At 73.1% G+C, this 230,686-nt stretch carries 105 protein-coding genes and 1 pseudogene (2 of these 106 running past the window's edge); 45 read left to right on the forward strand and 61 right to left on the reverse strand.

Features of this window, described 5'->3' with window-relative positions:
• Positions 1-433, reverse strand: partial view of a DUF5134 domain-containing protein gene (locus OG570_RS43365; RefSeq protein ID WP_326954524.1) — the 5' portion only. Its footprint begins 224 nt before the window's first position; only the first 433 of its 657 coding nucleotides appear in the window; the start codon lies at positions 431-433; its stop codon lies beyond the left edge, outside the window.
• A gap of 139 nt (positions 434-572) precedes the next feature.
• Here OG570_RS43365 and OG570_RS43370 point away from each other — a divergent pair, with 139 nt between their 5' ends.
• Positions 573-1,409 carry an SAM-dependent methyltransferase gene (locus OG570_RS43370; protein ID WP_326954525.1) on the forward strand — a complete coding sequence of 279 codons (837 nt, stop codon included), beginning with the start codon at positions 573-575 and terminating at the stop codon, positions 1,407-1,409.
• A gap of 4 nt (positions 1,410-1,413) precedes the next feature.
• Here the strand turns inward: OG570_RS43370 and OG570_RS43375 are convergent, their stop codons facing one another.
• Positions 1,414-2,127 (reverse strand): GNAT family N-acetyltransferase, encoded by a 714-nt coding sequence (locus tag OG570_RS43375; RefSeq protein WP_326954526.1) that lies wholly within the window; start codon positions 2,125-2,127, stop codon positions 1,414-1,416.
• Positions 2,128-2,229: 102 nt separating this feature from the next.
• On the opposite strand from OG570_RS43375, the gene OG570_RS43380 reads away from it, so the two are divergent.
• The 4 genes from OG570_RS43380 to OG570_RS43395 all read left to right on the forward strand — a co-directional run bounded on the left by OG570_RS43380 (position 2,230) and on the right by OG570_RS43395 (position 4,426).
• Positions 2,230-2,391, forward strand: a complete 162-nt coding sequence (locus tag OG570_RS43380; protein WP_326948083.1) for a hypothetical protein — start codon at positions 2,230-2,232, stop codon at positions 2,389-2,391.
• A 67-nt stretch (positions 2,392-2,458) separates the two neighbouring features.
• Positions 2,459-3,757 carry a pentapeptide repeat-containing protein gene (locus OG570_RS43385; RefSeq protein ID WP_326954527.1) on the forward strand — a complete coding sequence of 433 codons (1,299 nt, stop codon included), beginning with the start codon at positions 2,459-2,461 and terminating at the stop codon, positions 3,755-3,757.
• 87 nt (positions 3,758-3,844) lie between these two features.
• Positions 3,845-4,072, forward strand: coding sequence for a hypothetical protein (locus OG570_RS43390; protein WP_326954528.1), 228 nt, complete (start codon positions 3,845-3,847; stop codon positions 4,070-4,072).
• 171 nt (positions 4,073-4,243) lie between these two features.
• On the forward strand, positions 4,244-4,426 hold the full coding sequence (locus OG570_RS43395) for a helix-turn-helix domain-containing protein (RefSeq protein WP_326954529.1): 183 nt from the start codon (positions 4,244-4,246) through the stop codon (positions 4,424-4,426).
• Positions 4,427-4,486: 60 nt separating this feature from the next.
• Here the strand turns inward: OG570_RS43395 and OG570_RS43400 are convergent, their stop codons facing one another.
• The 4 genes from OG570_RS43400 to OG570_RS43415 all read right to left on the reverse strand — a co-directional run bounded on the left by OG570_RS43400 (position 4,487) and on the right by OG570_RS43415 (position 9,000).
• A complete protein-coding gene (locus tag OG570_RS43400; RefSeq protein ID WP_326954530.1) occupies positions 4,487-5,494 on the reverse strand; it encodes a right-handed parallel beta-helix repeat-containing protein in 1,008 nt (335 codons plus the stop codon).
• Positions 5,495-5,515: 21 nt separating this feature from the next.
• Positions 5,516-7,447: a hypothetical protein gene (locus tag OG570_RS43405; protein WP_326954531.1), complete on the reverse strand. Its 1,932-nt coding sequence runs from the start codon at positions 7,445-7,447 to the stop codon at positions 5,516-5,518.
• A 331-nt stretch (positions 7,448-7,778) separates the two neighbouring features.
• Positions 7,779-8,012, reverse strand: coding sequence for a hypothetical protein (locus OG570_RS43410; RefSeq protein ID WP_326954532.1), 234 nt, complete (start codon positions 8,010-8,012; stop codon positions 7,779-7,781).
• A 193-nt stretch (positions 8,013-8,205) separates the two neighbouring features.
• Positions 8,206-9,000 carry a SigB/SigF/SigG family RNA polymerase sigma factor gene (locus tag OG570_RS43415; RefSeq protein WP_326951488.1) on the reverse strand — a complete coding sequence of 265 codons (795 nt, stop codon included), beginning with the start codon at positions 8,998-9,000 and terminating at the stop codon, positions 8,206-8,208.
• A gap of 320 nt (positions 9,001-9,320) precedes the next feature.
• Between OG570_RS43415 and OG570_RS43420 the strand changes: the two genes are divergently transcribed.
• Both OG570_RS43420 and OG570_RS43425 read left to right on the forward strand, forming a co-directional pair.
• Positions 9,321-10,052 (forward strand): GAF and ANTAR domain-containing protein, encoded by a 732-nt coding sequence (locus OG570_RS43420; protein ID WP_326948080.1) that lies wholly within the window; start codon positions 9,321-9,323, stop codon positions 10,050-10,052.
• A gap of 106 nt (positions 10,053-10,158) precedes the next feature.
• Positions 10,159-10,626, forward strand: a complete 468-nt coding sequence (locus tag OG570_RS43425; RefSeq protein ID WP_326954533.1) for a hypothetical protein — start codon at positions 10,159-10,161, stop codon at positions 10,624-10,626.
• A 22-nt stretch (positions 10,627-10,648) separates the two neighbouring features.
• On the opposite strand, the gene OG570_RS43430 is transcribed toward OG570_RS43425, so the two are convergent.
• Entirely contained in the window at positions 10,649-11,302 is a 654-nt protein-coding gene (locus OG570_RS43430) for a VCBS repeat-containing protein (protein ID WP_326954534.1), read from the reverse strand.
• Positions 11,303-11,432: 130 nt separating this feature from the next.
• Positions 11,433-12,011, reverse strand: a complete 579-nt coding sequence (locus OG570_RS43435) for a TetR/AcrR family transcriptional regulator (protein ID WP_326948077.1) — start codon at positions 12,009-12,011, stop codon at positions 11,433-11,435.
• An 84-nt stretch (positions 12,012-12,095) separates the two neighbouring features.
• On the opposite strand from OG570_RS43435, the gene OG570_RS43440 reads away from it, so the two are divergent.
• Positions 12,096-12,977 (forward strand): SDR family oxidoreductase, encoded by an 882-nt coding sequence (locus OG570_RS43440; RefSeq protein WP_326954535.1) that lies wholly within the window; start codon positions 12,096-12,098, stop codon positions 12,975-12,977.
• 61 nt (positions 12,978-13,038) lie between these two features.
• Positions 13,039-13,953: an aminoglycoside phosphotransferase family protein gene (locus tag OG570_RS43445; protein WP_326954536.1), complete on the forward strand. Its 915-nt coding sequence runs from the start codon at positions 13,039-13,041 to the stop codon at positions 13,951-13,953.
• On the opposite strand, the gene OG570_RS43450 is transcribed toward OG570_RS43445, so the two are convergent.
• The 7 genes from OG570_RS43450 to OG570_RS43480 all read right to left on the reverse strand — a co-directional run bounded on the left by OG570_RS43450 (position 13,950) and on the right by OG570_RS43480 (position 20,887).
• Positions 13,950-14,780 carry an SAM-dependent methyltransferase gene (locus OG570_RS43450; protein WP_326954537.1) on the reverse strand — a complete coding sequence of 277 codons (831 nt, stop codon included), beginning with the start codon at positions 14,778-14,780 and terminating at the stop codon, positions 13,950-13,952. The genes OG570_RS43445 and OG570_RS43450 overlap by 4 nt on opposite strands.
• A gap of 188 nt (positions 14,781-14,968) precedes the next feature.
• The gene (locus OG570_RS43455; protein ID WP_326954538.1) at positions 14,969-16,123 is read right to left on the reverse strand and encodes a 4-hydroxybenzoate 3-monooxygenase; all 1,155 of its coding nucleotides are present in this window, start codon (positions 16,121-16,123) and stop codon (positions 14,969-14,971) included.
• A 73-nt stretch (positions 16,124-16,196) separates the two neighbouring features.
• Positions 16,197-16,982: a helix-turn-helix domain-containing protein gene (locus OG570_RS43460; protein ID WP_326954539.1), complete on the reverse strand. Its 786-nt coding sequence runs from the start codon at positions 16,980-16,982 to the stop codon at positions 16,197-16,199.
• Between the two features lie 26 nt (positions 16,983-17,008).
• On the reverse strand, positions 17,009-17,152 hold the full coding sequence (locus tag OG570_RS43465) for a M15 family metallopeptidase (RefSeq protein ID WP_326954540.1): 144 nt from the start codon (positions 17,150-17,152) through the stop codon (positions 17,009-17,011).
• Positions 17,153-17,387: 235 nt separating this feature from the next.
• Positions 17,388-17,648, reverse strand: coding sequence for a hypothetical protein (locus OG570_RS43470; protein ID WP_326948070.1), 261 nt, complete (start codon positions 17,646-17,648; stop codon positions 17,388-17,390).
• A gap of 187 nt (positions 17,649-17,835) precedes the next feature.
• On the reverse strand, positions 17,836-18,012 hold the full coding sequence (locus tag OG570_RS43475; protein ID WP_326948069.1) for a hypothetical protein: 177 nt from the start codon (positions 18,010-18,012) through the stop codon (positions 17,836-17,838).
• Between the two features lie 61 nt (positions 18,013-18,073).
• The gene (locus OG570_RS43480; protein WP_326954541.1) at positions 18,074-20,887 is read right to left on the reverse strand and encodes a glycoside hydrolase family 2 protein; all 2,814 of its coding nucleotides are present in this window, start codon (positions 20,885-20,887) and stop codon (positions 18,074-18,076) included.
• A 172-nt stretch (positions 20,888-21,059) separates the two neighbouring features.
• Here OG570_RS43480 and OG570_RS43485 point away from each other — a divergent pair, with 172 nt between their 5' ends.
• From OG570_RS43485 to OG570_RS43495, 3 genes are all read left to right on the forward strand, one after another.
• Positions 21,060-23,138 (forward strand): PQQ-dependent sugar dehydrogenase, encoded by a 2,079-nt coding sequence (locus OG570_RS43485; protein WP_326954542.1) that lies wholly within the window; start codon positions 21,060-21,062, stop codon positions 23,136-23,138.
• A gap of 73 nt (positions 23,139-23,211) precedes the next feature.
• Positions 23,212-24,426 carry a cytochrome P450 gene (locus OG570_RS43490; RefSeq protein WP_326954543.1) on the forward strand — a complete coding sequence of 405 codons (1,215 nt, stop codon included), beginning with the start codon at positions 23,212-23,214 and terminating at the stop codon, positions 24,424-24,426.
• A gap of 37 nt (positions 24,427-24,463) precedes the next feature.
• Complete coding sequence (locus OG570_RS43495; protein ID WP_326954544.1) at positions 24,464-24,841, forward strand: hypothetical protein; 378 nt, start codon at positions 24,464-24,466, stop codon at positions 24,839-24,841.
• Positions 24,842-24,949: 108 nt separating this feature from the next.
• Here OG570_RS43495 and OG570_RS43500 read toward each other — a convergent pair whose 3' ends face one another.
• The 5 genes from OG570_RS43500 to OG570_RS43520 form a co-directional block, all read right to left on the reverse strand.
• The gene (locus tag OG570_RS43500; RefSeq protein ID WP_326954545.1) at positions 24,950-26,209 is read right to left on the reverse strand and encodes a cytochrome P450; all 1,260 of its coding nucleotides are present in this window, start codon (positions 26,207-26,209) and stop codon (positions 24,950-24,952) included.
• A complete protein-coding gene (locus tag OG570_RS43505) occupies positions 26,206-26,814 on the reverse strand; it encodes a GTP-binding protein (protein ID WP_442788231.1) in 609 nt (202 codons plus the stop codon). Before OG570_RS43505 ends, OG570_RS43500 begins: the two co-directional genes overlap by 4 nt.
• A complete protein-coding gene (locus tag OG570_RS43510) occupies positions 26,795-27,154 on the reverse strand; it encodes a DUF742 domain-containing protein (protein ID WP_326948061.1) in 360 nt (119 codons plus the stop codon). Before OG570_RS43510 ends, OG570_RS43505 begins: the two co-directional genes overlap by 20 nt.
• A complete protein-coding gene (locus OG570_RS43515) occupies positions 27,151-27,570 on the reverse strand; it encodes a roadblock/LC7 domain-containing protein (protein WP_247049526.1) in 420 nt (139 codons plus the stop codon). Before OG570_RS43515 ends, OG570_RS43510 begins: the two co-directional genes overlap by 4 nt.
• Before the next feature lie 75 nt (positions 27,571-27,645).
• Entirely contained in the window at positions 27,646-29,007 is a 1,362-nt protein-coding gene (locus OG570_RS43520; RefSeq protein WP_326954546.1) for a sensor histidine kinase, read from the reverse strand.
• A 391-nt stretch (positions 29,008-29,398) separates the two neighbouring features.
• On the opposite strand from OG570_RS43520, the gene OG570_RS43525 reads away from it, so the two are divergent.
• The 3 genes from OG570_RS43525 to OG570_RS43535 all read left to right on the forward strand — a co-directional run bounded on the left by OG570_RS43525 (position 29,399) and on the right by OG570_RS43535 (position 34,115).
• Positions 29,399-30,535 carry an FAD-dependent oxidoreductase gene (locus tag OG570_RS43525; protein WP_326954547.1) on the forward strand — a complete coding sequence of 379 codons (1,137 nt, stop codon included), beginning with the start codon at positions 29,399-29,401 and terminating at the stop codon, positions 30,533-30,535.
• Between the two features lie 254 nt (positions 30,536-30,789).
• A complete protein-coding gene (locus OG570_RS43530) occupies positions 30,790-33,897 on the forward strand; it encodes a BTAD domain-containing putative transcriptional regulator (RefSeq protein ID WP_326954548.1) in 3,108 nt (1,035 codons plus the stop codon).
• A gap of 65 nt (positions 33,898-33,962) precedes the next feature.
• Positions 33,963-34,115, forward strand: coding sequence for a hypothetical protein (locus OG570_RS43535; RefSeq protein ID WP_326954549.1), 153 nt, complete (start codon positions 33,963-33,965; stop codon positions 34,113-34,115).
• A 12-nt stretch (positions 34,116-34,127) separates the two neighbouring features.
• Here OG570_RS43535 and OG570_RS43540 read toward each other — a convergent pair whose 3' ends face one another.
• From OG570_RS43540 to OG570_RS43600, 13 genes are all read right to left on the reverse strand, one after another.
• Entirely contained in the window at positions 34,128-35,174 is a 1,047-nt protein-coding gene (locus OG570_RS43540; RefSeq protein ID WP_326948055.1) for a radical SAM protein, read from the reverse strand.
• Positions 35,175-35,239: 65 nt separating this feature from the next.
• Entirely contained in the window at positions 35,240-35,773 is a 534-nt protein-coding gene (locus OG570_RS43545; protein ID WP_326954550.1) for a flavin reductase family protein, read from the reverse strand.
• Positions 35,774-35,824: 51 nt separating this feature from the next.
• Positions 35,825-37,180 carry an FAD-binding oxidoreductase gene (locus OG570_RS43550; RefSeq protein WP_326954551.1) on the reverse strand — a complete coding sequence of 452 codons (1,356 nt, stop codon included), beginning with the start codon at positions 37,178-37,180 and terminating at the stop codon, positions 35,825-35,827.
• Positions 37,177-37,527: a hypothetical protein gene (locus OG570_RS43555; protein ID WP_326954552.1), complete on the reverse strand. Its 351-nt coding sequence runs from the start codon at positions 37,525-37,527 to the stop codon at positions 37,177-37,179. Before OG570_RS43555 ends, OG570_RS43550 begins: the two co-directional genes overlap by 4 nt.
• The gene (locus tag OG570_RS43560) at positions 37,524-38,825 is read right to left on the reverse strand and encodes an ATP-grasp domain-containing protein (protein ID WP_326954553.1); all 1,302 of its coding nucleotides are present in this window, start codon (positions 38,823-38,825) and stop codon (positions 37,524-37,526) included. The genes OG570_RS43555 and OG570_RS43560 overlap by 4 nt, the downstream gene beginning before the upstream one ends.
• Positions 38,826-38,883: 58 nt before the next feature.
• The gene (locus OG570_RS43565) at positions 38,884-40,215 is read right to left on the reverse strand and encodes an NAD(P)/FAD-dependent oxidoreductase (protein WP_326954554.1); all 1,332 of its coding nucleotides are present in this window, start codon (positions 40,213-40,215) and stop codon (positions 38,884-38,886) included.
• Positions 40,212-41,759, reverse strand: a complete 1,548-nt coding sequence (locus tag OG570_RS43570) for a class I tRNA ligase family protein (RefSeq protein ID WP_326954555.1) — start codon at positions 41,757-41,759, stop codon at positions 40,212-40,214. The genes OG570_RS43565 and OG570_RS43570 overlap by 4 nt, the downstream gene beginning before the upstream one ends.
• A complete protein-coding gene (locus OG570_RS43575; RefSeq protein WP_326948049.1) occupies positions 41,756-42,127 on the reverse strand; it encodes a cupin domain-containing protein in 372 nt (123 codons plus the stop codon). The genes OG570_RS43570 and OG570_RS43575 overlap by 4 nt, the downstream gene beginning before the upstream one ends.
• The gene (locus OG570_RS43580; RefSeq protein WP_326948048.1) at positions 42,124-43,470 is read right to left on the reverse strand and encodes a SidA/IucD/PvdA family monooxygenase; all 1,347 of its coding nucleotides are present in this window, start codon (positions 43,468-43,470) and stop codon (positions 42,124-42,126) included. The genes OG570_RS43575 and OG570_RS43580 overlap by 4 nt, the downstream gene beginning before the upstream one ends.
• 60 nt (positions 43,471-43,530) lie before the next feature.
• Entirely contained in the window at positions 43,531-45,201 is a 1,671-nt protein-coding gene (locus OG570_RS43585) for a peptide ABC transporter substrate-binding protein (protein ID WP_326954556.1), read from the reverse strand.
• Between the two features lie 47 nt (positions 45,202-45,248).
• Complete coding sequence (locus tag OG570_RS43590) at positions 45,249-46,460, reverse strand: acyl-CoA dehydrogenase family protein (RefSeq protein WP_326948046.1); 1,212 nt, start codon at positions 46,458-46,460, stop codon at positions 45,249-45,251.
• A gap of 209 nt (positions 46,461-46,669) precedes the next feature.
• Complete coding sequence (locus OG570_RS43595; protein ID WP_326954557.1) at positions 46,670-47,500, reverse strand: isocitrate lyase/PEP mutase family protein; 831 nt, start codon at positions 47,498-47,500, stop codon at positions 46,670-46,672.
• A 107-nt stretch (positions 47,501-47,607) separates the two neighbouring features.
• Complete coding sequence (locus tag OG570_RS43600; protein ID WP_326954558.1) at positions 47,608-48,990, reverse strand: AlkA N-terminal domain-containing protein; 1,383 nt, start codon at positions 48,988-48,990, stop codon at positions 47,608-47,610.
• 192 nt (positions 48,991-49,182) lie between these two features.
• On the opposite strand from OG570_RS43600, the gene OG570_RS43605 reads away from it, so the two are divergent.
• From OG570_RS43605 to OG570_RS43635, 7 genes are all read left to right on the forward strand, one after another.
• Positions 49,183-49,467, forward strand: a complete 285-nt coding sequence (locus OG570_RS43605) for a putative quinol monooxygenase (protein ID WP_247049498.1) — start codon at positions 49,183-49,185, stop codon at positions 49,465-49,467.
• A 242-nt stretch (positions 49,468-49,709) separates the two neighbouring features.
• Entirely contained in the window at positions 49,710-50,939 is a 1,230-nt protein-coding gene (locus OG570_RS43610; RefSeq protein WP_326954559.1) for an MFS transporter, read from the forward strand.
• Between the two features lie 204 nt (positions 50,940-51,143).
• The gene (locus OG570_RS43615; protein ID WP_326954560.1) at positions 51,144-52,472 is read left to right on the forward strand and encodes a helix-turn-helix domain-containing protein; all 1,329 of its coding nucleotides are present in this window, start codon (positions 51,144-51,146) and stop codon (positions 52,470-52,472) included.
• A gap of 494 nt (positions 52,473-52,966) precedes the next feature.
• Entirely contained in the window at positions 52,967-53,449 is a 483-nt protein-coding gene (locus OG570_RS43620; protein WP_326948043.1) for a hypothetical protein, read from the forward strand.
• Between the two features lie 196 nt (positions 53,450-53,645).
• Positions 53,646-53,786 carry a hypothetical protein gene (locus tag OG570_RS43625; protein ID WP_247049491.1) on the forward strand — a complete coding sequence of 47 codons (141 nt, stop codon included), beginning with the start codon at positions 53,646-53,648 and terminating at the stop codon, positions 53,784-53,786.
• A gap of 161 nt (positions 53,787-53,947) precedes the next feature.
• Positions 53,948-54,799: a dimethylarginine dimethylaminohydrolase family protein gene (locus tag OG570_RS43630; protein ID WP_326948042.1), complete on the forward strand. Its 852-nt coding sequence runs from the start codon at positions 53,948-53,950 to the stop codon at positions 54,797-54,799.
• Positions 54,800-55,044: 245 nt separating this feature from the next.
• Positions 55,045-56,418, forward strand: a complete 1,374-nt coding sequence (locus OG570_RS43635) for an endo-1,4-beta-xylanase (protein WP_326954561.1) — start codon at positions 55,045-55,047, stop codon at positions 56,416-56,418.
• Between the two features lie 67 nt (positions 56,419-56,485).
• Here OG570_RS43635 and OG570_RS43640 read toward each other — a convergent pair whose 3' ends face one another.
• The 5 genes from OG570_RS43640 to OG570_RS43660 all read right to left on the reverse strand — a co-directional run bounded on the left by OG570_RS43640 (position 56,486) and on the right by OG570_RS43660 (position 64,760).
• Positions 56,486-57,334, reverse strand: a complete 849-nt coding sequence (locus tag OG570_RS43640; RefSeq protein WP_326954562.1) for an SCO6745 family protein — start codon at positions 57,332-57,334, stop codon at positions 56,486-56,488.
• A 66-nt stretch (positions 57,335-57,400) separates the two neighbouring features.
• Complete coding sequence (locus tag OG570_RS43645; RefSeq protein ID WP_326954563.1) at positions 57,401-57,964, reverse strand: GNAT family N-acetyltransferase; 564 nt, start codon at positions 57,962-57,964, stop codon at positions 57,401-57,403.
• Between the two features lie 44 nt (positions 57,965-58,008).
• Entirely contained in the window at positions 58,009-58,740 is a 732-nt protein-coding gene (locus OG570_RS43650) for an SWIM zinc finger family protein (RefSeq protein WP_326954564.1), read from the reverse strand.
• A complete protein-coding gene (locus OG570_RS43655) occupies positions 58,733-61,753 on the reverse strand; it encodes a DEAD/DEAH box helicase (protein WP_326954565.1) in 3,021 nt (1,006 codons plus the stop codon). The genes OG570_RS43650 and OG570_RS43655 overlap by 8 nt, the downstream gene beginning before the upstream one ends.
• A gap of 67 nt (positions 61,754-61,820) precedes the next feature.
• Complete coding sequence (locus OG570_RS43660; protein WP_442788354.1) at positions 61,821-64,760, reverse strand: BTAD domain-containing putative transcriptional regulator; 2,940 nt, start codon at positions 64,758-64,760, stop codon at positions 61,821-61,823.
• On the opposite strand from OG570_RS43660, the gene OG570_RS43665 reads away from it, so the two are divergent.
• A complete protein-coding gene (locus OG570_RS43665) occupies positions 64,657-64,887 on the forward strand; it encodes a hypothetical protein (protein WP_326960381.1) in 231 nt (76 codons plus the stop codon). The genes OG570_RS43660 and OG570_RS43665 overlap by 104 nt on opposite strands.
• 108 nt (positions 64,888-64,995) lie before the next feature.
• A complete protein-coding gene (locus OG570_RS43670; RefSeq protein WP_326954566.1) occupies positions 64,996-65,964 on the forward strand; it encodes an ArsR/SmtB family transcription factor in 969 nt (322 codons plus the stop codon).
• 365 nt (positions 65,965-66,329) lie between these two features.
• On the opposite strand, the gene OG570_RS43675 is transcribed toward OG570_RS43670, so the two are convergent.
• From OG570_RS43675 to OG570_RS43710, 8 genes are read right to left on the reverse strand one after another with little or no spacing between them, the layout of a single operon-like run.
• Entirely contained in the window at positions 66,330-67,670 is a 1,341-nt protein-coding gene (locus OG570_RS43675) for a KamA family radical SAM protein (RefSeq protein WP_326954567.1), read from the reverse strand.
• Positions 67,667-68,737 carry a MupA/Atu3671 family FMN-dependent luciferase-like monooxygenase gene (locus OG570_RS43680; RefSeq protein ID WP_326954568.1) on the reverse strand — a complete coding sequence of 357 codons (1,071 nt, stop codon included), beginning with the start codon at positions 68,735-68,737 and terminating at the stop codon, positions 67,667-67,669. Before OG570_RS43680 ends, OG570_RS43675 begins: the two co-directional genes overlap by 4 nt.
• Positions 68,738-68,761: 24 nt before the next feature.
• Positions 68,762-70,066: an MFS transporter gene (locus OG570_RS43685; RefSeq protein ID WP_326954569.1), complete on the reverse strand. Its 1,305-nt coding sequence runs from the start codon at positions 70,064-70,066 to the stop codon at positions 68,762-68,764.
• A complete protein-coding gene (locus OG570_RS43690) occupies positions 70,063-77,121 on the reverse strand; it encodes a non-ribosomal peptide synthetase (protein ID WP_326954570.1) in 7,059 nt (2,352 codons plus the stop codon). Before OG570_RS43690 ends, OG570_RS43685 begins: the two co-directional genes overlap by 4 nt.
• On the reverse strand, positions 77,121-87,947 hold the full coding sequence (locus OG570_RS43695) for a non-ribosomal peptide synthetase (RefSeq protein WP_326954571.1): 10,827 nt from the start codon (positions 87,945-87,947) through the stop codon (positions 77,121-77,123). The genes OG570_RS43690 and OG570_RS43695 overlap by 1 nt, the downstream gene beginning before the upstream one ends.
• A 25-nt stretch (positions 87,948-87,972) precedes the next feature.
• Complete coding sequence (locus tag OG570_RS43700; protein WP_326954572.1) at positions 87,973-88,920, reverse strand: threonine ammonia-lyase; 948 nt, start codon at positions 88,918-88,920, stop codon at positions 87,973-87,975.
• Between the two features lie 26 nt (positions 88,921-88,946).
• A complete protein-coding gene (locus OG570_RS43705) occupies positions 88,947-89,171 on the reverse strand; it encodes an MbtH family protein (protein WP_326948025.1) in 225 nt (74 codons plus the stop codon).
• A gap of 36 nt (positions 89,172-89,207) precedes the next feature.
• Complete coding sequence (locus OG570_RS43710; RefSeq protein WP_326954573.1) at positions 89,208-90,494, reverse strand: M20 family metallo-hydrolase; 1,287 nt, start codon at positions 90,492-90,494, stop codon at positions 89,208-89,210.
• Between the two features lie 264 nt (positions 90,495-90,758).
• Between OG570_RS43710 and OG570_RS43715 the strand changes: the two genes are divergently transcribed.
• From OG570_RS43715 to OG570_RS43735, 5 genes are all read left to right on the forward strand, one after another.
• Positions 90,759-91,052 carry a phosphopantetheine-binding protein gene (locus OG570_RS43715; protein WP_326954574.1) on the forward strand — a complete coding sequence of 98 codons (294 nt, stop codon included), beginning with the start codon at positions 90,759-90,761 and terminating at the stop codon, positions 91,050-91,052.
• Positions 91,049-92,326 carry a hypothetical protein gene (locus tag OG570_RS43720; RefSeq protein WP_326954575.1) on the forward strand — a complete coding sequence of 426 codons (1,278 nt, stop codon included), beginning with the start codon at positions 91,049-91,051 and terminating at the stop codon, positions 92,324-92,326. The genes OG570_RS43715 and OG570_RS43720 overlap by 4 nt, the downstream gene beginning before the upstream one ends.
• 34 nt (positions 92,327-92,360) lie before the next feature.
• Entirely contained in the window at positions 92,361-93,077 is a 717-nt protein-coding gene (locus tag OG570_RS43725) for a thioesterase II family protein (RefSeq protein WP_326954576.1), read from the forward strand.
• Positions 93,074-93,898 (forward strand): SDR family oxidoreductase, encoded by an 825-nt coding sequence (locus tag OG570_RS43730; RefSeq protein ID WP_326948020.1) that lies wholly within the window; start codon positions 93,074-93,076, stop codon positions 93,896-93,898. Before OG570_RS43725 ends, OG570_RS43730 begins: the two co-directional genes overlap by 4 nt.
• Positions 93,899-94,024: 126 nt before the next feature.
• A complete protein-coding gene (locus OG570_RS43735) occupies positions 94,025-96,703 on the forward strand; it encodes an amino acid adenylation domain-containing protein (RefSeq protein WP_326954577.1) in 2,679 nt (892 codons plus the stop codon).
• A gap of 162 nt (positions 96,704-96,865) precedes the next feature.
• Here the strand turns inward: OG570_RS43735 and OG570_RS43740 are convergent, their stop codons facing one another.
• Entirely contained in the window at positions 96,866-98,068 is a 1,203-nt protein-coding gene (locus tag OG570_RS43740) for a glycosyltransferase (RefSeq protein ID WP_326954578.1), read from the reverse strand.
• 178 nt (positions 98,069-98,246) lie between these two features.
• Between OG570_RS43740 and OG570_RS43745 the strand changes: the two genes are divergently transcribed.
• The 11 genes and pseudogenes from OG570_RS43745 (at position 98,247) to OG570_RS43795 (ending at position 108,581) form a co-directional block, all read left to right on the forward strand.
• Positions 98,247-98,951, forward strand: a complete 705-nt coding sequence (locus tag OG570_RS43745; RefSeq protein ID WP_326954579.1) for a hypothetical protein — start codon at positions 98,247-98,249, stop codon at positions 98,949-98,951.
• A 291-nt stretch (positions 98,952-99,242) separates the two neighbouring features.
• Positions 99,243-99,581, forward strand: coding sequence for a hypothetical protein (locus OG570_RS43750; protein WP_326954580.1), 339 nt, complete (start codon positions 99,243-99,245; stop codon positions 99,579-99,581).
• Between the two features lie 23 nt (positions 99,582-99,604).
• Positions 99,605-99,973, forward strand: a pseudogene (locus tag OG570_RS43755) (helix-turn-helix domain-containing protein); the annotation flags it as partial.
• Between the two features lie 337 nt (positions 99,974-100,310).
• Positions 100,311-101,087 (forward strand): hypothetical protein, encoded by a 777-nt coding sequence (locus OG570_RS43760; protein WP_326960324.1) that lies wholly within the window; start codon positions 100,311-100,313, stop codon positions 101,085-101,087.
• 253 nt (positions 101,088-101,340) lie between these two features.
• Positions 101,341-102,102 carry a 3-oxoacyl-ACP reductase FabG gene (gene fabG, locus OG570_RS43765; RefSeq protein WP_247049388.1) on the forward strand — a complete coding sequence of 254 codons (762 nt, stop codon included), beginning with the start codon at positions 101,341-101,343 and terminating at the stop codon, positions 102,100-102,102.
• A 5-nt stretch (positions 102,103-102,107) separates the two neighbouring features.
• Positions 102,108-102,560 (forward strand): MaoC family dehydratase, encoded by a 453-nt coding sequence (locus OG570_RS43770; protein WP_326954581.1) that lies wholly within the window; start codon positions 102,108-102,110, stop codon positions 102,558-102,560.
• Between the two features lie 113 nt (positions 102,561-102,673).
• Positions 102,674-103,696 (forward strand): phosphotransferase family protein, encoded by a 1,023-nt coding sequence (locus OG570_RS43775; protein WP_326948012.1) that lies wholly within the window; start codon positions 102,674-102,676, stop codon positions 103,694-103,696.
• On the forward strand, positions 103,696-104,919 hold the full coding sequence (locus OG570_RS43780; RefSeq protein WP_326948011.1) for an acyl-CoA dehydrogenase family protein: 1,224 nt from the start codon (positions 103,696-103,698) through the stop codon (positions 104,917-104,919). Before OG570_RS43775 ends, OG570_RS43780 begins: the two co-directional genes overlap by 1 nt.
• Positions 104,916-106,100: an acyl-CoA dehydrogenase family protein gene (locus OG570_RS43785; protein ID WP_326954582.1), complete on the forward strand. Its 1,185-nt coding sequence runs from the start codon at positions 104,916-104,918 to the stop codon at positions 106,098-106,100. Before OG570_RS43780 ends, OG570_RS43785 begins: the two co-directional genes overlap by 4 nt.
• Positions 106,097-107,200 (forward strand): acyl-CoA dehydrogenase family protein, encoded by a 1,104-nt coding sequence (locus OG570_RS43790; RefSeq protein WP_326954583.1) that lies wholly within the window; start codon positions 106,097-106,099, stop codon positions 107,198-107,200. The genes OG570_RS43785 and OG570_RS43790 overlap by 4 nt, the downstream gene beginning before the upstream one ends.
• Positions 107,201-107,693: 493 nt before the next feature.
• Positions 107,694-108,581, forward strand: coding sequence for an alpha/beta fold hydrolase (locus tag OG570_RS43795; RefSeq protein WP_326954584.1), 888 nt, complete (start codon positions 107,694-107,696; stop codon positions 108,579-108,581).
• 113 nt (positions 108,582-108,694) lie between these two features.
• On the opposite strand, the gene OG570_RS43800 is transcribed toward OG570_RS43795, so the two are convergent.
• From OG570_RS43800 to OG570_RS43810, 3 genes are read right to left on the reverse strand one after another with little or no spacing between them, the layout of a single operon-like run.
• Positions 108,695-109,318: a TetR/AcrR family transcriptional regulator gene (locus tag OG570_RS43800; protein ID WP_326948006.1), complete on the reverse strand. Its 624-nt coding sequence runs from the start codon at positions 109,316-109,318 to the stop codon at positions 108,695-108,697.
• A gap of 43 nt (positions 109,319-109,361) precedes the next feature.
• Positions 109,362-110,321, reverse strand: coding sequence for a phosphotriesterase family protein (locus tag OG570_RS43805; RefSeq protein WP_326954585.1), 960 nt, complete (start codon positions 110,319-110,321; stop codon positions 109,362-109,364).
• Between the two features lie 2 nt (positions 110,322-110,323).
• The gene (locus OG570_RS43810) at positions 110,324-111,964 is read right to left on the reverse strand and encodes an AMP-binding protein (protein WP_326954586.1); all 1,641 of its coding nucleotides are present in this window, start codon (positions 111,962-111,964) and stop codon (positions 110,324-110,326) included.
• 264 nt (positions 111,965-112,228) lie between these two features.
• On the opposite strand from OG570_RS43810, the gene OG570_RS43815 reads away from it, so the two are divergent.
• Positions 112,229-113,014, forward strand: coding sequence for a hypothetical protein (locus tag OG570_RS43815; protein WP_326954588.1), 786 nt, complete (start codon positions 112,229-112,231; stop codon positions 113,012-113,014).
• A 264-nt stretch (positions 113,015-113,278) separates the two neighbouring features.
• On the opposite strand, the gene OG570_RS43825 is transcribed toward OG570_RS43815, so the two are convergent.
• Positions 113,279-114,040, reverse strand: coding sequence for a thioesterase II family protein (locus OG570_RS43825; protein WP_326948002.1), 762 nt, complete (start codon positions 114,038-114,040; stop codon positions 113,279-113,281).
• A 227-nt stretch (positions 114,041-114,267) separates the two neighbouring features.
• Between OG570_RS43825 and OG570_RS43830 the strand changes: the two genes are divergently transcribed.
• From OG570_RS43830 to OG570_RS43840, 3 genes are read left to right on the forward strand one after another with little or no spacing between them, the layout of a single operon-like run.
• The gene (locus tag OG570_RS43830) at positions 114,268-115,857 is read left to right on the forward strand and encodes an acyl-CoA carboxylase subunit beta (protein ID WP_326954589.1); all 1,590 of its coding nucleotides are present in this window, start codon (positions 114,268-114,270) and stop codon (positions 115,855-115,857) included.
• Positions 115,854-116,045, forward strand: a complete 192-nt coding sequence (locus OG570_RS43835) for a hypothetical protein (protein WP_326954590.1) — start codon at positions 115,854-115,856, stop codon at positions 116,043-116,045. The genes OG570_RS43830 and OG570_RS43835 overlap by 4 nt, the downstream gene beginning before the upstream one ends.
• A gap of 9 nt (positions 116,046-116,054) precedes the next feature.
• On the forward strand, positions 116,055-116,597 hold the full coding sequence (locus OG570_RS43840; protein WP_326954591.1) for a DUF1707 SHOCT-like domain-containing protein: 543 nt from the start codon (positions 116,055-116,057) through the stop codon (positions 116,595-116,597).
• A 61-nt stretch (positions 116,598-116,658) separates the two neighbouring features.
• Here the strand turns inward: OG570_RS43840 and OG570_RS43845 are convergent, their stop codons facing one another.
• Positions 116,659-118,623, reverse strand: coding sequence for a hypothetical protein (locus OG570_RS43845; RefSeq protein ID WP_326954592.1), 1,965 nt, complete (start codon positions 118,621-118,623; stop codon positions 116,659-116,661).
• On the reverse strand, positions 118,608-119,381 hold the full coding sequence (locus OG570_RS43850) for an ABC transporter ATP-binding protein (protein ID WP_247049358.1): 774 nt from the start codon (positions 119,379-119,381) through the stop codon (positions 118,608-118,610). Before OG570_RS43850 ends, OG570_RS43845 begins: the two co-directional genes overlap by 16 nt.
• A gap of 250 nt (positions 119,382-119,631) precedes the next feature.
• Between OG570_RS43850 and OG570_RS43855 the strand changes: the two genes are divergently transcribed.
• Positions 119,632-120,867 (forward strand): cytochrome P450, encoded by a 1,236-nt coding sequence (locus OG570_RS43855; RefSeq protein WP_326954593.1) that lies wholly within the window; start codon positions 119,632-119,634, stop codon positions 120,865-120,867.
• Between the two features lie 246 nt (positions 120,868-121,113).
• On the opposite strand, the gene OG570_RS43860 is transcribed toward OG570_RS43855, so the two are convergent.
• The 8 genes from OG570_RS43860 to OG570_RS43895 all read right to left on the reverse strand — a co-directional run.
• On the reverse strand, positions 121,114-124,242 hold the full coding sequence (locus tag OG570_RS43860) for a non-ribosomal peptide synthetase (RefSeq protein WP_326954594.1): 3,129 nt from the start codon (positions 124,240-124,242) through the stop codon (positions 121,114-121,116).
• A gap of 11 nt (positions 124,243-124,253) precedes the next feature.
• Entirely contained in the window at positions 124,254-125,036 is a 783-nt protein-coding gene (locus OG570_RS43865) for a hypothetical protein (protein WP_326947995.1), read from the reverse strand.
• 109 nt (positions 125,037-125,145) lie between these two features.
• The gene (locus OG570_RS43870; protein WP_442788355.1) at positions 125,146-139,932 is read right to left on the reverse strand and encodes a type I polyketide synthase; all 14,787 of its coding nucleotides are present in this window, start codon (positions 139,930-139,932) and stop codon (positions 125,146-125,148) included.
• A gap of 382 nt (positions 139,933-140,314) precedes the next feature.
• Positions 140,315-150,613 carry an SDR family NAD(P)-dependent oxidoreductase gene (locus OG570_RS43875; RefSeq protein WP_326960325.1) on the reverse strand — a complete coding sequence of 3,433 codons (10,299 nt, stop codon included), beginning with the start codon at positions 150,611-150,613 and terminating at the stop codon, positions 140,315-140,317.
• A 16-nt stretch (positions 150,614-150,629) separates the two neighbouring features.
• Positions 150,630-166,022 carry a type I polyketide synthase gene (locus OG570_RS43880; protein ID WP_326954596.1) on the reverse strand — a complete coding sequence of 5,131 codons (15,393 nt, stop codon included), beginning with the start codon at positions 166,020-166,022 and terminating at the stop codon, positions 150,630-150,632.
• 42 nt (positions 166,023-166,064) lie between these two features.
• Positions 166,065-189,074, reverse strand: a complete 23,010-nt coding sequence (locus tag OG570_RS43885; RefSeq protein WP_326954597.1) for a type I polyketide synthase — start codon at positions 189,072-189,074, stop codon at positions 166,065-166,067.
• 48 nt (positions 189,075-189,122) lie between these two features.
• The gene (locus OG570_RS43890; RefSeq protein WP_326954598.1) at positions 189,123-205,229 is read right to left on the reverse strand and encodes an SDR family NAD(P)-dependent oxidoreductase; all 16,107 of its coding nucleotides are present in this window, start codon (positions 205,227-205,229) and stop codon (positions 189,123-189,125) included.
• 301 nt (positions 205,230-205,530) lie between these two features.
• Positions 205,531-230,686 carry the 3' portion of a type I polyketide synthase gene (locus OG570_RS43895; protein WP_326954599.1) on the reverse strand. Its footprint extends 22,139 nt past the window's final position, so the window shows 25,156 of its 47,295 coding nt (coding positions 22,140-47,295); the start codon falls outside the window, past its right edge; the stop codon is at positions 205,531-205,533.

Below are 230,686 nucleotides of genomic sequence, written 5' to 3' on the forward strand. Positions count from 1 at the left end.
CGGGCATGGTGGCCATCTCGTGCATCCCCGCCATGTCCATCCCGGCCATGTCGGACATGTCGTGGGCGGCGGGAATGCCGAACATCGGCGGCAGTTCGGGCATCGCGACGACCATGTACAGCATCGCCGCGCCGCCGACGACGTGGTGCAGCTCCCCCGCCGGGGCCCGCCGGCGCAGGATGCGCGCGGTGAACCACACCGTGACGCCGCCGAACAACGCGATCCACACCGGCGCGGGCAGCGGGTCCATCGCCGGCACGACCGTGACGGCCATCCCCGCGCACAGCACGAGGTGCGACGCGTGGGCCGGGCCGTCACCCCACCCGGCGGCGGGCCCGTCGCGGCGGGAGAGCACCCACCGCCCGGCGTAGTACGCGGCGAGCAGGAGGAACACGACGCCGAGCGCCAGCCGCAGCGCGAACGAGGCTGTCATCGCACCACCTTTCGAGGAGGATCCGCGCATAGGTCGGACGGCGGTGGCGAAAAGTTCCCGGCGGCCCGGCGTCACCCCGGCCCACCCGGATGGTTACGGTGGGTGGGAGTTTCTCCCCGCGGACAGGAGGCGCCCGGAAATGCCGTCGGACGATGCCGGTTCCCTGAACACCCCGGTCGGCGTCGACCCGGACCGGGCCAGCGTCGCGCGGGTCTACAACTACCTGCTCGGCGGCAAGGACAACTACGAGATCGACCGCAAGACCGCCGACCAGCTGGCGGCGTCGATGCCGGACGTCGTCGAGGTGGCCCGCGAGAACCGGCTGTTCCTCATCCGGGCGATCCGGTTCCTGGCCCACCAGACCGGGATCTCGCAGTTCCTCGACTGCGGCTCCGGGCTGCCGACCGCGGAGAACGTCCACCAGGTCGCGCAGCGGTTCGACCGGCTGTCCAAGGTCGTCTACGTCGACAACGACCCGGTGGTCACCGCACACGGCCGGGCGCTGCTCGAGGACAACGAGCTGACCCGCTACGTCGAAGGCGACATCTTCGACCCGCGCAGCATCCTGGACCACGAGGTCGTGCGCGCTCACCTGGACTGGACTCAGCCGATCGTGTTGTCGCAGGTCGCCACCCTGCACCACCACAAGGGCGACCGCCACGCGCCGGCCGACGTTATGCGCGAGTACATCGACGCCCTGCCCTCGGGGTCGCACGTGCTCATCTCGCACCTGCTCGACCCGCAGGAACCGGCGGACAGCGACGCGGCGCGCCAGCTGTCGGACGTCGTGGCCCGCGGCTCGTTGGGCGGCGCGACCTGGCGCACCCACGAGGAGATCGCCGAGCTGTTCGACGGCCTGGAGCTGATCGACCCGGGCATCGTGCCGCTCTACCAGTGGTGGCCCGACGGCCCGCGCATCAAGCCGGTCACGGTCGCGCACCGCATCATCGCCGGCGGTCTCGCCCGCAAGCCGTGACCGATCAGGGTTTCGTCCAGGCCGAACGCCGGTAGCGGCGGAACCCCGCCCGGCCGAGGTTGGCGGCGCTGACCGACCCGGCACGCGCCGTCGCGACGGCCAGCACACAGCCCGCGTCGGCCGCTGCCCGCAGCCGGTGCCGCAGCAACCGCGGCTGGGCGCCCCGCCCCCGGTGTGCCGGCAGGGTGGCCGCACCCCCGAGCACCGCGACGTCACCGTGCACGGTCATCCCCGCGGCGGCGATCGGCGTCCCGCCCTCGACCAGCAGAAACCGCCGCATCGCCGGCACCCGGTGCTCGGCGGCGACGAACGCGGCGACCACACCGGTGACCTCGTACCCGGCGAGCAGAACGTCGACGACGTCGTCGCCTTCGGTGACTCCCGGGTCGGCTCCGGGCGGCTCCCCGAGCCGTCGCACGGCCAGGAGGCGGTCCTCCGCCCGCACCAGCCCTTCGGGCACCTCGTCACCGGTCGTGAGCACGGTGGGGTCCCAGCCGGGCTCGGCCAGCAGCCCGTCGAGCGCGGGCAGCGTCTCCGGCGTGACTCCGGAGACCGTCGACAGGAACCCCAGGGCGGGGTCGGTGGCCAGCACGGCCAGCAGCCCACCGTGCTCCCACACCCGGAACCGCCCGGGCAGTCCGGCCGCGGTCGCCGCCGCGCAGGCCAGCCCCATCCGGCGGTGCAGCGCCCGCTCCGCGTCCCCCACCTCGCTCGACACGCCCCCAGCATGCCCCGCCGACCAGGTGATCGTTTGACCCGGCCCACCCGTGGGCAGTGATCACCCGGGGACGGTGGCACGCGGAAAGCCGGTGGTGAACAGGTGGACAACCCAAAGCGAGCCGACACGGCCGCCGAGCCGGCAGACGCGGCCACGAGCGCCGAAGCGGAGTCCGACGAACTGGCGGACGCCCTGGCCGACCTGCACCAGCGGATCACACGCCACGAACACGCGGTGAACACCCACCTCAACCGGCCCCGCTGACCGCCCGCGCCGGTTCTCCCCCGAATGCACCTCGACTCCGCGCCGACTCCCGCGCGAGAGTCAGGCAGTGAGCACCCCGCCGCCGAGCGAAGGACCGCCGACCGCTGATCCAGGCGGAACCGGCACACCGCCCCCACTCGGCGATCGCCTGGGCAAGGTCCTCACGACCCGCGCCATCGCGATGGCCGGGCTGCTCCTGGTCATCATCGCTTTCGGCACGCTCTGGCTGCTGCTGGCGTTGTTCGGCGGCGGCACCTCCGCCGACCAAGCGCGGCTGGAAGTCTTCCGGGCGACGAGCAACGTGGTACTCGGCGCCGGAGGTGCCGTGGCCCTTCTCCTGGCCGCGCGCCGCCAGCGGCTGGCCGAGCTGGAACTGCGCCGCAAGGAGCAGGAGCTCGCCCAGCGGGAACGCACCCAGGATCACGTCGAGCGAGTGGCCGCGGACAGCCGGGCGCACCAGGTGCGTCTCGCCGAAGACGCGAGCCTGGACGCGATCGAACGCCGGATCACCGAGCTGTACACCAAGGCGGCGGACCAGCTGGGCTCCACCACGGCGGCGGTTCGCCTTGCGGGTCTCTACGCGCTGGAAAGGCTGGCGCAGAACACCCCCACACAGCGTCAGACCATCGTGAACCTCCTCTGCGCCTACCTGCGGATGCCCTACACGCTGCCCTCTGTTCGCACGCTGCCGCCGTGGTCGTCCCTGAGCATCACCGAGACCCGTCCGGATGCGGCCGAAGCACCGCGGCGGCGCGACGACGGCTCTGATCACGCCAGCACACAAGAACTCGAGGTCCGGGGAACAGCACAACGCATCCTCGCCGATCACCTGTATCCCGGCGACGACCCGCACGAAGTGCGTTCGGAGTACTGGCCGGACATCAAGCTCAACTTGACCGGCGCACTCCTCTGCCACTTCGACCTGCGAGCGTGCCGCATCGGCAATGTCCGGTTCGGTGGTGCGCGATTCGCCGGCTGGACCCGGTTCGAAAACGTCCGCTTCGACGGCCACAGCATCTTCGGTGGCGCGACGTTCGAAAGATCGGCCAACTTCAAAGGCGCCCGCTTCCAAGAGGTGGCGTTGTTCCGGGGAGTTCGGTTCCACAGCAGCGCGGCGTTCGAAAACGCCCGCTTCCACGGCGGCGCTTTGTTCGGCGGGGAGCGCACGATCGACGGTGTAGCGCATCTCGACGGCGCCGTTTTCCACGGCTCGGCATCCTTCGCCGGAGCCGAGTTCGCCGGAGACGTGGACCTCGCCCATGCGCGCGTGAGCGGCGAAAACCACGATCACGTCTGGCCCGACGGATGGAAGCTTTCACCGGATGGCGACGCTCCGGTCGAGCGAACACTCGTCTTTGCCCGCTGACCGCCCCTCGCGACAGGCTTCGGAAACCGAGCCGACAGGGCCTTCGTCGACGCTGCTGGGTCCGGGTGGACGGATCCAGGGAGCGTCGTGCTGGGACCAAGTGAATTCACGCTGACCACGCACGGCTTCCCCCTCGGCGTCACGCTGGACCTCACCGACCGCGCCGCCCGGGGGCGGGCCGAAGACTCGCTGGTGGTGCTGCCCGCGCCGCTCCCGGTGGTCACCCGGGACGGTGCCTCGGCGCTGGTCACCGGCTCCGCCATGGCCGCCGGTGCCCGCCGGGTCGCGACGGTGCTCGTCACCGCCCGACTATGACCGCCGAGCGGCTTCGTCACTTCGGGCGGACCGGGATCGACGGGCTCGTGAGCGCCGGCGACCTCGGCCGGGAGCTGGGGGTGGCGATCGTCGCGGTGTGTGCGGGGCGGCGGTGGGTCAGTCCGGCCTTCGGCGGCCTGCTGTCCGGTGGCGACCCGGCGCTGACCCGGCGTGAACGCCAGGGTTCTCGGCCACATCGCCGACGGCCTCTCCAACTCCGAGTTCGCCGACGACCTGCTCGTCAGCGTCCGCACGGTCAAGCACCACGTGTCGAACCTGCTGGTGAAACTGGGTGCGAAGGACCGGGCCCACGCCGTGGCCCTCGCGTTGCGCTCGGCCGCGGCCAGCGGCTGACGCCGGCGGCACCGCCGTTCTCCTCCGGTGCACAACCCGGAGGAGAACGGCGACGATCCGTCAGGTTCCCGGGGTCACCGGGGTCTTCGACACCCCCTTGCCGCCCGTGGACGTGTTCGACGCGCCGATCACGTTCGGCTTCTTCTGCGAGACGCAGTCACTCTGGTTCGTCGCGTTGATGCCGTAGCCCGACGCGTTCGTCAGCGTGAACGTGTTCTTGCTGAACGTGGTGCCGCAGCCCGCGTTCTCCCAGACGTTGTGCACCTGGAAGCCGTCCAGGTACGGGTGGGTCACCTTGTTGCCGGTGATCGTGTACTTGTCACCCTTGACGTCGATCGTGGAGTCGCCGGAGTTCTGGTTCTTCTCCCCCGTGCCGTCCAGGGTGTTGCCGGAGATCAGGCCGTCGTGGGTGCCCTCCTTGATGTCGATGCCCTCGGCCGCGACGCCCGGGCCGATCTTGTTGTCCAGCACCTGGATGTAGTTGCCCGCGTCGGGGCTCTCGCCGCCGCCGGTGCCGTAGCACTCCCAGTTGCTGTTCGCCGAACCCAGGTAGACGCCCTCGCCGTAGCCGGGCTCTTCCTTGCCGGTGTTGTAGACGGTCGAATTCTTGATCACGCCGTACGCGCTGCTCTTGCGGAAGTGCACACCCTCGTAGCCGATGTCGTGCACGCTCACGCCGTCGATGGTGACGTGGGTCGCGCCGTCGAGGACGATGCCCTTCTTCGAGTTCGTGACCGAGATTCCCTTGATGTTCCAGTAACTCGCGCCCTGCAGCCACAGGCCGTAGCCGGTCCGGCCGGACGGGCAGTCGGTGTCACCGGGGTTGAACAGCGGGTCGTGCAGCACGGCCTTCGCGCTGCCCGTCAGGGTGATCGGCGCCGACGCCGTGCCCGGCTTCGTCGCCACGAACGCGCCGCTGTAGTCGCCGTCCGCCAGCGCGATCGTGTCGCCCGGCTTGGCCGCGGACAGCGCCGCGGACAGCTGGGTCGCGGTGGTGACGGTGATGGTCGTCGCCGCGGGGTGCACGAGCTGCCCGACCAGGCTCAGCGCCGCCAGTGTCTTGATCATCGGATGGTCCTTTCCGGACGGTCAGCTCACCGGGATGCTCTTGAGGAACAAGGACTTCGCGGTGCTCGTCTTCGTGTCGTCGACACCGTGCCCGTTCGTGTAGTCCCGCTGCTCGTTGTGCGCCCAGTCCACGATCGGCTGGCCGCCGGCGTCGAGGTGGTGGAACTTGGTGCCGTCCCAGCCGAACTGGTAGATCTTGGTGTGGTCGGCGTAGTACGGCGTGTACGCCGCGCCCGCGGTGATCTGCTTGGTCATCGTGTTGTTGAAGAAGACGTTGCGCGGGCCCGACGAACCGGACCACTTGACCGCCTTCTGCCCGGTCGACCAGTAGATCGGGAACCAGCTCGAGTCGTCCGGCGCGTCACCGCCCTCGTCACCGCAGTGCGCGGTGCAGTTGCCCGAGCGGTGGGCGTAGGACACCCGGCTGGTGTTGTTCTCGAACAGGTTGTTGCGCTCGTAGCCGCCGTGGATGTTGAAGTCCGAGTCGATGTCGTTGCCGATCACGACGTTGCCCGAGGCCGACCACTGGAAGGTGAAGTGCCGCAGGTCGCGGGTGGTGTTGCCGGCGTAGAGCGAGTCCCAGACGCGGGAGCCGCGGAAGTAGCCGTTGCCGCCCTTGCCCTTGTTCCACGAGCCGTCGAGCTCGTTGTTCACGATCTGGAGGTTCTTGGCCTCTTCCGTCACGATCGGGTGCGACCCGGTCATCGTCGAGTGGATGCCGGTGACCCAGGAGTCGGCCGCCCACTTGAACACGATGCCCTGCATGGCCAGCGACGGCGCCAGGTTGCCGTAGTTGTCCTTGGCCTGCGCCTCGGTGATGCCGGCCGGGGCCGACTGACCGAAGGTGAAGTTCTCGAAGCCGACGCCGACGATCGGGTCCGGGATCGGCGACGCCTTGGAGGCGTAGACACTGCCGTCGATGGCCGCCGAACCGTCCGAAGTGGAGTCGACCGGCATGTCGTACTCGAGCGGCTTGTCGATGGACACGGTGTGGTTCTTGGTGTCGATCGCGGTGATGGTGAACCACTGCTGGCGCATGTGGAGGTTCTCCAGCGGCCACGTCGTCGGGTAGGCGTTCATCGACTTGTAGAAGTTGATCGAGTTCGCGGCCCGCATGTTGATGAAGCCGCCGACCTTCATGTTCGTGGTCTTGGCGCTGGTGGCCAGGTAGACGGTCTTGTCACCGGCCCGCGCCGCGAAGCCCTTGTCACCCGGCTTCTCCCGCAGCTTCGCGCCCGCCTTCCAGTGCACGTTGACCGTGCCCTCGAAGATGTCCTTGCGGTTGGCCGGCGCGGCCTTGTACTCGCTGGCGTAGCTCGGGTCGACGCCCCGCGACTGCACGCGGAAGAGGCCGCGGCCCGGCCACAGCCAGCCGCCGGAGCCGTCTTCGTAGCCCATGTTGCCCTGGTCCCACTGGTCCCCGTCCGGCGTGAGGACGTCGTACTCGGTGTTCTTGTCCGGGGTGTAGACGAACTTCGTCTGGTCCGTGCCGGCGCCGCGCAGGATCAGGTAGCCGGCGTCGACGTGGATCTCGTGCGTGACGTTCAGCGTGCCGGCCGGGAAGGTGATCAGGCTCAGCTTGTCGTAGCTCGCCGAGGGCGTGCACGACGTGTGGATCTTGTCGATGGCGGCCTGGATGCCGGCGGTGTCGTCGACGCCGTCGTCCGGCTTGACCTGGTACGTCGAAGCGAGCTGGGCCGCGGTGATCTTGCAGCTCGCGCTGGGGTTGACGGCGCTGGCGCCGGGCAGGTTCCGGCCGCCGCGGTAGCCGGCCTTGCTCCAGTCGTACAGCCCGGCCACGGGGGCCGCCCGGTTGCCGGCCGAGGTGTCCAGGGTGGTGAGCGCGCCGGGGCCGGGCGGGACCGCGGTGGCGATCGACGGCGACACCGCGTTGACGCCGGCCGCGATGAACGCGGCGGCGGCGATGCCCGCGACTATTTTCTTGCGTGACAAAGGAACCCTCCGATCGAATGATGCACGGGACAGGGCACGGGGCCCTCGTGGAGACGCGGAACTCAGGCGGTGACGGGAATCCCGCGCGCCGGCCTCCTGGGGAACGCCGGCGGGACGGCGGGAACCGCCTCCGGGGACGTCGGGTACGCGGCAGACGACGAGGCTGCCGGCCGGGCGGTGACCGCCGGGCCGATCGCTGGTCTGGGCAAGGCTCCTCCGTAGCTGACTGGTTCTCACCAGGACTGCATGAAGGCGGCGTTGCCCCGAACCGTACAGCGTCGGGTCACGCTAGTAAAGATACTTTCCTAACAAAGGGTGTCCTGCCGGCCACTCAGTGCAAGCCGACCTTCGCTTCCACCAGAGCATTCCCGACGAGCGCCCGGTCGCCGTCCCGCACGGTGCGGCTCAGCTCGACGTGGCGGGAATCGACAGCGAGCGAGGGAGGTGCCGAGCGGCCGGCCTGGTTCGCCCCGTGGGCGGCCGGCGCGGCCCGCGACACCACCCCGGACGTGCTCGCCGTCGCGCTGCAGTACGCCGACGGCGCGCCCCCGCCGCGGGATCCCACCGGGCTCCGCGTCTCCGGCGACGCCACGTTCGGCGAGGGCGCCGACTCGAGGGGTTACCTGGCGCTTCCCCGACGGCGTCGGCGGCGGGACCCGGCCCGCGGGTGTCCCGGGTCGGCAACCTTCGGCGACACGTCGTTCCTCGAGGGCACGGGCGGGTACGCACCGGCGTGCCGGACCGCGACCCTTGTGACCCTAACCTTCGAGCTGGTCGCGCAGCTGGTGCAACGTCTTGGCCAGCAAGCGCGAAACCTGCATCTGGGACACGCCCACGCGGGCGGCGATCTGCGACTGCGACAGGCCTTCGAAGAAGCGCATCCGGACGATCGCCTGCTCCCGCGCCGGCAGCTTCTTCAGCAGCGGGACGAGCGTATGGTGGTCCTCGACGAACCCGATGCCGGCGTCCGGCTCGCCCATCACCTCGGCCAGGGAGCTGCTGCCCTCGCCGTTGTTGAGCGGCTGGTCCAGTGACGACGTCTCGTAGCAGTTCGCCGCGAGGAGGCCGTCGCGGACGGTCTCGACGTCGATGCCCAGGTGACCGGCGAGCTCGCTGGGCGTCGGGGCCCGGCCCAGGTGCTGGGCGAGCTCCGTGGTGCCGCGGGACAGCCGGCCTTGCAGCTCCTGCAGGCCGCGCGGGACGCGCAGCGCCCAGCCGGTGTCGCGGAAGTGCCGGCGGACCTCGCCCATGACGGTCGGGACCGCGAAGGACAGGAAGTCCGCTCCGTGCGTGGGATCGAACCGGTCGACCGCTTTCATCACCCCGAGCCGGGCCACCTGGACCAGGTCGTCGCGGGGCTGGCCCCGGCCGCTGAACCGGGTCGCGATGTGGTCGGCGAGCGGGAGGAACTCGATGATCAGCCGCTCGCGCAGCCGCGCCCGGCCGGCGTGGCCCTCGGGCAGGGCCGCGAGCTCGGCGAACAGCGGCGCGCAGTGGGAGTAGTCGTCCCGCTTGCGCTCGCGGGACCGCGGGTGGTCGTGCGTGGCCGGCACCGGGACGGCGACGTCCTGCTCGGTGCGGCCCGCGACCGGCGTGACGGTCGTCAAGGCGATCTCCTGTTCGTCGGGCTGCTGATACCCCCGCCACGGCGGGGCAAACCTCGTTCCGCGGTGACGGACGTCATCGTGACACTGCGGTTACGAACCGTCTCCGCCGGTAGGCCATTTGGTCCACAGTGGACGGCCAACCCACGGTCCGGCGCACCCCGCGCGCCGACCCGCTAGGATCCTTGCTGATCCGTTGAAACCACAGCGGTTGTGGTGGCGGCCGCGACTCGGCCCCACGTACGCAGCAGTGGCGAACGGAGACCGGAATGGCGGACACGGAACTCACCGGCCAGCTCGACGAACTGGCCGCGTCGGCCTCGGCCCTCACCCGCGCGCTCGAATCCGCAGACGGCGAGCAGAGCGTCCTCGACACCATCGTCACCGAAGCGGTCAACGCGTTCCCCGACGCCGACATGGCCAGCATCACCGCCATCCACCACGGCGAACCGGAGACCGCCGCGCATTCGGACCAGCGCGCCGTGGACATCGACCGGCACCAGTACGAAGCCGGCGACGGCCCGTGCCTGCAGGCCGCCGAGACCGGGCACGTCGTGCGCGTGTCGCTGTCCACGGCGACGCGGGAATGGCCGGAGTTCACCAAGCACGCCACCGCACTCGGCGTCGGCAGCTACCTCGCCGCGCCGCTGCGCGTCGACGAGACGCTCGACGGCGCGCTGAACCTCTTCGGCTTCGGCGACCACGGCTTCGCCGAAGCCGAATCGCACATGCTCAGCGTCTACACCACGCTCGTCGCGTTCGGGCTGCGTACCGTCCGCCGCTACCGCGTGGCCTTGACGGAGTGCGAGAACCTCACCACCGCCATGCGATCGCGCGCGGTGATCGAACAGGCCAAGGGCATGCTGATGGCGATCCACCGCATCGACGCCGACGACGCCATGCGGCGGCTCGTGCGCCAGTCGCAGCAGACCAACGTCAAACTGCGCGACGTCGCACACCGGTTCGTCACCACGGTTTCGGACAAGGACATCCGGGCCTGACGCCTCTCGTACCCGGGTATGAGGAAGCCGGCCCGCTTCTCGTGCCCCGGTACGGACTTCCGCTTCCCGCACAGCGGCGGCCCGGCGGCCTGCCTACTTTCGGCTCATGGACATCCGAACGGACCACCCCACTCCCCCGGGCACGCTGGTCGCCGCGTTCTTCGGCTACCTCGTGTCGACGATCTCCGCGCTGGTCGGCGCCGGGCTGCTGCTCGGCTACCGGGACGAGCTGGCGCAGGCGCTGCGCACCGCGAGCGCCGGCTCGTCCTCGGCGCACCTGACCGAAGACCAGATCCAGCGGTCGGCGACCTTCGGGCAGGCGGCGGGGATCGGGGTGCTGGTCGTGCTCGCCGCGCTGTACCTGTTCCTGAGCTTCCGGCTCAAAGCCGGCCGGAACTGGGCCCGCATCGTGCTGACGATCGTCACACTGCTGCAGGTCGCGTCCCTGGTGGCGACGTCGGGCACCGCGGTGAACTACGTCAGCACCGCGGTGTCGGTGCTCGCCCTGGTGTTGTCGTACCTCCCGGCGTCCAGCACCTACATCGCGCGCGTGAAGCACGCCCGCGCCGGGTGACACCTCCCGACGTCGCCGCGGCTCAGGCGCAGCTACCGGAATCCGTGGCGAGCACCGGGTCCTTCGCGGGACGAGCGCTGAACGGCGTCTTCTCGTAGACGCTCAGCGCGCCGTCGCGCAGCGTGTAGACGGTGCGGGTGCCCGAGTACGTCATCTGATCCACCGGGCGGCTGACGTCGTCGTTCTCGGCGGCGACGGTCGTGAACGCGCGGCCGCCCTCCAGGGGCGTGCACTGGTAGCCGAGGTGCGCGGCGACGCCGCCGCCTTCGGCGACCGAGAACGGCTTGTCGTCGGCGCCGACGACCTGGCTCAGGTTGCGGCCGTCGTAGTGCAGCACGGAGTAGAACGTCGTGTTGGCGCCGACGGACTGCGTGACGACCAGTTCGGCCCGGCCGTCACCGTTGAGGTCGGTCACCCGCGGCGCCTCGATGCCGAACTGGCTGTCGGCCGGCAGGTGGATCGACGTGTACGTCCCGTTCACCGTGGCCGAGATCAGCTGGTCGCTGTCGCCGGTCAGCTGCGCGGTGACGGTCTCGATCTCCCCGTTGCCGTCCAGGTCGGCGACGGTGGTGACCGGGGCCGGGCCCGCGGCCATGGCCGGCGCGGCGGCGGCGAAACCCAGCGCCGCGGCGAGGCCGGCGACGGTGGCGGTGCGGACGAGTCCGGTGCGGTTCATGAGATCTCCCTCCGTCTTCCGGTGATCTTTTCACCGAAAGTGCTCTCATGAAGGAAGACGGTCACGGCACCATCGCGTGCACCGCGGGTGCGATGTGCCACACGAACGCAACCTCGGCCCTAAGGCCAGGTCAGCCCAGGGACGCGCTCGCCGCACGCAGCTCGTCCAGGGCGGCCAGGACGCGCGGCGCGAACTCGCCCGCGGTCTCGCGGTCGGCGTCGGACCACTCGGCGTAGGCCCGCTTGAAGGCGAGCACGCCCAGCTCGGCCGCGAGGTGGGCGATCGGGTCGGGCACCCCGCGGGCGACGAGCGCCGCCGTCATGGCGGCCGCGAGACCGACGCTCTTGAGGGCGTCCCGCTCCTGCAGCTCGGCGCTGGCGGCGACGGCCGCCTTCAGCCGGGGGCCGAGCTCGCGGTTCATCGGGCCCATCGTGCTCGCCGCGCGTTCGAGGCCGGCCGCGACCGCTTCGAGCGGTGTGGCCCCCGGCGGCGCCTCGGTGATCCCCTCGGCCAGCAGTCGGCTCAAGGCCTCCTGCCCGGCCACGAGCAGGTCGCGCTTGTCCGGGAAGTAGCGGAAGAAGGTGCTTCTCGTGACCCCGGCCTGCTCGGCGATCTGCGCGACCGTGGTGGCGTCGTACCCCTGCTCGGTGAAGAGGTCGACGGCAGCCAGGACGAGCCGTTCACGCGCCCCCGGTTCCCATCGTGCCATGGGGCGATCATAGGTGATGGGACTAGTGTCGCATCACTCTGGTAGCGTGATGAGACACTAGTCCCATCACTTTCTGGAGATCCCATGCATGTCTTTGTCACCGGCGGCACCGGGCTGGTCGGCTCCGCCGTCGTCGCGGAGCTGCTCGGCCACGGCCACACCGTGTCGGTGCTCGCCCGCTCCGACGCGTCCGCACTGGTCGCGGAGAAGGCCGGCGCCGAGGCGGTGCGGGGCAGCATCGCCGACCTGGACGTCCTCCGCGCCGGGGCCGAGCGGGCCGGCGGGGTGATCCACCTGGCGTTCAGCAACGACTTCAGCAGCGCCGAGGCCGTCGCGCGGTCGGTCGCCGAGGAGAGCGCCGCCATCGCGGCCCTGGGCGAGGCGCTCGTCGGCAGCGACCGCCCGTTCGTCACGGTCTCGGGGACGCCGTGGGTGTCCGGCCGCCTCTCCACCGAGGCCGACCCGGCGCCGACCGACGGGCCGGTCGGCGGCCGCGGCCGTGCCGTCACGGCCGCCCTGGAGCTGGCCTCGCGCGGGGTCCGCAGCTCGGCCGTGCGGCTGCCGCGCACCGTCCACAACGAGGGTGACGGCGGTTTCGCCGGCCTGCTGACCCGGATCGCGCGGCAGACCGGCGTGTCCGGCTACCCCGGCGACGGCGCCCAGCGCTGGCCGGCGGTGCACGCCCTCGACGCGGCCGTCCTGTTCCGGCTGGCCCTGGAGCAGGCCCCGGCCGGGACCGCCTGGCACGCCGTCGCCGACGAGGGCGACGCGGTGCGCGACATCGCCGCGGTCATCGGCCGGCGCCTGGGCCTGCCGGTCGAATCGGTGGCCGAGGAGACGTTCGGCCCGCTGGGCCCGATCTTCGCGGCCGACCAGCCCTCGTCGAGCGTCCACACCCGGGAAGCGCTCGGCTGGGAGCCGAAGCACCCGAGCCTGCTCGAGGACCTGGAGAACATCCAGGCCTGACTGGACCGGCAGCGGGATAATTCGGTCCCGCTGCCGGTACCTCACAGATCATGATGACCGGGTGAGCACCACACCCACGCTCGGTCCCGTGCCCCAGCGCCTGACCGTCGACGCCGACCAGGTCCGCCGGCTCGTCGCCGAGCAGTTCCCGCGGTGGGCCGGCCTCCCGGTCCGGCCCGTGGCGGACGGCGGCTGGGACAACCGGACCTTCCACCTCGGCGACACGATGTCGGTGCGGCTGCCCAGCGCGGCCGAGTACGCCTTGGCGGTCGCCAAGGAACAGCGCTGGCTGCCGGTGCTCGCGCCGCGGCTGCCGCTGCCCGTCCCCGTCCCGCTGACGGAAGGCCGTCCCGGCGCGGGCTATCCGTTCCCGTGGTCGATATACCCGTGGCTCGAGGGCGAGCCCGCGAGCGCGGACCGGATCGCCGACCCCGTCGGGTTCGCGGCCGATCTCGCCGATTTCCTGGTGGCGCTGCGGAGCATCGACACCACGGACGCGCCACGGCCGGGCAAGCACAACTGGTTCCGCGGCGGCACCCTGCGCACGTATGACGAGTCGGCCCGGCGCGCGCTCACGAAGCTGGCCGGCCACGTCGACGTCGACCTGGCCGGCGAGATCTGGCAGACCGCGCTGGCCGCGCACTGGGACGGCGCGGAGAGCTGGTTCCACGGCGACGTCGCCCCGGGGAATCTCTTGCTAGAGAACGGAAAGCTGGCGGCGGTCATCGACTTCGGCACCTGCGGCGCCGGCGACCCGGCCTGCGACGTGGCCATCGCGTGGACCCTCCTGACCGCCGACGGCCGCCGGTCGTTCCGCGAGCGGCTGTCCGTCGACGACGCCGAGTGGGCACGCGGCCGCGGCTGGGCGCTGTGGAAGACGCTCGTCACGTGCGCCCAGACCTGGGGCCGCGATGACCACGAAGCCGTGAACGCACGGCGTGTTCTGGACGAGATCTTCGCCGAGTACCAGTGTTAAGACCGCTTCATCCCCACACCGCCGATGGCAAGCCGTTGTGCCGGGCGGGGGGCGCGTAGTGCTGGGCCGTCGGGCCACCAGTCTTGCAGGCGTACCAAGCCCGGGTCGAGCAGGTCGAATCCGGTGAACAGGCGCTCTACGCCCGTTTCGGTGCGGCAGCGGACCGGCCGGTGGCAGCGGGACTCCCACGTGCGCTCGATCGCGTGCGGGGTGACGCCGGCGCCGGTGGGTTCTGCCCAGCAGCTCAGCGCCAGCACCGATCCCGGCGGCAGCAGTGCTCGGTAGCCGGCCAGGGCCGCGACCAGGCGGGCGTCGTCCGGTTCGTGCTGGACGCCCGTGGTCAGCAGTACGGCTACCGGGCGGGTGAGGTCGAACGCCGTGCTGACCGTCTCGTGGCCCAGCAGGTGCCACGGCTCCAGGTGGTCGGCGCGCACCACCGCGGTGTTGTCGTTGTCGTCGAGCAGCGCGCGTTCGTAGCTGAGCACGAGGCTGTCGGTGTCGGTGTAGATCACCTTCGCGTCGGGGTTCTCCCGCTGCGCGGTCTGGTGCGTGTTGTCCTGCGCGGTCGGCAATCCCGCGGCCAGGTCCAGGAACTGGTCGACGCCGCGGGTGGCGAGGTGGCGGACGACCCGCACGTGCCACGCCCGGGCCGCGCGCAGCAGGTCGGTGAAACCCGGCGCGGCCTCGTCCAGGTCGCGCAACGCGGCGCGATCGGTGGCGTAGTTGTCGTGGCCGCGCAGGGCCGCGTCACGAATGCGGGCCGGCGACGCGACGTCCTGGTCCCACCAATGATCCGACCACACATCCGGGTCGACTGCGAGAGTCACGCCACCTCCGGATCGGGACCACATTCACCTGGGCTGGCAGTTTAACCACTTTGGTAACTCCTGTGACCACATCGGGGGCTACACGAAAGAATGGTCCGTAGCAGGCGGTGAACCACTGGCTGTGGGTCACCGCCCGTCGATCGGCCGGGCGATGCGGCCGTTCAGGTAACGCGGCCGGCCACAGCCGGTCACCGCACCGGCTCCACCATGCTTTCCAGGTTCTCGCGGGCGATCCGCTTGCGGAACTCCCCCTCGTAGGACGCGTCGCCGGAATCGTGCATCGTCTCGGTCATCCGGACCGCGGCTGCCTGCCGCGCCCACGTGTGACTCAGGCAAGTTTCGGAATAGCGGTCGAGCAGGCTCGGATCGTCCTTTTCGATCTGCTGCACGACGGCGCGGGCGAGCACCTCGGCGTCGTGGAGGGCCAGGCTCATCCCTTCCGCGCTCATCGGGGAAATGAGGTGCGCGGCGTCGCCCAGGAGGTAGAGCCGGCCGTAGCGCATGGGGCTGAACACCACCCCGCGCAGCGGGACGACCTGCTTGCTCGTGATCGGCCCGCGGACCGCCACGGGCTCCCCGAACCGGGTGCCCAGTTCGGTCCAGACGCGCTCGTCCGGCCAGTCGCCGGCGGTGTCGGTGAGCGGGCACTGCAGGTAGACGCGGCTCGCGCGCGGGCCGCGGGTGATCCGCGCGGCGAAACCGCGGGAGTGCACCGCGAGCACGGCCGGCGGATCCGCCGGCACCTCGGTCAGCACCGTCAGCCAGGCGTAGCCGAACTCGTGGGTGTGGCAGGTGAGGACGTCGGCGGGCACGGCCGTCCTGCTGACGCCGTGGTAGCCGTCGGCCCCGGCGACGACGTCGCAGCCGAGCACCTTCGCCGCACCCGACGCGTCCCGGTAACGCACCCGGGGCGACTCGGTGCCGATGCCTTCCAGCGCAACGTCTTCCGCCTCGAAGCGCAGGTCGCCGCCGTCGCGCAGGAACACCCTGATGAGGTTCCGGACGAGGACCTGCTGGGGGCAGAACGCGCCGTCGGCTTCGTCGTCGTCGAGGTCCATCTTCCACCAGCGCGTTTCGCCGTCGATCAGCAGCGGCATCCCCGCGTCGGACGATTCGTGACTGGTGCTGCCCTCGACGACCTCGTCCAGTCCCCACTCCCGCAGCACGCGCACCCCCTGCGCGTCGAGGGACCCGGCCCGCTGCCGGTGCTCGACGTGCTCGCGGCTGTGCTTCTCCAGGATCACGCAGCCGATTCCGCTGCGCAGCAGGAAGTTCCCGAGGGCGAGCCCGGCGACTCCGCCGCCCACGATCACCACGGTGGTGTGCTCTTCGGTGTTGGTCATGGCACCACCGTGGCCCCGGACGCGCGGGCCGACCACCGGTATCCGGTCAGCCGATGCCGGAAACCCGCCAACCTCAGGCGCCGTGCTCCTGGAGGCCGGCCTGGTAGCGGCCGGGCGTCTGGCCGACGACGGCGGTGAACGCCTCGATGAACGTCGAGGGGTTGGACCAGCCGCACGCGATCGCGGTGTCGGTGACGGACTGCCCGCCGGTGAGGTGGGCCAGGGCGTGGTGGATGCGCAGGATGGTGCGCCAGCGGTGGAACCCCATGCCGAGGTCGGCGTGGAACAGCCGGCTGAGCGTGCGCTCGCTCGCCCCCGCGGCGCGGCCCAGCTCGGCCAGCGTCGCGATCCGGCCGGGATCGGCGCGCAGGAGATCGGTGACGACGCGCAGCCGGTCGTCGCGCGGTTCGGGCAGGTGCAGGGACTGCTCAGGCGGCTCGCCGAGCTCGTCGAGCACCACCGCGCGCAGCCGCTTCTCGGCCTCGGGCGTCCGCCCGTCCGGGCCGGTCAGCGCCAGGAGGACTTCCCGCAGCAGCGGGCTCACGGCGAACACGCTGGGGTGCGCCACGAGCCCGCCGCACTCCGCGGCCGGGATGGCGACGAGCCGGGCGTCGGTCCGCCCGTAGAAGCGGTGGGAGTGCGCGAACCCGGGCGGCGTCCACGTCACCCGGCTGGCCGGCGCCACCCACGTCCCCCGCTCGGTCGTGGTGGCCAGCGCACCGGCGGCCGCGTACACGAGCTGGCCGTCAGGGTGGGAGTGCGCGTCGAGGTGGTAGCCGTGCGGGAGCCAGCCACCACCTCGTGGTGTCGGCTCTCCCGGCTTCGCGGGCGGCTTCGAGGGTTGGCGGGTTTCCGGCATCGGACGTCAGTTTACCGCTGGTCGGTTCAGGTAGTGGTCGGGCCGTAGGGGGCGTGCGCGGTCTCCGTCGCCAGTGCCCAGTACCGGTCGCCGTAGGACCAGTGCCACCACTCGCTCGGGTAGTTCACGAAGCCGCCCGCCGACATCGCCCCGATCAGCAGCGGCGGCACGCTCTACACCTGGAACGGCCTCGGCATGAACAAGTTCGCCAAGGCGGTCGTCCACGGCGCCGGCTGGTCCCCGTACTTCTGACCCGGTGGGCCGTGAAGGCCTCCTTCCCGGCCGTAAGAGCCGGGAACGAGGCCTTCACGGCTTTCAGGGGTGACGTCCTCGCCGGGTGCCACATTTCGGGGGGGATCTGTCACTGGGAATCGCGCCCGGGGGCATTTCCGGCGCGATTCTTCCTCATCGGGGGTCGAGTTCGTCCGTCAACGCGGCGTCGACCTTCGCCGCGGCTCGACGTAGCGTCCGGTGGGCCGCGGCCAGCAATGCGACGGCGGCCAGTGCCGCGACCATCGCCCAGGCGCTGCCGTCGTCGTCGGCCGGGACCACCGCGAACGTGACCAGGGAAAGCAGCAGCCAGCGATTCCGGTCGCCCGCCCGGATCCGCGGCCGGCGGGGAGCGTGGTCGCGCGCGATCGACTGCGCCTGCCCAGGTACACCCATCGATTCTCGGCCTCCCGTCGGCGATCCACGCGCGCCTTGACGTCACGGATCGCAGTCGTCTGACCCCCGAACAGTCGATCTGCCCGACAAGAGAGTTACAGATTTTTCTGTTTTTGACTCAGCGCAATCATCGATTCAGTCGAATGAGTGAAGAAACCGTCTTGTTCTCCCTGAGTCAAAAACTTTTTCACTTTTCGCCGGGCTCTTCCTCGTCCGGCGGGGCGAGCCCGCGGTCGAGCGGGTGGGTCGAGGTGATCTCGGGCTCCACCGAGGGCGGCGCGAGCCCGCGGTCCAAGGTCCGCTCTTCGGTCTGGTTCTCGTCTTCGGCGGGCAGCCGCCCGCGGTCTTCGCCATCGTTCGTCATGGCGGCGGAGTACCCGAATTCCGGCGCGTTATCCGGCGACCACCCCTCGGACCTGCGGCGATCACGCGTCGAAGCGGAAGTACACCGTCCGGTGGTAGTCGCCGGCGCCCGCGTTCGGGCGGCTCTCCGGGCCCAGCGAGGCGACGCCGTGGAACTTGTTGCCGATCGGCGCGATGCCGTCGAGCAGGGAGAGGTTGCCGGCCGGGTAGGTGACGACCGCGTTCTGCGGGTCGGGTCCCACCGCCGGGGTGAACAACCGCAGGAACAGGCCCTCGTCCGCGGCGACCACCGTGACCGCGCCTTCGGTGGTGTCGAGCACCGCCCAGCAGGTCCGGGCGTGGTAGCCCTTGAACTCCGGGTAGCCGAACCCGCTCGACCCGGTCGCCGTGTTGTTGTACGGCTTGCTCCAGACGTCGGGCTGCACACCCCGCAGCCGGTTCTTGTAGACGCGGTAGGGCCCGTCGCCGAGCCAGGTGAGGCCCCGGACGTTCGCCTCCGGGTAGTCGAAGTTCACGCCGAGGTGGTCGTGGTCGCCGGTGGCGCGGTAGCGGTACTCCAGCCGCAGCCAGCCGTTGGCGTCCAGGCGCCACCGCACCGACGTCAGGTCGCCGGTGTAGTCCGCTTGGGCGACCCAGCCGGTGCCGTCGCGGAAGTGGCTGAACGCGGTCAGCGCGGCCGTCCCGCCGGCCGGGGCGGGACCGTTGCCGAGCGACACCGGCGCGCTGCCGCGGCGCACGCCGGTGAGCCGGCCGCTGGATTTGCTGACGGTGACCCGGGTGGCGCCGGCGACGAGCGTGACGTCGGTGGCGGTCTCGGCCGCGGTGACACTGCCGGTGGTCGCCGGCTTGACCAGGCGCGCGGCGAAGTCCGGCGCCTTGCGGATCCGCCACGTCCAGCCGGCGACGTCCCGGCCGGTCGCGTCGGTCACGCTCAGCCGCAGCGCGTCGGCGCCGGTCCAGTCGGCGGGCAGGCCGAGCGTCACCGCGCCGGTGGCGCCCGGGGCGACGTCCGGCGCGCCGGCCTGGCCCTGGGCGAGCACCTGGTGGCCGGGGCCCGCGCCGGGCGCGGGGAACACGAGCAGCTGCCAGCCGAACCGGCACGTCCGGAGGTTCGTGAAGTCGTACCGGTTGACGAGCTTCACGGTCTTGTCGAACGACGCCGGGAAGACCGTGTCGTAGTAGGCCGGGCTGGCCAGCTGGACCGGCGACCAGATGTCCTTGATCGTGAAGAAGCTGCCTTCCTTCTCGCGGTACGGGCCGAGGATGCCGTCGGGGGCCCGGCTGCCGTTGGTGTCGAGGGCGCCGCCGCGGTCGTCGCGCACGACGCTTTCGTCGACGAGCGCCCAGATGAACCCACCCGCCGAGCGCTGGGCGCCGCCCATGAGCTTCCAGTAGTCGTTCAGCCCGGCGCCGGCGCCACCGTCGTAGAGCCCGTGCAGGAACTCGGTCGGCATGAAGACCGTGGTGCCGGCGGCCTTGGTCGCGGTGCTGCTGTAGGTCTGGTAGTGGCTGGTGTCGACGCCGCCGAACGTCGTCCACGGGTGCAGCACCGCGCGCCGCTGCGGGTCGTACTGGCCGAAGTCGTCGTCCAGCGCGGTGTTCCAGCCACCCTCGTTCCCGTTGTCCCAGAACAGGATCGACGGGTGGTTGACGTCGCGCCGCACCAGGGCCGCGACCAGCGGCGCGCCGACGCCCTCGTCGTAGTGGTGCTGCCAGCCGGTCAGCTCGTCCAGGACGTAGAGCCCGAGTTCGTCGCAGAGGTCGAGGAAGTACGCGTCCGGCGGGTAGTGCGACATCCGGACGGCGTTCATGTTCATGTCCTTCATCAGCCCGATGTCCAGCCGGGCGAGCCGGGGACTCGACGCGCGGCCGGACGTCGGCCAGAAGGTGTGCCGGTTCGCTCCTTTGAGGACGATCCGCTTCCCGTTGACGTAAACGCCGTCGCCGGTGCGGACCTCGATCGTGCGGAACCCGAAGCGCTCGACGGTGCTGTGCAAAGCCACGCCGGCGGAGCTCGCGAGCGTCAGCTCGACCTGGTGCAGGTTCGGCGTCTCGGCCGTCCACAGGGCCGGCTGGGCCGCGGTGGTGGTCAGCGTCGCGCCGGTCGCGCCGCTCGCCACGGCAACCGAAAACGCGCCGCCGACGGCCGTGCCGTCGAGCCGGCGCAGCTGGCCCGACACCCGGCCCGCCGCGCTCACCCCGGCGAGCGTGACCTGGGCGGTGAAAGTCCCGTCGGCGCGGGCGTCGATCGCGACGCGGTCGATCCGCGCGGCCGGGTAGGCCTCCAGCGACACCGGCCGGAAGAGCCCGCCGAAGTTCCAGAAGTCGCCGCGGCGCTCGGCGTCGTTCACGGAGTTGTCGGCCGACTCCTTGCTGACGGTCACCTCGAGCAGGTTCGCCGCACCGAGCCGCAGCAGGGCCGTCACGTCGTAGCGGAAGCGGTAGAAGCCGCCTTGGTGCACCGGTCCCGCCGAGACGCCGTTGACCCGCACGTCGGCGTCGGTCATGGCGGCCTCGAACACCAGGAAGATCCGGCGCCCGGCCCAGGACGCCGGCGGCGTGAACGAGTGCCGGTAGTTGCCCTTCTCCGCCGGGACGAGGTCCCCGCCGTAGTGGTAGCTGCCGAAGCCGTGGCACTCCCAGTTGGACGGCGTCGGGATCGTGGCCTGCTCCCCCGCGCGCCGGCCGGCCGTGACCTGGAAGTCCCAGTCGACGGTGTGGTCGGCGTCGCTGCCGGTGAGCAGCATCGTCTCGGTCACCGGGCCCGCGAGCGCCGCGCCGGTTCCGGCCGCCGACGCGGCCCCGGACGTCGGCAGTCCCGCGGCGGCCACACCGGCCGCGCTGATCGCCAGTGCGCGGCGTCGGGTGAGTTCCACCAGGCCTCCCGAAGTCCGATCTGATATATGACACACCGTACAACGGCAATCACCGACGGAGCGGACAAGCAGCCGGACAAGTCTTGACGTCCGGTCGCGGGCCCACGACAGTGGTGCGGCACTCCGCACCCTCCCCGCGGTCTCCGGCCGATCCCCCGTGAAAGGTAGGAGAATGTTCTCCTCGAACGTCCGCAGGCGACTGCGCCTCGGTGTCCTGACCGCGGTGATCGCCGCCGCCGCGGTGGTCGCGCCCACCGCCACCACCGCTACCGCCGCCACCGGCTCGACCGTGGTCGGCGTGGCCTCCGGGCGCTGCCTCGACGTCGTCGGCAACAGCACCGCGGCGAAGACGCGCGTCAACATCTACGACTGCAACGGGCAGGCCAACCAGGGCTGGACGTTCACCTCGGCGGGCGAGCTGCGGGTGTACGACGGCACGATGTGCCTCGACGTCGCCGGCGCGAGCACCACCTCCCCGGCCGACGCGCAGATCTACACCTGCAACGGCGGCGCCAACCAGAAGTGGCGGATCGGCACCGACGGCACGATCACCGGCGTGCAGTCGGGCCTCTGCCTGGACGTCACCGCGGCGGGCACGGCCAACAGCACCCTGGTCGGGCTGTGGACCTGCAACAACGGCGGCAACCAGAAGTGGCGGACGTCGCTGGCCGCCGACACCCAGCCGCCGGGCGTGCCGGGCAACCCCCGGGTGAGCGACCTGGTCTGCGACGCCGTGACGTTCTCATGGAACGCGGCCACCGACAACGTGGGCGTCGCGTTCTACGACGTCTACCACGACGGCCAGCTGATGAAGTCGGTGAGCGGGAGCACCCTGTCAACCAGCCTCACCGTCGTCGGCGGCGTGACCTGGGGCCTGTACGTGAACGCCCGCGACGCCGCGGGCAACGTCTCGCAGGCCAGCACCACCGTGCCGATCACCCCGCCGCAGTGCCAGCCGGACACCCAGGCGCCGAGCGCGCCCACCAAGCTGACCGGTTCCGCGGCCGGCACGACGGTGACCCTGAACTGGACCGCGGCCACCGACAACATCGGCGTCCGGGCCTACGACGTCTACCGCGGCGGCGCCAAGGTCGGCACCGTCACCGGGACCGCCACCGCGCCGCCCGCGACCACCTTCGTCGACAGCGGGCTGGCGGCGAACACGAGCTACTCCTACTACGTCGTCGCGCGGGACGCCCAGGCGAACGTGTCGGCGCCCAGCGCGTCCACCTCCGTCACGACCGGCGCGGCCTGCGGTGCCTCCGTGTGCACGGTGACGCAGATCGCCACCGACACCGACATCCCGTGGGGCCTGGTGACGCTGCCGGACGGCACCATCCTCTACACCCGGCGCGACGCCCACGACATCGTCCACCTGAACGCCGCCACCGGGGCCAAGACCACCGTGGGCACGGTCCCCGGCGTCGACAACACCGACGGCGAAGGCGGCCTGCTCGGCCTGGCCGTCGCGACCACGTTCGCCAGTGACCACTGGCTCTACATCATGCACACGTCGCCGTCCGACAACCGGATCGTGCGGATCAAGCTGGAGAACGACAAGCTCACCACCAGTTCGGAGCAGGTCCTGCTCAGCGGGTTGCTGCGCAACAAGTTCCACAACGGCGGCCGGCTGCGCTTCGGCCCCGACGGCAAGCTCTACGCCAGCACCGGCGACGCCCAGAACGGCGACAACGCGCAGAACAAGACCAGCCTCAACGGCAAGGTCCTGCGCTTCAACCCGGACGGCAGCGTGCCCTCGGACAACCCGTTCGGCAACCAGGTGTGGAGCTACGGCCACCGCAACCCGCAGGGGCTCGCGTTCGACTCCCAGGGCCGGTTGTGGGAGCAGGAGTTCGGCAACGCGATCATGGACGAGACCAACCTGATCACCAAGGGCGGCAACTACGGCTGGCCGGCGTGCGAGGGCACCTCCGGGACGTGCGGCACCGCGGGCTTCATCGCCCCGAAGCGCACGTACCCGACGGCGGACGGCTCCTGCTCCGGCATCGCCATCGTCCGCGACGTGATCTACGTCGCGTGCGAACGCGGGACCCGGATGTACCGCGAGGTGATCAGCGGCAGCGACCTGACGAACGTCCAGGCGTACTTCAACGGGACCTACGGGCGGTTGCGCACGGTCGAACCCGCGCCCGGCGGCGGCCTGTGGCTGACGACCACGAACAACGGCGACAAGGACAGTATTCCCGACAACAGCGACGAGAAGATCTTCCACGTCGTTTTGGGTGAATAGCCCCACCCGAACTCTTTCGCAATGGCAACTATCCCCGATAACCTGCTGACCGACCGTCGAGAAAAGGAGCCTCGTGACTTCAGCAGGGCACGCGCCGGACCTTCTGTCTCCGGAGTTCGCCGCCGATCCGTACGCCGCCTACGACGTCATGCTCGAGCATTCGCCGGTGATCTGGCACGAGGGAATGCGGAGTTACGTCATTTCGCGCTTCGAGGACGTGTCGCGCGCCTTCAAGGAAGGCGTGTTCACCACCGAGAACTACGGCTGGCAGCTGGAACCCGTGCACGGCCGGACCATCCTGCAGATGAGCGGCCGGGAGCACTCGATCCGGCGAGCCCTGGTGGCGCCGGCGTTCCGGGGCAACGAGCTGGAGCAGAAGTTCCGCCCGGTGATCGAACGCAACTCGACGCAGCTCATCGACGTCTTCCGCGGCCGCGGCTCGGCCGACATCGTGACGGACTACGCGCGGCACTTCCCGATCAACGTGATCGTCGACATGCTGGGTCTGGACCAGAGCGACCACGCCCGGTTCCAGCGGTGGTACAGCGCGATCATCGCCTTCCTCGGCAACCTCAGCCAGGACGAGGCCGTCACCGCGGCCGGCCTCCAGACCCACGACGAGCTCGCCGCGTACATGATCCCGATCATCCGCGACCGCCGCGAAAACCCCGGTGACGACCTGCTTTCCGCGCTCTGCGCCACGGAAGTCGACGGCACCACGATGAGCGACGAGGACATCAAGGCGTTCTGCAGCCTGCTGCTGGCCGCCGGCGGCGAGACCACGGACAAGGCGATCGCCAGCCTGTTCCGCAACCTCCTGGAGCACCCGGACCAGCTCGACGCCGTGCGCGCGGACCGCGACCTGATCCCGAAGGCGTTCGCCGAAACCCTGCGCCACACCCCGCCGGTGCACATGATCATGCGGCAGCCCGCGGAAGACGTCGAGATCGGCGGCGAGAAGATCCCGGCCGGCAGCACGGTGACCTGCCTGATCGGCGCCGCCAACCGCGACCCGCGCCGCTTCGCGAACCCGGGCGCGTTCGACATCTTCCGCACGGACCTGCCGACCGAGACAGCGTTTTCCGCGGCGGCGAGCCACCTGTCGTTCGCACTGGGCCGGCACTTCTGCGTGGGTGCGCTGCTGGCGAAGACGGAGATCGAGGTGGGCGTCAATCAGCTGCTGGACGCGATGCCGGACGTCCGGCTCGCCGAGGGCGCGGAACCGGCCGAGCGCGGCGTCTTCACCCGGGGACCGGCGTCGGTGCCGGTGGTCTTCACGCCGGCGTAAGGCGCCGGCGGGATCGCGGGCCGGTTAGCCTGCGGTGGTGACCGTTCCCGACCGCGAGCAGGTGACGCGCACCTGGACCGAGCTGATCTCCGGCGCCGTCACCAGGGCCGCCGCACACGCCTGGGCCGTGCGGTGGGTGGAGGACGAGCCGGAGCGCGTCACCGATCCGATGACCGGAAGCGCGCTCCTGCACCTGCACGGCTTCGACCAGGCCTGCACCGCCGACGGCCTGGTCGGGCCCGGCGCGAGCACCGACTGGCTGCACAGCGAAGCGGACATCGCGGCCGCCTTCACCCGCTGGCAGACGGCCACCGCCGAGTACGACCGCGACCCGGCCGGATACCGAGCCAAGGCCCGGGAACGCGCGCTCGAACTGCTGCGCGAGGAACGCGCCGGCGGCGGCCAGGCGAGCTAGCCCGCCGCCGCCCTCCGGCCCCCGTTGTCCGTGAAGGCATCCTTACCGGCCATAAGAGCCGGTAAGGAGGCCTTCACGGACATGCGAGCGGGAGCGCCGAGGTCACGGTCACCACGTCGCCGGGCCGGCGACGTGGACCGGGGTGAAGACCACCGGCAGGCTCTCCAGGCCGCGCATCCACACCGATGGCCGCCACACCAGGTTCTCCGCCGGGACGGCCAGTTCCAGGTCCGGGAGGCGGTCCAGCAGCACCTCGACCGTCGTGCGGGCGATGACCTCGGCCACTTCCGGTGCGGGGTAAGGACATCCGTGCTCGCCGTGGCCGAAGGACATGTGCGCGTGGTTGCCCAGTGCGCCCGCCGCCGCGTCCGGACGGGCGTGCGGGTCGGCGTTGCCCGCCGCCAGGCCGAGGACCACCAGGTCACCCTGGCGGACGCGGACGCCGCTCAGCACCGTGTCGCGCGTGGCGAAGCGGCCGATGAAGTTCTGCGTGGGCGTGTCGTGCCACAGGACCTCGTTGAGGGCCTGGCCGACACTCCCCCGGCCGCCCGACAGCGTCATCGCGAAGCGGCTGTCGGTCAGCATCAGCCGGATCGTGTTGCCGATCCAGTTGGCCGTCGGCTGCTGGGCCGCGGCCGTCACCACCAGCAGGTCCTGGACGACCTCGTCGTCGGTCAGGTTCGCCGGGTCCTGCATCATGGCCGTGGGCACGTCCGCGCCCGGCTGCTGGTGCTTGACCGCCACCAGCCGCGCCATCGCCTCCTGGACCCGGCCGTACGCGGGCAGCGCCTCGGGGCCGACGTCCAGCGACAGGGCGACGTCCCGCACCAGCGCGGGGGCCTCCGAGTCGGGCATGCCGTACATCTTCGCGATCGCCAGCAGCGGCGCCTGCTGGGCGAACCGGGCGATCAGGTCGGCTTCGCCGGAACCCGCGAACTCGTCGATCAGCCGGTCCGCGATGCGCTCGCAGTGGGCGCTGAGGTCGAACTGGTCGACCGCCGACAACGCGTCGCCGATCGCGCCCGCCCGCCGCCGGTGTTCCGCGGCCTCGGTGAACATCACCGACGGGTTGTGCATCACGTACGGCAGCAGCGGCCAGTCGTCGGGGACGTTGCCCCACTGGTTCCAGCGGCGGCTGTCGCGGGCGAACAGCTGCGAGTCCTGGCACACCTGGTGGATCTCGCGGTAGCCGGTCAGCAGCCAGGCCGGGATGTCGCCGTCGAGCAGGACCGGGACGACACCGCCGTACTGGCGCCGGATCCGGGCGTAGAGCGCGGCGGGATCCTTCTGGAACTCGGGCCCGTACAACCGGACGCGGTCCGCCGCGGGGATCGTGTCCGCCGGGGTGCTGGTCTGGAAACCGGTCACGATGTGCCCTCCCGGACTGTGGACAGGGTGTAGAGGTGGTCGACGAGCGAGATCAGCACCTGCTTGGCCGAGTCCCGGTCGCGGGCGTCGCAGTCGACGAGCGGCACCTCGTCGGGCAGGTCGAGCGCGGCGCGGACGTCGTCGAGGCTGTGCTTCGGCGGCCCGAAGTTGTTGCGCGCCACGATGAACGGCGTCCCGTGGTGTTCCAGCCGGTCGATCGCGTACCAGGACTCGGCCAGCCGGCGGGCGTCCACCAGGACGACGGCGCCGAGGGTGCCGGCGAAGAGGCTGTCCCAGAGGAACCAGAACCGTTCCTGCCCCGGCGCGCCGAACAGGTAGAGCACCAGCTGCTCGTCGAGGCTGATCCGGCCGAAGTCGAACGCCACCGTGGTCGTCGTCTTGGCCTGCACCCCGCGGGTGTGGTCGACGCCGATCCCGGCCTGCGTCATCGTCTCTTCGGTGCTCAGCGGCCGGATCTCGCTGACCGACCGGACCATGGTCGTCTTCCCGACGCCGAAGCCGCCGACGATGACGATCTTCAGGCCGTCGGTCGCGGTGTCGGCCAGGGGCAGCCGTTCGTCTTGTTCAGAGATTGCGGAGTCCAACGAGCACCTTCTTGAGGAATTCCGAGTCGGAGGTCCGTCCCGCGGCCTGGGCCGACGACGGATGTCGGGCGGACACCTTGCCCATGGCCAGCAGGTCCGCGAGCAGAATCTTGATCACACTCACCGGTAGCGCCAGATCGGACGACAGCTCGACGACGGACGTCGGCTTCGCCGCGATCTCGAGGATCCTGACGTGCTCGGACTGCATGCCCGCCGACGGCTGCGACTCCCGGACGATCAACGTGACGAGATCGAGGTCGATGTCGTCCGCGCTGCTGCGTCCGCCCGTGACCGTGTAGAGCCGGTCCGGGTCCTCCCCGTCGAGCGCCGAGCGCGTCACGAAGCCGGGTGGTCAGCCGCCGTGAAGCGCGGCGGGGCGGTGAAGACCGAGCCGATCTGTTCCACCAGCTCGTCCATGTTGTGGCCGATCAGGCCCACGTCGGCGTCCTCCGTGGCGATCACGGCCAGGTGCGAGCCGACACCCGCCTCCACGATGAAGAGGATCCCGCCGTGGAACTCGGTCATCGAGTTCCGCACGCCGCCGGTGCCGTCGCCGAACTCGACCGACGCGCCGTGCGCCAGCGCCTGGACGCCGGCCGCGATCGCGGCCAGCTGGTCGGCGCGGTCGACGGTGAGGCCCTGGGTGTGGCAGAGCTTCAGGCCGTCACGGGACAACACGAGCGCGTGACACGCGCCGGCCGTGTTGCCGACGAGGTTCTCGAGGAGCCATTCGAGGCTCTTGTCCGAATCAGTCATCGAATCCGGGGACCGGGCTGGCGGGTCCCCTCGCTCCAATCTGGCGGGGTGTGGGTGTTCGGGGGGAGCGACGGGTCACGCGTCTTCGCCGGTGTCCGCCGGGGTGGCGGCGTGGCGCGACGGCGCGGCACTGCCGCTGCGCCGCTGCTGGAAGGCACCGAACCGGGAACCGGTGTCCCGCTCGGCCCGGGCGGTGCTCGGCGTGGGCGACGGCGGCCGGCGCGACGCGGCGGTCAGCGTCTGCCCGCGCGAGCGCCGCGGCAGCTCGGACGGCTCGGCCAGGTCGCCGGTGATCTCGTGGCTCGTGTCGTCGGCGGGCCCGGGCCACGCGACGGCGGCGGAATCGTCGGCCTCCGGCACCGTTTCCGGCCGGGGCTGCGTGATCAGCTGCGTCGGAATGCGCATGACAACACCGATCCCCCCACGCGAAGACGGCCGGAAGAAGACGTGCAGCTGGTGCTTGCGGGCCAGGCAGCCCACGACCGCCAGGCCGAGGCGCGTGCCCGACATCGAGGTCAGGTCGAGCGGCTGGTCGAGCGACACCGCGCGCTCGGCGCGGACGAGGGCCTGCGCCTTCATCCCGAGGCCGCCGTCTTCGATGGTGATGACCGCGCCGTTGTGCAGATCTTCGACATAAACGTGCACTTCTTCGGACGGCGCCGAGAACTTCGTCGCGTTGTCCATGAGTTCGGCGAGCGCGTGCATGACGTCTTCCGCGGCGTAACCGACGACGGCCACCCCGCTCGCGGAATGCACCCGGACCCGCTGATAAGCGCCGATGCGGCCGAGGGCGCCGCGCAGGATGCTCTCCATCCGGATCGGTTTCGTCCAGCGGCGGCCCGAGCGCGCGCCGGTGAGCACGGCGATGCTGTCGGCCAGCCGGCCCGCCTGCGCCGTGCTGTGGTCCACTTTCAGGAGGTCGCCGAGCATCGCGTCGGACGACCGGTTCTCCATCTCCCGCAGGTCCCCGAGGGTGCTGGTCGCCAGCGCCTGCAGCCGGCCCGCGGCGTTCGCGCAGGCGGCGGTCGCGGCCGCGCGCCGGCGTTCCCCGACGGCGATCTCGTCGACCACCAGCCGCAGGACGCGCTGGTGGAGTTCGTCGGCCGGGCGCGGGACCTCGGCGAGCACGCTGTCCGCGGGCGCGCCGCCGCGCAGCCGCCGGACCGCGTCGGGCACCGTCTGCTCCAGCAGCCGGGCCAGTTCACCGTCGCTGTAACGGACGAACTCGCGGGCCTGCTGGGCCTCGTCGAGCGCGGTCCGCGTCTGCCCCGTCGCGTGCGCGACCTGATCGGTGCGGCGCAGCGCGAAGAACACCGCGACGCACGCGACGATCCCGGTGAACGCGCCCGCGATGGCGATGACAATCCCCTGACCACCGGAAACCGACAGGGATATCCACGTCCAGATCGCCGCGGCGACGACCGCGGTGACGACCACCCCGATTACGGCCCGGCCGACTGACTCGCGTTCTTCCCGATGCTGTGCGGGCGGTCGTTCCGACATCGCTCCACTTCCTCGAGTCCGATTGGTGCCCGAACAGTACTCGGTTTGCCGACCGAGATCACGGGTCGGTTTCGGTGCGCCTACAACGGCGGCGACACTAACGCCGCCGTCGCGGGCCGGGCAGCGCGGGTCCCCGATTTTCCGGGCGATCCCCGGCCCTTACTCGAATTCCGCCGGATCCGCAAGGCTCGCGGCAGCCAATGCGTATCGGCGACATCTCCGGGAAAGGCGTGTCGGTGTCATGTCGACGTCATGTCGGGGCCGTGTCGGCGGGGTCACACACGCTCGGTGGCAATTCGCACCACCCTCACCGAAGGAGCACCCCATGCGCACTCCCGTCACGATCGTCGGCGCCGGACTCGGCGGCCTCATCCTGGCCCGGCTCCTGTCCCGGCACGGGATCCCGGTCACGGTCCACGAAGCGGAGGCGTCACCGACGGCCCGCGCCCAAGGCGGAATGCTCGACATCCACGACCACAACGGACAGCGCGCTCTCCGGGCGGCCGGCCTGATCGACGATTTCCGCGCCATCGTCCTGCCGGGCCGGGAAGCGATGCGGGTCGTCGAGACGGACGGGACCGTGCTGTACGACAAGGCCGACGACGGCACCGGCGGCAGTCCCGAAGCGCAGCGCGCCGCGTTGCGGCAGCTGCTGCTCGATTCGCTCCCGGCGGGCACCGTCCGGTGGGGGCACCGGGTCGACGGCGTGCGCGCCCTCGGCGAAGGCCGTCACGAAATCACCTTCGCCGACGGCACCACCGACGTGACGGACCTGCTCGTCGGCGCGGACGGCGCGTGGTCGCGGGTCCGGCCGCTGCTCACCGACGTCACGCCCGAATACGCCGGGAACGCGTCGATCGAGACTTTCCTGTTCGACGCCGACAACCGGCACCCCGGGGTCGCGAAAGCCGTCGGCGACGGGGCGTTGATGGTGTTCGACAAGAGCGCGAGCGGGAAGGTTTTCCTCGTGCACCGGGAAAGCGACGGGAACCTGCACGCTTACCTGTGGCTAGCCCGGTCGCTGGACTGGTTCGGCGAAATAGACTTCGCCGATCCCGCGGCGGCGACCGCGCGCATCGCGCGGGAAGTCGACGGCTGGGCCCCGGAACTGGCCGCGGTGATCACCGAAAGCGACACCGCCCCGGTCTACCGCCGCCACTACACGCTGCCGGTCGAGCACCGCTGGGCCCGGGTACCGGGAGTGACACTGCTCGGCGACGCCGCCCACCTGCAGCCCCCGAACGGCGAAGGCGCCAACCTGGCCCTCCAGGACGGCGCCGAACTGGGCGCGGCCATCGCCGCACACCACGGCGACATCGAGGCCGCACTGGCCGAGTACGAGGAGGCACTGTTCCCACGCAGCGCCGCATCGGCGGCCCAGGGCGTGGCGGACAACGCGATCCTGCTGGGCGACAACGCGGCCCTGAACCTGATCAACCTGGCGGAGAGGTTCGCCGAGTAGTCACCCGGGGTTCCGCGCGCGGCGGGGTGGGTGCTGCGCCGGGATGCGACGCGGATGCGCGGATCACGACACTCGGCCGCGCGACAGCGGACAGTCGCCGCGCGGCGCGGGAAGACCCGGCGAACCCGCAGCCCGGCCCGCGCGCGGCAGGTTAGGTGCTGCGCCGGGCGGGCACGGCTTCCGCTGACCGGCCGCGCGGACTCGGCGAGCCCGCGGCTCGGGCCCGCGCGCGGCGAATGGGTGATGATGGTGGCGTGCGGATCACGACTCTCGGCCCCCTGGCGGTGGACGGCCGGCCGGTGCGGGGTGATCGGCTGGCGGCCGTGATCCGGGAGCTGCTCGATGCCCGGGGCCGCACCGTTTCCACCACCGCGCTGGTCGACGCGGTCTGGCAGGGCGCACCTCCCGAGGACGCCACCGGTGCGGTGCAGGCCCTGGTCGGCCGGGTGCGGCGGCTCGGCGTGCCGGTGCGCACCGGGCCCGGCGGGTACCGGATCCCGGTCGATGAGGTGCAGCTCGACGCCGTCGCCGTCCGCGCGCTCGCCGATCGTGGCCGGCAGGCGCTGGCCGAAGGCGACGCGGGGCGCGCGCGGGACTGCGCCGACGAGGCGCGGGCGTTGTTCCCGGAAGTTCCGGAGCCGACCCGGCTCTTCGGCGACGTCGTGACGCTGCGGGCGGAAGCCGCCTTGGCCGGCGGCGGGCCGGTCGACGAGGCGGACCTGCGGCGACTGGTCGCCCGCGTCCCGCCCGACGAGCCGGCCGCCGCGCTGCTCGTGCGGGTCCTCGCGGCCCAGGGTCGCGACGCCGAAGCCTTCGACGTGGTCGAGCGGGTGCGCGGCGAACTCGTCGAGCGGTACGGCGCCGACCTGTCACCCGTGCTCGCCGACGCGCACCTGGCTCTGCTGCGCGGGCAGCTGACGGCGCGGCCGCACCGGGCCGGTGGGCTGCCGGCCGCCTGGCGCCGGGCGATGACGCCGTTGGTCGGGCGCGAGCCGGATCTCGTCGCCGTCAGACAGGCGCTGCTGGCGGCGCCGGTGGTGACCGTCGTCGCCACCGGCGGGGCCGGGAAGACCCGGCTGGCCGCCGAGATCGCCCGCTCCGCCGAGCCCGTGCGGGTGGTCGAGCTGGCCGGCCTGCGCTCGCCCGCCGAGGTGCTGCCCGCCGTGCTCGCGGTGCTGGGCGGCCCGGACACCCTGGCCCCGGACCGCCGTCCGCTCGGGCCCGACGAGCGGCTGCGGGCTCTCGGCGCCGGGCTCGACGGGCTGCTCGTGCTCGACAACTGCGAGCACGTCCTCGACGCCGTCGCGCACGTCGTGGCCGAGCTGCTGGCCGTGGCGCCGCCCGGGTTCGGCGTGCTCGCCACCAGCCGGGCGCCGCTGGGCCTGCTCGGCGAGGTCGTCCACCGGCTGCCGGCGCTGCCCGACGACGAGGCGCTCGCCCTGCTCGAAGCCCGCGTGCGGGCCGGCGGCGCGACGCCGGCCTGGCCGCGGGACCGGGCGCTGGCCCTCGCGCACCGGCTCGACAACCTGCCCCTGGCGCTCGAACTGGCCGCCGCCCGGCTGCGGTCCATGCCGCTCGACGACGTCCTGGCCGGGCTCGGCGACCGGTTCGCGCTGCTCGACGACGCCGTGCGCGGGCTGCCCGAACGGCACGCCGGCCTGGGGGCGCTGGTCGGCTGGAGCCGTGAGCTGCTCGAGCCCGGCGAGCGGGAGCTGCTGGAACGGCTGGCCGTCATCCCGGCGCCGTTCACCGCGGACCTCGCCGAGGCCGTCGCGGGCCCCGGCGCCCGCCGGGGGCTGGCGATCCTGGTCGAGCAGTCGCTGCTGCGGCTGGAGGACGACCGCTACCGGATGCTGGAGACGGTCCGCGAACACGGCGAGGCCCGCCTCGACGCGACCGGGCGCGCGGAGGCGATGGCCGGGCTGGTCGGCTGGGCCGGGCGGCGGGCCGTGTCGCTGGGGCCCGACTTCGTCGGTCCCGCCCAGATCGAGGCCCTGGACGCCTGCGCGGCCGACCAGGACAACTTCGTCGCCGCTCTGCGGTGGGCGTGGGACCACGACGACGAACCGGCCGCGGTCGACGTCGCCACGGCCCTGTTCCAGCTGTGGACGGTGCGCGGCCGGCACCTCGAAGCCAGCGCTTGGGCGCGCAGGCTGCTGCACCTCGACGACCCCGCCGCGCGGGCGCGGTCGGCGATCACGCGCGGCCGGGCCACTGCGCGTCCGCTGCCGCACGCCGACCGGCTCGCGTGGCTGTGCGTGCTGATCGGCGTCAACGCGGGCAACACCGGGCCGGTCCGCCTCACCGTGCTGGCCCGCCGCGCGCTGCGCACGCTGTTCGCGGAGCGCCCCGGCGACGTCTCACCGCGCACGGCCGCGCTGGCGGCGGCGATGCCCGGGCTGGAGCAGGCGGTCCCCGACAAGAGCCTGGCCGACGCCGCGATCCTCGTCGCGCACCCGGACCCGTACGTCCAGGGGATGGGTCACTTCATCCGGGCGGTCCTGGTCGAGGACGCCGGCACCCGGCGGTCCGGTGACGCCGAGCTGGCCTACCGCCGGTTCGAGGCGATCGGCGACCACTGGGGCATGGGGATGGCCGCCCACGCCGCCGGGCACACGACCGGGTCCGACGAGTGGCTGCGGCGCAGCGAGCGGCACCTGGCGCTGGTCGGCGCGGCCCAGGACGCCCGGTCGACGCGGGTGCTGCTCGACACGCAGCTGGCGCTGGCCGGCGACGCCGAGGCCGAGCGCCAGCTGCGGGAGACCGCCGGTTCGACTGGCCTCGACGTCCACCAGGCGCGGCTCGGCCTGGCCCAGCTGGCCTGGCGCCGCGGCCGGCCCGAGGAGGCCACGGCCCACGCGGACGCGCTGCTGCGGGCCGGCCCGCCGGCCGTCTTCCGGATCGCGGTCGCCGTCCTCCACGTGTGGCTCGGCGCCGGCGCCCGGGCCGCCGACACGCTGCGTGCCGTGCGCCCCGAAGTCCTGACCGCCCACGACCGCCCGCTGCTGGGCGCCTGGGCGATGGGCGGCGCCGAACTGGCCGCCACGACGACGCCGCGCAAGTCCGTGAATGCCACATCGAGGGACGTAGTGTCCGTGAATGTGGCATTCACGGACTTCCGGGGTGAGGCCGCGATCGCGCGTGAGCTGTGGGCCTTGGGCACCCGGGTGGGCGCGAACGCCAGCCAGTTCGCTCCGCAAGGCCGTGGCGAACGCCTCGCGACGGCGCTGGGCGACCGGGAAAGCCGCGAGCGGTTGCTGGCCGACGCCGGCGGGCTCACGGGAACCGCGCTGTACGGCCGCATCAGGGCGTTGATGGACGAGTTGCTCGCCGAGACCGCGCGAATCGAGAGGAACGCATGACCGCCCGGGGCCCCAGCCAGTCCGGGGCGCGGGGGTCGAGGTCGGCGTAGGAGGCGTCACCGAAGATGACGAACGGGGAGTGGTCGACCGGAATGGTGGCGGTGCGCACCTCGGCGGGGCTCCGCGCCGGGCGGCCGGCCGCCCGGAACATCGCCGAGGACGGCGATCCCGATGTCTTCCACGAGACCTGGCTGGTTCAGATCTGGCCGCACGCCTGAACAGCCGGCACCTCAGAAGAGGGACTGCTGCGCCGGTTCCTCCTCCGGTTGGCCCCGGCGGCCGTTGAGGGCGAACTTGTCCTCGATCGTCTCGTCCGGGTCCGGGAAGCCGTACTTCGCGATCAGCGGGCGGATCCGGGCCCCGATCTCGTGCCGGTAGGACGTCTCCGAACCGGACGAGTACAACCGCGTGTACTCCGAGACCAGTTCCGGGTGCGCGCCGCGCAGCCACGTGAAGAACACTTCCTTCACCGCGGACGACAGGTAAAGCGGGTGGTACAGCACGCTCGTCGCGCCCGCTTCGGACACCGCGGACACCAGTTCTTCCAGCTGCTCCGGCGAATCCGTGAGGTGCGGGAGGATCGGCGACAGGAACACCGTGCACTCGAGGCCCGCGTCGCGGATGGCGCGGACCGTCGCCAGGCGCGCCGTCGTGGTCGCCGTGCCGAACTCCACCGACTGCTGCAACTGTTCGTCCAGGATCGACAGCGAGACGCCCAGGTGCACCGTCGTCGCGCGGCTCGCCTTGGCCAGGAGGTCCAAGTCGCGGCGGATCATCGTGCCCTTGGTCAGGATCGAGAACGGGACGCGGTGGCCCGTCAGCGCGTCGATGATCCCGGGCATCAGCGCGTAGCGGCCCTCGGCGCGCTGGTAGACGTCGGTGTTGGTGCCGAAAGCCACGCGCGGCGGGAGTTTCCGCTTGCGGGCCAGCTCGCCCCGCAGCACCTCGACGATGTTCGTCTTGACGATGATCTCGTTGTCGAAGTCACCGGCGACGTCCAGCCCGAGCCGCGTGTGCGTGGGACGCGCGAAGCAGTACTGGCACGCGTGCGTGCAGCCGCGGTACGGGTTCATCGTGTACTCGCCCGGCAGCATGCGCGCGTCCGCCGGCACGTGGTTCAACGCGCTCTTCGCGAGCACCTCGTGGAACGTCACGCCCCGGAACTCCGGGGTCCGGACACTGCGCACGAACCCGGTCAGCCGGGCCAGGCCCGGCAGCGTCCCCGCGTCGACGCGGTCGGTGCGCTGGCCGTTCCAGCGCATCGAATCTTCGTTCACCGTCTCAGGTCTCCTCTTGCCGGGCGCTCAGCATGCCCGACCGCGCCGAGCCGGGCCAGGGCGCCTCACCCCACCGCCTCACCCCACTGGCCCGGCCCGGAGACCTGCCGCGGATCGGTGACGGAGTGGTAGGTGCCGTGCACGAACACGAGCGCGGGCGCCTGCCGGTCGTGGCCGGTGGCCAGGACTTCCCCGACGACGAGCGTGTGGTCGCCGAGGTCGATCGGCTGCCGCAGCGCGCACTCCAGCCAGCTCGCGCCGTCGAGCACGAGCGCCCCGGTCCGTTCCCCCGGAGTCGCTTCGAGAACCGCAATTTCGGAGACCCGCGAGGACCGCGGGCCGGCGAGGCGCCCGGCCAGCTCCCGCGCGCTCGCGGGCAGGATCGACACGACCCAGCGGCCGGTGTCGAGCAGGTCGGCGAGGAACACCGACTCCTTGCGGAAGGACAGGGAGATCAACGGCGGGTCGAGGGAGATCGAGCCCAGTGAGTTGACGGTGACGGCGTCGTGACGACGGCCGCCGGGGGTGTCGCGGTAGGTGGTGGCGACGCATACGCCGGTGGCGAAGGTGCGCATCACGCCACGCAGGTCGGGGGACATTCGGCTGCTCCCGGGGTACGGGCCGGCCCGCCGGAGCGGGCCGGCCGGTGGTCAGACTCCTTGCGGGGACCGGAAGAACCGGTCGGGGTCGTACCGCTGCTTGACCTCGGCGAGCCGGGCGGCGTTCGGCCCGTAGTAGGCGCCGCGCCAGTCCTCGAGGTCCGGGTCGGTGAAGTTGACGTAGGACGCGTCCGGCGCGAACTCCCCCGCCTCGGCGTGCAGGGCGTGGAGCCAGTCCAGGTTCGCCTGGACGACGCCCGGCGCGTCGTCCTCGGCCCACGACGTGTCGAGGCTGAGCAGGAACCGGGTGTCCCGGTGCGGGAACGCGGTGTCCCCCACCGGGACGCGGCCGATCGCGCCGCCCCACGCGAACAGCGCGGCGCCCGCGCCGTCGGGGTTGCCGCTGCCCGGCCACTTGTCGACGGCCCGGACGAGCGCCTCGACGCCGTCGTCGCCGATCGCGTGCGGGGTGCACCGGGTCCGGGCCGCGAACGCCCCGCCCTCGCTGGCGTGGTGCAGGTACGTCGCGGCTTCCCAGAAGTCCCGGTCCTCGATGTCGGCGCGGTCGGGGGCCGCGACGGCGAAGACGGGCGCCAGCAGCTCGCGCAGTTCCGCCGCCGGACCGAGGTGGTGGCCCACCACGGAGACGACGCCGTCGCCGCCCGACGACCGGGCGATGCCGATCCGCGCCGAGAACGCCTCGGGCGCGGCCAGCATGATCTCCTGCATCGTGGCCAGCACCTCGACCGCGTGCGGCCACGACCAGAGCAGCAGGCAGGTCGAGCCGGCCGGGGCCGGGCGCGCCTGGAACGTGAAGCTCGTGTTGACGCCGAAGTTGCCGCCCCCGCCGCCGCGGCAGGCCCAGAACAGGTCCGGGTTTTCGGTTTCCGACGCCGTGACGACCGTGCCGTCGGCGAGGACGACGTCGGTCGAGACCAGCGCGTCGCAGGTGATGCCGTGCGCGCGGGAGATCGTCGTGACGCCGCCGCCGAGGGTCAGGCCGCCGATGCCGACGGTGTCGGAGTTGCCGAGCGGGAAGGTCAGGTCCCACGGCCGCAGCCCGGCGTAGAGCGCCTTCATCTGCGTCCCGCCGCCAACGGTGACCCGCCCGGTGCCGCGGTCGACGCGGATCCCGGACAGCCGCCGCAGGTCGAGCACCAGCCCGGTGTTCGCGGAGAAGCCGGCGTAGCTGTGGCCGCCGCCGCGGGCCACCAGCGGGACTTCCGCCGTCCGGGCCCAATCGATCGCGCGGGCGACGTCGCCCGTGTGGGCGGCCGAGAGCACCGCCGCGGGGCGGGTGGCGGCGAACCGCCGGTTCACCGGCGCCGTGGCTTCACCGAAGCCGCGGTCGCCGGGGAGCCGGAGTTCGCCGTCCACCAGGCCGCGCAGGGTGTCCCACGCGGTCATCGCGCCGCTCCCGCGAGCTCGGCCGCGAGGACCTCCTCGAGGTAGGACACGCCCTTGGCGGCGTTGTCCCCGTGGCGCTCCCAGACTTCCCGCAGCACCAGGTGGCCGCCGTGCCACTGCGGGGTGTTGACGCTGTTGCCGGCGATGACCTCGCCGGTCACCAGGACCATCGTGTAGGCCAGCCGCAGCACGCCGGTCGGGCCGCAGACGCCGGTGACGGTGCCGCGCCGGACGTGGCCGCCCTCGAACGTGGCCCAGACCAGGTCGCCGTGCTGGTGGTACTCGGCGTACGTGCCGTCACCGCCGCCCAGCGCGCGGAACCGGCGGCCGTGGTAGTCGACGCTCATTCGTCCACGTCCAGGAGTCCGGCCGGCATCGCCAGCGTGGTGCCGACGGGCGGGGGCTCGATGTCCTCGGAACCCACCTCGACGAGCGAGGCCGCGTGCGCGAGCCGCTGCTCGCACGTGTCGCGGTCGGGTGCCTGGCACACGACGAACGAGTGGCGGGCGATGTAGCCGCCCGGCGGCAGCCGCAGCGTGGTGCCCGGCTCCGCCATCGGGGACGCGGTGACCAGCCCGGGTGCCTGGGCCGGCACGGAGATCGAGTGCAGGACGCAGTCGTGGTCCGGGTAGCCGAACCGGATGCCGGCGACGCCCTCACGGCTGTGCGAGACGTCCGGGCGCTGCCCGGTGGCGACGTCGAACAGCACGCTGCCCGGGTCGATGCCGGTCGCGGTCTTGCCGAGGAACGGGATGAGGTCGCCGCCGAGCCGGCCGTTGACCTCGATGATCACCGGGCCGGAGCGGGTCAGGCGGACCTCGGTGTGGGTGATCCCGTTCTCGATGCCGAGCACGTGGTGGGCCTTGGCCAGCACGCCCAGCAGTTCCTCGTCCTTCAGCAGCGGGTCGGCGGAGTCGACGACGTGGCCGGTCTCCTCGAAGAACGGCGGCATGCCGGTGCTCTTGCGGGCGATGAACATCGGCAGGTACTCGCCCTTGTGGACGGCGCCGTCGATGCTGATCTCCGGGCCGTCGGCGTAGCCCTCGATGATCGCGCCGCCGCGGTAGGGCTCGTCGCCGACGAGGCTGGCCTCGTGGGCGACGCGGTAGGCGGCGTCGAACTCGGCGTCGTCCCGGGCGAGGGAGACGCCCATGCTGGCGCCGAGCGCCCGCGGCTTGACGACCACCGGGAAGCCGATGCGGGCGACCGCCGCGCGGGCGTCGTCGAGGTCGGCGGCCAGGTGGAAGCCGGGCTGCGGCAGGCCGGCGGCGGTGAGCCGGACGCGGCAGCTGTGCTTGTCGCGGCAGCCGTGCACGCCGGGGATGCTCAGGCCCGGCACGCCGAACTCGGCCGCCAGCTCGGCCGCGGGCATGACCAGCGGCTCGTCCCAGCAGAGCACACCGGCGATCGTGTACTCGGTCGCCAGCTTGCGGGCGGTTTCGGCGAGCAGCGCGTGGTCGAAGACGTTGACGACGGTGATGTCGTCGAAGTACTCGTGCTGCCAGGTCGGGTTGAGGTTGTTGATCAGCACCAGCCGCAGCCCGTTTTCACGGGCCCGGTCGGACACGCTGCGGACGAGGTATTCGCGGTAGAGCTTGAGCCCGCTGCCGATGACGAGCAGCGCACCCGGGGCGGTCGAGGTCATGGAAGACGTTCCTCCGGTCGGAAAGTGTGCAGGGGAAAGGTGGTTGAGGCGACGGCGATCAGGCGAGCGTGCCGACGGCGGTGGCCTGGCCGGCCAGCTGCGCGACGACGGCGTCCGCGGCCAGCGGGGCCGTGCGGAAGCCGTCACCGCCGCTGGCCGGACGGGCCCACACCGCGGGCCCGACCTGGACGAAGCCGGTGTTGCCGTCGGCGGCCGTGGCGTAGTGGCAGTGCTTGACCCGCACCACGTCGTATCCGTCCACATCGGACACGACGCCGGCGGCGAGCACCCGCGCAGCCCAGCCCGCGTCGTCGTCGGGCCCGGACAGGGTGGTCACCTCGCGCCGCACGGCGTCGGTGCTCACCTTGAGCAGGGTGCCCGCCACCGAGGGCAGCAGCCACGCCCGCCCGTCGGTGCCGATCCCGCCCACCGTGGGCGTCGCCGCCCACGCGTGGGCGAGCGCGGCGGGCGGGCGCAGGTACACCATCGTCTGGCGGTGCAACGCCACCGGCCGGTCGACCAGCGCCCCGGTCCACGGGCCGGCGGCGACGAGCACGACGTCACCGGTCACCGTGGTGCCGTCGGCGAGCCGGACGCGGGCGCGGTCCGGGTCGATGCCGACGGCTTCCCGGCCGGGCCGCAGCTCGGCGTCGGGGTGGTGGCGCAGCCAGCGCGCCGCCGCGTGCAGCATCCGATCGGCCAGCAGCGTCCCGGCGTGCGGTTCGAGCACCGCGCCGCTGCCCCGCGGGAACCCGACGAGCGGGTACGCCGACGGGTGCACGATCCGGATCGGCACCCCCGCGGCCGACGCCGTGGCGACCGCCGCGGGCACCTGGCCGGGGGGCAGGGCCTGGAGGACCCCGACCCGCCGGTAGAGGCCGGCACCCGGCAGGTGGTCGCACAGCAGCGCGTCCAGCTCGCGCCAGTGGCGGTGCAGCTCCGCCGCCTGGCGCGTGGCGGCCGTGTCGCCGACGACGAGGGCCCGCAGCGCCCGGTGCTGGTCGAACGACGTGGCGCCCGGGTGCGGCACCGGGCCGCGCTCGAGCAGCACCACGCGGTGCCCGTCCAGGACGCACCGGATCGCGGTGAGCAGCCCGGAGATGCCGCCGCCGACCACCACGACCCGCAGGCCGCCGCGCCGGGAGCCACCGGTCCACGCCCAGTCGCCGCCCGGCGTGGCCGCGGCCACGCCGGGCCGGCCGGCGGAGTTCGCCGTCCGGTCCGCACCGGCCAGGACGACCTCCGCGACGTCCGGCACCACACCGGTCGCCGCCGGGCTTTCGCCCAGCAGTACCGCCGTGCCGCCGTTCCGGCCACCGCCGGTCACCGCCGGGCTCTCGCCCAGGACGACCGCGCTGCTCAGCCCACCCTGCCGGGTGCCGGCGCTCATCGCCCGGCCTCCGCCGGGCGCAGGCGGGGCAGGGCGGCCGGCGTGAACGAGTCCACGTCGGCCGGGGCCGCCCCGGCGTCCTCGCCGAGGACCGCCGCCGCCAGGTCGACCAGGATCGGCGCGGCGGCGCGCAGCAGCCGGTCGACCTCGAAGCAGAAGTCACCGGCGTCGGCGCCGGTCACCTCCCGGCGGTCGAGCCGGGCCAGCTGGTCGGTGATCGTCTCCGCCGCCCGGTTCAGGCTGAACCCGGCCAGCTCGTACGACGCCGCGAAGCGCTCGGCCATCCGGGCCGCGCCGCGGCGCGAGCGTTCCGACACCACCAGCGGACCGAGGCCGATCCACCGGTTCACCTTGTCGGCGACGCGGTTCCAGGGTTCGACCAGCCGGGTGCCGGTGACCCGCGCGAGCGCGTCCCGGCTGAAGCTGGTGCGCTGGTGCTCGGGGCTGGTCGCGGCCAGGTGGAACCGGATCAGGTCCCGCGGCACCTCGGCGGCCAGCTCCCGGCTCCACACCACGTGCCCGCGGCTGGTGGAGAACTTCCGGTGGTCCAGCTCGTAGAACTCGTTGGTGAGGTAGCGCGTCGGCAGGTCGTACTGGCCGTCGAAGGCCAGCAGCATCGCCGGGCCGGCGATCGCGAACGGGTAGATGTTGTCGAACCCGAGGAAGTACACGATCTCCGAGCCGGCCCCGGCGAGCCACAGCGCGTCCTCGGTGCCGGCCGCGACGCCCCGCTGCTCGGCCGCGAGCGCCGAGCAGTGCATGCTCCACGCCATCGGCTCGGCGTTGGGGTTGACGACCTGCCCCGCGACCTCCGGGAAGGGCACCTTGATGCCCCAGGAGATCGGGTAGGTCACCGGGAAGTCCGGCAGCGGCCGCGACAGCATCTGCGCCATCGCCTGCGCCATGTGCGGCCGCATCCCGGCGGCGTTCGCCGCGAAGTGCGCCCGCAGCTGTTCGCGGTAGCGCTCGACCGGCAGCACGAGGACGTCGGCCTCGCGCAGCACCACGGGGTCCTCGGGGTCCAAAGTGGACCGGACGCCGAGGAGCTCGCCCGCCGCCACCAGGGCCCCGCAGCTCTCGCAGAGCCCCGCGCAGCTTTCGGCGAGGCACTCCGGGCAGCCGCCGGCCGCGAAGCCGTCCAGCAGGAACTCGCCGGTCCGCTCGGAGTACGGGAACTTCATCGTGCGCAGTTCCAGCTTGCCCGCCGAGTGGAGCCGGCCGACGAAGTCGACGACCCACTTGGTGAACCGGTCGTCGTCGCCGGTGTAGCCGTCGACGCCGATGCCCAGCGCGGCCAGGCTGGCCTCGATCTGCGCGGCCGAGGTGGCCACCAGCTCCGCCGGGGTGACGCCGCGGTGGTGCGCGGTCGTCACGACGAACGTCGAGGTGTCCTGGAAACCGGTGCCCAGCAGGACTTCCCGGCCCTGGGCCCGGGCGTAGCGGGTGTGCACGTCCGCGGCCAGGAACGGGCCGGCGATGTGGCCGAGGTGCAGGTCCCCGTTCGCCGTCGGCGCCGGGGAGATGACCACGGTCCGCGTGTTCACGACACGCTCGCTTCGTGGCGGGCCGCGAACTGGGCCGTCATCTCGGCGTCCCACCAGACGCCGTAGTACTCGAAGTCCGCGTCGCCCTCGTTGGTGACGCAGTGGGTCGAGCCGGGCGGCAGCCGGACGATGTCGCCGGCGGTGAACGGGTGCGGCTCGCCGTCGACGATCAGGGTGGCCGCGCCGTGGACGGCGATGAAGATCTCGTACTCGTGGTGGGCGTGCGGGGTGGAGGTGGTGCCGGGGCGCAGGACGCACCAGGCGCCTTCGAACGGCGCGTTGAGCTCCGGCCAGGGCAGCAGCCGCTGCGAGTCGAGCCCGTACGCGCGCTCCAGGTGCTCGCGGTCGAGCCTGCGGACGTCGATCATGCCGCCACCACCACGGACTCGCCGGAGGTGCGGCGGCCACCGTCGGGACCCGTGCCCGTTTCGCGGCGGTCGACGATGTCACGGACGATGTCGGCCGAGCGCTGGGCGAGCACGCTGATCAGCGAGTCGGAGATGCCGTGCGTGGCCTCGTTGACGCCCTGCAGGTACAGCGCGCCGTGGGCCTCCCGACCGAGCTCGGCGCGGTACTGCCGGTTGACCGAGACGGTGTCCAGGCCGATCGAGTCGGCCAGGCCGCGGACCATCGCGGGCATCCGCGAGTCGAAGCCGGTGCCCAGGAACACCGCGTCGCAGCGGATCTGCTCGATGCCGCCGTGCTTGAGGTCGCGGACGTCGAGCACGACCTCTTCGCCGCCGCCCTCGACCTCCGCCGCGCGAGCCCCGACGACCTCGCTGAGCGCGCGGATCGTGGAGACCGGCAGGCCCTGCATCTTCTGCCGGTAGATCATCGTGTACAGCTCTTCGAGGAACGGCGCCGCGAGGCCGGCGTAGTTGGTCAGGTGCATCTCCTCCAGCACCCGCGCCCGCGCCTCGTCGGTCATCGTGAAGAACTCGTCCACGAAGGACGGGAAGAACAGCTCGTTGACGAACTTGCTGGTCTGGTAGTCCTTGAGGCCGATCGCGCGGACGAGCATCGTCGGGGACGAGCCCTTCGCGTGCTCGTGCAGGGCCATGAACATCTCGGCCGCGCTCTGCGCCCCGCCGACCACGACCGGCCGCAGCGGCTTGCCCGGGCGGGCTTGCGCCACCGTGTCGGCGACGCGGGTGCTGTACTCGGTGCTGTGCACGACCCGCTCGGCCGGCAGCCCGCGGAAGACCTCCGGGACGTGGGCGTCGCGGCCGCCGCCGACGATCAGGTCGCGGCAGAGGACCGTGTCGCCGTCGGACAGCGGGACGGTGAAGCCGAGCACCGCGCCCGACTCGGAGTGGATCGGCAGGATCCGCTCGGCGCGGGCGTTGTAGCGCACCCGGACGCGCTCGAGCGAGTCGGCGACCCACTGCAGATACGCCGAGACCTGCCAGCGGAACGGGTTGAAGGTGCCGAGGTTGACGAACTCGTCGAGCTCACCGCGCTCGTGCATGAAGTTGAGGAACGAGAACCGGCTGCGCGGGTTGCGCAGGGTGACCAGGTCCTTCACGTAGGACACCTGGCTGCGGGCCCACGGCAGCATCAGGTTGCGCTGCCACTTCACGTCTTCGTGCTGCTCCAGGATCATGGCGCCGCCGGCCAGATCGGACCGGCCGCACTCCTCGATGGCCACGGCCAGCGCGAGGTTCGCCGGGCCGGCCCCGATCATCAGGACATCCACCTCGTGGACGGTCATAACGTGCCTGCTTTCCATCTCGGGGTGCGGCGCGCCGGGTCCCGGCGCGCCGCACGGGGACTACTTGCTGACGGTCACGCTGAAGAGGTCGAGCTCGCGGAACTGGGTGGGCTGGACGTCGTGCAGCCGGGTCGACCAGGCCGCGGTGCCGGACTGCCACCAGATCGGGATGGTCGGCATGTCCTGCAGGACCAGCTTTTCGGCCTGCTGGTACAGCGCCTGGCCCTGCTGCTGCGACGGCGCGGCGTCGGCTTCCTTGAGCAGCTCGTCGACCTTCGGGTTCGAGTACTGCCCGACGTTCGAGGCGGCACCGGTGCGGAACAGCGGGTTGAGGAAGTTCTCGATCGACGGGTAGTCCGCGACCCACGCCGAGCGGTAGATGCCGGTGACGCTGCGGTCGTTCAGCTTCGAGCGGAAGTCGCCGAGGGTGGTCTGCGGGGTGAACTTGCAGGCGCGGCCCAGCGAGGCCTGGATCTGCTTGCAGATGACCTCCATCCACTCCTGGTTGCCGGAGTCGATGTTGGACGTCAGCTCGATGTCACCCTGGAACCCGGAGGCGTCGAACAGCTGCTTGGCCTTCTGCGGCTCGTAGGTGCACAGCTCGCCGCACTGGTTGTCGAGGTGGCCCTGGACGTTCGGGGCGACCAGGCCGTCGGCCGGGGTGCGGCCGCCGTTGAAGACCTGCTGGATCATCGACTTCCGGTCGATCGCCATGGAGATCGCCTGGCGGAACTGCGGGTTGTCGTAGCGCTTGTCGAACAGCGGGAACGCGATGGCCTGGTAGCCGAGGTAGGTGTAGGTCTTGCGCCGGTTCTCGGGCAGGTCCTTCTTGATCTTGCCGCCCTGGGTGGAGGTCCACGGCGTGAACGACAGGAAGTCGAGCTTGTTGGCCAGGACGTCGGCGTAGGCCTTGTCGAGGTCGGTGTAGAAGCGGAAGTCGATGCCGCCGATGTTCACCTTCTGAGTGCCGGCGAAGCCGTCGAACCGCTTGACGACGAGGTCCTTGCCCGGCGTGTACGACTCGAACTTGAACGGCCCATCACCGATCGGGTGAGCTTCGAAACCCTTGCGGTCGGCGAAGAAGCTCGCGGGCAGCGGGAAGAACGCCGCGTAGCCGAGCTGGACGCCGAACTCCGAGAACGGCGCGTCGAGGGCGACGGTGAACGTGCTGTCGTCGACCAGCTTCAGGCCCGAGAGCTCCTTGCTCGCCGGCAGGGTGGCCGGCTGCTTGCCGTCCGCGGTGGCGTTGTTGACCTGCGCGAAGCCCTGGACGTGGGAGAAGTAGCTGGCGCCCGCCATCAGGTTCGGCGAATAGGCGGTGTAGTTCCACGCGTCGACGAAGCTCTTCGCGGTGACGGGGGTGCCGTCGTGGAACGTCCAGCCGGACTTGAGCTTGATCGTCCAGGTCTTCGAGTCGGTCGTGCTGATCGAGTCGGCCACGGCGTTGTGCGGGGCGGCCGTCTTGGCGTCGTACTCGATGAGGCCGCGGAACAGCGTGCCCAGCACGCTGATCCCGCCGACCTCGGTGGTGTTGCCGGGCACCAGCGGGGCGGCCGGCTCGGTCTCGCTGTAGCTGACGACCGCGTCGCGGTCGATGTTCGCGGCGGCGGCCGCGGGGGCCGCGGCTCCGTCGGGGGTGCTGGCGGCGGTCGTGCCGCCCGGGGTGCTGCACGCGGAGAGCGTGACAGCCAGTGCGGCGGCCGCGCACACGGCGACCTTGAGCTTGCGCATCGGTTTCTTCCTTAGGTGGAGGGCGGATCGGGGTGGTTCGGGGTGGGTCAGCGCCGGCTGGAGGTGATCCCGAGGGCCAGCGGGAACGCGGGCCGGCCACCGAGCAGGTGGGCGCCGGCGGTCTGCAGGATCCGGTCCTGCGCCACGATGTGCTGGCACATCGTGGTGGTGTCGCGCAGCCAGCGGTCCAGCGGCGAGGGCCGGTAGATCGCGCTCGTCTGCACCAGGTCGTAGAGCCGGGTGACGATCGAGCGGGCGGTGCGGAACGCGTGCCGCCGCGACAGCGGGAGCGCGGCGCGCTCGGACGGCGTGAGGTCGTCCAGGGTGCCGCCCGCGGACAGGACTTCGTGCTGGCGGCGAAGGGCGCCGTAGACGCCTTCGCGAGTGGCGTTGAAGTCGGCTTCGCAGTCGGCCAGGGTGACCTGCGTGCGGTAGTCCTCCGCGCGGCCGGCGGCGACGGAGAGGTCACGGGCGTGGTCCAGCGCGGCGCGGGCGACACCGAGCGCGACGCCCGGCATGTTCCGCATGTGCACCTCGGGCTGGGCCAGCGGGCCCGTCCCGCTGCGGACGTCCGAGAAGACCAGCGTGTGCTCGGCGGGCACGAACACGTCGGTGATCGTGTAGTCGCAGCTGCCGCTGCCCGCGAGACCGGTGGTGTGCCAGGTGTCGAGCACCTCGACGTCGGACTTCGGCACCATGAGCAGGATCGAGTCGTGCGGGGCCCCGTCGGCGCCGGGCTCGGGTGCGCCGTCGCGGTAGAGGAAGGCGCCCGAGACGACCCAGTCGGCGTGGGTGACGCCGCTGCCGAACTGCCAGCGGCCGGTGAGGCGGTAACCGCCGGGGACGATCTCCGCGCGGCCGTTGGGGAACAGCAGGCCCGCGGTCGCCACGTCCGGGCTGGGGAACATCTCGTCGGCGACGGCGCGGTCGAGGAAGGACGCGTAGAGACCGGTGTCGGACCCGATCATCGCGCACCACCCGGCGCCGGCGTCACCGTAGGCGATGGCCTCGATCACCTCGGTCTGCTCGGCCGAGGTCAGCTCGGGGCCGCCGCGGTCCTTGGCGAACCCCATCCGGAAGACTCCGGTGGCGCGCAGCAGTTCCACGACGTCGGCGGGCAGCCGCCGGGCCCGCTCGATCTCCTCGGCGCGCTCCCGGAGCACCGGCGCCAGTGCCTGGGCACGGGCGAGGACCTCCGCGGCGGTATCGGGCGGCCTGACGTCACCTTCGGGCACGGACAGCGGCTCGACAACGGTCATCTCATCACTTCCTCGGGGCTCCAACTGCAGGTCGCGGACTCGGTCCGGCCGCGTTGGAAGTGATTCAAGGCTTCCGTTTAATTGATGGAAACCATTGGCCACCAAGGAAAATCAATACCGTGTGATTTGAGGTAGACGAGTGGGTAACGACGGCGGGCCGCGAGGGGACCCGCAGGTCCCGTCGCGGCCCGCCGGCCGGTCGGCTGAGCTCAGCCGGTGACGGCGCTGTTCACGGCGCCGAAGTCGAGGCCGCCCTCGAGCGCGCGGTAGGTGCCGTGCCCGAGCAGCTCGACCGCGGCGTTGCGGGCGACGGCGTAGGCCGCCTGGGCGATCGCGGTGCCGACGCTGATCCGGCGGACGCCGACGGCTTCCAGCTCCGCGACGCTCGGGGCGCCCGGCCACACCATCACGTTGACCGGCAGCGGGCTCTCCTTGACCAGGAGGCCGAGGGTCTCCAGGTCGATCAGGCCCGGCACGAACAGGCTGTCGGCGCCGGCCGCGGCGTAGGCGCCCGCCCGGGTCAGGACGTCGTCGAGGCGTCCCTCGGCTTCGCCGATGCCGAAGAGGTAGACGTCGGTGCGGATGTTGATCCACAGCTCGGGCAGCCCGGCCGCGGTCGCCGCGTCGCGGGCCGCGCGGACCCGGCCGACCTGGGCGGGGACGTCGAACAGCGGCCCGCCGGGCGCGGTCGAGTCCTCCAGGTTGATCCCGACGGCGCCGGCCTCGACGATCGCGGCGACGGTCGCGGCGACGTCGTCGTCGGACGGGCCGTAGCCGCCTTCGATGTCGGCCGTCACCGGGACGTCGACGACCTGCACGATCCGGGCGACCAGGGCGGCCATCTCGGCGCGCGTCAGGCCGTGCCCGTCCGGGCGGCCCGCCGACCAGGCGACCCCGCCGCTGGTGGTGGCGATCGCCGGGGCCCCTGCCTGCGCGATGAGGGCCGCGCTGGCGGCGTCCCAGGCGTTCGGCAGCACCAGCGTGCGGTCGTGGTGCAGGGCACGCAGTGTTTCGGCGAGCCCTCGCTGGACGCTGTCCATGGACATTCTCCTCGTTCCTTCGGTTACTTCGGTGGGTCTGCCGCGGCTCTCGTGAGTGGTTAGGGCGGTTAGAACCGCCCTGACCACTCACGACCGGCCGCGGTGGGTCAGGCCGCCAGCGTGGGGACGCCGGCGGCGATCAGGTGGGTCGCGGCGAACGCGCGCCACGGGTGCCAGGCCTTCGCCAGGCCCTCGCTGTCGTCGAGGATGTCGTTCGCCAGCAGCGTCGTGCAGAGCGTCCGGTCGGCGGCGGGGAACGCGTCGGCGTAGCCCAGCCGCAGCGCGATCTGGTGGGCGGCGCACTCCCCCACCCCCGGCACGGCCGTCAGCGCGGCGGTGAAGTCGGCCAGGCTCGTGCCGCCGTCGAGCAGGGTCTCGTCGGCGGCGACCGCGGCGGCGAACCCGCGCACCGTCTTGGCGGTGGCCGCGGGCAGCACGCCCGCCAGGTCCGCGTGCGCGAGCGTCTCGGCCGAGGGGAAGAGGTGGGTCAGCCCGTCCTCCAGTCCGGGGACCGCGGTGCCGGCCGCCTCGACCAGCGCGGCCAGCTGCCGCCGGACCAGCGGCCGGGCGCTGCGCCGGCTCAGCACCGCCTCCACCCCGATCTCGAAGAACCCCCAGGCCCCGGGGACGCGGAGGCCGGGACGCGCGCGCAGCAGCGGGGCCAGCACCGGGTCGTCGCGCAGCGCGGCCTCGGCCGGGGCGGTGTCGGCGTCGACGCCGAACATCCGCCCGACGCGGTCGACGACGTGGATGATGCCCTCCCAGAACGGCATGTGCGCGATCAGCAGCAGGTGGTCGTCACCGCCGCGGCGCACCTCGACGACGCCCGCCTCGCCGTCGATGCTGATCGTGCGCCGGTAGACGCCGTCGAGCACCGACTCGACGCCCGGGACCGCGCGCTCGCCGAGGAACGTGCTCAGCGCCTCCCAGTGCAGGGGCGGCGCGAACGGCAGCCGCATGGCCAGGCCGCCGTCCGCGGCGAGCCGGTCGGCGCGCCGGCGCCGGTTGCGCAGCTCGACCGGGGACGCGCGGAAGACCAGCTTCATGTCCCGGTTGAACTGGCGGAGGCTGCCGAACCCGGAGGCGAAGGCCACGTCGGCGACCGTCAGGTCGGAGTCGTCGAGCAGGCGGCGGGCGAAGTGCGCCCGCCGGGAGCGGGCGAGCTGGTCGGGCGTCACACCGAGGTGGTCGTGGAAGAGCCGGCGCAGGTGCCGCGGGGACACCGCCAGGCGCTCGCCCAGCGCCGCCTCCGTCCCGGTGTCCAGCGCGCCGGCGATGATCAGCTGGACCGCGCGGCAGACGAGCTCCGGTGCTTCGGCCCCGACCGGGCCTGCCACCCGGTAGGGGCGGCAGCGCAGGCACGCGCGGAACCCCGCGGCCTCGGCCTCGGCCGCCAGCTCGAACGTCTTCACGTTCTCCGCGAGCGGCTTCGCGCCGCAGCCCGGGCGGCAGTAGATGCCGGTGGTGACCACGGCCGAAAAAGTCGTCATGACACAGGTCTAAGGGATGCGCGGGCGCGAAGCTAGCCACATCCGGACATGCCGCACGGAGGCGTATCCGGGCCGCGGAGATCGTGTCCGGATCTGACCAGACTCGGCCGCTCGCGCCCGGCAGAGTCTTCCTCAACGGCGGCGCGCCGGACGCGCACCGCACTAGAGAGAGGCTCTCCGATGCTGGCGAAGGTGTTCCCCATCCCCCTCAAGCCGGGCAAGCAGGACGAAGCGGAGAAGCTCGTGCACGAGTTCGCGCCGCTGGGTCCCGGGCAGGAGGACGGCACCCTGTCCTTCCGCGTCTACCGCGACCCCGCCAAGCCGGACTACCTGCTGTTCGTCGAACACTTCGCGGACCAGGCCGCCTACGACGCCCACACCGGGTCGGCCGCCTACCAGAAGCTGATCGCCGGCCAGTTCGCCGACCTGATCCTGGAATTCGTCGAAATCGATCACGAGCAGATCGTCGGGCTCTGATTTTCCCGCACCGGCCGGATGCAGCAATCGCTGCGTCCGGCCGGACGCTTGTGCGGTGAATTGCGCGACCGAAGGGTCACGCTCCGAATTCCTCGCACCGCGGATCGCCCCCGAGTTGATTTTCCGGAGGAGACAACTCTGCCGGTCAACTCGCCCGGCGGCTGGAATGTGTACGCCGCTCCTCGGCCCGAGGCCGATTCCGGTGCGGCGCACCCGTTCGCAAGCCACCAGGAGGCTCCACCGTGACCCCGATCACCGACAAACCCACCGGCGTGCTGGCCGTCCTGCGCCGGACTCCGACGCCGGTGCGGTACCTGCTCGGCGGCGTGCTCGTCAACCAGCTCGGCGCGTTCGTCCAGACGTTCATGGTGCTGTACCTGGTTTTCCGCGGCTTCTCCGCGGGCCAGGCCGGCCTCGCCATCGCCGCGTACAGCATCGGTTCGGTCCTCGGCGGGCTGGCCGGCGGGGAGCTGGTGCACCGCATCGGCCCGCGCGCCACCATCTTCGCCGCGATGCTCGGCTCGGCCGTGGTCCTCGCCGTCGTCCCCCTGTTCGCCAGTCCCGGGATGTTCGTGGCGCTGCTCGTCGCGCTGCTGCTCGCCGGCCTCGCGACCCAGAGCTACCGGCCCGCGGCGGCGGTCCTGCTGAGCGAGCTGATGCCCGCAGACGATCGGGTGATGGGCTTCTCGATGATGCGCACCGCCCTCAACCTCGGCGCGTCGCTCAGCCCGCTGATCGCCGCCGGGCTGATCCTGCTGGACTGGAACCTGCTGCTGTGGTTCGACTCGGCCACCGCGGTGCTCTACGCGTTCCTGGCGATCCGGCTGCTGCCCGACCACCGCGTCGAGCGCGAGGCACCGACCGAGCGGGCCGATACCGGCACCCGGGCGGCGTACGCGACTTTGCTGCGGGACGGGCGTTTCTGGTTCTTCCTGGCGTCGGTGCTGATCGGCTCGATCGTCTACGTCCAGTACACCGTCGCCCTGCCGCTCAAGATCAACTCCGAAGGCCACCCGACGTGGCTCTACAGCGTCGTGCTCGTGACCGCGTCGGCCGTGCTCATCCTGTGCGAGCTGAAGATCACGTCGTTCGTCACGCGCTGGCCGGGGCGCGTCGCCGCCACGGCCGGCACCGCGCTGATGGGACTCGGGGTCGCCGGCTTCGGCATCAGCGGCGGCTCGGCCGTCGCGCTGATCGTGTGTACGGTGGTGTTCGTCTTCGGCATCATGATCAACGGCCCGACCATGTTCGCCTACCCCTCGTCCTTCCCGTCGGCCGTCAAGGCGCGCTACATCAGCGCCCACCAAGCGACTTTCGGTCTCGGGATGGCACTCGGTCCGCTGTTCGGCGTCGCCACGTGGGTCGCGCTGGGCAACGGGGTCTGGTGGCTGTGCGGCGCGCTCGGCCTGGTGGCGGCGCTGTGCGCCCTGCTCGGCATGACCGCTCCCCGCGCACGCGTCGCCGTAGCCTGACCACACAGCAGCGCCCCGGCCGCCCGCACCGCGCGGGCGGCCGTCGAGCGTTCGCACAATTCACGCGATGGATGTAAAAGATCACCGGAATTCGCCGGAAAATCAGGCACACATTACACGAACGGGCCAACGACACCGCCATGCAGCGGAAGAGATACCAGCCGCCGTCAGCGACGCTGAGTGAGTAAGGGGAAGGGGATTCACATGGGCAGACCGGAAAAGCCCGTCAACACGTCCGGCGGCGTCGCCACCCAGTTCGCTCGGGAATTGCGCGAACTGCGAGCACGGGCCGGAAATCCGACATACCGGGAAATGGCGCGGTCGGCGATGTTCTCGTCGTCCGTGCTCTCGAGCGCGGCGAGCGGCAACAGGATGCCGTCGCTGCAGGTGACCCTCGCGTTCGTCGCCGCGTGCGGCGGCGACGACGAGGCGTGGCGGCGGCACTGGCACGTCGCCACCGGTGGCTATACGCAGCCCTCGATCGGGGGGCGCACCAGAAGACCGGCACTGTTCCAGCGGCGCGGCGGGGTTCCGTCGCACCCGGCTCAACTACCCCAGCGGCCGCGGGGGTTCACCGGCCGCACGACCGAGCTGGCGTGGCTGCGCTCACCCGGGGACACGCCCATGGTGATCAGCGGCCCGGCCGGGGTCGGCAAGAGCGATCTCGCGCTGTACTACGCCCATTCGGTCGCGGCGGACCTGCCCGACGGGCAGCTCTACGCCGACCTCGGCGGCCTGCGCCACGGCCTGGCCGGCGCGCCGGCCGCGCCGGAGGCCGGCGACATCCTCGACGGCTTCCTGCGGGCCCTCGGCGTCGAGGACCTCTCCGGCAGCTTCGACCACCGCGCCGGGGTCTACCGCACGCTCCTGGCCGATCGCCGGCTCCTGGTGCTGCTGGACAACGTGCAGGACGAGCAGCAGGTGCGCCCGCTGCTCGCCGAGACCACCACGAGCACCACGCTGCTGGTCAGCCGCAAGCGGCTGCTGGGCCTGCGCGACGTCGACCGGTTGCAGCTGACCCCGTTGTCACGCGGCGACTCGATCGCGATGATCACCGCCGCGCTGCCGCACCTCGCCGTCACCGCCGGGCAGGACTGCGCACGGCTCGCCGAGCTGTGCGGGGACCTGCCGCTCGCGCTCGACCTGGCCATCCGCAAGATCGCCTCGCGGCCGCACCTGACCCTGCGCCGCGTCGTCGAAGAGTGGCGCCTGAACGACAACACCGTCGACTGGCTGAGTGTCGGGGACCTGTCCATGCGGTACTCCCTGGAGTCCGCCTACCGCACGCTCAGCCCGCCCGCACGGGAACTGCTGCACCAGCTCGCCCGGACCCCGGCCGGCACGCCGGGGTCCCTGCCTCCGGGCGAAGACGAGCTGGCCGAGGAAATCGCCGACGCCGGTCTGCTCTCCCACGCCGACCCGTACCTCGACGGCCGTGGGCTGCCGCAGCCCATGCGCGCCTTCGTGCTCAGCACGATCGAGCAGCCGCACGGCCACGAATACCGGGCCATGGCGGGGCCCGTGTCCGCCTGACGCGCCACCGGACGGCCCGGCAACGACGCACGCCGTCCCGTGACGCATCATTTCGCCGCGATTCCGGGGCGGCCATCCGGGTGCTGTCAATCGCACCCTCACGTCGGCATTCGCCGTACCTGTACCACTTTGTCCCCTCCCGCGCGTCCTCGGGAAGAGCCGATTGATTGTCCTTTCCGGACAACGCTCCCAGCCAAGTCCGCCATGGCCTGTAATCAGCAGGGAACCGGCGTGCATTCCGCACGCCGACGCCGGCAGGACCTCGTACCCGGCCCCCGCCCCTTCACGGCCTCGCCGGCCGTTTTCCGGAAGGACAGGACATGCTCGACAACGGCATCCCCGTAAGGATTCCGGAGCCCGACGGGGCCGGCCGGGCCGCCGAGCGCCACCGCCCGGCCGGCACCCCGATCCGCCCGCGTCTCGCGCCGGCGGAAGAGCTGCCGCCCAGGGTGGTGCAGCCGACCGATTTCCGACACTACAGGCCCTATCTCGCGATGGCTGCTTCGATCATGCTGCTCGTCGCCGCGATCTGGGTTTCCTCGGTGGCGCACCCGAACGCGGCGTGGCACACCATCGCGTTGTTCGCCCACCTCGCCTCCCTCGTCCTGGGTCTCGGCGCGGTGCTGGTGGCCGACTACTTCTTCGCGTTGTGGGTGCTCGGCCGCTCGACGTTCGCCGAAGCCGTCCGCAGCACCTCCCGGCTGCACCTGTTGGTGTGGGCCGGGTTGACGGGCCTGGTCGGCAGCGGCGCGCTGCTCGAACCGAACCTGCACGCGGCCGCCACGGTGGTGAAACTGGCGCTGGTGGCCGTGCTCACCGTCAACGGCGTCCAGGTCATGGAGCTGGGCAAGCGGATGGCCGTCGTGGCCGGTCCCGTCCCCCGGCGCCTGCTCGTGCGCGGCGGCCTCACCACGGCGATCTCGCAGCTGTGCTGGTGGGGGGCCGTCGTGATCGGGTTCCTGAACGCCAACCGCTGATTCCCCCGCCGTTCCCGCGCCCGGCGCGGTTAATCGACCAAGATCGGGAACCTCCACGTGCTTTCACCCATTGTCGCCGCCGGAGCGGCGAAGCTGTCCGGATCTGGCCAGACCTCCGGCCACGCTCCCGGGCAATCTGATGACCCCGGGCCGGAGATCGGAAACCCGGCCGGGGAAAGAATCGAATGGAGATGTGATGATCACCAAACTGGTGCGCGCGGTGTCCTCGGCGATGCGGCCGGCGACCTCGGCCACGACGATCGCCCAGCGCCTCGACGCGGCTCGGGCGCAGCACCTCATGACGATCGAGCTGTTCCGCCTCCGCGGCCTGGGCTGACCCGGGCCGCTCGATTCGCCGGGCCCCACCGGCCGCCTTCGGACGTCCACCGTCGTACGTCCGGACGCGGCGAACCCGCGGTACAGCACCGATCCGGCCGGGCGCCCCCACTCGAGGGCGCCCCGCCAGCCCGTACCGCCCGCCCGACGAAACGAGTGACCATGACCAGCACCGTCCCGCGTGTCTCCCCGGCCACCACCGAGGAAGCCCCGGTCTCCCACCGCAGGTTGCTGATGTGCGCCGCGGACTACTTCCGGATCGACTACGAGATCAACCCGTATATGCACGTCGGCGTCCAGCCCGACGTCGCGGCCGCGGTCGCCGAGCACGACCGCATCGTCGCCGCGCACCTGGCCGCCGGCCGCAAGGTGGAGTTCGTCGACGCCGACCCCGGCTGCCCCGACATGACCTACACGGCCAACGCGGCGGTCGTCCGCGGCGACCGCGCGGTGCTGGCCACGCTCCCGCCGGAGCGGGCCGCGGAAACACCGCACCACCGGGCCTGGCTGGAGGAAAACGGCTTCGACGTCGCGGAGACGCCGTACGCGTTCAGCGGCCAGGGTGACGCGCTGGCCTGCGGCGACCTGCTGCTCAGCGCCCACGGCCAGCGCACGGACTTCCGCGCGCTCGACACGCTGTCGCGGCACCTCGGCTACGAGGTCGTCGCCCTCCGGACCACGAGCCCGCAGTGGTACGACCTGGACCTGGCGGTCGCGGTGATCCACCCCGGCCGCGTGCTGGCGTACAACCCGCAGGCGCTGGACGCGCCGAGCCTGCGCACGCTGCGCGGGCTCGGCATGGACCTGATCGAGGTGGCTCCGGACGAGGCGGCGGCGTTCGCGCTGAACCTGATCAGCGACGGCCGCACGGTGACCATGACCAGCGGCGCGCCCCGCCTGGCCGCGGACCTGCGGTCCCTGGGCCTGGCGGTGGTGCAGCTGGACACCACCGAGCTGCGCAAGGGCGGCGGCGGCATCCGCTGCACGGCCCTGACGCTGGACAACCCGGCCTGACGCCCCGTGCCTGGCGAGCCTCGCGCTCGCCAGGCACGCCGTCGCCGCTCGCGCGGGTGCCCCGAAACTCGACCGAAACTCTTTGCCCGGCCTCGGCGCCGCGTGCTCTCCTGATCGCGGACAGTGAACATCGTCGATTTTCGTCCAGGTCACCGACGACTTGGTTCCCAGGCCCGGAAAACGCCGGCGGGGACTCGACCCCGAGGTGGACAGCTCCTGGGCGGGAGCCCGGAAGGAGATCTCGGATGGCGGGAAGTTCGTCAGGCCTGCGCGGCAACCGGTGGTGGCGGTCCTCGGTCGGCCGGGTAGTGGCCGGAGTCACCACCGTGACCGCCGTGGCCGCCGTCCTCGTGGCCGCTCCGGGCGCCGACGCCGCGGCCAGCACGCTGGGCGCCGCGGCCGCGCAGTCCGGCCGGTACTTCGGCACGGCGATCGCCGCCGGCAAGCTGAGCAACTCGGCCTACACCACGCTCGCGGCACGCGAGTTCAACATGGTCACGCCCGAGAACGAGATGAAGCCGGACGCGACCGAGCCGAACCAGAACCAGTTCAACTTCTCGTCGGGCGACCAGATCTACAACTGGGCGATCAGCCACGGCGCCCAGGTCCGCGGCCACACCCTGGCCTGGCACGCCCAGCAGCCGGGCTGGATGCAGAACATGGGCGGCAGCTCGCTGCGCAGCGCGATGATCAACCACATCCAGAAGGTGATGGCCCACTACCAAGGGAAACTCGCGTACTGGGATGTCGTCAACGAGGCCTTCAACGAAGACGGCAGCCGCCGGTCGTCGAACCTGCAGAGCACCGGCAACGACTGGATCGAGGTCGCGTTCAAGACCGCCCGCGCGGCCGACCCGTCGACCAAGCTCTGCTACAACGACTACAACATCGACAACTGGAGCTACGGCAAGACCCAGGGTGTCTACAACATGGTGCGGGACTTCAAGTCCCGCGGCGTGCCGATCGACTGCGTCGGCCTGCAGGCCCACTTCACCGGCGGCAGCTCGGTTCCCGGCAACCTCCAGACGACGATCTCCAGCTTCGCGGCACTCGGCGTCGACGTGGCGCTGACGGAGGTCGACGTCACGAACGCGTCGACGTCGCAGTACGCGGCGCTGACCCAGGCGTGTGTGAACGTCGCGCGCTGCGTCGGCATCACCGTGTGGGGCGTGCGTGACAGCGACTCGTGGCGCTCCGGCGAGAGCCCGCTCCTGTTCGACGGCAACGGCAACAAGAAGTCCGCCTACAACTCGGTGCTGAACGTCCTCAACTCCGGAGGCACGACCACCACGCCGACGACGACCCCGACGGGCACCACCACACCGACCACCCCGACCACGACCCCGGGCGGCGGCAGCTGCAGCGCTTCGCTGTCGGCCGGCCAGTCCTGGAGCGACCGGTACAACCTCAACGTCTCGGTCAGCGGCGCCAGTTCGTGGACGGTGACCATGACCGTGCCGAGCCCCGCGAAGATCATCGCCACCTGGAACGTCAACGCCACCTGGCCGAGCAGTCAGGTCATGACCGCGACACCCAACGGCAGCGGCAACAACTTCGGGGTGACCATCCAGCACAACGGGAACTGGAACTGGCCGAGCGTCAGCTGCAGCACCTCCTGAGGGGGTGGTGGGTGACTCGTCCGCGAAGACAGGACTTCGCGGACGAGTCATCCACGCAGCGGCTCGGCTACTGCCTCGCGAGCGCCCACGGCATGAGCTTTTCGGCGAGTGCCCGGCTGAACGGGCTCACCAGTGCCTGCAGTTCGGCGCAGGCGGGCTCGCCGATGTGGGCGTAGGGCAAGACGCTGTTCTCGTCGGTCGCCTTCTCGATCTCCGCTCGGCGGGCGGCGCCGCCGGGGGTGAACGTCAGGTCGGCGTCGTCGGTGAGCCAGTCGCGCTCGCGGAGGCCGGTGACGGCCCGGTTCCAGTCGTCCTCGGACCAGCCCCGCGACGTGCGCAGGGTCTCGGCGGGGACGGCGCCCGACGCGGCGTGGGTGATGAGGGCTTCGACGCCGCGCAGGCCGGCCGTCAGCAGGGCGGCCACGTGCGCGTCGCCGCGGTACTCGCGGAGCAGGGTCTGCGCGTGCCACAGGACCAGGTGGGGCTCGGTGGGCCACGGCAACGCCGCGTGGGCGGCGAAGAGCGGGCGGCCGGTGACGTCGCCGGTGACCGTCTCGGCGGCCTCGCGCAGGAGAACGGCGGCCCGGCGCATCTCGGGTGAGCCGATCGCGTCGCCCAGGACGCCGCGCAGGGCCCGGTCGGCCGCGGCGTAACGGGCGGCGAGGACCGCGGCCGGCTCGCTGGCGGACCAGGCGGTGCTGATCGACGCCGTGACGAGGGCCGGGTTGAAGTTGAAGAAGGTCGCGACCACGACCGGCGCCGGGACCGCGCCGAACGCCGCCGACCGCGACGCGAAGTAGCCGGCGCGGCCGGTGATGCCGAGCTCCGCGTACGCGGCAGCGGCTTCCGGCGCGAAGTAGATCATCCCGTGGTAAGGCTCCAGGAATCGCCAGGTCCGGCGCGCCGTTTCGATCACCGCGCCAACATACCACCCGGTCGGTACGGCGCCGGTCTTCCTGCTCCCGAGCCCGGGAGCAGGCGGCTACGGCCGCAGCCGCTTGCGCATGATCGGCCGGCTCGGGAACGTCCGGCCGATCTCGGTGAACCCCGCCCGGGTGAACATGGCGACCGTGCCGGTGAACACCGCGGAGGGCGACGGGACCGCCGCCAGCGCGGCGACGTCGACCGGGTGTCCGTCCACAACGGACCCCCCGTGCTCCCGCGCCCACTCGACCGCGGCGCCCAGCAAGGAAACGCCGGCACCGTGACCCCGGTGCCCGCGCCGGACGACAAAGCACGTGACCCACCACGCCGCCGGATCGTCCTCGAGCAGCCGGCGCACCGCACGGTTCCCCGTCACGCCCGGCAGCAGGGCACGCGGCTGCACCCGGGTCCAGCCCACCGGTTCGTCGTCGACGTACCCGACGAGCCCCACCGGCACCGCGGCGGTGTCGACCTCGCGACGCAGCGCGGCGCGGTTGTCCGGCTGGTCGTGCCGCCGGAACCGCTGGCACCAGCAGCTGTCGCCCCGGCCGGCCCGGCCCGCGAACACCCGCTCCAGGTCCGGCCACGAGGCCGGATCCAGGGGCTGCGACCGGAACGTCATGCCGGACAGTGTCGCAGCCGGACCGTCGTCACCGCCTGCCGAAGCTAAGCGCCTGGGTCTTCCGCGAGTGCCCGGTACGCCGGCCGGAGCAGTTCGGTGACGTCGTCGCCGCCCGCCGTGATCGTGAACGGCGGGGCCTGGTCCAGGAGCGCGTCGACCGGCGTACGCGGTCCGTGCAGCGGTGCCGCGGCGGCCAGGCCCGGGGCCTGGCCGCTCGCGAAGAAGGTGTCCATGACCTCGGTCAGGGCCGGTGACCGGTCGTCGGGGTCGAGCGGTTCAGCGGAGATGAGCCGGTTCTTCAGCTCCTCCAGCAGCGTTTCGCGGTTCCGGCCGCGCAGGGCGAGGACGGTGAACGGGTCGTCGGCGACCCGGGCCACGAGCGCGGCGAACACGGCGTTCAGGTGGCCGCACGGCACTTCGGCGTCCGGGCAGGTGCAGTCCAGCGACACCTCCCGCGCCGACGACGGGAACAGCGGCAGCCGGACCGCTGTGAAGATCTGCTCGACGTCGCGGGGCAGCTCGCCGCTGAGCAGCAGGACGGTGGCCGACGCCTTCGCGGCGAGGGCGTGGGTGATGGCCGCCCAGTCCGCCTTCCCGAACGCCGTCAGCCCGATCCGCACCTGGTACGCGCGGCCGTCCCGCACCTCGGCCTCGACGCGCCCGGCGCCGACCTCCAGGGACACGACGCGGCCCCGGCCGGGTGCGGGCAGGAGGACGCCGATCGCCGTCAGCGCCCGGAGGAACCGGGTCGGCCACCACGGGAGCGGTTCAGTCATCGATCGCGTCCTCCCCCAGGGTGAGCACCCCGCGCAGCGCGTCCGTGGACAGTTCGGTGAGCCGGCTTTCGCCCTCGCCGACGACCATGCCCGCGAGCGCGCGCTTCCTGGTGATCAAGGTGTCGATGCGGTCTTCGATGGTGCCGGGGCAGACGAACTTCCGGACCTGGACGGTGCGGCCCTGGCCGATCCGGAACGCCCGGTCGGTGGCCTGGTTCTCCACGGCCGGGTTCCACCAGCGGTCCAGGTGCAGGACCTGGCTGGCGGCGGTCAGCGTGAGCCCGGAACCGCCCGCTTTGAGCGAGAGCACCAGGATCCGCGGCCCGTCGCCGGATTGGAAGCGGTCCACGATCGCGTCTCGCGCGCCTTTGGCCAGGCTGCCGTGCAAAAAGGCGACTTCGACGCCGAGCCGGTCCGTCAGGTGGGGCACGAGCATGTGGCCGAACTCGGTGTACTGCGTGAAGCACAGCACCCGATCACCCGACGCCAGGATCTCCGCCAGGACCTCTTCGAGGCGGCTGACCTTGCCGGAGCGGCGCCCGATCGGGGAGCCGTCGTGCAGCAGGTGCGCGGGGTGGTTGCAGACCTGCTTGAGCTTCGTGATCGCGGCGAGGACGTTGCCGCGGCGCTTGATGCCCTGGCTGTTCTCGATCTTCTTCATCATCTCGTCGACGATCGCGCAGTACAGCGTGCCCTGTTCGCGGGTGAGCCGGTACTCCTGCCGGATCTCGAGCTTTTCCGGGAGCTCGGGGACGATCGCGGGGTCCGTCTTCACCCGGCGCAGCAGGTACGGCCGCGTGAGCCGGCGCAGCTCGGCGGCCACGTCGGTGTCGCCCCGCCGCTCGATCGGGACGGCGAATCGTTGCCGGAACTCGAACCTGCTGCCGAGCAGCCCGGGGTTGAGCAGGTCCAGCACCGACCACAGGTCCGCCAGCCGGTTCTCCACCGGGGTACCGGTCAGCGCGAGCCGGTGCCCGGCCGTGAACCGCCGCACCGCCTTGGCCGTCGCGGTGTCGGCGTTCTTGATGGCGTGCGCTTCGTCGAGCACCAGGCGCCGCCAGGTGACCTTCTCGAGTTCGCCGGCGTCGCGGGCGGCGGTGGCGTAGGTCGTGACGACGAGGTCGGCCGCGGCGACCTGCTCGGCGAGCGCGTCGCCGTGCGCGCGGGCGCTGCCGTGGTGGGCGTGGACCCGCAGGCCCGGCGCGAAGGTCGCCGCCTCCCGCTGCCACATGCCGACCAGCGACATCGGGCACAGCACCAGCGTCGGCCGGCCCTCGCCCGCGGCCCGCTCGAGTGCCTCGAGCGCCAGCGTCTGGACGGTCTTGCCGAGGCCCATGTCGTCGGCCAGGCACGCCCCGAGCCCCAGCTCCGCCATGAACGCCAGCCAGGCGACACCCCGCTGCTGGTAGGGACGCAGCATGGCCCGGAACGACGGCGGCAGCTCGACCGGCCGCAGGGCCTCCTCGACCCGCCCGGCCAGGACGTCCCCGACCCAGCCGTCGGCGCTGACGGCGGTGACCGGGAGCGGCGCCTCCCGTGCGAGGTGGACCAGCTCCAGCAGCTCGGCCCCGGTCGGGGGCTCGGTGTGCCGGTGCGGGTCGCGGCGCAGGAACTCGAGTCCGGCGCGCAGGCGATCGGCGTCGACGCTGATCCACCTCCCCCGCAGCCGCACCAGCGGGGTCTTCGCCGCGACGAGGGTGGCCAGTTCTTCTCGGCCGATCTCGACGTCGCCCACCGCGATCGACCAGCGGAACGTGGCCAGCTCGTCGCGGCCCACCCGGTTGCGGGTGACGACCTGCTCGGACGGCGTGCTGCGGACCGACAGCCGCAGCCCGAGCCGGCGCCTGCCGTCCCAGGAGGCCGGGAGCTGCACTTCGAACCCGGCCTCGATCAGCCGGGTCGCACCCGAGGTGAGGAACTGTTCGGCTTCCTCGACGGTCAGGTCGTACTCGGCCGGCTGCGTCCGGCGCAACGCCGGCGCCAGCATCGGTTCGACCAGCGCGGCCCGGCCCAGTTCGGCGACGAGCAGCCCCTTCGGGTCCCGGACCAGCCCGTGCGCCTCGCCCGACCAGATCTGCCCCGCCGAGAGCAGCAGGCTCGGATCGGCCGTCGCGCGCAGGAGGAACCGCAGCTGCCACTTGGTGCCGTCGCCGGTCTGGTCGTCGGGATCGGCCTCGGCCGGTCGGCGCAGGGTGCCGGTTTCGGCCAGCCGGAAGCACGCCCGGCCGTCGACGACGTCGGTGTCGGCGACCTCGTCCCACTTCGCGACGGCCTCGGCCAGCACACCCAGCTCGCCCAGCGGCAGCTCGACGCGGGGACCGCCGCCCTGCAACGCGGCCAGCCACACCCCGGCCGCGCCCCGGCCCCCGCGCAGGTCGACGGGCGGCTCCGCGCGCGCCAGCCGGTCCCGGACCGCCGTGTCGACCAGGGTGTGGAGGGCGTCGGTGACGAGCGCGCGCGGCGAGGCCCCGGTGAGCGGCGCGACCTGCTCGGCCCGTCCGACCGGCGGCATGGCCGCGACGAGCGCGTCGAACGCGACGAAGTCGACGCCTTGCAGCACCGGGCGCCACCGGGCCTCGGCCGCGTCGCCCTGGCGGAGCAGCGTCGGCAGCACCCGCCCGCGCCGCACCAGATCCGCGGCCAGGCGGGCCACCGCGCGCAGGTAGGTGACGGATTCGCCGTACGAGGCGGCGTCGTCGAGGTCGTCCAGCTCGGTCGCGTCCACGATCAACGCCGGCACCGACCACGGCCGCAACGACGGCGCCGGGCCACGCCGCTGGCCTGCAGCCTGCTCGGCAGAAGCGAGCGGCCGGCTCGCCCGCGACGGCAGCAGCAGCGTCGCCGACGTGGGCTTGCCGGGGTGCAGCGCGGTCAGCTGCGCACTGGAGACCGCGAAGGGATGCGGCAACGCGATCCGCGCCGACCGGCTCGACGTACCGGCCGGGCGCCGGTCGTGCTCCGCCCACAGCAGCAGCCCCCGGCCCGGAGACCACAGGGCGTGCACCACAGGCAAGGTCCGAGGCTCCTTAGTCCGATCCGGGTTCCCCGCAGATCGTCGCACGCCTGGTCGAAGCGGCCCGTCAGTACTGGCCGAGCCGGGCGCGGACCTCGGCCGCCTTCGGGTGGGACAGGTCGTCGAAGACGACCAGGGCCGCCTCCCAGTACCGCGTTCCCTGGGCGGGGTTGCCCGTGTCGTGCAGCAACGTGCCGATCTTCTCCAGCGTCGACGCCCGGCCTTCGGCGTCGCCGATGTCCTCCCGGATCAGCAGGGCCTGCTGGTAACTGCGCTCGGCCTCGATGAACCGCCCGTCGCACGCCCGCGCGTAACCCAGGTTGTGCTGGACCGTCGCTTCCAGGTGACGATCACCGAGCCGCGCGGCGAACGCCGCCGCCTCGGCCAAGCGCTGCCTGGCCTCCTCGGTGCGGCCCATCGTGGCCAGGACGAAACCGACGTTGCCGAGCACCTTCGCCTGGCCCACCACGAACCCCGCCTCACGGCACAGCTCCAGCGACGTCTCCAGCGCGGCCAGGCCCGGGGCGGACTCGCCGGCCTCGTGCAGCACCATGCCCAGGCTGTCCAGGGCCGCGGCGCAACCGGTGGTGTCGCCCAGTTCCCGGAGCATCCGCTGGGCCTGGTCGAGGTGCTGCCGGGAGGCCGCCAGGTCGCGCAGGCCGTAGCGGTGCGCCGCGCCCAGGCTGTAGTGCATCGCGGCCTCGGCGGCCCGGTTGCCCTCCCGACGCGCCGCGTCCAGCCCGGCCAGCGCCAGCGCGCACCACGACGACGGGTCGTAGGTGCGCCAGAGGTGGCCGCGGAGCACGTCGATCAGCTGCCAGGCCACGCCTTGCGGGCCGTGGTCGACGGCGTGGGCCACGACGGCGGCGAAGTTCGCGCGTTCGGCGGTCAGCCAGACCCCGGGCTCATCTCGTTCCCGCCAGGGCGACGGCGGGTACTGGCGCAGCTCCGAGAGCCGCAGCATGCCCGGGTACAGCCTCGCGGTCGCCTGGGTGGCGGTCTCCAGGTAGTAGTCGAACAACCGCTCGAGCGCCGCCGCCCGGTCCGTTTCCTCGTCGGCGCGGGCGCTGCGCTGCCCGGCGAACAGGCGGAGCAGGTCGTGGGTCTGGAACCGGCCGCCCGGCCGTCGTTGCACCAGGTGCGCGGCGACCAGCCGGTCGACCATCCGCGCCGCGTCGTCCACGCCGGCGCCGGCCAGCGCGGCGATGGCCGGCATCCCGGCGTCGGCTCCGGGCAGCGACCCCAGCAGCCGGAACAGCCGGGCCGTCTCCGGCGGGAGCGCGGCGTAGGACATCTCGAAGGCCGTCAGCACCGCGGACCGGCTGTCGCCGCCCAGGGAGAGCCCGGCGAGCCGATCGCCTTCGGTCAGGACGGTCAGGTACTCCGCGACCGTCTTCCGGCCGGCGATGTTGGCGGCGGCGATCCGCAGCGCGAGCGGCAGGTGGGCGCACAGCCGGGCCAGCTCCGCCAGGGCCCCGGGCGAGGCTTCGGCCGCCTCCCGCTCGCACGACGCCCGCAGCAGCGCGATGGCTTCGCCGCGGGAGACCACATCGAGCTCGACCAGCAGCGCGTCGACGTGCAGGGTGAGCGCGGCCAGGCTGTTGCGGCTCGTCACGAGCACAGCGCAGTGCGGGCTGGCGGCGATGAGCGGGCGCACGTGGTCGGGGCTGACGGCGTCGTCCAGCACCAGCAGCATCCGGCGGTCGGCCAGCACCGAGCGGAAGAGGGCGACCCGGGCGTCGAGGTCGACCGGGATGGTGGCGGGCGCGACGCCGAGCGAGGTGAGGAACGCGGCCACCACCTCGCCCGCAGACCGGGTGCCGACCGTGGAGAAGCCGTTGAGCCCGGCGTGCAGCTGCCCGTCCGGGAAGCGGTGGCGCATCCGGTGCGCCCACCGCACGGCCAGCGCCGACTTCCCGACACCCGCGGTGCCGCTGAGGACGACGACGCGGGCCGAGGCGTGCGGCGCGGCGTCGAACACGAACTCGTCGAGCTGCCGCAGCTGCGCGTCCCGGCCGATGAACCGCGACGGGTCGGGCGGCAGCTCGGCGGGGATGGGCGCGGCCGGGGTCCCGGAGCGGCGGCTGAGCAGCGCCGGGGTCGGCGTGCCCGGCTCCTCGCGGATGCTGTGCAGGTAGGTGCGCTGCAGTTCGGGACCCGGCTCGAGGCCGAGGTTCTCCCGGAGCCGGCCGCGGAAGGCGAGGAAGACCTGGACCGCGGCCGCCCGCTGCCCCGAGGCGGCCAGCGCCCGCATAATCCGCTCCGTCAGGCCTTCGTGCAGCGGGTCGGCGAAGGCCGCTTCCCGCAGCCGGTCGAGGACGTCGTCGTGGTGGCCGAGCGGCACCGCGAGATCCGCGTAGTCGAGCACGGCCTTGAGGCGCTGCTGGGTGACCGCGACGACCACCGGGTGCGGGGCCGCGGGCAGCAGGACGCCGTCCAGGACCTGACCGCGCCACAGCTCCAGCGCCGACCGGTAGGACCGCACGGCCGCGGCGGAATCGCCCGCCCGGCGGTCTTCCTGGGCCTGCGACAGGGCTTCGGCGAACTCCAGCAGATCGCTCTGCCCGGGTGCCAGGCCGAGGCGGTACCCCGGGCCGACGCGGGTCACCAGCCCGGGATCGGCGTCCAGGCCGGCGAAGAACTTCCGCAACCGCGAGACGTAGGTCTGGACGAGGTTCACCGACGACTCCGGGGACCGCTCGCCCCACAGGAACTCCACGACGTCCGCGCGGGACACCACCTGGTTGGCGCGCAGCGTGAGCAGCCCCAGCAGCCGGGCCTGCATCACCGAACCGAGCGGTACCTCACGGCCGTCCCGCCGCACCGCCAGCGGGCCCAGCACCTCGACGCGGAACCCGCCGGCCCGCTCGCCGGGCGCGGGGCTACCGACGTCCGTCAGCCCGGTGGCCTCCAGGAGCTTCGCCAGCGACCGCGCGTGCGGCCGGCGCACCTCGCCCCGCTCGATGTCCCGCAACGTCCGCACGCTGACCCCGGCGAGCCCGGCCAGCTCCTGCTGGCTGATCCCGGCTCGCCGCCGGTACGCCAGCAGCCGCTCCCCCAGCGTCATCGGCCCCCTCGCAAGTCTTCCCCTGTTCCTGCCGATCGTCGCCGGATTCTGCCGGTCGGACCGCTGAAGTTTCGACGAATTCGCAGGTGGAACGCAATAAGCCCGCGTACAGGAAGCGTACAGCGTTCAGGCGTCGCCACACCATATGGTCGGGTTGTCACCAACTGGGGGATTCATGCTTCGCATCCACTTCACCGACGCCGACCTCGTGCGCGTGCGGATCCTCGCCGAGCCTGACCCGATGTGGGAGGTACTGCTCAGCCTGCACCTGACGACGCCGGTACCGGCCGACCAGCGCTTCCGCGGCTGGCGGCGCGGCCTGCCGGCGCGCCTCGCCCGCCCGGCCGGCGTGCTGCGCACGCTGAGCCGGCCGACCGGGTACTCCCCCGACTTCCTCACGCCGTCCGGCGACGTCGCCGACTTCGGCACCGGGCTGGACCTCGTCCTCAGCACGCCGCGCGAGAGGCTGCGCGCCGACATCGCCCAGCTCGCGTCCGGCACCCGGGTCGCGTCCTGGCCGGCGGACCTGGCCGACGGCAACGTGCCGGCCCTGAACCTGCTCGGGGACGCGCTGACGACCTACCACGACGCGGCCGTGAAGCCGCACTGGGAAACCATCCGCCGCCACATCCGCGCCGACCGCCGGAAGCGGGCGGAACTGGCTGTCACCCGGGGTTTCGAGGCCGTCCTGGCCACCCTGCACCCGTCGGCCCGCTGGCGCGCCCCGGTCCTCGAACTGGCCTACCCCGTCGAGCAGGACCTGGTCCTCGGCGGCGCCGGGTTGACGCTGGTGCCGTCGCTGTTCTGCTGGCCGGGCCCGATCACGCTGCTGCGTCAGCCGGACCGGCCGGTGCTCGTCTACCCCATCGCACCGGAGCCCGGCTGGGCGGCCGAGCCCGCCACCGGGTGCGACCGCTCGCTCAACACCCTGCTCGGCAACACCCGCGCCGAGGTCCTGCGCGTCATCGCGACCCTCCCCCGGGTGAACACCACCGAACTGGCCCGCGCGGCGGGCATCTCACTGGCCAGCGCGAGCCAGCACACGTCGGTACTGCGCGGAGCGGGCCTGGTGACGACGGGCCGGTCACGCGGCTCGGCGTTCCACGAACTCTCCGAACGCGGCTCTTCCCTGCTGTGCCACTGAAGTTCCCGGGCCGGAGCGTCAGCCGGGGATTTGCCGGTTGGAGAAATACGGCTTGCGGAACGGGAAGTCGTTGCCCAGCCAGTGCTTCAGCACCGATTGGACCTTCGTGTCGTACCCGCTCGGTGTCACCACCAGCTGAGGTACACGTCGTGCTCCAGGAGGTTCACCGGTGACGCCGCCGCATTCCGCCGGTCCCTGGCGATCTTGGACCGCATCGGCGCGCGGTTCGAGCTGGAGCGCACGAAAGAGGCGGCAGGCTGACCGAAGCCCGCCTCACGACGAGCCGATCACGCGGCTCGGCGTTCCACGAACTCTCCGAACGCGGCTCTTCCCTGCTGTGCCACTGAAGTTCCCGGGCCGGGGTGTCAGCTTCCCGCTCCGGTCATGGCCGCGTACTCCCGGCCGAAGAAGAACTCCCGCTCGCCGAAGGCCGGGCGCAGGGCGTCGAACCAGGTGGCGGTGGGGTCGTACGCCGCGAAGAACGGCTGCTGTGTCCAGCGGGGGTCGCGGGCCTGGATGAACCGCAGGACGAACACCCGCTCGCCGTGGACTTCGGCGACGCCCTGGATCTCCACCTTGCCCGGACCGCAGCTCATGCTGGGGCCGCGCGCGGTGCGGGCCAGGCCGGACACCGCGCTGACGGCGTCGGCGTAGATCCGCCACGTGCGCACCAACGGCACCTCGAAGTGGTTGCGTGCCCCGGTGTCGCGCTCGACGAACATGTAGTAGGGCACGATGCCCAGCGCCACCTGCCGTTCCCACATCCGGGACCACACCCGCGGGTCGTCGTTGACGCGCGCGAGGACCGGCGCCTGGCTGCGGATCACCGCGCCTGTCTCCCGGATCCGGCGGACGGCCTCGGCGAACAGCGGGTCCTCCATCTCCCGCCAGTGGTCGAGGTGGGCCATCACCGCGAGGTGCCGGCCGCCGGCGACGATCCGCCGGAACAGCGCCAGCAGCTCGCCGGCGTCGTCGTCCAGGACGAAGCGGTGCGGCCAGAAGGTGAGCGCCTTGGTGCCGATCCGGATGGTCCGCACGTGCTCCAGCCCCGGGTCCGCCAGGAGCGGGTCGAGGTACCCGGCCAGCCGGTGGGTCCGCATGACCATCGGGTCGCCGCCGGTCACCAGGACGTCGGACACCTCGGGGTGCGCGCGCAGGTAGGCGCGCAACGCCGTGCTGTCCGGCGCGGAGAACCGGTCTTCGGCGCCGACGAACTGCGGCCAGCGGAAGCAGAAAGCGCAGTACGAGTGGCACGTCTGGCCCGCGGAGGGGAAGAACAGCACGGTGTTGGCGTACTTGTGCTGCATCCCGGGCAGCGCGTCGCCCTCGAGCGACGGCACGTTCAGCGTCTGCTGCCCGGCGGGGTGCGGGTTGAGCTCCTCCCGGATCTTCCGCGCCAGCGCCTGGATCTCCGCGGCCGGCGCGCCCAGCCGCACCAGCTCGGACATCGCGTCGTAGTGCTCGGGGGAAAGCATGTCCCGGTGCGGGAACAGCAGCCGGAACAGCGGGTCGGCGGGCGGGTCCGCCCAGTCGATCAGCTCGTTGAGGACGAAGTCGTTGATCCGGAAGGGCAGGATGTGCGACACGACCTCCATTTCGAAGCGCAGGTCCGCCGGCAGCTTCGCCAGCAGGTCGAGCCGGCTGGCCTGGCGGAACCGGTAGGCCTTGAACCGCGCCGGGGCCGGCCGGACGCGCGAGCTGGTCAAGGCCGGGTCCGGGAGAAGTGCCGCGCGAGGGTGATCAGCGGCGGGAGCCCGGCGAGGATCCGCTCCGCGCTCAGGCCGAAGTCGACCAGGCACGCGACTTCGTCCACGCCCGCCGCCGCGAAGCGTTCGACGACGGTCCGGCAGCTTTCCGGCGAGCCGATCAGCGATCCGTCCCGCAGGTAGCGGTCGCAGGTCAGGTCGAGCAGGTCTTCGACGACGTCGTCCGGCAGGTCCTCGGCCGGCATCCGGTGGCCGCCGCTGATGGTGCCGCCGCCCTTCGCCGCCTTGGTCTCCAGGGAAACCGCCGAGCGGAGGTACTCGCGGAACGGTGTTCTCGTCGTCGCTTTCGCTTCGGCTTCGTCGTCGGCCAGGTGGGTGTGCAGCATCAGCGAGACGACGCCGGTGGCGGGATCGAGCCCGGTCCCGGCCCGGGCCTCGCGGTACAGCTTGATCTTCGCCGTGAGCTGGTCGACGTCCTGCCCGATCAGGTGCGTCAGGACGTTCGTGCCGCGGGCGCCGGCGTCCACGAACGTCTGCGGGTTGCCCGACGACGTCAGCCAGATCGGCAGCTCCGGCTGGATCGGCCGCGGGAACAGGCGCACCGGTACCGGGTGCCCCAGCCCGTTGGGCAGCTCGATCGCCTCGCCGCGCCACAGCCGGCGCAGGTCGTCGAGCTGCGCCAGCATGACGTCCCGCCGGACGGCGTAGGTCTGTGGGCTCAGCACGAAGTCGTTGACGTTCCAGCCCGCGCCGAACGACACCGCGGCCCGGCCGCGGGAGAGGTTGTCCACCACGGACCACTCTTCGGCCATCCGGACGGTGTTGTGCAGCGGCGAGATCAGGCTGCCGGCGCGCAATTGCAGCGAGTCCGTCGTCATGGCGAGCGCCGCGCTCGTCAGCGCGGGGTTCGGGAAGACGCCGCCGAACCGGTCGAAGTGCCGTTCCGGCGTCCAGACGGCGCTCAGCCCGCCCCGGTCGGCCAGTTTCGCGGCGGCGAACATGGTGTCGAAGGTTTCGGAGGCGGCCGCACCGTCGGGAGCGGCGAAGAACATGATGCCGAAGCGCATCGGGTTTCCCTTCGTGGTGGGCGGTCAGGCGACGACCGGATCGGACGGCTGCTTCTCGTCACCGGGCAGCACCGGCGGGTGGCGCAGCGCGGGCACGACGGTGCCCACCAGCGCGACCAGCACCAGCCAGCCCAGCATCACCAGCACAGTCGTCGTGCTGCCGTAGAACTGCAGGAGCACCCCGGCCAGCAGCGGGCTGAGCGGGGTGGCCGACTGGCTGATGAACCGGCAGGCGCTGTCGACCCGGCCCAGCAATTCGTCGGGGACGAGCACGATGCGGTAGGTGGAGAGCACCGAGTTCCACAGGGGCGCGGCCGCGAGCATGAGCCCGAACACGACACCCATCACGACGATGTTGCCCGCGACCAGCAGGATCGGCAGCAGCGCGGCCCACACCCACGGGAACCCGATGACGATCCAGGACGCGGGGATCCGCTCGGCCGCCCACGTCGCGGCGAACGACCCGAGCAGCCCGCCCACCGCGGCCACGGTCAGCACGGTGCCGACGACCGCGGCCGACGTGCCGGACTCGTGCCCGATGACGACGAGCAGCGTGGGCATCCCGTTCCCGACGAGGTTCGTGGCCGCGACCATGAGGGCGCTGCCGCGCAGGAAGGGCTGGCGGAACAGCCAGCGAAGCCCGTCGCGCACCCCCGAAATCAGCGACAGTGCCTTCGTGTCCGGCACCGGCGCCGACCGGAACCGGGTCTTGATCATCGACACCGTGACGTAGGAGACGAGGTACGACAGCGCGTCGCCGAGGAACGGCAGCAGCGCGGCGATCGAGAAGAGCGTCCCGCCGATCGGCGGGCCGGCCAGCATCGCGCCGTATTCCCGGCTTTCGTTGCGCGCGGTCGCGGAGCGCAGCTGCGACGCGGGCACGACGTGACGCAGCGCCCCCACCTCCGCCGGCGAGAACAGCACGGTCGCCGAGCCTTCGACGAGCGCCACGACGATGATGTGCGGGTACGTCAGCCAGCCCGTCGCGAGCCCGCCGACGATGCTGGCGAGCGCGACGAACCGGACGAGGTCGCACGTCAGCATGAGCCGGCGGCGGTCCCACCGGTCGGCGAAGAACCCGGCGGGCAGACCCAGCAGCCACTGCGGCGCGCCCCGGGCCGTCGCGACCAGGCCGGCGAGCACGGGCGACCCCGTCAGCGAGAGCACCAGCAGCGGGTAACCGACGTAGGACATCCGGCTGCCCAGCACGGACGCCAGCTGGCTCACCCAGAGCAACGTGAAGTCGCGGTTGCGGCTCAGTGGCACCGGAATCTCGGCCTGACCGGCAGATTCGGGCGCGGGCGCCGAGGGTTCGTCGCGGGCGGTCATTCCGCCGCCTCCAACCCGGCCCGGAACACCGAAACGACCTGGGCGAGCTGGGGTTCTTCGAGCACCGACAGGTGGGTGCCCGGCACCTCCAGCAGCTCGGTGCGCGGCGCGTGCTCGCGCCACGCTTCGAACCAGGGCCACGACCAGTTGCCGTCGGTCGCCTTGAGCACGGTGAGCGGGACGTCGGCGGGCCGCGGCCGGTAGTTCCGCTTGGCCATCCGGAAGAACCGGTTGCGGCGCAGCACGCTCTCCAGCGCGTCCTTCCCGAGCCCGATCTGCTCCTCGCGGAAACCGGCCTGCCGCACCAGGTCCGTCAGCCGGCGCGGGGCCAGGCCGGTCCAGTCCGCTTCGGAGATGCCCTCGGCGACGGCGATCATCTCGTCGAGCAGCCCGTCGAGGTGGTGCCGCTGCCGCGTTTCCGGTGCCTGGACGACGGAGTCGACCAGGCCGACCCAGCTCACCTCGGCGCCCGCGCGGAGCAGCTGGGCCGCGGCCTCGTAGGCGACGATCCCGCCGAACGACCAGCCGCACAGCCGGTACGGGCCCGCGGGTTGCCACCGCCGGATCCGCTCGACGTAGACCTCGGCCATCGCCACCACCTGGTCGGGCGCGGCGGCCGTCACGAGGGACTCGTCGAAGTCGAGCCCGACGAGCGCGAAGTCCGGCTCCAGCGCCCGCGCCAGCGCGTAGTACCCGGTGACGCTGCCGGTCCCCTCGTGCACGCAGAACAGGGTGCGGTCCCGGGGACCGGTGTTCAGCGGCACCAGTCCCGGCGTCGCCGTCGGCTGCCCGGCGGCGGCCAGCTCCGCCAGCCCGGCGACGGTCCGCGCCTCGAAGATCGCCCGCAGCGGCACCTTCACGTCGTGCCGGGCGCGCAGGCGGGCGACGACGTGCGCGGCGAGCAGCGAATGCCCGCCGAGGTCGAAGAAGTCGTCGAACACCCCGACCCGGTCGAGGCCGAGCACCTCGTGCCAGATCGCGGCGATGGCCGTTTCCAGCTCGGTGCGCGGGGCCGCGAAGCCCGACCCGAACTCCGGACGCGCCGAGTCGGGATCCGGCAGCGCCAGCCGGTCGATCTTCCCGTTCGCCGTCTTCGGCAACGCGGGCAGAAGCACGAACCGGGCCGGAATCTGGTACTCCGGCAGGGATTCTTCGAGCGACGCGCGCAGCTGCGGGACCGCTGCGTCGGTGCCGGCGGGCACGACGTAGGCGACCAGCCGCTGGTCTCCCGGCTCGTCTTCCCGCGCCACGACGACGGCTTCGGCCACGGCCTCCAGCGCCCGCAGGTGCGTCCCGATCTCGTCGAGCTCGACCCGGAACCCGCGGATCTTGACCTGGTGGTCCGTGCGGCCGAGGTGTTCGAGCACCTGGCCCGGTCCCCAGCGGCAGAGGTCCCCGGTGCGGTAGAGCCGGCCGTCGCCGAAGGGGTTGGGCAGGAAGCGCTCGGCCGTCAGCCCGGGCCGGTCCCAGTAGCCGCGGCTGACGCCGGCGCCGCCGATGTACAGCTCGCCGGGGACACCCGCCGGGCACGGCGCCATCGCCGCGTCCAGGACGTAGACCTCGGTGCCGGCCATGGGCTCGCCGACGGGGTAGGTCCACGCCGACCCGGCGCCGGCCGGGACCCGGATCCGCGTCGCGGTCATCGTGGTTTCGGTCGGGCCGAACTGGTTGACCACCTTGCCCGCGAGCCAGGCGCAGTCCGCCAGCCGCTCGGCGTAGAGGTGCTCGCCGCTGCACAGGACGAGGCGGACCGCGGCCAGGCCGGCGTCGGGCACCGGCTGCGCGGCCAGCTCGTAGAGCAGGGTCGGCACCACGCTGAGGATCGTGCTCACGCGGTGCCCGGCGAGCAGCGCCACGACCGAGGCCGGGTCCTTGGCGGCGTCCGGGTCGGTGACCACGAGCTTCGCCCCCGCCGACAGGGCGACGAAGATCTCGCGCACGGAGGCGTCGAAACCCCAGCCGGACAACGTGATCCCGGTGTCGACCGGGCCGATGCCGTACTCGTCCCGCAGGTAGCCGATCCGGGCCAGCGCGTTGCCGTGGGTGGCGACGACGCCCTTGGGGCGCCCGGTCGAGCCGGACGTGTAGACGACGTACGCGGCGTTGCCGGGGTGGATCGCGGCGGGCGGGACCGGCCGTGACGGCGCTGCGGCGGCGTCTCCGTCGATCAGGAGCACCTCGCCCCGGAACCCGGTGAGCGCCCCCGCCGCGGTGGCGGCGTCGGTGAGGACCAGCCCGGTGCCGGTGTCCGCGAGGATGAACGCCACCCGGTCCCGCGGCTGGCGCGCGTCGATCGGGACGAACGCCGCCCCGGTCTTCGCCACGGCGAGCGCGCAGATCACCGCTTCCGCGCTGCGCGGCAGGCAGATCCCGACGAAGACCTCGGGGCCGGCACCGCGCTCGCGCAGCCGCGCGGCCAGCGCGGCCGCCCGCCGGTCGACCTCCGCGTACGTCAGCTCCGCCGGACCCGCCAGCGCGACGGCGTCCGGGCGCGCGGCCGCCTGCTGTTCGAAGAGCCGGTGCAGCCCGGTCACCCCGGCGGGCACGTGGCTCGTGCGGTCGGCGTTGCCGCCGTGCACCAGGCTTTCGTGTTCAGCCTCGGACAACAGCGACAGGTCCGAGATCCGGGCCTTCGGATCGGCGACGACGGCCGAGAAGATCCGCTGCACGTGCTCGCTCAGCCGGCGCACGCGCTCGGCGTCGAACAGGGCCGTGCTGTAGCGGATGCCGGCGAGCAGACCGCCGGGAGTGTCGGCGAAGGCCAGCGTGAGGTCGAACTTCGCCTGGTTGGTCGTAAAACCGTGCTCTTCGGTGTGCACGCCCGGCAGCTCCCACTCGCCGGCGGGCACGGTGTTGACCGACAGCATCACCTGGAACAGCGGTGTCCTGGCGAAGTCCCGCTCGGGCTGGAGCTCTTCGACGAGCCGTTCGAAGGGCAGGTCCTGGTGCTCGTAGGCGCCCATCGTCACTTCGCGCACCCGGTCGAGCAGCTCGGCGAACCGCGGGTCACCGCCGAGGTCGGTGCGCAGCACCAGGGTGTTGACGAAGAAGCCGATCAGGCCCTCGACCTCACGCCGGTTGCGCCCGGCGATCGGGGTGCCGACGGCGACGTCGGTCTGGCCGGCGTAGCGGCCGAGGACCAGCTGGACGCCGGCGAGGATGACCATGAACAGGGTCGTGCGGTGGTCCCGGGCGAGCCCGCGCAGGCCCGCGGCGAGCTCGGCGGGCATGCTGAACTCCAGTGACGCGCCTTCGGTCGAGCGGACCGCGGCGCGGGGCCGGTCCGTCGGCAGCTGCAGCGGCGGGACGCCGGTGAGCTGCTCGCGCCAGTAGCCGAGCTGCTCGTCCAGCACGTCGCCGCGCAGCCAGTTCCGTTGCCAGACGGCGAAGTCCGCGTACCGGACCGCGGGTGCGGGTGTCTCGGGTTCGACGCCGCGCAGCGCGGCCCGGTACCCCTCCCCCAGTTCGCGGACGAGGTTGCGCGCGGACCAGGCGTCCATCGCGATGTGGTGGGTGGCGAACAGCAGGACGTGGTCGTCGGCCGCGACCCGGAACAACGCGGTGCGCCACACCGGGCCCGTCACCAGGTCGAACGGCTTCGTGGCCGGCCCGCGGATGGCGTCGTCGAGTGCTTCGACGTCGACATCGAAGACCGGGATCCCGACCGGGCGGGCGGGGTGGATCCGTTGCCCCGCTTCGGTTTCCCCGGCGGCGAACGTGGTCCGCAGCACCTCGTGCCGGGCGATCACCCCGCCGAGCGCGGTTTCCAGGGCCGCGACGTCGAGGGTGCCGGTGAGCCGCCAGGCCAGCGGGACGACGTACTCGGTGCTGCCCGGCTCGAGCTGGTCGAGCAGCCACAGCCGTTGCTGGGCGAAGGACAGCGGGAAGAGATCACCGTCGCCGGCCACCCGCTCGATGGGCGGGATCTGCCGCCCGGTCCGCCGTTCGTCGAGCAGCCGGGCCAGGTCCGCCACCGTCGGGTCGGCGAACAACGCCCGCAGCGGCACCTCGGCGCCGCCGAGCCGGCTCAGCCGGGACACGACCTGGGTCGCCAGCAGGGAATGCCCGCCCAGCGCGAAGAAGTCGTCGTAGACGCCGATCTCGTCGATCCCGAGCACGTCGGACCAGACGCCGGCGACGAGCTCCTCGGACGGCGTCCGGGGCCGGACCGGACCGGCCGCCAGCTCGGGCCGGGCCCCGCCGGGCGCGGGCAGGCCGCGCCGGTCGACCTTCCCGTTGCCGGACAACGGCAACGCCGGCAGGAACACGAACGCGGCGGGCAGCATGTAGCCGGGCAGCACCGCCGCGACCCATTCGCGGACGGCAGGCTCGGTGAGGTCGCCGTCCGCGACGAGGTAGGCGACCAGCCGGCGGTCACCCGGGGTGTCCTCCCGCGCGACGACCACCGCTTCGGACACCGCGTCGAGCAGCAGCAGGCGCGCCTCGATCTCGCCCAGCTCGACGCGGTACCCGCGGATCTTCACCTGGTGGTCGGTGCGGCCGAGGAACTCCAGGTCGCCGTCGGGCCGGAAGCGGGCCAGGTCGCCGGTGCGGTAGAGCCGCCCGGGACCGAAGGGGTCGGGCACGAACCGCTCGGCCGTGATGTCCGGGCGCCCCAGGTAACCGCGGGCGACGCCGTCGCCGCCGATGCAGAGCTCCCCCACGACGCCCACCGGCACCGGGTTGAGCGCCTCGTCGAGCACGTACATCCGGGTGTTCGCGATCGGACGCCCGATCGGCACGGGCACCGACGGGTCGAACCGTTCGTCGGCGACGTAGATCGAGCAGCCGACGACGGTCTCGGTCGGGCCGTACTCGTTGATCACCCGGGACTTCGGGGCGATCCGCTGCCAGGCCGCGAGGGTCTCCGGCTTGACCTCGTCGGCGCCGACCACGTAGGTCCGGACGGAGCCGAGCTGCTCGTCCTCGCCGATCATGCCGCGCAGCAGGTCGAGGTGCCCGGGGGTGATCTTGAGCAGGCTGAAGTCACCGGGCGCGGCCAGCAGCTCCCGCAGCGAGTCGTGGCCGCGATCGGCCGCGAGCAGCGTGACGTCCTTGCCGCCGATGAGCGGCAGGAAGAAGTTGGGCATCGAGAGGTCGAAGGCGATCGAGCCGAGCATGGGGGCGCCGGACGCACCGCCCAGCCCGTAGCCGTCGATGGCCCACCACAGGTAGTTGACCAGACCCTGGTGCGCCACGAGCACGCCCTTGGGCCGGCCGGTGGAGCCGGAGGTGTACATCACGTAGGCGAGGTTGTCCGCGCGGACGGGCGCGCCGGGGTCGGTCTCCGGCAGCCCGGCCGCCACGGAGACGTCCGCGTCGAGCACGATGGCCCGGTCCGCGTACTCCGCCGGCAGGCCCGGTTGTGTCCGCGCTTCCACCAGGACCCACTCGGCGCCGGTGTCGTCCAGCATGAAGCGCATCCGTTCGGCCGGGTGCCCCGGGTCCAGCGGCACGTAGGCGGCGCCGGACTTGAGGATGCCGAAGATCCCGACGAGCGCGTTCACCGACGGGCTCACGCAGATCCCGATCCGCTGCTCCGGCCCGGCCCCGAGCCCGCGCAGGTGGTGGGCCAGCCGGTTGGCCCGGGCGTCCAGCTCGCCGTAGGTCAGCCGCGTGCCGTCGGTGTCCACCACCGCGACCGCGCCGGGATCGCGGGCCGCGCACGCCGCGAACAGCTCGTGCACGCAGCGGTCGGCGGGGTATCCGGCGTCGGTGGCGTTCCACTCGGTGACGATCAGCTGCCGCTCCGCCGGCGTGAGGATGCCGAGGTCGCCGACCAAGGCGGCGGGATCCGCGGCCAGCCCGAGCAGCAGGGTGCGCAGGTGCCCGGCGAGCAGGCCGGCCCGGTGGCGGTCGAACCGCGCCCGGTCGTAGGTGATCTCCACGCGCAGGAGGTCGCGCACCGCCGCGACGACGCTGAGCGGGTAGCCGTTGCGTTCGCGCGCGCCGACCGGCACGAGCTCCACGCCGCCCGCCGACTGGTCCGCCGCGCTCGCGGCGGGGTAGTTCTCGAACACCAGCAGGCTTTCGAACAGCGGCGTGCCCTGCGGTACCCCGCTGCTGCTCTGCGCGAGCACGAGCGGCGTGTAGTCGTACTGGCGCAGGCGGAGCTGGGCGTCCTGGACCGACCGCAGCCACTCGCCGACCGGTTTCGCCGGCTCGACGCGCACTCGCAGCGGCAGCGTGTTGATCATCAGCCCGACCATGGACTCGACCCGGTCGGCTTCCGGCGGCCGGGTGCTCATGGTGGCGCCGAAGACGACGTCGCGCTCGCCGGTGTAGCGGGACAGCACCAGCGCCCACGCGCCCTGCAGCACCGTGTTGACGGTGATCCGCTGCGCCCGCGCGAACTCCCGCACCCGCGCGGAGTCCGCGGCGTCGAGTTCCAGCTCGGCCACGGCGAAACCGGACTCGGTGCCCGGCCGGTCGGCGGTGATCTTCGTCGGGGCGGTGAAGTCGGCCAGCTCCCCCTTCCAGTACCGCTCGGCGGCGGCGGTGTCCTGGGCGCCGAGCCAGCGCAGGAACGAGCGGTACTGCGGCGCGGGCTCCAGCACCACGCGCCGGCCTTCGCTTTCGGCGCGGTAGCACGTCATGAGGTCGCGCAGCACCAGCCGGACGCTCCAGCCGTCCAGCAGCACGTGGTGGAAGCTGAGCACCATCAGGTGTTCCCGGTCCGTCTCCCGGAAGAGCGTGACCCGCAGCAGCGGCGCCTTGGCCAGCGAGATGCCTTCGCTCCGGTCCTGCGCCAGCCACGCTTCGAGCCCATCTGACGGCACCCGGCCGAGCACGGTGACCGGCACCGTCACCGACCGCTCGATCAGCTGGAGCGGCCGGTCGACGCCCTGCCAGCGCAGCCGGGCGCGCAGCGCGGTGTGCCGGGCCACCACCGCCTGCCACGCCCGCTCCAGCGCGGCGGTGTCGAGCGGCCCGTCGAACCGGTACAGCAATTGCTCGAAGTCCACGCCGCCGTCGGGGTCCAGCAAGCTGTGGAACAGCATCCCCTCCTGCATCGGTGACAGCGGGAGGATGTCCTCCAGTGGCGAGGCCTCCATCAGACGTCCCTTCGGTATTCATTGATGATCAGGTCGAGGGTCTGCTGGTCGAGGCCCGCGAGCGGGAAGTCCGCGGGGACCGCGCCGGTGGTGCCCGGGGCGGTGCAGTGGGCGATGACCGCGGCGAGTTCGGCGACGAAGGCGTCGGCGAGCCGGTCCGCGGTCTCGGCGCGGTGCAGGTTCCGGGAGTAGCCGACGGTGATCCGGAACCGGCCGCCGCTGATCTCGGAGTTGAGCTCCAGCACGTGCGAACGCCGTCCGCTCGGCGCCTGCGCGCTCCCCCGTGGCTCCTCGGCGCCACCGAACGTCCGGTCGGCGGCGAGCACGTTGTCGAACTGCCCGAGGTAGTTGAACAGCACCTGCCCGCCGGAGTCCGTGAGCCCGGCGCCGCCGGGGGCGAGGTACCGCAGGATCCCGTGGCCGACGCCGCCCCGCGGGATCTCGCGCAGCGCCTGCTTGGTTTCCTTGAGCACCTCGGCGATGCCGGTGCCGCCGCCGGTGTCCAGGGCCACCGGGTAGATCGAGGTGAACCAGCCGACCGTCCGGGAGAGGTCCACCCCGGCCACGATCTCCTCGCGGCCGTGGCCCTCCAGGTCGATCACGACGTCCGAGGCGGTGGCGTACGGCCGGATCGCGAGTGCGAGCGCGGTCAGCAGGACGTCGTTGATCTGCGTCCGGTACGCGGCGGGCACCTCGACGAGCAGCGCGCGGGTCAGCTCCGCGCTCAGTTCGCGCGTGACCCGCGCCGTGGACTCGACGGTGTTGGCCCCGCCGGGGTGGTCGACCGCGATCACGGCGCCGGGGCCCGTTCTCTTGCCCCAGAAGTCGCTCTCCTCGGCGGCGGCGGGCGAAACCGCGTACTCCGGCAGCATCCGCGCCCACTGCAGGAACGACGTCGTCTTGGCGGGCCACGTGATCGGCAGGCCCGCCCGCACCTGCCGGTAGCCGGTCTCCAGGTCTTCGAGCAGCACCCGCCACGAGACGCCGTCCACGACGAGGTGGTGGGCCACGAGCAGCAGCCGCCGCCCGCGGGGGCCGAGATCGGCCAGCAGCGCGCCGAACACCCGCCCGGCCCGGATGTCCAGGCTCGCCTGCAACCGGTCCGCCTCGACGGTGAGCGCGGTATCGGTCGCGCACCGCACTGTCCACAGTAGATCGCCGGGGACCTCGGCCGTGCCGGACTGCGTCCAGCCGTCCGGCCCGGGGGTGAACCGCGCGCGCAGCATGTCGTGCTGCGCGGCGAGCCGGTCCAGGACCAGCCGGAGGTCCCGCTCGGTCGCCGCCGGCGGCACGGTGACGATCATCGACTGGTTGTAGTGGTCGAGGTGCGGCAGGTCCCGGGCGAAGAACCAGTGCTGGATCGGTGTGAGCGGCGCGTCGCCCGTCACCACGCCCTGCTCGGCCCGCACGACCGGCGCCGTCTCGGCCGCCGCGGCCAGCGCCGCGATGGTCTGGTGCTCGAACACCATCCGGGGCGTGATCCGGAGGCCGCCGGCCACGGCCCGGGCGACGATCTGGATGCTCAGGATCGAGTCCCCGCCGAGGTCGAAGAAGTTGTCGAACACCCCGGCCCGGTCGAGCCCGAGGACCTGCGCCCAGACGCCGGCCAGCAGTTCCTCCGCCGGGGTGCGCGGTTCGGCGAAACCGGAAGCGAGTTCGGGCCGGGCCGCGCCGGGTGCGGGCAGCGCACGACGGTCGACCTTGCCCGTGGCCGTCAATGGCAACGCCGGCAGGAAGACGAAGGCGCCGGGCACCTGGTGGGCGGGCAGCGTCCGCTCCAGCCAGGCCCGCAGCTCCGACACCGACGGCGTCCGCCCGGCGGGCACGACGTAACCGACCAGACGGCGTTCGCCCGGCTTGTCCTCCCGCGCGGTGACCACGGCCGCGGCGACGTCGGCGGATTCCAGCAGCCTCGCCTCGATCTCGCCCAGCTCGATCCGGAACCCGCGGATCTTGACCTGGCGGTCGGTCCGGCCGAGGTACTCCAGGACCCCGTCGGCCGACCACCGGCCGACGTCGCCGGTCCGGTAGAGCCGGCCGGTGCCGAAGGGGTCCGGGACGAACCGCTCCGCCGTCAGCCCGGGGCGGCCGAGGTAGCCGCGGGTCACGCCCGCGCCACCGACGTACAGCTCGCCGGGCACCCCGATCGGGCAGGGCGTCAGGTCCGCGTCCAGCACGTAGGTGCGCAGGTCGCTCAGCGCCCGGCCGATCGGGCCGGCCGCGGCGTCACCCCGGGTCGAGGGCGACAGCACGAGCGACGTCGTGTGCACCGTCGTCTCGGTGATGCCGTACATGTTGACCAGCGCGACGGCGCGGGTCCGGTCGTCGTCGAACCAGGGGCGCAGCGTGGTCAGGTCGAGGGCCTCGCCGCCGAAGACGACGAACCGCAGGTGCCCCGGTCCGGCGGCGATCAGCGGCGCCATCAGGGTCCGGAACGCCGTCGGCGTCTGGCTCAGCATGGTGACGCGCTGCTCGGCGACGACGCCCGCCAGCCGTTCGGGGTCGCGGGCCACCGCGTTCGCGGCGATCACCGTCCGCCCGCCGGTGGTCAGCGCGCCCCAGATCTCCCAGACGGAGAAGTCGAACGCGTAGCTGTGCGTCGAGAGCCACACCTGCTCGTCGTCGAAGCCGAAGGTCTCCCGGGTCGCTTCGAACAGCCGGCTGGCGTTGGCGTGGGTGACCTGAACGCCCTTGGGTTTGCCGGTGGAGCCGGAGGTGTAGATGACGTAGGCCAGGTTCTGCGGGCTCATGACGGGCCGCGGATCGGTGCCGGGCAGGCCGTCGAGGACCGCGGTGAGCGCCGCGTCGTCGAGGTTCACGACTTCGGCCGCCCAGTCGCGGGTGGCGGTGGCCGCGTCGGTGACGACGAGCGCCGTCCGGGCGTCGGAGATGATGAACGCGAGGCGCTCGGCCGGGTACGCGGGATCCAGCGGCAGGTACCCGGCGCCGGACTTGAGCACGGCGAGCAGGCTCACCACGGTCCGGACCGACCGCCCCAGGCACAGCCCGACGAGCTGCTCCGGGCCCGCTCCGCGCCGGCGCAGGTGGTGGGCCAGCCGGTTCGCCCGGCGGTTCAGCTCGGCGTAGGTCAGGACCGCGCCGTCGGTGTCGGTGACCGCGACGGCGTCCGGGCGCTCGGCGGCGTGCCGCTCGACCAGCTCGTGGAGCAGCGCGGTGCCGGTGGCCGAGCCGCCGGGGTTCCACTCGTCGACGACCTGGGCGTGTTCCCGCTCGGTGAGCAGGGGCAGGTCCGACAGCCGCCGGCCCGCATCCTGCGCGACCGCCTCCAGTACGCGCCCGACGTGCTCGCCCAGCCGGGTCACCCGGCCGGCGTCGAACAACGCCGTGCTGTAGCGGATGACGCCCGCGAGCCCGTCCGGGGTGTCGGTGAAGGCGAAGGTGAGGTCGAACTTCGCGTGCCGCGCGTCGAGCGGGAACTCGGTGACCTCGACCCCGGGCAGCGCCCACGCCCCGGGCGGGGTGTTGTCGAGGGTGAGCATGACCTGGAAGAGCGGGGTGCGGGCCAGGTCGCGCTCGGGCCGGAGTTCGTCGACGAGCCGTTCGAAGGGCAGGTCCTGGTGCTCGTAGGCGTCCAGGGTGACCGTGCGGACGCGCTCCAGCAGCTCGGTGAAAGCCGGGTCGCCGGACAGGTCCGCGCGCAGGACGAGCGTGTTGACGAAGAACCCGACCAGGTCCTCGACCTCGGTCCGGGTGCGCCCGGCGATCGGGGTGCCGACCGCCACGTCGTGCTGCCCGGAGTGCCGCGCGAGCACGGCCTGCACCCCGGCGAGGACCACCATGAACAGCGTCGCCCGGTGGTCCCGCGCCAGGCGTCGCAGCCCGGCGGCGACCTCGGCGGGCACGGTGAACTCGATCGCGGCGCCGTCGGCCGAGCGGACGGCCTCGCGGGGGCGGTCGGCCGGCAGCTCGAGCGGCGTGAGGCCGGCCAGCCGGTCGCGCCAGTGGCCGAGCTGGGCCTCCAGCACCGGCCCGGTGAGCCAGTTCCGTTGCCACGCCGAGAAGTCCGCGTACTGCGTCGCGAGCGGCGGGAGCCCGGGGGCGCCCCGCCGGTAGTGGTGGCTCAGCTCCCGCACGAGCACGCCGGACGACCAGGCGTCGGCGACGACGTGGTGCATGGCCAGCACGAGCACGTGCTCCCGCGGGCCGAGCCGGACGACGGCGGCGCGCCACAGCGGTCCGGTGCCGAGGTCGAACGGGCGGTACACGAAATCGGTGACGACCTGCTCGGGCGAGCGGTCGCCGGTTTCCAGGACCGGCAGGGTCACCGCGACGGCGGCCGCGATGTGCTGGGACGGCTTGCCTTCCACGGTCGGGAACGCCGTCCGCAGCACCTCGTGCCGCGCCACGACCGCGGCCAGCGCCGCTTCCAGCGCGGCCGGGTCGAGCTCGCCGGTCAGCCGCCAGGCCATCGGCGCGATGTACTCGGTGCTGCCGGGCTCGAACTGGTCGAGGAACCACAACCGTTGCTGCGCGAAGGAAAGCGGGAGCCCGGCCGCGCGGTCGGCGTGCGGGATCGGGCTGAGCGCGGTCCCGTCCGCACCGGAGAGCCGCTGGGCCATCCCGGCCACCGTGGGTGCTTCGAACAGCAGCCGGAGCGGCACCTCGCGGCCGCTCGTGCGGGCGAGGCGGGCCACGACCTGGGTCGCCAGCAGGGAATGCCCGCCCAGCGCGAAGAAGTCGTCGAAGACGCCGACCTCCTCGACGCCGAGGACGTCGCTCCAGATGTCGGCGACCAGCTCCTCCAGCAGGCCGCGCGGCGGGACCGGGCCGCTGCCGAGGTCGGGCCGCGCGGTGTCCGGCGCGGGCAGCGCCCGGCGGTCCACCTTGCCGCTGCCGGACAGCGGGAGGGCGGGCAGCACCACGAAGGCCGACGGGACCAGGTAGCCGGGCAGCGACGACGTCAGGCGGGCGCGCAGGGCCGGCAGGTCGAGCGGGTCCGCGCCGGGCACCAGGTAGGCCACGAGCCGGCGGTCGTCCGGGGTGTCCTCCCGGGCCACCACGACCGCCTCGGCGACGCCGGGCTGCGCCAGCAGCGTCGCCTCGATCTCGCCCGGTTCGACGCGGTGGCCGCGGATCTTCACCTGGAAGTCGGTGCGCCCCAGGTATTCGAGGTGCCCGTCGGGCGACCAGCGGCAGGAGTCGCCGGTCCGGTAGAGCCGGCCGGACCCGAACGGGTCAGGGACGAAGCGCTCCGCGGTCGGACCGGGCCGGTCCCGGTACCCGCGGGCCACGCCGGCGCCGCCGATGTACAGCTCGCCCGCGACGCCGATCGGGCACGGCGACAGCGCGGCGTCGAGCACGTGGACGCGGGTGCCGGCGATCGGCCGGCCGATCGGGACGCGGCCCGGGCCGGCGACGGCCCCCGCGGGCAGGGTGTGCACGCAGCACCCGACGACGGTCTCGGTGGGGCCGTACTCGTTGACCAGGTAGCCGCCGGCCGGCAGCCCGGCGAGCACTTCCGTGGCCGGCGCGGCCGGGAGGTCCTCGCCGCCGACGATGACAGCGGGCGGGAACACGACCCCGGCCGGCGAGGTGCCCGCCAGCACCCTCAGGTGGGTGGGCGTCAGCTTAACCAGGGCGGCGCCGGGCGCGGGCAGCAGCCCGGCCGGGTCGGCGCCCTCCTCGGCCAGCTGCACGGGCCGGCCGACCAGCAGCGGCAGGAAGATCGACGTGACGGTCATGTCGAAGGCGGGCGACGAGTGCAGCACCGCACCGCCGGCCCGCGGGAACGGGTACGCGCCGGCGGCCCAGGCGAGGTAGTTCGCCAGCCCCCGGTGGGTGATCTGCACGCCCTTGGGCGTGCCGGTGGAGCCGGAGGTGTAGATGACGTAGGCGAGGCTCTCCGGGTGGCCGCCGGGGTCGCTGGCGGGGGCGTGCCCGGCGATGGCCAGCGCGGTGGCCGGGTCGTCGACGTCGACGACGTCCGCGCGGACCCGGGAGCCGAGGTCGGTGGCGTGCGCGGTGTCGGTGAGCAGGACGGCCGCGCGCGCGTCCGCCAGCGTGGCGGCGAGGCGTTCGGCCGGGTGCCCCGGATCCAGCGGGAGGTAGGCGGCGCCGGCGCGGTGCACGGCGAGCAGGGCCACGATCGTCTCCGGGCGGCGGGCCAGGCAGATCCCGACGACGTCCTCCGGCCCGGCCCCGCGGTCTCGCAGGTGGCCCGCGAGGCGCTCGGCGCGGTCCACCAGCTCGCGGAAGCTCACGGTGGCGCCGTCGGCGGCGCGGACCGCGACCGCGTCCGGCTGGTCCTGCGCGTGCTTCGAGAGCACGCGGTGGATCCACCCCGGCCGCTCGGCCGCCTCGGGGCGTTCGGCGGGGCCGGTGCCCCACTCCTCGACGACCGTCCGGCGTTCGGCTTCGGTCAGCAGCGGGGTCGCCGAGAGCCGCGCACCGGGATCCGCGACGACACCGGCGAAGAACGTCCGCAGGTGCTCGCCCAGCCGCTCGATCCGGCGCGCGTCGAACAACGCGGTGCGGTAGGAGATGACGCCCGAGAACTCCTCGGCGTTGTCGGTGAACGCGAGGGCGAGGTCGTACTTGGCGCGGTCGGTGGTCAACGGGTGGTCGGCCAGGGTCAGGCCGGGCAGGCGCAGCCGCAGCGCCGGGGTGTTGTCGACCGACAACGAGACCTGGAACAGCGGCGTCCGGGTGAGGTCGCGGTCCGGGCGCAGCTGCTCGACGAGCCGTTCGAACGGCACGTCCTGGTGCTCGTAGGCGCCCAGCGTGGTGTCCCGCACCCGGCCGAGCAGGGCCGTGAAGGCGGGGTCCCCGCCGACGTCGGTCCGCAGCACGAGGGTGTTGACGAACATGCCGATCAGCGGCTCGGTCTCCGGGCGGGCGCGCCGGGCCACCGGGGTGCCGACGGTGATGTCGTCCTGACCGGTGTACCGGGCGAGGACGGCCTGCAGCCCGGCGAGCACGACCATGAACAGGGTCGCGCCCTCGGCCCGGGCGAGCGCCCGCAGCCCGTCGGCGGTCTCGGCGGGCAAGGTGAACTCGAGCGAGGCACCGGCGGTCTCGGTGGCGGCCGGGCGGGGCCGGTCGGCGGGCAGGTCGAGCACCTCGGTCCCGGTGAGCCGGTCGCGCCAGTACGCCAGCGGTTCGTCGAGCGCGGGACCGCTCAGCCGGTCCCGCTCCCACCGGGCGAAGTCGGTGTACTGGATCGGCAGGTCCGCCGGCGCCGGAGCGTGCCCTTCGACGGCGGCCCGGTAGGCGCGGCCGATCTCCTCGGCGAAGACGGCGGCCGACCAGGCGTCCGCGACGATGTGGTGGATCGTCAGCGCGAACACCGAACGGCGGGGGCCGGTCCGGACCAGCAGCGCGCGCCAGACCGGCCCGGTGCCCAGGTCGAACGGCTCGGCGACAAAACCGGCCAGCACGTCGTCCAGGTCCCCGTCCCCCGCTTCGAGCACGGTGAACGGCACCGGGCCCGGCGGGGCGACGACCTGGACGGGCTCGCCGTCAGCGGTCGGGAACGTGGTCCGGAGCGTGTGGTGCCGGTGGGCCACCTCGGTCAGCGCGGCGCGCAACGCGCCGGCGTCGACCACGCCGGACAGCTCCCAGCCCAGCGGGATGACGTAGTCGGTGCCGCCCGGTTCGAGCTGGTCGAGGAACCACAGCCGGTGCTGGGCGAAGGACAGCGGCGCCGGGCCGCGCCGCCCGGACCGCGCGATGGGCGCCTCCGCCACGGATTCCCCGGCCGCCACCGGATCGACGGCGGCGACGAGGGCGGCGAGCTTCGCGACGGTCCGCGTCTCGAACAGGTCGCGCAGGGACACGGCGAACCCGTGCCTGCTCCGCAGCCGGGCCACGACGTGCGTGGCGAGCAGGGAATGCCCGCCCAGCGCGAAGAAGTCGTCGAGGACGCCGACCTCGTCCAAGCCGAGCACCTCCCGCCAGACGCCGGCGACGGCGGCCTCGGCCGGGGTCCGCGGCCGCACGGGTGCCGCCCCCAGCTCCGGCCGTTCGCTCCCGGGCGCGGGCAGGGCGCCGCGGTCGGTCTTCCCGTTCACCGTCCGCGGCAGGGCCGGCAGGGCCACGAAGACCGACGGCACCAGCGACGCGGGCAGGACCCGCTCGAGCTCGGCGTGCAGCCACGACGCGGCGGGCGGCGCGCCGGACGTCGTGAAGTAGGCGGTCAGCCGCTGGTCTCCCGGGACGTCCTCGCGCAGGACGACCACCGCGTCGGCGACCGGCTCGAGCGCGCGCAGCGCGGCCTCGATCTCCGCCGGCTCGACGCGCAGACCGCGCACCTTCAGCTGGTTGTCGAGCCGGCCGAGGTGCTCGAGGGTGTGCGCGGGCGACCAGCGGCAGCGGTCACCGGTGCGGTAGAGCCGGCCGCCGCCGAACGGGTCGGGCACGAAGCGCTCGGCGGTCAGGCCGGGCCGGCCCAGGTACCCGCGGGCGAGGCCGGGACCGCCGATGTACAGCTCGCCGGGCACGCCGACGGGGCACGGGTTCAGCGCGTCGTCGAGGACGTAGAGCGTCGTGTCGCCGACCGCGGAACCCACGTCGTAGCGCCACGACGGCCCGGCGCCCGCCGGCACCCGCGTCCAGGTGACCGTGATCGTGGCTTCGGTCGGGCCGAACTGGTTCAGCACCTTCCCGGCGAGCCAGGCGCAGCCGGCCAGCCGTTCGGCGTGCAGCCGTTCACCGCTGCACAGCACCAGCCGGACGTCCGCGGGCACGCCGGCGGCGGCCGGCTGGGCCGCGAGCTCGTACAGGACCGACGGCACCGTGCTCGCGATGACCGTCACCCGCGCCGCGGCGACCAGGCCGACCACCCCGGCCGGGTCCTTGGCCGCGTCCGGCCCGGCCAGCACCAGCCGCGCCCCCGACGTGAGCGTCCCGAGGATTTCGCGCGCCGACGCGTCGAAGCCGAACCCGGCGATCGCGAGGACGACGTCCGACGGGCCTAGGTCGTAGTCCGCCCGGATGTGCCGGATCCGCCGCGACACGGCCTCGTGGGTCGCGACGACGCCCTTCGGCTGTCCGGTCGAGCCGGACGTGTACGCGATGTAGGCGACGGAAAGCGGGTGCACCGGCAGCGCGAGATCGTGCCCCGGCCGCCCGGCGATGGCCGGGTCCCGCGGATCCACCGTCCGGCCCGCGAACCCCGGCGGGAGCGCGGCCGCGGTGTCCCGGTCGGCGAGCACCAGGTCGATCCCGCTGTCGGTCAGGAGGTACTCGAGCCGAGCCTGCGGGTAGCCGGGATCCAGTGCGACGTAACCGATGCCCGTCTTGAGCGCGGCGAGGATGCCCACGATCGCGTCGGCCGACCGGGGCAGGCAGATCCCGATCGGGGCGCCCGCCGAGGCACCCGCCGCGAGCAGGTGCCGGGCGAGCCGGTTGGCCCGGACGTCGAGTTCGCCGTAGGTGAGGCGGCCGCCATCCGGTTCGACGAGCGCGACGACGTCCGGGGACGTCTTCGCGTTCGCCTCGAACAGCGCGTGCGCCGGCTCGGCCGGCTCGGACGCGGGCGCGCCGGCGGGCACGAGTTCGCCGCGTTCGGCGTCGGTGAGCAGCGGCAGGTCGGACAGCCGGACCTCGGGGTCGCCGGCGACGGCGGTGAGCACCTGCAGCAGATGCCCGAACATGCGGGTCATCCGGGCGGTGTCGAACAGCTCGGTCCGGTAGCGCACCCAGCCGGTCAGGCTGTCCGCGCTGTCGACGAACCCGACCGTCAGGTCGAACTTCGAGTGCAGGAACTCGACCGGGAACGCCTCGGCGCGCAGGCCGTCCAGCTCGAGGTGGTCGAAGGTCGTGTTCAGCACCAGCAACGCCTGGATCAGCGGGGTGCTGGTCCGGTCCCGGTCCGGGTGCAGCTGTTCCACCAGCCGTTCGAAGGGCAGTTCCTCGTGGTCGTAGGCGTCGAGCGCGACCTCGCGGACCCTGGCCAGCAGCTCCGCGAACGTCGGATCGCCGGACAGGTCGGTGCGCAGCACGAGGGTGTTGACGAAGAACCCGATGAGCGCTTCGGCTTCTTCCCGGCCGCGGCTGGCGATGGGGGTGCCGACGGCGACGTCGTCCTGCCCGCAGTAGCGCCCGAGCACCACCTGGACCGCGGCGAGCACGATCATGAACCGGGTCACCCGGTGCTCGCCGGCCAGTTTCACCAGCCCGTCGGCCACGTCCGGCGGCACGGTGAACTCGACGGCGGTGCCCTCGGCCGAGGCGAGCGCCCCGCGCGGGCGGTCCGTCGGCAGGTCGAGCGGCCGGATCCCGTCGAGCTGCCGGCGCCAGTGCCCGAGCAGCCGGGACGCGACCGCGCCGTCGAGCCGCTCCCGTTGCCAGCGCGCGAAATCCGCGTACTGCATGGTCAGCTCCGGCAGCACCGGCGGCCGCCCGGACAGCGCCGCCCGGTAGCACTCCCCCAGCTCGTCCACGAGGTTCCGCGCCGACCAGGCGTCCATCACGATGTGGTGCGCGGCGAAGACGAACACGTGGTCGCGCTCGCCCGCCCGGACCAGCCCGGCGCGCCACAGCGGGCCGCGGGCCAGGTCGAACGGCTCGGCCGCGAACCCGGCGACCACCTTGGCGAGGTCGTCGTCCCGGGCGTCGAGCAGCGGCAGCCGGGCCGGTTCCGCCGCCGTCACGACCTGCGCGGGCTCACCGTCTTCGGCGACGAAGCGGGCGCGAAGCACCTCGTGGCGGGACACGACCCTGGTGATGGCGTCCTCGAGCGCGGGGACGACCAGCTCGCCGGTGAGCCGCCAGGCGAACGGCACGACGTATTCGGCGCTCCCCGGTTCGAGCTGATCCAGGAACCACAACCGTTGCTGCGAAAAGGACAGCGGTGCGCCGGACATCGGCTTCCTCCGAAACACGTGACGATCAGGGACGGGCGGGGTACCGGCTGGCTCCGGTGAGCCGGCGGAACTCGGCCGGCTCGACGTTCCCGCCGCTCACGACGGCGACCGTGCCCGCCGCGGCCGGCAGGGTGCGGGCCGCGGCGAAGGCGAGGGCGCCGGTCGGTTCGACGGTCAGGCCGAGCACGGCGAGTTCCTGCATCGCCGCGAGGACTTCGTCTTCGCCGACCTCGACGACTTCGTCGACCAGCCGGCGGATGAGCGGGAAGGTGAAAGCGCCGGGCGTCTGGGCGAGAACGCCGTCGCAGACGGAAACCGGGGGGTCGATCACGATCCGCCGGCCCGCCGCGAGCGACAGCGCGGTGTCGTTGGCCGCGCGTGGCTCGGCGGCGACCACGCGGACCCGCCGGCCGGCGACCTCCACCGCGGCGGCCACCCCGGCGAGCAGCCCGCCGCCGCCGACCGGCACCACGATCGTCGTGGCCCCGGCCAGCTGCTCGAGGATCTCGAAGCCCACCGAGGCCTGCCCGGCCACCACCAGCGGGTGGTCGTAGGACGACACCGGGACCGCGCCGGTCGCGGCCGCGATCTCGGCCACCCGGTCCCCTCTGGCGTTGTTCCCGCCGGCGCACGTGATCACCCGCGCGCCGAGGCGCCGGATCCGGTTCCGCTTGTACGCGCTCGTCGCCTCGGTCATCACCACAGTGGCGTCGGCCCCCATCCGGGAGGCGGCCCACGCGGTGGCGATGCCGTGGTTCCCGGACGAGCCGACGACGACGGCGGCCGGCCCGAGCGCGGTGAGGGCGTTGAGCGCGCCGCGTGCCTTGAACGACCCGGTGACCTGCTCGTTCTCGCACTTCAGGTGGATCCCGGTGTCCGGGTCGGTCAGGATCGGCGTGCGCCGGATCAGCGGTCCGATGCGGTCGCGCGCCGCCAGGCACTGCCGGGCGAACGGCGTTCTCGGTGCGGGCATGCCGACCTCGTGCCGGGGCGGCCGGATCAGTTCCCGGCCGCCTGCCGGTCCATGAACGTGCGCAGGCTCAGCGGCCGCATGTCGACCCAGACCCGCTCGATGTGCTCCAGGCAGGCCTTCCGGGCGCCGCGGGTCCCGTCGGGCCGCCAGCCCCGCGGGATCTCCTTGCCCACCCGCCAGATGGAGTACTGCTCTTCCTCGTTCACGACGACCTGGTACTCGAACTCGTCTTCCGTGGTGTCGTTCGGCATGGCTGTTCCCCGTTTCGGTCGGTTGCGCCGGTTTCGTCAGGCGCGAAGGGCGGCGTGGAGGAGCACGTTGGCGCCGGCGACGAGTTGTCCCGGCGCGGTGTGCTCTTCGGGTGCGTGGCTGATCCCGTCGCGGCTGGGCACGAAGATCATCCCGACCGGCGCGACGGCGGCGATCATCTGCGCGTCGTGCCCGGCGCCGCTGGGCATGGCCACGACGGGCAGCGCGAGGTCCGCCGCCGCCTCCTCGATCGCCGTCTGCAACGCCGTCGCGGTCCGGACCGGCGCCGAGCGCATGGTCGTCACGCACGTGACGTCGACCCCGGCTTCGCGCGCGGACCGCGTGGTTTCCTCGCGGAGCAACGCTTCCACGACCTCGAGGCGGGTCGCGTCGAGGTCCCGGATCTCGGCCGTCAGCCGCGCCCGGCCCGGTACCACGTTCGCTTGTCCCGGCTCGACGGCGAGGTCGCCCACGGTGCTGACCGCGCACAGCTTCCGTTCGGCCGAAAGGGCTTCGACCCGCAGCACCAGCTTCGCCGCCGCCACGAGGGCGTCGCGCCGCTGGTCCATCGGTGTGGTTCCCGCGTGGTTCTGCTTGCCCCGCACCTCGAACTCCATGATGGTGCGCCCGACGATGCCGGTCACCACACCGATCGGGATACCGCGGGACTCGAGGACGGGCCCCTGTTCGATGTGCAGTTCGAGGTAGGCCGCCATCATCCCGGGCGGCCAGACGGCCTCGCCGATCGCGTCCAGGTCGCCGCCGGCGCGGGCCAGCGGCTCACGGATCGAGCGGCCCGTCCGGTCGACGGCGGCCTCGGGCGCGTCCAGCTGCCCGCTGACCGCCAGCGAACCCCAGAAGGGATAGGGGAAAAGGGCGCCCTCTTCGTTGGAGAACGCCACGGCCACCGGGGCGTTGCGCATCGGCAGGTCGTGTTCGGCGAGGGTCCGCAGCACTTCCAGCCCGGCGACCACGCCGTAGGTGCCGTCGAAGCGGCCGCCCCGCCGCACCGTGTCGACGTGCGAGCCCATCAGCACCACCGGATCATCCGGAAGCGTTTTCCCGTGGTGCAGGAAGAGATTGCCCGCTTGATCCACCGTACTGCCCAGGCCCGCTCGCGCGGCCGCGTCGCGCAAAAACGCGCGCGCGGAATCTTCCGCGGCAGTGAACCCAAGCCTGGACAAACCGCCCTCGGAATCGACACCGTACGTAGCCAATTTGTCGAGATCGGCCAGCATTCGCGTGCCGTTCACCCGTACGGCGGATCGATTCGAATCGAAGATCGCTACCGAACGAGCCGATTCCACGGCCGACAGAAATGACATAAAAGTACCTCTCACCTGCCCGCATCGTTGCGTGCAACCCGGCACCGAGCACATCCCCGGACCGGTTTCCGCCCTGTTTCAGCGAGAACCGATGCTCGCCGGGCTCGACGTTCGTCCCGACTATAGCTCGCGTTTTCCCGACGAAGGAAGGGAATTCCCCACCACGCCCGAGTGGGTAAAATTACCGACAGCTGACAAATTGATCACTGCTAGCGTGAATCGCTACGAAGATCTCCAAGATCAGCACATACCGGAGACACGTGAATGAAAAACTCTTCCAAGATCGATATGCCGCCGGAAACGAAACCGGACCCGGTCGGCAGCACCGTCATCCAGGCCTGGACCGAGGTGCTCGGCAGTCCGCCCGACGGCCCGGAAACGAACTTCTTCGACTTCGGCGGCCATTCGACCGCCGCCATGCGGATGATCACCCGGCTGCGCGCCCGCTGGGAGACCGAGGTGCCGATCAGGCTCATCTTCGAGCACCCGGTACTGGCCGACTTCATCGCGGCGGCGCGGCGGCTGGTGGCGGCGACGTCATCAGAAGAACCGGCGTGACCACCTTCGCCGTCGCCTACGACCGGGGTGCGGTCAACGCGGCCGAGGTCGCGCTCAGCCTCGGCGCGCTCGGCGACCTGGTCTTCGTGGGCCACGAAGCGGGACCCGCGGGACCGCTCGTGCCGCTGCTGCGCGAATTGGGCGAGGTCCTGTTCCTGGACGACGGCCTCGAGCCCGTGCTCACCCGGCTGGCCGCGATCGGGATCGACGCCGTGGTGACCTTCAGCGACACCATGATGCCCGTCGCCGCGCACATCGCCGACCGGCTGGGCCTGCGGTTCCACTCGGCGCCGGTCGTGGCGCTGCTGACGGACAAGCTGCGGCAGCGCGACGAGCTGCGCGCCCACGGCGTCGACGAGGTGCGAGCCCACCCGGTCCGCCACGCCGGCGACTGGCCGGGCGCGGTGGCCGCGGTGGGCGTCCCCGCGGTGCTCAAACCGTTGCGGGGACAGGGAAGCCGGGACACCCACCTCGTCACCGACGCCGAAGCGGGCGCCCGGCTGAGCGCGGACCTGCTGGCGGGCCCCGACCCGGTGGCGGGCCTCGTGCTCGAAGAGTTCCTGGCCGGGCGCCCCAGCGAACCGTTCGGCGACTACGTCTCGGTCGAGAGCGTGACGACCCCGCGCGGGGTCCGGCACCTCACCGTGACCGGGAAGTTCCCGACCCTGCCGCCCTTCCGCGAAGTGGGCCAGTTCTGGCCTTCCCCGCTGTCCCCGGCCGAAGAGCGGGAGGTCGAGGAGCTGACCGGGCGCGCGCTGAACGCGCTCGGGGTGCGCTTCGGCGTGAGCCACACCGAGGTCAAGCTGACCGCGGCCGGCCCGCGGATCATCGAGGTCAACGGCCGGATGGGCGGGCACATCAACGACCTCGCCCGCAGGGCCCACGGCCTGGACATGGTCCAGCTGACCGCGCGGCTGGCCCTGGGGGCCGAGCTGCCCGAACGGCCGCCCCGGCCGGGGCAGGTTTACTTCCAGTACAACACCCCGGCCCCGGTCGGCGCCTTCACGCTGCTCGAGACCCTGGGCGTCGACGACGTCCGGCGCGTCCCCGGCGTCACCGGGTACCGGCCGTACTTCGAACCCGGCACGGCGCTGCCGGCGTCGGTCATGACGCGGCCGCTCGACCTGATCAGCGGGGTCGCCGCGGACCACGACGAGATGCTGGCCCGGCTGGCGCTGGTGCTCGACCGCCTGACGTTCGCGATCGACACCGGCAGCGGCCGGGAGCTGGTCACCGCGGCGGAACTCGGCCGCGCGCGGACACCGGCACGGTGAGGCCGTCCCGGACGGCCGCGGAGAAGGGAAGCAAGTGCACGAAACCACGGTGATCTGCCTGCCGTTCGCCGGCGCGGGCGCGTCGTTCTTCCGGGCCTGGCAGCCCCTGGCGCCGGCGTCGCTCGACGTCGTCGCGGTCCAGCTCGCCGGCCGCGAAGAACGGTTCGTCGACGAACCGCACGCGGACGTCGGCCGCGCGCTCGACGACGTCCTGCCCGCCGTCGTCGAGCGGATCGAGGGCGCCGGGCGGATCGCGCTGTTCGGGCACAGCCTGGGCGCGGTGCTCGCGTTCGAGCTGGCCCGGCGCCTCGACCGGCTCGGGGCGCCGCTCACCCGGCTCTTCGTGAGCGGCTCCCCCGGGCCGTGGAGCGGCCGGGAAAGCCGGGCGACCGGCCTGCCCGACGACGCGTTCCTGGCCCAGGTCGAGCGGTTCTCCGGCTACGCCCACCCGACGCTGCGGCACCCGGAGATGCGGTCGATGCTGCTCCCGATGCTGCGGGCCGACGTCGAGATGCACGAGAACTACCGCCCGGACGCCGAGGGTGCACTGCCGATCCCGGTGACCGCGCTGCGCGGACGCGACGACGCACTGGTGAGTGCCGCCCGGATCGCCGAGTGGGCGCGGGCGAGCACCGCCGGCTTCCGCTCGGTCGAGCTGGCCGGCGGCCACATGTACCTGGTGGACCGCGCCGAGGAGGTGCTCGGCCTGCTCGCCGGCGAACTGGCCGTCGCCGGGGAAAGCGCGCCATGAGACTGCGGGACAAGGTCATCGTGGTCACCGGGGCCGCCCGGGGCGTCGGGCGCGCCTGCGCGACCGCGTTCGCGCGCGAGGGCGCCGATCTGGTGCTGCTGGACATCGCGGGCGACCTCGACGGCGTCCCGTACCCGCTGGGCTCGGCGAGCCAGCTGGCCCTCACCGCCGACCTGTGCCGCGACCAGGGCGTCGCCGTGCGGACGCACCACGTCGACGTGCGGCACCTGCCCGGGATCGTGACCGCGGTGGCCGACACCGTCGAGCGGTTCGGCCGGATCGACGTGCTGGTCAACAACGCCGGGATCGCCGCGCCCTCGGGCAAGGCCGCGCACGAGATCGCCGAGGAGGAGTGGCAGCTGATGATCGACGTCGACCTGTCCGGTGCGTGGCGCGCCATTCGCGCCGTCGCCGGCGGGATGGTCGGCCGGCGGTCGGGCAGCATCGTCAACATCGCCTCGACCGCGGGCCTGGTCGGCTACCGGTACTTCGCCGGCTACGTCGCGGCCAAGCACGGGCTGATCGGGCTCACCAAGGCCGTCGCGCTCGACTACGCCCCCGCGAAGGTGCGGGTCAACGCGCTGTGCCCGGGGTCCGTCCGCGACGACGACGCCGTCGAGGGCCGCATGCTCTCGGAGATCGCCCGGTCGCTGGCGGTCCCCGTCTCCGAGCACGAGGCGACCTTCCTGCAGGCGCAGCCGATGAACGCGCTGATCGAACCGGACGACGTCGCGGCCGCCGCGGTGTGGCTCGCCTCCGACGAGTCCCGGCAGGTGACCGGCAGCGTCCTGACCGTGGACGGCGGCTTCACCGCTCGATGACCCCGGCTCCCGACGCCGGGCACTCCCAGGAGGGTTTCCTTGTCCAGTAAGGCATCCCGGTCGCCCCGGGCATCGTGTCACGCCCTGCGGGTCCACCTCCCCCACCTGCCGGCCGAGGCGGAGCCCGTGTTCCGGGCCGCCGTGACGGCGTGGTGGCCGGCCCGCCCGCCCCGGCTGTGGCTGGACCCGGTCCCCGCGCCCGCCGGTTCCCCCGCGGCGGACCGCCGGGTCCACGCCGAACTGCACCGGCCGATCGAGCCGGGCGGCCCGGTGCTCCGAGCCGTGTGCCTGGTCTACGCGGACGGATCGGCCGACCTGGTGCTCGTCGCCCGGCGGCAGGCGCTGGACCTGACGTCGTTACGCCTCATCGCCGACGTCGTCACGGGCACGCGCGCGGCCGCGGAGATCTCACCGCCGGCACCGTCCGTCGACCCCGACTGGGATGACGGCGAAACCGCCTGGGCCACCTCGGATCCGCGGGCGGGTGACCGCAGTGGCCAGGTGGACGTCACGCTCGGCGAGGCGGGCTCTGGCGCGGTATCCGCGCTGGTCGTCGCGGCGGGCCTGGTGCTCAGCCGTTACACCGGGCGCACGACGCAGGAAATCCTGCTGTGCGCCCCGGAACCGGACCGCCCGGCCGCGGTTCTCGGTGCGTTCGACCGCCTTTCGTCACTGTCCCTGGACTTCTCGGGCGAGTCGACCCTCGGCGAGCTGGCGGACCCCGCCCCAGCAGCGAGGCCCACCGGTCAGGCCGTCGCGATCGTCGCGAATGGACAGACCGCCGACGGGTACGTCGCCTGCCAGGCCCCGCTGTGCCCCCTGACGCTCGTCCCCCGCACAACCGCCGGTCAGCTGACCGTGACCGTCCACCACCGGCTCGCGGACGTCGACGACGCCTCGGCCGCACGGTTCGCCACCCACCTCGCCCGGGTCTACGCCCAGGTGCTCGCGAGTGCTCCGGAACGCGACCCACAGGACCTCGACCTCGTCGACGACGCGGAGGCCGCGGCACTCGCCGCACTCGGCCGGCCGTCCCGGGACCCCGGCCGGGAACCGGAGCGCATCGAGCGGGTCTTCGCCCGCCGGGCGGCCGAGCGGCCGGACGCGACCGCCGTGTCCTGCGAAGCCGAATCCCTGACCTACGAACAACTCGACGACCGGTCCACCCTCCTCGCCGTAGGCCTCGTCGAGCACGGGGTGCGCCCCGGCGACCGCGTGGGCGTCTGCCTCGACCGGGGGCTGGACCTGGTGGCCACGCTGCTCGCCGTGCTCAAGGCGGACGCGGTCTACGTGCCGATGGATCCGGCCCACCCCCGGGACCGCCTCGCCTGCACCGTCGCGGACGCGGACCTGCGGCTCGTGGTGGCCGCGACCGCCGAACTCCCGGCGAGCGACGTCGAGTGGGTGTCACCGGCAGCGCTTTCCCTTGGTACCGGGGAACTTCCGGCTCCGACGCGCAGTGCCGACGACGCCGCGTACGTGATCTACACGTCCGGCTCCACCGGCCGCCCGAAAGGCGTCGTGGTGCCGCACCGCAACGTGCCGGCGCTGCTGGCCGCCACCACCGGCGACTTCGGGCTCGGCCCGGACGACGTCTGGACGCTGTTCCACTCGAGCGCGTTCGACTTCTCCGTCTGGGAGATCTGGGGCGCGCTGCTCACCGGCGGCCACCTAGTCGTGGTGCCGTACTGGGTCTCCCGGTCCCCGGCCGAGTTCCGCGCGCTGCTCGCGTCACGGCGGGTCACCGTCCTCAGCCAGACGCCGTCGGCGTTCGCCCAGCTGATGGCCGCCGACCGGGCGCCGCTCACGCCGTTGCCGCTGCGGCTGGTCGTGTTCGGCGGCGAAGCGCTGGATCCCGCCCCGCTGCGCGGGTGGTTCGACCGCTACCCCGAGAACCGGTGCCGGCTGGTGAACATGTTCGGCATCACCGAAACGACGGTGCACGTGACGGCGCAGACGATCACCCGCCGCGAAGCACTTTCCGGCTCCCGGTCGGTCGGACCCGCACTGCCGGGCTGGCACCTCTACGTGCTGGACGAACGCGGCCGCCCCCTACCGGTCGGCGTACCCGGCGAGATCCACGTGGGCGGCGCCGGAGTAGCCATCGGCTACCTCGGCCGGCCGGCCCTGACGGCGGAGCGATTCCTGCCCGACCCGATCACGGGCGGCCGCATGTACCGCAGCGGCGACCGAGGCCGCCTGCTGCCCGACGGCCGCCTGGAACACCTCGGCCGGCTGGACGACCAGGTCAAGATCCGCGGGTTCCGCATCGAACCCGGCGAAGTCCGCGGCGTACTCCGCCAATGCCCAGGCGTGCACGACGCCGCAGTGGTAGTCGGCGGCCGCGACACGGGAGACAACGCGGCACTACGCCTGGACGCCTACGTAGTAACCGACAGCACCACAACGACAGCGATCCGCCGATGGGCGGCAAAACTCCTCCCGGAACACATGCTCCCGGCCACGATCACGGTGCTACCCCAGCTACCCCTCACACCGAACGGCAAGTTCGACACGGCAGCCGTCCCCGAACCGGAGTTCACCCACAACTCCACCTCCGACCGCCCAGACAGCGCCGACGTCGACGTCGACCCGGCCATGCTGAAGATCTGGGCAGAGGTGCTGGGCAAACCGGTAGAACCGGACGACGACTTCTTCAGCCTGGGCGGCAACTCGCTCTACGCAGTCCGCCTGGACGCCGCGATGCAACAGCAAGGCTTGCCCGCCTTGCCGTTGCGCGAGCTGTACCTGAACCCGACCATCCGCAAGCTGACAAACGCCCTGAAACCCAACGGCGGCCACTGACCGCCCGCTAAACCAGCGTTTCGCGCGCCTCGGCATCGTCAACGCTTGGATGTCGACAGCGAAATCGTCCGGCGAGATCCTCACGGGCGGCGGCCGGCGGTCACGCGGACGGCCTGAACGTCCCCACGGCAGGCCTTGATCCGGTGAAACCAGCCGCTTCGCTCACCGGATGGTGTCGACCAGCAGGCTCGCGGCCACTTTCGCGCCGTCGGCGCGCATCCGGGTGCTCAGTGCCGTGGCCCGCGCCCGGGTCTCGGGGGCGAGGGCGGTCTCCAGCGCGGCGTCCAGGGACGCTCTCGTCGCGGTCCGGCCGTCGAGTGCCGCGCCGACCTCCACCTCCGCCACCCGGCCGGCCCAGTACGGGTTGTCCGCCAGCTGGACGGGCACCACGACCTGCGGCACGCCCGCCCGGGCCGCGGTCGCCGTCGTGCCCGCGCCGCCGTGGTGGACCACCGCGGCCACGAGGCCGAACAGGCGCTGCTGGTTGACCTCGCCGACGGCGAAGCAGTCGTCCCGGCCGTCGGCCAGGTCCAGGTCCGCCCAGCCGCGGGCGACGAGCACGCGGCGGCCGCGGGCGCGGGCCGCCGCCACGGCCCACGCGGCGATGTCCGGCGACGGCCGGATGCTGCCGAAGCCCACGTAGACCGGCGGCGCGCCCGCGTCGAGGAACGTCTCCAAGCCGGCCGGGAGCGGGCGTTCGTCGGCCTGGCTCCAGGCGCCCGTCTGGACGACGTCGATCCCCGGGGTCTCCGGCCACGGCCCCAAGGCCGGATCCGCGGCCAGCCACGGCCGGCCGGTGTAGACGTGGGCGCGCACGTCGTCCACCGCGGGCAGGCCGAGGGCCGCGCGATGGCCGTTGAGCGGCTCGCGGAACTGCTCGTTCACCCGGCGGGCGTCCTCGTCCCACCGCGCCGGGTTGTCGTCCCCGGCGGGCTCCGGCCAGCCCGGCCGCGGCGGCGGCGCGTGGTGCGGCGAGGGAAGGTTGACCGCGGCGTAGGTCACGTACACGTAAGGGATCCCCGCGGCCTCGGCCACGGACCGCGCGCCGGCCTGCGCCAGGCCGGCCACCACCAGCGCGTCGCACCCCTCCGCCGCCGCCGGGAGAATGTCGAACTGCGCATCGACCAGCTCGGTCCGGTACCGCGCCAGCTCCGCCGCCGACGGCGGTGTCGCGCGCATCAGCTCGCGCACGGGCGGTCCGATCGGCACCAGGTGCACGCCCAGGCCGGCCAGCCGCTCCGCGAACTCCTCGTCGGGTGGAGCGCACAGCCGCACCTCGACGCCGTGCGCCCGAAGCTGCACCGCGAGCGCGACCAGCGGTTCGACGTCGCCACGCGTCCCGTAGGTGGACAACAGCACCCGCATTCGCGCCCTCTTCCGTTCCGCCGGGCCGCCGGCCACGGCCGGGTGTGCGGCAGCAGCTTACGGCGCGTGCCGCGGTGCGAGTCGATCACCGCGCCCTCTCGCCGGGGGCCGTCCCCGGCTGGCTACGGTCGGGTGCGCAACGTTTTCCCGATCGTCCCCACGACCCGAGGGCCACGCGATGCACGGTTCGGACCGACCACGCCCCGACGTTTCGATCATCCTGCCCTGCGCCGGGGTCGGGTCGCGCTTCGGCGCGCCCTACCCGAAGGAGCTGCACTGCCTGGCTCCCGGCGTCACGGTGCTCGACCGCAGCCTGGAGACCGCCGTCGAACTGGCCGGAAGCGGGCTCACGGTGCGCGTGGTGGTCGTGTTCCGGCCCCACAAGCTGGACACGGTGCGGTACCTCGCGCGGTACGCCGGGATCTTCCAGCTCGTTTTCGTCTACCAGGACGAATCGTTCGCACCGGCGCTCGACGGAGCGATCCGGTCCGCCCTGCCGATGACGGCGGGACCGGTGGCCCTCATGTTGCCTGACATCGTTGTCTCCGGCGCCGGCAGCGCCGGCGTGCTGCTCACCGCGCTGCAGCGGACAGCGACGGCGGGCTGGGCCGCGGTGGCCGTCGAAGAGCGGGATCCCGAGACACTGCGGCAGATGGGCGCCCTGACCGTCGCCGAACGGGACGGCGCCGTGACCATCGAGGCGGCCGCCGAGAAGCCCGCGGATCCCACCGGCTACAACGCGTGCTGGGGCATCGTGACGGTCACCGAAGAGCAAGCGCACCGCCTGCCCGACGTCGTGCGCAAGGAGACGGCCAGCCCACTGACCGGCGCGGTCGCCCTCATGGTGGAGCGAATCGTCAACTACAACACCGCCGCCGGCTGACCGCGTGGCCGACGAGCGGCCGTCACGGGCGGGTTTCGACCTTCAGCTCGCTGACGGTCACCTGCACGGCTGACTGGAAGGCAACTGCTGCCAGAACGCCCGTACAGAAAGCCGGATCGCTCAACGTAAGCGTGGCGTACCGTCAGCTCCTGGCCGGCTCGGTTCGGCAGTGCCACGCTGGGCCAGGTGGTGACCAAAGGTCAGAACGATCGCCCACTGACTGTTGACGCGACCGGGGGGCTTGGCGGTGCAGTTCGCCAAGCCCACGTGATCTTGCGGATCGTGCCGGTCATGGTGACGATCACCTGCTTCGCCCCGCCCTGCGTCGACACCACCACCTGGCGGTGGAAGACCTGGACCGTCGTCGTACTCCACCCCACGGTCCGAGCGGGGGGAAACACCACGCCAGGCGGCGCGGCCGAGGCGACACCGGTCGTCGTGGCGGCAATGGCCGCCATCAACGCGAGGGGCACTCCCAGCCGAGTAGCGGGTCGCAACACACCGTTCCTTTCACCGGAGCGGGCAGCGCCGCGGCGATTCGCGACGCACGTTTATCGGTGTAGTGCGGACGGGTTGTCCGGCGCCGGAGCCTGGACGCCGGACATCAACACCCGGACAATCGGCAACTGACCCGGGGAGGGGTTGGACAAGCCATGCCACGTGCAGAGCGACCGTTGGATCCGGATGGCTCGGTTCTCACGCAGTTCGCCGCCGACCTGAGAAAACTTCGAGAAGCAGCGGGTGGACCGCCGTATCGGGACCTGGCTCGGCTAGCGCACTTCTCGTCGACGACGTTGTCCGACGCCGCAGGCGGTCGCCGGCTGCCCAGCCTGGCGGTCACGCTGGCGTACGTCACAGCCTGCGACGGCGACCGGGCCGAGTGGCAACGTCGGTGGCACGCGGTCTCCGCCGAGCTGAACGACCTCGAACTCGAACACGCCGACCAGGCCGCCACCACAGCGCCCTACGTCGGCCTGGCCGCGTACCGCTCTTCGGACGCCGGACGGTTCTTCGGGCGCGAACGATTGGTCGACGACCTCGTCGCCCGGCTTCGGCGGCAGCGTTTCCTCGCCGTGCAGGCCCTCCGGAGCAGGCAAGACGTCCGTGTTGCGCGCGGGACTCGTCCCGGCGCTGGAGGAGATGGATAGCGCTGGGCCGATCGTCCTGTTCACCCCCGGCGCGCACCCGATGGGAGAACTCGCGCTCCGCTCGTGGGCACCACTGCGTCGGAGATCGAGACCGAGGACTGGCGGGCCCCGTTGCTCCGGAGCGGGCAGGATGTGGTGCGGGGGTCGTGCTTGTCGGACGCGCGATCCCTTTCCCGGCCCGAGGATTGGACGCGCATTGGGACGCTTGTCGGTGTTCACCTTCCAGTACATCGCCATCGACACCGAGGCTGGTGTCACGCCGGAGGAGTTCGAGACCTTCGTGCGTGGTGAAGGCGTTCACCTGCCCGTGTACCCGGGGTGGCGGTGGACGTTGTTGCGCGGGTTGCGCGGAGAGCGGACCGGGCAGTACCTGATGTTGTACGAGATCGAGAGCGCCGAGCAGCGCGACCTTTACGTCACGGCCCGGGGTGAGCAGACCGAGCCGGCCCGGCTGTTCTGGGCGCGGCACCCGGAGGCGGAGGCGGTGCTGGCGCGGTGGCGGCGGCTGGGCACGTTCGGTGAGCTGCCGACGTTGTTCACCGACTACCGGCTGCTGGCCGACAATCCGCGGAGCACGGTCGCGCCCGGCCCCCGCTACCGCGAGCGGCCGGGTGAGGAGCCCGTGGCTCGGGTCGTCGGGATCCACAACCTGGCGTTGCGCGCCGGTGTGACCGAGGAGGTGTTCGACCGCTTCATCGCCGAGAACCACCACCGGATCGACGACTACCCGGACTGGCGGTTCCACGTGCTCAAGGGCGAGCGGGGCAACCGCCTCGACCAGTACGTGATGATGATGGAGATCGCGGGCCTGGACGCGCTGGACGTCTTCTACCCCGAGCCCGACATCGCCACCGGCGAGGCCGCGGAGTTCGCGTCCGCCCACCGCGACACCAAGCAGATGTACGAGGAGTGGAAGCAGCTGGCCTCGTTCTCCGGCTCACCGCAGATCTACACGGACTACCTCGCCGTCGCGGAGAACCCGGCGTAGTCCCGCACGACCGGAACGGCCCGTCGTCGTGACCACCTCGACGCGCAGGCGAGCCGTACCGGGCCCGGCGCCTCGGGAGGCCACCAGGTGGGTGTGACGCAGGCCACCGGGTGGGTTCGACCAGGCGGAAGACCGGGAACCTGCGTAACTTTGGCAGCGAAATAGCGGGCGCTGTCCGTAGCCTCGGTGACCAACCGCTTAGTAGGCTCGCGAGCGGCAACCAACCCGCTTCTCAACGACGAGGAGGTCCTCCGTGACCGATTCCCCTTCCCGTGTCGCCGTGGTCACCGGGGCCGGCCGTGGCATCGGGGCCGCTGTCGCCGCCCGGCTGGCCGCTGACGGCTTCGCCGTCGGGCTGCTCGACCTGGACGAGGCCGGCGTCAAGCAGGGTGCCGACGCGATCGTCGCCGACGGTGGCAAGGCCGTCGGCGTGACGCTCGACGTCAGTGACGCCGAACAGGTCGACGCCGCCGTCGCGCGGGTGGCCGAGGAGCTCGGCGCGCCGACCGTGCTGATCAACAACGCCGGCATCACCCGCGACAACCTCATCTTCAAGATGACCGAGCAGGACTGGGACTCCGTGCTCGGCGTCCACCTCAAGGGCTCGTTCCTGATGACGCGCGCGGTCCAGAAGCACATGACGGCCGAGAAGTGGGGCCGGATCGTCAACCTGTCCAGCACCTCGGCGCTCGGCAACCGCGGCCAGGTCAACTACTCCGCGGCCAAGGCCGGCATGCAGGGCTTCACCAAGACCCTCGCGATCGAGCTGGGCAAGTTCAACGTCACAGCGAACGCGATCGCCCCGGGCTTCATCGCCACCGACATGACGGCGGCGACGGCCGAGCGGATCGGTATGTCGTTCGACGACTTCAAGGCGGCCGCCGCGTCGCAGATCCCGGTGCAGCGCGTCGGCACGCCGGACGACATCGCCAACCTGGCGTCGTTCCTGGTGAGCGACGGTGCCGGGTTCATCTCGGGCCAGGTCATCTACGTCGCCGGCGGACCGAAGGACTGAGGCGGATGCGCGAATTCGACAGCCTCGACGCCTTCGCCGCCGCGGTCGGCGAGCACCTCGGCTACAGCGACTGGCACACGATCACCCAGGACCGGGTGAACAAGTTCGCCGACGCCACCGACGACCACCAGTGGATCCACGTCGACGAGGCGATGGCGGCCGCGGGCCCGTTCGGCGGCACCATCGCCCACGGCTTCCTGACGCTCTCGCTGCTCTCGGCGTTCGGCCCGAAGATCTACAAGGTCAACGGCATCAAGATGGGCATCAACTACGGCCTCAACAAGGTCCGCTTCCCGCAGCCGGTGAAGGTCGGCTCGAAGGTGCGCGCCGGGGCCGAGCTGGTCGAGATCACCGACATCGAGGGCGGCAAGCAGGCGGTGTCGCGGTGGACCGTGGAGATCGAGGGTGCGGCGAAGCCCGCGTGCGTCGCCGAATGGGTGACGCGCTTCCTCGCGTGACGCACGCGCCGTCGAAGCGGCACTTTCACGTGAAAGTGCCGCTTCGGGCCTGGTCCCTGTACGACATACCGACTGGTCGGTATCATCGCCGGAAAGAAGCTTGAGGAGGCTGGATGAGCACCGATCCGCCGGGTCTCGACCTGGGCCGGCTGCGCGCCCACCTGGACGCGCAGCGGCCCGGGCTGGTCGCCGGGGAGCTGACCGCGGACGTCGTCGAAGGCGGCCGGTCGAACCTCACCTACGTGGTGGGCGACGGCCGGTCGCGCTGGGTGGTGCGCCGCCCGCCGCTCGGGCACGTGCTGCCCACGGCGCACGACATGACCCGCGAGTTCCGGGTGATCTCCGGGCTGCGCGACACGCGCGTCCCGGTGCCCGAGGCGCTCCTGCTGTGCGAGGACCCCGACGTCATCGGGGCGAGCTTCTACGTCATGAGCTTCGTCGAGGGCACGCCCTACCGGACGGCCGACGAGCTGGCCGCGCTCGGCGCCGGGCGCACCCGGGCCATCGCCGACGCGCTGGTCGACACGCTCGTCGACCTGCACGCGGTGGACCCGGTCGCGGCCGGGCTGGGCGACTTCGGCCGGCCCGAGGGCTTCCTGGAGCGGCAGCTGCGGCGGTGGAAGAAGCAGCTCGACGCCTCGCGCAGCCGCGACCTGCCGGGCATCGAGGAGCTGCACGAGCGGCTCGCCCAAGCCGTGCCGGTGTCCGGGAAGCCGTCGATCATCCACGGCGACTACCGGCTCGACAACGTCCTCGTCGACGGCGACGACAAGATCTCCGCCGTGCTCGACTGGGAGATGTCGACGCTGGGCGACCCGCTGACCGACCTCGCGCTGCTGGTGGCCTACGCCGAGCGGGACAAGGTGTCGCTGCAGTTCGTGTCGAACGCCAGCTCGGCGCCCGGCTACCCGAGCACCGACGAGGTCGTCGCCCGCTACGCCGAACGCTCGGGGCGCGACGTCTCGCAGCTCAACTGGTACGTCAGCTTCGCCTTCTTCAAGCTGGCCGTGATCCTGGAAGGCATCTACTACCGCTACCAAAAGGGCCAGACGGTCGGGGCGGGCTTCGAAGGCGTCGGCGCCGGCGTCCCGCTGCTCATCTCGCACGGCAACGAGATTCTCAACGAGGAGAAGTAATGGACTTCGCGTTCGACGCCAAGACCGAGGAGCTGCGCGCGAAGCTCCTCGAGTTCATGGATTCCCACGTCTACCCGGCCGAGGCCGTGTTCGAGCGGCAGCTGGCCGAGCGCGACGACCCGTGGGCCATGCCGCCGGTCGTCGAGGAGCTCAAGGCCGAGGCGCGCAAGCGCGGGCTGTGGAACTTCTTCCTCCCCGGCGACCACGGCGCGGGCCTGACGAACCTGCAGTACGCGCCGCTCGCCGAGATCACCGGCCGCAGCATCCGGCTGGCCCCGACCGCGGTCAACTGCGCCGCGCCCGACACCGGGAACATGGAAGTCCTGGCCATGTTCGGCAACGACGACCAGAAGAAGCAGTGGCTGGAACCGCTGCTCAACGGCGAGATCCGCTCCGCGTTCGCGATGACCGAGCCGGACGTCGCCTCCTCCGACGCCCGCAACATCGAGACGAGCATCCGCCGCGACGGCGACGAGTACGTCGTCAACGGCCGCAAGTGGTACATCTCCGGCGCGATGAACCCGGCCTGCAAGATCTTCATCGTGATGGGCAAGACCGACACCGAAGCCGCGCCGCACAAGCAGCAGAGCATGATCCTGGTCCCCCGCGACGCCCCGGGCCTGACGGTCAAGCGCGGCATGCACGTCTTCGGCTACGACGACAGCGACCACGGCGGCCACGCCGAGGTGCTCTTCGAGGACGTCCGCGTGCCGGTCGAGAACCTCATCGCCGGCGAGGGTGACGGCTTCGCCATCGCCCAGGCGCGGCTCGGACCGGGCCGGATCCACCACTGCATGCGCGCCATCGGGATGGCCGAACGCGCGCTGGAGCTGATGTGCCGCCGCGCGATCTCTCGCGAGGCGTTCGGCAAGCCGATCGCGCAGCAGGGTGTCGTGCAGGACTGGATCGCCGAGTCGCGCGTGAAGATCGAGCAGCAGCGGCTGCTGGTGCTCAAGACCGCGTGGCTGATGGACACCGTCGGCAACCAGGGCGCGCACACCGAGATCCAGGCGATCAAGATCTCGACGCCGTCCGCCGTGGAGTGGATCCTGGACAAGGCCGTGCAGGTGCACGGCGCCGGGGGCGTCAGCCAGGACTTCCCGCTGGCCGCGATGTGGGCGGGCAACCGCACGCTGCGCCTGGCCGACGGGCCGGACGAGGTCCACAAGCGGTCCCTGGCCCGCCGTGAGCTGAAGAAGTACCTGTCGGAGGGCGCGAAGTGACTGTCACCGCCGAAGAACTGACCGGCCAGGTCACCGAGTTCCTGGCCGCGCACGACCCGAAGACCACGGACCGGATGGACTTCCTCCGGGCCCGCTACGACGCGGGCCTCGCCTGGATCCACTTCCCCGCCGGGCTCGGCGGGCAGGACGCGCCGCGCGCACTGCAGTCCGTTGTGGACGGTCTCTTCGTCGACGCGGGCGCGCCGGACAACAACCCGCGCCGGATCGGCATCGGCCTCGGCATGGCCGCGCCGACCATCCTCGCCTTCGGCACGCCGGAGCAGCGCGAGCGCTTCCTGCGTCCACTGTGGACCGGCGACGAGGTGTGGTGCCAGCTGTTCAGCGAGCCGGGCGCCGGCTCCGACCTGGCCGCGCTGGGCACCCGCGCGGTGCGCGACGGCGACGACTGGATCGTCACCGGCCAGAAGGTGTGGACGTCGGGCGCGCACGAGTCGCAGTGGGCGATCCTGGTCACCCGCACCGACCCGGACGTGCCGAAGCACCAGGGCATGACGTACTTCATGTGCGACATGAAGGCGCCGGGCGTCGAGGTCCGGCCGCTGCGCCAGATCACCGGCGAGGCCGAGTTCAACGAGGTCTTCCTGACCGAGGTCCGGATCCCGGACACGCAGCGGCTCGGCGCCGTCGGCGAGGGCTGGAAGGTCGCGCAGACCACGCTGATGAACGAGCGCGTCGCGATCGGCGGGCACGTGCAGCCGCGCGAGGGCGGGCTGGTCGGGATCGTCGCCAAGACCTGGCGCGAACGTCCCGAGCTGCGCACGCCGGAGCTGCGTGACCGGCTCGTGCAGCGCTGGGTCGAGGCGGAGTCGCTGCGGCTGGCCGGCACGCGGCTGCGTCAGCAGCTCACGGCCGGCGCGCCCGGCCCCGAGGGCTCGGCCATGAAGGTCGCGTTCTCGGAGCTGAACCAGGCGCTCACCGGCCTGGAGGTCGAGCTGCTCGGCGAAGAGGGCCTGGCCTACGACGACTGGTCGTTCCGGCGCCCGGCGATCGTCGACTTCACCGGCCGCGAGGCGGGTTACCGCTACCTGCGCGCCAAGGGGAACTCCATCGAGGGCGGCACCTCGGAGGTCCTGCGCAACATCATCGCCGAGCGCGTGCTGGGTCTCCCGTCGGAGCCGCGCGTCGACAAGGACGTCGCTTGGAAGGACCTGCCCCGATGAGTCAGACACAGCCTGATCTGTTGTATTCCGAGGTCGAGGAGGACCTCCGGGCTTCGGTGCGCGACCTGCTCAAGGCCAAGGCCGACGCGGCCACGTTGCTGGCGCGGGTCGAGACGGCCGAGGGTTACGACCTGAAGCTGTGGCGCACCCTGGCCGCCGACCTCGGCGTCGCCGGGCTGGCGGTGCCGGAGGAGCGCGGCGGGCACGGCGCGTCGGCCCGCGAGGTCGCCGTCGTGGCCGAGGAGCTGGGCCGCAGTGTCGCGCCGGTGCCGTTCCTCGGCAGCGTCGTGCTGGCGACGACGGCGTTGCTGCACACCGACGACGGCGAGTTCGTCGGCCGGCTTGCCGCGGGCGAGGCGATCGGCGCGCTGGCCGTGCCGCTGTCGACGACGCCGGGGGCGGGTTTCCCGTCGTCGGTGACCGCGGCCGACGGGACGTTGACCGGCCGGGTGGGCACGGTCGCCGACGCGTCGGTGGCGGACCTGCTGGTCGTCCCGGCCGCCGGCCCGGACGGCCCCGCGCTGTACGTCGTCGAGGCGTCGGCGGCGACGGTCACCGAGCTGGTCTCCTTCGACCTGACGCGGCGGGTGGCCGACGTCGTGCTGGAGAACGCGCCGGCGGTCCTGGTGGTCTCGGGCGAGCAGGCGGCGGGCGCGCTGGAGCAGGCGTTGCTCGCCGGCGCGGGCATCCTGGCGTCGGAGCAGACCGGGATCGCCGAGTGGGCGCTCACCGAGACGGTGCGCTACCTCAAGGGCCGGTACCAGTTCGGCCGGCCGGTCGGCGGGTTCCAGTCGCTCAAGCACCGGCTGGCGAACCTCTACACCGACCTGGTGCTGGCCCGCGCGACCGCGCGCAACGCGGCGGACGCGCTGGCCTCGGGCGTCGACGTGCCGATCGCGGTGTCGGTCGGCCAGGCCCGCAACGCGCCGATCGCGGTCAAGGCCACCGAAGAGGCGATCCAGCTGCACGGCGGGATCGGGATGACCTGGGAACACCCGGCGCACCTCTACCTCAAGCGCGCCAAGGCCGACGAGCTCGCGCTCGGCACCCCGGGCCGCCACCGCGCCCGCCTGGCCGACCTGGTCGACCTGCCCGCCTGAGGCACTCCCCCGGTCTGTGAAGGGCTCCTTGCGGGACCGCTGAGTCCCGCAAGGAGCCCTTTACGGACGTGCGCTGCGCCAGCCCCGGGCGGGCGGGCGGGCGGGCGGGCGCCTGCCGCGCCGGCGGCGCGGCAGCGCGCGCTAGCGGCGCGGCAGCGCGCGCCGGCGGCGAGTCCTGCACCAGCTGTCACACGTGCCCCAGCCGTACCGGTCGTGAGTGTTTAGGAGGGTTCTAACCCTCCTAAACACTCACGACCAGCCGCGGCAGACCCGGCAACCGGCCCGGCGTTCGCGCGGCAAGGGTTCGCGCGGCAGGGGTTCGCGCGGCAAGGGGTCTGCGGCGGCCGAATTGTGAATAGTATTCATATGCTTTCGGCTTTTCGCTCAGATGAGCGGGAATTGTGTGAGCCAGGCCACTGCCAGGGCAAAAGGGTGGCAAAAGTGCCCTTCTTCCCATGGTTCGACCCGGTGGATGCGATCTAGCCTGGGCGCCATGGAATTCGCCGTCGCGCCGACGGAAGCCGGGCCGCCCGGCACGCTCGAAGAACTGGACATCGCCGTCGGCGACCACCACCACAGCGCGCTCGCGGCCGGGCCCGCGGCGGGCGAATTCGTCCTGTTGCTGCACGGCTGGCCCGAATTCGCCGACGCCTGGACCGAGCAGCTGCACGCCCTCGGCGAGGCCGGCTACCGCGCGGTGGCCGTCGACCAGCGGGGCTACGCCGCGGGCGCGCGCCCGGACGACGTCGCCGCCTACACCATCGAGCAGCTGGTCAGCGACGCCCTCGCGTTCGCCGACAGCCAGGGCGCCGACCGGTTCCACCTCATCGCCCGCGACTGGGGCGCCATGGTCGCGTGGACGCTCGCGACGACCCACCCGCACCGGCTGCGGTCCCTGGCCGTGCTCTCCACGCCGCACCCGTCGGCGCTGCAGCACGCGGCCGCGACCGACGACGGGCAGTTCCACGACCTCGGTTACATCCGGTTCTTCCGCCGCGGTGTCGGCAAAGCCGAGAAATACCTCCTACGCGACGGGGCCATGCGGCTACGCGCGGTTTACGACAACCGCATTCCCGTCGAATTCGTCGAACGCAACGTCGCGCGCCTTTCCGAACCGGGCGCCCTGACCGCGACGCTGAACTGGTACCGCGGCGCGACGACCGACGCGTTCGACATCCCGGCGGGCCGGATCACCGTGCCGACGCTCTACATCTGGGGCAGCGAGGACCCCTGGCTCGGCCGCGGCGCCGCCGAGCTGACGGTGCACCACATCGACGCCGAGTACCGCTTCCAGATCATCGAGGGCGCCGGCCAGCTCCTGGCCTCGGAGACGGCGGACGAAGTGATCGCCCTGCTGCTGGACCACGTGGGCCGGCACTAGCCCGTCTTGGCGACGAGCTGCTGGTAGGGCCCGGGCCGGTAGCCGGCGATGTGGTCGCGGATCAGCCGCAGCCACTCCCGCCAGGTGACGTCGGCGAGCGCGGATCCCGCCGATCAACCAGGCGGGCGCAGGGCGTCCAGCAGCAGGTCCGCGTAGTGGTCGCCGATCTGGCGGGCCGTCAGGGAGCCGCTGCGGTGGTACCACGAGCCCAGGTGGTGCACCGAGCCGAAGAAGAAGTCGACGACGACGTCGGCCGGCTTGTCCGTGCGGAACTCCCCCGACGCCTGGCCCTCTTCGACCAGGCCGCGGAAGCGCTCGTGGTACTTGCGGCGCTCGGCGCGCACCGCCTTCTGCTTGTCCGGGGACAGCTGGTGCATCGACTGCAGGAAGATCGTGTTGTCGTCCAGGTTGTCGATGCTGGACACGACGACGTCCGACGCGGCCGCGGCCAGGCGCTCGCGCAGGGGCGCGCCCGACGAGGCGACGCTCTCCAGCTGCCGCGTCTGCTCGCGCAGCACCCGGGCGTAGATCTCGTAGAGCAGGTCGTCCTTCGAGCCGAAGTAGTGGTACATCGCGCCCTTGGTGACGCCCGCGGCCTCGACGATCTCCTGGACGGACGTGCGGTCGAAGCCCTTCTTCGCGAAGAGCTTCGTGGCCTGCTCCAGCAGGCGCCGCGGCACGGCGGCCTGCTCGTCGCCGGCCGCCTCGCCCGGTTTGCGGGCGCTTGCTCGCGTCACGGCAAGTCCCCCCTCCGTCGAGTTCGGACGCACAGGATATCGCTCACCCGAGGAACCGCCTCGGTACGTCCACGAGCATCGTCGTGATGTCGGCTTCACCCACCCCGCGTTCGCGCAGCGCGGGCAGCACGTCACGGGTGATGTGGAGGTAGTGCCAGTTCGGCGTCAGCACCGGCAGCTGGTCCTCGGGCAGCCAGTCGATGTAGCAGGACGCGTCGTGCGAGAGCACCATGCTGCCCGCGTACCCGCGCTCGCACATCGCCGCGACGGTGGCGACGCGCTCCTCGAACGGCAGCAGCAGGTCGAGGCCGAAGCGGTCCATGCCGAGGATCGAGCCGCGGTCGGCCAGCTCGGTCAGGTACCCGAGGTCGGTGGAGTCGCCCGAGTGCCCGATCAGCACGCGGCTCAGGTCGACGCCCTCGTCGGCGAAGATCGCCTGCTGCTCCAGCCCGCGCCGGCTGACGGCGTGGGTGTGCGTCATGATCGGCGCCCCGGTCTCGAGGTGCGCCTTCGCCACCGCGCGCAGCACGCGTTCGACACCCGGGGTCACGCCGGGCTCGTCGGTGGCGCACTTGAGCAGCCCGGCCTTGACGCCGGTGCCGGCGATGCCGTCGCGGATGTCCCCGACGAACATCCCGACCAGCGGATCTTCGCCCTGCAGCATCGTGCCGGGCCCGCGGAAGTGCAGGTAGTGCGGCACGTCGTTGTAGGTGTAGAGCCCGGTGGCGACGACGATGTTGACGTCCACCTCGGCGGCGACCCGCTGCACGCGCGGGATGTAGCGGCCGAGCCCGATCACGGTCGGGTCGACGATCGTGTCGATCCCGGCGTCCTTCAGCTCCTTGAGCCGCCGGATCGCCTCGGGGACGTGCTTGCCCTCCTGGAACCCTTCGTGCTCGGGGTAGTTGTCGACGAACTCGGGGCTGAGCACGAAGAGGTGCTCGTGCATCAGCACCCGGCCCAGTGCTTCCGGCGCGATCCCGCCGCGGACGGTCTCGACCACCGCTACCCCCTCGCCCGCAGTTCGCGGCGCAGGATCTTGCCGCTGGTGGTCTTCGGCAGCTCGTCGAGCACCACGATGGTGCGCGGGTACTTGTAGGCCGCCAGCCGTTCCTTGCACCAGGCCACCAGCTCCGCCGGATCGGCGGTCACGCCGGGTGCCGGGCTGACGTACGCCTTGACGGTCTCGCCGCGGTAGTCGTCGGCGATGCCGACGACGGCGGCCTCGCGGACCGCCGGGTGCGTGTAGAGGACGTCTTCGACCTCGCGCGGCCAGACCTTGAAACCGGACGCGTTGATCATGTCCTTCTTGCGGTCCACGACGTAGACCCAGCCGCGTTCGTCCATGAACCCGATGTCGCCGGTGAGCAGCCGCCCGCCGGGAATCGACTCGGCCGTGGCGTCCGGGCGGTTCCAGTAGCCGGACACGACCATCGGGCCTTCGACGGCGATCTCGCCGGCCTGCCCGAACGGCAGCTCTTCGCCGCTCTCGCCGAGGATGCGGACGATCGTGTCGGGCACCGGCAGGCCGATCGAGATGGTGCCGGACGCCGGGTCGATCGGCGCTTCGAGGTCACCCGGGACGACGACGCAGCCGGCGGTCGTCTCGGTGAGGCCGTAGCCGTTGTGGATGTAGTGCCCGGTCTTCGCGCGGAACGCCTCGACGACGGCGGGCGGCAGCGCGGCGCCGCCGGAGTAGAGCAGCGCGAACGACGCGAAGTGCTCGCGGCTGAAGGACGGGTGGGCCATGAGCGCCATGTAGGCCGTCGACGGCCCGACCGTGTACGACGGCTCGTGCTCGAGGAAGGCGTCGAGCACGACGCCGGCTTCGAAGCGGTAGGCGAGTGAGAGCGTGCCCTCGATGTCGATCGCGGAGCCGACTTCGCACACCATGCCGGTGATGTGGAACAGCGGCGCGAGCCCGAACAACGTCGTGCCGGCGGGCAGGCCGCTGAAGGAGCCGAGCGCGGCGGCGTTCGTGCCGAGGTTGCCGTGGGTGTTGGTGGCGCCCTTCGGTGTACCGCTGGTGCCGGAGGTGTAGCTGATGAGGGCGACGTCGTCGAGTGCGAACGCGGGCTCCGGCGGCTTCGGCCCGGGCGTCCCGGCGGCTTCGAGGAGTTCGACGGCGCCCGGGGTCTCCTCGCGGACGACCTTGCCCAGCACGCGCTCGTCGTCGCGGGTCTGGAACTCCAGTTCGCTGGTGGTGAGCGCGATGGGCAGTTCCTTGGCCGTCTCGCCGATGTAGGCGTTCCAGCCGCGCTGCGAGCAGACGATCGCCTTGACGCCGGCGTCGGTGAGCACGTGGGTCAGCTCGCGCTCGCGGTACATCGGGTTGACCGGCACGACGATCCCGCCGGCCTTCCACGCGCCGAGCAGCGCGATGACGAACTGCGGGATGTTCTGCAGCACCAGGGCGAGCCGGTCACCGCGCTCGAAGCCGTTCTGCGTGAGGTAGCGGGCGACGCCGTCGGAGAGCTCGTCGAGCTGCCGGTAGGTGAGCCGGCCGTCGAAGTAGACGACGGCGTCCCGGTCGGGCACGTGGTCCGCGGCCCGGCGGAAGGTCTCGGGCAGCGTGGTCGCCACGACCGGTTCCAGGGGCCGTTCGCCGTAGCTCGCCAGCCACGGTTTCTCGTCGTACCAGCTCATCCAGTGACCTCCCTTGGACACCGACCGGTCGGTATGGCGACGCTAGGAGGCAGTGCCCGTCCCCGTCAAGACCCGGCCGGCTTCCGACGTTTTCCGGAATACGCAGACCGGGTGCTTCACCGGAGAATACGGACGCCGGTTCAACCTGGTTCAGATTATCTTTTTCCGGCCGATCAGACTGGACAATCCCCTGGTCGAGACGTCAAGATAGCGCCTGGCCGCGCATATGTTCACGCTAACGAGTACGGAACATGGGAGCCATTCATGCCTGATACCGGTGGAAGACACCGCATTTCCCGGCGGACGAAACTCGCCACGGCGGCCCTGGGCCTCGCGCTCGCCGCCGGCGCCCTGGTGATCGCGACGACGGCCGGCCAGACCGGCCAGGCCAGCGCGGCGACGTCTGAGCAGATCAGCTGCCCCGACGTCGCCGGGCAGCTGCCCGCGATCCCCGCTCAAGCCCAGGCCGAGGTCCAGCGCAACCTCGCCCTGCTCGACACCCAGATAGCCGAGGCCAACAATCGCCTCGTCACCAGCGCCGGCCAGGGCGGCGCGAACTTCGTCCAGAACGCCATCCTCGGCCCGCTGAAGGACAAACGGGCCAGCACCATCGACCGCATCGCGATCGCGATCGGCCGCGTCACGGCGAAACCCCAGGGCCTCGACGCCCTCGCGGCCTGCACCCTCGGCGGGCAGCCGGCCGCCACCACGTCCGCGGCCGCACCGGCGTCCACCGAACCGAGCGCCGCGGAACCGGCCCAGGGCGGCCAGATCACCTGCCCGGACGTCGAGAGTCAGCTCCCGGCGATCCCCGCTCAAGCCCAGGCCGAGGTCCAGCGCAACCTCGCCCTGCTCGACACGCAGCTCGCCGAAGCGAACAACCGCCTGGTCACCAGCGCGGGCGAGGGTGGCGCGAACTTCGTCCAGAACGCCATCCTCGGCCCGCTCGAGGACAAGCGCGTCGCCACGATCAACCGGATCGCCACCGCGATCGGCCGCAACGCGGACAAGCCCCAAGGCCTCGACGCGCTGGCGCCCTGCAGCTTGTGAGGTCCCGCGGCCGGCGCACCCCGTGCGTCGGCCGCTAGCGACCATGCCTTTGGTCCAGGTGATCACGGCGTTCGGACGACCGCTGCTCGGTGGACGATGGCCGGCTTGTCCGGCCCGCGTCACTGCTTGGGCAGGGTGAAGCGGCGTTCGACCACGTTGCGACCGCAGTAGCCGACCGAGTCGAAGGCCGGCGGGCGCCCGCCGCGGGAACCGTGGCGTTTGCGATGCCCGGCCTGATCAGCCGGCTCGGGAGCGGCCCGGCCGCTAGCCGCGCGACGAAGCAGCCGCGGAGAGCCGGGCGGCGATCAGGCTGTTGACGGCCGCGTGGTGTTCGTTCAGGTAGAAGTGGGCGCCCGGGTAGGTGCGCAGCTCGAACGCGCCGGACGTGTGCGTGGCCCACTGCCGGGCCTCGTCGGCGGTCACCTTGGGGTCGTGGTCGCCGATCAGGGCCAGCACCGGGCAGCTGACGTCGGGGCCGGGGCGGTAGCGGTAGGTCTCGGCGGCCTTGTAGTCGTTGCGCAGCGCCGGCAGGACCATGCGGATGATCTCGTCGTCCTCCAGGACCTTCGCGTCCGTGCCGCTCAGGCGCTTGACCTCGGCGAGCAGGCCGTCGTCGCTCTCGCGGTGGTAGCGCTCGTCGCGGAACGCCGAGGGCGCCCGGCGGCCGGAGACGAACAGGCCCAGCAGCTCGGTGCCGCGCGGTTCCAGCCGGCGCGCGACCTCGAAGGCGAGGCTGGCGCCCATGCTGTGGCCGAAGAACGCCAGCGGGCCCGGCTCGGCGGCGAGGATTTCCGCCAGCTGGTCGGCGAGCACGAACAGGTCGTCCACCAGCGGATCGGTGCGGCGGTCCTGACGGCCCGGGTACTGGACGGCGAGGACCTCCACCGCCGGCGAAAGCGCCGCCGACACGGGGTGGAAGTAGCTCGCGGAACCACCGGCGTGCGGGAAGCAGACCAGCCGGGCCGTCGCGGCCGGGGCCGGGTGGAACCGCCGGATCCAGAGCTGGCTGTCCAGGGAGAGGGTCATGGCCGGGCCTTCCGCGTGTCGGCTGTGCTGTCGCGCGCTTACCCCGCCGAATCTGTCAAACACCCGCGCGCGGGTCGACCCCTAGGTTCCGGATGAGGGGGTGCTGGGGGCCGGGGGTGGCAGACAGGGGGCCGACGTGCTGGTCCGGACGGTGCCGGCCGGTTTCAATGACTTACCGGCATCCGGCCGCGAGGGGAACCGCCGAAAGAAACACGTTGGGGTGAGTCATGACCGCCACCGAAGATCTCGTCGTCGGCGACCTGCCGGCTCTCGACATCGAGGCCAAGGTCGCCGAACTGGCCGAGCTGCGGGCGCACGCCGTGTCGCCGTCCCGGCGCGCGACCGAGCGGCAGCACGCCAAGGGCAAGCTCACCGTCCGGGAGCGGATCGACCTGCTCTTCGACGAAGGCACGTTCCACGAGATCGACCAGCTGCGGCGGCACCGCGCCACCGGGTTCGGCCTCGAGGACCGGCGCCCCTGCTCCGACGGCGTGGTCACCGGCTGGGGCCAGGTCTTCGGACGGCGCGTTTTCGTCTACGCGCACGACTTCCGGATCTTCGGCGGCTCGCTCGGCGAAGCGCACGCGGCGAAGATCCACAAGCTGATGGACCTCGCCGAGTCCGCCGGCGCGCCGCTGGTGTCCCTTTCGGACGGTGCGGGCGCGCGGATCCAGGAGGGCGTCAGCGCACTCGCCGGGTACGGCGGGATCTTCCGGCGCACCGTCCAGGCGTCTGGGGTGATCCCGCAGATCAGCGTGCTGCTCGGCCCGTGCGCCGGCGGCGCGGCCCACTCCCCCGCGCTGACCGACTTCGTGTTCATGGTCCGCGACATCGCGCACATGTACCTCGCCGGCCCGGACGTCGTCCGCTCGATCACCGGCGAGGACATCACCCACGAGCAGCTCGGCGGCGCGGACGTGCACGCCGGGCTGTCCGGCGCGGCCGGGTTCGTCTACGACACCGAGGAAGAGTGCCTCGAAGAGGTCCGGCACCTGATCTCGATGCTGCCGGCGAACAACCGCGAGCTGCCGCCGTCGCTGCCGCCCGGCGAACCGGTGGACCGGCCGAACCCGGCGCTGCTGGAGCTGGTGCCGGTCGACGCGGACCGCGGCTACGACATGCGCGAGGTCATCGCGGAGATCGCCGACTACGGCCACTTCTTCGAGGTGCACGCGAGCTGGGCGCCGAACGTCCTGTGCGGGCTCGCGCGGCTCGGCGGCGAGGTCGTCGGGATCGTGGCGAACCAGCCGGCGGCCGGCGGCGGGGTGCTGGACATCCCCGCGTCGGAGAAGGCGGCGCGGTTCGTCCAGACTTGCGACGCCTTCAGCATCCCGCTCGTCACGCTCGTCGACGTCCCGGGGTTCCGCCCCGGCAGCGACCAGGAACACGGCGGGATCATCCGGCACAGCGCGAAGCTGCTTTACGCCTACTGCAACGCGACCGTGCCGCGCGTGCAGGTCGTCCTGCGCAAGGCCTACGGCAGCGCGTACCTCGTGATGGACTCCCGCTCGATCGGCTGCGACCTGTCCTTCGCCTGGCCCACCAACGAAATCGCGGTGATGAGCGCCGAGGACGCCGTCGACGTCGTGTTCCGGCGCGAGATCGCCGCGGCCGACGACCCGGAAGAGGCGCGCCGCCGGCGGATCCAGGAGTACCGGACCGAGCTGGCGCACCCCTACCACGCCGCCGAGCGCGGCCTGGTGGACGACGTGATCGACCCGGCCCGGACCCGGCCGGTCGTCATCGAGGCGCTCGCCGTGCTGCGGACGAAGTACGCCGCGCCGCCCGCGCGCAAGCACGGGAACCCGCCGGTATGAGCGGCCCGGACGACGACCTGGCCGTGATACTCGCCGTCCTCGGCGCGCTGGGCAGTGCGAGAAGCCCGAAGCGGGACCGGCCGCCCACCGCCGCGCCGTGGCTGCGCGCCGCGGGTTACACCCCGCCCGGCTCCTGGATGAGCCGTCCCCGGGAAGTAGGGGTGCCGCCGGGCTTTCCCCCTGGTTAGCGTGGAAACATGAGCGACCAAGACACCCTCCGTGTGTCCAATCTGGACAGAGAACGCGCCGCGCGGCTGCTGCAGGACGCGCTCGGCCAAGGCATGCTGGAACTCGAGGAGTTCGCCCAGCGCTCGGCCGCGGCGGCGGCCGCGCGCACCCGCGGCGACCTCGCTCCGCTGCTCGCCGACCTGCCGTCCGGCACGCTCGCCGCGCTCGAGACGCCGCCGCTGGTGCTGAAGGCGGGCATGGGCGACGTCAAGCGCACCGGCCCGTGGGACGTGCCGAGCCGCATCGACGCCAAGTGCTCCTCCGGCGACGTCCGGATCGACTTCAGCGAAGCGACGTGCCCGCACCGGGAAGTCACGCTCAACCTGGACTGCGGCTGGGGCACCATCCTCGTCATCGTCCCGCGCGGCTGGACCCTGCTGTTCGAGGCCATGGCGACCGGCGCCGGCGACATCACGAACAAGGTCACCGCGCCGCCCGAGCCCGGCCTGCCGGTGCTGCGCGCGCACTGCAAGGTGACCGCGGGCAACATCCGCTTCCGCCACCCCCGCTGAACGCCCCGCACCCGCGAAAAGGCCCGGCTCACTCGGTGAGCCGGGCCTTTTCGCACCGCGGTCAGCGGGCCGCCGCGTGCTCGCGGCCGTTCTCCTTCTCCTCTTCCGGCACTTCGGTTTCCTCCGCCGCCGCCAAGGCTTCGGCCTTGCGCTTGGCGACGCGGTGCATCAGCACGACCGTGCCGAAGGAGCACGCGCCGAGCACGATCGAGCCGATGGCCACCAGCACCCGCAGCCCGGGCGCGACGTGGGCGACGAGGAACCAGCCCGGCAGGGTCGCGCCGAACAGGCTCAGGCCCAGCGACACGAATCCCTGCGGGATCACCAGCAGGACGCCGAGCAGGACGAACAGCGCGACCGCGGCGTTCTGCGGACCGCTGAGGTCGTCCTTCTTCGCCGGCTCCTCTTCCTCGCCCTCCGCCGGCTCGTCGGCGGAGACCTTGACCTCGGTCCGGACGCCCTTGCGCATCAGGTCGAGGATCTCCGGGCCCGCCTTCTCCAGGCGGCGGTAGGCGAGCCGGCCGAACAGCCAGTAGTAGAACGCGCCGGTGAGCAGCCCCGCCGCGACGCCCGCCCAGCCCAGCAGCGTGCTGCCGGTGCGGAACCCGATCAGCACGACGACCGCGGCCGGCACGGCCAGCAGGATCTGGCCGAACAGCATGCCGAAGATCTTCAGCCGGACCTGGTCGCCGCTTTCGTCGGTGAAGCCGTCCATCGGGTTGCCACCGGGGCGGTCCTGGAACGGCGCGACGCCGACCAGCGAGACCAGCGGCACCAGGCCCGCCGCCCCGCCGAGCATCGCCGGCAGCACGGCCAGCACCCACGGCCACGCCCAGCCCTGCCCGCTGACCAGCGTCAGCAGCGCGGTCAGCACGAGCACCGGGACCGCGACCAGCAGCAGCCACGCGACCTGCCGGGCGCGGACGTCGACGCGTTCGGCCGCCGGGGCGACCAGCGTCAGCCACAACGCGCCCGCGTCGAGGCCGTAGACGTTCGCCGACAGCGCGCCGGCGAACAGCGCGGTGATCACGCCCGCGAAGGGCAGCAGCACGGTGTTGCCGTCGAGCAGCGGGAACAGCCCGCTGAACAGGCCCGCCCACAGCGCGATGCTCAGGAACCGGGCGCGGCGCAGGTCGCGGACCCACAGCCGCAGCTCCTTGCCCAGCACCCCGCCGAACGGCCCGCCGGGCAGGATCCGCTTGGTGGCCAGGCTGTCGCCGCCGGTCTGCGTCGTGCCGCCGTCGGAGAGGCCCCGGACGAGCTGGCGCGAAAGCAGCGCCGAGAACACGAAGAACAGCACCGCGCCCAGGACGGCGAGGCCGCCGAGCGAGAGCGCGACGACGCCCCAGTTGCCCTTGCCCGCCGCGTCCACCGCGACGACCGCCCAGCTCGACGGGAGGATCCGCAGGACGATGCCGCCGCCGTCGGCCCAGCCGCCGCTGAACGTGCGGATCGCCAGGCCGATGTCCATCCAGCCGGTGTTCTGCAGGCCCAGCACGAACCCGACGACCAGCGACGACAGCTCCCAGCCGAACCGCGACCGGACGAGCCGGCCCAGCGCCTGCATGCCGACCTTCGACAGCACGACGACGAACCACAGCTGCAGCAGCACGGCCGGGATCGCGACGAGCGCGGCGGCCAGGCCGAGGTGGGCGCCGTAGACGAGCAGCACGGCGAACGCAACCAGCGCGACCACCGGCGTGATGCCGACGAACCCGGCGCCGACCATGCCGATGGCCAGGGTGCGCGGGCGGATCGGCAGCAGGGTGAAGTACTCCAGCCGCAGCACCGCGTCGCCGCCGGTGAGCATCGGGCCGAACAGCCAGCCCAGCGTCCACACCATGAGCAGCAGCGACAGCACCGCGACGGCGGTTTCGGGCGAGCCGAAGTGCGAGAACCCGACCACGAGCGTGCCGATCGCGAGGACAAGGCCGATCGACCCGCCCGCGAGCATGCTGGCCGCGCGCTGCCCGCTCATCGAGCGGCGCAGCACCGCCAGCTTCATCCGGATCAGGACGCCAACCACGCCAGCCCCTCCATCCCCCCGGTGCGGGCGCCGACGAGCTCGACGAAGACGTCTTCGAGGCCGCGCCCGGCGCGGACCTCGTCGACCGGGCCGGCCGCGGCGACCTGGCCGCGGGCGATCACCGCGACGTGGTCGCAGAGCTGCTCGACCAGGGCCATCACGTGGCTGGAGAACACGACCGAGCCGCCGGAGGCGACGAAGCGCTGCAGGATCGTGCGGATGGTGGCCGCGGAGACCGGGTCGACCGCTTCGAACGGCTCGTCCAGCACCAGCAGCTTGGGCGCGTGCAGCAACGCCGTCGCGAGGCCGATCTTCTTCCGCATGCCGGTGGAGTAGTCGATCACCAGGGTGCGGTTGGCCTCGGTCAGCTCGAGGACCTCCAGCAGCTCACCCGCGCGTTCGTCGATCTGCGCCTCGGGCAGGCCGCGCAGCAGCCCCTGGTACGTCAGCAGTTCGCGGCCGGTCAGGCGCTCGGGCAGGGACATGCCGTCGGGGAGCACGCCGACGAGGGCCTTGGCGTGCACCGGGTCGGCCCAGACGTCGACGCCGAAGATGTGCGACGCGCCGGCGTCGGGGCGGAGCAGGCCCACGGCCATCGAGAGCGACGTCGTCTTGCCCGCCCCGTTGGGCCCGACCAGGCCGTAGAACGAACCCTTCGGCACGGCGAGGTCGACCCCGTCCACCGCGACCTTCCGGCCGAATCTCTTGCGCAACCCGGAGAGCCGGAGCGCGGGTGCACTTTCGTCGATCGTAGGCACGTGGATCATCCCCATGGTTCGGGCGGCCCGCCGGCCGCGCTTTACCGGGCACAGCGTAGCGGCCTGCCGGGGAAAAGAGAACGCGGCACAACTGAACAGTTCGCGTCCCGCGATAAGGGTGGGCATAGGGGTTACGAATCGGCGTGTCGCGCAATTACGGTGGCAGCCGACTGCCGAGTCGACCAAACCGGCCGAATCAGACTAACCACCCCGGGCAGCGAAAAGCAATTCCGAGCCGAGGGAAGAGCCGATGACGACATCGACCGACAGCGAACTGGAGGCCCAGCTGCGCACCGCGCGGGCCGGGCTCACCTCGCTGGGCGCCCTGGGCGACCGGATCGCCGCGCTGATGCTCGGCCCGGAGGACCCGTACCCGGTGTACGCGCAGATGCGGGCCCGCGGGCCGGTGCAGAAGAGCCGGATCGGGATCTACGCGGTGCTCGGGCGCGACATCGCCGACAGCGTGCTGCGCGACCGCCGGTTCGGCCGCCGGACACTCGGCGGTTACTGGCCGCAGGGCACGTCGACGTTCGACAATTCCTTCCTGGCGATGGACCCGCCGGAACACACCCGGCTGCGCAAACTCGCGATGCCGGCATTCAGCCCGAAGACCATCGGGGCACTGCGCCCGGATATCGAACGGGCGTGCCGGGAACTGCTCGACGCCGTCGATTCGAGCAAGCCGTTCGACTTGATGGAGAAATACGCGAAGCGCGTTCCGTGCGCGGTGATCGCGACGCTGTTCGGAATTCCGGAATCGCGGCAGGCGGAGTTCGACGAGCTCGCCGCCGGGCTGAGCCTGGTGCTCGACGGCGTCGTCTCCCTGGCCGAGGCCAAGCGCCTGCAGGACGCCGTCGACGGCATGACCGCGTTGTTCACCGAACTGCTCGCGCTGCGCGTCGCCGAGCCGGGTCCGGACCTGGTCAGCCGGCTGCTGCAGTCGGTGGACGGCGACAAGCTGACCGCGGCCGAGCTGGTCGCGATGTGCGGGATGCTGTCGCTGGCGGGCACCGAGACCACGGTCAACCTGATCGGCAACGGCACGCTCGCCCTCCTGGAGCACCCCGGGCAGTGGGACCTGCTGCGCGCGGACCCGGACCTCGCGCCGAAGGCCGTCGAGGAGGCGCTGCGCTACGACACCTCGGTGCTGATGCAGGCGCGGTTCGCGCACGAGGAGGTCGAGCTGGGCGGCAAGCGGATCCCGGTGGACAGCCAGGTGACCATCCTGACGGGCGCGTGCAACCGCGACCCGGACGCCTTCGACCGCCCGGACGTCTTCGACCTGCACCGCCCGTCGGGCCCGGACCACATCTCGTTCTCCAGCGGCATCCACTACTGCCTCGGCGCCCCCTTGGCCCGCCTCGAGGGCGACGTCGCGTTCCGCGTGCTGCTGGACCGGTTCCCGAACCTGCAGCGGGCGGGCGAGGTGACACGCCGCGCGTCACCGTTCATCCGCGGCCTGCACGCGTTCCCGGTGACCGGCTGAGCTTTCCCTCCCGCGCCGGAAAGCCGTGAAGGCCACCTTGAGGGACTCTGAGTCCCTCAAGGTGGCCTTCACGGCTTTCCGCTGTGTGTGGGAGCGGCTGGTCTGGGGCCATGGCCGCGAGGGGTCGATGGAGGATTTGGGACGCTCAGCGGCCAGAATCCTCCATCGTCGAACGCTTGCCGTACCCCGGAAAAGGGAGGGACCCCGGCGCGGAGGGGCGCGCCGGGGTCCGAGGGGGGAGGGTGGTCAGGGAGTCCGGAGCAGGTCACGGACGTGGTCCGCGAGCTGGCCCGGGGTGGGCATCGAGAAGACGTCCGTGAGCTTCAAACCCACGCCCGTCAGGTCCTCGACGTGCTGCACCAGCTGGACGCCCAGCAGGGAGTGCCCGCCGACGACGAAGAAGTTCGTGTCCGCCGCGACGTCCTGGCGGCCCAGCAGGCCGGCCCACAGGCCGATCAGCGTGTCCAGCAGGTCGCCGTCGGCGGCCGGGGAGCCCGGCTCCTCCCCCGCCGCGGCGCGCCGGTCGGCGGCCAGGCGGGTCAGGGCCGGGTAGTCGATCTTCTCCGTCACCGTGGTGGGCAGCCGGTCGATGGTGACGAACTCGTGCGGGACGGCGGCCCGGGGCAGCTGCGCCCGGGCGTGCTGCCACAGCCGGTCGGCCAATCCTGACGAATCCGGCCCTTCGACGAACGCCACCAGGATGCCGCCCGCGCTCGGCTCGCCGACCAGGACGACCGCGACGCCGGCCACCTCCGGGTGCTCGGCCAGCACGGCCTCGACCTCGCCGAGCTCGATCCGGTTGCCGCGCAGCTTGATCTGCCGGTCCACCCGCCCGACCAGCTCGCACGTGCCGTCGTGGCGCCAGCGGCCCTGGTCGCCCGTGCGGTAGTAGCGCCCGTGCACCGGGTGCTCGCGGAACTTGTCCGCGGTCAGCTCGGGCCGGTTGTGGTAGCCGATCGCGACGCCGCCGCCGGCGATGCACAGCTCGCCGTGCACGCCCGGCGGGAGCTCGCGCCCGGCGTCGTCGGCGATGAACACCGTGGTGTTGCGGATCGGCCGGCCGACGACGATCGGGTCGTCCGGCGAGGTCAGCCGGGCCGCGGTGGACCAGACGCACGTCTCGGTCGGGCCGTAGAGGTTGCGCAGCTCGCAGCCGGTGGCGACGAGCCGCCGCAGCAGCGCGGGCGGCATCGGCTCGCCGCCGCAGACCACCTTGACCCCGGCCAGGAGGTCGGCGACGTCGTCCAGGACGAGCCGCCACGTCGTCGGCGTCGCCTGCAGGAAGTCGACGCGGTGCTCGGCCAGCACCGCGCGCAGGGCCCGGCCGTCGGTGCGGGCCTCGTCCGGCGCGACGACCAGCGTGGCGCCGGCGTACAGCGGGAGGAACAGGTCCATCACCGACATGTCGAACGCGAACGTCGTCATCCACAGCCCGCCGTCGCCCGGGCCCAGCCCGGTCTCGCCGCGGAAGTGCGTGACCAGGTTCGCGAGGTTGCGGTGCGCGAGCACCGTGCCCTTGGGCTTGCCGGTGGACCCCGAGGTGTAGATCAGGTACGCGCACGCGTCGTCCGCCTCGTCGCCTTCCACGACGAGGGTGTCGGGGACGGCCGGCCCGTCGGCCGTGATGGCCGGCAGCGGCAGCACGGTCCGGCCGTCGGCGTCAAGGGAGACGCCGTCGCCGACCAGCAGCACCCGGGCGCCGGAGTCGGCGAGCTGGTGCTCGACGCGGTGCGCCGGGTGATCGGGGTCGATCGGCAGGTAGGCCGCGCCGATCAGCCAGCAGCCGAACACCGCCGCGACGAGTTCGGGGCCGCGCCGCCCGGCCAGCCCGACGATGTCGCCGGGGCCGGCGCCCTGGCCGCGCAGCCGGTCGGCGGTGGCCTGCGCGGTGAGCCACAGCTCGCGGTAGGTCACCGCGCGTTCGCCGTCCCGCACGGCGACCGCGGCCGGCTGGGTGGCGACGTGGTCGGCGACCGCCTCGAGGACCGTGCGCGCCCGAGTCGGCCGCCGGGTCTTGTTGGCCGCGTCGACCACGGCCCGGTCGGCGGGGCTGAACAGCGGCAGCTGCCCCACCGGCCGCTGCGCGTCGGCGCCGGCGGCGACGAGCAGCGCGTCGTAGCGGCGCAGCAGCGCCTCGACGTCGGCGCGGAAGTGCGAACCGGTCGCGTACCGTCCTTTGAGGACGGTTTCGTCCGCGTCCGCCTGCACCACCAGTTCCAGGTCGAACTTGCTGGTGCCGTTCTCGACGCTGACCGGCCGGGTGTGCACCCCGCCGATGCCGAAGCGCGGCAGGCCGCCGCCCGGCTGGTAGTTGAACAGGTGCCGGAAGATCGTGCTGCGCCAGTCGGAACTCGCCCGCGGCAGTTCCGGGAGCAGCAGGTCGACCGGGACGTCGGCGTGCGCCAGCGCGTCGAAGTACACCGAGCGGGTGCGGGCGACGAGGTCGGCGAAACCGGCGCCGAACTCGACGCCGACCCGCAGCGGCAGCACGTTCACGTGGTAGCCGATGGCGCCCTGGGCGTGCGACGGCCGGGTGTTGACCGGCGTGCCGACGACCAGGTCCGGGCCGGCGCCGTGCCGGGCCAGCAGCAGGTAATAGGCGGCCATGTGCACGACCGCGTCGGGGGCCCGCAGCTCGCGCCGCAGCCGGTCGAGCGCGGCGAGGGCCTCGCGGGAGAGCCGGTGCTCGACGAAGTCCCCGTCCAGGACGGACTCGGCCGCCTCGGGCGTGCCGACCGAGAGCCCGAGCGCGGTGGCGTCGAACCCGGTGAGGTGCTCGCGCCAGTAGGCGATCCCGGTCTCGGTCGGCACGACGTCGGGGGTGGCGCGGACCTCGGCCGCGAGCACGGCCGGGCACGAGCGCCCGACGGCCAGCGCCTCGTAGGCCTTCGCCAGTTCGGTGAAGAAGACGGCGGCGGAAATGGTGTCGAACACGAGGTGGTGCGCCGAAACGCACACCACGTCGCCGTCCGGGCAGCGGAAGTGCGCCAGCCGGATCGGCGGCGTTCCGCCGATCTCGAGCGGCGCGGCCGCGAACCCGGCGACCCGCGCGTCCACCAGCTCCCGGCTCGTGTCCACAGTGGACACGTCGAGGGTGACCGCGGACGCGGGCAGCACCTCGGCGGTGAGGCGGGTGCCCTCGTCGTGGAAGACCCGGCGCAGCCCGTGGTGCCGCCGCTGGACCAGCCGCGCCGCTTCCGCGAGCACCACCGGGTCCAGCGCGACCGGCACCTCGAACCGCACCGCGACCGTGTTGACGCCGCTGCCGGGGACCAGCCGGTCCAGCAGCCACAGCGCCTCTTCCTTGGACGTGACGCCGGCTCTCGCCGGTACCTCGACGTCCTGCCCCGGGCCCTTGCCGGTGAACGTGCGCATCGTGGGTTCTCCTACTTCAGCAGGCCCGACACGGCTTCGGCCACCGCGGAGCGGCGAAGCAGGTCGTGGCGGTCGAGGTCGAAGGAAATCTCGGCGCCGGCCAGGTGGCGGCCGTCCGCCGGGGCGTCGGAGTTGATGACCGTGCAGGTGCTCAGGTCGACGGCGGTGTCGACCTGGGTCGCGCCGACGAGGTAGTGCACGTAGGCGTCGAACCAGCTCATCATCTCGTTGCGGCGCGCCTCGTTGAGGCCGAGCCGGCCGAGCCCGACGTGCCCGACCTCGCGGTAGAGCTTGATCAGCGAGTCGCCGAGCACCACGAGGTCGTCGGCGCCGTCGGCCTCGGCGAAGCCGACGGTCTTCGACTCCTCGATCTCCTGCGGGGTCAGCACGCCGACGAGCTTGTCCAGCAGCTTGTGGAACTGCCAGTACAGCACGATCGCACTGACCGGTTCCGGGTCGAACATGACGACCGCGGGCTGCGTGCCCCGGCGTTCGCCGATCCGGCGGGCCAGCGCCGAGGCGTAGACGCCGCCGACGCAGAACCCGAGCACGCCGCGGATCTCGCCGTCGGGCAGCGCGTCGAGCCACCGGGTCAGGTAGTCCTCGCCGGTCATGTCGTCCTCAGTGCCCGGCTCCGGCTGCATCGTCTCCCAGACCGTGCTGGGCACGCTCAAGGCGGGCGCCAGGTCGGAGAACGTCGCTTCGGAGCGGCCGGGGGAATAGAAGTCGACCGCCAGCACGAAGTCGTTCTTCGCGCCGTTCTTCAGGATTCGCCATTCGGTGAAATCGTTCATCACAACTCCCCAGTACTCTGGAATTCGCGTCAAGCCTAAATGGAGGACCCCCAGGTCATTAACCCCTACCGGAGACCCTAGGGGTGCGAGATCTCCGGCAGGGCGGTGGTCAGGAAAGCTGGGCGAGCCAGTCGTTGACGTGCTTGGCGACGACCTCGGCGTGCTCTTCCAGCATCGTGTAGTGATTTCCTTCGGTCTCCGCCTCGGTGGTGGCGGAAACCCACTTCGACCGCCAGTCTCCGGCGGGCCATTCCGGCATCGGCTCGGCCGCGGTGACGAGCAGGACCGGAACGGTGACTTCGGGGGCGCGCCATTGTTCGAACAGCCGGAAATAAGCGCCCATCGCGGTGAGCCGGTCGTCGTCGACCGGCGCGTACCGGCCGTCGCGGTCGGCCATGCCGCCCATCAGGCCGGGCAGCAGCGCGTCGATGCCGTCGCCGCCCGGCGCGTACCCGTCGAGAACGACCAGCGCCTGCGGGCGCAGGCCACGTTCCGCCAGCCGCGCGGTGACGGCGTGGGCGAGAACCGCCCCCGACGAATGCCCGGCCAGCACGAACGGCCCGTCGCCGGCCCGCTCGGCGACGGCGTCGGCGATCAGCTCGACCGCCGCCTCCGCCGAGGCCGGAAGTGCCTCCCCGGTCCCGAATCCGGGCACCGACAGCGACGACACGCCACGCACGCCACGCAGCGCGGCGCCGATCCCGGCGTACTGGTGCGGACCGGAGATGGCGGTCATCGACGGGACGCAGATCAGGCTCGGCTCGGCCGTCTCCGGCGCCAGCCGCACCAGCGACGCGGCGGGCGTGCCGGTGGGCCGGAACCGCGACGCCGTCATCAGCATGCTGACGAAGTCGCCCGCCTGCCCCTGGGCGCAGGCTTGCCGGAACAACGCGCCGAGCGTGCTTTCGGCCGGTTTGACGGAGGACGTGCCCGCGAGCCGCTCCGCCAGGTGCCCGGCCAGCGCGTTCGGCGTGCCGAACTCGTAGACGAGCGCGGGCGGCAGGTCGAGACCGGTCAGCTCGGTGAGCCGGTTGCGCAGCTCGACCGCGGTGAGCGAGGCGAACCCGAGTTCGAGGAACTCGCGATCAGCCTCGACGGCGTCCGCGGAACGGTGACCGAGCACGAACGCGGCCTGCTCACGGACGACGCCGAGCAGGATCTCGACCCGCTCAGCGGCGGTCGCCGAGCCGAGCCCCTCCAGCGCGCCGAGGCGGACCGGTTCCGGCTTGGCCTCGACGACGGGGGCCAGCACGTCCAGGAACGCGGCTGGCCGGGTGGCACGCAGCGCGGGAGCCACGGCGGCCCAGTCGACGTCGGCCAGCACGAGCCCGCGCTCCCCTCGCCCCGCCGCGGCACGCACCGCGGCCAGCAGGTGCCGCGGATCGAGCGGAGCCACACCAGGCGTGGTCGGCGTGCCCTCCCACGGCCCGGTGGCGACACACAGCGTGCCGGCCCCCCGCTGCTGGGCGAGCGCCATGAGCCGAGCACCGGCCGCGGCGTCGACCGCCGCACCCGCCCCACCCCAGACGCACGCACCCGGCACGAGCACCAGGAACGCCCCGACGTCATCGCCGACTTCAAGCGCTTCGGCGACCTGCTCCTGCACGGCCGCTTCGAACGCGGCCGGCGTGAGCGTGTCCAGCGGCGCGGGCGAGGACGGCGTCACGAGGTGAACGACCGTACGAGCGCCCGCGGTGACATCGCGGGTCGGTTCGACGCCGAGGCCGACGAGCCAGTCCTCGACCGACTCCGAGACCGCCCCGGTGAGCAGCACCTGACCTTCCGGCATCCACGGCGCACCCGCGTCGTCCTCGCGCCCACCGCCGGTGAGCACCAGACCATCCGGCGCCGATGACTTACCCGCGTCGCCGAGCGGCGCGCGCACCAGCCGCCGGGCCAGCACGCCCGCCGGCCGCACCGCGACCTCCTCCTCGCGGCCGCCGCCGGTGAGCACCGCGCCCACCCGCCTCCAGTCCGCGGCCGTGGGCGCGGCGGGCAGGTCGAGCAGGCCACCCCAGCGGTGCGGGTACTCCTGCGCGGCCACCTGGCCGAGCGCCCAGACCTGCGCCGCACCCGGCGCAGGCACCGCGTCGGCCGTCCCGGTCCGGACGGCGCCGCTGGTCAGGCACCACAGCGGCGCCTCGACCCCGGCGTCGCCGAGCGCCTGGACCAGCGCGGTGCTGAGCGCGAGCCCGTGCGTCTCGTCCAGCGACAGCAGCGAAAGGACGCCGCCGACCGGGCTGTCGAGCACCGTGCGCAGGCCGCCCGCGAGCAGGTCGCGGTCGGCGTCGGTGTCGTCCAGCGCCACCCCGGCCGCGGTCGCGCCGAGGCTTTCGAGCAGCCGCACGGCACCGGCGACACGCTCGTCCTCGGCGTGCGCGGCGGGCGCCACGACGAGCCAGGTGCCCGACGTCATGCCACCGGCCGGCTCGGGGATCGAGTGCCATTCGGCCCGGTACCGCCAGCTGTCCACAGTGGACTCGGTGCGCCGGCGGCGGTGCCACGCGGACAGCGCCGGGAGCACGGTGTCGAGCGCGGCCCGGCCGTCCTCGCCGACGTTCAGCGCTTCAGCCAGCGCACCGGCGTCGGCACGTTCGACCGAGGCCCAGAACGCCGAGTCGGGCGCCGTCGCGGCGGCCACGGGTGCTTCGGCCCGCAGCCAGTAGTGCTCCCGCTGGAACGCGTAGGTGGGCAGGTCCGCCCGGCTCCCGCCCCAGCCCGCGGCCCGCGCCGGCCAGTCGAGCCGGACGCCGCGGACGTGCAGCGCGGCCAGCGCCGCGGCGAACGCGGCCGGTTCCGGCCGGTCGCCCCGCAGGGCCGGGACGACCAGGACCGCCGGGTCGTGGTCGAGCGACTCGCGGGTGAGGCCGGACAGCGGCGCGTCCGGTCCCAGCTCGACGAACGTCCGGACGCCCAGGTCGTGCAGCGCGGCGACGCCGTCGGCGAACCGGACCGCGGCGCGGACGTGCCGGACCCAGTAGTCCGCGTCCACCTCGGTGAGCAGCTCGCCGGTGACGTTCGAGACTATCGGTATAACCGACTTACCGTAAGACAGAGACTCCGCTATACCGCGGAACTCCTCGAGCATCGGCTGCATCCGCGCGGAGTGGAACGCGTGGCTGACGCTCAGCCGCTTGGTCTTGCGGCCGAGGCCGCGGAAGTGCTCGGCCAGCGCGAGCACGGCGTCCTCGTCACCGGAGACCACAGTGGACTTCGGGCCGTTGAGCGCGGCGATCGAAACGCCGTCGCCCAGGTGCGCGTGAACCTCGTCCTCACCGGCCTGCACCGCGACCATCGCGCCGCCCGCGGGCAGCGCCTCCATCAGCCGGGCCCGGGCGGTGATCAGCTCGGCCGCGTCGGCCAGCGACAGCACCCCGCCGACGTGCGCGGCGGCGATCTCGCCGACCGAGTGCCCGAGCAGGTACGCCGGGCGCAGCCCCGCGTGCTCGGCCAGCCGGTACAGCGCGACCTCGATCGCGAACAGCGCCGGCTGCGTGTAGCCGGTGCGGTCGAGCAGGTCCGGCTCGTCGATGATCGTCTTCAGTGGACGGTCGAGGTGCCGGTCCAGCGCCGCGCAGACGTCGTCGAACGCGGCGGCGAACACCGGCTCGGTCGCGTACAGCTCGCGGCCCATGCCGGCACGCTGGCTGCCCTGCCCCGAGAACAGCACAGCCACCGCCCCGGCGTGCCCCGACGTCCCGCGCAGGACACCCGGGCCGTCGGAGCCCTCGGCCACGGCGCGGACGCCGTCGAGCAGCTCGTCGCGGTCGGCGCCGAGCACGACGGCCCGGTGCTCCCAGGTGGCGCGGTGCGCGGCGAGGGTCCGTGCGACCGCGACCGCGGACAGCTCCGGTTCCCCGGCGACGTGACCGGCCAGCCGGTCCGCCTGCTCGCGCAGCGCGGCCGCGGTCCGCCCGGAGATCAGCCAAGACAGCACCGAAGAGTCCTCAGTGGACTCTTCGGGCGCGGCAACCGAAGGCGCCTGCTCGATGATCGCGTGGGCGTTGGTGCCGCTCACGCCGAACGACGAGACGCCGGCCCGGCGCGGCCGGCCGGTCTCCGGCCACGCGCGCTCCTCGGTCAGCAGCTCGACCGAACCCGCCGTCCAGTCCACTTGGGACGACGGCGCGTCGACGTGCAGCGTCTTCGGCAGCACGCCGTGGCGCAGCGCCTCGACCATCTTGATGATGCCGCCGACGCCCGCCGCCGCTTGGGTGTGGCCGATGTTGGACTTCAGTGACCCCAGCAACAGCGGTTCGCCGGAGCGGTCCTGGCCGTAGGTCTCCAGCAGCGCCTGCGCTTCGATCGGGTCGCCCAGCTTCGTGCCGGTGCCGTGCGCTTCGACGGCGTCGACGTCCGAAGTAGACAGACCGGCCGCGGCCAGCGCCTGGCGGATCACCCGCTGCTGCGCCGGGCCGTTCGGCGCGGTGAGGCCGTTGGACGCGCCGTCCTGGTTCACCGCCGTGCCGCGGACGACCGCGAGCACCTCGTGGCCGTTGCGCCGCGCGTCCGACAGCCGCTCCAGCAGCAGCATGCCGGCGCCCTCGCCCCAGCCCGTGCCGTCGGCGGCGTCGGCGAACGACTTGCACCGACCGTCGGAGGAAAGGCCGCGCTGGCGGGAGAACTCGATGAACACGTTCGGCGTGGCCAGCACGGTGACGCCGCCGGCCAGCGCGAGCTCGCACTCGCCGGACCGCAGGGCCTGCGCCGCGAGGTGCAGCGCGACCAGCGACGACGAGCACGCCGTGTCGACGGTGACCGCCGGGCCTTCGAGCCCGAAGGTGTACGACAGCCGCCCGGACGCGACGCTGCCTGAGGTGCCGGTGCCGAGGTAGCCCTCGACGCCCTCCGGCACGGAAGCCAGCGAAGTCGCGTAGTCGTGGTACATCACGCCGGCGAAGACGCCGGTCCGGCTGCCGCGCAACGTGCCCGGGTCGATCCCGGCGCGCTCGAAGGCCTCCCACGACGTCTCCAGCAGCAACCGCTGCTGCGGGTCCATCGCGATCGCCTCACGCGGCGAGATGCCGAAGAAGGCCGCGTCGAACTCGCCCGCGTCGTAGAGGAAAGCGCCTTCACGGGCGTACGAGGTGCCCTGGTTGTCCGGGTCGTCGTCGAAGAGGCCGGCGACGTCCCAGCCGCGGTCGGCCGGGAAGACCGAGATCGCGTCGGTGCCCTCGGACACCAGCCGCCACAGGTCCTGCGGGCCGCGCACGCCGCCCGGGTACCGGCAGCCCATGCCGACGATCACGACCGGGTCGTCGGCCGTGGCCGCCTTCCGGGTCACCGGCCCGGTCCGGGCCGTGCCGGCCAGCCGGCGGTCGAGCTCGGCGGCCAGCGCCGCGGGCGCCGGGTAGTCGAAGACCATCGTCGCGGGCAGCCGGAGGCCGGTGGCCGCGCCGAGCCGATTGCGCAGCTCGACCGCGGTCAGCGAGTCGAAGCCCAGCTCGCGGAACGCGCGGTCCGGGTCGACCGCCTCGGCCGACGCGTGCCCGGCGACCGCGGCGGCCTGGCCGCGGACCAGGTCGAGCAGGAACGCCGCGCGCTCGGCGGCGGGCAGGCCCGCCAGCCGCGCCTCGACCGAGTCGACCTCGGCCGCGCCCGCGAGCGCCGCCGTCCGCCGGCCCGGCGCGCGGACCAGGCCGCGCATGACCGGCGGGATCATCCCGGCCGCGGCCTGCTTGCGCAGCGCCGGGACGTCGAGCCGCATCGGCACGACCAGCGCGTCCGGCGAACCGATGGCCGCGTCGAACAACGCCATGCCCTGCGCCGACGACAGCGGGGCGACCCCGCCGCGGCTCATCCGGCGGACGTCGGCGTCGTCGAGGTCGCCGGTGAGCGCACTGCGCTCCTCCCAGAAACCCCAGGCCAGCGAGACCGCGGGCTTACCCTCGGCGCGCCGGCGCTGGGCCAGGGCGTCGACCACGGCGTTGGCCGCCGCGTAGTTGGCCTGCCCGGCGCTGCCGAGCAGCCCGGCCGCCGAGGAGAACAGCACGAACGCGCGCAGGTCGCGGTCCGCCGTCAGCTCGTCCAGGTGCAGCGCCGCGTCCGCCTTGGGCCGCAGCACGGTGTCGAGGCGCGCTTCGGTCTGCGCCTCGACGACGCCGTCGTCGAGGACCGCCGCCGCGTGGATCACCGCGGTCAGGTCGGGCACCCCGGCGAGCAGCTCGGCCAGGGCGTCGCGGTTGGCGACGTCGCAGGCCGCGATGGTCACCTCGGCACCCAGCCCGGTCAGCTCGGCGGCCAGCTCCGGCGCGCCCGGCGCCGCCCAGCCCTGACGGCCGGTCAGCAGCAGCCGGCGGACGCCGTGCGTGGTCACCAGGTGCCGGGCCAGCAGCGAGCCGATCGTGCCGATGGCGCCGGTCAGCAGGACCGTGCCGTCGCCGCCCAGGGCGTCCACAGTGGACTCGGCGGGCGCCAGCCGCGGCACCAGGACCCGGTCGCCGCGGATCGCCCGCTGCGGCTCGTCGCCGGTCAGCGCGCCGGCCGGGATCGAGCCCGCCGGGTCGAGGTCGAGCAGCAGGAACCGGCCCGGGTGCTCGGACTGCGTCGAGCGGAGCAGGCCCCAGACGGCCGCGGCCGCGACGTCGGGCGACTCGCCGTCGATCGCGACGGCGCCGCACGTGACCAGCACCAGCTGTCCGGTGAAGCGCTCGTCGGCCAGCCAGCCGCGCACCAGTTTCAGCGCGCGTCCGGCGTTCGCCCGGACGTCGTCCGCGGCGAAGCTGACCAGCACCAGCTCGGGCTGGTCGGCCTCGGCGAGGGCGTTCGGCGTGTCGTGGCAGACCGCGCCGAACGCGCCTGCCAGGCCGAACGGGTCCTCGCCGAGCACCGCGACGGACGGCGTCTCTTCGGCGACCGGGACGTCGGTCCACGTGACGCGGAAGAGCGAGTCCGCGGCGGACGACCGCGCCGGAGCCGCCATCGGCCGCAGCACCAGCGACTCCACCGACACCACCGGCCGGCCCGCCGGGTCGGACGCCGACAGCGCGAGGCCGTCGGTTCCGGACGGCGCGAGCCGGACCCGCAGCGCACTGGCACCGGAAGCATGCAGCGTGACCCCGGTCCAGGCGAACGGCAGGCGCCCGCCCTCGACCAGTCCCAGCCCGGCGGCCTGGACGGCGGCGTCGAGCAGGGCCGGGTGCAGGCCGAACGCGGCCGCGTCGGCGCCGTCGGGCAGCGAGACCTCGGCGAACACCTCCACCCCGCGCCGCCAAGCGGCGGTCAGGCCCTGGAACACCGGGCCGTAGGCGAACCCGTAGTCGGCCAGGCCGTCGTAGTAGCCCTCCAGCGACACCGCTTCGGCGCCGGCGGGCGGCCACTCGGTGTCCACTTCGGACTCCACCGCGCCGGAACCGAGCACCCCGGACGCGTGGCGCGTCCACGCCTGCTCGTCCAGCGACTGCTCTTCCCGCGAGTACACCGTGAACGCGCGCATCCCGTTCGGGTCCGGCTCGCCGACGACGATCTGGAGCAGCACGTGGCCGGTCTCGGGCAGCACCAGCGGGGCGTGCAGGGTCAGCTCGTCGAGGCGGTCGCAGCCGGACTGGTCGCCGGCCCGGATCGCCAATTCGACGAACGCGGTCCCCGGCAGCAGCACCGCGTCGCCGACGACGTGGTCGGCCAGCCACGGGTGCGTCTGCCCGGAGAGCCGGCCGGTGCACAGGTACCCGGCGTTCTCGGCGAACCCGACCGCGGCGCCCAGCAGCGGGTGCGCGACGGCACCCAGTCCGGCCGACGACACGTCCGCGAACGCGGGTGCGGCCGGCTCCGGCCAGTAGTGCTCGTGCTGGAAGGCGTAGGTCGGCAGGTCGGCGCGGCGGGCGCCGGAGCCGGCGAACACCGCGGCCCAGTCGACGGTGACGCCGTGCGCGAACGCCTCGGCCAGCGCGAGCAGCATGCGGTCGCGGCCACCCTCGTCACGGCGCAGCGTGCCGCTGACGGTGGCCGTCGAACCGGCGTCGTCGATGGTCTGCTGGATCCCGACGGTCAGCACCGGGTGGGCGCTGACCTCGACGAACGACTCGTGGCCCAGCGCCAGCAGGGCGCGGGTGACCTCCTCGAACCGGACCTGCTGCCGCAGGTTGCGGTACCAGTACACGGCGTCCAAAGTGGACGTCTCGACCGGACCGCCGGTGACGGTGGAGTGGAACACCGTGTCGGTGTCGCGCGGCCGGATCGGGGCGAGCAGCCGCAGCAGCTCGTCTTCGATGGTCTCGACGTGCCCGCAGTGCGACGCGTAGTCGACGGCGATCCGGCGCGCGCGGACGTGGTGGCCGCGGCAGTGCTCGACCAGCTCGTCGAGCGCGTCGGCGTCGCCGGACACGACGGTCGCTTCGGGCCCGTTGACCGCGGCGACGGAGATCCGCCCGGTCCACCCGGCCAGGAGTTCTTCCGCACCGGCGCGGGAAAGCGCGAGCGAGACCATCCCGCCGCGACCGGACAGCGCCAGGATCGCCTGGCTGCGCAACGCGACGACGCGGGCGGCGTCCGAAAGGGACAGTGCCCCCGCGACGGCGGCCGCCGCGATCTCGCCCTGCGAGTGCCCGATCACCGCGGCCGGGCGGACGCCGTAGGCGCGCCAGACCTCGGCCAGCGAGACGTTGATCGCCCACAGCACCGGCTGCACGACGTCGACCCGCTCGATGGGTACGGCCGCGCGGACGACGTCCAGGAGCTGAAAGTCGACGAACGGGGCCAGCGCGGCGGCACACTCGGCCATCCGCGCGGCGAACACCGGCTCGGTCTCCAGCAGCTCGACGGCCATGCCGGGCCACTGCGAACCCTGGCCGGGGAACACGAACACCGGCCGCTCGCCGCGGGCGAACCCCTGCGAGACGCCGTGCCCGGCGATGCCGCCGGCCAGCGCGGCGAGCCGCTCCTTCAGCTCATCGGCGTCGCGCCCCACCACGACCGCGCGGTGCTCGAACACCGACCGCGTGGTGGCCAGCGCGTGGCCGACGTCGACCGGGTGGCCGTCCACAGTGGCCAATCGTGCGGCCTGGGCTCGCAGCGCGCCTTCTGTCCGCGCAGTCAGAACCCAGGGAATCGCGCCTTGGTAGGTGGGTTCGACGGTCTCGGCATCCATTTCGGACGGTGCTTCGATGATCGCGTGCGCGTTGGTTCCGCTGACGCCGAACGCCGACACTGCGGCGCGACGCGGACGGCCCGTCTCCGGCCACGCGCGCTCCTCGGCGAGCAGTTCGACCGCGCCCGAGGCCCAGTCGACGTGCGGGGTCGGCTCGTCGATGTGCAGCGAGCGCGGCAGGACACCGTGCTGGATGGCCTGGACCATCTTGATCACGCCACCGACGCCGGCCGCGGCCTGCGTGTGTCCGATGTTCGACTTGAGCGAGCCGAGCCAGAGCGGTTCCGTGCGCTCGCGGCCGTAGGTGGCCAGCAGGGCCTGCGCCTCCACCGGGTCGCCGAGCGTGGTGCCGGTGCCGTGCCCTTCGACGACGTCGACGTCCGAAGTGGACAGTCCGGCGTTGGCCAGGGCCTGGCGGATCACCTTCTGCTGCGCGGGCCCGTTCGGCGCGGTGAGGCCGTTGGACGCGCCGTCGGAGTTGACCGCGCTGCCCCGGACGATCGCGAGCACCGGGTGCCCGTTGCGGCGGGCGTCGGAAAGCCGTTCCACGACGAGCATCCCGGCGCCCTCGCCCCAGGCCGTGCCGTCGGCGGCGGACGCGTACGGCTTGCACCGGCCGTCCTTGGCCAGCCCGCGCTGGCGGGAGAACTCGACGAACGGCCCCGGCGTCGGCATCACCTGCACGCCGCCAGCCAGCGCCATCGAGCACTCGCCGCTGCGCAGCGCCTGCACGGCCCAGTGCAGCGCGACCAGCGACGACGAACACGCCGTGTCCACGGTGACCGCCGGGCCCTCGAGGCCGAGCGTGTAGGCGATCCGGCCGGACATCACGCTGGACGACGTGCCGGTGAGCATGTAGCCCTCGGCGTTCGCCGTGCTGCTGGTGAGCACCGAGGTGTAGTCCTGGGTGGCCCCGCCGACGAACACGCCGGACCGGCTGCCGCGCAGGGTTTCCGGGTCGATCCCGGCGCGTTCCAGCGCCTCCCAGGCGATCTCCAGCAGCAGCCGCTGCTGCGGGTCCATGCTGAGCGCCTCACGCGGCGTGATCCCGAAGAACCCGGCGTCGAACAGGCCCGCTTCGTGCAGGAAAGCGCCTTCACGGGTGTAGCTCGTGCCGGCCGACTCGGGGTCGTCGTCGTACAGCGCGTCCAGCGCCCAGCCGCGGTTGTCGGGGAACGTCGAGATCGCGTCGCGACCTTCGGCGACGAGGTCCCACAGCTGCTCCGGCGTCGAGATCCCGCCCGGGTAGCGGCAGGCCATCGCGACGATCGCGATCGGCTCGTCGGTGGCCCCGACGGCGGTGACCTGCGCCGCGTCGGCCGCGACGCCGAGCACCTCGGCCCGCAGGAACTCCGCGAGCACCCGGGGCGAGGGGTAGTCGAACACCAGCGTCGTGGGCAGGGTCAGGCCGGTGACGGCCGTCAGCCGGTTGCGCAGCTCGACCGCGGTCAGCGAGTCGAAGCCGAGCTCACGGAACGCCTTCTGCGCGCCGAGGCCGTCCGCGCCGGCGAAGCCGAGCACCGCGGCGGCGTGCTGTGAGATCAGGTCGACCAGGAGGTCTTCCTGGTCGGCGGCCGACATCCCGCTCAGCCGCGCGTGCAGTGCGGACGCCTCGGGCGTGCGCTCGGCGGCGGCCTGCTCGGCCGCCGCCCGGAGCGCGCGGACCGCGGGCAGCTCGTCGAGCAGCGGGCGCGGCCGGGCCGCGGTGAACGCCGGGTAGAACCGCTCCCAGACGACGTCGGCGACGGCCAGGAACGTCTCGTCGCGCTCCAAAGCCTGGCGCAGCGCGGCGATCGCGAGCTTCGGGTCCATGGCCGGGACGCCGCGGCGGCGCATCTGCTCCCCCGCCTCGCCCTCGGCCATGCCGCCGTCGGCCCAGGCGCCCCACGCGATGGAGGTGGCCTTGAGCCCGCGGGCGCGACGCTGCTCGGCGAAGGCGTCGAGGAAGGCGTTGGCCGCGGCGTACGCGCCCTGGCCACCGCCGCCCCAGACGCCCGCGTTGGAGGAGAAGAGCACGAAGGCGTCCAGCTTGGGGAAGACGTCTTCGAGCGCCTGCGCACCGCTGATCTTGGCGGTGGCGATCCGGGCCAGGTCGTCGAGGATCAGGTCGTCGACGGCGCCGGTCTCGCCGAGGCCGGCCGCGTGGAAGACCGCGGTGACCGGGCCGTCCAGGCTCGCGGCGAGCGCGGTGAGGGCGTCGCGGTCGGCGGCGTCGCAGGCCGCGACGGTGACGCGGGTGCCCAGCTCGGTCAGCTCGGCGGCCAGTTCGGCCGCGCCCGGGGCGTCCGCGCCGCGACGGCTGGTGAGCACGACGTGCGCGGCCCCGGCGGACGCGAGCCAGCGGGCGACGTGCGCGCCGATCGCGCCGGTGCCGCCGGTGATCAGGACGGTCGCGCCGTCCGGCCGCCAGCCCTGCCGACGCGAGACGGTCCCCGCGGCGGGCGCGGGCACCAGCCGTCGCGCGAGGACGCCGTTGTCGCGCACGGCGACCTGGTCCTCGGTGCCGGTCAGCACGGCGGCGAGCCGGGCGGCGGCGCGGTCGGAGACCTCGGCGGGCAGGTCGACCAGGCCGCCCCAGCGCTCGGGCCGTTCCAGGCCGAACACCCGGCCCAGGCCCCAGACCGCGGCCTGGGCCGCGGACGAGACCGGCGCGACCGCACCGGCGGTGGCGATCCACAGTGGAGTGTCACCCAGGGCCCGCATCAGCTCGGCGGTGGCCGCCAGCCCAGCGGGGACCGACGCGGCGTCCGGGTGCGGACGCTCATCCAGCGCCAGCAAGGAAAGCACGCCGTCGACGGGCTGGGCTTCCTGGTCGATACCGGTCACGACGCGGACGTCGACACCGGCCGCGCGCAGCGCCTCGGGCCACGCAGTCTCGACGCCTTCGGGGACGACGACGAGCCAGGTGCCCTGCGGGATCCCGGCCGTTTCCGGCAGCGGGTTCCACGCGATCCGGTACCGCCAGCCATCCACAGTGGACTCTTCGGCGGCCCGGCTGCGCCAGGCCGACAACGCGGGCAGCACCGCACTCAGCGGGTCGTCGGCGTCGACGGCCAGCGTCGCGACCAGCTCCCCCAGATCGCCGCGGTCGACGGCGGCCCAGAAGGCGGACTCGAGCGCGTTCGTGGCCCCGAACGCCGCGCCGGCGGGGAGTTCCGGCGCGTCGAGCCAGTACCGCGCCCGCTGGAACGGGTACGTCGGCAGGTCGACCCGCTTCGGGCTGATCCCGGCGAAGAGCACGGACCAGTCCGGCGACGCCCCGGCCGCGATGGCCGCGGCGAGCGCGTGCCGCACGGTCGTCTCTTCGTCACGCGCGGCCCGCAGCGCCGGGACGGCGGTGACGGTGCCGGTCAGGCACTCTTGCGCCATCGCGCAGAGGATGCCGTCCGGCCCCAGCTCGACGAACGTCGTGACACCGCGCTCTTCGAGCGTGCGGACACCGTCGGCGAACCGGACCGCACGACGGACGTGGCGCACCCAGTAGTCCGGGTCGGCCAGCTCTTCGGCGGTGGCGAGGCGTCCGGACACATTGGACACGATCGGAATGCGGGGCTCCTGGTAGGTCAGGGTTTCCGCGACGGCGTAGAAGTCCTCCAGCATCGCGTCCATGCGGGGCGAGTGGAAGGCGTGGCTGACCGTGAGCAGCTTGGTCTTGCGGCCCAGGGCGGTGAAGTGGTCGGCGACGGCGAGCACGGCGTCGTCGTCACCGGAGATGACCGTCGAAGCCGGGCTGTTGAGCGCGGCGACGCTCACCGCGTCGGTCAGCAGCGGCGTGATCTCGTCTTCGGTGGCCTGGATCGCCACCATCGCACCGCCTTCGGGCAGCGCCTGCATCAGCTCACCGCGCGCGGCGACCAACGCGACCGCGGCCGGCAGGTCCAGCACGCCCGCGACGTGCGCGGCCGCGATCTCGCCGATCGAGTGCCCGATCAGGAAGTCCGGCGTGACGCCGAAGTGCTCGAACAGCCGGAACAACGCGACCTCGACGGCGAACAGCGCGGCCTGCGTGTAACGGGTCTTGTCCAGCAGCCGCTCGGGGTCGTCGAACAGGACTGTCTTGAGTGGAGTGTCCAACCGGGACCCGAACGCGGCGCAGACGGCGTCCAGCGCCTCGGCGAACGCGGGCTGGGTAGCGTACAGCTCGCGGCCCATGCCGACGCGCTGGCTGCCCTGGCCGGTGAACAGGAACGCGGTCTTGGCGCCGGCGACCCCGGTGATCGCGCCGGGCTCCCCCGCGGCGATCGCGTCAAGGGCGTCGAGGACCTCACCGGGTTCGTCGGCGAGGACGACCGCGCGGTGCTCGTGCAACGTCCGGGTGGTGGCGAGCGAGTAGGCGACCTCGGTGACGTCGAACTCGTCAAGCTGGTCACGCAGTTGCGCGGCCTGGGCGCGCAAGGCCGCGTCGGACCGGCCCGAGACGACCAGCGGAACCCGCCGGCCGTCGTTGGTGGGCTCGTCGACCTCGGCGGGTTCGGCCTGCTCGACGATCACGTGCGCGTTGGTGCCACTGAACCCGAACGAGCTGATCCCGGCACGTCGGGCGCGGTCGACGTCCGGCCACGCGCGCTCTTCGGCGAGCAGCTCGACGGCGCCGGACTCCCAGTCGACGTGCGGGGTCGGCTCGGCCAGGTGCAGGGTCTTGGGCAGGACGCCGTGGCGCATCGCCTCGACCATCTTGATGATCCCGGCAACGCCGGCCGCGGCCTGGGTGTGGCCGAGGTTCGACTTGATCGACCCGAGCAGCAGCGGCTCGCCGACGCGGTCCTGGCCGTAGGTCGCGAGCAGCGCCTGGGCTTCGATCGGGTCGCCCAGCTGAGTCCCGGTGCCGTGCGCCTCGACGACGTCGACGTCCGAAGTGGACAGTCCGGCGTTCGCCAGCGCCTGGTGGATCACGCGCTGCTGCGACGGCCCGTTAGGCGCGGTCAAGCCGTTGGAAGCGCCGTCCTGATTAACCGCGGACCCGCGAACGACGGCCAGCACGGGGTGGCCGTTACGACGAGCGTCAGACAGCTTCTCCAGCAACAGCACGCCGGCGCCTTCACCCCAGCCGGTGCCGTCGGCATCCGCGGAAAAGGCCTTGCACCGGCCGTCGGAGGCGAGCCCGCGCTGCCGGCTGAACTCGACGAACGCCCCCGGCGACGCCATCACCGTCACGCCACCGGCCAGGGCGAGCGTGCATTCCCCATTGCGCAGAGCCTGCGCGGCGAGGTGCACGGCGACCAGCGAAGACGAACAGGCCGTGTCCACGGTGACCGCCGGCCCCTCGAGCCCGAGCGCGTAGGACACGCGGCCGGTGACAACACTGCCCGCGGTACCGGTGGACAGATACCCCTCGACGCCCTCAGGCACAGCCAACAGCCGAGTCGCGTAGTCGTGGTACATGACGCCGGCAAACACACCGACACGACTGCCGCGCACGGCGGCGGGCGGAATCCCGGCGCGCTCGAAGGCCTCCCACGACGTCTCGAGCAGCAACCGCTGCTGCGGATCCATCGCGACGGCCTCACGCGGCGAGATCCCGAAGAACTCGGGGTCGAACTGCGCGGCATCGTGCAGGAACCCGCCCTCACGGGTGTAGCTCGTGCCCGCGGCATCGGGATCGTCGTCGTAGAGCGCGTCAAGGTCCCAGCCGCGGTCGGCGGGAAACCCGCTGACACCATCCCGCCCCTCGGCGACCAGCCGCCAGAGGTCCGCGGGCGTACGCACCCCACCGGGATACCGGCACCCCATCGCCACAATCGCGATCGGCTCCTGCGCCCCGGCTTCGGCCTCACGCAGGCGGCGCCGCGTCTCGTGCAGGTCAGCGGTCACCCGCTTGAGGAAGTACCTGAGCTTGTCATCGTTCTGTTCGGTCATGTCAGCGCGCCCCTCAGCGTCGAGCCGTAGAAGTCTGTGTGCCGCCGAGCCCCAGCTCCGGCGTGCCGCCCGTTCCCGTCGGCCAGTCGGCCGTTGGCGATGGTGAGTCGGCCGCTCCCGGCGGCAGATCGGCTACGCCCGGCGTGTTGGCCACTCAGGTCAGCGAGTCGGTCGATCCCGTCAGCGAGTCGGCTACTCCGGTTGGCGAGTTGGCCACTCAGGTCAGCGAGTCGGCCACTCCGGTTGGCGAGTTGGCCGCTTCGGGCGGCGTGTTGGCCACTCCGGTTGGTGAGTCGGCCGTCAGTGTGTCGGCCGTCGGTGGTCGTGAGTCGAGTGGTCATGAGATACCGAACTCCTTGCCGATGAAGTCGAAGATCTCGTCGTCCGAGGCCACTTCCAGGTCTTCGGCGACCGACTGCTCCTCTTCCGGTTCCGGCTCCGCCCAGGCGGAGGCCAACCCGCGGAGGCGGCCGGCGATCCGGGCTCGGCCGGACTCGTCCGGCACGACCTGCGTCAGCGCGGCACCGAGCCGGTCCAGCTCGGCCAAGAGCGCGGTGATCGCGGCCGTGCCGTCCGGGGCCAGGTCGGCCGCGAGCCGCGCGGCCAGGTCCAGCGGGGTCGGGTGGTCGAACACCAGCGTCGCGGGCATCCGCAGCCCGGTGACCACGGCCAGCCGGTTCCGCAGCTCCACCGCCGTCAGCGAGTCGAACCCCAGCTCCTTGAACGCCCGGGCCGGCTCGACCAGGTCGGCGTCGGCGTGCCCGAGCACCGCGGCGACCTGCCCGCGGACCAGGTCCAGCAGGATCCGCTCACGGTCCTCGGCCGACGCGGTCGACAGCCGCGCGGCCAGCGCCGCCCCGGCCCCCGCCGAGACGTCCGCGCCGCGCCGCGCGGGAACCCGGACGAGACCCCGCAGCAACGCGGGCACCTCACCCTGCGCGCGAGCCGCGGCGAGGTCGAGCCGCACCGGCACGAGCGCCGGGTCGCCGGTCGCAACCGCCGTGTCGAACAGCGCCAGACCCTCCTCCGCGGACAGTGCGGCGACGCCACCCCGGTGCAGACGCCGGACGTCGGCGCTCCCGGCCATGCCGTCGTCCCACAAGCCCCAGGCGAGCGACGTCGCCGGCAGCCCTTGGGCGTGCCGGTGTGCGGCCAGCGCGTCGAGGAAAGCGTTTGCGGCGGCGTAGTTCCCCTGCCCCGCGTTGCCGAACACGCCGGCCGCGGAGGAGAACAGGACGAACGCGTCGAGGTCGCCGGTCAGCTCGTGCAGGTTGACCGCGGCGTCGACCTTCGGCCGCAGCACGGCGCCGACCCGCTCGGGCGTGAGCGCCGACAGGACACCGTCGTCGAGCACACCGGCCGCGTGCACGACGGCGGTCACCGGGTGCTCGGCCAACACCGCGGCCAGGGCGTCGCGGTCGGCGACGTCACAGGCAAGCATCCGCACCTCGGCCCCCAGTCCCGAGAGTTCGGCCGCCAGCTCGGCGTCCGCACCCCGACGGCTGAGCAGCAGCAGGTCACGGACGTCGTGTGCGGTGACCAAGTGCCGCGCGAGCACCCGGCCGAGCGCGCCGGTCGCACCGGTGAGCAGCACCCGGCCACCGGGCCGGAACCGCAGCGCGTCCTCCGGCCGCGACACCCGCGCCAGCCGCGGCGCGAAGACGTCCCCGGCACGCACGACCAGCTGCGGCTCATCGGTGGCCAACGCCCCGGCCAGCGCCTTCGAGGACTCGACGTCGTCGTCGAGGTCGGCCAGCCGGAACCGGCCGGGCTCCTCGGACTGCGCGGTGCGGATGAGACCCCAGACCGCAGCGGCGGCGGGGTCCGGCACGGTGTCACCCTCGGCCGCGGCGACCGCGCCCCGGGTGAGCAGCACCAGCTGGGTCGCGGCGAACCGCTCGTCCGCGAGCACGGCCTGGACCAGCGCCAATGCGAACCCGGTGGTCTCGTGCGCGGCCGCGGCGGTAAGCCCGCCGACGACCGGCACGACCAACGTGTCCGGCGCCGGTCCGCCGTCGTCAAGGACATCGGTGAGCGCAGCGAAGTCCGCATGGGCCACCGCCCCGATCGCCTCAGCCACGGCCAGGTCGCCGGTGAGCAGGGCAAGCTGCCGGACGCCGTGGGCAACCGGCGCAACGGGCTGCCAGCCGATCCGGAACAGCGACTCGACGCTGCCCCCAGCCGGCAGCGCAAGCGGCCGAACCACCAGCGACTCGACGCGGGCGACCGGCGTACCGGCGTGATCGGTGACGTCGAGCGCGATCGCGTCCGCGCCGGCCGGACGCAGCCGGACCCGCAGCGCGGTGGCCCCGGTGGCGTACAGGGAGACGCCGGACCAGGAGAACGGCAGCCGCGGCCCACCGTCTCCCCCGGTCTTCGTGCTCCCCCGCGACATCGCGTGCAACGCGGCGTCGAGCAGCGCCGGGTGCAGGCCGAACGCCGTTGCGTCGGCATCATCGGGCAGCGCGACCTCGGCGTAGACGTCCTCGCCGTCCCGCCAGATCGCCCGCAGCCCTTGGAACGCCGGCCCGTAGTCAAATCCCGCCAGCGTCAGGTCGTCGTAAATTCCCTCTACCGCAACAGATTCGGCACCCACGGGCGGCCACTCGGCAAGCATCTCCGGGACGGCCGCACCGCTCGCAAGGGCACCGGTGGCATGCACGGTCCACGGCTCACCGTCCCCGGTGCGCGAGTGCAGCGCGAGTTCCCGGACCCCGGACTCGCCGGGGGCCCCGACGGAAAGCTGCAGCTGGACGGAACCCTGCTCGGGCAGGACCAACGGCGCCGCGAGCGTCAGCTCCTCGACGCGATCGCAGCCGACCTGGTCACCGGCCCGCAGCGCGAGTTCGACGAACGCGGTGCCAGGCAGCAACACGGTGCCCCCAACAGCGTGGTCGGCCAGCCACGGGTGGGTCCGCCGCGACAGCAACCCGGTGAACACGACGGAGTCGTCGCCGGCCAGGTCAACACTCGCACCGAGCAACGGATGCCCGGCGGCACCAAGCCCCGCCGACGCGACATCACCGACCATCGCCGGCGGGTGCAGCCAGAACCATTCACGCTGGAAGGCATAGGTCGGCAGGGCAACCCGCCGCGCCCCGGTCCCGGCGAACACCGTCGTCCAGTCCGTGGTGGCGCCCGCCGCGATCGCGGCGCCAAGGGCGGTGACCGCCGAGGCGACCTCCGGACGGCCCTTGCGCAGCGCCGGGACCGCCGTCGCAACCACGGTGTCCTGGGCCATCGCGGACAACACGCCGTCCGGCCCCAGCTCCACGAACGTCGTGACCCCGGCCGCCTCCAACGTCCGCACGCCATCTACGAACCGCACGGCCTCACGAACGTGCCGCACCCAGTAGTCAGCGTCGAACTCGGCGATCAACTCACCGGTGACGTTCGAGACAATCGGTATAACCGTCTTACCGTAAGACAGAGACTCCGCTATACCGCGGAACTCCTCCAGCATCGGATCCATCAACGGCGAGTGGAACGCGTGGCTCACCGTCAGCCGCTTCGTCTTACGGTCAGCGAAGTGCCCAGCGATCGCCAGCACCTCGGCCTCGTCACCCGAAATGACCGTCGACTCCGGACCGTTCAACGCCGCAACGGTCACACGGTCTGACAGATATACCGAAACCTCGTCCTCGGTCGCCTGCAGGGCCACCATCGCCCCACCGGACGGCAGCGCCTGCATCAGCCGCCCCCGCACGGCGACCAGCGTCACCGCGTCGGCCAGCGACAGCACCCCGCCGACGTGAGCAGCGACGATCTCGCCGATGGAGTGCCCAGCCAGGTACCCCGGCTTGACGCCCCAGCTCTCGAACAGCCGGAACAGCGCCACCTCGACCGCGAACAACGCGGCCTGGGTGTAGTCGGTCCGGTCCAACAGCGCGTTCTCGTCGAAGAGAACCGTCTTCAGTGGAGTGTCCAAAGTGAACTCAGAACACACCGCGTCCAGAGCAGAAGCGAACACCGGGAACGCGTCGTACAACTCGCGCCCCATGCCCGAACGCTGGCTGCCCTGGCCGGTGAACAAGAACGCCAAGCCACCAGCGGTGGCGCCGGTCTCCACCGCACCCAAGGCATCCAGCAGCGCGCCGGGCTCCTCGGCGGTAAGCACCACCCGACGCTCGTGCAGCGTCCGGGTCGTGGCCTGCGAGAACGCGACGTCGGCGACACGGAAGTCCGTACCCGCCAGGTGGTCACGCAGCCGTCGTGCCTGCGAGCGCAGCGCAGCGTCGGTGCGGCCGGAGACGACCACCGGCACCGCACGATCCACTCCCGGCACGACGCGTGAAGGCTCAACAGGCGCCTGCTCGATGATCGTGTGCGCGTTGGTCCCGCTGAAACCGAACGACGACACCGCCGCGCGCCGCGGCCGGTCCACCGACGGCCAGGCCCGCTGCTCGGTCAGCAGCGAGACCTCGCCGGCCGACCAGTCGACGTGCGGGGTCGGCTCGCCGACGTGCAGCGTCCGCGGCACCACGCCACGGCGCATCGCCTCGACCACCTTGATGATCCCGGCGACGCCGGCCGCGGCCTGCGTGTGCCCCAGGTTCGACTTGACCGAGCCCAGCAGCAGCGGTTCGCCGGCGCGGTCTGCGCCGTACGTGGCCAGCAGTGCCTGCGCCTCGATCGGGTCGCCCAGCGACGTCCCGGTACCGTGCGCTTCGACGACGTCGACGTCCGAAGTGGACAGACCGGCGTCGGCAAGGGCCTGGCGGATCACGCGTTGCTGCGACGGGCCGTTCGGCGCGGTCAAGCCGTTGGACGCACCGTCCTGGTTGATCGCACTCCCCCGGACCACCGCGAGCACCTCGTGACCGTTGCGCCGCGCGTCCGACAGCCGCTCCAGCAGCAGCACGCCGGCACCCTCGGCCCAGCCCGTGCCGTCCGCGTCGGCCGAGAACGCCTTGCAGCGACCGTCGGACGCGAGCCCGCGCTGGCGGCTGAACTCGACGAACGCGCCCGGCGTCGCCATCACCGTCACACCACCGGCCAGCGCCATCGTGCATTCGCCGGAGCGCAGGGCCTGCGCGGCCAGGTGCACCGCGACCAAAGAGGACGAACACGCCGTGTCGACCGTGACCGCGGGGCCTTCCAGACCGAGCACATAGGACACTCGGCCGGAGGCGACGCTGCCCGACCCGCCGGTGCCCAGGTAGCCCTCGACGCCCGGCGGAATCGCGGGCAGCCGCGACAGGTAGTCGTGGTACATCACGCCGGCGAACACGCCGGTTTTGCTGCCGCGCAGGGAAGTCGGGTCGATCCCGGCCCGCTCGACGGCCTCCCACGACGTCTCCAGCAGCAACCGCTGCTGCGGGTCCATCGCGATCGCCTCACGCGGCGAAATGCCGAAGAACGCCGGGTCGAACTCACCCGCGTCGTAGACGAACCCGCCCTCGGAAGCGTGACTGCTGCCCTCGCGATCCGGGTCGCCGCCGAAGAGCCCGGAGACGTCCCAGCCGCGGTCGTCCGGGAACGCCGAGATCGCGTCCCGGCCGTCGCGCACCAGGTCCCACAGGTCCTCGGGGCTGCGCACGCCGCCGGGGTAACGGCAGGCGGCCGCGACGATCGCGATCGGCTCGTCGACGCCGGTCTTCGCGGTGACCGCCTCGGCTTCGGCGACCTCGCCGAGCAGGTCGGTCCGGAGCTGCCCGGCCAGCGCGGCCGGGGTCGGGTAGTCGAAGATCAGCGTCGCGGGCAGCCGCAGCCCGGTGGCCGCGCCGAGCCGGTTGCGCAGTTCGACGGCGGTCAGCGAGTCGAACCCGCTGTCACCGAAGGTGCGGGTGACGTCGACGTCCTCGACGGCCGCGTGCCCGAGCACGGCGGCGATCTGCGTTCGCAGCGTCGCCAGCACCAGGGCTTCGCGGTCGGCTTCGGGCGTGGCGGCGAGCTTGCGCGCCAGCGGCGAGCCGGTCGGCCCGGCCGCCGCGGTCCGTCGCGCGGCCGTGCGGATCAGCCCGCGCAGCAGCGGCGGAACGTCCCCGCCGGCCCGGATGCCGGCCAGGTCCAGCCGGATCGGCACGACCAGGGCCCGCCCGGCGTCCGCGTCGAGCAGTGCCAGTCCGTCCTCCGTGGACAGTGCGGCGACCCCGCCGCGGCCCAGCCGGCCGACGTCGGCGCCGTCGATCATGCCGTCGTCCCACAGGCCCCAGGCCAGCGACGTCGCGGCCAGGCCCTGGGCGCGCCGGTGGGCCGCGAGAGCGTCGAGGAAAGCATTTGCGGCGGCGTAGTTGCCCTGGCCGGCATTGCCGAAGACCCCGGCGGCGGAGGAGAACAGCACGAACGCGTCGAGGTCTTCGGTCAGCTCGTGCAGGTTGAGCGCCGCGTCGGCCTTCGGGCGCAGGACGGCGTCCAGGCGATCGGCCGTCAGCGTGGACAGCACTCCGTCGTCGAGGATCCCGGCGGCGTGCACGACGGCGGTCACCGGGTGCTCGGCCAGCAACGCAGCCAGCGCAGCACGGTTAGCGACGTCGCACGCGGCCACGGTCACCTCGGCGCCCAGCTCACGCAGCTCCGCCATCAGCTCGGACGCGCCGGGCGCATCCGGCCCACGACGGCTAATCAGCAGCAGCCGCCGGACGCCGTGCGCCGCGACCAAGTGCCGGGCAACCGCGCTGCCAAGCGCGCCAGTGGCGCCGGTGACCAGCACAGTCCCATGAGGACGGAGCCCGGCGAAGGTGCCGCCAGACGCGCTCACCCGAGTCAGCCGCGGCGCGAGCACTCGGCCGCCGCGGACCGCGACATACGGCTCACCAGCGGAAACGGCGGTCGACAGCGCGACCGAGCCGTCGGTGTCGACGAGCGCGATGCGGCCCGGGTGCTCAGCCTGCGCCGACCGCACGAGGCCCCCAGCGGCCGCACCGGCGAGGTCGGTGACGTCCTCGCCGGGCAGCACCGCGGCGCCGCGGGTGAGCACGACCAGCGACGTCTCGGCGAAGCGGACGTCGGTGAGCAGGGTCTGCAGCAGCGCCAGAGCGAGGTGCCCGCGCTCGTGGACGTCGCCGGCGAGGTTCAGCACCAGCACGTCCGGCGCCGACTCCAGCTCTTCGTCCAACTCGAGAAAGTCGTCGTAACGCTCGATGTCCAGACCAGCGTCCGGGCCCAGCAGCACCCAGCGGCCGTCGACGGTCGTCTCGGCGGGCACCGGCACCCAGTCGACGCCGAACAGCGCGTCGGTGCCGCGCTCGACACTTCCCAGCGGACGCAGGGCCAGCGACGACACGGTCGCGACGGGTGCGCCGGTGCCGTCGGCGACGGTCAGCGCGACCCCGTCCACAGTGGACTTAAGACGAACCCGCAGCTCAGTGGCACCGGTGGCGTGCAGCGCTACACCGGACCACGCGAACGGCAGGTGCGCCTGGCCCGGCTCGACGAACGCGCCGAGCCCGATGGCGTGCAGCGCGGCGTCGAGCAGCGCGGGGTGCAGCGCGAACCCGGCCGCCGCGCGCTCGTCGGGCAGCGCGACCTCGGCGTAGACGTCCTCGCCACGGCGCCAGGCCGCGCGCAGCCCCTGGAACGACGGCCCGTAGCCGAAGCCGGCCTCGGCGAGCGCGGCGTAGTGGCCGGACAGGTCGATCGGGTCGCCGGCCGGGGGCCAGTCCCCCAGCGGCTCGGCCGGGATCTCCGACGCGGTCAAGGTGCCTTCGGCGTGCCGCGTCCACGGCTCGTCGGCGAGCGCGCTTTCGAGTCGCGAGTGGACGGTCAGCGGGTACCGGCCCTGCTCGTCCGCAGTACCGACCCACACCTGCAGGTGGACGGCGTCGCGCTCGGGCAGCACCAGCGGCGCGTGCAGCGTCAGCTCGTCGACGCTCCGCGCGCCGATCTGGTCGCCGGCCCGCACCGCGAGCTCGACGAACGCGGTCCCGGGCAGCAGCACGGTGCCGCCGACGGCGTGGTCGGCCAGCCACGGGTGGCTGTCCAGCGCGAGCCGGCCGGTGAGCAGCAGGCCACCGTCGGCACCGGCGACGCCCACCGCGGCGCCGAGCAGCGGGTGGTCGGCCGGGCCGAGGCCGAACCCGGTGGCCGAGCCGGTGAAGGTCCGCGCCGGGTACAGCCAGAAGTGCTCCTTCTGGAACCGGTAGGTGGGCAGATCGACCCGCGCGTGGTCGCCGGGCAGCAGCCGCGTCCAGTCGACGCGCGCGCCGGTCGCCCAGGCCAGGCCGAGCGCGGCCACGGCGGTCTCGGGCTCGGGACGGCCGGCGCGCAACACGGGCAGCGCCTGGACGCCTTCAACGGTCTGAGAGGTGAGCGCGGAGAGAACGCCGTCGGGGCCCAGTTCGACGAACGTGCGGGCGCCGGCCTCGTGCGCGGCGGTCACGGCGTCGGCGAACCGGACGGTCTCGCGGACGTTCCGCACCCAGTACCCGGGGTCGGCCAGCTGCGTACCCAGATCCACCGAGGACACCACGGGGATTCGCGGTTCGTTGTAGGTGAGGGACTCCGCGACCGCCCGGAACTCCGCCAGCATCGGGTCCATCAGCGGCGAGTGGAACGCGTGGCTCACGGTGAGCCGCTTGGTCTTGCGCTCGGTGAAGTGCGCGGCGACGGCGAGCACCGCGTCCTCGTCACCCGAGAGCACCGTCGACATCGGACCGTTCACGGCGGCGATCGCCACCCGGTCCGTCAGGTGCGGGACGACCTCGGCCTCGGACGCCTGGACGGCCAGCATTGCACCGCCCTCGGGCAGCGCCTGCATCAGCCGGCCGCGCGCCGTGACGAGCTTGGCCGCGTCGTCGAGCGACAGCACCCCGGCGACGTGCGCGGCGGCGATCTCACCGATCGAATGCCCGATCACCAGGTCCGGCCGCAGGCCCCAGTGCTCGACGAGCCGGAACAGCGCCACCTCGACGGCGAACAGTGCGGCCTGGGTGTACCGCGTCTGGTTCAGCCGCTCGGCGTTGTCGCCGAACACGACGTCGCGGTCCAGCTCCAGGCGCTCACAAACGGCGTCGAACGCGGCCGCGAACTCCGGATAGGCGACATACAGCTCGCGCCCCATGCCGATCCGCTGACTGCCCTGCCCGGTGAACAGGAGCGCCAGTTTCCCCTCCCCGGCAACCCCCGTGACGGTGGTGTCGCCGACCAGTACCGCGCGGTGCTCGTGCGCGGCCCGTCCGGTCGCCAGCGCGTGGGCGACGTCGGCGGGGTCGGCCGTCAGCTCGCGGATCGCCTCGACCTGCGCGGCGAGCGCTTCCGGCGAACGAGCCGACACGACCCGCGGCACCGCCGGAACGTCCACTCGCGACAGTGCGGTCGGTTCTTCCGCCGGCGCCTGCTCGATGATGGTGTGCGCGTTGGTCCCGCTGAACCCGAACGACGACACACCGGCGCGGCGCGGCCGGTCCACCGACGGCCACTCACGCCGCTCGGTGAGCAGCTCCACCGCACCCGCCGACCAGTCGATGTGCGGCGACGGCTCGCCGACGTGCAGGGTCTGAGGCAGGACCCCGTGGCGGATGGCCTGGACCATCTTGATCACGCCGCCCACGCCGGCGGCGGCCTGCGCGTGCCCGATGTTGGACTTGAACGACCCCAGCCACAGCGGCTCGCCGGCGCGCTCGGCGCCGTAGGTCGCGAGCAGCGCCTGAGCCTCGATCGGGTCGCCGAGCGTGGTGCCGGTGCCGTGCGCTTCGACGGCGTCGACGTCCGCTGTGGACAGTCGCGCATCGGCCAGCGCCTGGCGGATCACGCGCTGCTGCGACGGACCGTTGGGCGCGGTCAGGCCGCTGCTGGCGCCGTCGGAGTTGACCGCGCTCCCCCGGAGCACCGCGAGCACCGGATGCCCGTTGCGACGCGCGTCGGAAAGCCTTTCCAGCAGCAGCATCCCGGCGCCTTCGGCCCAGCCGGTGCCGTCCGCGTCGGCGGAGAACGCCTTGCAGCGACCGTCGGCGGCGAGTCCGCGCTGACGGCTGAAGTCGATGAACGCGGCCGGGGTGGACATCACCGTCACGCCGCCGGCCAGCGCCATCGTGCACTCCTGGCGGCGCAGCGCCTGGCACGCCCAGTGCATCGCGACCAAAGAGGACGAGCACGCGGTGTCGACGGTGACCGCCGGGCCCTCCAGCCCGAACGTGAACGACACCCGGCCCGAGGCGACGCTGCCGGAGCTGCCGGTGCCGAGGTAACCCTCGACGCCTTCGGGCACCATCGGCAGCCGCGAGGCGTAGTCGTGGTACATCACGCCGGCGAAGACGCCGGTCCGGCTGCCGCGCAACGAGACCGGGTCGATGCCGGCCCGCTCGAAGGCCTCCCACGACGTCTCCAGCAGCAGCCGTTGCTGCGGGTCCATGGCGAGCGCCTCACGCGGGCTGATCCCGAAGAACGCCGGGTCGAACTCGGCCGCGTCGTGCAGGAACCCGCCCTCGGCCGAGTATGACGTGCCGGCGTGGTCGGGGTCCGGGTGGTACAGCTTCTCGACGTCCCAGCCGCGGTCGCGCGGGAACGGCGTCACACCGTCCACACCGGACTCGACGAGCTGCCACAGGTCCTCCGGGCTCGTGATCCCGCCCGGGTAGCGGCAGCTCATCGCGACGATCGCGATCGGCTCGGCCTCGACCTCCTGCAGTCGCTGCCGGGTCTGGGCCAGGTCGGCGGTCACCCGCTTGAGGTAATCGCGGAGTTTCTCTTCGTTCACCATGGCTGCGTCCCGTTCAGATGCCGAGTTGGTTGTCGATGAAGTCGAAGATCTCGTCGTCGCTGGCCGAGCCGAGCCGCGAGACCGATTCGTCCACAGTGGATGCGGGTGCACACCGGCCGAGCAATGCCTGCAGCCGGACGGCGAGCCCGGCGCGGGCGTCGTCGTCCAGCCCGGTCAGCGCGTCCCCGAGTGCGGTCTCCAGGCGGCCCAGCTCGGCGAGCACCGGCGCCGGGCCCGCCGTGTCGACGGCCCCCAGCTCACCGGCGAGGTGCGTGGCGAGGACGTCCGGGCTCGGGTGGTCGAACAGCAGCGTCGCGGGCAGCCGCAGGCCGGTCGCGGTGCCGAGCCGGTTGCGCAGTTCCAGCGCGGTCAGCGAGTCGAACCCCTGCTCGAGGAACCCGCGGACCGGGACGATCGCCTCCGATCCGCTGTGCCCGAGCACGGCCGCGGCCTGCGAACGGACGAGGTCCAGCAGCAGCGCGACCCGATCCGCACCGTCCACTCCGGACAGTGCGGCGAGCACCGCGGCCGCCGGATCCGCCTCGGCCGCCACGCGGCGGGCCGGCGTCCGGACCAGGCCACGCAGGACCGCGGGCACCCCGTGCGCCGCCGCGCGGGCCTGGACCAGCCCGGTGTCGAGCCGCATCGGCACGAATGCGGGTTCCCCGGACGCCAGCGCGGCGTCGAACAGTGCCAGACCTTCGTCCTCGGTCAGCGCGGCCACGCCGCCGCGGGACATCCGCTTGACGTCGGCGTCGGCGCCCATGCCGCCGCCCTCGGTCGCCCACAGGCCCCAGGCCAGCGACGTCGCCGGCAAGCCCTGGGCCCGTCGATAGGAGGCCAGCGCGTCGAGGAAAGCGTTTGCCGCCGCGTAGTTCGCTTGGCCGGCGTTGCCCATCGTGCCCGCCGCCGAAGAGAAGAGAACGAACGCGTCGACGTCCCCGGCCAGCTCGTGCAGGTTCAGCGCGGCGTCGACCTTCGGCCGCAGCACGACGTCGAGGCGGTCGGGGTCGAGCCCGGCGAACGTGCAGTCGTCGAGGACACCGGCGGTGTGCACGACCGCCGACACCGGATGCTCGGTCAGCAGCGCCGCCACGGCGTCGCGATCGGCGACGTCGCAGGCCGCGAACGTCACCGCGGCGCCCAGCTCGCGCAGTTCGGCGCCGAGTCCGGTGTCGGTGCCGCGGCGGCTGACCAGCAGCAGGTTCCGCACGCCGTACGCCGTGACCAAGTGCCGGGCGAACAGCCCGCCCAGCGCGCCGGTGGCCCCGGTGACCAGCACCGTTCCGGCCGGGTCGAAGGACGCGAGCCCCTCGCTCGCGGTCTCGGCACGCGCCAGCCGCGGCGCGCTCGCCACCCCCCGGCGGAGCATCAGCTGCGGCTCGCCCGTGGCCAGCGCGGCGGGCAAGGCGCGCAGCGACGCGTCCTGGTCGTCGGCGTCCACCAGGACCAGGCGGTCCGGGTGCTCCGACTGCGCCGAGCGCAGCAGGCCCCAGACCGCGGCGTTCGCGAGGTCGTCGACGTCCGGGCCGGCCGCGTACCGGGTCCGGAACACGATCTTGGTGTCCAGCAGGCGGTCGTCGGCCAGGGCGGCCTGGGCCTGGGCCAGTGCACGGAAGACGGCCAGCCGCACCGCACCGGCGTCGGCCGGGCCCGCCTCGCACGGCAGCACCAGGACGTCCGGCGCCGCGGCGTCGTCGTCGGTTGCGGAGAGGAAGTCCTCGTATTCGCGGACTTCGACGCCACTCGCTCGCAGGGCATCCGCCAACGCGGGGTCGTCGCCGGCAATCGCCCAGGTGCCGGGCTGCTGCGCGGCCAGCGGGACGCCGGACCAGCCCAGCTGGAACAGCGACCCCGAGCGGGCCGGGGCCAGCCGCCCGGCCGGGCGGAGCACCAAGGCGTCGATCGTGGCGACCGGCGCGCCGGTGGCGTCCGCGATGTCCAGCTTGACCGCGTCTTTGCCCGCGCCGCTCAGCCGGACGCGCAGCCGTGACGCCCCGGTGGCGTGCAGCCCGACCCCGGTGAAGGAGAACGGCAGGCGGCCGGTGCCGGTGTCGTCGACCAGCGTGCCGAGCCCGACCGCGTGGAGCGCGGCGTCGAGCAGGGCGGGGTGCAGCCCGAACCCGATGGTCTCCTCGGCGAGTTCGACTTCGGCGAAGACCTCGCCGTCGCGCCGCCAGGCGGCCTGCAGGCCCTGGAACGCCGGGCCGTACCCGAATCCGGCACCGGCCAGGGCCTCGTACCAGCCGTCCAGGGGCACCTGCTCGGCCTCCGGCGGCCAGGACTCGAGTTCCGCGGCGGCCGGTCCCGGCTCAGGGGTAAGCGTCCCGGCCGCGTGCCGCGTCCAGGGGTCCTCGGTGTTCTCCGGTCGCGAGTGGACGGTCACCGGACGGCGCCCGGACGCGTCCGGAGCGCCGACGCCGACCTGCACCGCGACCCCGCCCTGCTCGGGCAGGATCAGCGGCGTCTCCAGGGTCAGCTCCTCGATCCGCGGGCAGCCCGCCTGGTCGCCGGCTCGCAGCGCGAGTTCGACGAAGGCGGTGCCCGGCAGCAGGATCACGCCCTGGACGGCGTGGTCGGCGAGCCACGGGTGGGTCCGCGTCGACAGCACGCCGGTCGCGACGAGTCCTTCGCCCCCGGCCAGCGCGACGGTCGCGCCGAGCAGCGGGTGGCCGCCCGGGGCGAGGCCGAACGCGCTCGCGTCGCCCGGACGCGGTGCGCCCGCCGACGGCCAGAAACTCTGGCGCTGGAAGGCGTACGTCGGCAGCGGGATCGGCCGGGTCGATGCCGGGCCGAACGGCTGGGTGACGTGCCCGCGTACCTGAAGGGTGCCCAGCGCGGTGACCGCGGTGAGCGGCTCGGGCCGACCCGAGCGCAGCGCGCTCACGAAGGTGCCGGTGGCGCTTTCCTGGGCCAGCGCCGTCAGGACGGCGTCCGGTCCCAGCTCGAGGAACGTCGTGACACCCTGGGCGGCCAGCTCGCGCACGCCGTCGGTGAACCGCACGGCCGCCCGGACGTGGGTGACCCAGTACTCCGCGTCGAACCCGGTCACCAGCTGACCGGTGACGTTCGAGACGATCGGTATAACCGTCTTACCGTAAGACAGAGACTCAGCTATACCGCGGAACTCTTCGAGCATCGGGGCCATCAGCGGCGAATGGAACGCGTGGCTCACGACCAGGCGCTTGGTCTTGCGGTCCGCGAACTTCTCGACCACCGCCAGCACGGCGTCCTCATCGCCCGAGATGACCGTGGATGCCGGGCCGTTCAGCGCGGCGATGGTCACACGGTCTGACAGATATACCGAAACTTCGTTCTCGGTCGCTTGGATCGCGACCATCGCGCCACCCGACGGCAGCGCCTGCATGAGCCGGCCGCGGGCCGCGACCAACGTCACCGCGTCCGCCAGCGACAAGGCGCCAGCCACGTGGGCGGCCGCGATCTCGCCGACCGAGTGGCCGAGCAGGTGACCCGGCCGCATCCCCCAGTCCTCGAACAGCCGGTACAGCGCGACTTCCAGCGCGAACAGCGCGGGCTGCGTGTACTCCGTGCGGTCGAGAGCGGCCGCGTCCTCGAAGACGACCGTCCGCAGTGGACCGTCGAACTTCGCGCACACCGCGTCCAGCGCGGCCGCGAACACCGGGTACGTATCGTACAGCTCGCGGCCCATCCCGGCCCGCTGGCTGCCCTGCCCGGTGAAGAGCACGGCCAGCCCGCCGGTCGTCACCTCACCCTCCACAACGGACGGTGCGTGCTCGCCACGGGCCAATACGCCCAGCCCGGCACGGAAGCCGTCCCGGTCGGTCGCGACGACGGCCGCGCGGTGGTCGAACGACGCCCGCGTGTCCGTCAGCGCCCGGCCGATCTCGGCCAGGCCGAGTTCCGGGTGGGCGTCGAGGTGGGTGCGCAGCCGCTGCGCCTGGTCCCGCAGGGCCTGCGGCTCGCGCGCCGAGAGCACCCACGGGTGCGGCCCGGCGGCGTCCGCGAGCGGCGGTTCCGCCGCGGCCGGGACCTGCTCGATGATCGTGTGCGCGTTGGTGCCGCTGAACCCGAACGACGACACCGCCGCCCGGCGCGGGCGCCCGGTCTCCGGCCACGCCCGCTGCTCGGTGAGCAGCTCGACCGCGCCGGCCGACCAGTCGATGTGCGGCGACGGCTCGTCGACGTGCAGCGTCTTCGGCAGCACGCCGTGGCGGATGGCCTGGACCATCTTGATCACGCCGCCCACCCCGGCCGCCGACTGGCTGTGCCCGATGTTGGACTTCAGCGAACCCAGCCACAGCGGCTCGCCGGTGCGCTCGGCGCCGTAGGTCGCGAGCAACGCCTGCGCTTCGATCGGGTCGCCGAGCACCGTGCCGGTGCCGTGGCCCTCGACGGCGTCCACATCGGACGGTTCGAGGCGCGCGTTGGCCAGCGCCTGACGGATCACCCGCTGCTGCGACGGGCCGTTCGGCGCGGTCAGGCCGTTGGACGCGCCGTCGGAGTTCACCGCGGTGCCGCGGACGATCGCGAGCACCGGGTGCCCGTTGCGCCGCGCGTCGGAAAGCTTTTCCAGCAAGAGCATTCCGGTGCCCTCGGACCAACCGGTGCCGTCCGCCGCGGCGGCGAACGCCTTGCAGCGGCCGTCTTCGGCCAGGCCCTGCTGGCGGCTGAAGTCGATGAACGCGGCCGGGGTCGACATCACCGCGACCCCGCCGGCCAGCGCCAGCTCGCACTCGCCCTGCCGCAGCGCCTGCGCCGCGAGGTGCAGCGCCACCAGCGACGACGAACAGGCCGTGTCCACAGTGACCGCCGGGCCTTCGAGCCCGAAGGTGTAGGCGACCCGGCCGGACGCGACACTGCCGGACGTCCCGGTGCCCAGATACCCCTCGGCGCCGGCCGGAACGGTGTGCAGCAGCGCGGAATAGTCGTTGTACATCACGCCGGCGAACACGCCGGTGCGGCTGCCGCGGACCGTGTGCGGGTCGATGCCGGCCCGCTCGAACGCCTCCCACGACGTCTCCAGCAGCAACCGCTGCTGCGGGTCCATGGTCAGCGCCTCACGCGGGCTGATCCCGAAGAACGTCGGGTCGAACTGGTCGGCGTCGTGCAGGAACCCGCCGTGCCGGGTGTAGCTCGTGCCGGCTTGGCCACGGTCCTCGGCGTAGAGGGAGGCGAGGTCCCAGCCGCGGTTGGCGGGGAACTCCGAGACGGCGTCGCCGCCGGTCTCGACCAGGCGCCACAGCTCCTCCGGCGACCGGACGCCGCCGGGGTACCGGCAGGCCATCGCGACGATCGCGATCGGTTCGTCCACATGGGACGCCGCGGCCACGACCGTCTGGCGCTCCTGCGTGCCGAGCAGTTCGGCGGCGAGGAAGCCGGCCAGGACCTCCGGCGTCGGGTAGTCGAAGACGAGCGTCGCGGGCAGCCGCAGCCCGGTGGCCGCGTTGAGCCGGTTGCGCAGCTCGATCGCGGTCAGCGAGTCGAAGCCCAGCTCGGTGAACGCGGTGCGCGCGCCGATCGCGTCCGGCGTGGCGTGGCCGAGCACACCGGCGACCTCCGCGCGGACGACGTCGAGCACCAGCGCGTCGCGGTCCTCGGCCGTCGCCAGCCGCGCCGCGAGGGAACCGGGCTCGGCGGTGGCGGCGACGCGACGGGCCGGGGCACGCACGAGGCCGCGCAGCAGCGGCTGCACCGTCCCGTTCGCCGCGGCCTGCGACCGCAGGACATCGAGCACCAGCCGGACGGGCACGAGCTGGGCCTGGTCGGCGGCCAACCCGGCGTCGAAGAGCCGGAGACCGTCCTGAGTGGACAGCGCGGCGACCCCGGACGACTCCATCCGGCGCAGGTCGGCTTCGTCGAGGGTGCCGCCCATGCCGCCGGTCTCGGCCCACAGGCCCCAGGCCAGCGACGTGGCGGGTTCGCCCAGGCCACGGCGGTGCGCGGCGAGGGCGTCGAGGTAGCTGTTGGCCGCGGCGTAGGCCGCCTGGCCCGCGCCGCCGAAGACGCCGGCGGCCGAGGAGAACAGGACAAACGCGTCGAGGTCCTCGGTCAGCTCGTGCAGGTTGAGCGCCGCGTCCGCCTTCGGGCGGAGCACCGCAGCGAGCCGCTCAGGAGTCAGCGAACCGACGACGCCGTCGTCGAGGACACCGGCGGTGTGCACGACAGCGGTCACCGGATGTTCGGCCAGCAGCGCTTCGAGGGCGTCGCGGTCGGCGACGTCGCAGGCCGCGAACGTCACCTCGGCGCCCAGCTCCCGCAGTTCGGCACCCAGTCCGGTGTCGGTGCCGCGGCGGCTGACGAGCAGCAGGTTCCGCACGCCGTGCGTGGTCACCAGGTGCCGGGCGCACAGCGAACCGAGCGCGCCGGTGCCGCCGGTGATCAGGACGGTCCCGTCGGGCCGGAACGTCACCGGCGTACCCGGGGTCTCCACGGCCAAGCGCGGCGCGAGCACCCTTCCGTCGCGGATCGCCGTCTGCGGCTCGCCGCTCCCGGCGGCCGCGAGGATCCGCGCGACGTCGGCGTCACCGGCGTCGACCAGGGTGAACCGGCCCGGGTTCTCGGTCTGGGCGGTGCGGATCAGGCCGATCGACGCGGCCGCTCGGAGGTCGGTGATCCGGTCGTCCGGACCGGCGGCGACCGCGCCGCGGGTGACCACGACCAGCGCGGACTCCGCGAAGCGTTCGTCGGAAAGCCACGCCTGAGCCAGTTCCAGAGTCCGGTCCACATCGGACACCTCGACCACGACGGCCGCGGGTACCTCGGTCAGCTCGGCGAGATCGGTCACCACGGAGTAGGTCGCCGGGTCCAGCGCAGCACCGGCGACGACGGCCGTCCAGTCCACTTTGTACAGCGGCAGGTGGTCCCCGGCGAGCTGCGCGGCCTGGATCGGGCGCAGGACCAGGGAGTCCACGCTCAGCACCGGCTGGCCGGCGGGATCGGTCGCCTCGATCGAGACGGCGTCGGTGCCCGCCGCGGCCAGCCGCACCCGCAGCGCGGACGCACCGGTGGCGTGCAGCGAGACTCCCGCCCACGAGAACGGCAGCCGGGCACCGTCTGCGTCGAGGACGCCGAGGCCGATGCCGTGCAGGGCCGCGTCGAGCAGGGCCGGGTGCGCCCCGAAGCGCGATGACTCGACGTCGGCGTCGAGCGCGACCTCGGCGAACACCTCACCACCGCGACGCCAGGCGGCCCGCAGGCCCTGGAACACCGGGCCGTAACCGAGACCGGTGGCGTAGAGCGCGTCATAGAGTCCGGCAACGTCGACCGGCTCGGCCCCCGCAGGCGGCCACTCCACATCGGACACTCGCGCCACGGTCTCCGGCACCAGGGCGCCGCTCGCATTGCGCACCCACGGCTCGCCGCCGATCCGGGAGTGCACCGCCAGCGACCGACGGTCGCCGAGGGCGGCGCCGAGGGTCAGCTGCACCGTGACCTCGCCGTCGGCGGGCAGGACGATCGGCTGCTGCAGGGTCAGTTCTTCGATCCGGGCGCACCCGAGGTCGGCGCCGGCCCGCAGGGCCAGCTCGACGAGCGCAGTGCCGGGCAGCACGATCACGCCGTGCACCTGGTGCTCGGCCAGCCACGGCTGGGCGGCCACGGACAGCCGGCCGGTGAACAGCACACTGTCCACCTCGGCCAGTTCGACGGCCGCGCCGAGCAGCGGATGCCCCGTCGCGACCAGACCCGCGGCGGCGACGTCGGCGGCGCTGACCGGGGCGTGCAGCCAGAACCAGCAGCGCTCGAAGGCGTAGGTGGGCAGGTCGACGCGCCGGGCACCGTCGAACAGCGCGGCCCAGTCCACCGGCGCGCCGGTCGTGTGCGCCACGCCGAGCGCCGCCACCGCGGTGTGCGCTTCCGGACGTCCCTTGCGCAGTGCCGGAACGAACGTCGCGTCGGGAACGATCTCCTGGCCCAGCGCCGACAAAACGCCGTCCGGACCCAGCTCGACGAACGTCGTGACGCCCCGGGCCGCCGCCGCGCGGACGCCGTCGAGGAACCGGACGGCCTCACGCACGTGCCGCACCCAGTAGTCAGCGTCGAACTCCGTGATCGGCTCGCCGGTGACGTTCGAGATGATCGGTATAACCGTCTTACCGTATGACAGAGACTCCGCTATACCGCGGAACTCCTCGAGCATCGGGTCCATCAGTGGCGAGTGGAACGCGTGGCTCACGACCAGGCGCTTCGTCTTGCGGCCCAGGTCGGCGAAGTGCGCCGCCACGCCCAGCACCGCGCCCTCGTCACCCGAGATGACCGTCGAAGACGGGCCATTCAGCGCGGCGACGGTCACACGGTCTGACAGATATACCGAGACCTCGTCCTCGGTCGCGTCCAGAGCCACCATCGCGCCACCCGACGGCAGCGCCTGCATCAGACGGCCCCGTGCCGACACCAGCTTCACCGCATCAGGCAGAGACAGGACACCCGCGACGTGCGCCGCGGCCAGCTCGCCGATCGAGTGGCCGACCAGCACGTCCGGCCGCAGACCCCACGACTCGAACAGCCGGAACAGCGACACTTCCAGCGCGAACAGCGCCGCCTGGGTGTACTGGGTCTGGTCGACGTCCCCGTCGAGGTCCAGACCGGCGGCGATCTCGTCGAACGCCGTCGCGAACACCGGGTAGGCCGCGTACAGCTCCCGGCCCATCCCGGCCCGCTGGCTGCCCTGGCCGGTGAACAGGTACCCCAGCCCACCGCCGGCCACGGCACTGGACTCACCGCGCGCGACCGCTTCCAGCCCGGCGCGCAGCTCGGCGACATCCGAGCCGGTCACGACCGCGCGGTGCGCGAAGCGGACCCGCCCGGTCGCCAGCGAGAACCCGATGTCGGCGGGATTCTCCTCGGAAAGGAAGCCCAAGAGCGTCGAGGCCTGGCCACGCAGCGCCTCGGGCGTCTTAGCCGAAAGCACCCACGGCACCACCGGCATCGACGCCGGTGCGACAGCCGGAGAAGGCTCCGGGTACTGCTCGATGATCGTGTGCGCGTTGGTCCCGCTGACGCCGAACGACGACACCGCCGCACGACGCGGCCGGCCCGTCTCGGGCCACGGCCGCTGCTCGGTGAGCAGCTCCACCGCGCCGGACGCCCAGTCCACGTGCGGGGTCGGCTCGTCGACGTGCAGCGTGCGCGGGAGGATGCCGTGGCGCATCGCCATGACGACCTTGATGATCCCGCCGACACCGGCCGCGGCCTGCGTGTGCCCGACGTTCGACTTGAACGACCCGAGCCACAGCGGCTCACCGGTGCGCTCGGCACCGTAGGTGGCCAGCAGGGCCTGCGCCTCGATCGGGTCGCCCAGCGTCGTGCCCGTGCCGTGCGCCTCGACGACGTCCACATCGGACGGTGCGAGCCGCGCTTCGGCCAGTGCCTGCCGGATCACGGTCTGCTGTGCGGGTCCGCTCGGCGCGGTGAGGCCGTTGGACGCGCCGTCGGAGTTCAGCGCCGAGCCGCGGACCACGGCGAGCACGGGGTGCCCGTTGCGGCGCGCGTCGGACAGCTTCTCCAGCAGCAGCATGCCCGCGCCCTCGGACCAGCCGGTGCCGTCCGCCGCGGCGGCGAACGACTTGCACCGGCCGTCGAACGACAGCCCGCGTTGCTTGCTGAACTCGACGAACGCCCCCGGCGTCGACATCACGGTGACGCCGCCGGCCAGCGCCAGCTCGCACTCGCCCGAACGCAGCGCCTTGGCCGCCCAGTGCAGTGCAACCAGCGAAGACGAGCACGCCGTGTCCACCGTGACCGCCGGACCTTCGAGGCCGAAGGTGTAGGCGACGCGGCCGGACGCGATGCTGCTCGACCCGCCGGTGCCGAGGTAACCCTCGACGCCGGGCGGGATCGTGTGCAGCCGCGAGGCGTAGTCGTGGTACATCACGCCGGCGAACACGCCGGTCCGCGTGCCGCGCACGGACTCCGCCGGGATCCCGGCACGCTCGAACGCCTCCCACGACGTCTCCAGCAACAGCCGCTGCTGCGGATCCATGGCCAGCGCCTCACGCGGGCTGATCCCGAAGAACGCCGGGTCGAACTCGCCCGCGTTGTGCAGGAAACCGCCTTCTCGGACGTAGGACGTGCCCGACGAATCCGGGTCGACGTCGTGCAGCGCGTCGAGGTTCCAGCCGCGGTCGGCGGGGAACGGCGAGATGCCGTCGCCGCCGTCGAGCACCAGCCGCCACAGGTCCTCCGGGCCGGCGATGCCGCCGGGGTAGCGGCAGCTCATCGCGACGATCGCGATCGGCTCGTCGCTGCCGGACGTCGTCACGGCGACGCGCGCGCGGCTCGGGCCGCCGGTCAGTTCGCCGCCGAGGTACCCGGCGACCTTGGCCGGGTTCGGGTGGTCGAACACCAGCGTCGCGGGCAGCCGCAGGCCGGTCGCGGCGGCGATGCGGTTGCGCAGGTCGACCGCGGTGAGGGAGTCGAACCCGAGGTCCTTGAACGCCCGGCCCGGCTCGATCTCGCCCGCGTCGGCGTGCCCGAGGGCCAGCGCCACCTGCGTCCGGACCAGGTCCAGCAGCGCGGTGTCACGGTCGGCCGGGGACAGCTCGGCGATCCGCGAGCCCAGCGTCGAGGCGGCCGCGGCGGTGTCCACCACGCGGCGGACGGGCACCCCGGCCAGCCCACGCATGATCGGCGCGAGTGCACCGGTGGACGCCTCGGCCCGCAGCGCGGCCGGGTCGATCCGCATCGGGACCAGCACAGCGTCCGATGTGGACAGAGCGGTGTCGAACAGTCCGGTGCCCTGCTCGGCAGAAAGCGCTAACACGCCGGCGCGGTTCATCCGGGCGCGGTCGGCGTCGTCCAGCGACGCGGCCATGCTGCCGCCCGCGGCCCACAGGCCCCAGGCCAGCGACGTCGCGGCGAGGCCCTGGGCACGGCGGTGCGCGGCGAGGGCGTCGAGGAAGGTGTTGGCGGCCGCGTAGTTGGCCTGCCCGGCGCTGCCGGTGATGCCGGACGCGGACGAGAACAGGACGAACGCGCGCAGGTCGGCGTCCGTGGTCAGCTCGTGCAGGTTCAGCGCGGCGGCGGCCTTCGGGCGGGCCACGGTCGCGAGCCGCTCCGGGGTGAGCGCGGAGATGACGCCGTCGTCGAGCACGCCGGCGGTGTGCACGACGGCGGTCAGCGGGTGCGCGGCCGGGATGCCGGCCAGCACCGCGGCGAGGGCGTCGCGGTCCGCGACGTCGCAGGCGGCGAAGGTGACCCGGTCCCCCAGTTCGGCGGCCAGCTCGGCCGCGCCGTCGGCGTCGGCGCCGCGGCGGCTGAGCAGCAGCAGGTGCCGGACGCCGTGACGCTCGGCGAGGTGCCGGGCGAACAGCTTGCCCAGCGCACCGGTGCCGCCGGTGATCAGGACCGTGCCGTCCGGGTCCAGCTCGGACGGCGTTTCGTCCGCCCGAGCGACCCGCGCCAGACGCGGGGCGAGAACGGCGCCGTCACGGATGGCGGTCTGCGGCTCACCGGTGGCGGCCGCGGCGACCAGGTCGCCGATGCCTGCGGCCGCGTCCAGGTCGACCAGGAAGAACCGGCCGGGGTTCTCCGACTGCGCGGACCGCACCAGGCCCCAGACCGGCGCGGCTGCCAGGTCTGCCACGCCCGCCTCGCCTACCGGTACCGCGCCCCGCGTGGCCACGACCAGCGCGGACTCTTCACACCGCGGGTCGGTCAGGAACTCCTGGAGCACGGCCAGTGCCCGCTCCGCCGCGTCGTCTCCGGCGAACCCGGCGACGATCACCTCGGGCACGTCGTCACCCAGCTCGGCGACAGCGCCGCCGAGGCCCAGCTCGTCCGGGCCGACGAGGACGTACTCGTGCCGCGCCGGGGTGGCCGGGACGGCGGTCCAGTCGACCCGGAACAGGCTGTCGTGGCCCCGGGTCCGCGCGGCCGCGATCTGCGCGGCCGACACCGGCCGCAGCACCAGGGACCCGATCGAGGCGACGGGGCGCCCCTCGGCGTCGGCCAGGGTGAGTGCGACGGCGTCGGTCCCGGCCCGGCTCAGCCGGACCCGCAGTGCGGACGCACCGGTGGCGTGCAGCCGGACGTCGGTCCACGCGAAGGGCAGGCTGCCGCCGCCGGTCTCGGTGAGGAAGCGGCCGAGCCCGACGGCGTGCAGGGCGCTGTCGAGCAACGCCGGGTGCAGCCCGAACGGCGCGGCGTCCGTGCCGGCGGGCAGCGCGACCTCGGCGAACACGTCGTCGCCGCGGCGCCAAGCCGTCTTTAAGCCACGGAAGACCGGGCCGTAGCCGAAGCCGCGTTCGACGGTCCGGTCGTAGAAGCCGGTCAGGTCGACCTGCTCCGCGTCGGCCGGAGGCCACTCGGCTAGTCCGTCCTCAGTGGACGCACTCGCGGTAGCCAGAATGCCGGAAGCGTGGAGGGTCCAGGGCTCGTCGTCGAGTCGCGAGTGGACGGTCAGACTGCGACGCCCGTCGTGGTCCGGCGCGCCGAGGGCCAGCTGGACGGCGACGCCGCCGGTCTCGGGCAGCACCAGCGGGGCCTGCAGGGTCAGCTCTTCGAGGTGGTCGCAGCCGGCCTGGTCCCCGGCGCGGACGGCCAGCTCGACGAACGCGGTGCCGGGCAGCACGGCCGGACCGGACACCCGGTGCTCGGCCAGCCACGGGTGCGAACGCAGCGAAAGCCTTCCGGTGAAAAGGAAGCCGTCACCGTCGGCCAGCCCGACGGCGGCCCCCAGCAGTGGGTGCTCGACGGCGCTCAGCCCGGCCGAGGTGAGGTCCCCGGGGCCGGAGGTGGCGAGTTCGGGCCAGTACACGGACCGCTGGAAGGGGTAGGTGGGCAGCTCGACACGGCGGCCATCGGGCAGTAGCGCGGCCCAGTCAGGCACCGGGCCGCGCACGTGGACCTCGGCGAGCGCGGTCAGCAGGGTGCGCTCCTCCGGCCGGTCCGCACGCAGCACCGAGCTGAAGGAGGCGTCATCGGCACAGTCGGCGCCCATCGCCGACAGCACGGCGTCGGGGCCCAGCTCGAGGAAGGTGTCGACCTCGTTCGCGCGCAGAGTGCGGATGCCGTCGGCGAACCGGACGGCCTCGCGCACGTGGCGCACCCAGTACTCGGCGTCGAACTCCGTGACCAGCTCACCGGTGACGTTCGAGACAATCGGTATAACCGTCTTACCGTAAGACAGAGACTCCGCTATACCCCGGAACTCCGCCAACATCGGATCCATCAGCGGCGAGTGGAACGCGTGGCTCACGACCAGCCGCTTCGTCTTGCGGCCCAGGTCGGCGAAGTGCGCCGCCACGGCCAGCACCGCGTCCTCGTCACCCGAGATGACCGTCGACTCCGGGCCGTTCACCGCAGCGACGCTCACACGGTCAGACAGATATACCGAAACCTCAGCCTCGGTCGCCTGCAAAGCCACCATCGCCCCACCGGACGGCAGCGCCTGCATGAGCCGGCCCCGCGCGGCGACCAGCTCGGCGGCGTCGGCCAGGGAGAGCACGCCGGCCACGTGCGCGGCGGCCAGCTCACCGACCGAGTGGCCGAGCAGGAATCGCGGCCGCAACCCGAGGTGGGTGACCAAGCGGTAGAGCGCGACCTCGATGGCGAACAGCGCCGGCTGGGTGTACACGGTCCGGCCGAGCAGCTCGGCGTCGTCCAGGACGGTCGCCAGCGGTCGGTCGAGGTGGACGTCCAGCGCGGCGCAGACCTCGTCGAACGCCGCCGCGTACACCGGCTGGGTCCGGTACAGCTCGGCACCCGCGCCGACACGCTGACTGCCCTGGCCGGTGAACAGGAACGCGAGCTTGCCGTCGGAGACCGTGCCGCGGACTTGACCGGGACGTTCGGTGTCCGTAGCCAGCGCGGTCAGGGAGTCGGCGAAGCCGGCGCGGTCCACCTCGATCAGCACCGCACGGTGCTCGTGGGCGGTCCGGGTGACGGCCAGCGAGTGGCCGAGGTCGTCGAGACGGACGTCGGTGGCCAGCTGCCCGCGCAGCGACGCGGCGAGTTCCCGCAGAGCCGCGCCACTGCGCGCGGAGAGCACCCACGGCCGCAGCTTCGAGTCTTCCGCCGGCCTCGCGGCGGCCGGTTCGGACAAAGGTGCCTGCTCCAGCACGACGTGCGCGTTCGTCCCGCTCATCCCGAACGACGAGACCGCCGCCCGGCGCGGCGCCCCGGTCTCCGGCCACGGCCGCGCCTCGGTGAGCAGCTCGACCTCGCCCGCCGTCCAGTCCACTTTGGACGACGGCGCGTCGACGTGCAGCGTCTTCGGCAGCAGGCCGTGCCGCATCGCGAGGACCATCTTGATCACGCCGGCGATGCCGGACGCGGACTGCGTGTGCCCGATGTTCGCCTTGAGCGAGCCGAGCCACAGCGGCCGGCCCGCGGGCCGGTTCCGGCCGTAGGTGGCCAGCAGCGCCTGCGCCTCGATCGGGTCGCCCAGCGCGGTGCCGGTGCCGTGTGCCTCGACGGCGTCCACATCGGACAGCGCAAGTCCGGCGGCCGTGACGGCCTGCCGGATCACCCGCTGCTGCGCGGGGCCGTTGGGGGCGGTCAGGCCGTTGGACGCGCCGTCGGAGTTGACCGCCGAGCCGCGGACGACCGCGAGCACCGGGTGGCCGTTGCGCTGCGCGTCGGACAGCCTTTCCAGCAGCAGGACGCCGACGCCTTCGCCCCAGTTGGTGCCGTCGGCGGCCTCGGCGAACGCCTTGCAGCGACCGTCGACGGCCAGGCCGCGCTGGCGCGAGAACTCCACGAACGCGCCCGGCGTCGACATCACCGCGACGCCGCTCGCCATCGCCAGGCCGCACTCGCCGTTGCGCAGGGCCTGCACGGCGAGGTGCAGCGACACGAGTCCGGACGAGCAGGCGGTGTCCACCGTGACCGCCGGCCCCTCCAGGCCGAGGGTGTAGGCGATCCGGCCGGAGACGACGCTGGCCGCGTTGCCGGTACCGAGGTGGCCCTCCATACCGTCGCGCGCCAGCAGCAGGAGCGTCGCGTAGTCCTGCATGTTGGTGCCCGCGAACACGCCGGTCTTGCTGCCGCGCAACGACTCCGGGTCGATCCCGGCGCGCTCGAGGACCTCCCACGACGTCTCCAGCAGCAGCCGCTGCTGCGGGTCCATCGCCAGCGCCTCGCGCGGGCTGATGCCGAAGAACGCCGAATCGAACTCGGTGGCCCGGTCCAGGAAACCGCCTTCTCGGACGTAGCTGGTGCCCTGGTGGTCGGGGTCCTCGTCGTAGATCGCGTCGAGGTCCCAGCCGCGGTCGCCGGGGAACGACGTGATCGCGTCGGTCTCGTCGACCGCGAGCCGCCACAGCGCCTCAGGGGTGTCCGCGCCGCCGGCGTAGCGGCAGCTCATCGCGACGATCGCGATCGGCTCGGTGTCGGCCGACTCGGCCACGGCCAGGCGCTGCCGGGTCTCGTGCAGATCCGCGGTGACCTTCTTGAGGTAGGTCACCAGTTTTTCTTCGGTTGCCATGTCAGGCCTGCCCCTCATTCCCCAGTGGACGGTTCGTGCCCGTCATGACATCCCCAGCTCGTTGTCGATGAATTCGAGGAGTTCGTCCGCGCTCGCGTCGCTCAGCTGCTGCGCGGCGGTCACCTTCGGCTCGGCGGCGCGGCGGTCGTTCCAGCGCGCCAGCACCGCCTGCAGCCGGGCGGCGACCGCGCCGTGCAGATCGTCCACTCCGGACGGAACGTCGGCGGTGGCCAACGCCGTCTCCAGGCGTTCCAGCTCGTCCAGCAGCGACGAACCGGCGTCCGGGGCCAGCCCGGCCAGCAGGTGCGCGGCCAGCGCGGACGGCGTCGGGTAGTCGAAGACCAGCGTCGCCGGCAGCCGCAGCCCGGAGGCGGTGGCGAGCCGGTCGCGGAGTTCGACCGCGGTCAGCGAGTCGAACCCGAGCTCGCGGAACGCCCGGTTCGGGCCGACCTGCTCGACTCCGTCGGTGTGGCCCAGCACGGCCGCGGCCTCCCGCCGGATCGCCCCGGTGAGCGCGTCCTGCCGCTCGGACGCCGGAGCGTCGGCGAGCAGCCGGCTGAAAGCGGTTTCGCCGACGGCGACCGGTTCTTCCGCCGGGGCCATGGCTTTCGCCGCCTCCGGCACACCGGTCAGCAGCGGCCGCGCCCGGCTCACCGCGAACGCCGGAGCGAACCGCGCCCAGTCGACGTCGGCGACGGTGAGCTGCGGGTCGCCGTCCGCGAGGGCCTGGCCGAGCGCGGTGATCGCCGCGTCCGGCGCGATCGCGGGCAGGCCGCGACGGCGGAGGTGCTCTTCGGGTGCGCCCTGCGCCATGCCGCCGTCGGCCCACGGACCCCACGAGACCGCGGTGGCCGCCAGGCCCCGGGCGTGCCGGGACGCGGCGAGCGCGTCGAGGCTCGCGTTGGCCGCCGCGTAGGCCGGCTGGCCGCCGCTGCCCCAGATCCCGGAGATCGAGGAGAACAGCACGAACGCGTCGAGCGGGGTGTCGCCGAGCAGCTCGTCCAGGTGCCGCGCGCCGGCCACCTTCCCGGCCAGGACCTGCGCGAACAGCGCCGGCGTGACCTCGGGCAGCGGCACCGGGACGTCCAGACCGGCAGCGTGCACGACGGCGTTGGGCGGATACTCGTCGACCAACCTCGCCACGGCGTCGCGGTCGGCGACGTCGCAGGCGACCACGCTCACCCGGGCACCCAGCCCGGTGAGCCCGGCGGTCAGTCCGGCGGCGCCGGGCGCGTCCGCGCCCCGGCGGCTGGTCAGGACCAGGTGCTCGGCGCCGCTCTTCGCCAGCCACAGCGCGACCCGGGCACCGAGGGCGCCGGTGCCGCCGGTGACGAGCACCGTGCCACGCGGGGTCCAGGTACCGGTGCCGGTGCGCGGCCGCCGTTCCAGCCGGCGGGCCAGCGTCCCGGACGACCGGATCACGACCTGGTCCTCCCCGTCGCGATCGCCTGCGAGCACCGCGGCCAAGCGGGTCGCCGCGCGCTCGTCGAACCGCTCCGGCAGGTCGACCAGACCGCCCCAGCGCTGCGGGTACTCCAGCGCGACGACCCGGCCGAGGCCCCAGACCTGCGCCGGTTCCGGCCGGTCGACGCCGTCGCGGGTGACGATCCACAAAGGAGCAACGAGTCCGATTTCAGCCAGGGCTTGGACAAGCGTGACCGTGCCGGCCACCGCCGTGGGCAGCACCGGGTGCTCCGGGTGCGCGCCCTCGGCGGTGCCGAGCAGCGAAAGCACGCCCGCGAACTCGTGCCCGGCGGTGGCGAGCAGCAGCTGGTCCGCGAACGCCGCGTGCGGGTCGACGTCGATGCCGACGACCTTCGCGCCGTGCGTTTCCAGCGCGTCGGCGATCGGAGCGGTGCGCTCGTCGCCGGGCACGCCGACGACCAGCCACGTCCCCTTGAGCATCGGCGAGGCGCTGGTCTCGAACGGGACCCAGCGGACGCCGTAGCGCCAGGAGTCCACGATGGACTGTTCCCGGCGGCCTTCGTGCCACTCGGTCAACGCGGGCAGCGCTTCCTGCAGTGCGTCTGCGGGGAACCCCGGCAGTGTCGACAAGTCACCCTGGCGCACGGCCGTCCAGAACTCGTCGTCGCCCGCGGAAGCCTTTTCCGGAACGGGCGCGGCCGTGGGCCAGAAGCGGGCGTGCTGGAACGGGTAGGTCGGGAGGTCGACCCGGCGCGGCGTGGTGCCGGCGAAGACGACGTCCCAGTCCGGGGCGAACCCGCGGACGTAGAGCCTGGCCAGGGCGGCGGCGAACGCGTCGGCCTCGGGCCGGTCGCCGCGCAGGGCCGGCGTCACGACCGGGTCCTCGGTCACGCCGGTGAACGACTCGGCGGCCATCGCGCTGAGCACGCCGTCCGGGCCGATCTCGGCGAACGTCGTCGCGCCGGCCGTCTCCAGAGCGCGGACCGCGTCCGCGAAACGCACCGCCTCGCGGACCTGGCCGACCCAGTAGTCCGCGCCGAACTCGGTCGCCGGCTCACCGGTCACTGTGGACACCAGCGGGATCCGCGGCGGCGCGTAGGTGACGCGTACGGCGACGGCCCGGAACTCCGCCAGCATCGGGTCCATCCGCGGCGAGTGGAAAGCGTGGCTGACGGTGAGCCGCCGGGTCTTGCGCCCGGCGGCCCCGAATCCGGCGGCCAGATCCAGTACAGCCTGCTCGTCGCCGGACACCACTGTCGCTTGTGGAGCGTTGACCGCGGCGATCGCCACGCCGCCGGTGAGCAGCGGCACGACCTCGTCCTCGCTCGCCTGGATCGCGACCATCGCGCCACCGGACGGCAGGGCCTGCATCAGTCGGCCGCGAGCCGCCACCAGCGCGGCCGCGTCGGCCAGGTCGAACACCCCGGCGACGTGCGCGGCAGCCAGTTCGCCGATGGAGTGCCCGGCGACGAAGCCGGGCGTCACGCCGAGGCTCTCGAGCAGCCGGTACAGCGCGACTTCGATGGCGAACAGCGCGGGCTGGGTGTAGCCGGTGTGGTCGAGCAGCGCCGCGTCGTCCGAGCCGGGCGCGGCGAACACGACCGTCCGCAGTGGACGATCCAGGTGCTGGTCGAGGTGAGCGCAGACGGCGTCGAACGCGGTCGCGAACGCCGGGTGCGCCGCGTATAGCTCCCGGCCCATCCCGGCACGCTGCGCGCCCTGCCCGGTGAACAGGAACGCCAGTGCCCCGTTGCCGACCGTGCCCTCGACCAGGCCGGGCGCGGCGGCACCGGCGGCGAGCGCGGTCAGCGCGGCGAGCCGCGTCTCCTGGTCCGGTGCGACGATCATCGCGCGGTGCTCGTGCGCGCCGCGCCGGGTGGCGAGAGCGTGCGCGAGGTCCAGCGGATCGACGTCGGCGACCAGTTCGGCAGCCCTGGCTCGCAGCGCCGGGGCACTGCGCGCGGACAGCACCCAGGGCAGGAGCGCCGGCCGTGTCTCCGAGGCAGTGGTCTCAGGGGTTTCGGGGGCTTGTTCGAGGATGACGTGAGCGTTGGTGCCGCTCATGCCGAACGACGAGACGCCGGCACGGCGCGGACGTCCCACCTCGGGCCACTCGCGGGCCTCGGTCAGCAGCTCGACCGAACCGGCGTTCCAGTCCACTTGGGACGACGGCGCGTCGACGTGCAGCGTCTTCGGCAGCCGCCCGTGCTGCATCGCCTGGACCATCTTGATGATCCCGCCGACACCCGCGGCCGCCTGCGTGTGTCCGATGTTCGACTTCAACGACCCCAGCAGCAACGGTGTCTCGCGGCCCTGGCCGTAAGTCGCCAGCAGCGCCTGCGCCTCGATCGGGTCGCCCAGGATGGTTCCGGTGCCATGACCCTCGACGGCGTCGACGTCCGAAGTGGACAGACCGGCACTGGTCAACGCCTGACGGATCACACGCTGCTGCGCGGGACCGTTCGGGGCGGTCAGGCCGTTGGACGCACCGTCCTGGTTGATCGCGCTCCCCCGGACGATCGCCAGGACCGAGTGACCGTTGCGCTGCGCGTCGGACAGCCGCTCCAGCAAGAGCATGCCGACGCCTTCACCCCAGCCCGTGCCGTCGGCGGCCTCGGCGAAGGCCTTGCAGCGGCCGTCCGCCGACAGCGCGCGCTGGCGGGAGAACTCGATGAACGTGCCCGGGGTCGCCATGACCAGGACACCGCCGGCCAGTGCGAGTTCGCACTCGCCCTGCCGCAGCGCCTGGGCGGCGAGGTGTACCGCGACCAGCGACGACGAGCACGCCGTGTCGACCGTCAGCGCCGGGCCTTCCAGGCCGAACGTGTAGGACAGCCGGCCGGAGACGACGCTCGCCGCGTTGCTGGTGGCGACGTAGCCCTCGGTGTTCTCCGCCGCGCCGAACAGCAGCGCCGCGTAGTCCTGGCTGTTGGTGCCGGCGAACACGCCGGTCCGGCTGCCGCGGAACGCCTCGGGCGGAATGCCCGCGCGCTCGAACGCCTCCCACGACGTCTCCAGCAACAACCGCTGCTGCGGGTCCATGGCCAGGGCCTCGCGCGGGCTGATGCCGAAGAACGCCGGATCGAAGTCCGCCGCACCGTTCAGGAAGCCGCCTTCCTTGGCGTAGCTCGTTCCGGGCGCTTCCTGGCTCGGGTCGTACAGCGTGCCGAGGTCCCAGCCGCGGTCGGCGGGGAACTCGGAGACGGCGTCGATGCCGTCGGCGACCAGGTGCCACAGGTCTTCCGGCGACCGCACGCCGCCGGGGTAACGGCAGCTCATCGCCACGATGGCGATCGGGTCGTCGTCCACTGTGGACACGGTCTCCACGACGGTGGTCGCCGTGTCGCCGACCAGATCCGCCCGCAGGCTCGCGGCCAGCGCGGTGGAGTTCGGGTGGTCGAAGACGAGAGTCGCGGGCAGCCGGACACCGGTCGCGGTGGCGAGCCGGTTGCGGAGTTCGACGGCGGTCAGCGAGTCGAAGCCGAGGTCCTTGAACGCCCGGCCGGGCTCGATCGCCGTCGCGCTGTCGTGGCCCAGCACCGCGGCCGCCTCGGTCCGGACCAGCGCGACGAGCGTCCGGTCCTGTTCGGCGCGGCCCATGCCGGCCAGCCGGGTGCGGAACGTGTCGTCGCCGGGCACCGGCCCGGCCTCGGCCGCGGCGAGGGCGGCCCGAGCCTCGGGCACGCCGTCGAGCAGCGGACGCGGGCGGACCGAGGCGAACGACGGCGCGAACCGCGTCCAGTCCACATCGGCCACGACCACGGCCGGTTCCTGGTTCACCGCCTGGGCGAGCGCGGCGATCGCCGTCTCCGGCCGCATCGGCGTGACACCGCGGCGGCGCAGGTGGGCCGTCGCGTCACCGCGCGAGGCCATGCCACCGCCGGCCCACGGTCCCCAGGCGACGGCCGTGGCCGGCAGCCCGCGGTCGCGGCGTGATTGGGCGAGCGCGTCGAGGTAGGCGTTGGCGGCCGAGTAGGCGGCCTGCCCACCCGCGCCCCACACGCCGGAGATCGAGGAGAAGAGGACGAACGCGTCCACGTCGCCGGCGAGGCTGTCCAGGTGGGTCGCTCCGAGCACCTTCGCGGACAGCACGTCGGCGAACGCCTCGGTGTCCACAGTGGTCAGATCGGTCGGCAAGTCGACACCCGCGGTGTGCACCACGGCGTCCACCGGGTGCTCGGCCAGCAGGGTCTTTACGGCGTTGCGGTCGGCGACGTCGCAGGCGGCGATCACAACGTCCACACCGGACTCGGCGAGTTCATCGCGCAGCTGCGCGGCTCCGGGTGCGTCGAGGCCGCGGCGGCTGGTCAGCACCAGCCGCTCGGCGCCGTTCTTGGCCGCCCAGCGGGCGACTTCCGCACCCAGGGCCCCGGTACCGCCGGTGACCAGGACGGTCCCGCGCGGCGTCCACGACGTGGTGGCAGCCGGTCGCGGCGCCCGGACGAGGCGGCGCACGTAGGCGCCGGAGCCGCGGATGGCGACCTGGTCCTCGCCACCGTTGCTGCCGTTCTCGCCGTTGCGGCCATTGCCGCTGGCGCCGCCAATGCCGCCGGTGCCGCGGTTGCCAGCGGCACCGCCGGTACCGCCAAAGCCGCTGGCGAGGACCCCGGCGAGGCGGGCGCCGGCCTGCTCGTCGAAGTCCTCGGGCAGGTCGATCAGCCCGCCCCAGCGCTGGGGCAGTTCGAGCGCGGCGACGCGGCCGAGGCCCCAGGCCATCGCCTGGGTGGCGTTGCGCAGCCGGTCGGCCCGGCCGGTCGAGACGGCGCCGCTGGTCAGCACCCACAGCGGGGCGTCGACGCCGGCCTGGACCGCCGTCAGGGCGGCTTTCAGGCTGCCCGGCATCGCGAGGTCGCTGTCGTCTTCGGTGAGCACCGCCAGCACGCCCGCCACCTCGCCGACGTCGGCGAGCTGCGCGGCGAGGGTCTCGTCCAGGGTGATCCGGACGACGTCCGCACCGGCCCGGGTCACGGCGTCGGACACGGCGGTGCCGCCGTCGGAGACCAGCCAGGTGCCGGACAGCGTGGGTTCGCCGAGGTCCGTCCAGGGCTGCCAAGTCGCCCGGTACCGCCAACTGTCCACTGTGGACTCGGTGTGTTGCTGCCGGCGCCAGGCCGACAGGGCGGGCAGGACCTCGCTGAACGGCTCGTCGCCGGTGAGCGCGAGGGTGCCGGTGAGGCGGCCGAGGTCGGCGTTCTCCACCGCGGTCCAGAACTCGCGCTCGGCTTCGGTCCCGGCCACCGGCTCGGCCGGCGCCGCGGCCTCGGGCCAGAACCGACGGCGCCGGAACGCGTAGGTCGGCAGATCGACGTGGCCACCACGGCCCCCGGCCACCGCCGCCCAGTCCGGCGAAACGCCGTGGACGTGCGCAGTGGCGACGGCCGCGATGAGCGCGTCCTCCTCGGGACGGTCACCCCGCAGCGCCGGGGCGAACACCCCGCCGGCTACGCAGTCCTGGGCGAGTGCGGTCAGCACACCGTCCGGGCCCAGCTCGAGGTAGGTCGTGACCCCGGCCGCTTCCAACGTCTGCATGCCGTCGACGAATCGCACGGCCTCGCGCACGTGGCGCACCCAGTAGTCCGCGTCGAACTCGGTGATCAGCTCACCGGTGACGTTGGAGACGATCGGTATAACCGTCTTACCGTATGACAGAGACTCCGTAATACCGCGGAACTCGTCCAGCATCGGGTCCATCAGCGGTGAGTGGAAGGCGTGGCTGACGGTGAGGCGCTTGGTCTTCCGGTTCGCGAAGTGTGCGGCGACCGCCAACACCGCGTCCTCGTCGCCGGAGATCACCGTCGAGGTCGGGCCGTTCAGAGCGGCGATGGTCACACGGTCAGACAGATATACCGAAACCTCGTCCTCGGTCGCCTGGATCGCGACCATCGCGCCACCGGTCGGCAGCGCCTGCATCAGGCGACCCCGCGCGGCGACCAGGGTCACCGCATCGGACAGGGACAGCGCACCTGAGACGTGGGCTGCGGCCAGCTCGCCGATCGAGTGGCCCACCAGGAAGTCCGGTCGCAGGCCCCAATGCTCCAGCAACCGGAACAGGGCGACCTCGATCGCGAACAGCGCGGCCTGGGTGTAGGCGGTCTGATCGAGCAGAGCGGAGTCCTCGAAGACGACCGTCCGGAGTGGACGGTCCAGGTGCGTGTCGAACTCCGCGCAGACCGCGTCCAGGGCGTCCGCGAAGACCGGGTAGGCCGCGTACAGCTCGCGGCCCATCCCGACGCGCTGGCTGCCCTGGCCGGTGAACAGGAACGCCAGCCGGCCGCCGGACGCCGTGCCGGTGACGGCTCCGGCTTCACCGCGGCCGAGAGCGCCGAGGGCGGCGCGCAGTTCGTCGCGGCCGGTGGCCAGGAGCGCGGCGCGGGCGGGCAGCGCGGCCCGGGTGGTCGCCGACGCGACGGCCAGCTCGGCCGGCGTCACGTGCGGAGCGGCGTCCCAGTGCGCGAGCAACTGTCGGGCCTGCGCCCGGACGGCCTCGGCGTCGGTGCCCGACACCAGCAGCGGCACCCGGCCGACCGGCTGGGCGTCCGTCGTGAGGTTCGGCGCCTGAGTGGAGTCCGGCGCCTGCTCGATGACGGCGTGCGCGTTGGTCCCGCTCATGCCGAACGACGACACCGCAGCCCGCCGCGGGCGGTCCACCGACGGCCAGTCGTGCGCCTCGGTCAGCAGCGACACCGCACCCGCGGTCCAGTCGACGTGCGGCGACGGCTCGTCGACGTGCAGCGTCTTCGGCAACACGCCGTGGCGCATCGCCTGGACCATCTTGATGATCCCGCCGACACCCGCGGCCGCCTGCGTGTGGCCGATGTTCGACTTCAGCGACCCCAGGAACAAGGGCTCGGACCGGTCCTGGCCATAGGTGGCCAGCAGCGCCTGGGCCTCGATCGGGTCGCCGAGCACTGTGCCGGTACCGTGCGCCTCGACCGCGTCGACGTCCGAAGCAGCCAGGCCGGCGTTGGCCAGTGCCTGCCGGATGACGCGCTGCTGGGCCGGGCCGCTGGGCGCGGTGAGGCCGTTGGACGCGCCGTCCTGGTTGATCGCCGTCCCGCGCACCAGCGCGAGCACAGGGTGGCCGTGCCGGCGCGCGTCGGACAGCCGCTCCAGCAGCAGCATCCCGGCGCCCTCGCCCCAGCCCGTGCCGTCGGCGCCCGCGGCGAACGCCTTGCAGCGGCCGTCCGGCGCGAGGCCGCGCTGCCGCGAGAACTCGACGAACGTGCCCGGGGTGGCCATCACCAGGGCCCCGCCGGCCAGGGCCAGCGAGCACTCGCCGTTGCGCAGGGCCTGCGCCGCGAGGTGCAGCGCGACCAGCGAAGACGAGCAGGCCGTGTCGACCGTGACGGCCGGGCCTTCGAGCCCGAAGGTGTAGGCGAGCCGGCCGGAGACGACGCTGGCGGAGTTGCCGGTCGCGACGTGCCCCTCGGCGCCCTGCGGCGCGGTCATCAGCAGCGCCGCGTAGTCCTGGCTGTTGGTGCCGGCGAAGACGCCGACCTCGGTGCCGCGCACCGCCTTCGGGTCGATGCCGGCGCGTTCGAACGCCTCCCAGGTGATCTCGAGCAGGAGCCGTTGCTGCGGGTCCATGCCGAGCGCTTCGCGCGGCGAGATGCCGAAGAAGTCGGCGTCGAACTCGGCCACGTCGTGCAAGAAACCGCCTTCGCGGGCGTAAGACGTGCCTTCGCTCTCAGGGTCCGGGTCGTACAGCGCGTCGAGGTTCCAGCCGCGGTCGCCGGGCATTTCGGACACCGCGTCGCGGCCGTCGGCCACCAGCCGCCAGAGGTCCTCCGGCGAGCGGACGCCCCCGGGGTACCGGCAGCTCATGGCCACGATCGCGATCGGATCGTCGGCGTCGCGCACGGTGCTGACCGCGGTCCGCGCGACGGCCTCGCCGCCGAGCAGCAGCGTGGCGAGGTGCGTGGCCAGGACGGCCGGCGTCGGGTGGTCGAACACCAGCGTCGCGGGCAGGCGCAGGCCGGTCGCGGTGCCGAGGGCGTTGCGCAGCTCGACCGCGGTGAGCGAGTCGAAGCCCAGCTCGCGGAAGGCTTTCGCGGGCTCGACCTCGGCGACGCCGGCGTGGCCGAGAACGGCGGCCGCGTGCGTGCGCACCAGGTCCAGCAGCACCCGCTCGCGCTCGGCGTCGGCCAGCCCGGCCAGCTGCTGGGCGAACTCGGACGTCTCGGCAGGCTCTTCGTCGCCGGCCAGTGCGGCGGCGACCTCGGGGATCGTGTCGAGCAGCGGACGCGGGCGGGCCGCGGCGAACGACGGCGCGAACCGCGCCCAGTCGACGTCGGCCACGACCAGCGCGGTTTCGCCGGCGCCGACGGCCTGGGCGAGCGCGCGAACCGCGAGCGTCGCGGACATCGGCTCGAGGCCGCGGCGGCGCAGCTGGTCGGCGGCGTCGCCGCGCGAGGCCATGCCGCCGCCGTCCCAGGGGCCCCAGGCGACGGCGGTCGCGGTCAGGCCGCGGTCGCGGCGGGACTGCGCCAGCGCGTCGAGGTAGGCATTGGCCGCCGAGTACGCGCCCTGACCACCGGAACCCCAGGTCCCGGAGATCGAGGCGAAGAGGACGAACGCGTCCAGCGCGGTCTCGCCGAGCACGGCGTCGAGGTTCGCCGCGCCCGCGACCTTGGCGGCCAGGACGTCGGCGAACTCGGCCGCGTCGCCGTCGGCCAGAGGCGTCGGGCGGTCGACGCCGGCGGCGTGCACCACGGCGTCCACGGGGTGTTCGGCGATCAGAGCGGCGACGGCGTCGCGGTCGGTGACGTCGCAGGCGGCGATCACGACGTCGACGCCGAGTTCGTCTCGCAGGGCTTCGGCACCTGGCGCGGCGAGCCCGGAACGGCTGGTCAGGACGAGCCGCTCGGCGCCGTTTTCCGCGGCCCAGCGGGCGACCTGCGCACCCAAGGCACCGGTGCCGCCGGTGACGAGCACGGTGCCTCGCGGCCTCCAGACGTCCGTTGTGGACTTACCGGCGCGGACGAGCCGGCGGACGTGGACACCCGAGCCGCGGACGGCGACCTGGTCTTCGGTACCGGTGAGCACCCCGGCGAGGCGGGCGCCGGCCCGCTCGTCGAGCACCTCCGGCAGGTCGACGAGGCCACCCCAGCGCTGCGGCAGTTCCAGGCCGGCGACCCGGCCCAGGCCCCACGCGGCGGCCTGGCCGGCGGCGCGGACGCGGTCGGCGCGTCCGGTCGAGACGGCGCCTTCGGTCGCCACCCACAGCGGCGCGGCGACGTCGGCGTCACCCAGCGCCCGCAGCACGTCGAGCAGCTGCGCGGACGCGGTGGCCGGGTCGTCGGCCGTGACCAGCGAAAGCACGCCGGCGATCTCGCGTTCCCAGACGGCGCCGGCGATCTCGACGGCCAGGGATTCGCGGGCCGCGGGCTCGACGACGACGGTCTCCGCGCCGTAGCGGGTCAGCACCCCGGGCAGGGGGTGGCCGGCGGGGGCGAGCAGCAGCCAGGTGCCGGACAGCACCGGCGCGGGCAGATCGGTCAGCGGCTGCCAGGTGATCCGGTACCGCCAGGAGTCCACTGTGGACTTCTCCTGGCCGGACCGGCGCCAGTTCGCCAGTGCGGGCAGCAGGGTCTCGGCGTCGCGCTCGGTGATGGCGAGGGTCGTGGCGAGCGCGGTGGCGTCGTCGGCCTCGACGACGGTCCAGAACTCGGCATCGTCCGAAGAGGTCTCGAACCCATTGGGCAGCTCGACTTCCGGCCAGTAGCGGCGGTTCTGGAAGGCGTAGGTGGGCAGGTCGATCCGGCGGGCGCCGGCCAGGACCGTGGCCCAGTCCGGGACGTGGCCGCGGACGTGCGCCTGGCCGAGAGCGTGGGCGAACGCCTGCTCCTCGGACCGGCCACTCCGCAGCACGGGCGCGAAGACGGCGTCGGTGACACAGTCCTGCCCCATCGCAGAGAGCACGCCGTCCGAGCCCAGCTCCAGGAACGTCGTCACCCCGCGGTCGGCCAAGGTCCGCATGCCGTCGGCAAACCTCACGGCCTCACGCACATGCCGGACCCAGTAGTCCGCGTCGAACTCGGTCATCAGTTCGCCGGTGACGTTCGAGACGATCGGTATAACCGACTGACCGTATGTCAGAGACTCAGCTATACCGCGGAACTCGGCCAGCATCGGGTCCATCAGGGGCGAGTGGAACGCGTGGCTCACGGTGAGCCGCTTCGTCTTGCGGTCGGCGAAGTGCTCCGCGACCGCCAGGACGGCGTCCTCGTCGCCGGAGATCACGGTCGAGGCCGGGCCGTTGATCGCGGCGATGGTCACACGGTCAGACAGATATACCGAGACCTCGGCCTCCGTCGCCCGGATCGCGACCATCGCGCCACCGGACGGCAGCGCCTGCATGAGACGACCCCGTGCGGCGACCAGCTTCACCGCGTCCGTCAGCGCCAGGACTCCGGCAACGTGCGCCGCGGCCAGCTCGCCGACCGAGTGGCCTGCGAGGAAGTCGGGCCGGAGGCCGTAGTGCTCCACCAGCCGGAACAGGGCGACCTCGAGTGCGAACAGCGCGGCCTGGGTGTAGGCGGTCTGGTCGAGCAGCTCGGAGGCCTCGAAGAGGACAGTCCGCAGTGGACGGTCCAGGTGCGTGTCGAACTCCGCGCACACCGCGTCCAGCGCGTCGGCGAACACCGGGTGCGCCTCGTACAGCTCACGGCCCATCCCGACCCGCTGGCTGCCCTGGCCGGTGAACAGGAACGCCAGCCGGCCTTCCCCGGCGACGCCGGTGAGGGCCGACGGCTCGCCCGCGGCCAGAGCCGCCAGCCCGGCCAGCAGCGTCTCGCGATCGGTGCCGAGCACGGCCGCGCGGTGCGGCTGCCGCGACCGGGTCGTGGCCAGCGAATACGCGACGTCCGCGGGCTCCCAGCCGCCGGTGTCCAGGTGCGTCAGCAGCCGGGCGGCCTGCTCGCGCAGGGCTTCGGCGGTGTGCGCGGACAGCGCCCACGGCGCCATCGGCACCGAGACCACCGGCGTCTGGTCGGCGGGCGGGGCCTCCTCCAGCACCACGTGCGCGTTGGTGCCGCTCATGCCGAACGACGACACGGCGGCGCGGCGCGCACGACTCACCTCGGGCCACGGGCGGGCCTCGGTGACCAGCTCGACCGCTCCCGCCGTCCAGTCCACTTGGGACGACGGCGCGTCGACGTGCAGGGTCTTCGGCACGGTGCCGTGCTGCATCGCCAGGATCATCTTCATCATCCCGGCGACGCCGGCGGCGGCCTGTGTGTGCCCGATGTTCGACTTCAGCGAGCCCAGCAGCAGCGGCTCGCCGTCGCGGTCACGGCCGTAGGTGGCCAGCACGGCCTGCGCTTCGATCGGGTCACCCAGCGTGGTGCCGGTGCCGTGCGCCTCGACGACATCGACGTCCGAAGTGGACAGTCCGGCCGCGGCGAGGGCCTGGCGGATCACGCGTTGCTGGGCCGGGCCGTTGGGTGCGGTGAGGCCGTTGGACGCGCCGTCGGAGTTGATCGCCGAGCCTCGCAGGACCGCGAGGACCGGGTGGCCGTTGCGACGGGCGTCGGAAATCCGTTCCAGCACCAGCATTCCGGCGCCTTCGCCCCAGCCGGTGCCGTCGGCCGCGTCAGCGAACGCTTTGCAGCGGCCGTCGGCGGCGAGGCCGCGCTGGCGTGAGAACTCGATGAACGTGCCTGGCGTGGCCATCACCAGCGCCCCGCCGGCCAGCGCCAGCGAGCACTCGCCGGCCCGCAGCGCCTGCGCGGCCCAGTGCACCGCGACCAGCGAAGACGAGCACGCGGTGTCGATCGTCGCGGCCGGGCCTTCCAGCCCGAAGGTGTAGGCGAGCCGGCCGGACACGACGCTCGCGGCGTTGCCGGTGGCGACGTACCCCTCGGCGTCCTGCCGCGCGACCATCAGCAAGGTCGCGTAGTCCTGGCTGTTCGAGCCGACGAACACGCCGGTCCGGCTCCCCCGCAGGGACTCCGCCGGGATGCCGGCCCGTTCGAACGCCTCCCACGACGTCTCCAGCAGCAGCCGCTGCTGCGGGTCCATCGAAAGCGCTTCACGCGGGCTGATACCGAAGAACGCGGGGTCGAAGTCGCCCGCGTCGTGCAGGAAACCGCCGGTACGGGCGTAGGACGTGCCGGGGTGCGCCGGGTCCGGGTGGTAGAGCGCGCCGAGGTCCCAGCCGCGGTCGGCGGGGAACTCGGTCACCGCGTCGCCGCCGGAGACGACCAGGTCCCAGAGGTCTTCCGGGCTGCGCACGCCGCCGGGCAGGCGGCAGCTCATCGCGACGACCACGATCGGATCGTCGCCGGTCACAGTCGCGACCGGGGTTTCAGGTCCATTGTGGACGGCACCGAACAGCTCGGCGTCGAGCTGCCGGGCGAGCGCCTCGGGGTTCGGGTGGTCGAAGGCGAGCGACGCGGGCAGCGCGAGCCCGGTCGCCGCGGTGAGGCGGTTGCGCAGGTCGACCGCGGTCAGCGAGTCGAAGCCGAGGTCGCGGAACGCGCGGGCCGCCGGCACCGCGGCGGTGGCGTCCGGGCCGGCGTGCCCGAGCGCGAGCGCGGCCTCCGCGCGGACGGCGTCGAGCAGAGCGCGCTCGCGTTCGGCGGGGGCGAGCGGCGCGAGGCGGGTGACGAGCGCGGGCCGGTCCCCGGCCGCCGGAGTGGTGTCGAGCGCGCGGACCTCGGGCAGGTCGCCGATCAGCGGCCGCGGCCGGGCCAGCTGGTAACCGGGAGCGAAGCGGGCCCAGTCGACGTCGGCGATCACGACAGCGGCGTCGCCGCAGGTCAGCGCCGTGACGGCGAGTTCGGGTGCGAGCGCCGGCAGGCCACGGCGACGCAGGTCGGCCTCGGCTTCGGCGCCGACCATGCCGCCCTCGGCCCACGGGCCCCAGGCGATCGCGGTCGCCGGGACGCCCCGGGCGCGCCGCTGCTCGGCGAGCGCGTCGAGGAAAGCGTTTGCAGCGGCGTAGGCGGCCTGGCCGCCACTCCCCCACACTCCCGCGATCGACGAGAAGAGCACAAAGGCGTCGACGTCCCCGACGAGTTCGTCGAGGTTGGCCGCGCCGGTGACCTTGGCCTCGACGACGGCGGCGAGCCCGTCCCGCGTCAGGTCGGCGAGCCGCGCCGGGTCGCCCGCGCCGGCCGCGTGCACGACGGCGTTCACCGGATGCTCGGCCAGCAGCGCGGCGAGCGCGTCGCGATCGGCGACGTCGCAGGCTACGACGACAATGTCCACACCGGACTCGGCGAGTTCGTCACGTAGTTCGGCCGCGCCCGGTGCGTCCAGGCCGCGACGGCTGGTGAGCACCAGCCGGTCGACGCCCTCCGCGGCCAGGTAGCGGGCGACGTGGGCGCCGAGCGCGCCGGTGCCGCCGGTGACGAGCACGGTCCCGCGCGGCGTCCAGGCCGTGGTGGCGGGGGCGGCGTGCGTGAGGCGCCGGCCGAACACACCGGTGGCGCGGATCGCGACCTGGTCCTCGGTGCCGTCGGCCAGCACCCGGGCGAACCGGGTGGCGGCGCGCTCGTCCAGCGTGGTGTCCAGGTCGATCAGGCCACCGCCGTGCTGCGGGTACTCCAGGCCGACGACGCGGCCGAACCCCCAGGTCATCGCCTGGGTGGCGCTGCGCGGCCGGTCGGCGCGGCCGGTGCCGACGGCGCCCGAGGTGACCAGCCACAGCGGGGCCGCGACCTCGTGCGCGGCCAGGGTCCGGACCAGGTCCAGCGTCGCGGCGAGGCCGTTCTGCTCGTCCAGCGAGAGCAGGGAGACGACGCCGGCGACCGGGCCGTCGAGCGTCGCCGGGGTCAGCGGCTCGACGTCGGCGCCGTGCGCGGTGAGGGCGGCGGTGACGCCGAGGGTGTCGGGACCGGCCAGCAGCCAGCGGCCGGCCAGCTCCGGGGTCGTGTCCGACGGCACCGGTAGCCACTCGATCCGGTAGCGCCAGGAGTCCACAGTGGACTTGTCCTGGCCGCGGCGGCGGTAGCCGGCGAGCGCGGGCAGGACGTCGGCGAGCGAACCGGCGGGCAGGTTCAGGGTCGCGGCGAGCGCGTCCGCGTCGCCGGTTTCGACGGCCTGCCAGAACCCGGCGTCTTCGCTGCCCGAAACCTGGGCGGTGGCGGGCTCGGGCCAGAACGTCGTGTGCTCGAAGGGGTAGGTGGGCAGGTCGATCCGGCGGACGTCGGCGCCCGCGAACAGCCCGGCCCAGTCGATCTTCGCGCCGTGGGCGTACGCGGTGGCCAGCGCGGTGGCGACGGTGTCGCGCTCCGGACGGCCGGACCGCAGCAGCGGCGCGAAGGTGCCGTCGGCGACGCAGTCCTGACCCATCGCGGACAGCACGCCGTCCGGGCCCAGCTCGAGGAACGTCGTGACGCCGTGGTCGGCCAGGGTGCGCATGCCGTCGGCGAACCGGACGGCGTCGCGGACGTGCCGGACCCAGTACTCCGGGTCGGTGACGTCACCGGCGACGATCGGGATGCGCGGCGGGGCGAACGTCAGGGACCGGGCGACCGCACGGAACTCGTCGAGCATCGGGTCCATCAGCGGCGAGTGGAACGCGTGGCTCACGGTCAGGCGCTTGGTCTTGCGGTCCGCGAACTGCGCGGCGACGGCCAGCACGGCGTCCTCGTCGCCGGAGACGACCGTCGCGTTCGGACCGTTGAGCGCGGCGATGCTCACGCGCTCGGTCAGGTGCGGGGTGACCTCGTCTTCGGTCGCCTGGATGGCGACCATTGCGCCACCCGATGGCAGCGCCTGCATCAGCCGGCCCCGGGCGGCGACCAGCGTCACCGCGTCGGCCAGCGACAGCACCCCGGCGACGTGGGCCGCGGCCAGCTCGCCGATCGAGTGCCCGGCCAGGAAGTCCGGCCGCAGGCCCCAGGACTCGACCAGCCGGAACAGTGCGACCTCGACCGCGAACAACGCGGCCTGGGTGTACGCGGTCTGGTCCAGCAAGGCGGAGTCTTCGACCAGGACCGTCCGCAGTGGACGGTCGAGGTGCGTGTCGAACTCCGCGCACACCGCGTCGAGCGCGTCGGCGAAGACCGGGTGGGTTGCGTACAGCTCACTGCCCATCCCGGCTCGCTGGCTGCCCTGGCCGGTGAACAGGAACGCCAGCCCGCCGCCGGCCTCACCGCGGACGAGAGCGGCGTCGGACCGGTCCTCGGCCAGCGCCCGCAAGGCACGCTCGATGTCTTCGGCGGTCTCACCGGTGACGACCGCGCGGTGATCGAGCGCCGCCCGCGAGGTGGCCAGGGAGAAGGCGAGGTCGCCCAGGTCGGCATCGACGGTCAAGGCCGCCGCCTGCGCCCGCAGCGCGTCCGGCGTCCGTGCGGACAGCACGACCGGCGCCAGTGACGGCCGGGCGCCGCGTTCCGGGTTCGGCTCGGTCGCCGGTGCCTGCTCGATGATCGTGTGCGCGTTGGTCCCGCCGACTCCGAACGACGACACGCCGGCGCGGCGCGGACGTCCGGTCTCGGGCCACGCCCGCGGCTCGGTCAGCAGCTCGACCGCACCGGACGTCCAGTCGACGTGCGGGGTCGGCTCGTCGACGTGCAGCGTGCGCGGCAGGACGCCGTGCCGCATGGCGAGGACGGTCTTGATCACGCCGCCGACTCCGGCCGCGGCCTGGGTGTGCCCGATGTTCGACTTCAGCGAGCCCAGCCACAGCGGTTCGCCGTCGCGGTCGCGGCCGTAGGTGGCCAGCAGGGCCTGTGCCTCGATCGGGTCGCCGAGCACGGTGCCGGTGCCGTGCGCCTCCACGGTGTCCACATCGGACGTCGTGAGGCCGGCCGCACCGAGCGCCTGGCGGATGACGTTCTGCTGGGCCGGGCCGTTGGGCGCGGTGAGGCCGTTGGACGTGCCGTCGGAGTTGACCGCGCTGCCCGCGACGAGCGCGAGCACCGGGTGACCGTTGCGCTGCGCGTCGGAAAGCCTTTCCAGCAGCAGAAGTCCGGCTCCCTCGCCCCAGCCAGTGCCGTCGGCCGCGGCGGCGAAGGACTTGCAGCGACCGTCGGCGGCCAGGCCGCGCTGGCGGGAGAACTCGGCGAAAGCGGTCGGCGTGGTCATCACCGTGACGCCGCCGGCCAGCGCCAGCTCGCACTCGCCGTTGCGCAGCGCCTGGGCGGCCAGGTGGAGCGCGACCAGCGACGACGAGCACGCCGTGTCGACGGTCAGCGCGGGGCCTTCGAGGCCGAACGTGTAGGCCAGCCGGCCGGACACGACGGCGGCGGCGTTGCCGGTGGCGAGGTAACCCTCGCCGGCGTTGCCGGAGCGCATCAGGAGGGCCGCGTAGTCCTGGCCGTTCGAGCCGACGAACACGCCGGACCGGCTGCCGCGCACCGAACGCGGGTCGATGCCCGCGCGCTCGAACGCCTCCCACGCGGTCTCCAGCAGCACACGCTGCTGCGGGTCCATGGCCAGCGCTTCGCGCGGCGAGATGCCGAAGAAGGCCGCGTCGAACCCGCCGACCGCGGGCAGGAAGCCGCCTTCGCGGGTGTAGCTGGTGCCCGGGTTGTCCGGGTCGGGGTCGTACAGCGCGTCGAGGTCCCAGCCGCGGTCGGCCGGGAACGGGCCGATGCCGTCGAGGCCACCTTCGACCAGGCGCCAGAGGTCCTCGGGCGACGTGACGCCGCCGGGGTACCGGCAGCTCATCGCCACGATCGCGATCGGATCGTCCACAGTGGACTTGGTTACCACGGTGGCGACCGGCGCGTCGCCGATCAGCTCGGCGTGCAGGTGCGCCGCGAGCAGCTCCGGCGTCGGCCGGTCAAAGACCAGCGACGCGGGCAGGTTCAGCCCGGTCTCGGTGGCCAGCAGGTCGCGCAGCTCGACGGCGGTGAGCGAGTCGAAACCGAGGTCGGCCAGCGGGCGGTCGTCGCGCACGTCGGCCACCGAGGTGAAGCCGAGCACGGCGGCGACGCCGGCGCGGACGATCCCGGCGAGCACGCCGAGAGCGTCCTTTTCGGACGGTTGCGCGGCGAGCCGCACACGCAGTTCGGCACCGGCCCCGGACTCGGTGCGGGCGGGCCCGCCGGTCAGCGCGGCGACCGCTTCGGGCAGCTCGGCGAGCAGCGGACGCGGGCGGGCCGCGGCGAACCCGGGCGCGAAGGACGCCCAGGTCACGTCGGCGACGGTCACCGTGGTCTCGTCACCGTCGAGCGCGCCGGCCAGCGCGGCGAGCGCCGGCTCGGCGGCCATCGGCGGCAGGCCGCGACGGCGCAGCTGCTGCTCGCCGTCACCCTCGACCATGCCACCGCCGGCCCACGGGCCCCAAGCGATCGCCGTCGCGGCCAGGCCGCGCGAACGGCGCTGCTCGGCCAGGGCGTCCAGGTGGGCGTTCGCCGCCGCGTACGCGGCCTGCCCGCCACTCCCCCAGACCCCGGCGATCGAGGAGAACAGGACGAAAGCGTCGACGTCGCCGACGAGCTCGTCGAGGTTGGCCGCGCCGAGCACCTTGGCACGCAACAGTTCCGCGAACGCCGTAAGGGACGTCTCGTGCAACTGCGCCGAACCGGTCGCACCGGCGGCGTGGAACACCGACGTCACCGGGTGTTCGGCGAGCAGCGCGGCCAGGGCGTCGCGGTCGGCGACGTCACACACCGCGACGACGACGTCCACGCCGAGCGCGGTGAGTTCGTCGCGCAGCTCAGCCGCGCCCGGTGCGTCCAGGCCGCGACGGCCGGTAAGCACCAGGCGTTCCGCGCCGGTGGCGGCAAGGCGGCGGGCGACCTGCGCACCAAGGGCTCCGGTGCCGCCGGTGATCAGGACGGTGCCGCGCGGGGCCCAGGAGCGCACCGGCGTCGCCGGGGCCCGGACCAGACGGCGGGCGAACACGCCACTGGCACGCACGGCGACCTGGTCTTCGCCGGCGTCGGCGAGCACCGCGGCCAGCCGGGCGCCGGCGCGGGCGTCGAGTTCGGCCGGGAGGTCGACGAGCCCACCCCAGCGGCCGGGCTCCTCCAGGCCGAGCACCCGGCCGAGGCCCCAGACCTGCGCCTGGGCCGGGGAGACGGCCCGGTCGGCGCGGCCGGTGGCGACGGCGCCGGAGGTGGCGAGCCATAGCGGCGCGGTGACGCCGAGGGCTTGGATCAGCTCGATCGTGGCGGTCAGGCCCGTGGTCAGGCCGGGGTGCGCGGGGTCCGGGGTCTCGTCGAGCGCCAGCAGGGAGAGCACACCGGCGAGCGGTTCGTCGGCGAGGTCGCTGGCCAGATCGCTCGCGTCGGCGAGGTTGCCGGACAGGTCGCTCGCACCCGCGAGGCCGCCGGACGGGCCGCCCGCACCGGTGAGGTTGCCGGACGGGCCGCTCGCACCGGTGAGGTTGCCGGGGAGTTCGGTCGCGTCGGCGATGTCGGCAGCCTGGCCGCTCGCGCCAGCCAGGTCGCTCGCACCGGCGAGGCCGTCAACCAAGTCGCTCGCACCCGTGAGTTCGCCAGCCAGGCCGCCTGCACCGCCGAGGTCCCCAGCCAGGCCGCTCGCACCCGCGAGGCCGCCGGGCAGTTTGCTCGCGTCGGCGAGGTTGCCGGACAGGTCGCTCGCACCGGCGAGGCCGCCGGACGGGCCGCTCGCACCGGCGAAGTTGCCGGGCAGTTCGCTCGCGTCGGCGATCCAGTGGACTCGCGCGCCGTGTGCGGCCAGGGCCTCGACGGCCGAGTCGGTGAGCGGGCCGGGCGGCCCGACGACCAGCCAAGTGCCGGTCAGCTCGGCGGTCGCGGTCGGCTTGGGGGTCCAGGAGATCCGGTACCGCCAGCCGTCCACAGTGGATTCTTCGCGGCGGCGGTCGCGCCACGACGCCAGTGCGGGCAGGACCTCGCCCAGTGACGACGCCAGCTGCGCGTTGCCCGGGTCGAGCGTGGCGGCGAGCGCGGCCGGGTCGCCGCTCTCGACGGCCTGCCAGAAGCCGGAGTCCTCGGCGGTGGCGGCCGGCGTGGAGGCGCTCGGCTCGATCCAGTAGTGCTCCCGCTGGAACGGGTAGGTCGGCAGCTCGACCCGCCGGGCACCCTCGAACAGCACCGGCCAGTTCACGGCGACGCCACGCACGTGGACGGCGGCGAGCGCGGCCAGCGCCGAGCCGGGCTCGGGACGGCCGGCCCGCAGCACGGCGGCGAACACCGCGTCCGGGCCGGCGGACTCGCGCCCGAGCGCGGACAGCACGCCGTCCGGACCCAGCTCGAGGAAGGTCGTGACGCCCTTCGCGGTCAGCGTGCGCATGCCGTCGGCGAACCGGACGGCCTCACGCACGTGCCGCACCCAGTACTCCGGGTCGGCCAGCTCGGCCGCGGTGGCCGGGGCGCCGGTGACGTTCGAGACTATCGGTATAACCGTCTTACCGTATGACAGAGACTCCGCTATACCGCGGAACTCCGCCAGCATCGGGTCCATGAGAGGCGAGTGGAACGCGTGGCTTACGACCAGGCGCTTGGTCTTGCGGCCCAACTCAGCGAACTGCGCGGCGACCGCGAGCACCGCGTCCTCGTCACCCGAGATGACCGTCGAGTCCGGACCGTTCACCGCCGCAACGGTCACACGGTCTGACAGATATACCGAAACCTCCGCCTCGGTCGCCTGCAGCGCCACCATCGCGCCACCCGACGGCAGCGCCTGCATCAGGCGGCCGCGCGCGGCGACCAGCGTCACGGCGTCCGTCAGGGACCAGACCCCGGCGACGTGCGCGGCGGCCACCTCGCCGATCGAGTGGCCGACCAGGAAGTCCGGCGTGACGCCGAAGTGCGCCAGCAGCCGGAACAGCGCCACTTCGAGGGTGAACAGCGCGGCCTGGGTGTACTCGGTCCGGTCGAGCAGACCGGTCTCGTCGAACAGGACTGTCTTGAGTGGACTGTCCAAGTGGGACTCGAACGCGGCGCAGATCTCGTCGACCGCGGCCGCGAACTCCGGGAACGCGGCGTACAGCTCGCGCCCGGCACCAGCCCGCTGGCTGCCCTGACCGGTGAACAGGAACGCCAGCCGGCCACGCACGGCCGTGACCCCGCGGACCAAGCCCGGCGCGGCGGTGTCGCCCGCCAGCGCGGCGAGGCTGGTGAGCAGCGCGTCGCGGTCCTCGGCGAGCAGGACGGCCCGGTGTTCCAGGGAAGAGCGACCGGCCGCGGCCGAGAACGCGACGTCAGCGAGCCCCAGCTCGGGCCGCGCGGTCAGGTGGGTGACGAAATCCCCGGCGAGTGCGCGCAGGGCCTCCGCGCTGCGGGCGGACACCAGCACCGGCAGCGGCGACGGCAGCGGGCGCGGCGGGATGACGACGACCTCGGCGTCCTCGGACTCCGAAGCGACCGGAGCGGGCGGCGCCTCCTCCAGGATCGCGTGCGCGTTGGTCCCGCTGATCCCGAAACCGGAGACCGCGGCGCGGCGGGGACGTCCGGTCTCCGGCCAGTCGCGTTCCTCGGTGAGCAGCTCGACCGCACCCGAAGCCCAGTCGACGTGCGGGGTCGGCTCGTCGACGTGCAGGGTGCGCGGCATCTTCGCGTGCCGCAACGCCTCGACCAGCTTGATCACGCCGCCGACGCCGGCCGCGGCCTGGGCGTGGCCCAGGTTCGACTTCAGCGAGCCCAGCCACAGTGGCAGCCCCGGCTCGCGCTCCTGACCGTAGGTGGCGAGCAGCGCCTGCGCCTCGATCGGGTCACCCAGCTTCGTGCCGGTGCCGTGCGCTTCGAGCAGGTCGACGTGCGCCGCGGACAGCCGCGCGTTGGCCAGCGCCTGGCGGATGACCCGGCGCTGGGACGGGCCGTGCGGGGCGGTCAGGCCGTTGGACGCGCCGTCGGAGTTGACCGCGGTGCCGCGCACGACGGCGAGGACGTCATGGCCGTTGCGGCGGGCGTCGGAAAGCGTTTCCAGCAACAGGACGCCGGCGCCCTCGGCCCAGCCGGTGCCGTCGGCCGCGGCGGCGAACGCCTTGCAGCGCCCGTCCGGAGAAAGCCCTTGCTGGCTGTCGAAGGCGACGAACGTGCCCTGGTGCGCCATCACGGTCACGCCGCCGGCCAATGCCATCGAGCACTCGCCGGTGCGCAGCGCGTGCACCGCCAAGTGCAGTGACACCAACGAAGACGAGCACGCGGTGTCCACAGTGACCGCCGGGCCCTCCAGCCCGAAGGTGTAGGCCAACCGGCCCGAGACGACGCTGGTCGCGTTGCCGGTGAGCAGGTGCCCCGCGAGCCCCGCCAGCTCCGCGCCGCTGCCCGCGCCGTACTGCGAAGACGCCGCGCCGATGAAGACGCCGGTGTCCGAGCCGCGGACGGCGTCCGCCGGGATGCCTGCCCGCTCGAAAACCTCCCACGCGACCTCGAGCAGGACGCGCTGCTGCGGGTCGACGGCCAGCGCCTCACGCGGGCTGATGCCGAAGAACCCGGCGTCGAACTTCGGTGCGTCGTAAAGGAATCCGCCCTGCGGCACACTGTGTCCATCGTGACGACCGGGCTCGAGCTGCCAGCCGCGGTCGCCGGGGAAGTCCGCGATCGCGTCGCCGCCGGTCGTGACGAGCTCCCACAGGTCCTCCGGGCTGCGCACCCCACCCGGGAAGCGGCAGCTCGACGCGACGATGGCGATCGGCTCGGTGTCCCGCTCCTCGACGTCGCGCAGCTGCCGGCGGGCGGTGCGCAGGTCGGCCGTGAGCCGCTTCAAGTACTCGAGGTACTTGCTTTCGTCAGGCATTCGAAGTCACCTCGGGGACGCGGGGGGAACGGGGGCGGGGGCGGGGGTTCACGACATGCCCAGTTCTTTGTCGAGCAGCTCGAAGATGTCGTCGCCGGTGGCCGACTCGAGCTCGGCGTCGGCCGTGTCGGCGCTCCGGTGCGCGTCGCTCCACTTCGCCAGCAAACTCTGCAGGCGCAACGTGATCCGGGGCTGCTCGGCCACGTCGTGGCCGGGCGCCAGCAGCAGCGCTTCGAGCCGGTCCAGCTCGCCGAGCACGGCCGGGCGGGCCGCGGCGACGGGCTCGTCCAGCAGCGCCTCGCGCAGGTACCGGGCCAGCTCGAGCGGCGTCGGCTGGTCGAACACCAGCGTCGCGGGCAGCCGCAGGCCGGTGCCGGCGTTGAGCCGGTTGCGCAGCTCGACCGAGGTCAGCGAGTCGAACCCGAGCTCCTTGAACGGCCGGGCCGGGTCGACCTCGGCCGCCGAGAGGTGGCCGAGCACCGCGGCGACCTCGCCGCAGACCAGCTCGGTCAGCAACTGCTCACGCTCCACTTCGGACATCGCGGCCAGCCGCGTCTTCAGCGCGATCCCGCCACCGGCGGAGTTTTCCGCGGCCCGGCGGGCGCGGTGCCGGATCAGTCCGTTGAGGACAGTAGGAACGCCACCGCTGGCGGCGCGGGCCCGCAACGCGGCCAGGTCCAGCCGCACCGGCAGCAACGCCGGTTCGGCCGAGGCCAGGCCCGCGTCGAACAGCGCCAGGCCTTCGGCGGCGGTCAGCGGCGGGATCCCGCCGCGGGTCATCCGGCGCACGTCGGCCTCGGTGAGGCTGCCGAGCATGCCGCCGCCCGCCCAGGGGCCCCAGGCCAGCGACGTCGCGGGCAGCCCGGCCGCCACGCGCCGCTGGGCGAGGGCGTCCAGGAACACGTTGGCCGCCGCGTAGTTGGCCTGCCCGGCGTTGCCGAACGTCCCCGCGACCGAGGAGAACAGCACGAACGCGGCCAGGTCGGCCTCCGCGGTCAGCTCGTGCAGCCGTTGCGCGGCAAGGGCTTTCGGCGCCCACACGGTGTCGAGCCGCTCGGGGGTGAGCGCCTCGACGGTGCCGTCGTCGAGGACGCCGGCGGTGTGCACCACAGCGGTGAGCGGGTGCTCGGCGGGAATGGTGCCGAGCACCGCGCCCAGCGCCGCACCGTCGGTGACGTCGCACGCCGCGACGGTGACTTCGGCGCCCAGCCCGGCCAGTTCCTCGACGAGGTCGTCGGCGCCACCGCGCCGGCTGAGCAGCAGCAGGTGCTTGAGGCCGTGCGTGGTGACCAGGTGCCGGGCGACGAGGCGGCCGAGCGCCCCGGTGCCGCCGGTGATCAGCGCGGTGCCCGCCGGGTCGAGCGGGCGCGGCACCCGCAGCACGACCTTGCCGACGTGCTTGGCCTGGCTGAGGTAGCGGAACGCCTCCGGCGCGTGCCGGACGTCCCATGTGGACAGTGGCAGCGGTTCGAGCGCGCCGCTCGCGAACAGCGCGAGGACGTCCACGAACAGCTCGGCGATCCGGTCCGGCCCGGCGTCGATCAGGTCGAACGCCTGGTAGCGGACGTCGTGCGCGGCGGCCACCTGCTCCGGGTCGCGGACGTCGGTCTTGCCCATCTCCAGGAACCGCCCGCCGGGCGCGGTGCTGCGCAGCGACGCGTCGACGAATTCGCCGGCCAGCGCGTCGAGCACGACGTGCATCCCACCGCCGAACGACTGCTCGAACTCGAGCGTGCGGGAGCTGGCGAGGTGCGCGTCGTCCAGGCCCATCCCGCGCAGGGCGTCCCACTTGCCGGGGCTCGCGGTGCCGAAGACCTCGGCGCCGAGGTGCCGGGCGAGCTGGACGGCGGCCATGCCGACGCCACCCGCGGCGGAGTGGATGAGCACGCGCTCGCCCGCTTGGAGCGCGCCGAGCTGAACCAGCGCGTAGTACGCGGTCAGGAACACGATCGGCGCGGACGCGGCCTGCTCGAAGCTCCAGCCGTCGGGAACCGTGACCAGATAACGGTTGTCGGACACCGAGACCGGGCCGAACCCGCCGGCGAGCAGGCCCATCACGCGGTCACCCGGGGCCAGCCGGGTGACGTCGGCCCCGACCTCCAGCACGACGCCGGCGCCCTCGATGCCGAGCAGTCCGGCCTCGCCGGGGTACATGCCCAGCGCGTTCAGCACGTCGCGGAAGTTGAGCCCGGCGGCGCGGACGCCGACCCGGACCTCGTGGCCGGCGAGCGGCGCGACGGCCTCCGGGCTGGGCACGAGGACGAGGTTGTCCAGGGTGCCCTTGGCGCGGGTGTCGAGCCGCCAGGCGCGTTCACCGGACGGCGGTTGCAACGCGCCGCCGCCCCGCGTGACCCGCGGGATGAACAGGTCCCCGCCCCGGATCGCGACCTGCGGTTCACCGGTGGCGAGTGCCGCGTCGAGCAGCTCGCCGTCGGGGGCGTCGACGAGGATAAACCGGCCGGGGTGTTCGGCCTGCGCGGACCGCACCAGGCCCCAGACCGCGGCCACGGCCGGGTCCGCGTCTGTGTACACCGCGCCGCGGGTCCGCAGCACCAGCTTCGATTCTGCGAAGCCTTCTTCGGACACCCAGCGCTGGATCAGCGCCAAGACGTCGGCGACGCTCTTCGCGTCGGCCACGACCAGCTCGGGCACTTCGTCGGCGACCTCGCTCAGCGGGACCGCGACGGCGACCGCGTCCTGCTTCGGGATCGGCGTCCAGGCGAGCCGGTACAGCGATTCGGGCGCTGCGGGGCCGGGGTCGGCCACCGCCGAAACCGGGCGGAGCACCAGGGATTCGACGGTGGCGACCGGCGCTCCGGACGCGTCCGCGACCAGCAGCGACACGGCGTCGTCGCTGGACGGGGTCAGCCGGACGCGCAGTTTCGCGGCACCGGCGGCGTGCAGGGTGACGCCGGTCCACGCGAACGGCAGCCGGGCCGGGCGCTCGCCGGGCTGGGCGAGCTGGTCGCCGGTGCCGAGGGCGAGCGCGTGCAGAGCCGAGTCGAGCAGGCCCGGGTGCAGGCCGAACTCCGCGGTGCCGGCCGGCAGCGCGACCTCGGCGTAGATCTCGGTGGCCGTCCGCCAGGCCGCGGACAGGCCGCGGAAGCTCGGGCCGTAACCGAACCCGGCCTCGGTCATACCGTCATACAGACCGCTGACGTCGATGGGCTCGGCGCCGGTGGGCGGCCACACGACCAGCCCTTCGGACGGCGCGGCCGCCGACATCCCGAGCGCGCCCTCGGCGTGCAGGGTCCATTCGCCGCCGCCGGCCACGCGGGCGTGGACGGTCAGCGGGCGGAGTCCCCGCTCGTCGGCCTCGCCCACGCGGACCTGGACGTCGACCGCCCCGTCCTCGGGCAGGACCAGCGGGGCGTGCAGGGTCAGGTCCTCGACGCGGTCGTGGCCGGCTTCGTCCCCGGCGCGCACGGCCAGTTCGACGAACGCGGTGCCGGGCACGAGGATCGCGCCGCGCACCCGGTGCTCGGCGAGCCACGGGTGGGTCCGGACGGAAAGCCGGCCGGTGAGCAGGAACCCGTCGTCGCCGGCGGTCGCGACGGCCGCGCCGAGCAGCGGGTGCCCGGCCGCGGCGACGCCCAGGGCCGACGGGTCGCCCGTGACGGCCGCCCGCAGCGTCGGCCAGTGGCGCCGGCGCTGGAAGGCGTAGGTCGGCAGGGCGACCCGCGGGACCGCGGCGGGGAAGGCCGCGGACCAGCCGACCGGGGTGCCGTGGACGAACGCCGTCGCCAGCCCGGCGAGCAGCGCGGCCTCCTCGGGCCGGCCGGCGCGCTGGGTCGGTGCGAACACGGCGTCGCCGGTGACGCAGTCCTGGCCCATCGCGGATAGGACGCCGTCGGGGCCCAGTTCGAGGAAGCGGGTGACGCCGGCGGCCTCCAGCGTGCGGACGCCGTCGAGGAACCGGACGGCTTCGCGGGCGTGCCGGACCCAGTAGCCGGCGTCGAACTCCAGCACCGGCTCGCCGGTGACGGTCGAGACTATCGGTATAACCGACTGACCGTATGACAGAGACTCAGCTATACCGCAGAACTCCGCCAGCATCGGGTCCATCAGCGGCGAGTGGAACGCGTGACTCACGGTCAGACGCTTGGTCTTACGATCCGCGAAGTGCTCCGCCACAGCTTTTACCGCAGCCTCGTCGCCGGAGATGACCGTCGAGTCCGGGCCGTTCAGCGCGGCGATGGTCACACGGTCTGACAGATATACCGAAACCTCGGCTTCGGTGGCCTGGATCGCCAGCATCGCGCCACCGGACGGCAGTACCTGCATGAGACGGCCACGCGCGGCGACCAGCGTCACCGCGTCGGCCAGCGAGAGAACACCGGCGACGTGCGCCGCGGCCAGCTCGCCGATCGAGTGGCCGGCCAGGAAGTCGGGCCGGACGCCGAAGTGCTCCAGCTGCCGGAACAGCGCCACCTGCAGCGCGAACAGCGCGGGCTGGGTGTAGGCGGTCTGGTCGAGCAGCTCGGGTTCGCCGAACATGACCGTCTGCAGTGGACGGTCCAGGTGGGTGTCGAACTCCGCGCACACCGCGTCCAGCGCCGAGGCGAAGACCGGGTGCGTCTCGTACAGCTCGCGGCCCATGCCGGCCCGCTGGCTGCCCTGGCCGGCGAAGAGGAACGCCGTCCGGCCGGTCGCCGGGGCCGTCCCCTCGATCAGGCCGGCGGCCGACTCGCCGCGGGCCAGTGCGCCGAGACCGTCGAGCAGGGCGGTGCGGTCATCGGCGAGCACGACCGCGCGGTGCTCGTGGACGGCCCGGGTGCCCGCCAGGGCGGCGCCGAGGCCGGCCAGGCTGAGTTCCGGCTGGTCGTCGAGCTGGGCGCGGAGACGCTGGGCCTGGTCGCGGAGGGCGTCGGCGTTGCGGGCCGACAGCACGAATGGGGCCGTCGAAAGTTCATCCGAGAACGCCACCGTCGCCGGTGCCGGGGCCTGCTCGAAGACCGCGTGGGCGTTGGTGCCGCTCATGCCGAACGACGAGAGGCCGAACCGGCGGGGCGCGCCCGTCTCCGGCCACGGTGTCGGCTCGGTGACCAGCGCTACCGACCCCGCCGACCAGTCCACGTGGGACGACGGCGCGTCGACGTGCAGGGTCTGGGGCAGCACGCCGTGTTCGACCGCGAGCACCATCTTGATCAGGCCGGCCACCCCGGCCGCGGCCTGGGTGTGCCCGATGTTGGACTTCACCGAACCGAGCCACAGCGGGCGCTCGCGGTCACGGCCGTAGGTCGCCAGCAGCGCCTGCGCCTCGATCGGGTCGCCCAGCTGGGTCCCGGTGCCGTGCGCCTCGACGACGTCGACGTCCGATGTGGACAGTCCGGCGGCCGCGAGCGCCTGGCGGATCACGCGTTGTTGCGACGGGCCGTTCGGCGCGGTGAGGCCGTTGGACGCGCCGTCGGAGTTGACGGCGGAACCGCGCAGCACCGCGAGCACCGGGTGCCCGTGGCGCTGGGCGTCGGAAAGCCTTTCCAGCAGGACCATGCCGGCGCCCTCGCCCCAGCCGGTGCCGTCGGCCGCGTCGGCGAACGCCTTGCAGCGGCCGTCGGCGGCGAGGCCGCGCTGGCGGGAGAACTCGATGAACGCCGCCGGGGTCGCCATCACCGTCGCGCCGCCGGCCAGCGCCAGCGAGCACTCGCCCGACCGCAGGGCCTGGGCGGCGAGGTGCACCGCGACCAGCGAAGACGAGCACGCGGTGTCGACGGTGACCGCCGGGCCCTCCAGTCCGAAGGTGTAGGCCAGCCGCCCGGACACCACGCTCGCCGCGTTGCCGGTGGCGACGTGGCCCTCCATCGCCTCCACCGAGGCCATCAGCAGGTTGACGTAGTCCTGGCCGTTGGTGCCGGTGAAGACGCCGGTCCGGCTGCCGCGCACCGTGCGCGGGTCGACGCCCGCCCGCTCGAAGACCTCCCACGACGTCTCCAGCAGCAACCGCTGCTGCGGGTCCATCGCGAGAGCCTCACGCGGGCTGACCCCGAAGAACGCCGCGTCGAATTCCTCGGCGCCGTCGAGGAAGCCGCCCGAGCGCGAGTAGCTCGTGCCGTGGTTGTCCGGGTCGGGGTCGTAGAGCGCGTCGGTGTCCCAGCCGCGGTCGGCGGGGAAGTCCGAGACGGCGTCGCCGCCGGCGCGCAGCAGGTCCCAGAACTGTTCAGGGGTGCGGACACCACCGGGGAACCGGCAGCTCATGGCGACGATCGCGATCGGCTCGGTACCGTCCACAGCGGACTCGACAATCTCGTCCACAGTGGATTCGTCGAACAGCTCCGCGGCCAGCAGGTCGGCCAGCGCGAGCGGGTTCGGGTGGTCGAACACCAGCGTCGCCGGCAGCCGCAGGCCGGTCGCGGACTCGACCAGGTCACGCAGCTCGACGGCCATCACCGAGTCGAAGCCGAGCTCGCGGAAGGCGCGGCCGGGCTCGACCGCGTCGGTCCCGGCGTACCCGAGCACCCCGGCGACCTGGTGCCGCACCAGGTCCAGCAGGACGGCCGAACGTTCCGAAGCAGACGCCCCGGCGAGCCGCCGCTGAAGGGCCGAAAGCTCCACGGGCTCGGCGGCGGGCCGGCTGTCCAGCGCCGCGCGGACCTCGGGCAGCTCACCGAGCAGGGGGCTGGGCCGGGCCGCGGTGAAGCCGGGTGCGAAGCGCGCCCAGTCGACGTCGGCGACCGTGACGACCGGGTCGTCTCCCGCCACCGCCCTGGCCAGCGCGGTGACCGCGAACCGCGGCACCATCGGCGTCACGCCCCGGCGGCGCAGGTGCTCGGCGGCGTCGCCGGTCGCCATCCCGGCCTCGGCCCACGGGCCCCACGCGACCGACGTCGCGGGCAGCCCGGCGGCGTGGCGGGCCTGGGCCAGCGCGTCGAGGAAGGCGTTGCCGGCGGCGTACGCCGACTGGCCGGCGCCACCCCAGGTGCCGGCGATGGAGGAGAACAGCACGAAGGCGTCCAGCTCGCCGAGCAGTTCGTCGAGGTGCGTGGCCCCGGCGACCTTCGCGGTGACGACGTCGGCCAGGTCGGCCGGCGACATCTCCTCGAAGGCCTGGGCCTGGGCGACCCCGGCCGCGTGCACGACGGCGTTCACCGGGTGCTCGGCCAGCAGCGCGGCAAGGGCGTCGCGGTCCGCGATGTCGCAGGCGACGATCTCGACGTCCACATCGGACAGTTCGGCACGTAGCTCTGCGGCACCCGGTGCTTCCGGGCCGCGGCGGCTGGTGAGCACCAGCTTGCTCGCGCCGTTCGCGGCGAGCCAGCGGGCGACCTCGGCGCCGAGCGCGCCGGTGCCGCCGGTGACCAGGACGCTCCCGCGCGGCGTCCAGACGCCGTCGCGGCCGGTGGCGCGGGTGAGGCGGCGGGCGAAGAGGCCGTTGGCGCGGACCGCGATCTGGTCTTCGGCGCCGAGCCCGGCGAGCACGCCGGGCAGCCGCAGCAGGGCGCGGGGGTCGAGGTCGCGCGGGAGGTCGACGCTCCCGGCGATCCGGTCGGGGTGTTCGAGCGCGACCGCGCGGCCGAGCCCGGCCACGGCGGCCTGGGCGGCGAAGGCACGCCGGTCCCCCGCCGGCCGGTCCGCCCGGCCGACGGCCACCGCACCCCGGGTGACCAGCCACAACCGGGCCGCAGCGGCGACGCCGCCGAGAGCCTGGGACGGTGCAACACCACCCGGAATCGCAGCGTTCTTGTCGCTCGTGGCCGCCACGTCACTCAGGGCCTGGGTCGGCGCCATACCGTCCGGGGCCCCCGCGTTCGCCCCGGTGATGTCGCCGAGGGCCTGGGCCAGGGCCGCGGTTGCCGCGATGCCGTCCGGGAGTCCGGCGTTCCCGCCGGGGTCCGCCGTGGCTAGCAGCGACAGGACGCCGGAGACCGGGCCTTCGGCGAACGCCTCGCGCAGCATCTCGGCGAAGGTCGCGCGGTCGGCCGTGATCGGGACGCGCAGGATCCGCGTCTCGGCGCCGGCTTCGGTCAGGGTGTCGACGACCGCGGCGAGGGTGTCCTCCTTGCCGTCCGGGGCGACCAGCAGCCAGGTGCCGCCGACCCGGTTCGCGGCCGCGGGCAGCGGCTGCCAGGTGACGCGGTAGTGCCAGGTGTCCGAAGTGGACAGTTCGGTGCGGGATCGGCGCCACGCCGACAGCGCGGAGACGACTGGGCCGACCTCGCCCTCGGGCAGGGTGAGTGTGCCGGCGAGTGCTTCGACGTCCTCGCGTTCGACGGCGTCCCAGAACTGCGCCTCGCCTTCGTCGGCCGTGCCGGTCGTGGCGACGGCCGGGACATCGAGCCAGTAGCGCTGCTCCTGGAAGGCGTAGGTGGGCAGGTCGACGCGGGCGGCGGGGCCGAAGACGGCGGTCCAGTCGACCCGGGCGCCGCCGGTGTGGGCGGCGGCGAGCGCGGTCAGCACCGTGCGGGCGGCGGGACGGCCTTCGCGCAGCGCGGCGGCGAAGGTGCCGGTGCCGGTGCCACTGGCAGCGGTGGCGGCGGCGCCGTCCAGGCACTCCGGGCCCATCGCGGCCAGCACGGCGTCCGGGCCCAGCTCGATGAACGTCGTGACTCCGTGGGCTTCCAGTGTCCGCATGCCGTCGGCGAAACGGACGGCCTCACGCACGTGCTGTACCCAGTACTCGGCGTCGAACTCGGTGATCAGCTCGCCGGTGACGTTCGAGACTATCGGTATAACCGTCTTACCGTATGACAGAGACTCAGCTATACCGCGTAACTCCGCCAGCATCGGATCCATCAGCGGCGAGTGGAACGCGTGACTGACGACCAGGCGCTTGGTCTTGCGGCCCAGGTCGGCGAAGTGTGCGGCGACCGCCAGGACGGCGTCCTCGTCGCCCGAGATGACCGTCGAGGCTGGGCCGTTTATCGCGGCGATGGTCATACCGTCTGACAGATATACCGACACCTCCGCCTCGGTCGCCTGTAGTGCCACCATCGCACCACCCGGCGGCAGGGCGTCCATCAAGCGGCCGCGTGCGGCCACCAGCTTGACCGCGTCGGCCAGCGACAGCACCTCGGCCATGTGCGCCGCGGCGATTTCGCCGACGGAATGGCCCAGCAGGTGGCTCGGCCGGACACCCCAGTGCTCGAAGAGCCGGTACAGCGCGACCTCCAGCGCGAACAGCGCCGGCTGGGTGTAGGCGGTGCGGCCGAGCAGATCGGCGTCGGCCGATCCTGCTTCGGCGAACATGACCATCCGCAGCGGCCGGTCCAGGTAGGCGTCGAACTCCGCGCACACCGCGTCCAGCGCGGCGGCGAACTCGGGGTGGACGTCGTAGAGGTCGCGGCCCATGCCCGGGCGCTGGCTGCCCTGGCCGGTGCACAGGAACGCGGGCGCGACGCCGGTCGCCGCACCGCGGACGACGTTCGCGGCCGCCGATCCCCCGGCGAGGGCCGTCAGGCCGCGGACCAGCTCGTCGGTGTTCTCGCCGACGACCGCGGCGCGGACGTCGAACGCCGAGCGCGCGGTGGCCAGCGCGTGGCCGATGTCGTGCGGGTGCCCGGCGCCGGCGTGCTCCAGCAGCCGTGACGCCTGTGCGCGCAACGCGGCTTCCGTTCGTCCGGAAAGGACCCAAGACACCGGACCGTCGGCGGAGGCGGGCAGTTCGGGTGCCGGGTCGCCCTGTTCCAGCACGGCATGCGCGTTGGTGCCGCTGATGCCGAACGACGACACGCCGGCGCGGCGCGGACGTCCCGTCTCCGGCCAGTCGCGCGTGTCGCGCAGCACCTCGACCGCGCCGTCCGCCCAGTCGATCCGGGTGGACGGGCGCTCGGCGTGCAGGGTCTTCGGCAGCGTGCCGTGCCGCATCGCCATGACCATCTTGATGATCCCGGCGACGCCGGCCGCGGCTTGCGTGTGGCCGAAGTTGGACTTGATCGAGCCCAGCCAGAGGGGGTCCCCGGCGCGGTCACGGCCGTAGGTGGCCAGCAGGGCCTGCGCCTCGATCGGGTCACCGAGTGACGTGCCCGTGCCGTGCGCCTCGACGGCGTCCACATCGGACAGTTCCAGGCCGGCCGCGGCGACCGCCTGGCGGATCACCCGCTGCTGGGCCGGACCGTTCGGCGCGGTCATGCCGTTGGACGCGCCGTCCTGGTTGACCGCGCTGCCGCGGACCACCGCGAGGACCGGGTGCCCGTTGCGGCGCGCGTCGGAAAGCCTTTCCAGCAAAAGCATGCCGACGCCTTCGCCCCAGCCGGTGCCGTCGGCGCCGTCGGCGAACGACTTGCACCGCGCGTTTTCGGCGAGGCCGCGCTGGCGCAGGAACTCCATGAAGATCGTCGGGGTGTTCATCACGGACACGCCGCCGGCCAGCGCCATCGTGCATTCGCCGGTGCGCAGCGCCTGCGCGGCCAGGTGCAGCGCGACCAGAGACGACGAGCAGGCCGTGTCGATGGTGACGGCCGGGCCTTCGAGGCCGAAGGTGTAGGCGATGCGGCCGGACGTGATGCTGCCCGCGCCGCCGTTGCCGAGGTGGGCGCTGTATTCGTCGAGGCCGTCCGAGGCGTAGAGGCGGGAGCCGTAGTCGTGGTACATCACGCCGGCGAACACGCCGGTCCGGGAGCCGCGCGCGGCCGCCGGGTCGATCCCGGCTCGCTCGAAGGCCTCCCACGTCGTGGTCAGCAGGAGCCGCTGCTGCGGGTCCATCGCCATCGCCTCGCGCGGGCTGATGCCGAAGAACTCCGGGTCGAAATCGGCGGCGTCGTAAAGGAAACCGCCCTCGCGGGCGAAGCGGGTGCCGTCGCCGTCCGGGTCCTGACCGTAGAGCAGCTCGGGGTCCCAGCCGCGGTCGGCGGGCAGCGCGCCGATGGCGTCGGTACCCGAGGAGACCAGTTGCCACAGGTCTTCCGGTGTCCGGACGCCGCCGGGGTAGCGGCAGCTCATCGCGACGATCGCGATCCGGTCGTCCGCGTCGTCCACAGTGGACTTGACGCGCCGGGTGGGCACGATCTCGCCGGTGCCGAACAGTTCCCCGCGCACGTGCCGGGCCAGCGCGAGCGGCGTCGGGTGGTCGAAGACGAGGGTCGCGGGCAGCCGCAGGCCGGTTGCGAGGTTGAGGCGGTTGCGGAGGTCGACCGCGGTCAGCGAGTCGAAGCCGAGGTCCTTGAACGGCTTGCCGTCGCGCACGGCTTCGGCGGACGCGTGGCCCAGCGCGGCGGCCGCGGTGGTCCGGACCAGGTCGAGCAGCGACTGCTCGACCTTAGCCTCGCCGAGGCCGCTGAGCCGTTCGCGCAGCAGGGATTCGTCTTCGGCGGCACCGGCCGTGGTGCGGCGGGCCGGAGCGCGGACGAGCCCGCGCAGCAGCGCCGGCACTGTGCCGGGCTTCGCCGTCGAGGTGGCCAGCCGGACCGGCACGAGCAGGGCGTCGCCGCTCCCGGTGGCCAGGTCGAACAGGGCGAGGGCGTCTTCGGTGGGCAGCGGCTCGATGCCGCCGCGGCTCATCCGGCCGAGGTCGCCGTCGTCGAGGTGGCCGGTCATGCCGGACGCCTGCGCCCACAAACCCCAGGCCAGCGCCGTCGCGGGCAGCCCGGCGGCGCGCCGGTGCGCGGCGAGCGCGTCGAGGAAGACGTTGGCGGCGGCGTAGTTGGCCTGGCCCGGGCCGCCGAAGATCCCGGCGGCGCCGGAGAACAGCACGAACGCGCGCAGCGGCCGTCCGGCCGTCAGTTCGTGGAGGTTCGCGGCGGCGTCGACCTTCGGGCGCAGCACGGCGGCCAGGCGTTCGGGGGTCAGGGACTCCACGGTCCCGTCGTCGAGCACGCCCGCGGTGTGCACGACCGCGGTGAGGTCTTCGGTCCGCGCCAGCAGCGCTTCGAGGGCGTCGCGGTCGGCGACGTCGCACGCCGCGATCTCGACGTCGGCGCCCAGCGCGGTCAGCTCCTCGGCCAGCGACGCGGCGCCGTCGGCGGCGAGGCCACGACGTCCCACGAGCAGCAGGTGCCGGACGCCGCGCTCGGCGACGAGGTGACGAGCCACGAGCCCGCCCAGAGTGCCGGTGCCGCCGGTGATCAGGACCGTCCCATCCGGACCGAACACCGTGTCGTCCACATCGGACACGGTGTGCCGTGCCAGGCGCGGGACATACGCGACGCCGTTTCGCACGGCCAGCTCGGCCTCGTCGGTGGCGAGCGCGGCCGGCAGCAGGTCGAGCAGGCTGTCCGGCGTGACGTTGTCGAGGTCGGCGACGGCGAAGCGTCCCGGGTGTTCCGAGCGCGCCACGCGCAGCAGGCCCCAGACGGTCGCCGCGGCGGGGTCGCCGCTGCCGTCCGGGCCGAGCGCGCCGCGGGTCACGAAGACCAGGCGGGAGCGGTCGAACTTCGGCTCCGCGAGCCAGGTCTGGACCAGGTCGAGGGTGTCCCGCGCGGCCCGGTGCGCGGCGGCCGCGAGCCCGTCTCCCCCACCCGGCGCGACCACGACGAAGTCCGGTGCGCCGCCTTCGCTCGACGCGGCGAGCGCGGCGAGATCGGTCCAGGAGGCGACCGAGCCGTCCAGCGGCGTGCCGAGCTGCGCCCAGGTGGCCGAACCGTCCACAACGGACAAGGGCAGCTCCGGCCAGTCCACTCGGTACAGCGCGTCCCGGACGCGGCCGGCGTCGCCGATGGCCGCGGCGTCGACCGGACGCAGGACCAGTGACTCGACCGCGGCGACCGGCCGGCCGCTCGGGTCGGCGACGTCGAGGGAGATCGTGTCCGGCCCGGCCGGGCTCAGCTTGACGCGGATCGCGTCGGCCCCGGCCGCGAAGAGCGTCACGCCGGTCCAGGAGAACGGCAGCAGCCCACGTGCGGAACCGGTCAGGCCGACGCCGTGCAGCGCGGCGTCGAGCAAGGCCGGGTGCAGGCCGAAGCGGCCGGCCGTCGGCTTGATCGCGTCGGGCAGGCGGACGTCGAGGTAGAAGTCGTCGCCGGCGCGCCAGGCGGCGTGCAGGCCGCGGAAGGCGGGCCCGTACTGGAAACCGGCGGCGGCGAAGGCGTCGTAGAGGCCGTCGACCGGGACCACCTGCGCGCCTTCCGGCGGCCAGGTCACGGTGTCGACGGGCGCCGGGGTACCGGACGTCGTGAGCGTGCCGGTGGCGTGCCGCGTCCACGGCTCGTCGAAGGCGGCGTCGGCGGGCCGGGAGTAGAACTCGATGGTCCGCGGGTCGCCGGCGCCGACCGTCACCTGCAGTGTGACGCCGCCGCGTGCGGGCAGCACCAGCGGCGCCTCGAGGGTCAGTTCGGCCAGCCGGTCGCAGCCGGCCTGGTCGCCCGCCCGGACGGCCAGCTCGACAAAAGCGGTGCCGGGGAACAGGATCGTGCCGCCGACGGCGTGGTCGGCCAGCCACGGCTGGGCTTGCGCGGAGAGCCGGCCGGTGAACAGGAAGCCGTCGCCGTCGGCCAGCGCGACGGTGGCGCCGAGCAGCGGGTGCGCGGCCGCGCCGAGCCCGGCCGAGCCGAGGTCGCCGGTGCGGATCGCGGAGACGTCCGGCCAGAACCGGCTGGGCTCGAAGGCGTAGGTCGGCAGGTCGGCGCGCTCGCCGGTGCCGTACAGCACCGCCCAGTCGGGCACGACGCCGGCGGCCAGCGCCTCGGCCAGCGACAGGTGGAACCGCGCGAGGCCGCCTTCGCCGCGGCGCAGGGTCCGCAGCGCGGCCGCTTCGACGCCTTCGTCCTCGAAGATCTCCTGCAGCCCCACGGTGAGCACCGCGTGCGGTGCGACCTCGACGAACGCGCCGATCTCCTCGGCGAGCATGACGCGGACGGTGCCGTCGAACCGCACGGTCTCGCGCAGGTTGCGGAACCAGTAGCGGACGTCGAGGGTCGCGGTGTCGATCCGCTCGCCGGTGACGGTCGAGTAGAACGGCACGTCGGTCGCGCGCGGGCGGACCGGTGCGACGGCGCGTTCGAACTCTTCGCGCAGTTCCTCCAGCTGCGCCGAGTGCGCGGCGTAGTCGACGGCGACGCGCTTGGCCCGCACACCGTCGCGTTCACACCGGGCGAGCAGCGCGTCGAGCGCACTGTCGTCACCGGAGACGACCGTGCTGGCCGGACCGTTGACCGCGCCGATGGACAGCGGGCCGTCTGCGATGAGGGCCTCGACGTCGGCCTGCGGCAGCGCGACGGAGACCATGCCGCCGCGGCCGGACACCCGGAGCACCAGGCGGCTGCGCGTCACGATGACCAGGGCACCGTCCTCGAGGGACAGTGCGCCCGCGGCGACCGCGGCGGCGATCTCGCCCTGGGAGTGCCCGACGAACGCGTCGGCGGTCACGCCGTGCGCGCGCCAGACCTCGGCGAGCGAGACCATCACGGCCCACAGCACCACCTGCTGCACGTCCACGCGGTCCACTTCGGACGGTGCGTCCTCGACGCCGGCGACGACGTCGAGCAGCGACCAGTCGACGAGCGGGGCCAGCGCGGCCGCGCATTCGCGCATCCGGGCGGCGAAGACGGGTGACGCCGTCATCAGCTCGCGGGCCATGCCTTCCCACTGCGCGCCGGCGCCGGGGAAGACGAAGGCGGTCCGGCCGGAGCCGGTGACCGCGGCGCGCGTGGCCGTCGTCAGATCGTCCAAAGCGGACAGCAGCGCGTCCCGGTCGGAAGCTTCCACGACGGCGCGATGTTCGAAGGCCGCCCGTGTGGTGGCGAGCGTGCGGGCGACGTCCACAAGGGACAGCCCCGGGTGCGCGGCGAGGTGGTCGCGCAGTGCTTCCGCCTGCCGGGTCAGCGCGGCCTCGGTGCACCCGGACAGCAGCAGCGGCAGGGTGCCGCCGACGGGAGCCTGGTGTTCTTCGGAGGTTTCCGGCTCGGGCGCCTGCTCGATGATCGCGTGCGCGTTGGTGCCGCTCATGCCGAACGACGAGACGGCCGCGCGACGCGGTTCGCCGGTCTCCGGCCAGGTCCGCTCCTCGGTGAGCAGCTCGACCGCGCCGGCCGCCCAGTCGACGTGCGGGGTGGGCTCGGTGACGTGCAGGGTCTTCGGCAGGACGCCGTGCCGGATGGCCTGGACCATCTTGATGATGCCGCCGACGCCGGCCGCGGCCTGCGAGTGCCCGATGTTGGTCTTCATCGAGCCGAGCAGCAGCGGGCGTCCGTCCGGGCGGTCCTGGCCGTAGGTGGCGAGCAGCGCCTGGGCCTCGATCGGGTCGCCGAGCGAGGTGCCGGTGCCGTGCGCCTCGACCGCGTCGACCTGCCCGGCCGACAGCCGCGCGTTGGCCAGCGCCTGCAGGATGACCTTCTGCTGGGCCGGGCCGTTGGGGGCGGTGAGGCCGTTGGACGCGCCGTCGGAGTTGATCGCCGTGCCGCGCACCACCGCGAGCACGGGGTACCCGAGGCGACGCGCGTCGGACAGCCGGGCCAGCAGCAGCATGCCGACGCCCTCGGCCCAGCCGGTGCCGTCGGCGGCGGCGTCGAACGCCTTGCAGCGGCCGTCCGGCGCGAGGCCGCGCTGGCGGCTGAACTCGATGAACGCGCCCGGCGTCGACATCACGGTGACGCCGCCGGCCAGCGCGAGCGAGCACTCGTCACGGCGCAGCGCCTGCGCGGCGAGGTGCAGCGAGACCAGGCTCGACGAGCACGCGGTGTCGACGGTGACGGCGGGGCCTTCGAGGCCGAAGCTGTAGGCGACCCGGCCGGAGAAGACGCTCGCCGCGCTTCCCGTCGCTACGTGCCCTTCGACGCCTTCGGGCGCGTCGGCGAGAAGCGTCGCGTAGTCGTGGCTGGTGGTGCCGACGAAGACCCCGCACTGGGTGCCCTTCAGCGAAGCGGGGACGATCCCGGCGCGCTCGAAGGCCTCCCACGACGTCTCGAGAAGCAGCCGCTGCTGCGGGTCCATGGCGAGCGCTTCGCGCGGCGAGATGCCGAAGAAGGCTGCGTCGAACCGGCCTGCTTCGCGGAGGAAGCCGCCTTCGTTGGCGTAGGTGGTGCCGCTGTGGTCGGGGTCCGGATCGAAGACGGCGTCGGTGTCCCAGCCGCGGTCCTCGGGGAACGGGCCGATGACGTCGCGCCCCTCCGAGACCAGCTCCCAGAGCTGTTCCGGGGTCCGCACGCCGCCGGGGTACCGGCAGCTCATCGCGACGACGGCGATCGGTTCCTGCGTCCGGTCCTCGAGGCTGCGCAGTTTCTGCCGGGTCTGGTGCAGGTCGGCGGTGACCCACTTCAGATAGTCACGGAGCGTCGCCTCATCGGCCATCGCCGCACACCTCACTTGTCGCCGTGTCTGCGTCCCCCGGCTTCGTTCGGTGCGCGCGGTTCCCGTGGTCTTTCCCGTGGTCACAGCGCTGCCCCGACGAACCGGTGCCAGGGAAACCTATGAATCCGCAGACTCCCGCGACAACCCTTAGCGACCCCCTACGCCCCTAGGCGAACCCCGCTCCGACCTGCGGAAAAGCCCCGGGACGCCGCGCCGGGAGCAGAAAGCCGTGAAGGCCTCCTTACCGGCGCTTAGAGCCGGTAAGGAGGCCTTCACGGACCTGCGGGAGGGTGCGGGAGGGTCAGGAGCGGCCGAGGTCCTTGTTGATGAACTCGAAGAGCTCTTCATCGGACGCGCCGTCGAAGACGCCCGCCGGGCTGTCCTCGACCTCCTCGTTATCCCACTTGGCCAGCAGGGCCTGGACGCGGACCTTGACCTTGGCGCGGGTCAGCTCGTCCGTGGCGGCCGCCGACAGCACGGCCTCCAGCCGGTCCAGCTCGCCGAACACCGACGCGACGCCGTCCTCGCCGCCCAGCTCGCGGCCCAGGTGCGCGGCCAGGTCCTGCGGGGTCGGGTAGTCGAACACCAGCGAAGCCGCCAGCTTCAGCCCGGTCCCGGCGGTCAGCCGGTTGCGGAGCTCGACCGCCGTCAGCGAGTCGAAGCCCAGCTCGGTGAACGCCCGGTCCGGCGCGACCGCCGCCGTGCCGCGGTGCCCGAGCACCAGCGCGACGTCGGTGCGGACCAGCTCCAGCAGCGTCCGCCGGCGGCCGGCCTCGTCCAGCTCCGCGAGCTTGCCGCGCAACTCGTCGCCCGTGTCGGCCTCTTCGGCAACCTCCGCCTCGAGGACCGCCCGCACCTCCGGCAGGTCCGCGATGAACGCGTTCGGCCGCAGCGCGGTGAAGCCGGGCGCGAACTTCGCCCAGTCGACGTCGGCCACCGTGACCGCCGTCTCGCCGTGGTCGACGGCCTGGGTCAGCGCCGCGACGGCCAGGTTCGGGTCGAGCGCGGGGAGGCCGCGGCGACGCAGCTGCTCCTCGTGCTCACCCTCGGCCGCCATGCCGCCGCCACCCCACGGGCCCCACGCGATCGACGTGGCCGCCAAGCCGGCCGCTCGCCGCCGCTGCGCCAGCGCGTCGAGGGCCGCGTTCGCCGCCGCGTACCCGGACTGGCCGCTGCCACCCCAGGTCGCCGCGACCGACGAGAACAGCACGAACGCGTCCAGCTCGCCGAACAGCTCGTCCAGCGCGAGTGCGCCGGTCACCTTGGCGTCCACCACGGAGGCGAACTCCGCGACGCTGCTCGCCGCGATCGGCGTGCCCTGGCTGACGCCCGCGGCGTGCACGACCGCGCGCACCGGGGAGTCCAGCCCGCCGACGAGCGCGGCCAGCGCGTCCCGGTCCCCGACGTCGCACGCGGCGACGGTGACCTCGACGCCGGTCGCGACCAGCTCGGCGCGCAGCTCCTCGGCTCCCGGCGCGGCCGGGCCACGCCGGCTGACCAGCACCAGGTGCTCGGCACCGTGCTCGGCCAGCCACCGCGCCATCCGGGCGCCGAGACCACCGGTACCGCCGGTGACCAGCACCGTGCCGCGCGGCTGCCACGGCTCGGCCGGTGTCGTGGGCAACGGTGCCCGCGCCAGCCGCCGGGCGAAGACGCCGTCGGCCCGCACCGCGAGCTGGTCCTCCACGCCGTCCCCGGCGAGCACGCCCGCCAGCAGTTCGGCGACGCGGTCGTCGAGCACCGCGGGCAGGTCGATCAGGCCACCCCAGCGGTCCGGGTGTTCCAGGGCCGCGACCCGGCCCAGGCCCCAGACCTCGGCGCCGGCGATGTCGACGTGGTCGCCGTACACCGCGTCCCGCGTGATCGTCCACAAGGGAGCGTTGATGCCTGCCGTACCGAGCGCCTGGATCAGCTCCAGGGTGCCCGCGACGCCGGTGGCGACCATGCCGTGTTCCGCGTGCGGCCGGGTGTCCACGGCCAGCAGCGAAAGCACCCCGGCCAGCGGGAGGCCGTCCTCGACGAGGTTCGCGGTGCCGCGCACCGTGCGCACTTCGGCGCCGTGTGCCCGCAGCGCCTCGACGACCTGGCCGCACCACGCGGCCTCCGTCTCGGGCAAGATCACCAGCCAGCCGCCGGTGAACAGCGGTGTCTCCGGTTCGGCCACCGCGGTCCACGACACCCGGTACCGCCAGTCGTCCAGTGTGGACAGTTCACGGCGTTGCCGTCGCCAGCCGGACAGCACCGGCAGGAGCGTGCCGAGCGACTCGCGGTCGACGCCCGCCGGGAGCGTCCCGGCCAGCTCGTCGACGTCCTCGCGCTCGACGGCCGCCCAGAACCGGTCCTCGGCGGCGTCCCGCGGCGCGGGTGCGGCCACCGGTTCCGGCCAGTAGCGCTCGCGCTGGAACGGGTACGTCGGCAGCGCGACCACCCGGCCCGGCGTGAACAGCGCCGCCCAGTCCACGGCGACGCCGTTGACGTGAGCCGCGGCCACCGCGGTGAGCAGGGCTTCCGCCTCGGGACGGCCGCGTCGCAGCGCCGGCACCACCACGGGTGTGCCGCCGTCGACCGCGGCGCAGTCCTGCGCCATCGCCGTCAGCACGCCGTCCGGACCGAGCTCGACCACAGTGGACACTCCGGCGGCGAACACCGCGCGGATGCCGTCGGCGAAGCGGACCGCCGCGCGAACGTGGCGCACCCAGTAGTCCGCCGTGCGGAACTCGTCCGCGGTGACCGGCGCACCGGTCAACGTGGACACCAGCGGCACCGTCGGCTCGTGGTAGTCGAGCCGCTGCGCGATCGCGGCGAACTCGGCCAGCATCGGCTCCATCCGCGGCGAGTGGAACGCGTGGCTGACGGTCAGCCGCTTCGTCTTGCGCCCCAGCGCGGCGAGCCGCGCCGCGACCTCGGCCACCGGCTCCTCGTCCCCGGCGATGACCACCGCGGCCGGGCCGTTGACCGCCGCGATCCCGACGACGTCCTCGAAGCCCGCCAGCAGCGGCACGACCTCTTCCTCGGACGCCTGGACCGCGACCATCGCACCGCCCGAGGGCAGCTCCTGCATCAGCCGGCCGCGCGCGGCGACCAGCTCGACGGCGTCGGCCAGGGTCAGCACCCCGGCGACGTGCGCCGCGGCCAGCTCGCCGATCGAGTGGCCGACCAGGACGTCCGGCCGGACGTCCCAGCTCGCCAGCAGCCGGAAGAGCGCCACTTCCAGGGCGAACAACGCGGGCTGGGTGTAGACCGTGCGGTCGAGCAGGTCGTTCTCGGTGAACATGACCGTCTTGAGTGGACTGTCCAACCGGGAGTCGAACGCGGCGCAGATCTCGTCGAGCGCCGCGGCGAACACCGGGTACGCGTCGTACAGCTCGCGGCCCATGCCGGCCCGCTGGCTGCCCTGCCCGGAGAAGGCGAAGGCCAGTCCGCCCGCCCGGGCCGTCCCGCTGGTGACGCCCGCCGCCGGGCCGCCGGACGCGACCGCGTCCAGCCCGGCGAGCAGTTCGTCGCGGTCGCTCGCGAGCACCACGGCGCGGTGCTCGAAGACGGACCGGGTGGTGGCCAGCGCGTAGGCCAGCTCCGCCGGTTCGCCGTCGTGCTCGCGCAGCTTCGACGCCTGCGCGGCGAGCGCGGCGGCGTCGTGGCCGGAAAGCACGACCGGGATCACAGCCGGGCCCTGCACGTCCGGCAGGGCCACGGGTTCGGGGGCCTGCTCGATGACGACGTGCGCGTTGGTGCCGCTCACGCCGAACGAGGAGACGCCGGCTCGGCGCGGGCGGCCGGTCTCCGGCCACTCGCGCGGCTCGGTCAGCAGCTCGATCGCGCCCGCCGTCCAGTCCACCTGGGACGACGGCGCGTCGACGTGCAGCGTCTTCGGGAGCTGCCCGTGCTGCATGGCCAGCACCATCTTCATCACCCCGGCCACGCCGGCGGCCGCCTGCGTGTGCCCGATGTTGGACTTCAGCGAGCCCAGCAGCAACGGCGTCTCGCGGTCCTGGCCGTAGGTCGCCAGCAGTGCCTGCGCCTCGATCGGGTCGCCCAGTTTCGTGCCGGTGCCGTGTGCCTCGACCGCGTCGACGTCCGAAGTGGACAGACCGGCCGCGGCCAGGGCCTGGCGAATCACCCGCTGCTGCGAGGGACCGTTCGGCGCCGTCAGGCCGTTGGACGCGCCGTCCTGGTTGACCGCGCTGCCGCGGACCACCGCGAGGACCGGGTGGCCGTTGCGCTGGGCGTCGGAAAGCCTTTCCAGCACGAGCATTCCGGCGCCCTCGCCCCAACCGGTGCCGTCGGCAGCCTCGGCAAAGGACTTGCAGCGGCCGTTCATCGCGAGCCCGCGTTGCCGCGAGAACTCGACGAACACGCCCGGCGTCGACGTGACGATCACGCCGCCGGCCAGCGCCAGCGAGCACTCACCGGCCCGCAGCGCCTGCGCCGCGAGGTGCAGGGCGACCAGTGAAGACGAGCACGCCGTGTCGATCGTGACCGCCGGACCCTCGAGCCCGAAGGTGTAGGACAGCCGGCCGGAGACGACGCTCGCCGCGGTGCCGGTGGCCAGGTAGCCCTCGGCTTCCTCGGTGCCGGCGAGCAGCGTGCCGTAGTCCTGGCCGCTGGTGCCGGCGAACACGCCGGTCCGGCTGCCGCGCACCGACCGCGGGTCGATCCCGGCCCGCTCGAACGCCTCCCAGGTGATCTCGAGCAGCAGGCGCTGCTGCGGGTCCATGGCCAGCGCTTCCCGCGGGCTGATTCCGAAGAACGCCGGGTCGAACTCCCCCGCACCGGCGAGGAAACCGCCTTCACGGATGTAGCACGTGCCGCTGTGGTCGGGGTCCGGGTTGTAGAGCACGGCCAGATCCCAGCCGCGGTCCGTCGGGAACGGCGTGATCGCGTCCGTGCCTTCCGACACGAGCTGCCACAGTTCTTCCGGCGTCGTGACGCCGCCGGGGAAGCGGCAGCTCATCGCGACGATGGCGATCGGGTCGTCGTCGGTCGCCGCGGGGGCGATGACGTCGTCCGCTTCGTCGCCGCGCAGGTGGGCGACGAGCACGGTCGGCGTCGGGTAGTCGAACACCAGCGTCGAGGGCAGCGTCTGCCCGGTCGCCGCGCCGACCCGCTTGGCCAGCTCGACCGCGGTCAGCGAGTCGAAGCCGAGTTCGCGGAATGGCAGGTCCGGTTCGACCTCGGCGGCCGACCGGTAGCCGAGCACGGCTGCCACTTCGGCGCGGACGAGGTCGAGCAGGGCCCGGGTGTCGCGCCGCTCCTGGCGGTCCACTGTGGACACTTCCGCCCGGCGCCGCGGGACGGTGACCAGGCCGCGCAGCATCGGCGGCACGTCACCCGTGATGCTCGCCCGCAGGGCCGGCAGATCCAGCTTGATCGGCACGAGCACGGCGTCGCTTGTGGACACCGCCGTGTCGAACAACGCCATGCCGTCCGCGACGGACAGGGCACCGATCCCGGCTTCGGCCATCCGCCGCAGGTCCGCGGCCGTGAGCCGGGCCGCCATGCTGCCGTCGCCGGACCACATGCCCCAGGCCAGCGACGTCCCGGGCCGCCCGGTGTTCCGGCGGCGCTGCATCAGTGCGTCGAGGAACACGTTCGCCGCGGCGTAGCTCGCCTGCCCGGCCCCGCCGAGGATCCCGGCGGCCGAGGAGAAGACGACGAACGCCGTCAGCTCCCGGTCGGCGGTCAGCTCGTGCAGGTGCCAGGCCGCGTCCACCTTGGGCCGCAGCACGGTGGCGACACGCTCCGGCGTCAGGGACGTCAGCACGCCGTCGTCGAGGACGCCCGCGGTGTGGACCACGGCGGTGAGGTCGGCGATCCCGTCGAGCAGGGCCGCCGCCGCGGCGCGGTCGGCGACGTCGCAGGCCACGACGTCCACCTCGGCACCCGCGGCGACCAGCTCTTCGGCCAGTTCGGCCGCGCCCGGCGCGTCGGGCCCGCGGCGGCTGGTGAGGACCAGCTTGCGCACGCCCTGGGTCGTGACCAGGTGTTTCGCCAGCTCGGCGCCCAGGGCGCCGGTGCCGCCGGTGACCAGGACCGTGCCCTCGCCGAGCGTCTTCGCTTCTTCGGGGACGGTCGCTCGCACCAGTCGCGGTGCGAACAGTTCCCCGTCGCGGGCGACCACCTGCGGTTCCCCGGTGGCAACAGCAGCGGCCACCGCGTCGGTGTCGTCGGTGTCGACCAGGACGAAGCGGCCGGGCTGCTCGGACTGCGCCGAACGGACCAGGCCCCAGACCGCGGCACCCGCCAGGTCGGCACCGGCGTCCGGCCCGGCCGCACCCCGGGTCACGACGACCAGGTTCTCGCCGGTCTGCAGCTTCGCGAGCACGTCGCCGACGATCCGGTGGACGTCCTCCGGCGACTCGCCGGCGGGCACCCGGTAGACCTCCTTCGCCTCTCCGATCGGGCCCGCTTGGACGGGCACCCAGTCGATGCGGAACAGCGAGTCGACGGTCTTGACGGACTCCGCCGGCCGCAGCGTCACCGCGTCGGCGGTGACCACAGCCGTGCCCTCCGCGTCGACCGCGTGCAGCGAAACGGTGTCGTCACCCAGGTCCGTCAGGCGGACCCGCAGGTCACGGGCGCCCGAGGCGTGCAGTGCGAACCCGGACCAGGCGACCGGCGAGAGCCCGCCGAACGCCGCGTCGAGCAGTGCCGGGTGCAGGCCGAACCGTCCCGGCTCGATGCCTTCCGGCAGCGACACCTCGACGACGTCCTCGTCCGTCCACTCGGGAATCTTCGGCAGCACGACCGCGAGCACGCCCTCGGCATGCCTTGTCCACGCGCCGCCGTCTTCCGGTCGCGAGTGGACGGTCACGGCCCGGCGGCCGGCGCCGTCCGGCTCACCGACCCACACCTGCAGCTGGAGCGCCCCGCGCTCGGGGAGCACGAGCGGCACGTCGACGGACAGCCGCTCGACCAGCCCGCAGCCCGCCTCGTCCGCGGCCCGCGAGACCAGCTCGGCGAACACCGAGCCCGGTGCCGCGCCGCCCAGGAGCTGCGTGGACAGACGCCCGGTGAGCAGGAACCCGTCACCGTCGGCCCGGGCCACCGCCGCGCGCAGCAGCGGGTGCCGGGTGGCGCCGAGGCCGGCGGCCGTGACGTCACCGCCCGCACTGGTCCGGAGCCAGAAGCGCTGCCGCTGGAAGGGATACGTCGGCAGCTCGACCCGGCGCCGGGCGGCGGTGCCGAACACCGCGGCCCAGTCCGGTTCGACGCCGTGGACGTGCGCGCCGAGCACCGCGGTCAGCAGCGCCTCGGGCTCGTCCCGGCCGGCTCGCATGGCCGGGACGAACTCGCCGTCGGCGCACGCCTGGCCCATGGCCGACAGCACGCCGTCCGGCCCCAGCTCGACGAACACCGAGACACCGCTCGCGGCGAGCGTCCGGACGCCGTCGGCGAACCGCACCGCCTCACGCACGTGCCGCACCCAGTAGTCGGCGTCGAACCCGGTGATCAGCTCACCGGTGAGGTTCGAGACGATCGGGACTGTCGGCGCCGCGTAGGACAGCGTCTCCGCCACCGCCCGGAACTCCGCCAACATCGGGTCCATCAGCGGCGAGTGGAACGCGTGGCTCACGACCAGGCGCTTCGTCTTGCGGTCACTGAACTGTGCCGCGACCGCCAGCACGGCGTCTTCCTCGCCGGAGACGACCGTCGAGTCCGGGCTGTTCAGCGCGGCGATGGTCACACGGTCTGACAGATATACCGAAACTTCCGCCTCGGTCGCCTGGATCGCCACCATCGCGCCGCCCTCGGGAAGCGCCTGCATGAGACGACCGCGTGCGGCGACCAGCGTCACGGCGTCCGCCAGCGAGAGCACCTCGGCGACGTGCGCCGCGGCCAGCTCGCCGATCGAGTGCCCGGCCAGGAAGTCCGGCTGGAACCCGAAGTGCTCGAAGAGCCGGAACAACGCCACTTCCAGGGCGAACAGGGCCGCCTGGGTGTAGCCGGTCCGGTCCAGCGGCTCGCCGTCCTCGAACAGGACCGTCCGCAACGGACGGTCGAGGTGCGCGTCGAACTCGGCGCACACCGCGTCCAGCGCGTCGGCGAAGACCGGGAACGCGTCGTACAGCTCGCGGCCCATGCCGGTCCGCTGGCTGCTCTGGCCGGTGAAGAGGAAGGCCAGCTGTCCCCGGTCGCGGGCGACCCCACGCAACACGCCGGGTGCAGTGACGTCCTCGGCCAGCGCGGTCAGCGCCGTCCGCAGGTCGTCGTGGTCGGTGGCCAGCAGGGCCGCGCGGTGGTCGAGCGCGGACCGGGTCGTGGCCAGGGCGTACCCGAAGGCGTCCAGGTCCGGCGTGTCCGAGGCGGCCAGCGAAGCCGCCTGGGCCCGCAGCGCGGCAGCCGTCCGTCCGGAAAGGACGATCGGCACCGGCAGCGGCGACTCGACCACGTCGGCCGGTTCCTCGGCGGGAACGGCTTCGATGATCGCGTGCGCGTTGGTGCCGGAGACGCCGAACGCGGACACCCCGGCCCGGCGTGGTGCGCCGGTCTCGGGCCACGGCTGGGCCGTGGTCAGCAGCTCGACCGCGCCGGCCGACCAGTCGACCTGTGTCGACGGCTCGTCGACGTGCAGGCTGGCCGGCAGCACGCCGTGCCGCATGGCCTGGACCATCTTGATCACGCCCGCGACACCGGCCGCGGACTGCGTGTGCCCGATGTTGGACTTCAGCGAACCGAGCCACAGCGGCTCGGACCGGTCCCGGCCGTAGGTCGCCAGCAGGGCTTGGGCCTCGATCGGATCGCCGAGCCGGGTGCCCGTGCCGTGCGCTTCCACCACATCGACGTCCGAAGTGGACAGTCCGGCGTTGGCCAGTGCCTGGCGGATCACCTTCTGCTGCGCGGGACCGTTGGGGGCGCTGAGGCCGTTGGACGCGCCGTCGGAGTTGACCGCGGAGCCCCGCACGACCGCCAGGACCTGGTGGCCGTGGCGCCGGGCGTCCGACAGCCGCTCCAGCAGGAGCAGGCCGACGCCTTCGGACCAGCCGGTGCCGTCCGCCGCCTCGGCGAAGGGCTTGCACCGGCCGTCGGCGGCCAGGCCGCGCTGCCGGGCGAACTCGACGAACCCGCCCGGGTCGGCCATCACGGCGACGCCGCCGGCCAGCGCCATCGAGCACTCACCGGACCGCAGGGCCTGTGCCGCCCAGTGCAGCGCGACCAGGGACGACGAACACGCCGTGTCGAGCGTGACCGCCGAACCCTCGAGCCCGTAGGAGTAGGCCAGCCGTCCGGAAAGGACACTGCCGACGTTGCCGGTCAGCATGTGACCCTCGACGCCGTCGGGCAGCTCACCGGCGCCCGCGCCGTACCCGGAGGCCGCCGCGCCGAGGAACACCCCGGTGCGGGTGCCGCGCAGGGTCCGCACGTCGATGCCGGCGCGCTCGAAGACCTCCCACGACGTCTCCAGCAGCAGCCGCTGCTGCGGATCCATCGCCAGGGCCTCGCGCGGGCTGATCCCGAACAGGCCCGGGTCGAACTCGCCGGCGTCGTGCAGGAAACCGCCTTCCTTGGTGTAGGTCGTGCCCGCGTGCTCCGGGTCCGGGTGGTAGAGCGAGTCCAGGTCCCAGCCGCGGTCGGCCGGGAACGGCCCGATCGCGTCGTCACCGGCCGCGACCAGCCGCCAGAGGTCTTCGGGCGAGCGGACGCCGCCGGGGAACCGGCAGCCCATCGCGACGATCGCGATCGGCTCGTCGGACCCGGTCGTGACGACCGCGGTCGTTGCTTCCGGCTCGGCGCCGAGCAGCTCGCCCAGCAGGAACGTGGTCAGGTCGAGGGGGGTCGGGTAGTCGAACACGAGGGTCGCGGGCAGCTTGAGCCCGGTGGCCGTGACCAGCCGGGTGCGAACCTCGACCGCCGTCACCGAGTCGAAGCCCAGCTCGCGGAACGCCCGGGCGGGCGGGACGGCGTCGGTGCCGGCGTGGCCGAGCACCGCGGCCGCCTCGGCCCGGACCAGGTCGAGCAGCACGCGCTTGCGTTCGGCCGCGGGCAGTTCGGCGAGCCGTCCGGCCAGTCCGCTGTGGACTGTTGTTGTCGTTTCGGCGTCCAAAGCGGACACTTCAGGCAGATCGGCGATCAGCGGACGCGCTCGCAGCGCGGTGAACGCGGGCGCGAACTTCGCCCAGTCCACATCGGCCACCGCGAGGAACGTCTCGTCCGCGTCGAGGGCCTGCTGCAGCACCGAGATCGCCAGCTCCGGCGCCATCGGCCGCAGCCCGCGCCGGCGCATCTGCTCGCCGGCCTCGCCTTCGGCCATGCCGCCTTCGGCCCACGCGCCCCACGCCACCGAGGTGGCCTTGGCTCCGCGGGCGCGGCGCTGCTCGGCGAAGGCGTCGAGGAAGGCGTTGGCCGCGGCGTACGCGCCCTGGCCACCGCCGCCCCAGACCCCGGCGTTGGAGGAGAAGAGCACAAACGCGTCCAGCTCGGTATCCGCGAGCGCGCGGTCGAGGTTGACCGCGCCCGCGACCTTCGCGGCCGCGTTGACCGCGAGGTCGGCGGGGCCGGTCTCGGCCAGCGGCGGCGAGACCCCGACACCCGCGGCGTGCAGCACCGCGGTGAACCGGTACTCGGCGGTCAGGCGCCGCACCGCCTCGAAGTCGGCGACGTCGCACGGGTCGACGGTGACCTGGGCGCCGAGCCCGGTCAGCTCCTCGACCAGCTCCTTTGCGCCAGGCGAGTCGAGACCGCGACGACTGGTGAGCACCAGGTGCTCGGCGCCGTGCCGGGCCAGCCAGCGCGCGATCTGCGCACCGACCGCGCCGGTGCCGCCGGTGACGAGCACCGTGCCACGCGGGGTCCAGCCGGTGATCGCCGGGCGCTCGGCCAGCGGGGCGCGCACCAGGCGGCGGGCGAAGACGCCGGACGGGCGCACCGCCAGCTGGTCCTCGTCGCTGTTGCCGGCCAGTACCGCGGCCACCCGGGCCGAGGCCCGCGGGTCGAGGTCTTCCGGCAGGTCGAGCAGGCCACCCCAGCGTTCGGGGTGCTCCAGCCCGGCGACCCGGCCGAGGCCCCAGACCTGCGCCTGGACAGCCGAGGTCAGCCGGTCGGACCGGCCTGCGGAGACAGCGCCGCGGGTGGCGAGCCAGAGCGGAGCCGCGACGCCGTCCAGCGCACGGATCAGTGCGGCGGTCAGCGCGAGCCCGGCCGGGACGACGGGGTGCCCGGGGTCGGGCAGCTCGTCGAGGGCCAGGAGGGACAACACACCGCGGAACTGCAGCGGCTCAACACCGGCGCCTGACTCGGCACCGTCGGCGGCCGAGGTGACCGCATCGCCCTCCGAACTGCTGTCAGCGATCAGCTCACCCAAGGCAGCCGGGGTGCCCGGCCGAGCACCGTGGGCAGCCAACAGCGCCGCCAGTTGCTCAGCCGACGTGCCCGGTTCCACCGGGACCACGTGCGGCTGAGCGCCGTGGGTGGTCAGCAGTGCGGTGACTGCCTCGATCTCGGCGTGCGCGCCGGCCGGGACCGGCACCAGCCAGTCACCGTCCAGGTCCGCGGCCTCGAAGTCCAAAGCGGTCCACGCGATCCGGTACCGCCACTTGTCCACAGTGGACTTGTCGCGGCGGTTGCGTCGCCAAGTCGACAACACGGGCAGTGCGGCCCGCAGTGTCTCCTCGTCGGTGCCGTCGATCTCCAACGCGGCCGCGACCGCGACCGGGTCGTCGCTGTCGACGGCGTCCCAGAAGGAGCTGTCGGCGAAGCCGTCACCCGTGATGACCGTGTCGGCGAGTTCCGGCCAGAAGCGGCTGCGCTGGAAGGCGTAGGTCGGCAGGTCGATCCGCCGGCCTCCGCTGAACACGGTGTCCCACGCCACCCGCGCGCCGCCCGTGTGGGCCTGGGCCAGCGAGGTGAGCACCCGGGTGAAGCCGCCCTGGTCGCGGCGCAGGGTGCCGGTGACCGTCGCCGGGACACCCGCGTCCTCGAGGATGTCCTGCAGGCCGGTGGCGACCACCGGGTGCGGGCTGACCTCGACGAACACGTCGTGGCCGTGGCCGGCCATGGCCTCGATCGCGTCGGTGAAGCGCACCGTCTGGCGCAGGTTCCGGTACCAGTACCCGGCGTCGAGGCCGGAATCGATCAGCGAGCCGGTCACCGTGGAGTAGAACGGGATCTCCGCCGGGCGCGGGCGCACCGGGGCGAGCACCTCCAGGAGTTCCGTCTCCAGGGACGCGACGTGCGCCGAGTGGGACGCGTAGTCCACCGGGATCCGCTTGGCCCGGATCTCCTGCTCCTCGCAGCGGGCGAGGAACTCGTCCAAGGCGTCGGCGTCACCCGAGACCACGGTCGCCCGCGGCCCGTTGACGACGGCGATCGAGATTCGGTCGCCCCACGGTTCGATGGCCGCCGTGACCTCGGCCGGCGGGAGCGGCACGGAGACCATGCCACCGCGTCCGGCCAGCGCGAGGATCGCCTTGCTGCGCAACGCGACCACCAGCGCACCGTCCTCAAGGGACAGTGCACCCGCGACGACCGCCGCGGCGATCTCGCCCTGCGAGTGGCCGACCACCGCGGCCGGTTCGACGCCGTGGTGGCGCCAGACCGCGGCCAGCGAGACCATCATCGCCCACAGCGCGGGCTGGACGACGTCGACGCGTTCCAGGGGTTCCGCCGCACGCAGAACGTCCAGCAGGGACCAGTCGACGAACGGCGCCAGCGCCTCGGCGCAGTCGGCCATCCGCGCGGCGAAGACCGGTGAGGTCTCCAGCAGCTCGACGGCCATCCGCGGCCACTGCGAACCCTGGCCCGGGAAGACGAACGCGACCTTCCCGGTGCCCGCCAGGCCGTGCACGGCGTTGGCGGGCTCCCCCGCGGCCAGCGCGGCGAGACCGGTGCGGGCCTCGACGGCGTCCCGCGCGAACAGGACGCTCCGGTGCTCCATCCGGTGGCGGCACTGAATCAGCGAAAGTGCCACGTCGGTCAGGCGCGGCGGGTCCACCTCGAACAGTTCGAGCAGACGACCCGCCTGGGCGCGGACGCCGTCGGCGGTTTTCGCCGAGAGCACCAGCGGGGCCAGGACGTCCTCACCCGCGGCGACCTCTGCGGAAGCCGGTGCCTGCTCGATGATCGTGTGCGCGTTGGTACCGCTGAACCCGAACGACGACACCGCCGCGCGACGCGGCCGATCCACCGACGGCCAGGGCCGGGCCTCGGTGAGCAGTTCCACCGCGCCCGCGGTCCAGTCGATGTGCCCCGACGGCTCGGAGACGTGCAGTGTCTTCGGCAGCGTGCCGTGCCGCATCGCCATGACCATCTTGATGATGCCGCCGACACCGGCCGCGGCCTGGCTGTGGCCGAGGTTCGACTTCAGCGAGCCGAGCCACAGCGGGTCACCGGCGCGGTCGGCGCCGTAGGTGGCCAGCAGTGCCTGTGCTTCGATCGGGTCGCCGAGTGACGTCCCGGTGCCGTGCGCCTCGACGACGTCGACGTCCGAAGTGGACAGACCGGCGTCGGCGAGGGCCTGGCGGATCACGCGTTGCTGCGACGGACCGTTCGGCGCGGTCAAGCCGTTGGACGCGCCATCCTGGTTGATCGCGGTGCCGCGCACGACGGCGAGCACGGGGTGCCCGTTGCGCTGGGCGTCGGAGAGACGCTCCAGCAGGATCATGCCGGCGCCTTCGGCCCAGCCGGTGCCGTCGGCGTCCGCGGAGAACGCCTTGCAGCGACCGTCCGGCGAAAGCCCGCGCTGCTTGCTGAACTCGATGAACGCGGCGGGCGTCGACATCACCGTGACGCCACCGGCCAGGGCCATCGTGCACTCGCCGTTGCGCAGGGCCTGCGCCGCGAGGTGCAGCGCCACCAGCGACGACGAGCACGCCGTGTCGATCGTGACCGCCGGGCCCTCGAGTCCGAAGTGGTAGGACAGGCGGCCGGTGACGACGCTGCCCGAGTTGCCGGTGCCGAGGTGCCCGGCGACGTCGTCCTTCGAACGTTCGAGAAGGCTGACGTAGTCGTGGTACATCAGGCCGGCGAACACGCCGGTCCGGCTGCCGCGAATTGACTCCGCCGGGATCCCGGCCCGCTCGAAGACCTCCCACGACGTCTCCAGCAGCATCCGCTGCTGCGGGTCCATGGCCAGGGCTTCACGCGGGCTGATCCCGAAGAACTCGGGGTCGAACTCGGTGACGTCGCGCAGGAATCCGCCGTGGCGGGTGTAGCTCGTGCCCGGGCGCGTCGAGTCGGGGTCGTACAGCGCGTCGAGGTCCCAGCCGCGGTCCGCGGGCATCGGGCCGATCGCGTCCTGTTCGGACTCGACCAGTGCCCACAGCTGCTCGGGACTGGTGATGCCACCCGGGAAACGGCAGCTCATCGCCACGATGGCGATCGGCTCGTCGTCCCTTGTGGTCACTTCCGCGACGGCCTGCTCTTCCGTGCCGAACAGGCGTCCGACGATCTCTTCGGCCAGCGCCGACGGCGTCGGGTGGTCGAAGATCAGCGTCGCGGGCAGCCGCAGCCCGGTGGCCGCGTTGAGCCGGTTGCGCAGCTCGATCGCGGTCAGCGAGTCGAAGCCCAGCTCGGTGAACGCCCTGGTCGCGCCGACGGCGGCGGCCGAGGCGAACCCGAGCACCATCGCGACCTCGTCGCGGACCAGGTCGAGGATCCCGTCCTGACTCAGCCGCGAGCCGGTCACGGCGACCGCGGTCCGCCGGAGCGGGGCGGTCACCAGGCCGCGCAGCAGCGGCGGCACCTGGCCGGACGCCCGCACGGCGGCGAGGTCCAGCCGGATCGGCACCAGCACGGCGTCCTCCGTGGACAGACCGGCGCCGAACAGCGCGAGACCGTCCTCGGTGGACAGTGCCGCGACACCCGCGCCGGCGAGCCGGCCCAGGTCCGTGTCGCCCAAGTGCCCGGCCATGCTCGTGCCGGTCGCCCACAGGCCCCACGCGAGCGACGTCGCGGGCAGCCCGGCCGCTCGGCGCTGGGTGGCCAGTGCGTCGAGGAAAGCGTTTGCGGCGGCGTAGTTGCCCTGCCCCGCGCCGCCGAACACGCCGGCCGCGGAGGAGAACAGGACAAACGCGTCGAGGTCGGCAGTCAGCTCGTGGAGGTTCCACGCGGCGTCGACCTTCGGCCGCAGCACCCCGTCGAGACGCTCGGGCGTCAGCGACGACAGCACTCCGTCGTCGAGGACGCCGGCCGCGTGCACCACGGCCTTGAGGTCGGTGATCCCGGCCAGCAGCGCGGCCAGGGCGTCGCGGTCGGCCGCGTCGCAGGCCACGACGTCGACCTCGGCACCGGCGCTGACCAGGGCGTTCCGCAACTCCGAGGCACCTGGGGCGTCCGGACCACGACGGCTGGTCAGCACCAACCGGCGCACGCCGCACTCGGTGACCAGGTAGTCGGCCACGGCGGCGCCGAGCGCGCCGGTGCCGCCGGTGAGCAGGACCGTGCCGTCGGTGGTGAACGCCGGTGCGGACACCGTCGCCCGGGCCAGCCGCGGCGCGTACAGCTTGCCGTCGCGGACCGTCACCTCGGGCTCGCCGGACGTCAGCGCGGCCCGCAGGTCCTCGGGTCCGGCTTCGACGTCCAGGCTGACCAGCGCGAACCGGTCCGGGTGCTCGGTACGGGCCGAGCGGACCAGGCCGTGTACCGCGGCCGCGGCGAGGCTGTCGCCCCGCGTGACGACCGCGAGCCGCGCGTCTTCCGGCTTGGTCAGCCAGTCCTGCAGGACGGCCAGGACGCGGTGGGTGGCCGCACGGACGTCATCCGGCGTGTCGCCGGTGCCGGCCTGGTCGTACACCTCCCAGTCTGCCGTGGACTGTCCACCCGGGACTTCTACCTGGTGGTCGATCCGGAACAGCGATTCGGGCCGCTTCGCGAGGTCCTCCATCGCCATCGGGCGCAGCACCAGCGACTCGGCCGACACCACGACCGCGCCGGACTCGTCGGCGGCAGTCAGGGACACCGCTTCCGGGCCGGCCTTCGCCAGCCGGACCCGCAGCGTGCGGGCCCCTTCGGCGTGCAGGCCGACACCCGCCCACGAGAACGGCAGGCGCGCCCGGTCGTCGTCGAGCAGGTCACCCAGGCCGACCGCGTGCAGGGCCGCGTCGAGCAGCGCCGGGTGCACACCGAAGCCGGCCACCTCGACGTCCTCGGGCAGGCTGACCTCGGCGAACACCTCGCCGTCACGGCGCCAAGCCGCGGTCAGGCCCTGGAACGCCGGGCCGTAGCCGAAGCCGGCGGCGGCCAGGTCGTCGTACCGCGAGCCGACCTCGACCGACTGAGCGGCGGGGGGCCACTCGGCGAGCGTCTCGGGGACCTCGGGGGCGTCGGCGGCGATAAGGCCACCGACGTTGCGGGTCCACGGCAGGTCGGCCGCGTCCTCGGCCCGCGAGTACAGCGTCAGCTCGCGACGCCCGGCCGCGTCCGCCGCGCCGACCCACACCTGGATCTGCACCGCGCCGCGTTCCGGGAGCACCAGCGGGGCCTCGATGGTCAGTTCCTCGACCTGCCGGCACCCGGCGAGGTCGGCCGCGCGCACCGCGAGTTCGACGAACGCCGTGCCCGGCACGAGGATCGCGCCGGCCACCGCGTGCTCGGCGAGCCACGGGTGAGTCTGCGTGGACAGCCGGCCGGTGAGCAGGAACCCGTCACCGTCGGCCCGGCTCACGGCCGCGCCCAGCAGCGGGTGCTCCGCCGCGCCCAGGCCGAGACCGGTGGCGTCGCCCGTGGCGTTGCCCGGCCGCGGCCAGTACCGCACACGCTGGAACGGGTAGGTCGGCAGGTCGACCTGCGCGGCCACCGGGTACAGGGCCGTCCAGTCGACGGTCGTGCCGTGGACGTGGGCCTCGGCCAGCGCCGTGACCAGGGTGTCCGGCTCAGGACGGCCCTTGCGCAGCGCGGGCGCGAAGGTCGCGTCCGGCAGGATCTCGCGGCCGAGCGCGGACAGCACGCCGTCCGGGCCCAGCTCGACGAACGTCGTGACACCGGCGGCTTCCAGGGTCCGGATCGCGTCGGTGAACCGGACGGGGTTGCGGACCTGGGCGACCCAGTAGTCCGGCGTGGCCGGCTCGGCCGTCCCGCCGGTGGTGACGAGCGGGATACGCGGCTCGTGGTAGGTCACCGTTTCGGCGACGGCACGGAAGTCGTCCAGCATCGCGTCCATGTGGGATGAGTGGAACGCGTGGCTCACCGTGAGCCGCTTGGTCTTGCGGTCCTTGAACTGTGCCACGAGGGCCAGCACGGCGTCTTCGTCGCCGGAGACCACTGTGGACTCGTCGCCGTTGAGGGCCGCGACGCTCACGCGGTCGGTCAGCAACGGCGTGATCTCGGCTTCGGTCGCCTGGATCGCGACCATCGCGCCGCCGGCCGGGAGCGCCTGCATGAGGCGACCCCGGGCGGAGACCAGCCGCACCGCGTCGGCCAGCGAGAACACCCCGGCCGCGTGGGCGGCCGCCAGCTCGCCGATCGAGTGCCCGGCCAGCGTGCCGGGCGTGACGCCGAAGTGCTCGAAGAGCCGGAACAACGCCACTTCCAGCGCGAACAGGTTCGCCTGGGCGTACTGCGTCTCGTCGACGTCACCGCCGTCGAGGTCGAAGTCGAACTCGGCCCGCACCGCGTCGAACGCCGCGGCGAACACCGGGAACGCCTGGTACAGCTCGCGGCCCATGCCGGCCCGCTGGCTGCCCTGACCGGTGAAGAGGAACGCCGTACCGCCGTCGGTGGCTTCACCGGTGACGGCACCGGAGAGCCCTTCCAGACCGGCCGGGTCGAGGACGACCGCGCGGTGCTCGAACAGCGAGCGCCGGGTAACGAGCGCCGAACCCAGCTCGGCGACGTCCACTGTGGTCAGCGCCGTGCGCAGACGTTCGGCCTGTTCCCGCAAGGCTTCCGGCGTCCGCGCCGAGAAGACCAGCGGGGTGACGACCGGGGTCTCGACCGTCAGCGGGGCGCTTTCCGGGGCCTGCTCGATGATCACGTGGGCGTTGGTGCCACTGAACCCGAACGACGACACGCCGGCCCGGCGGATCCGGCCGGTGACCGGCCAGTCCCGCGTCTCGGTCAGCAGCTCGACCGCGCCGGAGGCCCAGTCGACGTGCGGCGACGGTTCGGTGATGTGCAGTGTCTTCGGCAGGACGCCGTTGCGCAGTGCCTGCACCATCTTGATCACGCCGCCGACACCCGCGGCCGCCTGGCTGTGGCCGATGTTGGACTTGAGCGAACCCAGCCACAGCGGGTCACCCGCACGCTCGACACCGTAGGTCGCGAGCAGCGCCTGCGCCTCGATCGGGTCGCCCAGCGACGTGCCCGTGCCGTGCGCTTCCACCGCGTCGACGTCCGAAGTGGACAGACCGGCGTCGGCCAACGCTTGACGGATCACGCGTTGCTGCGACGGGCCGTTCGGCGCCGTCAAGCCGTTGGACGCACCGTCCTGGTTGATCGCGCTGCCGCGGACTACTGCGAGCACGGGGTGGCCGTTGCGCTGGGCGTCGGAGAGGCGCTCCAGCAGGATCATGCCCGCGCCCTCGGACCAGCCCGTGCCGTCGGCGTCCGCGGAGAACGCCTTGCAGCGGCCGTCGGCCGAAAGCCCGCGCTGGCGCGAGAACTCCAGGAACGCGCCGGGCGTGGCCATCACCGTGGCACCGCCCGCGAGGGCCATCGTGCACTCGCCGTGGCGGAGTGCCTGGACCGCCCAGTGCAGGGCGACCAGCGAAGACGAGCACGCGGTGTCGATGGTCACCGCCGGGCCTTCGAGCCCGAAGGTGTAGGACACGCGGCCGGAGGCGACGCTGCCCGCGTTGCCGGTGCCGAGGTGGCCGACGTAGTCCTCCGGCGCGGCCTCGAGGAGGTTGGCGTAGTCGTGGTACATGATCCCGGCGAACACGCCGGTCCGGCTGCCGCGCAACGCTTCCGGCGCGATGCCGGCCCGTTCGATGGCCTCCCACGACGTCTCCAGCAGCAACCGGTGCTGCGGGTCCATCGTCACCGCTTCACGCGGCGAGATGCCGAAGAACTCGGGGTCGAAGTTCGCCGCGTCGCGCAGGAACCCGCCCTCGCGGGCGTAGCTCGTGCCGACGTGATCGGGGTCCGGGTGGTACAGCCCTTCGACGTCCCAGCCGCGGTCGATGGGGAACGGCGTCATGCCGTCCACTCCCCCGGCGACCAGGTCCCACAGCTCTTCCGGGGTCGTGACGCCACCGGGGAACCGGCAGCTCATCGCGACGATGGCGATCGGCTCGTCGACGGCCAGCACAGTATTGACCTCGGCCGGACCGTCCACTCCGAACAGTTCGCCCGCGAGGTACGCGGCGAGCGCGTCCGGCGTCGGGTAGTCGAAGATCAGCGTGGCGGGCAGCCGCAGGCCGGTCGCCGTGTGCAGCTTGTTGCGCAGCTCGATCGCGGTCAGCGAGTCGAAGCCCAGCTCGGTGAACGTCCGGGCCGCGCCGACTGCGTCCGCCGAAGCGAACGCGAGCACCTGCGCGACCTCGGTGCGGACCAGATCGGACAACGCTCGTTCACGCTCGGCCGCGGCCAGCGCGCCGAGCCGCTGCTCCAGCGACGCGGTGACGGTCGAGACCGCCGCCCGCCGCTTCGACGCGGGCACCAGCCCCCGCAGCAACGACGGTACGGCGCCCCGGGCCCGGACCGCAGTCAGGTCCAGCCGCACCGGAACGAGCGCAGCGTCCCCTGTGGACAGTGCCGCGTCGAACAGCGTCAGACCGTCCTCCGTGGACAGCGCGCCGATGCCTGCGGCGGACATCCGCCGCAGGTCGGCGTCGGCCAGGTCCGCGGCCATGCTGTCGGCGCCGGCCCACAGGCCCCACGCCAGCGAGGTCGCGGCCTGCCCGGCCGCGTGCCGGCGGTGCGCCAACGCGTCCAGGTAGGCGTTCGCGGCCGAGTAGCTGCCCTGGCCCGCGCCGCCGAACACCCCGGAGGCCGAGGAGAACAACACGAACAGGGAGGCGTCACCGGCCAGCTCGTGGAGGTTCCACGCGGCGTCGACCTTCGGCCGCAGCACCGCGTCGACGCGCTCGGGGGTGAGCGACGCCAGCACGCCGTCGTCGAGGACTCCGGCCGCGTGCACGACGCCGGTCACCGGGTGCTCGGCCAGCAGCGCGACCAGGGCGTCCCGGTCCGCGACGTCGCAGGCCGCGACGGTCACGTCCGCACCGAGTTCGGTCAGCTCGGCGGTCAGGTCGGAGAGGGAGTCCGCGGTGGCGGACCGGCTGACCAGCAGCAGGTGCCGCGCGCCGCGCTCGGCGAGCCGGCGGGCGAAGACCGCGCCGAGCGCGCCCGTCGCGCCGGTGACCAGCACCGTTCCGTCGAACGTCGCGGGCTCGTGGTCCGCGACGGCGGCCCGCGCCAGCCGCGGCGCGAGCACTGCTCCGCCGCGAACGGCGAGTTGCGGTTCGCCGGAGGTGAGGATCCCCGGCAGTTCGGCCAGGTCGGCCGTCGTGTCGAGGTCGATCAGCGTGAACCGGCCGGGCTGCTCGGCCTGGGCACCGCGGACCAGACCCCACACCGCGGCACCGGCGAGGTCCGGCACGTCGCCGTCCAGCACCGCGGCCGCGCCGCGGGTGACGACGGCCAGCCGGCTGTCCGGATCGGACTGCTGGAGCGCGTCGAGCACGAGGTGGACCGCCGCGCGGACCTCGTCCGGCGTCTCACCTTGCGGCACCAGCAGAACCGGGGTGTCCGGGTCGGACTCGGCCGGCACGGCGACGGTCGTCCAGTCCACTGTGTACAGCGACTGGCGGACGACGTCGTCTGCCGGGAGGCCCGAAACCGGGCGCAGGGAAAGCGCTTCAACCGACAGCACCGGCTCGCCGGTGGTGTCGGCGGCGTGCACGGACACCGCGTCGGTGCCCGCGGCCGCCAGGCGGACCCGCAGCGTGCGGGCGCCGGTGGCGTGCAGCTCGATGCCGGTCCAGCTGAACGGCAGCCGCGCCGTCCCGGTGTCCTCGACGAACGCGCCGAGTCCGACCCCGTGCAGGGCCGCGTCGAACAGCGCCGGGTGCAGGCCGAACCCGGTGACGTCGGTGTCTTCCGGCAGCGTGACCTCGGCGAACACCTCGCCGTCACGTCGCCAGGCCGTGGTCAGGCCCTGGAAGACCGGGCCGTAGCCGAGCCCGCCGGCCAGCAGGCCTTCGTAGAGCGCGGAGACGTCGACCGGTTCGGCACCGGACGGCGGCCACTCGGCCGCGAACGGCGTCCCCGCCCCGGCGCCGGGGGCCAGCTCACCGGTGGCGTGACGCACCCAGGGTGCGTCGCCGGTGCGGGAGTGCACGACGAGCGAACGGTGGCCCGACTCGTCTTCGGCACCGAGCGAGACCTGCACGACGACGCCGTCGGCCGGGACGACCAGCGGTGCCTCGAGGACGAGTTCCTCGACGCGGTCGCAGCCGGCCGGTTCGCCGGCGTGCAGCGCGAGGTCGGCGAAGGCCGTGCCGGGCAGCACGACGACGTCGCGCACGGTGTGCTCGGCCAGCCACGGGTGGGTCTTGAGCGAGAGCCGGCCGGTGAGCAGGAACCCGCCGTCGTCAGCCCGGGCGACGGCCGCGCCCAGCAGCGGGTGGTCCGCCGCGCCGAGGCCGGCCGCGGTCAGGTCGCCCGTGCGGGTGCCCGGCTTCGGCCAGTACAGCTCGCGCTGGAAGGCGTAGGTCGGCAGGTCGACGTGCTGCCCAGCACCGCCGAGGACAGCGGTCCAGTCGACGTCGGCGCCGTGGGCGTGGGCGGTCCCGAGCGCGGTGACCGCGGTGAGTGCCTCCGGCCGGCCCTTGCGCAGGGCCGGGACGAAGGTCGCGTCGGGGACGATCTCCTGGCCGAGCGCGGACAGCACGCCGTCGGGGCCCAGCTCGACGAACGTCGTGACGCCCCGGGCCGCGGCCGTGCGGACGCCGTCGAGGAAGCGCACGGCCTCCCGGACGTGCCGCACCCAGTAGTCCGCGTCGAACTCGGTCACCAGCTCGCCGGTCACGTTCGAGACGATCGGTATAACCGTCTGACCGTAAGACAGAGACTCAGCTATACCGCGGAACTCGTCGAGCATCGGGTCCATCAGTGGCGAGTGGAACGCGTGGCTCACCTTCAGCCGCTTCGTCTTGCGGCCCTTGAACTTCCGGGCGACCGTCCGCACCGCCTTCTCGACGCCGGAGATCACGGTCGAGTCCGGGCCGTTGAGCGCGGCGATGCTCACCGCGTCCGAGAGGCGTGGCGTGATCTCGTCCTCGGTGGCCTGGATCGCCACCATCGCGCCGCCTTCCGGCAGCGCCTGCATGAGCCGGCCGCGCGCCGACACCAGCGTCACCGCGTCGGTCAGGGACAGGACGCCCGCGACGTGCGCGGCCGCCAGCTCGCCGATCGAGTGGCCGACCAGCACGTCCGGGCGCAGGCCCCACGACTCGTAGAGCCGGAACAGCGCGACTTCCAGGGCGAACAGGGTCGCCTGGGTGTACTGCGTCCGGTCGATCTCCGTGCTGTCGAGGTCCAGGTCGAACTCGGCGCGGATCGCGTCGAAGGCCGCCGCGAACACCGGGTACGTCTCGTACAGCTCGCGGCCCATACCGAGCCGCTGGCTGCCCTGGCCGGTGAACAGGAACGCCGTCCCGCCCGTCCCGGCTTCGACGGCTTCGGCCGTCGACAGGCCGGTCAGCAGGTCGTCGGCGCTGGCGCCGGTGATCACCGCCCGGTGCTCGAACCGGGTGCGGACGTGCAGCGAGGCCGCGACGTCCGCCGGGTCGAACCCGGCCGTCAGGTGCTCGCGCAGCCGCGTGGCCTGCTCGGTCAGCGCGGCCGGCGACTTGGCCGACAGCACCAGCGGGACCACCGCCGGTGCCGGGACCTGCGGTTTCGGCGCGGGTTCCGGGGCCTGCTCGATGATCGCGTGTGCGTTGGTGCCGCTGAACCCGAACGACGACACCGCCGCGCGGCGCGCCCGTCCGGTCACCGGCCAGGCTCGCGCCTCGGTCAGCAGCTCGACGGCGCCCGACGCCCAGTCGACGTGCGGCGACGGCTCGTCGGCGTGCAAGGTCTTGGGCAGTTCGCCGCTGCGCAGCGCCATGACCATCTTGATCACGCCGCCGACACCCGCGGCCGCCTGGCTGTGGCCGATGTTCGACTTGAGCGAGCCGAGCCACAGCGGGTCGCCGGTGCGCTCGGCGCCGTAGGTCGCGAGCAGCGCCTGCGCCTCGATCGGGTCGCCCAGCGACGTCCCCGTGCCGTGCGCCTCGACGACGTCCACATCGGACGGTGCGAGACCCGCGTTGGCCAGCGCCTGCCGGATCACCCGTTGCTGTGACGGACCGTTCGGCGCGGTCAGGCCGTTCGACGCGCCGTCCTGGTTGATGGCGCTGCCGCGCACGACCGCCAGCACCGGGTGGCCGTTGCGCTGGGCGTCGGAGAGGCGCTCCAGCAGGATCATGCCCGCGCCTTCGGACCAGCCCGTGCCGTCGGCGTCCGCGGAGAACGCCTTGCAGCGGCCGTCGGCGGCGAGGCCGCGCTGGCGGGAGAACTCGATGAACGCGTTCGGCGTCGCCATGACCGTCACGCCACCGGCGAGCGCCATGGTGCATTCGCCGTTGCGCAGCGCCTGAAGCGCCCAGTGCAAAGCGACCAAAGAGGACGAACAGGCAGTGTCCACAGTGACCGCCGGGCCCTCGAGCCCGAAGGTGTAGGCGACCCGGCCGGAGGCGATGCTGCCCGCGTTGCCGGTGCCGAGGTGGCCTTCGTAGTCCTCGTCCGCGCCGTCGAGCAGCGCGGAGTAGTCGTGGTACATCACGCCGGCGAAGACGCCGGTCTTGCTGCCGCGCAACGCTTCCGGCGCGATGCCGACACGTTCGAAGGCCTCCCAGGACGTCTCCAGCAGCAGCCGGTGCTGCGGGTCCATCGTGACGGCCTCACGTGGCGAGATGCCGAAGAACACCGGGTCGAAGCCGCCCGCGTCGTGCAGGAACCCGCCTTCGCGCGAGTAGCTGGTGCCGAGGTGGTCGGGGTCCGGGTGGTAGAGCCCGTCGAGGTCCCAGCCGCGGTTGTCCGGGAACGTCGTGATGGCGTCGCCGCCGGCCGCGACGAGGTTCCACAGCTGCTCGGGTGTCGTGACGCCGCCGGGGTACCGGCAGCTCATCGCGACGATCGCGATCGGGTCGTCGGAGCCGGTGGCCGCGACGACCTCGACGGCTTCCCGGCCGCCGAACAGTTCGGTGTGGACGTGCCCGGCGAGCGTGTCCGGTGTCGGGTAGTCGAACACCAGCGTCGCGGGCAGCCGCAGGCCGGTGGCCGTGTGCAGGCGGTTGCGCAGCTCGATCGCGGTCAGCGAGTCGAAACCGGCGTCGCGGAACGCCTTGGCCGGGTCGACCTCGTCGCCCGAGTCGTAGCCGAGCACGCCCGCGACCTCGCCGCGGACCAGCGTCAGCAGCCGGTCACGCTGCTCGTCGGCGGCGAGCCCGGACAGGGTGTCGGCGAACGCCCCGGCCGCGCCGGTCGTCGCCGCGACCCGCCGCGCCGGTGCGCGGACCAGGCCACGCAGCAACGGCGGGACCTCGCCGGTGGCGGCGCGGATGGCCGCCGGGTCGAGGTGCACCGGCAGCAGGACCGCGCGGTCCGCCGCCAGCGCCGCGTCGAACAACGCCAATCCGTCCTCGGTGGACAGTGGCGCGGTGCCGGCCCGGACCAGCCGGGCGACGTCGGCCTCGCTGAGGCTGCCCGCCATGCCGCCGTCCCACAGGCCCCAGGCCAGGGACGTCGCCGGCAGCCCGGCCGCGCGCCGCCGCTCGGCGAGCGCGTCGAGGTACGCGTTGGCCGCGGCGTAGTTCGCCTGCCCCGCGCCGCCGAACGTCCCGGCGACCGAGGAGAACAGGACGAACGCGTCGAGGTCCGTGGTCAGGTCGTGCAGGTTCTGCGCCGCGTCCGCCTTGGCGGCCAGCACGGTCGCGAGCCGTTCGGGGGTGAGGGATTCGACGAGGCCGTCGTCGAGGACGCCCGCGCTGTGCACCACCGCGGTCACCCGGTGCTCGGCCAGCAGGTTTGCAAGGCCATCACGATCGGCGACGTCGCAGGCGGCGATCGTCACGTCGGCGCCGAGTTCACGCAGACGCGTCGCCAGCTCGGCCGCGCCGGGCGCGTCCGCGCCGCGACGGCTGGTGAGCAACAGGTCACGGACGTCGTACCGGGTGACCAGGTGCTCGGCGAACAACGCGCCGAGCGCGCCGGTACCGCCGGTGACCAAGACAGTCCCGTCTCCGAAGTGGACGTCCGTTTCGGACAGTGCGACCCGCGCGAGGCGGGGCACCGTGAGCACGCCGTCACGCACCGCGATCTGCGGTTCGCCGGTGGCCACCGCGGCGTGCAGTTCCGCGGGACCGGCGGTCGTGTCCAGGTCGACCAGGACGAACCGGCCCGGGTGCTCGGCCTGCGCCGAGCGGACCAGGCCGTGGGCCGCCGCGGCGGCGGGGTCGGCGTCGCGGGTCACGACGACGACCGTCGCCTCGGTGGGCAGCCACGTCTGGACCACGGCGAGCGCGGCCGCGGCGTCG

The sequence above is a fragment of the Amycolatopsis sp. NBC_01286 genome, from assembly GCF_035982555.1.
Taxonomy (GTDB): Bacteria; Actinomycetota; Actinomycetes; order Mycobacteriales; family Pseudonocardiaceae; genus Amycolatopsis.

Excerpts from the sequence above, each read along its gene's own strand:
- OG570_RS43370 (WP_326954525.1), top strand. The coding sequence starts at position 573 with ATGCCGTCGGACGATGCCGGTTCCCTGAACACCCCGGTCGGCGTCGAC.
- OG570_RS43400 (WP_326954530.1), bottom strand. The coding sequence starts at position 5,494 with ATGATCAAGACACTGGCGGCGCTGAGCCTGGTCGGGCAGCTCGTGCAC.
- OG570_RS43420 (WP_326948080.1), top strand. The coding sequence starts at position 9,321 with ATGGCGGACACGGAACTCACCGGCCAGCTCGACGAACTGGCCGCGTCG.
- OG570_RS43425 (WP_326954533.1), top strand. The coding sequence starts at position 10,159 with ATGGACATCCGAACGGACCACCCCACTCCCCCGGGCACGCTGGTCGCC.
- OG570_RS43430 (WP_326954534.1), bottom strand. The coding sequence starts at position 11,302 with ATGAACCGCACCGGACTCGTCCGCACCGCCACCGTCGCCGGCCTCGCC.
- OG570_RS43435 (WP_326948077.1), bottom strand. The coding sequence starts at position 12,011 with ATGGCACGATGGGAACCGGGGGCGCGTGAACGGCTCGTCCTGGCTGCC.
- OG570_RS43440 (WP_326954535.1), top strand. The coding sequence starts at position 12,096 with ATGCATGTCTTTGTCACCGGCGGCACCGGGCTGGTCGGCTCCGCCGTC.
- OG570_RS43455 (WP_326954538.1), bottom strand. The coding sequence starts at position 16,123 with ATGACCAACACCGAAGAGCACACCACCGTGGTGATCGTGGGCGGCGGA.
- OG570_RS43460 (WP_326954539.1), bottom strand. The coding sequence starts at position 16,982 with ATGCCGGAAACCCGCCAACCCTCGAAGCCGCCCGCGAAGCCGGGAGAG.
- OG570_RS43470 (WP_326948070.1), bottom strand. The coding sequence starts at position 17,648 with ATGGGTGTACCTGGGCAGGCGCAGTCGATCGCGCGCGACCACGCTCCC.
- OG570_RS43475 (WP_326948069.1), bottom strand. The coding sequence starts at position 18,012 with ATGACGAACGATGGCGAAGACCGCGGGCGGCTGCCCGCCGAAGACGAG.
- OG570_RS43485 (WP_326954542.1), top strand. The coding sequence starts at position 21,060 with ATGTTCTCCTCGAACGTCCGCAGGCGACTGCGCCTCGGTGTCCTGACC.
- OG570_RS43515 (WP_247049526.1), bottom strand. The coding sequence starts at position 27,570 with ATGACTGATTCGGACAAGAGCCTCGAATGGCTCCTCGAGAACCTCGTC.
- OG570_RS43525 (WP_326954547.1), top strand. The coding sequence starts at position 29,399 with ATGCGCACTCCCGTCACGATCGTCGGCGCCGGACTCGGCGGCCTCATC.
- OG570_RS43535 (WP_326954549.1), top strand. The coding sequence starts at position 33,963 with ATGACGAACGGGGAGTGGTCGACCGGAATGGTGGCGGTGCGCACCTCG.
- OG570_RS43545 (WP_326954550.1), bottom strand. The coding sequence starts at position 35,773 with ATGTCCCCCGACCTGCGTGGCGTGATGCGCACCTTCGCCACCGGCGTA.
- OG570_RS43550 (WP_326954551.1), bottom strand. The coding sequence starts at position 37,180 with ATGACCGCGTGGGACACCCTGCGCGGCCTGGTGGACGGCGAACTCCGG.
- OG570_RS43555 (WP_326954552.1), bottom strand. The coding sequence starts at position 37,527 with ATGAGCGTCGACTACCACGGCCGCCGGTTCCGCGCGCTGGGCGGCGGT.
- OG570_RS43560 (WP_326954553.1), bottom strand. The coding sequence starts at position 38,825 with ATGACCTCGACCGCCCCGGGTGCGCTGCTCGTCATCGGCAGCGGGCTC.
- OG570_RS43565 (WP_326954554.1), bottom strand. The coding sequence starts at position 40,215 with ATGAGCGCCGGCACCCGGCAGGGTGGGCTGAGCAGCGCGGTCGTCCTG.
- OG570_RS43575 (WP_326948049.1), bottom strand. The coding sequence starts at position 42,127 with ATGATCGACGTCCGCAGGCTCGACCGCGAGCACCTGGAGCGCGCGTAC.
- OG570_RS43580 (WP_326948048.1), bottom strand. The coding sequence starts at position 43,470 with ATGACCGTCCACGAGGTGGATGTCCTGATGATCGGGGCCGGCCCGGCG.
- OG570_RS43585 (WP_326954556.1), bottom strand. The coding sequence starts at position 45,201 with ATGCGCAAGCTCAAGGTCGCCGTGTGCGCGGCCGCCGCACTGGCTGTC.
- OG570_RS43590 (WP_326948046.1), bottom strand. The coding sequence starts at position 46,460 with ATGACCGTTGTCGAGCCGCTGTCCGTGCCCGAAGGTGACGTCAGGCCG.
- OG570_RS43595 (WP_326954557.1), bottom strand. The coding sequence starts at position 47,500 with ATGGACAGCGTCCAGCGAGGGCTCGCCGAAACACTGCGTGCCCTGCAC.
- OG570_RS43600 (WP_326954558.1), bottom strand. The coding sequence starts at position 48,990 with ATGACGACTTTTTCGGCCGTGGTCACCACCGGCATCTACTGCCGCCCG.
- OG570_RS43615 (WP_326954560.1), top strand. The coding sequence starts at position 51,144 with ATGGGCAGACCGGAAAAGCCCGTCAACACGTCCGGCGGCGTCGCCACC.
- OG570_RS43620 (WP_326948043.1), top strand. The coding sequence starts at position 52,967 with ATGGCTGCTTCGATCATGCTGCTCGTCGCCGCGATCTGGGTTTCCTCG.
- OG570_RS43625 (WP_247049491.1), top strand. The coding sequence starts at position 53,646 with ATGATCACCAAACTGGTGCGCGCGGTGTCCTCGGCGATGCGGCCGGCG.
- OG570_RS43630 (WP_326948042.1), top strand. The coding sequence starts at position 53,948 with ATGACCAGCACCGTCCCGCGTGTCTCCCCGGCCACCACCGAGGAAGCC.
- OG570_RS43635 (WP_326954561.1), top strand. The coding sequence starts at position 55,045 with ATGGCGGGAAGTTCGTCAGGCCTGCGCGGCAACCGGTGGTGGCGGTCC.
- OG570_RS43645 (WP_326954563.1), bottom strand. The coding sequence starts at position 57,964 with ATGACGTTCCGGTCGCAGCCCCTGGATCCGGCCTCGTGGCCGGACCTG.
- OG570_RS43650 (WP_326954564.1), bottom strand. The coding sequence starts at position 58,740 with ATGACTGAACCGCTCCCGTGGTGGCCGACCCGGTTCCTCCGGGCGCTG.
- OG570_RS43670 (WP_326954566.1), top strand. The coding sequence starts at position 64,996 with ATGCTTCGCATCCACTTCACCGACGCCGACCTCGTGCGCGTGCGGATC.
- OG570_RS43680 (WP_326954568.1), bottom strand. The coding sequence starts at position 68,737 with ATGCGCTTCGGCATCATGTTCTTCGCCGCTCCCGACGGTGCGGCCGCC.
- OG570_RS43685 (WP_326954569.1), bottom strand. The coding sequence starts at position 70,066 with ATGACCGCCCGCGACGAACCCTCGGCGCCCGCGCCCGAATCTGCCGGT.
- OG570_RS43690 (WP_326954570.1), bottom strand. The coding sequence starts at position 77,121 with ATGGAGGCCTCGCCACTGGAGGACATCCTCCCGCTGTCACCGATGCAG.
- OG570_RS43695 (WP_326954571.1), bottom strand. The coding sequence starts at position 87,947 with ATGTCCGGCGCACCGCTGTCCTTTTCGCAGCAACGGTTGTGGTTCCTG.
- OG570_RS43700 (WP_326954572.1), bottom strand. The coding sequence starts at position 88,920 with ATGCCCGCACCGAGAACGCCGTTCGCCCGGCAGTGCCTGGCGGCGCGC.
- OG570_RS43705 (WP_326948025.1), bottom strand. The coding sequence starts at position 89,171 with ATGCCGAACGACACCACGGAAGACGAGTTCGAGTACCAGGTCGTCGTG.
- OG570_RS43710 (WP_326954573.1), bottom strand. The coding sequence starts at position 90,494 with ATGTCATTTCTGTCGGCCGTGGAATCGGCTCGTTCGGTAGCGATCTTC.
- OG570_RS43715 (WP_326954574.1), top strand. The coding sequence starts at position 90,759 with ATGAAAAACTCTTCCAAGATCGATATGCCGCCGGAAACGAAACCGGAC.
- OG570_RS43730 (WP_326948020.1), top strand. The coding sequence starts at position 93,074 with ATGAGACTGCGGGACAAGGTCATCGTGGTCACCGGGGCCGCCCGGGGC.
- OG570_RS43740 (WP_326954578.1), bottom strand. The coding sequence starts at position 98,068 with ATGCGGGTGCTGTTGTCCACCTACGGGACGCGTGGCGACGTCGAACCG.
- OG570_RS43745 (WP_326954579.1), top strand. The coding sequence starts at position 98,247 with ATGCACGGTTCGGACCGACCACGCCCCGACGTTTCGATCATCCTGCCC.
- OG570_RS43750 (WP_326954580.1), top strand. The coding sequence starts at position 99,243 with ATGGTGACGATCACCTGCTTCGCCCCGCCCTGCGTCGACACCACCACC.
- OG570_RS43770 (WP_326954581.1), top strand. The coding sequence starts at position 102,108 with ATGCGCGAATTCGACAGCCTCGACGCCTTCGCCGCCGCGGTCGGCGAG.
- OG570_RS43775 (WP_326948012.1), top strand. The coding sequence starts at position 102,674 with ATGAGCACCGATCCGCCGGGTCTCGACCTGGGCCGGCTGCGCGCCCAC.
- OG570_RS43780 (WP_326948011.1), top strand. The coding sequence starts at position 103,696 with ATGGACTTCGCGTTCGACGCCAAGACCGAGGAGCTGCGCGCGAAGCTC.
- OG570_RS43790 (WP_326954583.1), top strand. The coding sequence starts at position 106,097 with ATGAGTCAGACACAGCCTGATCTGTTGTATTCCGAGGTCGAGGAGGAC.
- OG570_RS43795 (WP_326954584.1), top strand. The coding sequence starts at position 107,694 with ATGGAATTCGCCGTCGCGCCGACGGAAGCCGGGCCGCCCGGCACGCTC.
- OG570_RS43810 (WP_326954586.1), bottom strand. The coding sequence starts at position 111,964 with ATGAGCTGGTACGACGAGAAACCGTGGCTGGCGAGCTACGGCGAACGG.
- OG570_RS43815 (WP_326954588.1), top strand. The coding sequence starts at position 112,229 with ATGCCTGATACCGGTGGAAGACACCGCATTTCCCGGCGGACGAAACTC.
- OG570_RS43825 (WP_326948002.1), bottom strand. The coding sequence starts at position 114,040 with ATGACCCTCTCCCTGGACAGCCAGCTCTGGATCCGGCGGTTCCACCCG.
- OG570_RS43830 (WP_326954589.1), top strand. The coding sequence starts at position 114,268 with ATGACCGCCACCGAAGATCTCGTCGTCGGCGACCTGCCGGCTCTCGAC.
- OG570_RS43835 (WP_326954590.1), top strand. The coding sequence starts at position 115,854 with ATGAGCGGCCCGGACGACGACCTGGCCGTGATACTCGCCGTCCTCGGC.
- OG570_RS43840 (WP_326954591.1), top strand. The coding sequence starts at position 116,055 with ATGAGCGACCAAGACACCCTCCGTGTGTCCAATCTGGACAGAGAACGC.
- OG570_RS43855 (WP_326954593.1), top strand. The coding sequence starts at position 119,632 with ATGACGACATCGACCGACAGCGAACTGGAGGCCCAGCTGCGCACCGCG.
- OG570_RS43860 (WP_326954594.1), bottom strand. The coding sequence starts at position 124,242 with ATGCGCACGTTCACCGGCAAGGGCCCGGGGCAGGACGTCGAGGTACCG.
- OG570_RS43865 (WP_326947995.1), bottom strand. The coding sequence starts at position 125,036 with ATGAACGATTTCACCGAATGGCGAATCCTGAAGAACGGCGCGAAGAAC.
- OG570_RS43880 (WP_326954596.1), bottom strand. The coding sequence starts at position 166,022 with ATGGCAACCGAAGAAAAACTGGTGACCTACCTCAAGAAGGTCACCGCG.
- OG570_RS43885 (WP_326954597.1), bottom strand. The coding sequence starts at position 189,074 with ATGCCTGACGAAAGCAAGTACCTCGAGTACTTGAAGCGGCTCACGGCC.
- OG570_RS43890 (WP_326954598.1), bottom strand. The coding sequence starts at position 205,229 with ATGGCCGATGAGGCGACGCTCCGTGACTATCTGAAGTGGGTCACCGCC.